The following is a 226,046-nucleotide window of genomic DNA, read 5'->3' on the forward strand; positions in this document are numbered from 1 at the left end:
GCTCGCCGATTTCGGCGTCGATCGCCAGGCCGAACATGCAGGCCATGCGCACGGCTTCTTCGTTGAGCACCGGCAGCACGCCGGGCATGCCCAGGTCGATCAGGCTGGCCTGGGTGTTCGGCTCGGAGCCGAACGTGGTGGCGCTGCCGGAGAAAATCTTCGACTGGGTGGCGAGCTGGGTATGAATTTCCAGCCCGATCACAACTTCCCATTGCATGTGTCTGTCCCTCAGAAGCCGGTAGGTGCGCGGGTGTGCCAATCAGTCACTTGCTGATAGCGGTGCGCGACGTTGAGCAGGCGGCCTTCCTGGAAATACGGGGCCAGCAGTTGCACGCCGACCGGCAGGCCGTCGACAAAACCGGCCGGCATCGACAGGCCTGGCAGGCCGGCGAGGTTGGCGGTGATGGTGTAGACGTCTTCCAGGTAGGCGGCGACCGGGTCGCTGTTCTTGGCGCCAAGCTTCCAGGCCGGGTTGGGCGTGGTCGGGCCGAGAATCACGTCGACCTCTTCGAAGGCGGCCATGAAGTCGTTCTTGATCAGGCGGCGGATCTTCTGCGCCTGCAGGTAGTAGGCATCGTAGTAGCCGGCCGACAGCGCGTAGGCGCCGACCATGATGCGCCGCTGCACCTCGGGGCCGAAGCCTTCACCGCGTGAACGCTTGTACAGGTCGGTGAGGTCCTTGGGGTCTTCGCAGCGGTAGCCGAAGCGCACGCCGTCGAAACGCGAGAGGTTGGACGAGGCTTCGGCCGGGGCGATGACGTAGTACGCAGGGATCGCGTGCTGCATGTTCGGCAGGCTGATCTGCTTGACCACCGCGCCGAGCTTTTCCAGCTCCTTGACGCTGGCCTGGATCAGGTCGGCGATGCGCGGGTCCAGGCCGGCACCGAAGTACTCCTTCGGCAGGCCGATGCGCAGGCCCTGCAGCGAGGCGTTGAGCGGGGCGCTGTAGTCGGGCACCGGTTCGTCGATGCTGGTGGAGTCCTTGGCGTCAAAACCGGCCATGGCCTGCAGCAGCAGCGCGCAGTCTTCGGCGGTACGCGCCAGCGGGCCACCCTGGTCGAGGCTGGAGGCGTAGGCAATCATGCCCCAGCGCGACACGCGACCGTAGGTCGGCTTGAGGCCGGTGAGGTTGGTCAGCGCCGCCGGCTGGCGGATCGAACCGCCGGTGTCGGTGCCGGTGGTGGCCGGCAGCAGGCGCGCGGCCACGGCGGCGGCCGAACCGCCGGACGAACCGCCCGGCACGTGTTCGAGGTTCCACGGGTTCTTCACCGCGCCGTAGTGGCTGGATTCGTTGGCCGAACCCATGGCGAACTCGTCCATGTTGGTCTTGCCCAGGGTGACCATGCCGGCCTCGGCCAGCTTGCTGACCACGGTGGCGTCATACGGCGAGACGAAGTTGTCGAGCATCTTCGAGCCGCAGCTGGTGCGCACGCCCTGGGTGCAGAACAGGTCCTTGTGGGCGATGGGGGCGCCCAGCAGGGCGCCGGTTTCACCGCCAGCGCGGCGGGCGTCGGCGGCACGCGCCTGGTCCAGGGCCAGGTCTTCGGTGACGCTGATGAAACTGTTGATTTGCGGGTCGAGCTGCTGGATGCGCGCCAGCAGCGTGCGGGTCAGCTCTTCGGCAGAAAAGGCTTTGTCGGCGAGTCCGCGGGCGATCTCGGCCAGGGTCAGTTGATGCATGGCAGGCTCTATTCCCTTACTCGATGACTTTAGGAACCAGGTACAGGCCGCTTTCGGTCGCCGGGGCGATGGCCTGGTAGCTGTCTCTCTGGTTACTTTCTGTTACCACGTCGGCACGCAGGCGCTGACGGGCTTCAAGGGGGTGGGCCAGTGGCTCGATGCCAGTGGTGTCGACCGCTTGCATCTGGTCGACCAAACCCAGAATACTGTTCAAGGCATCGGTAGTGCGCGGAAGATCGGCTTCATTGAGGCCCAGGCGGGCCAGGTGAGCGATCTTTTCCACGTCGCAGCGTTCAAGCGCCATGGGGATCTCCAGGGGAAAACAAAAAACGGAATTGGTCCGCGAATGAGGAACATGCTGGCAGATTTACGGTCATAAGGCCGCGATTGTGTGCTGGCTTGCTCGGAAAAACTGCCAATTTAACATATTGGCGCCTTGCCCAAAATCCCCGCCGTTGTTAGAGTTTGCCGCACTTTTTTACCCACGCGTTGCCTAGGGTCACTTTCCCATGTTCAAGAAACTGCGTGGCATGTTTTCCAGCGATCTTTCCATCGACCTGGGCACTGCCAACACCCTTATTTACGTGCGTGAGCGCGGTATCGTCCTGAATGAGCCTTCGGTTGTGGCCATTCGTACTCACGGCAACCAGAAAAGTGTCGTCGCTGTCGGCACCGAGGCCAAGCGCATGCTCGGCCGTACGCCCGGCAACATCGCTGCCATTCGTCCGATGAAGGACGGCGTGATCGCCGATTTCAGCGTCTGCGAAAAGATGCTGCAGTACTTCATCAACAAGGTTCACGAAAACAGTTTTCTGCAGCCCAGCCCTCGCGTGCTGATCTGCGTTCCGTGCAAGTCGACCCAGGTAGAGCGCCGCGCCATTCGCGAGTCGGCCCTCGGTGCCGGTGCCCGTGAAGTGTTCCTGATCGAAGAGCCAATGGCCGCCGCCATCGGTGCCGGCCTGCCGGTCGAGGAAGCCCGTGGTTCGATGGTCGTCGATATTGGTGGTGGTACCACCGAAATCGCACTGATCTCCCTCAATGGTGTGGTGTACGCCGAATCCGTGCGTGTGGGTGGCGACCGTTTCGACGAGGCCATCGTCACCTACGTGCGCCGCAACTACGGCAGCCTGATCGGCGAGTCCACCGCCGAGCGTATCAAGCAGGAAATCGGTACTGCCTACCCGGGCGGCGAAGTGCGTGAAGTCGACGTACGCGGCCGCAACCTGGCCGAAGGCGTGCCACGTGCCTTCACCCTGAACTCCAACGAAGTGCTCGAAGCCCTTCAGGAATCGCTGGCGACCATCGTGCAGGCGGTCAAGAGCGCCCTGGAGCAATCGCCACCGGAGCTGGCTTCGGACATCGCCGAGCGCGGCCTGGTGCTGACCGGTGGTGGTGCGCTGCTGCGCGACCTGGACAAGCTGCTGGCCCAGGAAACCGGCCTGCCGGTGATCGTCGCCGAAGACCCGCTGACCTGTGTCGCCCGTGGCGGCGGTCGCGCGCTGGAGATGATGGACAAACACACCATGGACCTGCTCTCCAGCGAGTGATTTGCTGACCGCCCACCCCGTCCCCCGGTTTACAGGTAGCGCCCACAGTGCTACCTGTATGTGCTGGTGGCGCGTGTGGGCGTCGTTTCCATCCATCCTGCAAGCAGGCCGGTGCGTTGCCGTATGAATGACCCCCTGAATCTTCGAGGAGCGGCCTATTAAACCGCTTTTCGCCAAAGGCCCTTCGCTGGGCGTGCACCTGCTTGTGCTGGTTGTGCTGTCTATCGCCCTGATGGTGGTGGACGCCCGCTTTACCTTGCTCAAGCCGCTGCGCAGCCAGATGGCGCTGGTGCTGATGCCTTCCTATACCATCAGCGACTTCCCGCAACGCATGTGGCAGGGCGTGGCCAGCCAGTTCGGCAGCCGCACCGAGCTGATCGCCGAGAACGAGAAACTCAAGACCGAAGCCTTGCTGCTGCAAGGTCGCCTGCAGAAGCTGGCGGCCCTGACCGAGCAGAACGTGCGCCTGCGCGAGTTGCTCAACTCCTCGGCACTGGTCAACGAGAAGGTCGAGGTGGCCGAGCTGATCGGCGTCGACCCCAACCCCTTTACCCACCGCATCCTGATCAACAAGGGCGAACGCGACGGCGTGGTGCTGGGCCAGCCGGTGCTCGACGCCCGTGGCCTGATGGGCCAGGTGGTCGAGCTGATGCCGTACACCTCGCGGGTGCTGCTGCTCACCGACACCACTCACAGCATTCCGGTGCAGGTCAACCGCAACGGCCTGCGCGCGATTGCCAGTGGCACCGGCAATCCCGAACGCCTGGAACTGCGCCACGTGGCCGACACCGCCGACATCAAGGAAGGCGACCTGCTGGTCAGTTCCGGCCTGGGCCAGCGCTTCCCGGCCGGCTACCCGGTGGCCACGGTGCGCGAGGTGATCCACGACTCCGGGCAGCCGTTCGCCATCGTGCGGGCGGTGCCTACCGCGGCGCTCAACCGCAGCCGCTACATGCTGCTGGTGTTTTCCGACAGCCGTACCCCCGAACAGCGCGCCGCCGATGCCGCGCAGGCTCAGGAAGCGGCTGATCGCCAGGCGCAGAGCCCGATCGATGGCAGCATGCCGGCTGCCGCGCCGGGCGCACCTGCCGCACCCGCTGCGCCGGGCACGCCTGCGCCAACCCCTGCACCTGCTCCTGCCGCCGCGCCCGCTGCCCCTGCAGCCGCCCCGGCCACTTCTCGGGAGAGACACTGATGAGCAGTACCCGTAGCCGCAACGGTTGGGTGGTCTGGTTGACCTTCCTGATCGGCCTGCTGCTGAGCGTGTGGCCCACGCTGCCGTTCATGGAGATTTTCCGTCCGCTGTGGCTGGCCCTGCTGCTGGCCTTCTGGACGCTGCACCTGCCGCACAAGGTCGGCATGACCACCGCATTCGTGCTGGGGCTTGCCGAGGACGTGCTGTACGGCACGCTGCTGGGGCAGAACGCCCTGGTGCTGGTGCTTATCACCTTCCTGGTGCTGTCGCTGCAGCAGCGCCTGCGCATGTTCCCCATGTGGCAGCAGAGCCTGGTGATTCTGGTGATCTTCGGCCTGGCCCAGCTGGTTCAGCTGTGGCTCAGCGCCCTGACCGGCAACCGCCAGCCGACCCTGGCGCTGGTGTGGCCGGCGGTGATCAGTGCGCTGCTGTGGCCCTGGATCAGCTTCGCCTTGCGCGGCCTGCGCCGACGCCTGAGTATCAACTGATTCGCGTTGCCCACCGACGCTGACACGGAGACGTCACATGACCCCGCTGTACCTGGCCTCTGGTTCGCCACGCCGACGTGAGCTGCTCTCCCAGATCGGCGTGCCGTTCACCCCGGTGGCCGCCAGCATCGATGAAACCCCTCTGGATGCCGAACCGGCTGACGCCTATGTCGAGCGCCTGGCGCGCGAGAAGGCGGCTGCCGGCCTGGCGGTGTTGCGCGCCAGCGGCGTGGAAGGGCACCTGGCGGTACTGGGCGCCGACACTGCGGTGGTGCTCGACGGGCAGATCCTCGGCAAGCCGCAGGGGCAGGCCGACGCCCTGGCCATGCTGGCCGCATTGTCCGGACGCGAGCACGACGTGCTGACGGCAGTGGCGGTGACCGATGGCGAGCGCTGCCTGAGCGTGAACGTTGCCAGCCGCGTCAGCCTGCGCCCCATCAGCCCCGAACAGGCCCTGGCCTACTGGGCCAGCGGCGAGCCGCAGGACAAGGCCGGCAGCTATGCGATCCAGGGCCTGGCGGCAATTTTCGTCAAGGCGCTGCAGGGCAGCTACTCGGCGGTGGTCGGCTTGCCGTTGAGCGAAACCGCCGAGCTGCTGGAGCAATTTTCCATTCCCTGCTGGCAAGGCCTGCCGCCCCGTTGAGCGAGGAACTGCCCGTACCCCTTTAATTGCTCGCCAGCGACCGCCGGGCAATCCATCATTAGCTGAAGACCTTTGACGAGAGCCTGCCATGAGTGAAGAGATTCTGATCAATATCACGCCGATGGAATCACGCGTGGCGGTGGTGGAGAACGGTGTTCTTCAGGAGGTGCACGTCGAGCGCACCCAGCGGCGGGGCATCGTCGGCAACATCTACAAGGGCAAGGTGGTGCGGGTGCTGCCCGGCATGCAGGCGGCGTTCGTCGACATCGGCCTGGAGCGCGCGGCGTTCATCCACGCCTCGGAAATCTCCCAGCGCGAAGGCGCCAGTGTCGAGACCATCAGTGCCCTGGTGCACGAAGGCCAGAGCCTGGTGGTGCAGGTGACCAAGGACCCGATCGGCTCCAAGGGCGCACGCCTGACTACCCAGCTGTCGATCCCGTCGCGCTATCTGGTGTACATGCCGCGTACCAGCCATGTGGGCATCTCGCTCAAGATCGAGGACGAAGGCGAGCGCGAGCGGCTCAAGCAGGTGGTCACCGACTGCATCGCCCAGGAAAACATCCAGGACGCCGGCGGGTTCATCCTGCGCACCGCGGCCGAGGGCGCCGGCGCCGACGAGATCGTCATGGACATCCGCTACCTGCGTCGCTTGTGGGACCAGATCGGCGCCCAGATCAAGACCGTTGGCGCACCCACCGAAATCTACGAAGACCTGGGCCTGGCCCTGCGTACCCTGCGCGACCTGGTCAACCCCAAGATCGAGAAGATCCGCATCGATTCACGGGAAACCTTCCAGAAGACCACGCAGTTCGTCGCCGAGCTGATGCCGGAAATCGCCGACCGCCTGGAGCACTACCCGGGGGAGCGGCCGATCTTCGACCTGTATGGCGTCGAGGACGAGATCCAGCGTGCGCTGGAGCGCAAGGTGCCGCTCAAGTCCGGTGGCTACCTGGTGGTCGACCCGGCCGAGGCGATGACCACCATCGACGTCAACACCGGGGCCTTCGTCGGCCACCGCAACCTCGAAGAGACCATCTTCAAGACCAACCTGGAGGCTGCCACGGCGATTGCCCGCCAGCTGCGCCTGCGCAACATCGGCGGCATCATCATCATCGACTTCATCGACATGGAAGACGAAGAGCACCAGCGCCAGGTACTGCGTACCCTGGAAAAACAGCTGGAACGTGATCACGCCAAGACCAACATCATCGGCATCACCGAGCTGGGGCTGGTGCAGATGACCCGCAAGCGCACCCGCGAAAGCCTTGAACAGGTGCTGTGCGAACCATGCGCCAGTTGCCAGGGCCGCGGCAAGCTGAAGACTCCTGAGACCATCTGTTACGAAATTTTCCGCGAGATCCTGCGCGAGGCCCGCGCCTACCAGGCCGAAGGCTACCGGGTGCTGGCCAACCAGAAGGTGGTGGACCGCCTGCTCGACGAGGAATCGGGCAACGTAGCGGAGCTGGAGGCATTCATCGGGCGAACCATCCGCTTCCAGGTGGAGTCCATGTATTCCCAGGAACAATACGATGTGGTGCTGCTCTGACTCGCGTTGAAACCTACCCTGCGCTGGAAAACTGCGCGTACCGGGCCATAGTTAACGGACCACACGGGGAGCCCTTGCCATGGAGCGTCTGATCCGCGTTCTGGGCATCTTGACCCGTTGGGGGCTTGGCCTGTGCGCCTTGCTTGCCGTGCTGGTGGCGTTGTACGTCAGCCTTGGCCGCGAGCTGGTGCCACTGGTTGCCGAGTACCGCGCCGAGGTGGAGCAGAAGGCCGAGGCCGCACTGGGCATGCCGGTGCATATCGGTGCCCTGGAAGGCCGCTGGAGCGGCCTTGCGCCGGTGTTGCGCGTGCGCGACGTGCAGCTGGGCGAAGGCGCCGGCGCCTTGCGCCTGGACGAGGTCAAGGTGGTGCCTGACCTGTGGGCCAGCCTGATGCAGCGTCAGGTCCGCCTGGCCCAGGTCGAACTGGGCGGCCTGCAACTGAACCTGCACGAAGATGAAAACGGTCACTGGAGCCTCAAGGGGCTGCCGGTGCAGGACGATCAGCCACTGGATGTACAGCAGTTGCTCGAACGCAGCCAGGTGGTGGCGAAGGTGTCGGTGCTCGACAGCCAGGTGACCCTGGAGCCGTTCGCGCATGAGCCGATGACCCTGACCTATGTGAGCCTCGGGCTGCAGACCGGCAGCGTGCGCCAGCGCCTGGATGCGCGCCTGACCCTGCCCGACGGCCAGCCGATGAGCCTGAGCCTGCGCAGCCGCGTGCGCGCCGACCAGTGGCGCGACGGTGCGGTGGATGCCTACCTCAGCCTGCCACAGAGCGACTGGGCCAAATGGGTGCCGGCGCGGCTGCTGGGCCCGTACACGGCCAGCGAACTGCGTGCCGGTGGCGAGGCCTGGGTAGGGTGGGGCAAAGGCCAGTTGCAGACCGCGACGCTGCGCCTCAACGCGCCCCAGCTCAAGGGTGCGCATGCCGGTCGCAAGGCGGTAAAGGTCGAGAACCTGGCGCTCAATGCCTGGTTCAGGCGTAGCGACAAGGGCTTTGACGTGGTGCTCGATTCCCTGGCCATGAGCCTGGGCGACACCCGCTGGGAATCCCACGTTCAACTCAGGCAGAGCGCCGCCACCGAGCCGGCCGATGAAGTGTGGGCAATCCAGGCCGACCGCCTCGATTTGACCCCGCTGACCCCGCTGATTCAGGCGCTCGCGCCGCTGCCGGAGGCGGGCATGGCCGTGGTCGAGGGCCTCAAGGTCACCGGCGGCCTGCGCAATGTGCGCCTGGACGTGCGGCCCAGGGCCGAAGGCGATCAGCGCCTGAGCTTTGCAGCCAACCTGGACCGCGTCGGCTTCAATGCCTACCACGGCGCCCCCGCTGCCGGAAATGTCAGCGGCAGCATCAGCGGCGACCTGGGCCAGGGCGAGCTGCGCCTGGACACCGACAAGTTCATGCTGCACCTGACGCCGATCTTCGCCGACCCCTGGCATTACCTGAAGGCCAATGCACGCCTGACCTGGCGACTGGACTCCGAGGGTTTCACCCTGGTTGCGCCGTACCTTAAGGTGCTGGGTGACGAGGGCAGGATTGCCGGCGACTTCCTGATCCGGCTGCTGTTCGACGATGCACGCGAAGACTACATGGACCTGCGTGTGGGCCTGGTCGACGGCGATGGCCGCTACACCGCCAAGTACCTGCCCGAAGTGCTCAGCCCTGCGCTGGACCACTGGTTGCGCACCGCAATCCTCAAGGGCGCGGTGGATGAAGGCTACTTCCAGTATCAGGGTTCGCTGCACCACGGCGCGACCCCCGAGTCGCGCAGCATCAGCCTGTTCTTCAAGGTGCATGACGCCGAGCTGGACTTCCAGCCCGGCTGGCCCCACGTGAGCAAGGTCGATGGCGACGTGTTCATCGAGGACACCGGTGTGCGGGTCAAGGCGCGCAGCGGGCAGTTGCTCGGCACCCGGGTGCGCAATGTTGACGTGAACATTCCCCATGTGAACGAAGGCGAGCATACCCACCTGTACCTGGACGGAGAGTTCGACGGGCGCCTGGCCGACGGGGTGAAGATCCTGCAGGACGCGCCGATCGGTACCGGCCCGACCTTCGCCGGCTGGGAAGGCGAGGGCCCGCTGCAGGGCAAGCTCAAGCTCGATATCCCCCTGGAGCACGGCCAGCAGCCCAAGGTGCTGGTGGACTTCAGCACCGAACAGGCGCGCCTGAAGCTGAGTGAACCGCCGCTGGAGCTGAGCCAGTTGAACGGCACTTTCCGCTTCGACTTCGACAAGGGGCTCAGCGGCCAGAACATCACCGCGCGCGCCTTCGACAAGCCCATCAGCGCACAGATCTTTGCCGAGGGGCAGCCTGGGCAATTGCAGACCCGTATCGCCGCCAAGGGCCAGATCGCCTTGAAGGCGCTGACCGACTGGCTGAAATTCACCCAGCCCTTGCCAGCCTCCGGAGAAATTCCCTACCAGTTGCAGGTCAGTGTCGGCAGCCGCGAAAACCAGCTGAGCATCGACTCTACCCTCAAGGGCCTGAAAGTGGACCTGCCGGCGCCATTCGGCAAGGCGGTCAGCGAAACCCGGGCCACGCAGTTCAAGATGAACCTGCAAGGGCCGCAACAGCGCTTCGATGTGGCCTACGCCGACGTCGCCAGGCTGGCCTATGCCGCGCCTGCCGGCAAGCTCGGCCAGGGGCGCGGTGAGCTGCTGCTGGGCAACGGCACGGCGCAACTGCCGGCCGGTCAGGGCCTGCGGGTGCGTGGCCGGCTCGCGCAGCTGGACATTGAGCCCTGGCAGAAGCAGTTCGAGCAGATGGCCGGTGACGATCCGGGCGGCAATGCCCGGCAGGTGCTCAACAGCGTGGACGTGAGCATCGGCCAGCTCAAGGGCTTTGGCCAGACCCTCAACCAGGCAGTGGTACGCCTGGACCGCGGGAGCAACTTCTGGAACCTGCGCCTGGACAGCAAGCAGGTCATCGGCACGGCTCGCCTGCCCGATGCCAAGGGCGCCCCGATCGTGATCAACCTGCCGACCCTCCACCTGCCGCCGTCCGACCCGGCCGACGCCAGCGCAGTGGACGGACCGGACCCGCTGGCCGATGTCGACCCGCGCAAGATCCCGGCGATCGACCTGAGCATCGGCAGGCTGTTCCTTGGCGATGATCTGCTCGGCAGCGTCGCGCTGAAAACCCGTCCCACCTCCAAGGGCGTGGCCCTGAACGACCTGGACCTGAACCTCAAGGGCCTGGCGATCGATGGCACCGCCACCTGGGAAGGCACGCCGGGGCGCAGCGACAGCTGGTACAAGGGGCGCCTGGAAGGCAAGAACCTGGCCGATGTGCTGACCGCCTGGGGCTTCGCGCCGACGGTGACCAGCCGCGACTTCCGCCTGGACGTGGACGGACGCTGGCAGGGGTCGCCGGCCTGGGTCAGCCTCAAGCACTTCTCCGGCAACCTCGATGCCTTGCTGCGCAAGGGGCAGTTCGTCGAAGTGGAAGGCGGGGCGCAGGCCTTGCGCGTGTTCGGCCTGCTCAATTTCAACTCGATCGGCCGGCGCCTGCGCCTGGACTTCTCCGACCTGCTCGACAAGGGCCTGAGCTACGACCGGGTCAAGGGCCTGCTGGTGGCAAGCGAGGGGGTGTATGTGACGCGCGAGCCGATCACCCTGACCGGCCCGTCCAGCAACCTCGAGCTCGATGGCACCCTGGACATGGTTCGGGACCGGGTCGATGCGACCTTGCAGGTGACCTTGCCGGTGACCAACAACCTGCCCCTGGCGGCGCTGATCGTGGGCGCGCCAGCGGTGGGCGGGGCGCTGTTCCTGGTGGACCGGCTGCTGGGGGATCGGGTGGCGCGCTATGCCAGTGTGCATTACCGCGTCGAGGGCCCGTGGAAAGAGCCTAAGATTAGCTTTATCAAACCTTTCGAGAAGTCGCGCTAGAACATGGACATGACGTCAGCGGTTATTCAGATGGTCAGCCAGGACGATGTGCCGGGCAACCTGGCGCGGGCCCGTGCCCTGCTGGAGCGGGCTGCCGAAGGGGGCGCGCGGCTGGCGGTACTGCCGGAAAACTTCGCTGCCATGGGCCGGCGCGACAGCGCCGCCATCGGCCGGGCCGAGGCGCTGGGGGAGGGGCCGATCCTGCCATGGTTGAAACAGGCCGCCCGCGACCTCAGGTTATGGATTGTAGCGGGCACCTTGCCGCTGCCGCCGCTCGACCGGCCCGAGGCCAAAGCCCATGCCTGCTCCCTGCTGGTCGACGAGCACGGCGAGCAGGTGGCCCGCTACGACAAGTTGCATCTGTTCGATGTGGATGTGGCCGACAACCGTGGCCGCTACCGCGAGTCGGACGATTATGCCCACGGCGCGCGGGTGGTGGTGGCCGATACCCCGGTGGGGCGCCTTGGCCTGAGCGTGTGCTATGACCTGCGCTTTCCCGAGCTGTACAGCGCGCTGCGTGCGGCCGGAGCCGAACTGATCAGTGCACCGGCAGCCTTTACTGCAGTAACCGGTGCGGCCCATTGGGACGTGCTGATTCGCGCCAGGGCCATAGAGACACAGTGTTACGTATTGGCGGCCGCCCAGGGCGGCACGCACCCGGGGCCACGGGAAACCCATGGCCATGCCGCCATCGTCGACCCCTGGGGGCGTATCGTTGCCCAGCAGGCCAGCGGTGAAGCGGTGCTGCTGGCGCCCCGCGACAGCAGCGAACAGGCGTCCATTCGGGCGCGGATGCCGGTGGCCTCGCACCGGCGCTTTTTTTCGCAGGACGCATTGCGGCCTGCGCACACCTCGGAGTGACTATGAGCGAGTTGTTATCCACTGTCAGCGATCACCTGCTGGCGCCGGGCGGCCTGACCCTCGACAGCCTGCAATCGGTGCTGGGCGAGTTGGCCGGGCCGGGAATCGACGCCGCCGACCTGTACTTCCAGGGCCAGATTTCAGAGTCCTGGGCGCTTGAAGACGGCATCGTCAAGGAAGGCAGCTTCAACCTCGACCAGGGGGTCGGGGTACGCGCCCAGTCTGGTGAAAAGACCGGCTTTGCCTACAGCAACGCGATCAACCTCGAAGCCCTGACTTCCGCTGCACGCGCCGCGCGCTCCATTTCCCGCGCCGGCCAGAATGGCAGCGTGCAAGCCTTCAAGAGCCAGGACGTGACCGCGCTGTATGCGCCGGGCAACCCGCTGGATGTGCTCAGCCGCGCCGAGAAGGTCGAGCTGCTCAAGCGTGTCGACGTGGCCACGCGTGCCCTGGACCCGCGTATCCAGCAGGTCAGCGTTAGCATGGCCGGGGTGTGGGAGCGCATTCTGGTGGCCGCTGCCGATGGCAGCCTGGCGGCCGACGTGCGGCCGCTGGTGCGCTTCAACGTCAGTGTGATCGTCGAGCAGAATGGCCGTCGCGAACGTGGCGGGCATGGCGGCGGCGGGCGCACCGACTACCGCTACTTCACCGACGAGCGGGTGATGGGTTTTGCCCGTGAGGCGCTGCGCCAGGCACTGGTCAACCTCGAGGCCATTCCGGCACCGGCCGGCACCTTGCCGGTGGTGATGGGCGCCGGGTGGTCCGGTGTGCTGCTGCACGAGGCGGTCGGGCATGGCCTGGAGGGCGATTTCAACCGCAAGGGCAGCTCGGCCTACAGTGGCCACCTGGGCGAGAAGGTCGCGTCCAGCCTGTGCACCATCGTCGACGACGGCACCCTCGAAGGGCGCCGCGGTTCGTTGAGCGTGGATGACGAAGGCACCCCGACCGAATGCACCACACTGATCGAGAACGGCATTCTCAAGGGCTACATGCAGGACAAGCTCAATGCCCGCCTGATGGGCATGGCAGTCACCGGCAACGGGCGGCGCGAGTCGTATGCGCACCTGCCGATGCCACGCATGACCAACACCTACATGCGCGCCGGCGAAAGCGACCCGGCGGAGATCATCGCCTCGGTCAAGCGTGGCATCTACTGCGCCAACCTCGGCGGTGGCCAGGTGGACATCACCAGCGGCAAGTTCGTGTTCTCCACCAGCGAGGCTTACCTGATCGAAGACGGCAAGATCACCGCGCCGGTCAAGGGTGCGACGCTGATCGGCAACGGCCCCGAGGCCATGAGCCGGGTGTCGATGGTCGGCAACGACCTGTCGCTGGACAGTGGTGTGGGTACCTGTGGCAAGGATGGGCAGTCGGTGCCGGTGGGCGTTGGCCAGCCGACCCTGAAGATCGATGCGATCACCGTGGGTGGCACGGGCGCATGAGCATGAAACCGGGCGGACAGGGTGCCTGCCCGGTGGCGAGAATCAGCGCAGGCCGCGCTGGATTTCGTCGAGGTCGCGGATGTACTTGAAGATCTTGCGGCTGGCGGTGGGCGCCTTGTTGCGCGCCAGCTCGTGCTGGGCCTGGCGGATCAGCGAGCGCAGCTGCTGGCGATCGGCGTCCGGGTATTCCTGGACGAACTTCTCCAGTACGTCGTCGGTGCCGCCGATCAGCCGGTCGCGCCAGCGTTCGAGGTTGTGGAAGCGTTCGTTGTACTGGCGCGAAGAGGCGTCGAGCTGGTCGAGCAGCGCGAGGATCGCGTCGATGTCCTGGTCGCGCATCAGCTTGCCGATGAACGACTTGTGACGGCGCTTGGCTTCGTTCGCGGTGTGCCGCTTGTGCTCTTCCAGGGCCGCGCGCAGTTCGTCGGTCAAGGGCAGTTTGGCCAGGATATCGGGCTTGAGCGTGGTAAGGCGCTCGCCCATATCAACCAGCGCCTGCATCTCGCGCTTGATTTGGGTTTTGCTTTTTTCGCCGTCGAAGGCGGTGTCGTAAGAATCAACCATGGGGGCAGTCCGCTGAGAATCGCCGCCATGATAACCAGTCGGGGGCCGCTTGTCCGGTCCGGTCGTAGATTGACCCGAGCCGAACGCAGAATTTGAGTGGAGAAAACCATGAGTGCAGTCCAGAGCGTAGGTCCGCAGGCCCTGCCGGCGTTGCAGGAACAGGTCGAACAGATCATCGCCGAAGCCCGGCGCCAGGGCGCCAGCGCCTGCGAAGTGGCCGTATCGCTGGAGCAGGGGTTGTCGACCTCGGTACGCCAGCGCGAGGTGGAGACGGTGGAGTTCAACCGCGACCAGGGCTTCGGCATCACCCTGTATGTGGGCCAGCGCAAGGGTTCGGCAAGCACCTCGGCCAGTGGCAGCGATGCCATCCGCGAGACCGTGGCGGCGGCCCTGGCCATTGCCAAGCACACCTCCGAGGACGAATGCTCGGGCCTGGCCGACCCGGCCCTGATGGCCCGTGACCTGCAGGATTTCGACCTCTATCACGCCTGGGACATCACCCCCGAGCAGGCCATCGAAAAGGCCCTGGCCTGCGAAGCCGCGGCGTTCGACACCGATGCCCGCATCAAGAACGCCGATGGCACCACACTCAGCACCCACCAGGGATGCCGGGTGTACGGCAACAGCCACGGCTTCATCGGTGGCTACGCCTCCACCCGCCACAGCCTGAGCTGCGTGATGATCGCCGAAGGTGACGGGCAGATGCAGCGTGACTACTGGTATGACGTGAACCGCCAGGGCGAGCTGCTGGCCGATCCGCAGAGCATCGGGCGTCGCGCGGCGCAGCGTGCGGCGGCGCGCCTGGGCGCACGTCCGGTGCCGACCTGCGAGGTACCGGTGCTGTTCTCGGCGGAGCTGGCCGGCGGGTTGTTCGGCAGTTTCCTGTCGGCGATTTCCGGCGGCAACCTGTACCGCAAGTCGTCGTTTCTGGAAGGTTGCATGGGCCAGCGCCTGTTCCCCAGCTGGCTGACTCTGGACGAGCGGCCGCACCTGCAGCGTGCCCTGGGCAGTGCCTCGTTCGATGGGGACGGCCTGGCGACCTATGCCAAGCCGTTCGTCGAAAATGGCGAGCTGGTGTCGTATGTGCTGAGCACCTATTCCGGACGCAAGCTGGGGCTGCCAAGCACCGCCAACGCCGGTGGCGTGCACAACCTGTTCGTCACGCATGGGGTCGAAGATCAGGCTGCATTGCTGCGCCGCATGGGGCGCGGGTTGCTGGTGACCGAGCTGATGGGGCATGGCTTGAACATGGTGACCGGTGACTATTCGCGCGGCGCAGCGGGGTACTGGGTGGAGAACGGCGAGATCCAGTTTGCGGTTCAGGAAGTCACGATTGCCGGCAACATGAAGGACATGTTCCAGCAGATTGTCGCTATCGGCAACGATCTTGAAACCCGTAGCAATATTCACACAGGCTCGGTGCTGATCGAGCGCATGACGGTCGCCGGCAGCTGACACCGCCGGCCTGTGCGCGGTCCCCGTAGGCGCCGGCGTTGCCGGCGAAGGGGCCACCTCAGGTTACACATCGAAGCCCGGCCCCGTGCCGGGCTTTTTGCTTTTCGCCTTTGGTCGCACTTGAACTGATTCTGATTATCACTTAATAATGACTATCATTATCTAGGCGATGATGTTCATGAGACCTGTCCTTCACGAATTGCCCTACCTCGAAAACTGGCGCTGGCTGAGCCGGCGAATTCGCTGTGCCCTCGAGCCCGACGAGCCGCGCCTGATCGAACACTACCTGGCCGAAGGTCGCTACCTGGTCTGCTGCACCGAGACCTCGGCCTGGACCGTCGCCTTGACTTCCTTCCGCCTGCTGCTCGACACCGCGTGCGACCGCATGCTGCCGTGGCATTGGCGCTGCTTGTGCCTGGACCAGGCCTGGAAGCCGCTGCTGCAGCTGCGCAAGCTCGACGGCGGCGAGCACGGCCAGCGCTGGCAGCCCTTCGCCCTGCAACTGGCGAACTGCACGCTGCTGCCTTCGATTTCTTTCGCTGAACTGATGCAAGGACTTGATGATGAGTAATACCCGTATCGAGCGTGACAGCATGGGTGAGCTGCAGGTGCCGGCCGAGGCCCTGTTTGGCGCCCAGACCCAGCGCGCGGTGAACAACTTCCCGATCAGCCAGCAGCGCATGCCGACCCAGTTCATCCGGGCCCTGCTGCTGGCCAAGGCCGCCGCCGCCAAGGCCAACGTCGAGCTGGAGCAGATCAGCCAGGCACAGGGCGCTGCCATCGTCACCGCCGTGGAACAGTTGCTGGCTGGCGATTTCATGCAGCACTTCCCGGTCGACGTGTACCAGACCGGCTCCGGCACCAGCTCCAACATGAATGCCAACGAGGTGATCGCGACCCTGGCCAGCCGTGTGCTGGGCGACACGGTAAACCCCAATGACCATGTCAACTGCGGCCAGAGCAGCAACGACATCATCCCCACCACCATCCACGTGAGCGCCGCGCTGGCCCTGCACGAACAACTGCTGCCGGCGCTCAAGCACCTGGTGCAGGTGATCGAGCACAAGGCCGAGCAAGTGCACCCGTTCATCAAGACCGGTCGCACCCACCTGATGGACGCCATGCCCGTGCGCATGAGCCAGGTGCTGGGCGGCTGGGCGGCACAGGTCAAGGCGGGCATCGGTCACTTGAACGACACCCTGCCAAGCCTGCAGGCCCTGGCCCAGGGCGGCACTGCGGTGGGCACCGGGATCAACGCCCACCCCGCGTTCGCCGCGCGCTTCAGCCAGCAACTGAGCGGCCTGACCGGGGTGCAGTTCGTGCCGGGGGAAAACCTGTTTGCCCTGATCGGCTCGCAGGACACCGCCGTGGCTGTTTCCGGTCAGCTCAAGGCCACCGCCGTGGCCCTGATGAAGATCGCCAACGACCTGCGCTGGATGAACTCCGGCCCGCTTGCCGGGCTGGGCGAGATCGAGCTTGAAGGGCTGCAGCCCGGCTCCTCGATCATGCCGGGCAAGGTCAACCCGGTGATTCCGGAAGCCACCGCCATGGTGGCCGCGCAGGTCATCGGCAACGATGCGGCCATCGCCGTGGCGGGCCAGTCGGGCAACTTCGAACTGAACGTGATGCTGCCGATCATTGCGCAGAACCTGCTGGGCAGCATCGAGCTGATGGCCAATGTGAGCCGTCTGCTGGCCGACAAGGCTATCGCCACCTTCAAGGTCAACGAACCCAAGCTCAAGGAAGCCCTGGCGCGCAACCCGATCCTGGTGACCGCGCTGAACCCGATCATCGGCTACCAGAAGGCTGCCGAAATCGCCAAGACCGCCTACAAGCAGGGGCGCCCGATCATCGAGGTTGCGCTGGAACACACCGACCTGCCGCGCAGCCAGCTGGAAGTCCTGCTCGACCCTGAAAAACTCACGGCCGGCGGTATCTGACACCGCCCACCGCTTCGGAGGTTTCTGTCATGCAGCATTGGAAACGCACCACTGAAATAGCCAACCGCCTGTTCCAACAGGGCGATCTGGTGGATGCCCGCGAGTTGTACTTGCAGGCCCTGGCCTTGGCCCAGGTGTTGTTCGAGCGCTGGCAGGACGCCGACGAGGCGGTGGCCGCCTGTGTGATTTCGCACCACAACCTGGCCGACCTGCATTTGCGCCTCAAGCAGCCGCAGGAGAGCGCCGAGTACCTGTGCGCCATCCACCAGCGCCTGTTGCAGGCCAGCCAGGATCAGCGCCTTTCGCCGTTGCTGCGCGATGCGGCGCTGCGCCAGAGCAGCAAGACCTACACCGAACTGCTCAATTTCATCAGCGAGTATGGCCAGTACCCCCGTACCGAACGCCTGCTCTACCGCCAGGGGGCGCAGCCGGCGCTGTTTGCCGGCCAGGAACAACTACAGCCCCCAGCCCTTCATTATGGAACCCACTGATATGCCGCATACCTTGCCTGCATTGCCGTACGCCTACGATGCGCTGGAACCGCACATCGACACCCAGACCATGCAGATTCACCACAGCAAGCACCACCAGACCTACATCAACAACCTCAATGCCGCCATCGAGGGCACCGAATACGCCGAGTGGCCGATCGAGCAGCTGGTCGCCAGCGTCAAGAGCCTGCCGCAGAATCTGCAGGCCGCAGTGATCAACCAGGGCGGCGGGCACGCCAACCACAGTCTGTTCTGGACGGTGATGGCGCCCGGCGGCGGTCAACCCCACGGCGCGGTGGGCGAGGCGATCGATGACCAGCTGGGCGGTTTCGAGGCATTCAAGGATGCGTTCACCAAGGCTGCGCTGACCCGCTTCGGCAGTGGCTGGGCGTGGCTGAGCGTAACGCCGCAGAAAACCCTGGTGGTAGAGAGCAGCGGCAACCAGGACAGCCCGCTGATGAATGGCAATACGCCCATTCTTGGCCTGGACGTGTGGGAGCATGCCTACTACCTGCTGTACCAGAACCGTCGCCCCGAATACATCGGCGCCTTCTACAACGTGATCAACTGGTCCGAAGTAGAGCGTCGCTACGTTGCTGCCCTGGTGTGAGTCCTAGCGGCATGCGCTCGGAGGTGATGGCCATTGGCGGTGTGCGCCTGTTCAGGTTGGCGCTGGGCACACTGCTGCTGTTGGTGGGGACGGCGTTGCTGCTGGTACAGGGCTTCGCCTGGCTGGACCTGGAACCGCGGATGTTGCGTGCGCTTGAGGGTGGGGCCATGTGTGCGCTGGGCACTGCCCTGGGCGCAGTGCCGGTGTTGGTGATTCGCAGCATGCCGGTGGCCGTGGCCGATACCCTGATGGGGTTCGGTGCAGGCGTGATGCTGGCCGCCACGGCGTTCTCGTTGATCATCCCGGGGCTGGACGCCGCACAGGCGGTCGGCTTCGGCAAATGGGGGGCAGGTGGCCTGATCAGCTTCGGCCTGCTGTTCGGTGCGTTCTGCATCTACCTGGTGGACCGCAGGGTCTCGGGCGCAACACCGGACGACCTGGTCGCCGTGCCCGGCAGGCCGGTGATTCCGGCGCGCATCTGGGTGTTCGTGATTGCCATCATTGCCCACAACATCCCCGAAGGCATGGCCATCGGGGTGTCGGCCGGTGGCGGCATGCCGGATGCCGACAGCCTGGCCATGGGTATCGCCCTGCAGGATGTGCCAGAGGGGTTGGTGATCGCGCTGGTGCTGGCTGGAGCGGGGATGGGCCGTTTCAAGGCGTTTCTGATCGGCGCGGCATCCGGGCTGGTGGAGCCACTGGCGGCGGTGTTGTGCGCGTGGGTGGTGAGCGTCGCCGAACTGATGCTGCCGCTGGGCCTGGCTTTCGCTGCCGGGGCCATGTTGCTGGTGGTGACCCAGGAGATCATTCCCGAGTCACGCAGCAACGGCAATCATCGCCTGGCCAGCCTGGGGCTGTGCATCGGCTTCTGCCTGATGATGGTGATGGATACCGCGTTGTCCTGAAGCGAGAAGGCGAGGTTACTCGCCTTCGTCGAAATAGTTGTTGATCAGTTCGACCAGGCCTTGCAGCGCTTCGGCTTCCTGTTCGCCTTCGGTCTTGAGGTGGATGCTCGTGCCCTTGCCGGCGGCGAGCATCATCACGGCCATGATGCTCTTGCCATCGACCATCGACTCCGGGGTACGGCCTACACGCACCGAACACGGGTACTTGCCCGCCACGCCAACGAACTTGGCCGCTGCCCGGGCGTGCAGCCCCAGCTTGTTGATAATCTCGATTTCAATTGCGGGCATCGCGGGCGGGATCCTGAGGGCTAGAGGTCGCGGTGGCGAACCTGGACGTTCTTCAATGTTTGTTGCAGCACCTGGCCCAGGCGTTCGGTGATGTACACCGAGCGATGATGACCGCCGGTGCAGCCGATGGCGATGGTGACATAGGCCCGGTTGCTGGCGGCGAACCGTGGCAGCCACTTGAGCAGGTACGACGAAATGTCCTGGAACATCTCCTCGACGTCCGGTTGCGCGGCCAGGTAGTCGATGACCGGTTGCTCCAACCCCGAATGATCCCGCAGCTCGGGCTTCCAATAGGGGTTGGGCAGGCAGCGCACATCGAACACCAGGTCGGCGTCGACCGGCATGCCACGCTTGAAGCCGAACGACTCCACCAGAAACGCCGTGCCCGGCTCGGGCTGGTTGAGCAGGCGCAGCTTGATCGAGTCGCGCAGCTGGTACAGGTTGAGGTTGGTGGTGTCGATCTTGAGGTCGGCCAGGTCGGCGATCGGCCCCAGCAGGTCGCTCTCTACCCGGATGGCTTCGGCCAGGGAGCGTTGCGTATTGGTCAGCGGGTGGCGTCGGCGCGTCTCCGAGAAGCGCTTGAGCAGGGTTTCTTCGTCGGCGTCCAGGTACACCACATCGCAATGGATGTGCTTGCTGCGGGCATCCTCCAGCAGCTCGGGGAAGCGGCTCAGGTGGCTGGGCAGGTTGCGCGCGTCGATGGAAACGGCCACCAGCGGCTGCAGCAGCTCGGTATTGATCAGTGCGTTTTCGGCCAGTTGCGGCAACAGCCCGGCAGGCAGGTTGTCGATGCAGTAGTAGCCGTTGTCCTCAAGTACCGCGAGCGCGGTGCTCTTGCCGGAGCCGGAGCGACCGCTGACGATGATCAAGCGCATGTTCAGTGCCCGTTTTGCACGTCCAGTACGACCTGGTACAGGGATTGGCTATCGGTGGCCGCGCGCAGTTTGTCGCGCACGTCCTTGCGGTCGAGCATGCTGGCGATCTGGCGCAGCAGCTCAAGGTGCGCATCGGTGGCGGCTTCCGGGACCAGCAGCAGAAACAGCAGGTCGACGGGGGCGCCATCGATGGCGTCGAAGTCGATGGGAGCGTCCAGGTGCAGCAGGGCGCTTACCGGTTTTTCACAACCTTTCAAGCGGCAGTGCGGGATGGCGATACCATTGCCGAAGCCGGTCGAACCCAGTTTTTCACGGGCGATCAGGCTCTCGAACACGGTTTGGGTGTCCAGCTCGGGTACTTCCTTGCCGATCAGATTGGCAATCTGTTCGAGCGCACGCTTTTTACTGCCGCCCGGCACGTTCACGAGGGAACGGCCGGGGGTCAGGATATCTTCTAGTCGGATCATGGGTGGGGGGGATCAGCGGGCCGCTGCACCTTGCAGGAGGCTTTGCTGTTTTTCCTTGTGTTTTTTCAGTTGGCGGTCGAGCTTGTCGGTAAGGGCGTCGATCGCTGCATACATGTCTTGATGTTCGGCGTTGGCAACCACTTCGCCGCCCGGGATCTGCAAGGTAGCCTCAATTTTCTGCTGAAGCTTTTCGACCTTCATGATCACCGTCACGTTGGTGATCTTGTCGAAGTGACCCTCCAGTCGTTTCAGCTTCTGCTCGACATACTCGCGCAGTGGCGGAGTGACTTCTACATGCTGTCCACTGATATTGACTTGCATACAGCTTCTCCTTTTGTTGCCGGTGCATAAGAGGCAGGTGTTGCGCCTGCCACTGAATTGCGGTGGCACATCTCAGGGGATGTCACATCAATCGCTTGCGTTCGCTCGACGGTGCAATGCCAAGGGACTCGCGGTACTTGGCGACGGTGCGACGGGCTACCTGGATGCCTTGTGCCTCCAGTAAACCAGCGATCTTGCTGTCACTCAATGGCTTTTTCTGATTTTCAGCCGCGACCAGTTTCTTGATGATCGCGCGGATCGCCGTGGACGAGCATTCGCCGCCCTCGGAGGTGCTCACGTGGCTCGAGAAAAAGTATTTCAGTTCGTAGATGCCGCGCGGGGTGTGCATGTATTTCTGCGTGGTCACCCGCGAAATGGTCGACTCGTGCATGCCCACCGCCTCGGCGATATCGTGCAGTACCAGCGGTTTCATCGCCTCGTCGCCGTGGTCGAGAAAGCCGCGCTGGTGCTCGACGATCTGCGTGGCCACCTTCATCAGCGTCTCGTTGCGGCTCTGCAGGCTCTTGATGAACCAGCGCGCCTCCTGCAACTGGTTGCGCATGAAGGTGTTGTCGGCGCTGGTGTCGGCGCGACGCACGAAGCCGGCGTATTGCGGGTTGACCCGCAGGCGCGGCACGGCTTCCTGGTTCAGCTCGACCAGCCAGCGGTCGGAATCCTTGCGCACGATGACATCGGGCACCACGTATTCGGCTTCGCTGGACTCGATCTGCGAGCCGGGGCGCGGGTTGAGGCTCTGTACCAGTTCGATGACCTGGCGCAGTTCGTCTTCCTTGAGCTTCATGCGACGCATCAGCTGGCTGTAGTCGCGGCTGCCGAGCAGGTCGATGTAGTCGCTGACCAGGCGCTGCGCCTCGGCCATCCACGGCGTACGCGGCGGCAGCTGGCGCAGTTGCAGCAGCAGGCATTCGCTGAGGTTGCGGGCACCGATGCCGGCGGGCTCGAACTGCTGGATACGGTGCAGCACGGCCTCGACTTCGTCGAGTTCGATGTCCAGTTCCGGGTCGAACGACTCGCACACCTCTTCGAGGGTTTCCTCGAGATAGCCCTGGTTGTTGATGCAGTCGATCAGCGTCACGGCAATCAGCCGGTCGGTGTCGGACATCGGTGCCAGGTTGAGCTGCCACAGCAGGTGGCTCTGCAGGCTCTCGCCGGCGGAGGTGCGGGTGGTGAAGTCCCACTCGTCATCGTCATTGCTGGGCAGGCTGCTGGCGCTGGTCTGGTAGATGTCTTCCCAGGCCGTGTCGACCGGCAGTTCGTTGGGGATGCGCTCGTTCCATTCGCCTTCTTCGAGGTTGTCCACCGTGGGGGCGGACTCCTGGAAGCTGCTCTCCTGAGGTTCGGCAACCGGCTTGGTCTCGGCGTTGTCGGCCATCGGGTCGCTGTTGTCGAAATCCTCGCCTTCTTCCTGGCGTTCGAGCATCGGGTTGGACTCCAGCGCCTCCTGGATTTCCTGTTGCAGGTCCAGGGTGGAGAGCTGGAGCAGTCGGATAGCCTGTTGCAACTGAGGAGTCATCGTCAGTTGCTGGCCCATTCTTAGGACGAGCGATGGTTTCATGGCTGGGGCTTAACACCTTATTCGCCGGCGCACAGGCGCCATCTACTACAAGGGCGCGAGAGGCGCCAACTTTAAGCAAATTATATGCCTGAAATCAAAGCGTTTGCCTAGAGCGCTGGAACAATTAACCCCGGGTGGAGCCATTTGCCAGCGCCCAGGCAGCGCCATGTTCAGCCATGTGCCGCAGCTTACAGGCGGAACTCGTGGCCGAGGTACACCTCTTTCACCAGGTCGTTGGCCAGGATGGTCTGTGCATCGCCTTCGGCGATCAACTGGCCATCGTTGACGATGTAGGCGGTCTCGCAGATATCCAGGGTTTCACGGACGTTGTGGTCGGTGATCAGCACGCCGATGCCCTTGGCCTTGAGGTGGTGGATGATCTGCTTGATGTCGCCCACGGAGATCGGGTCGACACCGGCGAAAGGTTCGTCGAGCAGGATGAACTTGGGCGCGGTGGCCAGTGCCCGGGCAATCTCCACCCTGCGCCGCTCACCACCGGACAGGCTCATGCCCAGGTTGTCGCGGATGTGGCTGATGTGAAATTCCTGCAGCAGGCTTTCAAGCTCCTTGCGGCGACCATCGCGGTCGAGCTCCTTGCGGGTCTCGAGGATCGCCATGATGTTGTCGGCCACCGACAGCTTGCGAAAGATCGAGGCTTCCTGCGGCAGGTAGCCGATGCCGGCACGTGCGCGACCATGCATGGGCTGGTGGCTGACGTCCAGGTCGTCGATCAGCACGCGGCCCTGGTCGGCCTGTACCAGGCCGACGATCATGTAGAAGCAGGTGGTCTTGCCGGCGCCGTTGGGGCCGAGCAGGCCGACGATCTGGCCGCTGTCGATGGACAGGCTGACATCACGCACGACTTGCCGGCTTTTGTAGGCCTTGGCCAGGTGCTGGGCTTTGAGGGTTGCCATCTACTCGGCCTTCTTCTTCGGCTGGATCACCATGTCGATGCGCGGACGCGACTCGGTGACTTTGCCACCGCGACCAGCGGTAGCGATCTGCTTCACCGTGTCGTAGACGATTTTCTCGCCTTCGGTGGTGTTGCCTTCATTGATGACCTTGGCGCGGTCGATCAGCACGATGCGGTTCTGTGGCGCATTGTACTGAATGGTCTTGCCGTAGCCCTGCATCTTGTCCGGCTTGGCTGCGCTCTGCTGCTGCTCGAAGTAGGCCAGGTTGCCCACCGAGGTCACGACGTCGATATCGCCGGAGGCAGTGCGGGTGATGGTCACGGTGTTGCCTTTGATCATCATCGAGCCCTGGGTGATGATCACGTCACCGGTATAGGTGGCAACGCCTTTCTTGTCATCCAGTTGAGCCTGGTCAGCCTGGATACGGATAGGCTGATCACGGTCGTTCGGCAGGGCCCAGGCGCTCGCGCTTCCCAGTGCTGCGCTCAGGCTGAGCAAAAAGGGGAGGGTTTTAACGAGCCTCATACTGTCCTCTTACGTTGGACAGCAGGTTCATCCTGCCGTCTTTCAGATACGCTTTCATTCCCTTGCCCGTAGTTGTGCCACCGGCGCCGTCGATTCTAACGGCTTGCTCGGTCTGCGCATATTGCTTCTGCGGGAAGACTGTCATGCGGGTAGTGGTAATGATGGTTTCGCGGTTCTGGTCGTCGGTGCGGGCAACCCGCACGTTGTCGATCAGTTCCACTTCGGTGCCGTCCGGGTTGACCTCGCCGCGGGTGCTCTGCACGTGCCACGGGTAGGCGGTACCGCGGTACATGTTGAGGTCCGGCGTGGTCAGCAGCGTCACTTCGCTGACCTTGAGGTGTTCGACCTTGTCGGCGGTCATCTCGTACTGCAGCTTGCCATCGGGCAGAAACTGCACGCTGTGGGCATTGATGGCGTAGTAGTCGATGGCGCTTTCGTCGACCTGCGCTGCGGGCTCGTCGAGGAACGTCTCGGGGCTGATGTTCCAGTAGCCGACCGCTGCAAACAAGGCAGCGATCACACTGAACAGCGCGATATTGCGGATCTTTTTACTGAACATGGATCGCTCTACAGGTAGTTGGCATTCGCCGCGTCCAGGTTGCCCTGGGCTTGCAGGATCAGTTCGCAGAACTCGCGGGCTGCGCCTTCGCCACCGCGCGCAAGGGTCACGCCATGGGCGTGCTGGCGCACGAACGGAGCGGCACTGGCTACGGCCATGCCCAGGCCGACCCGGCGAATCACCGGCAGGTCTGGCAGGTCGTCGCCCAGGTAGGCAACCTGTTCATAGCTTAGGCCCAGTTGACCAAGAAGGTCGTCGAGCACCACCAGTTTATCTTCGCGGCCCTGGTACAGGTGCGGGATGCCGAGGTTTTTCGCACGACGTTCGACCACCGGCGTCTTGCGCCCGCTGATGATCGCGGTGGTCACGCCCGAGTTCATGAGCATCTTGATGCCCTGGCCGTCGAGGGTGTTGAAGGTCTTGAATTCGCTGCCGTCCTCGAGAAAGTACAGGCGACCGTCGGTCAGCACGCCGTCCACATCGAATACCGCCAGCTTGATGGCCTTGCCGCGTTGCAGCAGATCGTCGTTCATTTACATCACTCCGGCGCGCAGCAGGTCGTGCATGTTCAGGGCGCCGACCGGCTGGTCGAGCGTGTCCACCACCACCAGCGCGCTGATCTTGTGGTCTTCCATGATCTTCAGGGCCTCGGCCGCGAGCATCTCGGCGCGGGCGGTCTTGCCGTGTACGGTCATCACTTCGTCGATCAGCGTGGTGTGCACGTCGATGTTGCGATCCAGGCTGCGGCGCAGGTCGCCGTCGGTGAACACCCCGGCCAGGCGGCCGTCGCTTTCGCGCACCACGGTCATGCCCAAACCTTTGCGAGACATTTCAAGCAGGGCGTCCTTGAGCAGCGTGCCGCGCTGAACCTGGGGCAGCTCGTCACCGCCGTGCATCACGTTCTCGACCTTGAGCAGCAGGCGTCGGCCCAAGGCACCGCCCGGGTGCGAGAAGGCGAAGTCTTCGGCAGTGAAGCCGCGCGCCTCGAGCAGGGCGATGGCCAGGGCGTCGCCGAGTACCAGCGCAGCGGTGGTGGAGGACGTCGGGGCCAGGTTCAGCGGGCAGGCCTCCTGGCCCACGCGGGCGTCCAGGTTGACCTCGGCGGCCTTGGCCAGCGGCGAGTCGGGGTTGCCGGTGAGGCTGATGAGCTTGATGCCCAGGCGCTTGATCAGTGGCAGCAGGGTCACGATTTCGTTGGTGGTGCCCGAGTTGGACAGTGCCAGGATGATGTCGTCCCGGGTGATCATGCCCATGTCGCCGTGGCTGGCCTCGGCGGGGTGAACGAAGAACGACGTGGTGCCGGTGCTGGCCAGGGTGGCGGCAATCTTGTTGCCGATGTGCCCGGATTTGCCCATGCCCACCACCACGACCCGGCCCTTGCTGGCCAGGATCAGCTCGCAGGCCTTGACGAAATCGGCGTCGATATGGGCCAGCAGGCCCTCTACCGCTTCGATCTCGAGACGGATGGTGCGCTGTGCGGATTGGATCAGGTCGGTGGATTGGCTCATGTCGTAGATCGGATTGCCTGATGAAAAGGCGGGGATTATAGCGGTAATGCGCCAAAGCCTCACCTGTGATTGCAAGGATGCTCTGCCAGAAACCTTAAGTGAGCCTTAACTTGAGCTGAACAGCCTCGGTGATGGCCTTGGGGTGGCTCTATCAGCGGTGCTATAGTTCGCCGCCTGTTCGGCCCGCTCGGAGCGTGCGTGCCTCCATGAAGGAGGTTGGCGTCTGAGTGAAAAGGCTGCATCGCAAGGAGTTTAGATGAGCGTTGATAACGCCTACGCGGTCGAATTGAAGGGCGTGACCTTCAAGCGCGGCGCGCGCAGCATCTTCAATAATGTCGACATACGCATTCCCCGCGGCAAGGTTACCGGCATCATGGGGCCTTCCGGGTGCGGCAAGACCACGCTGCTGCGTCTGATGGGCGCGCAACTGCGCCCTGCCAGCGGCGAGGTGTGGGTGGCCGGGCAAAACCTGCCGACCCTGTCGCGCAGCGACCTGTTCGACGCGCGCAAGCACATGGGCGTGCTGTTCCAGAGCGGTGCACTGTTCACCGACCTCGACGTGTTCGAGAACGTCGCCTTCCCGCTGCGGGTGCATACCCAGCTGCCCGAGGAAATGATCCGCGACATCGTGCTGATGAAGCTGCAGGCCGTGGGCTTGCGCGGTGCCATCGAGCTGATGCCCGACGAACTGTCCGGCGGCATGAAGCGCCGTGTGGCGCTGGCCCGGGCGATTGCCCTGGACCCGCAGATCCTCATGTACGACGAACCTTTCGTCGGCCAGGACCCGATCGCCATGGGCGTGCTGGTACGCCTGATCCGCCTGCTCAACGATGCGCTGGGCATCACCAGCATCGTGGTTTCGCACGATCTTGCAGAAACCGCGAGCATTGCCGACTACCTGTATGTGGTGGGGGACGGCCAGGTACTGGGCCAGGGTACGCCGCAGGAGCTGATGGAGTCGGACAACCCGCGTATCCGCCAATTCATGAAAGGCGATCCGGATGGTCCGGTGCCCTTTCATTTTCCTGCGCCTGATTACCGCGCCGATCTGTTGGGGAAGCGTTGATGCGCAGAAAGTCATTGCTCGAACGTATTCGTCTGTTTGGTCGCTCCGCGATCGACGTGGTGGCCGTGCTGGGGCGCTCCTGCCTGTTCCTGCTGCATGCCCTGGTGGGGCGCGGCGGGATTGGCGGCGGGTTCCAGTTGCTGGTCAAGCAGCTGTACTCGGTCGGCGTGATGTCGCTGGCCATCATCGTCGTGTCCGGCGTGTTCATCGGTATGGTGCTGGCCCTGCAGGGCTTCAGCATCCTCACCAAGTACGGTTCGGAACAGGCGGTGGGGCAGATGGTTGCCCTGACCCTGCTGCGTGAACTGGGCCCGGTGGTGACCGCGCTGCTGTTCGCCGGGCGGGCCGGGTCGGCGCTGACGGCCGAAATCGGCAACATGAAATCCACCGAGCAGCTGTCGAGCCTGGAGATGATCGGCGTCGACCCGCTCAAGTACATCGTTGCACCGCGCCTGTGGGCCGGCTTCATCTCGCTGCCGCTGCTGGCGATGATCTTCAGCGTGGTCGGCATCTGGGGCGGGTCCTGGGTGGCGGTGGACTGGCTGGGAGTCTATGAAGGTTCCTTCTGGTCGAACATGCAGAACAGCGTTTCGTTCGTCGACGATGTACTCAACGGGGTGCTCAAGAGCCTCGTGTTTGCCTTCGTCGTCACCTGGATTGCCGTATTCCAAGGCTATGACTGTGAGCCCACTTCAGAGGGGATCAGCCGTGCCACTACCAAGACCGTGGTCTATGCCTCGCTGGCAGTCCTGGGTCTGGACTTTATTCTGACCGCCTTGATGTTTGGAGATTTCTGATGCAAAACCGCACCCTGGAAATCGGTGTCGGCCTGTTCCTCCTGGCCGGGATCCTGGCACTGCTTCTGCTGGCCCTGCGCGTCAGCGGCCTGTCCGCCAGCCCGAGCAGCGATACCTATAAACTTTACGCCTACTTCGACAATATCGCCGGTTTGACTGTCAGAGCTAAAGTGACCATGGCCGGTGTAACCATCGGCAAGGTCACGGCCATCGATCTGGACCGCGATACCTATACCGGTCGGGTGACGTTGCAGCTGGAAAAACGCGTCGACAACCTGCCGACCGATTCCACCGCGTCGATCCTGACCGCCGGGTTGCTCGGCGAGAAGTACATCGGCATCAGCGTGGGCGGTGAGGAAGCGGTGCTCAAGGAAGGTGGAACCATCCATGACACCCAGTCGGCGCTGGTACTGGAAGATCTGATTGGCAAGTTTTTGCTCAATACCGTTGGCAAAGAAGCTAAATAAGGAGTTTCCATGATTTCCATCCTGCGACGCGGCCTGTTGGTATTGCTGGCGAGCCTGCCGTTGATGGCCGTTGCGGCCACGCAATCGCCCAAAGAAGTGATCCAGACCACCACCACGCAACTGCTGTCCGACCTCAAGGCGAACAAGGAGCAGTACAAGGCCAACCCCAGCGCGTTCTACGATGCGCTCAACGCCAACCTGGGACCGGTGGTGGATGCCGATGGCATCTCCCGCAGCATCATGACGGTCAAGTACTCGCGCAAGGCTACCCCGGCCCAGATGCAGCGCTTCCAGGACAACTTCAAGCGCAGCCTGATGCAGTTCTATGGCAACGCCCTGCTGGAATACAACAACCAGGGCATCACCGTGGGCGCCGAGAAGAAGGACGGCGACGACCGTGCCAGCGTCGACATGACGGTCAAGGGCAACAACGGCGCCGTCTACCCGGTTTCCTACACCCTGACCAAGCTCAATGGCGAGTGGAAGGTGCGTAACGTCATCGTCAACGGCATCAACATCGGCAAGCTGTTCCGTGACCAGTTCGCCGACGCCATGCAGCGCAACGGCAACGACCTGGACAAGACCATCGACGGCTGGGCCGGCGAAGTGGCCAAGGCCAAGGAAACCACCGAGCAAGCGGCCGAGAAGCAGGCCCAATGAGTGCGGCAGTCACCCTTGCCGCACCCGGCGTGCTGAGCCTGTCCGGTGTGCTGGATTACCGCACCGGCCCGGTGCTGCGCAAGCAGGGCAGGGCCCTGATTGCTGCCAGTCGCGAGCCATCGCTGGTGCTGGACTGTTCGGCGGTGGAGCTTTCCAGCAGCGTGGGTCTGTCCCTGCTGCTGGCCTTCACCCGTGACGGGCAGGCGGCGGGCAAGACCATCGAGGTGCGCGGCATGCCCCATGGCATGCACGAAATCGCTCAGGTGTACGGGCTCGGCGAGCTGCTGGCCGGTCAATAAATACGGGTGCGCGACGGGCCCCTCTGTCAGAGTCCTCGTTTACGGGGTTCGCAGGCGAGGGGCTTTTTTGTATGATGGCCGACCCGCGCGCACAGGGCGCCGATTGAGGTTGAGCATGCAGGCCGTAGAAGTTAAGAACTTCCTTGAAGAAAAGTTGCCGGGAACCCGGGTCGAAGTTGAAGGCGAAGGCTGCAACTTCCAGCTGAACGTAATCAGTGACGAATTGGCGGCCCTGAGCCCGGTCAAACGTCAGCAGCAGATCTATGCTCACCTGAACCCGTGGATCACCGATGGCAGCATCCATGCGGTAACCATGAAATTTTTCAGCAGCGCAGCCTGGGCTGAGCGCACCTGAGCCAACTTGGCGGCGAGATTCCAATGGACAAACTGATTATCACTGGCGGCGTTCGTCTCGATGGCGAAATCCGCATTTCCGGCGCAAAGAACGCAGCGCTGCCGATTCTGGCGGCCACCCTGCTGTGCGACGGCCCGGTCACCGTCGGCAACCTGCCGCACCTGCACGACATCACCACCATGATCGAGCTGTTCGGTCGCATGGGCATCGAGCCTGTGATCGACGAGAAGCTCGCGGTGGAGATCGACCCACGCACCATCAAGACCCTGGTCGCGCCGTATGAGCTGGTGAAGACCATGCGCGCCTCGATCCTGGTGCTGGGCCCGATGGTCGCCCGTTTCGGCGAGGCCGAAGTGGCCCTGCCTGGCGGCTGCGCCATTGGCTCGCGCCCGGTCGACCTGCACATCCGCGGCCTCGAGGCGATGGGCGCGAAGATCGAAGTCGAAGGCGGCTACATCAAGGCCAAGGCGCCTGAAGGCGGCCTGCGCGGTGCGCACTTCTTCTTCGACACCGTCAGCGTGACCGGTACCGAGAACATCATGATGGCCGCTGCCCTGGCCAAGGGCCGCAGCGTGCTGCAGAACGCCGCGCGCGAGCCGGAAGTGGTCGACCTGGCCAACTTCCTCAACGCCATGGGCGCCAAGGTGCAGGGTGCCGGTACCGACACCATCACCATCGACGGCGTCGAGCGCCTGGGTTCGGCGGTATACCGCGTGATGCCCGACCGTATCGAGACCGGCACCTACCTGGTGGCCGCTGCCGTGACCGGCGGTCGCGTCAAGGTCAAGGACACCGATCCGACCATCCTCGAGGCGGTACTGGAGAAGCTCAAGGAAGCCGGTGCCGAAATCACCACCGGTGAAGACTGGATCGAGCTGGACATGCACGGCAAGCGGCCAAAAGCCGTGAACCTGCGCACCGCCCCGTACCCGGCGTTCCCTACCGACATGCAGGCGCAGTTCATCTCCCTCAACGCCATTGCCGAAGGCACCGGCGCGGTGATCGAGACGATCTTCGAAAACCGCTTCATGCACGTGTACGAGATGCACCGCATGGGCGCGCAGATCCAGGTCGAAGGCAACACCGCCATCGTCACCGGCACCAAGACCCTCAAGGGCGCTCCGGTCATGGCCACCGACCTGCGGGCTTCGGCCAGCCTGGTCATTTCGGCGCTGGTCGCCGAGGGTGACACCCTGATCGATCGCATCTACCACATAGACCGTGGCTACGAGTGCATCGAAGAGAAACTGCAGATGCTGGGCGCGAAGATCCGTCGCGTACCGGGCTAGCCCTGCACTCGGCGCAGGGACGCGCCACAAGAATCGATTGCCGTCGGGCGCCTGCACGGGTCCGGCGGCTAAAGCCGCTTAAGGATTGACGTTTCCCATGTTGACCATCGCGCTGTCCAAGGGCCGCATTCTCGACGACACCCTGCCATTGCTGGCAGAGGCGGGCATCGTGCCTACCGAGAATCCGGACAAAAGCCGCAAGCTGATCATCCCGACCACCCAGGACGATGTACGCCTGCTGATCGTGCGTGCCACCGACGTGCCGACCTACGTCGAGCATGGCGCCGCCGACCTGGGCGTGGCCGGCAAGGACGTGCTGATGGAGTACGGCGGCCAGGGCCTGTACGAGCCGCTGGACCTGCAGATTGCCCAATGCAAGCTGATGACCGCCGGTGCCATCGGCGCTGCCGAACCCAAGGGGCGCCTGCGCGTGGCCACCAAGTTCGTCAACGTCGCCAAGCGCTACTACGCCGAGCAGGGCCGTCAGGTCGACATCATCAAGCTGTACGGGTCGATGGAACTGGCACCGCTGATCAACCTGGCCGACAAGATCATCGACGTGGTCGACACCGGCAACACTCTGCGTGCCAACGGCCTGGAACCCCAGGAACTGATCGCCACCATCAGCTCCCGGCTGGTGGTCAACAAGGCCTCGATGAAGATGCAGCACGCACGCATCCAGAGCCTGATCGACGCCTTGCGTCTGGCCGTGGAATCGCGACACCGCGGCTGACTTCTGCGCGCGACCTTCGCTGTCGCGCCCGTCTATCCGCGTCATAGCCAATTTTCTCGGGTGCCCGCGCGGATGGACTGGTAGCTTAGGGCGCCTGAGCATCCGCCATTTACCGAGGCCTTAGCCATGACCACGTCCACTGCAATTCGCCGACTCAACGCTGCTGACCCGGATTTCGCCCGACATCTGGATCATCTGCTGAGCTGGGAAAGCGTGTCTGACGATGCGGTCAACCAGCGGGTGCTGGACATCATCAAGGCCGTGCGCGAGCGCGGCGACGCGGCGCTGGTGGAATTCACCCAGCGTTTCGACGGCGTCCAGGCCACCTCCATCGATGACCTGATCCTGGGGCGCGAGCGCCTGGAGCTGGCCTTGAGCCGCATCACCCCGGCGCAGCGCGAGGCGCTGGAAACCGCCGCCCGCCGGGTGCGCAGCTACCACGAAAGGCAGAAGCAGGACTCCTGGACCTACACCGAGGCCGACGGCACCGTGCTGGGCCAGAAGGTCACGCCGCTGGACCGCGCCGGGCTGTACGTACCGGGTGGCAAGGCGTCGTACCCCTCGTCGGTACTGATGAACGCGATTCCGGCCAAGGTTGCCGGGGTGTCCGAAGTGGTCATGGTGGTACCCACCCCGCGTGGTGAAATCAACGAGCTGGTGCTGGCTGCGGCGTGCATCGCCGGGGTCGACCGGGTGTTCACCATCGGTGGCGCCCAGGCGGTTGCCGCACTGGCCTACGGCACCGAGAGCGTGCCGCAGGTAGACAAGGTGGTCGGCCCGGGCAACATCTACGTGGCCACCGCCAAGCGCCATGTGTTCGGCCAGGTGGGCATCGACATGATTGCCGGCCCGTCGGAGATCCTTGTGGTGTGCGACGGCCAGACCGACCCGGACTGGATCGCCATGGACCTGTTCTCCCAGGCCGAGCATGACGAAGACGCCCAGGCGATTCTGGTCAGCCCCGATGCCGAGTTCCTCGACCGCGTGGCCGCAAGCATCGACAAGCTGCTGCCGGGCATGGACCGCGCCGAGATCATCCAGACCTCCATCAATGGCCGTGGCGCACTGATCCACGTGCGCGACATGCAGCAGGCCATCGAGGTGGCCAACCGCATCGCCCCCGAGCACCTGGAGTTGTCGGTGGCCGACCCGCAGGCCTGGTTGCCGCAGATCCGCCATGCCGGTGCGATCTTCATGGGCCGCCACACCAGCGAAGCGCTGGGCGACTACTGCGCTGGCCCCAACCACGTGCTGCCTACCTCCGGCACCGCACGGTTCTCCTCGCCGCTGGGGGTGTACGACTTCCAGAAGCGTTCCTCGATCATCTTCTGTTCCGAGCAGGGCGCTTCGGACCTGGGTCGCACCGCGTCGGTGCTGGCCCGTGGCGAATCCCTGAGCGCGCACGCACGCAGCGCCGAATACCGCATCCTTGGCGATCACACCCCTGTCGATAAAGAGGGCAACTGAGCATGAGCAAATTCTGGAGCCCCTTCGTCAAGGACCTGGTGCCTTACGTGCCGGGCGAGCAGCCCAAGCTGAGCAAGCTGGTCAAGCTCAACACCAACGAAAACCCCTATGGCCCTTCGCCAAAGGCGCTGGAGGCCATGCGCGGCGAGCTCAACGACAACCTGCGCCTGTACCCGGACCCCAATGGCGACCGGCTCAAGCAGGCGGTGGCCAGCTACTACGGCGTGCAGGCCAGCCAGGTGTTCCTGGGCAACGGTTCGGACGAAGTGCTCGCGCACATTTTCCACGGCCTGTTCCAGCACGATGCGCCGCTGCTGTTCCCCGACATCAGCTACAGCTTCTACCCGGTGTACTGCGGCCTGTACGGCATCCCGTATGAGGCGGTAACGCTGGACGAGCAGTTCCAGATTCGTGTCGAGGATTACCAGCGCGCCAACGGCGGCATCATCTTCCCCAACCCGAACGCACCCACTGGCTGCCTGCTGGCGCTGGAGGCAGTCGAGCAGATGCTGCAGGCCAACCCGGATTCGGTGGTGGTGGTCGACGAAGCTTACATCGACTTCGGCGGCCAGACCGCCATCAGCCTGGTGGACCGCTACCCGAACCTGCTGGTGACCCAGACCTTGTCCAAGTCGCGTTCCCTGGCCGGCCTGCGGGTCGGGCTGGCGGTCGGCCACCCGGACCTGATCGAGGCGCTGGAGCGCATCAAGAACAGCTTCAACTCCTATCCGCTGGATCGTCTGGCCATCGTCGGCGCGGCGGCGGCGTTCGAGGACCAGGCGTATTTCGAACAGACCTGCCGTCAGGTGATCGACAGCCGGGAGCAGCTGGTGGCGCAGTTGACCGACCGCGGTTTCCAGGTGCTGCCGTCGGCGGCCAACTTCATCTTTGCCCGTCACCCCGAGCAGGATGCCGCTGCGCTGGCGGCCAAGTTGCGCGAGCAGGGCGTGATCGTGCGCCACTTCAAGCAGCAGCGCATCGCGCAGTTCCTGCGTATCAGCATCGGTACGCCCGAGCAGAACCAGGCGCTGCTTGACGCCTTGAACTGATAGCGCCTTGCAATCGCCAGCTAGGCGGGCTCCTGCGGGAGCCCGCCTAGCTGGCGATTGCATCGACGTGGCCCGACAGGCTATTCTCCGTTCCTCAGATTCGTCCGATGATTGGATGTAAGCACGTCAAATGACTCAACTCATCAAACGCTCCCTTGTCGAGCAGGCCGTCGAACAACTGCGCCAGCGCGTCGCCGATGGCGCCTGGGCCGTCGGCCAGCGCCTGCCCACCGAGCCCGAACTGGCCCTGGAACTAGGCATCAGCCGCAATACCGTGCGTGAAGCGATGCGCGTGCTCGCCTTCAGCGGCCTGGTCGAAGTGCGCCAGGGCGACGGTACCTACCTGCGCGCCAATGTCGACCCGCTGGCCACCGTGCAGGTGCTGTCGCGTTGCAGCCTCGAGCAGGCCCGCGAAACCCGGCACATCCTCGAAGCCGAGGCCATCGGGCTGGCGGCGCTGCGCCGCACCGACGACGACCTCAAGGGGCTGCATGAAGCCCTGCAGCACAGCGCCGAGCACTTTCACGACGACCTCGACAGCTACGTGGCCTGCGACCTGGTGTTTCACCAGCGCCTGGTGGACGCCGCACACAACCCGGCATTGAGCGAGCTGTACCGCTACTTCTCCGCCGTGGTGGCGTGCGCCGTGCACCACAACATGCGCGAATCGCGTTGCCAGGGCGTGTTCGACCTGCACCGCGACATCCTGCAGGCGGTCGAGCAACGCGACCCGGAACGGGCCAAGGCCCTGAGCAGAACCCTTATCAATGAAGCCTGACGCAGAGACAGCCATGCCCAAACCCAACCCGCCGCTCGAAGAACTCCTGATCGACGCCGAAGCCGACGACGCCCAGCTGCAACCGCCCGCCGTGCTGCAGCGCCCGTGGCTGTTGCTGCTGGGGCTGGTACTGGTGGCACTGAACCTGCGCCCGGCGCTGTCGAGCATGGCGCCGTTGCTCGGGCAGGTGTCCGACAGCCTGGGGCTGAGTGCTTCGCAGGCCGGCCTGCTGACCACGCTGCCGGTACTGTGCCTGGGCCTGTTCGCGCCGCTGGCACCGATCCTGGCGCGTCGCTTCGGCAGCGAGCGGGTGGTGCTGGGCATTCTGCTCACGCTGGCGTGCGGCATCTTGCTGCGCAGCTCGCTGGGCAGTGTGGGGCTGTTTGCCGGCAGCATCCTGGCCGGGGCCAGCATCGGCGTGATTGGCGTGCTGCTGCCGGGCATCGTCAAGCGCGACTTCCCCAAGCATGCCGGCGCCCTGACCGGCGTGTACACCATGGCCCTGTGCCTGGGCGCGGCCCTGGCGGCCGGCGCCACCGTGCCGTTGAGCCAGCACTTCGACGACAGTTGGGCGCTGGGCCTGGGTGTCTGGCTGATTCCGGCGGTGGTGGCGGCGCTGTTCTGGCTGCCCCAGGCGCGCCACGGGCATGGCAAGCATGCGGTGGCTTATCGGGTGAGGGGGCTGCTGCGCGATCCGCTGGCCTGGCAGGTGACCCTGTACATGGGCCTGCAGTCGTCGCTGGCGTACATCGTGTTCGGCTGGCTGCCCTCGATTCTGATCGGCCGTGGCCTGAGCCCGACCGAGGCCGGGCTGGTGCTGTCCGGTTCGGTGATCGTGCAACTGGCCAGTGCCCTGACCGCGCCGTGGCTGGCCACCCGTGGCAAGGACCAGCGCCTGGCCATCGTGCTGGTGATGCTGCTGACCCTGGCCGGCCTGTTCGGCTGCCTGTATGCCCCGTTAGGCGGGCTGTGGGGCTGGGCGGTGGTACTGGGTATCGGGCAGGGCGGCACCTTTGCCCTGGCGCTGACCCTGATCGTGTTGCGGTCGAAGGACTCGCATGTGGCGGCCAACCTGTCGAGCATGGCCCAGGGCATCGGCTATACCCTGGCCTCGATGGGGCCGTTCGCGGTGGGCCTGGTGCATGACGTGACCGGTGGCTGGGACGCAGTGGGCTGGATCTTCGCGGTGCTGGGCCTGGGTGCGATCGGTTTCGGGCTCAAGGCCGGGCGGGCGTTGCAGGTGGGTGTGGTCAGCGAACGGGTCTGACTTCGCGTGGCTGCCATCGCGGGTCTGCACTGCACCTGTGGGAGCGGGCCTGACCCGCGATGGGGCACATCATTCGCACCGTATATACCCGTAGCTTTCAGCCATCACTCGGCCTATCGTTCACGTCCGTTCCCCTGTAATGGACCGCGCCCATGAGCGACGCCAACATCGCGCTGATCACACGTTTCTACCAGGCCTTCCAGCGCCTCGACGCCGAGGCCATGGTCGCCTGCTACAGCCCCGAGGTGGTGTTCAGCGACCCGGCCTTCGGTACCCTGCGTGGCAAGGACGCCGCCGACATGTGGCGCATGCTCGCCAGTCGCGCCAAGGATTTCTCCCTGACCTTCGACAGCGTGCGCGCCGACGAGCGCAGCGCCACTGCGCACTGGGTGGCCACCTACCTGTTCAGCCAGACCGGTCGCGTGGTGGTCAACGACATTCAGGCACGTTTCGTGATCCGCGACGGGTTGATCGTCGAGCATCACGATCATTTCGACCTGTGGCGCTGGGCCCGCCAGGCGCTGGGTACCAAGGGCCTGCTGCTGGGCTGGACACCGCTGGTACAGGGCAAGATTCGCCAACAGGCGGCAAAAGGCCTGCGCGCATTTCAGGCCGGGCGTTGACGGGGTAAGCTGTCACCTTCACCCCTGTACGCAGATGCCCGTGACCGAAACCCCCACCTCTCGCAAACCCTGGTATGTCTATCTGGTACGCACCGCCAACGGTTCGTTGTACTGCGGCATCAGTGACAACCCCGAGCGCCGTTTCAATGCGCATCAGAGCGGCCGCGGTGCGCGTTACTTCAGCACCAGCCCGGCAGTGGCGCTGGTGTATGTGGAAGCCTGGCCGGACAAGGCCGAGGCGCTGCGCCAGGAACGCCTGGTGAAGAAGCTGCGCAAGTCGGCCAAGGAGGCACTGGTGGCCTCCTGGACGGGGCTCAGTCCTTGCGACGCTTGAGCTGATCGGTGAGCTGGGTGGGCAGGCCCTTGATGATCAGGGTGCCGGCCTCTTCGTCGTACTCGATCTTCGAGCCCAGCAGGTGTGCCTCGAAGCTGATCGACAGGCCCTCGGCGCGGCCGGTGAAGCGGCGGAACTGGTTCAGGGTGCGCTTGTCGGCCGGGATCTCCGGCGACAGGCCGTAGTCCTTGTTGCGGATATGGTCATAGAAGGCCCGCGGGCGGTCCTCGTCGATCAGTTCCGACAGCTCGCTCAGGGTCACCGGCTCGCCTGCCTTGGTCTGGCTGGTGGCGTACTCGACCAGGGTCTGGGTCTTTTCGCGGGCGGCTTCCTCGGGCAGGTCCTCGCTCTCGACGAAGTCGCTGAAGGCCTTGAGCAGGGTGCGGGTCTCTCCCGGGCCGTCGACGCCTTCCTGGCAGCCGATGAAGTCGCGGAAGTACTCCGAGACCTTCTTGCCGTTCTTGCCCTTGATGAACGAGATGTACTGCTTGGACTGCTTGTTGTTCTGCCACTCGGAGATGTTGATGCGAGCAGCCAGGTGCAGCTGGCCCAGGTCCAGGTGGCGCGAGGGGGTCACGTCCAGGTCGGCGTTCACCGCCACGCCTTCGCTGTGGTGCAGCAGGGCAATGGCCAGGTAGTCGGTCATGCCTTGCTGGTAGTGGGCGAACAGTACGTGGCCACCGGTGGACAGGTTCGACTCTTCCATCAGTTTCTGCAGGTGCTCGACGGCCACGCGGCTGAAGGCGGTGAAGGTCTTGCCTTCATCCAGGTATTCCTTCAGCCAGCCGCTGAACGGATGGGCGCCGGACTCGGCGTGGAACAGGCCCCAGGCTTTGCCCTGTTTGGCGTTGTAGCTGTCGTTGAGGTCGGCCAGCAGGTTCTCGATGGCGGTCGACTCGGCCAGTTCCGAGTCGCGTGCGTGCAGCACGGCAGGGCTGCCATCGGGTTTCTTGTCGATCAGGTGGACGATGCAATGACGGATCGGCATGGGATTCTCGGCTGAAAATAGGGCGCGACATACGGCGCTGCAAAGCGGCCAAGTGTAACCCAGCCGGGGGCTTGAGCAGGGTATGGATGTGTGTCGACGCAAGGGTTGTTCATTTTTTGTGCGATTTTTTGCGAAATTTGCTGCAAACCCCCGAAAAACCAGAACATTTGGCCTGTGGGAGGCGGATATTTATCGCTTCGTGTGGTAGTTTTGCCCGGTCTTGCGCACCGCGTGTGGCGCATTGCTGGCAGACCGCTGATGTCACGTCGAACCAAACGCATTTTTGTGTATCTACATACGCGATTGGCAATGGATATACCCCGGACCGCCGAAGACTCGCGGGTCTGGGCCGATGGCTGACGCTGCACTCTGCAAACCAACTGAATTTGATAGGGAAGGAACACCACCATGGCATTGACCAAAGACCAACTGATCGCCGATATCGCCGAAGCTATCGACGCGCCGAAAACCACCGCGCGTAACGCTCTGGAGCAACTGGGCCAGATCGTTGCTGATCAACTGGAAAATGGCAGCGAAATCACCCTGCCGGGTATCGGCAAGCTGAAGATCACCGAGCGTCCTGCCCGTACCGGTCGTAACCCTTCGACTGGCGCTGCCATCGAAATCGCTGCCAAGAAAGTCGTCAAGTTCGTTCCAGCCAAAGTGCTGACCGACGCTGTAAACAAGTAATTGTAAACAGCTTCTGAAAACCGCGTCCGGTGCGAGCCAGGCGCGGTTTTTTTGTGGGTGCTGCGCATGCCCCTAGGGGGCGGGTTTCGTCCAGCGCAGCTGGCGCCACGCTGCGCGCGCCTGAGGTGTCTGGAAGGTCCAGGCCACCAGGCGGCTCTGCTTCTGCCCCTGGCCCATCTCCAGCACGCGGTGCTCTACTGCGCCGGCCTTGTTCAGGGCCGCCTCGATACCCGGCAGGTTCGATGCCTTCGACACCAGGCTGCTGAACCACAGCACCTGTTGGCCCAGGGCCACGCTTTCATTCACCAGCTGGCTGACAAAGCGGATTTCACCGCCCTCGCACCACAGCTCGTTGTTCTGCCCGCCAAAGTTCAGTACCGGCAGCTTGCGCTTGGGGTCGGCCTTGCCCAGCGCCCGCCATTTGCGCTGGCTGCCACGGGTGGCTTCGTCACGCGAGGCGTGGAAGGGCGGGTTGCACAGGGTGACGTCGAAGCGTTCGTCGCTCTTTAGCAGGCCGGCGAGGATCTGCCGCGCATTGCCCTGCTGGCGCAGGCTGATGACCTTGCCCAGCCCGTTGGCCTGCACGATGGCCTTGGCGGCGCCCAGGGCCACCGGGTCGATGTCCGAGCCCAGGAAGCGCCAGCGGTAGTCGACGTGACCCAGCAGCGGATAGATGCAGTTGGCCCCGACCCCCACATCCAGTGCCTGGATCATCGCACCCCGCGGAATCTCGCCATCGTTGTCGGTGGCCAGCAGGTCGGCCAGGCCATGCAGGTAGTCGGCGCGGCCGGGTATGGGCGGGCACAGGTAGTCGGCCGGGATGTCCCAGTGCTGGATGCCGTACTGGGCCTTGAGCAGGGCGCGGTTGAACACGCGCACTGCCTCGGGGTCGGCGAAATCGATGCTCGGCTTGCCGTGGGGGTTGGTGATCATGAAGCGGCCCAGCTCGGGGCTGCTCTTGATCAGTTGCGGGAAGTCGTAGCGACCCTGGTGGCGGTTGCGCGGGTGCAGGGTGGGTTTGTTGGGTGTGGTCATGTTTGTGTCCGGTGAAAAGCATCGCGGGTCAAGCCCGCTCCCACAGGGGCTGCATGCACAGTTCCTTGTGGGAGCGGGCTTGACCCGCGATGGCGTCGCTGTGATCAGCGCTATTACAAGGCGGCAATCCGCGCATGCTGCTCGGTGAAGTTGGCCAGGGCCTGTTCGGCCTCGGCCAGCTTGGCGCGCTCCTTGTCGATCACCGCAGGCGGCGCCTTGTCGACGAACGCCGGGTTGGACAGCTTGCCGCCCACCCGCTGCACTTCGCCTTGCAGGCGCTGGATTTCCTTGTTCAGACGCGCCAGCTCGGCATCCTTGTCGATCAGCCCGGCCATCGGCACCAGCACCTGCAGGTCACCGACCAGGGCGGTGGCGCTCAGCGGCGCCTCGTCCTGCTCGCCCAGCACGGTGAAGGATTCGATCTTGGCCAGCTTCTTGAGCAGTGCTTCGTTTTCCTGCAGGCGACGCACGTCTTCGGCACTGGCGTTCTTGAGGAACAGCTGCAATGGCTTGCCCGGGCCGATGTTCATTTCGCCACGGATGTTGCGCACGCCCAGCATCAGTTCCTTGAGCCACTCGATATCGCCTTCGGCCGCTTCATCGATGCGGCTTTCGTTGGCCACCGGCCACGGCTGCAGCATGATGGTCTTGCCTTCGATACCGGCCAGCGGCGCCAGGCGCTGCCAGATTTCCTCGGTGATGAACGGCATGAACGGGTGCGCCAGGCGCAGCGCCACTTCCAGCACGCGGACCAGGGTGCGACGGGTGCCGCGCTGGCGTTCGACCGGTGCGTTCTCGTCCCACAGTACCGGCTTGGACAGCTCCAGGTACCAGTCGCAGTACTGGTTCCAGATGAACTCGTACAGCGCCTGGGCGGCCAGGTCGAAGCGGAACTGGTCCAGCTGGCGGGTCACTTCGGCTTCGGTGCGCTGCAGCTGCGAGATGATCCAGCGGTCGGCCAGCGACAGCTCGTAGGCCTCGCCGTTCTGGCCGCAGTCCTCGCCCTTGTCCAGCACGTAGCGCGCGGCGTTCCAGATCTTGTTGCAGAAGTTGCGATAGCCTTCGACGCGGCCCATGTCGAACTTGATGTCGCGACCGGTGGACGCCAGCGAGCAGAAGGTGAAGCGCAGGGCATCGGTGCCGTAGCTGGCGATGCCTTCGGGGAACTCGGCCTTGGTCTGCTTGGCGATCTTGTCGGCCAGCTTGGGCTGCATCAGGCCGCTGGTGCGTTTCTCCAGCAGCGCGTCCAGGGTGATGCCGTCGACGATGTCCAGCGGGTCGAGCACGTTGCCCTTGGACTTGGACATCTTCTGGCCCTGGCCATCACGAACCAGACCATGCACGTACACGGTCTTGAACGGCACCTGCGGGGTACCGTCCTCGTTCTTCACCAGGTGCATGGTCAACATGATCATCCGGGCAACCCAGAAGAAGATGATGTCGAAACCGGTCACCAGCACGTCGGTGGAGTGGAAGGTCTTGAGGAATTCGGTCTGCTGCGGCCAGCCCAGGGTGGAGAAGGTCCACAGGCCCGAGCTGAACCAGGTGTCGAGCACGTCGTTGTCCTGGTTCAGGACCACGTCGTCGCCCAACTGGTGCTTGGCGCGCACTTCTTCTTCGCTGCGCCCCACATAGACCTTGCCCGACACGTCGTACCAGGCCGGAATGCGGTGGCCCCACCACAGCTGGCGGCTGATGCACCAGTCCTGGATGTCGCGCATCCAGGAGAAGTACATGTTCTCGTACTGCTTGGGCACGAACTGGATGCGGCCGTCTTCGACAGCGGCGATCGCAGGCTCGGCCAGCGGCTTGGTCGACACGTACCACTGGTCGGTCAGCCATGGCTCGATGATGGTGCCGGAGCGGTCGCCCTTGGGCACTTTCAAGGCGTGGTCGTCGACGCTGACCAGCAGGCCTGCGGCATCCAGGTCGGCAACGATCTGCTTGCGCGCCACGAAGCGGTCGAGGCCGGCGTAGGCGGCAGGCAGGCTGGCGTCCAGGCTTTCGTTCAGGCTGCCGTCGAGGTTGAACACCTGGGCTGCCGGCAGCACCGCGGCGTTCTTGTCGAAGATGTTGAGCAGCGGCAGGTTGTGGCGCTTGCCGACTTCGTAGTCGTTGAAGTCGTGGGCCGGGGTGATCTTCACGCAGCCGGTGCCGAATTCGGGGTCGCAGTAGTCATCGGCGATAATCGGGATCAGGCGACCGACCAGCGGCAGCTTGACGAACTTGCCGATCAGCGCCTGGTAGCGCTCGTCGTTCGGGTTGACGGCCACGGCGGCGTCGCCGAGCAGGGTTTCCGGACGGGTGGTGGCGACCACCAGGTGGTCCTTGCCGTCGGCCGTGGTGGCACCGTCGGCCAGCGGGTAGCGCAGGTTCCACAGATGGCCTTTCTCGTCGTGGCTTTCCACTTCGAGGTCGGAGATCGCCGTGTGCAGCTTGGTGTCCCAGTTGACCAGGCGCTTGCCGCGGTAGATCAGGCCGTCTTCATGCAGGCGCACGAAGGCTTCCTTGACCGCTTCGGACAGGCCGTCGTCCATGGTGAAGCGCTCGCGGCTCCAGTCTACCGACGAGCCCAGGCGGCGGATCTGGCGGCTGATGTTGCCACCGGACTGATCCTTCCATTCCCAGACTTTCTCGAGGAATTTGTCGCGGCCCAGGTCGTGACGGTTCTGGCCCTTGGCCTCCAGTTGACGCTCCACCAGCATCTGCGTGGCGATGCCGGCGTGGTCGGTGCCTGGTTGCCACAGGGTGTTGCGACCCTGCATGCGGCGAAAACGGATCAGGGCGTCCATGATCGCGTTGTTGAAGCCGTGACCCATGTGCAGGCTGCCGGTCACGTTCGGCGGCGGGATCATGATGGTGTACGAATCGCCCGCGCCTTGCGGGGCGAAATAATTCTCTGACTCCCAGGTGTTGTACCAGGAAGTTTCAATGGCGTGCGGCTGGTAGGTCTTATCCATGCGCGGCGGGACCCTATGGCATTTATTCAGGAAAGCCGAGAAGTATAGCGGGGATAAGGGCCGGGGCGTAGCGTGAGGTGCGGGAGTGGGGCAAAAAACTGTGGGGAATTCTTCGCGTAGGAGCCGGCCTTGCCGGCGAAGCGAGCCAAAGGCTCGCCCCCCGTTTTTGATTACGAGCGTGAGTTCAACAACCGCTCCAGGCGGGCATCCAGGCGCCGCTTGATCTCGTTCTCGATATGCGGGGTAAAGTCCTTGATCACATCCTGCATGATCAACTGCGCCGCCGCACGCAGTTCGCTGTCCAGGTGCAGCAGGGTGTCCTGGCGGCGCGCCTGCGGGTCGGGCTCGGCAGCCGGCTCGGCAGCCACCGGGGCCCGCGCTGCCGGTTCGGCCGGCTCGAGCAGCAACGGTATCTGCTCCTCGACGGTTTCGGTCAGCAGTGGCGGTTCCAGGGCATCGTCACCCAGCAACTGGCGAATCGACTCCAGATCGTCCAGCAAATGCGCAGGTTTTGGCATGGGGGCAGGTTTGTCCATCATCAGAGTCGCTGTAAACGGTGGTCTTGCAGAGCATAGCCCTGTTCACGGTAGAAACGGAAACTCTCCCGCGCCGCCGCACGAATGGCCGGCTCCTCCACCACGATCTCGGCAATGCGGGCAAAGCGTGCGGCAAAACCGGGTACCTTCAGGTCGAGATTGACCAGCAGGTCCTGATGATCGCCCGGGTCGTCACCGACCCCCAGCGCCACCGCGCCGTGCGGGTCGTCCTCGAGCGCGCTGTGGGGCACGAAGGCCTCGCCCTTGAACGCCCACAGCCGCGCATCCAGCTCGTCGCGCTGGGCCGCATCGCTGCAGTTTAGGTACACGCGGTGCCCAAGGCGCCAGGCCTTTTCGCACAGCTTGCAGGCGAAATCCAGCCGCGCGGCAGGCGCGGGGCTGGGCAGGATATAGAAGTCGACTTTGCTCATGGTGGGGTGGCCCACCGGCTACGCCTTGCAGCGCGGCCGGTGGACGGCGCCTCAGGCGTTGGCGCGGTCGAGCAGGTATTGGGTCAGCAGCGGTACCGGGCGGCCAGTGGCGCCCTTGTCCTTGCCGCCGCTGGTCCAGGCCGTGCCGGCGATGTCCAGGTGGGCCCAGTGGTAGGCCTTGGCAAAGCGCGACAGGAAGCAGCCGGCGGTAATGCTGCCCGCCTTCGGGCCGCCGATGTTGGCGATGTCGGCGAACGGGCTGTCGAGCTGCTCCTGGTATTCGTCGAACAGCGGCAGTTGCCAGGCGCGGTCGTCGGCACGCTTGCCGGCGTCCAGCAGTTGGCCGATCAGTTCGTCGTCGTTGCCCATCAGGCCCGAGGTATGGCTGCCCAGGGCGACGATGCAGGCGCCGGTCAGGGTGGCGATGTCGATCACTGCCTGCGGCTTGAAGCGCTCCACGTAGGTCAGTGCGTCGCACAGCACCAGGCGGCCTTCGGCGTCGGTGTTGAGGATTTCGACGGTCTGCCCGCTCATGGTGGTGACGATGTCGCCCGGACGGCTGGCGCCACCGCTGGGCATGTTCTCGGCACAGGCCAGTACACACACCAGGTTGATCGGCAGCTTGAGTTCGAGCACGGCACGCAGGGTGCCGAACACGCTGGCTGCACCGCCCATGTCGTACTTCATTTCATCCATGCCGGCACCGGGCTTGAGGCTGATGCCGCCGGTGTCGAAGGTGATGCCCTTGCCCACCAGTACGTAAGGCTTCTCGCTCTTCTTGGCGGCGCCCTGGTAGCTGAGCACGATCAGGCGTGGCGGCTGATCGCTGCCCTGGCCCACGGCGTAGAACGCGCCCATGCCCAGGTCCTTGATCTTCTTCTCGTCCAGCACCTCGACCTTGAGGCCCTTGAACTCCTTGCCCAGCGCCTTGGCCTGTTCGGCCAGGTAGCTTGGGTGGCAGATGTTCGGAGGCAGGTTGCCCAGGTCGCGGGTGAAGCCCATGCCGTTGGCGATCGCGGTGGCGTGCTTGACGGCGCGCTCCACCTCGGCCAGGCCGGCCTTGTCGCTGAGCAGGGTGATCTTCTTCAGGGCGATCGGCTCGGCCTTCTTGCTCTTGTAATGATCGAATACATATTGACCATCGAGCAGGCTCTCGGCCAGCAGGCGTACCTTGCCGTAGTTGGCATCGCGGCCGGTCACGGCAACGTCGTCCAGTGCCAGCACCGCATCGCTGCCAGCCAGGCCCTTGAGCACATTGAGCACGCTGCCCGCCAGCTTGCGCCAGGCGCGGTCGGCAAGGGCGTCCTTGCCGGTCCCCACCAGCAATACGCGCTCGGCCTTGACCCCGGCCAGGCCTTGCAGCAGCAGGGTCTGGCCGACCTTGCCGGCCAGGTCGCCGCGCTTGAGCACTGCGCTCAGGGCGCCGTTGCTGGCGTCGTCCACGGCCTTGGCGGTAGCGCCCAGTGTGCGGCCTTCACCCACGCTCAGTACCAGGGTGGCGGTTTTCAAGGATGCTGCGGCTACGCTTTTTACAACCAATTCCATGTCAGGGTCCCCGAATGAACTGTCAGTGCGCGCTGGCGGTGCAGGCGCTCGAAGCGGCCTGGCGCGCCGTGGCGGGCCAGTCAGAAAGCGCCCAGTTTGAGCCTGCGGCGGGCGCGCTGACAACCCCGAGATGAAGCTTTGCACGGCGCCAAGTGACAGGCACGGCCATTCACAGGATAATGCGCGCACTTTTGTCCGGGTTCGCCTTTGGCGGGCGGGCGACTATCTTGGTTGCAACGTTTTCCCTTGTTCGGCTGTCCGAGCCTGACAACCCAGGAGTGTCTGGTTTGATCGTCTTCCGTTATCTGTCCCGCGAGGTCCTGGTGACCTTGAGTGCCGTCAGCGCTGTGCTGCTGGTCATCATCATGAGCGGGCGCTTCATCAAATACCTGGCCCAGGCGGCCCAGGGCATGCTCGATCCGGGCGTACTGTTCCTGATCATGGGCTACCGCCTGCCGGGCTTTCTGCAACTGATCCTGCCGCTGGGCCTGTTTCTGGGCATCCTGCTGGCCTACGGCCGGCTGTACCTGGAAAGCGAGATGACCGTGCTCTCGGCAACCGGCATGAGCCAGCAGCGCCTGCTGGGCATGACCCTGATGCCGGCTGCACTGATCGCGGTGCTGGTAGCCTGGCTGAGCCTGAGCCTGGCGCCCCAGGGTGTGACCCAGGTATCGCAGATCATCAACCAGCAGGATGCGCTGACCGAGTTCGACACCCTGGTGCCGGGCCGCTTCCAGAACCTGCGCGACGGTTCGCGGGTCACGTACACCGAGCAGCTGTCGGATGACCGTTCGAAGCTGGCTGGCGTGTTCATTTCCGAGAAGCGCCTGTCCCAGGACAAGAGCAAGGACCGTGGCATCTCCGTGCTGGTGGCCGAAAAGGGCCGTCAGGAAGTGCAGGCCGACGGCAACCGCTACCTGATCCTTGAAAACGGCTACCGCTACGACGGCAACCCGGGCCAGGCCGATTACCGCGCCATCAAGTACGACACCTACGGTGTGCTGCTGCCCAAGCCGGAGGTCAGCCAGGAAGTCACCGAGCGCGAGGCCATCCCGACGTCCGAACTGATCGGCAGTACCGGGCTGCGCGAGCGTGCCGAACTGCAGTGGCGCCTGTCGCTGCCGCTGCTGGTGTTCATCGTGACCCTGATGGCGGTGCCGCTGTCGCGGGTCAACCCGCGCCAGGGCCGTTTCCTCAAGCTGCTGCCGGCGATTCTTCTGTATATGGCTTACCTGACGATTCTGATTGCCGCCCGCGGCGCCCTGGAGAAAGGCAAGTTGCCGATCGGCCTGGGGCTGTGGCCGGTGCATGGGCTGTTCCTGCTGATCGGCCTGGGCCTGATGTTCTGGGAACCGCTGCGCCTCAAGCGTGCCAGCCGTCGTGCGGAGGTGGCCCGTGGCTAAACTCGATCGCTACATCGGCCAGAGCGTGTTCATGGCCATCATCGCCGTGCTGGGGATCATCCTCGGCCTGGCGTCGCTGTTCGCCTTCATCGACGAGATGGGCGACATCAGCGATACCTACACCTTGTGGGACGCGGGCAACTACGTGCTGCTGACCGCGCCACGGCGCCTGTACGACATGCTGCCCATGGCCGCGCTGATCGGCTGCCTGATCGGCCTGGGCAGCCTGGCCAGCAGCAGCGAACTGACCATCATGCGCGCTGCCGGCGTGTCCATCGGGCGCATCGTGTGGGCGGTCATGAAGCCGATGCTGGTACTGATGCTGATCGGCGTGCTGATGGGCGAGTACCTGGCACCCGTGACCGAGAACAAGGCCCAGGCCGACCGTTCGCTGGCGCAGGGTGGCGGTGAGGCGCAAAGCTCCAAGCGCGGCCTGTGGCACCGCCAGGGCGAAGAGTTCGTGCACATCAACACCGTGCAGCCCAATGGGCTGTTGCTGGGCGTGACGCGCTATCGCTTCGACAACGAGCGTCACATGCAGACCTCCAGCTTTGCGCGCAGGGCGCAATACACCCAGGGCCACTGGGAATTGACCGACGTGACTACCACGCACTTCCGTGGGGACCACACCGAAGTCATCCACAATGCCGAGGAGCGCTGGGACGTCGCCCTGACCCCCGAGCTGCTCAGCACCGTGGTACTGGCGCCCGAGTCGCTGTCGATCAGCGGGCTGTGGGACTACATTCACTACCTCTCCGACCAGGGCCTGAACAACGCGCGCTACTGGCTGGCGTTCTGGACCAAGGTGCTGCAACCGGTGGTCACGGCGGCGCTGGTACTGATGGCGGTGTCGTTCATCTTCGGCCCGCTGCGTTCGGTGACGCTGGGCCAGCGGGTGTTCACCGGGGTGCTGGTGGGCTTCGTGTTCCGCATCGCCCAGGACCTGCTGGGCCCTTCGAGCCAGGTGTTCGGCTTCCCGCCGCTGCTGGCGGTGGTGATCCCGGCGGCAATCTGTGCGCTGGCGGGGGTGTGGTTGCTACGCAGGGCGGGGTAGCGATTACCCTGGCCAACAAAAAGCCGACCTCAGGGTCGGCTTTTTCATTGGTTGCCGGTGCCGGCGAACGGGGCGCTGCGGTTCTACTTCTTGCGCTTGGGAATCCGCACCAGCTGGGTTTCCGAGTACATGTCATGCCAGGCGCGTTTTTTCTTGTCCACCAGCGACCACAGAAACCCCAGGCCCAGGCACAGCCACGACGCAATCGACACGACAAAGCGCAGCAGTGCCTGCCACAGGCTGATGGCACTGCCGTCGGCATTCTGCACGCGGATGCCCCATACCTGCATGCCAAGGGTCTGGCCGCCGTGGGTCCAGAACTTGGCGAAGAAGCCGAACAGCATGAACAGCAGAACGGTCGACAGCAATGGATCGCCATCCAGCGCCCCCGCCTCGGTCAGGGCGCGCATGCGCGTCTCGCCGATGATCGCCATCTGCACCATCTTGTACACCAGCGTGGTCACCATCAGCAGGGCGGTGCACAACAGGAAGTCATAGAACATTGCGGCCAGGCGACGGCCCAGGCCGACCACGGGGAACTCGCCCTGTGGTTGAAGAAGTTGCTTGGGCATGCGCTCAGGCTCCGGGTGACAAAGCGCCCATTCTACGGAATTGCGCGCACAAAAAAGCCCCTGCTGTTGCCAGCAGGGGCTCTTTCGTTGATGAAGATCAGGCTTCGGCTTGAACTTCGTCGGCTTGCATGCCTTTTTGGCCCTGCACAGCAACGAAGGTCACTTTCTGGCCTTCTTTCAGGCTCTTGAAGCCGTTGCCCTGAATAGCGCGGAAGTGTACGAACAGATCCGGACCGCTTTCTGGAGTGATGAAACCAAAACCTTTCTCGTCGTTAAACCACTTGACGGTACCGCTCTGACGTTGGGACATTGTCTTATTTCCTTTGAAACTTAGAATTAGTAACAGTTTCTTTCATTGAAAGAGTACTGGGCTGGGTTGCAGGAAAGTAAGAGACGTCGAACGGGTTGTAGCAAAACTCGGCGCTACTGCCCAGGTCACGAACCATAGCGACCCATGCAAACACAGTGCAGTGAATCTACACTCATTTCGATTGCAAAAACAAGTCCCGCAGAGCGCCGCACCACGGGGCCTGGCGGGAAATTTCCGGGGCTGTTTGCGGGCCGCTGTCGGGCGTGTTCGAAAGTTGTAAAACGCGTTCGAAAACGAATATTCCGAACGCGCCATGACACCTTGTTTCAATTGCGCTGTTTCAGCCGCGATAGTAGCGCTGGGCAACGAACGGCATCTTGCTGACCTTCATCGCCACCCGTTTGCCGCGCACGATGGCCCACAGCGGTGTATCGAGCGCTGCATGGGCCTGGTCCACATATCCCATCGCCACTGGCGCGCCCAGCGTGGGCCCGAAGCCTCCGCTGCAGATGCTGCCGACCACCGTGCCGGCCTCATCGACGATCTCGGCCCCTTCGCGCACCGGGGTACGCTCCTGCGGCAGCAGGCCGACGCGCTTGCGCGCCACGCCGCTGTGCTGCTGGGCGAAGATCGCAGCAGCTCCGGGGAAGCCTCCCGCCCGCGAGCCATCGGCACGGCGTACCTTGGAGATGGCCCACAGCAGGCTTGCCTCGATCGGCGTGGTGTCGGCATTCATGTCATGCCCGTACAGGCACAGGCCGGCTTCCAGGCGCAGCGAGTCGCGCGCGCCCAGGCCGATGGCGGCCACTTCCGGCTCGGCCAGCAGGTGGCGGGCCAGGGCCTCGGCGCTGGCGCTGGGCACACTGATTTCGAAGCCGTCTTCGCCGGTGTAGCCCGAACGGCTCACGTAGCAGTCCACGCCCAGCAACACCACGGGCTTGAACTGCATGAAGGTCATGTCCGCCACCTCGGGGGCCAGGCGCTGCAGTACCTTGACTGCCGCCGGGCCCTGCAGGGCCAGCAGGGCGCGCTCTTCGAACAGCGGCTGCACCTGGCACAGCGTGCCGATGTGCTGGCGCAGGTGGGCCAGGTCCTGGTCCTTGCAGGCGGCGTTGACCACCAGGAACAGTTCGTCGTTGCCCAGGTTGGCCACCATCAGGTCATCGAGGATGCCGCCCTGTTCGTTGGTGAACATCGCGTAGCGCTGCATGCCCACCGGCAAATCGATGATGTCGACCGGCACCAGGGTTTCCAGGGCCTTGGCGGCATCGGCGCCCACCAGGCGGATCTGGCCCATGTGCGACACGTCGAACAGGCCGGCCTGTTCGCGGGTGTGCAGGTGCTCCTTGAGCACCCCCAGCGGGTACTGCACGGGCATGTCGTAGCCGGCGAACGGCACCATGCGCGCGCCCAGTTCCAGATGCAGGGCATGAAGCGGTGTTTGCAGCAGTGTGTCGGTGGACATTGATGACTCCTTCTAGAGGCTTGAGGTTGTCAGCACTCGATGATGTTGACGGCGAGACCGCCGCGGGCGGTCTCCTTGTATTTGCTTTTCATGTCGGCGCCGGTCTGGCGCATGGTGCGGATCACCTTGTCGAGCGAGACGAAGTGCTGCCCGTCGCCGCGCAAGGCCATGCGCACCGCGTTGATCGCCTTGACCGAGCCCATGGCATTGCGTTCGATGCAGGGCACCTGGACCAGCCCGCCAATCGGGTCGCAGGTCAGGCCCAGGTTGTGTTCCATGCCGATTTCGGCGGCGTTCTCGACCTGTTGCACGCTGCCGCCCAGCACCTCGCACAGGGCCCCGGCTGCCATCGAACAGGCCACCCCGACCTCGCCCTGGCAGCCCACCTCGGCCCCCGAGATCGAGGCGTTTTCCTTGTACAGGATGCCGATGGCAGCGGCGGTGAGCAGAAAGCGCACCACGCCGTCTTCGCTGGCACCCCCGATGAAGCGCATGTAGTAGTGCAGCACCGCCGGCACGATGCCGGCAGCGCCATTGGTGGGGGCGGTGACCACGCGACCGCCGGAGGCATTCTCTTCGTTGACCGCCAGGGCATAGAGGTTGACCCAGTCGAGTACCGACAGCGCATCGCGCAGGCTCGCCTCGGGGTTGGCGCACAGCTGGCGGTGCAGGGCCGCCGCGCGGCGCTTGACCTTGAGCCCGCCGGGCAGAATGCCCTCGTTGCGACAGCCGGCGGCCACGCAGTCCTGCATCACTTGCCAGATGTGCAGCAGGCCGCTGCGGGTCTCGGCCTCGGGGCGCCAGGCCGATTCGTTGGCCAGCATCATCTGGCTGATGCTCAGGTGATGCGTGGTGCAGTGGCCAAGCAGTTCCCGGGCCGTTTTGAACGGGTAGGGCAGTGTGGTGCTGTCCTCGACGATACGGTCGGCCCCGGCGGCGCCTTCGTCGACCACGAAACCGCCGCCCACCGAGTAGTACTCGCGGCTGCGTACCTGCAGGCCGGCGGCGTCGAAGGCACGAAAGATCATGCCGTTGGGGTGAAAGGCCAGCGGCTTGCGGATCATCGCCAGGTGCTGTTTTTCGTTGAACTCGATGGCGTGCTCGCCCAGCAGGTAGAGCTGCCCGCTGCTGCGGATCGCCTGCAGGCGCGCTGCGATGGTGTCGGTGTCGACGCTGTCGGGGTGTTCGCCCTCAAGCCCCAGCAGCACCGCCTTGTCGCTGCCGTGGCCCTTGCCGGTGGCGCCGAGCGAGCCGTACAGCTCGACCTTGACGCTGGCGGTACTGGCCAGCAGGTCGTCGAGGCGCAGGCCCTCGGCAAAACGCGCGGCTGCGCGCATCGGCCCGACGGTATGGGAGCTGGAGGGGCCGATGCCGATCTTGAACAGGTCGAAGACGCTGAGTGACATGGTCGTACCCTCGTGCAGGTTGAAAAGCTTCGCCGGCAAGGCCGGCCCCTACAGATGCGCGCGGGCTCTGCAGGAGCCGGCCTTGCCGGCGAAGAGGCCCTCAGGCGTCCTGATAGCTTTCGATCGACGGGCAGGCGCAGATCAGGTTGCGGTCGCCGAACACGTTGTCGACACGCCCCACGGGTGGCCAGTACTTGGCCTCCACCAGCGATGGCAGCGGGTACACCGCCTGCTGGCGGCTATAGCCGTGGGGCCATTCGCCGGCCAGTTCGGCCGCGGTGTGCGGGGCGTTCTTCAGCGGGTTGTCGTCCTTGTCCAGGCTGCCGTTCTCCACTGCGCGAATCTCTTCGCGAATACAGATCATGGCGTTGCAGAAGCGGTCCAGTTCCTCTTTGGCCTCGCTCTCGGTCGGCTCGATCATCAACGTGCCGGCCACCGGGAACGACATGGTCGGGGCATGGAAGCCGAAGTCGATCAGGCGCTTGGCCACGTCGTCGACGCTGATGCCGCTGCTGTCCTTGAGCGGGCGCAGGTCCAGGATGCACTCGTGCGCCACCAGGCCATTGCCGCCGGTGTACAACACAGGATAGTGCTCTTCCAGGCGGCGGGCGATGTAGTTGGCATTCAGGATCGCCATCTGCGACGCACGCTTGAGCCCGGCGCCGCCCATCATGCGGATGTACATCCAGGTGATCGGCAGGATGCTGGCACTGCCGAACGGCGCTGCGCATACCGCGCCCTGGGGGTTGTGCAGGTGCGCATGGCCCGGCAGGAACGGCGCCAGGTGCGCCTTGACGCCGATCGGGCCGACGCCCGGGCCGCCACCGCCGTGGGGGATGCAGAAGGTCTTGTGCAGGTTCAGGTGGGACACGTCGCCGCCGAACTTGCCCGGGGCGCACAGGCCGACCATCGCGTTCATGTTGGCGCCGTCGATGTACACCTGGCCGCCGTTGTCGTGGATGATCGCGCAGATCTCGCCGATGGCCTCCTCGAACACACCGTGGGTGGACGGGTAGGTGATCATCAGCGCGGCCAACTGGTCGCGGTGCTCGATGGCCTTGGCGCGCAGGTCGTCGATGTCGACGTTGCCACGGGCATCGCACGCAGTGACCACCACGCGCATGCCGGCCATGTGTGCGGTGGCCGGGTTGGTGCCGTGGGCCGACGAGGGAATCAGGCAGATATCGCGGCGGGCATCGCCCCGGCTCTGGTGGTAGGCGCGGATCGCCAGCAGGCCGGCGTACTCGCCCTGCGAACCGGCGTTGGGCTGCAACGACACGGCGTCATAGCCAGTGGCGGCGCACAGCATGGCCTCCAGCTCGTTGGTCAGTTGCTGGTAGCCCTGGCTCTGCTCGGCGGGGGCAAAGGGGTGCAGGTTGCCGAACTCGGCCCAGGTCACCGGGATCATTTCGCTGGCGGCGTTGAGCTTCATGGTGCACGAGCCCAGCGGAATCATGGTGCGGTCCAGCGCCAGGTCCTTGTCGGCCAGCTTGCGCAGGTAGCGCATCAGTTCGGTTTCGCTGTGGTAGCGGTTGAACACCGGGTGTTCGAGGATGGCCGACTGGCGCAGCAGGGCGGCCGGCAGTCGTGCTGGCGTGGCAGCGGCCAGCGCGGCGAAGTCCGGTACGGCCTGGCCATTGGCGAACAGCTGCCACAGGGCCTCGACATCGGCCTGGGTGCTGGTTTCGTCCAGCGACAGGCCCAGTTGCTCGGGATCGATCTGGCGCAGGTTGAGCTGGCGGGCGCGCGCCTGTTCATGCAGCGCGGCAGTCGCGCCGCCGGTGGCCAGGGTCAGGGTGTCGAAGAACGCGGCGTTCTGAACGTTCACGCCCAGTGCCTTGAGGCCGCTGGCCAGGATCGCGGTCAGCTGGTGGGTGCGCTGGGCGATCTGCTTGAGGCCCTGCGGGCCGTGGTACACGGCGTACATGCTGGCGATGTTGGCCAGCAGTACCTGGGCGGTGCAGATGTTGCTGGTGGCCTTCTCGCGGCGGATGTGCTGCTCGCGGGTCTGCATGGCCAGGCGCAGGGCGGTCTTGCCGAAGCGGTCGATGGACACGCCGACCAGGCGCCCTGGCATGTCGCGCTTGAACGCATCGCGGGTGGAGAAGTACGCCGCATGCGGGCCGCCGAAGCCCAGCGGCACGCCGAAGCGCTGGGCGCTGCCGATGGCCACGTCGGCGCCGAACTCACCCGGCGGGGTCAGCAGGGTCAGCGCCAGCAGGTCGGCGGCTACCGCCACCAGCGCGTTGGCGGCGTGCAGGCGCTCCACCAGTTCGCGGTAGTCGAACACCTCGCCGTTGCTGGCCGGGTACTGCAGCAGGGCGCCGAAGAAGGCGCTCACGTCGCCCAGCTCGCGCTCGTCGCCCACCACCACCTCGATGCCCAGCGGCTCGGCACGGGTGCGCAGCACGTCGAGGGTCTGCGGGTGGCAATGCACCGAGGCGAAGAAGGCGTGGCTGCCCTTGTTCTTGCTCAGGCGCTTGCAGAAGGTCATGGCTTCGGCGGCGGCGGTGGCTTCGTCGAGCAGGGAGGCGTTGGCGATCGGCAAGCCGGTGAGGTCGCTGATCAGGGTCTGGAAGTTCAGCAGCGCTTCCAGGCGGCCCTGGGAAATCTCGGGCTGATAGGGGGTGTAGGCGGTGTACCAGGCCGGGTTTTCCAGCAGGTTGCGCAGGATCGGTGCCGGGGTGTGGGTGTTGTAGTAGCCCTGGCCGATGAAGCTCTTGAACAGCTGGTTCTTGCCGGCGATGGCCTTGAGCGAAGCCAGGGCATCGGCTTCGCTCTGCCCGTCACCGAGCTCGAGCACGCTGGTGCCCTTGATGCTGTCGGGGATCACGGCGGCGCTCATGGCCTCCAGCGAGTCGAAGCCCAGGGTGGCGAGCATGGCCTGCTCGTCGGTGTCGCGCGGGCCGATATGACGGGCGATGAACTGATTGGCGGTGCCGAGGTTGATGGTCATGGTGATTTCCTCAGGCGTCGGCGTTGGCTTTGATCAGACGGTCGTAGGCGTCCTGGTCGAGCAGTTGCGCGACGGCGCCGGCATCGGCCGGGATGAAGCGGAAGAACCAGCCTTCGCCCAGCGGGTCTTCGTTGACCAGCTCGGGGCTGTCCTGCAGCTGTTCGTTGACTGCCACCACTTCACCGGTCAGCGGCATGTACACGCCGCTGGCGGCTTTGACCGATTCGACGGTGGAGGCTTCGGCCCCGGCTTCGTAGGTTTGCAGTTCCGGCAGTTGCACATAGACCACGTCACCCAGTGCGTTCTGGGCAAAGGTGGTGATCCCGACCGTGACGCTGCCGTCGGCTTCGGCGCGCAGCCATTCGTGATCTTCGGTAAAACGCAACTCGCTCATGGGAACTCCTCAGGGGTGCGGTAGGGCTCACCATCAGGCCAGCCCGGAACTGACATCTCCTTAGCAAGTTCGTGGCCATTTATAAAAAATGCTTACAAATCAATTATTTATGTATTTGTCGGTGGTGCTCGTTACGCAGGTCGTAGCGAAATCGCTACACCTGTCGAGTATTGAAAAAGCGCAGAGGGATCAAAACCTTGCATTACAGTGGCAAACGGGCGATGTAGCGAAATCGATACGGTGTATCGATTTCGCTACGGAAGGGTTTCCTTTCCGGGAATGCCATACTTGCGCAGCCGATGCGCAATAGCCGTGTGCGAAGTCTGCAAGCGACTGGCCAACTGGCGGGTGGAGGGGTAGGTGGCGTAGAGCTTTTCCAGCAGGCCACGCTCGAAGTTCTCCACGGCCTGCTCCAGGCTGGCCACTTCACCATCGCTTTGGCGCGCCACCGAGGTGCCGGCAATGTCCAGGTCACCAATATCCACCAGGCTGCTCTCGCAGATGGCCGCAGCGCGAAAGATCACGTTCTGCAACTGGCGCACGTTGCCCGGCCAGCGGTTGCCCAGCAACGCCGGGTAGGTGCCCGGCGCCAGCCGGCACAGCGGACGCTGGAACTGCGTGCAGGCCTGGCGCATGAAGGCACGGGCCAGCATCAGGATGTCCTGGCCACGCTCGCGCAGCGGCGGCACTTCCAGGTTGAGCACGTTCAGGCGGTAGAACAGGTCTTCGCGAAAACTGCCTTCGGCAACCATCTTTTCCAGGTCGCGGTGGGTGGCGCTGAGGATGCGCACGTTGACCTTGACCTCGCGATCACCGCCCACGCGGCGAAAGCTGCCATCGCTCAGAAACCGCAGCAGCTTGGCCTGAAGGTAAGGCGACATCTCGCCGATTTCATCGAGAAACACCGTGCCCTGGTTGGCCAGCTCCATCAGCCCCGGCTTGCCGCCGCGTTGCGCGCCGGTGAAGGCACCGGGGGCGTAGCCGAACAGCTCGCTCTCGGCCAGGTTCTCCGGCAGCGCCGCACAGTTCAGTGCCAGGAAGGGTGCGTTGTGGCGGCTGCTGATGGCGTGGCAGGCACGGGCTACAAGTTCCTTGCCGGTGCCGGTCTCGCCGTGGATCAGCAGCGGCGCATCCAGCGCCGCCACACGCAGGGCGCGGGCCTTGAGGGTACGGATGGGCGGCGAGTCGCCGAGCAGCGCGTCGAAGCCTTCGGCATGGTCGTGGTGCAGGGCCGACAGGCGTTCGCCGATGCGGTTGGCCTGGTACAGCGTCAGCAGGGCGCCGGCGTTGGTGATCGGGGTGGCGTCGAGCAGCAGGGTCTGGCCGTTGAGGGTGACTTCGCGCAGGGGCAGGTGGAAACCCTGTTCGATCAGCGCATCGAGCAGTTGCGGGTCGCCGAACAGCTCACCCACCGAGCGGCCCTCCGGGTCCTGGCCGCACAGGGCGATCAATGCGGGGTTGGCCAGCAGCACATGGCCGGCGCTGTCCAGGGCCAGGACCGGGTCGCTCATGGCGGCGAGCAGGGCATCGAGCTGCAGGTGGCGGCGCTGGCCGGGGAGGATGTCGACCACTTTCACGCTTTGCACGCCGTGCACGTTGAACAGCGCGTCATGCAGCTCTTCGAGCACGTCGGGGCTCAGGGTCGGGGCGTCGATGTAGACGTTGGGCGGCACCATCTCCACGGCGTCCAGGTTGAGGTGGCGGGCACCGAGCAGGGCCAGCACTTCCTGGGTGATGCCGACGCGGTCGATGAAGCTGACGTGGATACGCATGGGGGATGTTCTGGCTTGCCGGGATGGCAAGTATGCCCTGCGACCGCTGCGCGGTCGAATCGCGGGTCAAGCCCGCTCCCACAGGCGCAGGTGATTTTTGTGGGAGCGGGCTTGACCCGCAATGAGGTCGTGGTGGGCTAGCCCAGGTGCTCGGGCTTGACCGGGTCGCCCGATTTCACATCGAGCTGTGCGCGCACATCCTCGAACATCATGTCGTAGATCTTGTGCAGCGAGCTGATGCTGGCGGTTTTGGGCATGCCGTACTTCTGCGCGATGATCGAGGCCTGCCGCGCGAAGTCGAAGGCCTGGTCCTTGGGCATGAAGAAGGTTTCGTCCATCGGCTTGTCCTCGATGGTGCCATGCATGCGAAAACTCATGCCTTTGCCTTCCTTGGGATCCTGCTCAACCTTGTAGTCGATGCACAGGTTGTAGCTGTAATCGGCCTTGTTCAGCGCATGGCGCTCGATGTGCAGATGACCGGGTTCGAATATGGCCATGGCGGCTCCTCTGGAAGGTTGAAACGGGCGGACCTGCAGATCCGCCCAACTGCATCAACGGTAGTCGATACCCGGCTTGGACGTACTCACCCGAGTGCCGGCAGTGCCCTTGACGATGTCTTCGATATCGGCCAGCGAGCCGATAACCGCTACTTTGCCGGTGTGCCGGGCAAAGTCGCAAGCGGCCTGCACCTTCGGCCCCATGGAGCCTGCGGCAAAGCCCAGGCGCTCCAGTTCGTCCGGGTGGGCCTGGGCGATGGCTTTCTGGGTCGGCTTGTTGAAGTCGACATACGCCGCGTTCACGTCCGTGGCAATCACCAGCAGGTCGGCGTCCAGCTGTTCGGCCAGCAGCGACGAGCACAGGTCCTTGTCGATCACCGCCTCGATGCCCTGCAGCTTGCCGTTCTCACCATACATGGTGGGGATGCCGCCACCCCCGGCACAGATCACGATACTGCTCTTTTCCAGCAGCCACTTGATCGGGCGGATCTCGAAGATGCGCTTGGGTTTGGGGCTGGCCACCACGCGGCGGAACTTGTCGCCGTCGGCCTTGACCACCCAGCCTTTTTCCTTGGCCAGGCGCTCGGCTTCTTCCTTGCCGTAGACCGGGCCGATGAACTTGGTCGGGTCCTTGAAGGCAGGGTCGTTGGCGTCCACTTCCACCTGGGTCAGCAGGGTGGCGAAGGGCACCTCGAAGTCCAGCAGGTTGCCCAGCTCCTGTTCGATGATGTAGCCGATCATGCCTTCGGTTTCGGCACCGAGCACGTCCAGCGGGTAGGCTTCGTCGGGTTTGTAGGATTGCGCCTGCAGCGACAGCAGGCCGACCTGCGGGCCGTTGCCGTGGGCGATGACCAGTTCGTTGCCGGGGTGGATCTTGGCGATCTGTTCGGCGGCGATACGGATGTTGGCGCGCTGATTGTCGGCGGTAAGGGGCTCGCCGCGGCGCAGCAGGGCGTTGCCGCCCAATGCAACAACGATACGCATGATGATGTCCTTTCTAGGGTGCAGGAGCCGGCAGCGCCGGCTCCCGGCGGGGTTACAGGTCGGCCAGGGTCGACACCAGGATCGCCTTGATCGTGTGCATGCGGTTTTCCGCCTGCTCGAAGGCGATGCAGGCCGGCGACTCGAACACGTCATCGGTCACTTCGATGCCGTTGGCCAGGTGCGGGTACTGCTCGGCGATCTGCTTGCCGACCTTGGTGTCGGAGTTGTGGAACGCCGGCAGGCAGTGCATGAACTTGGTGCGTGGGTTGCCGGTGGCCTTCATCAGCTCGGCGTTGACCTGGTATGGCAGCAGCTGCTTGATGCGTTCGCCCCAGGCTTCGACCGGCTCGCCCATCGATACCCACACGTCGGTGTGGATGAAGTCCACGCCCTTGACCGCAGCTTTCGGGTCTTCGGTGAGGGTGATGCGGGCACCGCTTTCCTCTGCGTACTGTTTGCAGCGTGCCACCAGGTCGTCATGCGGCCACAGGGCCTTGGGCGCACAGATACGCACGTCCATGCCCAGCTTGGAGCCGACCAGCAGCAGCGAGTTGCCCATGTTGTTGCGCGCATCGCCCAGGTAGGCGTAGCTGATGTCGTGGATCGGCTTGTCGGCATGCTCGCGCATGGTCAGCACGTCGGCGATCATCTGGGTGGGGTGGTATTCGTCGGTGAGGCCGTTGAACACCGGTACGCCGGCGAACTTGGCCAGTTCCTCGACCACTTCCTGCTTGAAGCCACGGTACTCGATGGCATCGTACATGCGCCCGAGCACGCGAGCGGTGTCCTTCATGCTCTCCTTGTGGCCGATCTGCGAGGAGTTGGGGTCGATGTAGGTGACGTTGGCGCCCTGGTCATAGGCGGCCACTTCGAAGGCGCAACGGGTGCGGGTCGAGGTCTTCTCGAAAATCAGCGCAATGTTGTTGCCCTTGAGGTGCTGCTGCTCGGTGCCGGTGTATTTGGCACGCTTGAGGTCACGGGACAGGTCCAGCAGGTAGCGCAGCTCGCGCGGGGTGTGGTGTTCCAGGCTCAGCAGGCTGCGGTTGTGGATGTTGAACGCCATGATGTTGCTCCTGTTCTTTTAGAACGCAAAGGGCTGATCGGCCCGGCCGGCGCCTTGTGGGCGCGGCCGGACGATGGTCGTTTTAGTAATCGATTGGGTCGCGCACGATCGGGCAGGTCATGCAGTGGCCGCCCCCACGTCCGCGGCCCAGTTCGCCGGCACTGATGGTGATGACCTCGACACCGGCCTTGCGCAGCAGGGTGTTGGTGTAGGTGTTGCGGTCGTAGCCGATGACCACGCCCGGCTCCACGGCCACCACGTTGTTGCCGTCGTCCCACTGCTCGCGTTCGGCGGCGAAGCTGTTGCCACCGGTTTCAACCACGCGCAGCTTGGGCAGCTTGAGGGCCTTGGCCACCACATCGAGGAAGCTGGCTTCTTCGCGACGGATGTCGATGCCGCCCTGCTTGCTTTCGTCGGGTTGCAGGGTGAAGGCGACGATCTGGTTCACCACTTCGGGGAAGATCGTGACCAGGTCGCGGTCGCAGAAGCTGAACACGGTGTCCAGGTGCATCGCAGCGCGGGACTTCGGCAGCCCGGCCACGATCACGCGTTCCACGGCCTTGTTCTTGAACAGGTTCAGCGCCAGTTGGCCGATGGCCTGACGCGACGTGCGTTCGCCCATGCCGATCAGTACCACGCCGTTACCGATAGGCATCACGTCGCCGCCTTCGAGGGTGGAGTTGCCGTGGTCCTTGTCCGGGTCGCCGTACCAGATCTCAAAATCGGCGTTGGTGAACTGCGGGTGGAACTTGTAGATGGCGGTGGTCAGCAGGGTCTCCTGGCGACGCGCCGGCCAGTACATCGGGTTCAGGGTCACGCCGCCGTAGATCCAGCAGGTGGTGTCGCGGGTGAACTGGGTGTTGGGCAGCGGCGGCAGGATGAAGCTGGAGTGGCCCAGGAAGTCGCGGAACATCTGGATGGTCTTGCCACCGAAGCTGTCGGGCAGGTCATCGGCCGAGACGCCGCCGATCAGGTACTCGGCGATGTGTCGCGGCTCCAGGCTGCGCAGCCAGGATTTCACTTCGTTGATCAGGCCCAGGCCCACCGAGTCGGCGGTGACCTTGCGCTCCAGAATCCAGTCCAGTGCTTCGGGCATCGCGACAATGTCGGTCAGCAGGTTGTGCATTTCCAGCACTTCGATGCCGCGCTCGCGCATCTTGGTCACGAAGTCGAAGTGGTCGCGCTTGGCCTGGGCGACCCAGAGTACGTCGTCGAACAGCAGTTCGTCGCAGTTGTTCGGGGTCAGGCGCTGGTGGGCCAGGCCTGGGGAGCAAACCATCACTTTGCGCAGTTTGCCGGCTTCGGAATGTACGCCGTACTTAGCTTTTTCCGTGGACATGGTTCATTTCCTCCAAGTTGCGAATACGGGGGGTTACAGAGTCAGGAAGCCGTCGTACAGGCCATAGGCCGCCACCAGGGCGCCAATGACTACGGCGGCGAAGATCAGCTTCTCCACGTTGGTAAAGATCGGTTGGCCCACCTCGCGCTTGGCCTTGGCGAACAGCACCACGCCAGGGGCATACAGCAGGGCCGAGAGCAGCAGGTACTTGACGCCACCGGCGTACAGCAGCCAGATGGCATAGAGCAGTGCGATACCGCCGATGATCAGGTCTTTCTTGCGTTCGGCCAGGGCCTGTTCATAGGTTTCGCTGCGCAGTGCCAGCAGGAACGCATAGGCCGCCGACCACAGGTAGGGCACCAGGATCATCGAGGTGGCGAGGTAGATCAGCGACAGGTAGGTACTGGCCGAGAACAGCGTGATGACCAGGAAGATCTGCACCATGGCGTTGGTCAGCCACAGGGCGTTGGCCGGCACGTGGTTGGCGTTCTCGCGGCGCAGGAACTCCGGCATGGTGTGGTCCTTGGCTGCGGCGAACATGATCTCGGCGCACAGCAGTACCCACGACAGCAGGGCCCCCAGCAGCGAGACGATCAGGCCGACGCTGATCAGCACCGCGCCCCAGTGACCGACCACGTGCTCGAGCACGGCGGCCATCGACGGGTTCTGCAGCTTGGCCAGTTCCGGTTGGGTCATGATGCCCAGCGACAGCACGTTCACCAGTACCAGGAACAGCAGCACGGTGATGAAGCCGATCACGGTGGCCTTGCCCACGTCGGAGCGTTTTTCGGCGCGGGCCGAGAAGATGCTGGCGCCCTCGATGCCGATGAACACCCACACGGTGACCAGCATCATGTTGCGCACCTGGTTCATCACGCTGCCCAGGTCCGGGTTCATCGTGCCCCAGATGTCGGCGGTGAAGATGTCCAGCTTGAACGCGAACAGGGCAATCAGGATGAACAGCGCCAGTGGCACGACCTTGGCCACGGTGGTGACCAGGTTGATGAACGCTGCTTCCTTGATGCCGCGCAGCACCAGAAAGTGCACTGCCCACAGCAGGATCGAGGCACCGATGATCGCCGCCGGGGTGTTGCCTTCGCCGAAGATCGGGAAGAAGTAGCCCAGGGTGCTGAACAGCAGTACGAAGTAGCCCACGTTGCCCAGCCAGGCACTGATCCAGTAGCCCCAGGCGGACGAAAAGCCCATGTAGTCGCCAAAGCCGGCCTTGGCGTAGGCGTATACGCCGCCGTCCAGGTCAGGTTTGCGATTGGCCAGGGTCTGGAACACGAAGGCCAGGGTCAGCATGCCGATGGCGGTGATGCCCCAGCCGATCAGCACGGCGCCGACATCGGCGCTGGCGGCCATGTTCTGCGGCAGCGAGAAGATACCGCCGCCGATCATGGAACCCACTACAAGTGCGACTAACGCACCCAGTCGTAGTTTTCCGGGAGTGTCTGACATTGGATAACTCCATTCCAGGAGAAGAGAGATGCCAGAATAAATCCAGCAAGCGTGACGAGAGCTGATTCAGGTCAGTTCATTGATACATTCCATTGTTGTTGAAGGACTTGAAGCGCTGCAGCCGGCGCCTCGCCGACACCCCGCAAGCCTTGTGCAATGGCACCTCCAGCCTTTTTCTAGAGCATTCGCTCTGAATGGCTGCGAGATTTGAAGCTAGTCGCTTTTACGGGTTTAGCAAATTTTTGACGAGAAAAGATCTTGTTTGCTTGATGAAGTAGATGGGGTACGCAAAACTCACTGTTTAGTTCGCCTCGGCATAGACGTACTAGTTATGAAGGTTATAGTTTTGAAGACAATCCACTATAAACGTCAGGGCTGTGCTTATATTTAGGCCTAGTGTGTAACAGCACCATGACAACGCGGGACGAAAAGGGGAACTGCATGTCCGAACCAGGACAGAAACTGCGCTTGGGTGCGCTCGTCGCGCTGGTGGTGGGCTCGATGATCGGTGGCGGTATCTTCTCGCTGCCGCAGAACATGGCCGCCCGGGCCGATGTCGGCGCCGTGCTGATCGGCTGGGGCATCACCGCCGTGGGCATGCTGGCGCTGGCGTTCGTGTTCCAGACCCTGGCCAACCGCAAGCCCGAGCTCGATTCGGGTGTATATGCCTATGCCAAGGCCGGGTTTGGCGAGTACATGGGCTTTTCGTCGGCCTGGGGCTACTGGATCAGCGCCTGGCTGGGCAACGTGGGCTACTTCGTGCTGCTGTTCAGCACCCTGGGCTTCTACTTTCCGGTGTTCGGGGAGGGCAACACGCCGATCGCCATCGCCTGCGCTTCGCTATTGCTGTGGGCGGTGCACTTTCTGGTACTGCGCGGCATCAAGGAGGCGGCGTTCATCAACCTGGTGACCACCGTGGCCAAGGTGGTGCCGCTGGTGATGTTCATCGTGATCGCGGCGGTGGCGTTTCGTGCCGATATCTTCACCCGCGACATCTGGGGGCTGAGCAACCCCAAGTTCGGCGGGGTGCTGGACCAGGTGCGCAACATGATGCTGGTGACCGTGTTCGTGTTCATCGGCATCGAGGGCGCCAGCGTGTATTCGGCCCGTGCCGAAAGGCGTTCGGACGTGGGCAAGGCCACGGTGATCGGCTTTCTCGGGGTGCTGGCGCTGCTGGTGCTGGTCAACGTGCTGTCGCTGGGGGTGATGACCCAGCCGGAGCTTGCCGGCTTGCAGAACCCGTCACTGGCCTCGGTGATGGAGCATATCGTCGGGCCCTGGGGCGGGCTGCTGATCAGCCTGGGGCTGGCGGTGTCGCTGCTGGGGGCGCTGCTGTCGTGGGCGTTGCTGTGTGCCGAGATCCTGTTCGCCACCGCCCGCGACAAGACCATGCCGCGGTTTCTGACCCGCGAGAATGCCAACCATGTGCCGGTCAATGCGCTGTGGATGACCAACTGCATGATCCAGCTGTTCCTGCTGATCACGCTGTTCTCTGCGGGCACCTACACCAGCCTGATCTACCTGGCGTCATCGATGATCCTGGTGCCGTACCTGTGGTCGGCGGCCTATGCGTTTCTGCTGGCACTGCGCGGGGAAACCTATGAGCGCCACCCCGGGGCGCGGCGCAAGGACCTGCTGGTGGCCGGGGTGGCGCTGGTGTATGCGATCTGGCTGCTTTACGCCGGGGGGCTGAAGTACCTGCTGCTGTCGGCGCTGCTGTACGCGCCGGGGGTGATCCTGTTCTACCGCGCCAAGCACGAGCAGGGGCAGCCGCTGTTCACTGGGTGGGAGAAGCTGATTTTCGCGGCGGTGCTGGTGGGGGCGGGGGTGGCGGCGTATGCGTTGTATGCGGGGTGGTTGACGCTTTAGAGCGGTGTCGAGGTGTTCGCCGGCAAGGCCGGCTCCTACAGGTTGGTGCGACCTTCTGTAGGAGCCGGCCTTGCCGGCGAAGAGCCTCTGGCGGTCACCAGCGAGGCTCGGCCGACCCCAGCTCGCAAGCCCCCCGCGCCCATACCAGCGGCGCGCCTTGCACCTGCAACGGCGCCTGCAGGCGCCTGGCCGGCCCCCACGGCGTCTGCTCCACGGCCGGGGCCAGGTCTGCCTCGGTTTCGCCGGCCAACGGCAAGTCCTCGATCACCGTGCCCTGGTCCACCAGCAGCTTGGCCGTGCGCGCCAGCGACAGACGCGCCGAGCCGCCACAGCCGCTGCGCAGCCGCTCATCCAGTGCACGGATCGCGGCAGCCGCCATCAGGTAGCCGGTGGCATGGTCCAGGGCCTGCACCGGCAACGGCACCGGCCGCTCGCCCTGACGCCAGCGCATGCCCTCGCGAGCGATCCCGCTGCTCATCTGCACCAGGCTGTCGAAGCCGCGACGATGCTGCCACGGGCCGCTCCAGCCATAGGCATTGAGGCTGACATCGATCAGCCCGGGGTTGAGCCTGCGCCGTTGTTCGGCGCCATAGCCGAGGCGCTCCAGCGCGTCGGCGCGGTAGCCGTGCAGGAGGATATCGGCACCTGCCAGCAGGCCTTCGAACACGGCGCGGTCCTCTGCAGCATGCAGGTCCAGGCGCGCGCAGCGCTTGCCCAAGGTCACCTCGGCCACCACCGAGGGCTCCTCCCAGCCCGGCGGATCGATGCGCAACACGTCGGCACCGAACCCCGCCAGCAGGCGGCTGGCAACGGGCCCGGCAAGAATGCGCGTCAGGTCCAGCACGCGTACCCCCTTGAGCGGCTGCGCCGCGGTGCCGGTCCAGCCCTTGAGTTCGCCAGCCGGCCCAGCCTTGCGATCGATCAGCGGCTCGGCATTGACCGCCATGCCCTGCGGGTGCGCCGACCATTGCTGCCAGCTGCGCATCTGCGCGGCACATCCGCCCGCAGCCACCACGGCAGTTTCCAGCGCCTCTGCCTCCCACTCGACAACCCGCCGGGCCATCTGATCGCGGTCGTGTACCGCTCCCAGCACCCGTTCGGCAGCGGCGCGGTGATGCGCGGCATTGGTGTGCAGGCGGATCCAGCCATCGCGGGTCGGGTAATCGCCTGCCACGGCGTCCCACAGCGGCGGCAGGCTCCAGCCCTGGGGGCGAATGCTGGTGGCGAACCACAGGGAGCTCAGACGTCGGTCCACCTGCACCCCGGGGCGCGTGCCGGTCTGGCCGGCGAGCAGGTCGGCGATGGCCAGGCCCGTGGCGGCAATGCTGGCACTGGCCAGTTCGGTGACTTCGAAGGTCGATGGCAGGGCTCCTGCAGTGTGCAGGTGCAGGTGCTCAAGCGCATCCTGGGCTAACCCCAGGGCGCTGACGATGCTGTTGAGAACATGACTCATGGTTGGCCCTCCCGTTGGTGGGCCATTGCAGACCATCAGGGCTGATTGGTCAAATGCGGGGCGGCAGGCACGCGCTCGGGGCGCGACCAGATCCACAGGTTGCCCAGGGCCATGCCGCCGATGGCGAGCCCTACCGGCCAGCGCAGGCCGATGAACACCAGCATCAGGCCGGCGCACAGCAGCATGCTGAGCGTGGCGCTGACCTTGGCCCGGCGCTGAATCACCTTGCCGTTGCGCCAGTTGTGCAGGATCGGCCCGAACAACCGGTGGTTTTCCAACCAGGCGCTCAGGCGCGGCGAGCTGCGCGTGGCAGCCCAGGCCGCGAGCAGGATGAACTCGGTGGTCGGCAGGCCGGGGATCACGATGGCCACCAGGCCGATGCCCAGGCTTACATAGGCAAGCAGGCCGAACAGCACGCGGGACAGCTTGGAGGTGGATGGGCGGGTCATGGGGTCCATTGACTGCACAGGTGAGGGCCGGCTGCCAGCGCGGCTGGCCGGCCCGGCACGCATCAGGCCAGCTCGGCCTTGGGCGCGGTGGCGTAGGCGTGTTTGAGCAACTCGGTAAAACGTTCGAACGCAGCCACGGCGCCTTGTTCAGCGGCCGCTTCTTCTTCGGCGCTGAGCTCCAGACCGTCGAGGATGCGGGTGAACTGCTTCCAGCCCTCGGCGCGACCACCGGCCGGCTCGCCCAGGTGACGGGCACCGAAGCTGTCCGACAGGCCCAGGCCGACGGCGCGCTTGATCAGGAACGCGGCGCCGAGTTTGGAGCCTTCGGAGACGAATATCCAGCCCATGGCGGCGCCCAGGCTCGGGTTGTGCACGGCGCCGGGGAAGGCGGCCGGTACTGCGGTGTCGAGGTCGGCGAGGTCGAGGCGGGCCTGTTCGGCGCGGCAGCGCTCGGCCAGGTCGGGCACGATGGCGATCAGTTGCGGGTCGTTGTACAGCGCCTGGAGTTCGGACTGGAACAGGTACTGGGCGACCACGAAACGGGCGAAGCTTTCGCGGGTGTCGAAGGGGGCATGGGACTTGACCAGCGCATCGAGCTCGCTGTGCGGCGCATGGGTGAGCTGGTTGAGGCGCTGCGAGCGCAGGGCAGGGCGTTCGGCGGTTGCGGTCATGGGGCATCCTTGGGAAATGGTGAGCGGGTGACTAGACGTTAGTAACTAGACGAATGAGGGGCGTGGAAATAGTAAAAAAGGTTGCGGGCCATTCGCCGGCAGGCCAGCTCCCTGTGGGAGCCGGCCTTGCCGGCGTAGCGTCTAGATATCCCACACCAGGTTGATGGCGAAGTTGCGCCCCGGTGCGGTCAGGCGGTCCAGATTGGCCGGCTGGGTAACCGCCGCTTCACCCAGGCCATCCTTGCCCACGGTGGCGTAGCTGCGCACGTCATCCCATTGCCAGTACTTCTTGTCGGCAAGGTTGTACACCCCGGCATTGATGGTGATGTCGTCTGTAACCTTGTAGAACCCGCTCAGATCCAGCGTGCCGTAGCCCGGGGTGCGGAAGCGGCCGCTGCTGCCGTCGGGGGCGAAGAAGTTGGTGTCATCGACGCGGTTCTTGCGCTTGACCACGGTCCAACTGAGCAGGGTGCCGTAGTCGCGTTGTTCGTAGCCCAGGCCGAACACCCCGGTCAGCGGGTTGACGCTGTTGAGCGGTTGGCCGGTGTCGTCGTTGCGGCCATTGGCATAGGCCAGGGAGGTCTGAGCATACAGGCCCTCTGGCGCGCCAAAAGGCGCCAGGCTCAGGCGGCCCTTGAACTCGACGCCCTTGATGGTCGCGTGCTTGATGTTGTTGGCGGCGAAGGTGTTGCCCAGGTCGGACGACTGCACGGCGTCTTCGTTGATGAAGTCGCGGTACTTGTTATAGAACACCGCCACATCGAAGTGCCCCGCATCGAAGTTGCCGCGCAGGCCGGTTTCGTAGCTTTTGCTCTTTTCCGGCTCCAGGTTCGGGTTCGGCTCCACGGTATACCCGCCTGCCAGGTTCACGAAGCGACCATACAGCGACTTGGCCGTCGGCGTGCGGAAGCCTTCAGCGTATTGCCCGTACCAGGTGTAGTTGTCGTTGAAGGCGTAGGTCACACCCAGCTTGGGCGAGACGCGGTGCCATTTCTTCTCGGCGTCATTGACGCTGTTGGCGCTGCCCAGTGCACCGAGGTACTCGTCGGTCATGTCGGGCTTGAGGCGGGTGTAGTCATAGCGTGCACCCGGCAGGAAAGTCCAGTCGTTCCAGCGGATCTCGTCCTGGGCGAACAGGCTGTATGTGTTGATGGTCGGGTCCGGGAAGTCGCTGACCTTGACCTGGGCGTCCCCAGGGCTGGCATCGCCAACGGCGCGGCAGGTACCGCCCACATTCAGACAGGTTGCCGTGCCGCTGCGCGAACCGGTGACCTTCTGCTGCTTGAGCGTGGTGCCGTAGGTCAGCAGGTGTTCGGTATCGCCAAGGCTGAAGGCTTTGTCGAGCTGGGCGTCGAGTACCCACTGACGGTCCTGGTAGAGGGTCTGGCGATCACGGAACACCTCGCGCCCTCTGGCCGCATACACCTCTTCGGTGCGCTGGTCGGTCTTGCCGATCTGGTAGTTCAGGCTCCACTTCATGTTGTCGGCCAGTAGGCTGCCCAGGGCAAATTCGTGGTTGATGGCAAATCGCTCGCGGGTGACGGTGTCGTTGCCGGTACGTACGCGGTAGGAGTTGGAGGCACCAAAGCCGGGAATGAACGGCCCACCCACTGCGCTCAGTTGGTTGGTATCGCGATCATCCTTGTAGCGCTCGTAGGTCAGGCCCAGCCGCGCGTCGTCGGCGTAGTTCCAGCCCAGCTTGGCCAGCACGTTTGTGGTGCGCGCATCCTGCGGGTTGGCCTCGGTGCGCGCCAGGCCATCGCCGCTGTGGCTGCCGTAGGACTCGGTCTCGTGGCCGTTGCGCTGGCTCAGGTGCAGCAGGCCGTCGAAATCGCCCTCGCGCCCGGCCACGGTGGCCGAGGTCAGCCAGCTCTCGTCGGCCGAGCTGTAGCCGGCCTTGAGGCGTGCACCCACGTCCTTGCCCGGCTTGATGATGTCGTCCGGGTCGAGGGTGAAGTAGCTGACCGCGCCGCCGATGGCGTTGCTGCCGTACAGCACCGAGGCCGGGCCGCGCAGGATCTCCACGCGCTTGACGATCTCGGGGTCGACGTAGTTGCGCTGGGTCTGGGCGTAGGGGCCGTAGAAGTAGCTGTCGGGGATCGACACGCCATCGATCTGGGTCAGTACGCGCTCGCCATCGATGCCGCGGATGTTGTAGCCGTTGAGGCCGCTGCGCTGGCCGACGCCGCTGACCGAGACACCTGGCTCGTAGCGCACCAGGTCCTTGATGGTGTTGACGTTGCTGCTGTCCAGCTGCTCGCGGGTCTGCACGCTCACCGTGCTTGGCACCTGGTTCACGTCCTGCGCGGTACGGGTGGCGCTGACGGTCACCTGCTGCAGGGTGATGGCATTGGAGGCGGCGCGCTCGATCACCACATTGCCGGCACTGAGCTTGCGGTAGTTCAGCTGGGTGCCGGCGAGCATCTGGCGCAGGGCCTGCTCGGGCGGCATCGAGCCGCGCACGCCTGGCGAGGCGACACCTTCGGCCAGCTCGGCGGACAACCCCACCTGCCAGCCGGTGACGGCGGTAAACGCGTTGAGCGCCGACACCAGCGGCTGCTGGGCAATGGCGAAGCGGTAGTCACCCATGCGCGGGTTGGCTGCCTGGGCGGGCTCGGCGGCCAGCGCCGGCAGGCTGCAGACGCCGCCGGCCAGCATGGCCAGGGTCAGCAGCGACAGCGTGCAACGTTGCAGGCCCGCTGTGCGGGTGGAGACGGTAGACCGGCGAGTGAAACCTCTGGACATCGAAAGCGCTCCCTGTCGCGCGAATGTTATAGGTGCGGCCGATTCAAAAATAAGAATCAGTTGCATTGGCTATAACGAGACGTGTGACCACGGGGCATCGCGTAAAAAAAGATTCCGATTCAGTTCAGAATCACCAGCGCCGGGTACTCCTGCAGGCGTGCGGAGGTGATGTGGGCCAGCGAGCGCACCGCTTCGAGGGGTTGGTCGAGGCGGTAGTTGCCGGTGACGGCGACGTTCTGCAGGCGCTCGCTGGTGTTGATGATCCAGCCCGGGTAGTAGCGCCCCAACTCGGCCAGCACCTGGCTCAGGGGGCAGTTCTCGAACACCAGCCGGCCCTCGATCCAGGCCAGGTCCTTTTGCCCGTCCAGGCGCTCGCGCTGGCTGAAACCGTTGGGGCCGAGGCTGATGCTGTCGCCGGCCGACAGGCGGATGCGCTGGTCGCTGTTGCCCAGCAGGTCGACGTCGCCGCGCTGCACCCGCACCTGTGCCTGGCCGTCGAGGTAGCGCACGGCGAAATCGGTGTCGCGCACGCTGGCGCGCAACGGCCCGGCGCGCAGCTCGAAGGGCTGCTGCCCGCCGGGGACCTGGAAGTAAGCTTCGCCCTGGTACAGCCGGGCGATGCGCTGGCGGTCGTTGATGTTGCTGGAGAACGCCGAATTGGTATTGAGCAGTACCTTGGAGCCGTCCTGCAGTTCCAGGCGCTGGCGCTCGCCGACCACGGTCAGGTGATCGGCCTGCAGGCGCATGGGCAGGTTGCCGACCGTGAACACACCCACCAGCAGCACCGCGGCGGTGGCCAGCGGCTTCCAGTGCGGGCGCAGGCGGGCCAGGCGTGAGGGGCGCTGACGTTGCTGCAGCTGCAGCGCGGCGGCGCGCACGCTGTCGCCGTGCCACAGGGCTTCGGCCTGCACGTAGGCCGGGGCATTGGCCGGGTCGGCCTCGAGCCAGGCCTCGAAGGCCCGGGTGTCTTCGGGCGTGGCGCATTGCAGGCGTATCAGCCAGTCCAGCGCCTGGTCCATGGCGCTGTCGCAGGCAGCCGGAACTGGCGGCGCAGGGCGGTCAGGGGCACTGTCGGTCACGGAGGGTCCTTGGCATGCTTGTGTATCAGGTAATGATCAAGTGTATCGGCATGTGAGGCAAGCAGGCTCAATCGCGATTGAGACGATCGGCTACGCCTACACAGATGGCCATGATCAGTTTCAGTTCCTTCTGAACCGTGCTGGCGGACACCTTCAGTTGTTCGGCGATTTCCAGATAGCTGGCGCCGTGCAATCGGCTGAGGATGAAGATGCGCTGCTGGCGGGCGCTGAGCTCGCCCAGCGAGGTGCTCAGGCGGCGCAGCAACTGCTCCGCGTGGGTGGCGTCCTCGGCGCTGCCGTGGCTGGCGGCCACGTTGTGCAGCACCGCCTCGGGCACATCGTCGAGCAGGGTGCGGGCTTGCACGCGGCGGGCGCGCAGGTGGTCCAGGGCGAGGTTGCGGGCGGTCTGGAACACGAAGGGTTCGAGGTGCTCGATGGGGCGTTCGCCCAGGGCGCGGGTGACGCGCAGGTAGGTTTCCTGAAGCAGGTCTTCGGCGGTGCTGGGGTTGTCGACCATGCGCTGCAGGGTGCGTAGCAGGGTGACCCGCTGGGCGAGGAAGACGGCGTTGAAGTGGGACTGACTCACAGCGATACCTGACCGGGATTTCAGCGAATGATAATGCTTATCATCAATGCTGTTGGTCAAGGGGGAAAAGCAGCGGCAAGCTTTTAGTGCCAGGCGGCAGGAGGAAAAGCAGGCTTGCCCCCGGCTTGCCTGCCGCCTGAAGCTTGCGGCTTGAGACTATCGCGCCTCCCATAGCGCCAGGCAGTTGTCCAGCATGCGGTTGGAAAAGCCCCATTCGTTGTCGTACCAGGCCATCACCTTGAGCATCTTGCCGGCCACCTTGGTGTGATTGGCGTCGAAGATCGACGAAAGCGGGTTGTGGTTGAAGTCGCACGACACCAGCGGCAGGGTGTTGTAACCGAGGATCTTCGAGTGCTGGCTGGCCTCTTTCATCAGCGCATTGACCTCTTCCACGCTGGCCTCGCGTGTCACGTTCAGGGTCAGGTCCACCAGCGACACGTTGATCACCGGCACCCGCACGGCCATGCCGGTCAGCTTGCCGGCCAGTTCCGGCAACACCAGGCCCACGGCCTCGGCTGCGCCGGTCTTGCTCGGGATCATCGACTGGGTGGCCGCCCGCGCCCGGTACGGGTCGCTGTGGTACACGTCGGTCAGGCTCTGGTCGTTGGTGTAGGCATGGATGGTGGTCATCAGGCCCTGTTCGATGCCCAGTTCGCGGTGCAGTACCTGCGCCACCGGCGCCAGGCAGTTGGTGGTGCACGAAGCACTGGAGATGATCTGGTGCGAGGGGCGCAGGATGTCGTGGTTGACCCCGTACACCACCGTTGCGTCCACGCCCTTGCCGGGGGCCGAGATGATGACTTTGCGTGCCCCGGCAGTAAGATGGGCCGCGGCCCGGGTGCGCTCGGTGAACAGGCCCGTGCATTCGAACACCACGTCCACACCCAGCGCCTGCCACGGCAGCTCGGCGGGGTTGCGAATCGCGCTGACGGCAATTCGGTCGCCGTTGACCGTGATGCTCTCGCCATCGCTGTGAACCTGTGCATCGAATGCCCCGTGCACGCTGTCGTACTTGAGCAGGTGCGCATTGATCGAGCTGTCGCCCAGGTCGTTGATGGCGACGACCTGCAGGTCCTGACGGTAGCCTTGGGTATACAGTGCGCGAAGAATGTTGCGGCCGATGCGGCCAAAACCATTGATTGCGATACGTAATGTCATGGAGCTACCTCTGGCAGACTGTCTGAGCCCCGGAAAGAGCCTGAATCTGATTTTGTTGTTGGAATTACAAGATTATTCGTAAAAAAATAGAAAACAAGCCTTTTTGCTGGCAGTATTTTGTTCAATCTACAACGAGTGACCGGCCAAGCCGTTACCCATCGACATTCGCGCCCCTGCCTTGAGCCTAGGTCGCAATCGTTTGTAAGGGAAACCGCCGCAGAGGTTGCTGCCCCTTAGCCTGGAGTCCAGTACATGCATCCGCGCATTCTTGAGGTCACCGAACGGCTGATCGCCCGTAGCCGTCCTACACGCGAGCGCTACCTTCAGTTGATTCGCGGGGCGGCCAGCGACGGCCCGATGCGCGCCAAGCTGCAATGCGCCAACTTCGCCCATGGCGTGGCCGGCTGCGGCAGCGACGACAAGCACAGCCTGCGCATGATGAACGCGGCCAACGTCGCCATCGTCTCGGCCTACAACGACATGCTCTCGGCGCACCAGCCCTACGAGCACTTCCCCCAGCAGATCAAGCAGGCGCTGCGCGAAATCGGCTCGGTGGGCCAGTTTGCCGGCGGGGTGCCGGCCATGTGCGACGGCGTCACCCAGGGTGAACCGGGCATGGAGCTGGGCATCGCCAGCCGTGAAGTGATCGCCATGTCCACCGCGATTGCGCTGTCGCACAACATGTTCGACGCGGCGCTGCTGCTGGGTATCTGCGACAAGATCGTGCCGGGCCTGTTGATGGGGGCGCTGCGCTTTGGCCATCTGCCCCAGCTGTTCGTGCCGGGCGGGCCGATGCCCTCGGGTATCTCCAACAAGGAAAAGGCCGACGTGCGCCAGCGCTACGCCGAGGGCAAGGCCAGTCGCGAAGAGCTGCTGGAGTCGGAAATGAAGTCCTACCACAGCCCCGGTACCTGCACCTTCTACGGCACGGCCAATACCAACCAGTTGCTGATGGAAGTGATGGGCCTGCACCTGCCCGGTGCCTCGTTCGTCAACCCGTACACGCCGCTGCGCGATGCGCTCACCGTAGAGGCCGCGCAGCAGGTCACGCGCCTGACCAGGGCCAGTGGCAACTTCATGCCGCTGGGCGAGATCGTCGACGAGAAGTCGCTGGTCAACTCCATCGTCGCGCTGCACGCCACCGGCGGCTCCACCAACCATACCCTGCACATGCCGGCGATTGCCCAGGCGGCCGGCATCCAGCTGACCTGGCAGGACATGGCCGACCTGTCCGAGGTGGTGCCAACGCTGTCGCACGTGTACCCCAACGGCAAGGCCGACATCAACCACTTCCAGGCGGCGGGCGGCATGGCCTTCCTGATCCGCGAGCTGCTCGATGCCGGGTTGCTGCACGAGGACGTGAACACCGTGGCCGGCCCCGGCCTGCGCCGTTATACCCAGGAGCCGTTCCTGGACAACGGCAGGCTGGTGTGGCGCGAAGGCCCCGAGGCCAGCCTTGACGAAAGCATCCTGCGTCCGGTGGCCAACCCGTTCTCCGCCGAGGGCGGCCTGCGGGTGATGCAAGGCAACCTTGGCCGTGGGGTGATGAAGGTGTCTGCGGTGGCGGCCGAGCACCAGGTGGTCGAAGCCCCGGCGCGGGTGTTCCACGATCAGCAGGAACTGGCCGATGCATTCAAGGCCGGCGAGCTGGAGCGCGATTTCGTCGCCGTGGTGCGCTTCCAGGGCCCGCGCTGCAACGGCATGCCCGAACTGCACAAGATGACCCCGTTCCTGGGTGTGCTGCAGGACCGCGGCTTCAAGGTCGCGTTGGTAACCGACGGGCGCATGTCGGGGGCTTCGGGCAAGATTCCGGCGGCCATTCATGTGTGCCCGGAAGCGTTCGATGGCGGCCCGCTGGCGCGGGTGCGCGATGGCGACATCGTGCGCGTGGACGGCGTGGCCGGCACCTTGCAGGTGCGCGTCGAGCCGGCCGAACTGGCCGCTCGCGAGCTGCCGGCAGCGCCGCTGGGCAATGACCTGGGCTGCGGGCGCGAGCTGTTCGGCTTCCTGCGCGTGGCGCTGAGCTCGGCCGAGCAGGGCGCCAGCGCCTTCACCTCGGCCCTGGAGAACTTCAAATGAAGGTCGCGCTGGTCGGTGACATAGGCGGCACCAATGCCCGCTTCGCGTTGTGGCGCGACAACGCGCTGCACGCGGTGCAGGTGTTCCCCACGGCTGACTACACCAGCCCCGAGCAGGCCATCGGCGTGTACCTGGCCGCGCAGGGCCTGGCCAAGGGCGAGGTGGCGGCGGTGTGCCTGGCGGTGGCCGGGCCGGTCAGCGGCGATGAATTTCGTTTCACCAACAGCCATTGGCGCCTGAGCCGCAAGGCATTCTGCGCCAACCTGCAGGTCGAGCACCTGCTGCTGATCAACGACTTCACCGCCATGGCGCTGGGCATGACCCGCCTGCAGCCGGATGAAGTGCGCAATGTGTGCGCCGGCACCCCGGACACCACCCGTCCGGCGGTGGTGATCGGGCCGGGTACCGGCCTGGGTGTCGGGACCTTGCTTGGCCTGGGCGAGCAGCGCTGGCTGGCGCTGCCGGGTGAGGGCGGGCATGTCGACCTGCCGGTGGGCAGTGCGCGCGAGGCTGCGATTCGCCAGGCGATCGCGCTGGACACCGGCCACGTCAGCGCCGAAACCGTGCTCAGTGGCGGCGGGCTGCTGCGCCTGTACCACGCCATCTGTGCACTGGACGGGCATGCCCCCACGCTGGGCACGCCGGCCCAGATCACCGACGCGGCGTTGCACGACGACCCGGTGGCGCTGGAGGTGATCGAGCAGTTCTGCCGTTTTCTGGGGCGGGTGGCCGGCAACAATGTGCTGACCCTGGGCGGGCGTGGCGGGGTGTTCATCGTAGGCGGGGTGATTCCGCGCTTTGCCGAGCTGTTCCTGCGCAGCGGCTTTGCCGCGAGTTTTGCCGACAAGGGCTGCATGAGCGCCTACCTTGAAGGGGTGCCGGTGTGGCTGGTGACGGCGGAGTATTCCGGGTTGGAAGGGGCGGGAGTGGCGTTGCAGCAGGCACTGGCCCAGCACGCCTGAGTTGGAGTGACTGGCCGGTCCCTGTCGCGGGTCAAGCCCGCTCCCACCAGGTTCGATGCCGTACCTGTGGGAGCGGGCTTGACCCGCGATGGGGCCGCCAAGGAATGCACTGACAAGGACAACAACCGTGACCAAGTCGATTCTGCTGGTCGATGACGACCAGGACATCCGTGAACTGCTGCAGGCCTACCTGAGCAAATGCGGCTTCCAGGTGCAGGCCCAGGCCGATGGCCAGGGTTTTCGCCAGGCCCTGGACACACACGGCGCCGACCTGGTGATCCTCGATGTGATGCTGCCCGACGAAGACGGTTTCAGCCTGTGCCGCTGGGTGCGACAGCATCCGCGTCAGGCGCGGGTGCCGATCATCATGCTCACCGCCAGTTCCGACGAAACCGATCGCGTCATCGGCCTGGAACTGGGCGCCGACGATTACCTGGGCAAACCCTTCAGCCCCCGCGAGCTACAAGCCCGCATCAAGGCCCTGCTGCGCCGCGCCGGCTTCATGCATGAACGCCCCGGCGGTGACGTGCTGACCTTCGACGAGTGGCGCCTGGATACGGTCAGCCACCGCCTGTTCCACCGCGACGGCGAAGAGGTGATCCTGTCTGGCGCCGATTTCGCCCTGCTCAAGCTGTTCCTCGACCACCCGCAACAGATCCTCGACCGCGACACCATCGGCAATGCCACCCGTGGTCGCGAGCCGATGCCGCTGGACCGTATCGTCGACATGGCGGTCAGCCGCCTGCGCCAGCGCCTGCGCGATACCGAAAAACCTCCGCGACTGATCCGCACCGTGCGCGGCAGCGGCTACCTGCTGGCGGCCAGTGTTGCGCCCGCGCACTGAGCGGCGCTGGCGTCTGCCGCTGCCACGCTCGCTGCTGGGGCGCATGCTGCTGCTGACCCTGCTGGTGGTGACGGCGGCCCAGGGGTTGTCCAGCGTGATCTGGGTGTCGCAGTTGCGCGCCAGCCAGCTCGAAGGGCTGCTGGCCAGCGCGCGCAGCCTGGCGCATTCGATGACCGCCAGCGTCAGTTACTTTCGTTCGCTGCCGCTGGCCTACCGGCCGCTGGTGCTGGACCAGCTGCGCAGCATGGGGGGCACGCGCTTCGTGGTGTCGCTCAACGACCGGCCGCTGGACATGCAGGTGCTGCCGGTGACCCCGCGCAAGCAGGCGGTGATCGAGGCGTTCGAGCAGGTACTGCACGAGCGCCTGGGCGAGCAGATGGAAATCTCGGTGGAGTTCGTCGGCCCCGAGCAACTGCGTCTGTTCAACAGCGGGCTCAAGCTCGATGAACTGCCGCGCTCCTGGGCGCACTACTCGCTGACCCTGGAGCCGGTCAACCCGCCGGTGCTGGTGACCCAGATCCGCCTGGGCGAGGGCGAATGGCTGTACATCGCCTCGCTGCTGCCCGAGCCCTACACCAGCCTCGAGGCCGAGGGCCTGCCGCGCCAGCAGGTGGGGTTCATCGCACTGACCAGTTTCTTTCTGCTGCTGTTCATCGGCCTGCTGGTGCATTGGCAGACCCGTCCGCTCAAGCGCCTGGCACGCGCGGCGCGGGAGCTGTCGCTGGGCGCCGACGCGCCGCCGGAGGTGGAGGGCGGCGGCAGCGAAGTGGTGGAGGTGGGGCGCGCCTTCAATGCCATGCGCGAACGCATCAGCCGCTACCTGACCGAGCGCAGCCAATTGTTCAGCGCGATCTCCCACGACCTGCGCACGCCGATCACGCGCCTGCGCCTGCGCGTCGAGCTGCTGGAGGATGAACAGCTGCAACACAAGTTCGGCCGTGACCTGGACGAGCTGGAGCTGCTGGTCAAGGGCGCCCTGCAGTGCGTGAAGGACACCGACATCCACGAGAACATCGAACCCATCGACCTCAACCAGGTGCTCGACTGCCTGGTGGAACCCTACCTGGCCAGTGCGCGCGTCACCGTGCAGGGCAGGGCGCTGGCGGCGTATCCGGGCAAGCCGCTGGCGCTCAAGCGCTGCATCGGCAACCTGATCGACAACGCGCTCAAGTACGGCGAGCGTGCGCACCTGCGCATCATCGACAGTGCCACCGGCTTCGTGCTGCAGGTGGACGACGAGGGCCCCGGCGTGCCGGAGCAGCGCCAGGAACAGGTGTTCGAGCCACATGTGCGCCTGGCCGGCCAGCAGCAGGGCTACGGGCTGGGGCTGGGCATTGCGCGCAACATCGCCCACAGCCACGGCGGCGAGGTGAGCCTGCGCAACCTGCGCGAAGGCGGCCTGCGGGTCACCCTGAGCCTGCCGCGCAGTGCGGGCCAGCGGGTGAATGTCACAGGTCGGTGACATTCGCGCATCCCTTCGTTACTTCTGCCGCCCCAGGGGGTGGCTAGACTTCGATTCACGCGCAAGCAGCATGACTTGCACCGGCATAACAACAAGAAAGGTTTCCCTTGATGAATGCGATCAATCGCCTCGCCGCCGTTGTTTCCCTTGCTTCCCTGTTGCCATTGAGCGCCCTGGCTGCCGAGCCCGGCACGGTCGAGGTGACCCACTGGTGGACGTCCGGTGGCGAGAAGGCGGCCGTGGACACGCTGCGCAAGCAGATCGAACAGGACGGCTTTGTGTGGAAGGACAACGCCGTGGCCGGGGGCGGCGGCGCGGCCGCCATGACCGTGCTCAAGAGCCGCGCGGTGGCCGGCAACCCGCCAGCCGCTGCCCAGGTCAAGGGCCCGGACATCCAGGACTGGGGTGCGCTGGGCCTGCTGACCAACCTGGACGATGTGGCCAAGGCCAACGACTGGGACGCGCTGCTGCCCAGAAAGGTTGCCGACATCATGAAGTACGACGGTCATTACGTGGCCGTGCCGGTGAACATCCACCGGGTCAACTGGCTGTGGATCAACCCGCAGGTGTTCGCCAAGGCCGGGGCCAAGGTGCCGACCACCCTGGACGAACTGTTCGCCGCCGCCGACAAGCTCAAGGCTGCCGGCTTCGTGCCCCTGGCCCACGGCGGCCAGCCGTGGCAGGACAGTACCGTGTTCGAGGGCGTGGTGCTGAGCATTCTCGGGCCCAAGGGCTACCACGCAGCCTTTGTCGAACTGGATGAAAAGACCCTGACCGGTGCGCAGATGATCAAGGCGTTCAGCACCTTGCAGCGCCTGGGCACCTACATGGACCCCAACCGTGCCGGGCGTGACTGGAACGTTGCGGCCGCCGAGGTCATCAACGGCAAGGCCGGCATGCAGATCATGGGCGACTGGGCCAAGAGCGAATGGACCGCTGCGGGCAAGATCGCCGGCAAGGACTACGAGTGCGTGGCGTTCCCCGGTACCCAGGGCAGCTTTGCCTACAACATCGACTCGCTGGTGATGTTCAGGCTCAAGGACGAGAACGACATCAAGGCCCAGAACGACCTGGCCAAGGTGGCGCTGGAGCCGGCGTTCCAGACCGTGTTCAACCAGAACAAGGGGTCGCTGCCGGTACGCCAGGACATGGACATGGGCCCGTTCGATGCCTGCACGCAAAAGTCCGCCGCGGACTTCAAGGCGGCCGAGCAGGGCGATGGCCTGCAACCGAGCATGGCGCACAACATGGCCACCAGCCTGGCGGTGCAGGGCGCCATCTTCGATGTGGTGACCAACTTCCTCAACGACCCGAAGGCCGACCCGGCCAAGGCGGTCAAGCAGCTGGATTCGGCGATCAAGTCGGCTAAATGATGGTGTAGGCGCGGGCCCCTTCGCCGGCAAGGCCGGCTCCTACAGGAGCCGCGCCGCTGCCTGTGTAGGAGCCGGCCTTGCCGGCGAAGCGGTGCGCAGCACCGCACCTCCAAGCGAGAACCTTCCGATGAGCACTATCGCCGTCCTCAACAAGGCCTCACCCCTCGACGCATTGCAACGCTGGCTGCCCCGACTGGTACTGGCGCCGAGCATGCTGATCGTGCTGGTGGGCTTCTACGGCTACATCCTGTGGACCTTCGTCCTGTCATTCACCAATTCAAGCTTCATGCCCAGCTACAAGTGGGTGGGCCTGGCCCAGTACGCCCGCCTGATGGACAACGACCGCTGGTGGGTCGCCAGCAAGAACCTGCTGCTGTTCGGCGGCATGTTCATCGGCATCAGCCTGGTGGTCGGCGTGCTGCTGGCGGTGCTGCTCGACCAGCGTATCCGCCGCGAAGGCTTTATCCGCACCGTCTACCTGTACCCCATGGCGCTGTCGATGATCGTCACCGGCACCGCCTGGAAATGGCTGCTCAACCCCGGCCTTGGCCTGGACAAGATGCTGCGCGACTGGGGCTGGGAAGGCTTTCGCCTGGACTGGCTGGTCGACCCCGACCGCGTGGTGTACTGCCTGGTGATTGCTGCCGTGTGGCAGGCCTCGGGGTTCGTCATGGCGCTGTTTCTGGCCGGGCTGCGCGGGGTCGACCCGTCGATCATCCGCGCCGCCCAGGTCGATGGCGCGAGCCTGCCGACCATCTACCTGCGCATCGTGCTGCCCAGCCTGCGCCCGGTGTTCTTCAGTGCATTGATGATCCTGGCGCACATCGCGATCAAGAGCTTCGACCTGGTGGCGGCAATGACCGCCGGTGGCCCGGGCTACGCTTCGGACCTGCCGGCGATGTTCATGTATTCGTTCACCTTCAGCCGCGGCCAGATGGGCATGGGCTCGGCCAGCGCGATCCTGATGCTGGGTGCGATCCTGGCGATCCTGGTGCCGTACCTGTATTCGGAACTCAGGAGCAAGCGCCATGAGTAATTCACTTGCTGCTCGTCGACCGAGCCTGAGCCGCCTGGCGGTCTACGCCACCCTGATCGCGGCCTGCCTGGTGTACCTGGTGCCGCTGATCGTGATGCTGCTGACCAGCTTCAAGAGCCCCGACGACATCCGCACCGGCAACCTGCTGAGCTGGCCCGAGGTGATCACCGGCATCGGCTGGGTGAAGGCCTGGGACGCGGTGGGCGGTTATTTCTGGAACTCGGTGAAGATCACCGTGCCGGCGGTGCTGATCTCCACCTTGGTGGGAGCGCTCAACGGCTACGTGCTGTCGATGTGGCGCTTTCGCGGCTCGCAGCTGTTCTTCGGGCTGCTGCTGTTCGGCTGCTTCCTGCCGTTCCAGACGGTGCTGCTGCCGGCCTCGTTCACCCTCGGCAAGCTGGGCCTGGCCAGTACCACCACCGGCCTGGTGCTGGTGCACATCGTGTACGGCCTGGCCTTCACCACGCTGTTTTTCCGCAACTACTACACCAGCGTGCCCCAGGCCCTGGTGCAGGCGGCGCGGCTGGATGGCGCGGGGTTCTTCACCATCTTCGGGCGCATCCTGCTGCCCATGTCGATCCCGATCATCATGGTGTGCCTGATCTGGCAGTTCACCCAGATCTGGAACGACTTTCTGTTCGGCGTGGTGTTCGCCAGTGGCGACGCGCAACCGATCACCGTGGCCCTCAACAACCTGGTCAACACCAGCACCGGGGCCAAGGAATACAACGTCGACATGGCGGCGGCGATGATCGCCGGGTTACCGACCCTGTTGGTCTATGTGCTGGCTGGCAAGTATTTCCTGCGTGGGCTCACCGCCGGCGCGGTCAAGGGGTAGAACATGGCAACGCTTGAATTGCGCAACGTCAACAAGACCTACGGCAGCGGCCTGCCGGACACGCTGAAGAACATCGAGCTGAAGATCGGCTCGGGCGAGTTCCTGATCCTGGTGGGCCCTTCGGGCTGCGGCAAATCCACCCTCATGAACTGCATCGCGGGGCTGGAGCAGATCAGCGGCGGGGCGATTCTGGTGGACGACGCCGACATCAGTGGCATGAGCCCCAAGGATCGCGACATCGCCATGGTGTTCCAGTCGTATGCGCTGTACCCGACCATGAACGTGCGCGACAACATCGCCTTCGGCCTGAAGATTCGCAAGATGACCCCGGCGGCCATCGACGAGGAGGTGGCGCGGGTGGCCAAGCTGCTGCAGATCGAGCACCTGCTGGGGCGCAAGCCCGGCCAGCTGTCCGGTGGGCAGCAGCAGCGCGTGGCCATGGGCCGGGCGCTGGCGCGTCGGCCCAGGATCTACCTGTTCGACGAGCCGCTGTCCAACCTCGACGCCAAGCTGCGGGTGGAGATGCGCACCGAGATCAAGCTGATGCACCAGCGCCTGAAGACCACCACGGTGTACGTGACCCACGACCAGATCGAGGCCATGACCCTGGGCGACAAGGTGGCGGTGATGAAGGATGGGCTGATCCAGCAGTTCGGCACCCCGCAGCAGATCTACAACGACCCGGCCAACCTGTTCGTGGCGAGTTTCATCGGCTCGCCGCCGATGAACTTCATACCCTTGCGCCTGCAACGCCAGGAGGGTCGCCTGCTGGCCCTGCTCGACAGCGGCCAGGGGCGCTGCGAGCTACCACTGGGCATCGGCGAGGCGGGGCTGGAGGCGCGCGAGGTGATCCTGGGCATTCGCCCGGAGCAGATCAGCCTGGCGGCGGTCGAAGGCAATGGCCTGCCGAGCATTCGCGCCCAGGTGCAGGTCACCGAGCCGACCGGGCCGGACACCCTGGTGTTCGTGACCCTCAACCAGACCAAGGTGTGCTGCCGACTGGCACCGGAGTTCGCGCCGCAGGTCGGCGAAAGCCTGAGCTTGCAGTTCGATCCTGCGCGGGTGCTGCTGTTCGATGCAGAAACGGGCGAACGGCTGGGGCGCGGGCGTGCACCGGTCGATACGGTCGGCACCGACAACATTGCCCAATTCAGGGGCCGCTGAATTCGTTGTAAAGCATGGACACCATCGAAAACAATAAGACGAGGACACAGGGGATGGATCATTTCAAACGTGTTTTGCCGCGGGGCTGCATGACCCTGCTGGCGGCCTTCGGGGTCAGTTGCGGGGCGCACGCTGCCGGCGCCTTCGACCCGGAGTCGAAGTGGATGAGTGGCGACTGGGGCGGCACACGCACCGAGTTGCTGGACAAGGGCTACGATTTTTCGCTGGATTACGTGGGTGAGGTTGCCGGCAACCTGAAGGGTGGCTACAACAACGACAAGACGGCGCGCTACAGCGACCAGTTCGCCCTGGGTGTGAAGATGGACCTGGAGAAGATCCTGGGTTGGCACGACGCCGAGTTCAAGCTGGCGATCACCGAGCGCAGCGGGCGCAACCTGTCCAACGACCGCATCAGCGACCCTCGGGCCGGGCAGTTCAGCTCGGTGCAGGAGGTGTGGGGCCGCGGGCAGACCTGGCGCCTGACCCAGATGTGGGTCAAGCAGACCTACTTCGACGGCAAGCTCGACCTCAAGGCGGGGCGCTTCGGCCCGGGCGAGGAGTTCAACAGCTTCCCCTGCGATTTCCAGAACCTGGCCTTCTGCGGCTCGCAGGTGGGCAACTGGGTGGGCAGCATCTGGTACAACTGGCCGGTCAGCCAGTGGGCGTTGCGCGCCAAATACAACCTCACGCCGGAGTTCTTCGCCCAGGTCGGGGTGTTCGAGCAGAACCCTTCGAACCTTGAGACGGGCAATGGCTTCAAGCTCAGCGGCAGCGGCACCAAGGGCATGATCCTGCCGGTGGAGCTGGTGTGGGCCCCCAGGGTCAACGGCCTGCCCGGCGAGTACCGCCTGGGTTACTACTACAGCACTGCCAAGGCCGATGACATCTACGAGGACGTCAATGGCCAACCCCAGGGCCTGACTGGCGCAGACCCCAAGTCGCATTCGAGCAAGCATGGCTGGTGGGTGGTGGCGCAGCAGCAGGTTACTGCGCACAACGGCGATGCCAATCGCGGCCTGAGCCTGTTCGCCAACTTTACCGTGCACGACAAGGCCACCAACGTGGTCGACAACTACCAGCAGGTGGGCATGGTGTACAAGGGCGCCTTCGATTCGCGGCCCAAGGACGACATCGGCTTCGGCGTGGCGCGCATTCATGTCAACGATGACGTGAAGAAGCGTGCGCAGCAGCTCAATGGGGTCAGCGGTATCGATGACTACAACGACATGGGCTTCGTGCCGATCCAGCGTACCGAGTACAACGCCGAGCTGTACTACGGCGTGCACGTGACCAACTGGCTGACCGTGCGCCCCAACCTTCAGTACATCCGTCACCCGGGCGGGGTGAGCGAGGTGGACAACGCGGTCGTCGCCGGGCTGAAGATTCAGTCGTCGTTCTGAGGGGATATGTTGTAAATTTACGCCAATTCGGCGTTTTGCCGGCAAGGTCGACTTCTGTAGGAGCCGGCGTTGCCGGCGAACAGGCCCCCCTAACAACAAGAGTCCCGAAACATGTCCGAGCACCCGCTTCAACGCTTCTTCACCTCGCAGCGGCCGCGACCGACCTTCGAGTGGGAGCGTTACCAGCAGCGCGACGTGCTGATCATCGATCACCCCCAGTGCCAGGCGGTGTTCAGTCGCCAGGGCGCGCAACTGCTGCACTTCCAGCCCCGTGGCGAACGCCCGTGGCTGTGGTGCGCGGCGCAGTGGCCGCAGGTCGGCGCCATTCGTGGCGGTGTGCCGGTGTGTTGGCCCTGGTACGGCCGTCACCCCAGTGAAGACATGTGGCCGGCCCACGGCTGGGCGCGCCTGCTCGACTGGAAACTGATCGACAGCAGCGAAAGCGACGAGGGTGTGACCCTCACGTGGCGCCTGCAACTGTGCGACTGGCAGGTCGACCTGGTGGCCAACCTGGGCCAGCGCATGCAGTTGCAACTGAGCACCGAGCACCAGGACAGCCTGCCGTGCCAGTTGAGTCATGCTCTGCTGGCCTACTGGCGTATTAGTGACGTTTCCGAGATAGCGCTATCTGGGCTCGAGAATGCGAGGGGGTACGATCATCTGAGGCGTCAGGCATGCCAGCAGAAGGGCGCCTTGAAAGTGCAGGGCGGCTGTCAGCGGGTGTTCCAGAATGCTGCGACCCTGCAGGTCAACGACCCGGCCTGGCAGCGTCAGCTGTGCATCGATACCGGCGACAGCGACGACACCGTGGTGTGGCATCCAGGCAGCCGGCCGCTGATGGGCGTGAGCGGCAGCGAGACCCAGGGCTTCATCTGCGTCGAGGCCGCCAGTGGCAGCAGCGACAGCCTCAGCCTGGCGCCGGGGGAGCGGGCGCACCTGCAGTTGCAGGCGCATTCGCTCAATTGAGTTCGTCGTCGATCGGGTAGCGGCTGGCGTTGAGGCTTTCCTTGATCTTGCGCAGGTGCGGCTGGAAGTCCACGCCACGGCGCAGGGTCATGCCGGTGGCCAGCACGTCGAGCACGGTCAGCTGGATGATGCGCGAGGTCATCGGCATGTAGATGTCGGTGTCTTCGGGCAGCGGGATGTTCAGGCTCAGGCTGCTGGCCTTGGCCAGTGGCGAGTCGGCAGCGGTGAGGCCGAGCACCGAGGCGCCGTTTTCCCGCGCCAGGCGCGCCACTTCGACCAGTTCGCGGGTGCGCCCGGTGTAGGAGATGATCACGAACAGCTCGCCGGTATGGGCCACCGAGGCCAGCATGCGCTGCATCAGCACGTCGGCATGCGCCGACACGGCGAGGTTGAAGCGGAAGAACTTGTGCTGTGCGTCCAGTGCCACCGGGGCCGAGGCGCCCAGGCCGAAGAAGTGGATCTGACGCGCCTGGATCAGCATGTCGACGGCGCGGCTGACCAGTTGCGGGTCGAGCTGCTGGCAGGCACTGTCGAGCGAGGCGATGGCGCTGCCGAAGATCTTCTGGGTATAGGATGCAGGGTCGTCGTCGGCTTCTACCGCACGGCTGACATAGGCGGCGCCGCTGGCCAGGCTCTGCGCCAGTTGCAGCTTGAGCTCGGGGTAGCCGCTGACGCCGAACGAACGGCAGAAGCGGTTGACGGTGGGTTCGCTGACCTTGGCTGCCTGGGCCAGCGCCGCGATGCTGAAGCGGGTGGCTTGCTGCGGGTTGGCCAGGATGACTTCGGCGACTTTGCGCTCAGCCTTGTTCAGCTCGTCGAGGCGGCCCTGGATCTGCTCCAGGAGGTTTCGCACGCGGTCCATGGGGGTATGTCCTTGGGTCGGGGAGGCCGCCGGCTGCCACGGGCAGACGGCTTTTTACGCGGTGGCCTATCGTACTGATGGCACGGTTGGCGCACCACTTGATTCTGTATACACGGCAATATGTTGTTAGTTTTACTACATTAGTCCTTGAAAACTGCGATTGAAACCGGTATTTCTACGTCAACTTGATAAAAGAACCAACATCATGGCTTCGATCACCGTTGAACCCTGCACCTTTGCCCTGTTCGGCGCCCTGGGCGACCTGGCGTTGCGCAAGCTGTTCCCGGCGTTGTACCAGCTCGATCGCGCGGGCCTGCTGAATGAGCAGACCCGCGTGCTGGCACTGGCCCGCGAAGCCGGCAGCCCGCAGGAGCACCTGGCGACGATCGAGGCGCACCTGCACAAGCACGTGGGCAGCGATATCGAGGCCCTGGCCCTGCAGCGCTTCATGGCGCGCCTGAGCTACCTGCATGTGGATTTTCTTCAGGCTCAGGACTACCCGGCGCTGCTCGAACAGGTACAACCCGACGCGCCACTGATCGCCTATTTCGCCACCGCCGCGGCGGTGTACGGCGGCATCTGCGAGAACCTCGACAAGGTCGGCCTGAGCGAGCGCACCCGCGTGGTGCTGGAAAAGCCCATCGGCCATGACCTGGAGTCGTCGCGCAGGGTCAATGACGCGGTGGCGCAGTACTTCCCCGAAAACCGCGTGTATCGCATCGACCATTACCTGGGCAAGGAGACGGTGCAGAACCTCATTGCCCTGCGCTTTGCCAACAGCCTGTTCGAAACCCAGTGGAACCAGAACTCCATCTCCCACGTGGAAATCACCGTGGCCGAGAAGGTCGGCATCGAGGGCCGCTGGGGCTACTTCGACAAGGCCGGGCAACTGCGCGACATGATCCAGAACCACCTGCTGCAGTTGCTGTGCCTGATCGCCATGGACCCGCCCAGCGACCTCTCGGCCGACAGCATTCGCGACGAGAAGGTCAAGGTGCTCAAGGCACTGGCACCGATCAGCGGCGAGGGCCTGAGCACCCAGGTGGTGCGTGGCCAGTACATAGCGGGCTACAGCGAGGGGCGGGCTGTGCCCGGCTACCTCGAGGAAGACAACTCCAATACCCAGAGCGACACCGAAACCTTCGTCGCGCTGCGGGCCGATATCCGCAACTGGCGCTGGGCCGGGGTGCCGTTCTACCTGCGCACCGGCAAGCGCATGCCGCAGAAACTGTCGCAGATCGTCATCCATTTCAAGGAGCCGCAGCACTACATCTTCGCGGCGGAACAACGTTTGCAGATCGGCAACAAGCTGATCATCCGCCTGCAGCCGGACGAAGGCATTTCGTTGCGGGTAATGACCAAGGAGCAGGGCCTGGACAAGGGGATGCAACTGCGCAGCGGCCCGTTGCAGCTGAATTTTTCCGATACCTGGCACAGCGCACGCATTCCGGATGCCTACGAGCGCCTGCTGCTGGAAGTGATGCGCGGCAACCAGAACCTGTTTGTACGCAAGGATGAAATCGAATATGCGTGGAAATGGTGCGACCAGTTGATCGCCGGCTGGAAACACTCCGGTGATGCGCCCAAGCCGTATGCGGCGGGCACCTGGGGGCCGATGAGCTCGATAGCACTGATTACCCGCGATGGGAGGGCATGGTATGGCGATATCTGAACTGCAACTGCCGGTGAGCGTGACGGCACATGAGTTTGCCGATGCGGCGCGCCTGGCCGAGGGCCTCGCTGTGGATGTGGCGCAGCGGTTGCGCACGGCGATGGACGAAAACGGCCAGGCCACCCTGGTGGTGTCGGGCGGGCGCAGCCCGGTGGCGTTCTTCCAGCGCCTGGCCAGGCAGCCGCTGGACTGGTCCAGGGTGGTGGTCAGCCTGGCGGACGAGCGCTGGGTGCCGGTAGAACATGCCGACAGCAATGCCGGCCTGGTGGCGCAGCACCTGTTGCAGGGCGAGGCGGCCAAGGCGCGGTTCGTCGGCCTGTACCGTCCCGCCGCGAGCCTCGAAGCCGCTGCCGAGCAGGCGGACCAGGCGCTTGCCCAACTGCCGCCGATCGATGTGCTGGTGCTGGGCATGGGCGATGACGGTCACACCGCCTCGCTGTTTCCGGGCAGCCCCAACCTGGCCGAGGGCCTGCAGGCCCAGAGCCAGCGCCGGGTACTGCCGATGCTGGCGCCGAGCGTGCCGCATCAGCGCCTGACCCTGACCCGGCGTGTGCTGGCCGGTGCAGGTGCGACACTGTTGTCGGTGCAAGGGCCGGGCAAACTCGCTACCCTGCGCGCCGCGCTGGGCGGTGACGACCCGGCGCAGATGCCGATTCGCGCCTTTCTTCAAGACCCCCTGGAAATCTACTGGTGCCCATGAACCAAGGACACGCCGTTATGACAACCCTTGAACCTTCACAGCCGGGCATTTCCATGGCCGACAAGATTGCCCTGATCGACCGCATCTGCGGCCAGGCACGCATTCTGCCGGTGATCACCATCGCCCGCGAGCAGGACATCCTGCCGCTGGCCGATGCGCTGGCGGCCGGGGGGCTGAAGACGCTCGAGGTGACGCTGCGTTCCGAACACGGCCTGACCGCCATCCGCCTGCTGCGCGAACAGCGCCCGGAGCTGTGCGTCGGTGCCGGTACGGTGCTCGACCGCAGCATGCTGGCGGCGGTGGAACAGGCCGGTGCGCAGTTCGTGGTCACGCCGGGGTGCACCCAGGACATCCTGGAGGCGGGGGTCGAGAGCCCGTTGCCACTGTTGCCGGGCATCAGCAGCGCCTCGGAGATCATGATGGGCTACGCGCTGGGCTATCGGCGCTTCAAGCTGTTCCCGGCCGAGATCAGCGGCGGGGCGGCGGCGATCAAGGCATTCGGCGGGCCGTTCGGCGAGGTGCGTTTCTGCCCCACCGGCGGGGTCAACCCGGGCAACGTCAAGCAGTACATGGCCCTGGCCAATGTGATGTGCGTGGGCGGAACCTGGATGCTCGACAGCAGCTGGATCAAGAACGGCGAGTGGGCACGCGTGCAGGCGTGCAGTGCCCAGGCGCTGGCGTTGCTGGACTAGAGAATTCGTTGTGTGCTGTACGGCTTTGAGGTGCGCTTGGTCGGCGCACCTTTTTTTTTGCCGGCGCCATTGACCGGCAAGGCCGCTGCCCATCCAGGAAGCACGTCCCGCTGCCGAGCCTGTCGCGGCCTCCCTAGTATCGAAAACTCATGGGTTTTCTGCAGGGAGTGCATACCTTGGACGACGAAATCGAACACGCTACAAACCCGCGACTCAGCGGCTACGCGGTCAAGACCGGGTCCTATTCGCTCGAGCGCCACCTGATCGGCGGCAAGCGCCTGGCACCCGGCTGCTGGGTCAACGGCAAGACCGTCTACGGCGATATCCGCATTGGCTCCAGTGCCTGGGCCACCTACACCCGACCGGTGTTCGCCTACCTGTCAGCGGTGGATACCCTGCGGCTCAACGGCCTGAGCAACCAGCGCCATGCCATCACCTTTGCCCAGGGCCACAGCAAGCAGTTCATCCGTGAAGTGGACGCGCCCTATTCGGTGTCGTCGGCCATCGAGCGGGTCAATATCCTGTCCAGCCTGCATACCGGCTTTGTTGACGACATCGCCTGGGGGGCGCCGAACGACAACCGCCTGACGCTGCTGCTGCCCGGCAGCGGGGTGTTCGCCATCTATCAGATGAACCTGGTGTATGCCCATTGCGCGACCTCGGCCGGACAGCTGAGCAAGGCGTTTCGCACCAGCAAGACGCTGGCCACGCAGGGGCGTACCGACCTGTACTTCCTGTCGGCCATCAGCACGGCCGTGTATGTGGCGGTGGCCGATGCCGCGGCCACCCCTCCGATTGCCTGGGATGCCCTGCAGCGCAAGGTGCTGACCGAAGGTTACGAGGTTGAATGCAATGCCGGCGCCTGGTCGTTCGATTTTTCCGCAAGCCAGAAGATTCACTACAAGTACTGAGGGAACCGTCATGAGTGAAGACAACGTGTTTGGCGCCGACTCCCCCGCACAGCGCGGGAGCTACCACATCGACAAGTACCTCTTTGGCGGTGACAAGGTACGCCAGGCCTGCTGGATAAAGGATGCCACCGAGTTCGGCCAGATGTTCGACGGCAAGCGGTGGTGGGACATGTATTCGGTGCCGGTCGCCGCTTACGTGGAGCATGTCGGCACCGTCCAGGTGCCGAGCAACGGCGAGGATGAACGCACCTTCGAGGTCACCCATGGCTTTACCCGAAGCTTCAGCCGTACCACCGAAGTGTCTGGTGGCGTGCAGCTGGAATTCAAGGGCGTGGGAGTGAGTTCAGAGGTCCGGGTATCGTTCCAGGCTGCGCAAAGCTGGAACGACTCCACCACCCAGAAGCACACCCGCAAGCTGGTCGGCCCCGGGGTGTTCTATGCCTATCAGGTGCACATCCTGTATGCGCACTGTGTGATGGGCGCGTCGGAGATCGATTACTACTTCGAGCACAACAAGGTGCTGCCGATTCTCGATGCCAACGCGCAGGTGATGCGCGAAGACCTGATCTACCTGTCGTCGGTTGCCACCGACACGCTGGTCACGGTGCTGGAGGAGGCCTCGGTGGACCCGCTCGGCTGGGACGAACTGCAGAAAAAGGTGTTGTTCGAGCACTACAGTTCCCGGAAAAACGCGGGCTGCTGGCGCTTCGATTTCAGCGTGAACGAGCGCTACCCGCGCGGGTGATGCGCCGCGCTGGCCTGCGTCGGCAGGCCAGCGGGCATGCCATCAGAAGCTGTCCGAGGTCCTGAAGCCGCCGCCCCCGCTGCTGTCGGAGCTGGAGAAGCCGCCACTGCTGCTGGAGCTGCTGCTCGAACTGCTGGAACTGGAGCTGCTCCAGCTCGACCCCGAGCTGCTACTGCTGTACGAGCTGCGCTCGACGGCGACGCGCGGCACCAGTTCGCGGTGTTCGCGGATGGTCCCGACCAGATAGCCCAGGGTGACATCGCGGGTCATGTAGTCCGACAGCAGACGTTCGATGCCCAGCGTTGCCTTGTACTGATAGCCGTCGTCACGGAAGAAGTCGGTGCGCAGCGCGCGCTCCAGCTCCTTGGCCCGGTCATAGGACTGCTGGGCCAGGCCATGGGTCTGGCGCGCCTCGGCCAGTGCCCGTTCCACGCCGTCGACCTGCGGGTACAGCCGCTGCAGCTGCAAGGCGATCTGGTCGTCTGCGGTATCGGGGGTCTTCTTCACCTGCTCGAGCAGTTGCTCGATGCTCTTGGCCTGCAACTGGTCGGTGAGCCACTGGCGGGCACGCAGGTAGTGCGGGTCCTGGTTGTGGGTGAATGCGGTCAGTTGCGCGTGAATGTCGTTGGCCTGCTGCTTGCTGGCCACGGTCTGCTTGTACAACGCCTTGTGCGCTTCGCGCAGCGGCTCCATGCCTGCCTGCTGCTGGGCGTCGGCCAGTTGCTGGCCGGTGCTTTGCTCCAGCGCGGCAATGTGCGCGTCGCGTTCGAGCTGCAGTGCCTCGTTGCGCTGCTGCATGTTGAGCAGGTTCAGCTCGTTGCTGCGGTTGCCGCTGTAGTCGACCTGCCTGGCCAGCCAGCCATCGAGCCAGCGGCTGATGCGGCCCAACCGATACTGTTCGGTGCCGAAATCGCGATCACGCAGGAAGTGGTAGATCGGGTTGCGGCCGAACATCGGCAGCTTGTCGGCACACTCCTGGCGAATGTCGGCATACCCGGTGACGGTTTCGAGGTTGGCGGCGATGGCCTGTTCCAGCTGGTGCATCTGCGCCGTGTAGGTCGGGTCCTGGGCCAGTTGGTCGCGGGCCTGGCGGTCGAGGTCGTCGAGGCGCTCCTGTACCTGCGCGGTCTCCTCCAGCGACTGGGCGATCTGCTGCTCGACCTCCAGCAGTTGCTGGCGCAACTGCCCCTGGGCCAGCTGGCGTTCGTGCAGGGCCTGAACCACCTCGTCCTGCAGCGACGGGGCGTGCTCCAGCTGCAGGGTCGCGATGCTGCGCAGGCGGGTCAGGATGTCCTGTTCGAGCGCCATCTGGCGCTCGGTGGCACTGGCCAGTTGTTGTTCTGCGTCGCGCAGCACGTGCTCGAAACTGCGTGCATTGTCGGCGACGATACCGATGAGCTTGCTGGGTCTCATGTCATCACCAGTCCAGGATCATGTCGGGTTTGGCGACACGTTGGTTGAATTTCAGGCTCAGCATGTTGGCAGGCTTGCTGCCCATGGCGAGGTCGTCGATGTGGCCGTCGCTGAGTTTGTCTTCCTTGACCTTGAGGTACTCGGCCTGGCTGACCCGCACACCAAAGTAGGACGCCCAGCGCGATTCGCCGGTTTCCGAACTGGTGACCGGCACGCTGATCGGGTTGCCGGCGGCGTCCACGGCCTCGACCACCAGGTACCAGCTCTTGCCCTGCAGGGAGTCACCGCCCTGGTTGCACAGCGCCTGGTCATAGCAGCGCTCGACCCCCGACTTGACGCCGTAGCGGTCCACCACCCGCAGCTCCAGTGCCTGACGGGCGAACACCAGCAGGCTGTCAAGCGTCGACAGGTGGTCGCTGGCCTGGCGTGCCTGCAGGGCGTCGATGGCCTTGTCGACCTGGGCGGCCTGGGCACGCACCACCCGCAGGTCGTTCGGCGGCAGGCGCAGGGCGGGCAACTGCTGCTCGATTTCGTCCAGGCGCCGGATCAGCGGCTGGACTTGTTGAATGCGATCGAGCTGGCTTTCGAGCTCACCGACTTCACGGTCGACCACCTCGATGCCCTGGGTGTCGGCGTTGCCGATGGCCTGGTCGGCCACCCGGGCCTGCTGCGCCATCACCCCGAAACGCTTGGCGCCTGCGGTGAACGCCGGGTTGTGCAGTACGGCCTGCAGGCGGCTGCGGGCATCGATAATGGCCTGGACGTCGTTCAGGCCCTTGTCGGCCTGCCTCAGTTGCGCGCGCGCCGACTGGGTGTTGCGTTCGTAGGTATCGAGGTCCTGCTGCACGCTGTCGCGGTTGTCGCTGTCGATCAGTTGCGGCCACGGTCGGTGCGTCAGCAGTGTCTGAACCTGCGTCAGCCGCTCGGCAAGCGGCCCCAGCATGCGCGTGGCCGCGGGCTCGGGCTGTTGCGCGACGGCTTGCTGCAACGCATCGAGGCGCGACTGGTGCTGCGCAAGGTCGGCGCTCAGATCGCTGCTGCGATACTCGGCCGTACGGACGTTGTCCTGCACCTTGGAGGTCTTGGCGGTGTCGTTCACCACCCGGGTGCACTGTACGGCCAGCAGCGCGACGACGATCAGTTGCAGGATGCGCATGAGCTTCCTGCGGTTGAGCAGCAGGCGCGTGGTCAGGCGTTGCAGTGCGGTCTGTTCGGGCGCCTCGAAGGCCAGGCGCCGGGCGAAGAACGCCCGCACACCCTGTTCGATCAGTGCATCGTCATAGGCGATGCCCTGGGCCTGGTAGTAGGTGCGGATACGCTCGGCGACTTCAGCGCGGCGCTGCGGCAGGTTCAGGTGCTCCTGCACCTGCATCTGCTGATGGCGCAGCTGGTCGACCACCGCCATCGCGCCCAGCTGTTCGGACAGAGGAACACTGCTCATCAGGCGGCCTTGGTCAGCAGGGCGGCGAACTTGCGCTTGGCCTCTTCGACAGCTTCGGCGATATCCCGGGCGGCGTTGCTCGACTCTGCGCGGTAGGTGTCGGCCATCTGCTTCATGTCGGTCTGGAACGACAGCGTGGCGTCAGCCAGGGCGCGCACCGAGTCGACCTTGATGGTCGAGCCGTAGCTGGCCTTGACCGCGGCTTCGAGCTGCTGGTTGCCGGTGCTGCCCAGCGACTCCAGGCCCTGGCTGATGCCGTCGGTGGTGGCATTGAGGGTGTGGGTGGCTTCGGCCAGGCCGCTGTTGGCGGTGAACGACACGGCAAGCCCGGTGAGTACCACTTCGTTGGTGGAAAAGAACGACACCATGCGCTGGTATTGACGCTCCTTGATCACGTGCACCTGATTGATGCGTGCAAAGACCATTTCGGCGGTGTTGTAGCCGACCTTCAGGTCATCGGCGATGTCCTTGATGATCTGGTAGCGCTTGTCTTCGTCCTGCAGGGCGCGCACGGCTTCATCGCGGCCCAGTTCCAGCGCGGCGCGTGCGGCGGGCTCGGCGCTTTCGGCGTCGGCGACCCGGGCGTTGGCCTCGTTCAGGGCCAGGGTGCGCTGCTGCAGGGCCTCGCCAGCGATGGCCAGCACCTGCTGGGCTTCCACCTCGGCGGCTTTCATGGCCATGCGAAAGTCCATGTACGACTCCAGGATCACGCTCTCGCGGGCGATCTGGTCGTTGGCCGACTTGCACACCTTCAGGTAATTTTCGCGGATATCGGCAAAGCGGCTGGGGATGGAGCCGCGACGTACGTTCATCCAGGTCAGCTTGATCTTCTCCATCGCGTCCAGGCGCCCGTCATCCATCCAGCCGGCCATGGCGGCGGCGTCCTCGCGGATGGAGGTGAAGCTCTGCGTGATGTCCATGAAGCGCGTGGAGATGTCCATGCCTTCGATCTGCTCGCGCACCATGCTGTTGAAGCTGGTGGCCTGCTGCAGCACGGTGGCGATGGAGGTGACCTTGGTGGTGTCGTAGTGGGCCACGCGGTCCAGCAGTACCAGAACCGGGGCATCCTGAACGGGCTGGATGAAGTTGATGCCGATGGTGCGCAGGCTGGTGAGTGCCCGTTCCAGGTAGTGGCTCATTGAGTGTCCTTACAGGTGTGGCAAAAATAATGAGGCCGGCAGTATACCGAGCACGCCAGCGCCCCGCAGGCTTTCGCACAACCAAAAAAAATGCCCGCCTCCGTATCAGAGGCGGGCATTGCATGCAGCAGCGGGTCAGTTGGCGTTTACGCCGCCTTAGCAGCCTGCTGGCTCAGCGAGCGGTTCAGTGCGCTGAACAGCGCCTTGAAGCTGGCGGTGGTGATGTTTTCATCGATACCCACGCCGTGCACCGGACGACCGCCAGCCACGCGCAGTTCGATGTAGGCCGCCGCCTTGGCGTGGGTGCCGGCACCGATGGCGTGCTCGTTGTAGTCCATGATTTCCACGGCTACCGGCAGGCCGGCCACCAGGGCCTCGAGGGCGCCGTTGCCCTTGCCACGCCAGTGCAGGGTGGTTTCGCCTTCACCGGCCACTTCCACTTCCACGGCGCTGTGGCCGTTCTCTTCCTGCAGGCGATGGCTGACCAGCGCATACGGGGCGTTGGCTTGCAGATACTCGCTCTGCAACAGCTTGTAGATCTGCTGGGCGGTCATTTCCAGGCCCAGGCGGTCGGTCTCGCCCTGTACCACCTGGCTGAACTCGATCTGCATGCGACGCGGCAGGCTGATGCCGTATTCCTGTTCGAGCAGGTAGGTGATGCCACCCTTGCCCGACTGGCTGTTGACGCGGATCACCGCCTCGTAGCTGCGGCCGATGTCGGCCGGGTCGATCGGCAGGTACGGTACTTCCCACAGGGTGTCTTCTTTCTGCTGGGTGAAACCCTTGCGGATCGCATCCTGGTGCGAGCCGGAGAACGCGGTGTGCACCAGGTCGCCCACATACGGATGACGCGGGTGTACCGGGATCTGGTTGCACTCTTCGACCACCTTGCGCACGCCGTCGATGTCGGAAAAGTCCAGCTCCGGGTCCACGCCCTGGGTGTAGAGGTTCAGGGCCAGGGTCACCAGGTCGACGTTGCCGGTACGCTCGCCGTTGCCGAACAGGCAGCCTTCGACACGGTCGGCGCCGGCCATCAGGCCCAGCTCGGTGGCAGCCACGCCGGTGCCACGGTCGTTGTGGGTGTGCAGGCTGATGATCACGCTGTCACGGCGCGACACGTTGCGCCCGAACCACTCGATCTGGTCGGCATAGATGTTCGGGGTGGAAACTTCCACGGTGGCTGGCAGGTTGAGGATCACCTTGTGTTCGGGGGTCGGGTTCCACACCTCGATCACCGCGTCGCAGACTTCCTTGGCGAACTCCAGTTCGGTAGCGCTGAAGGTCTCTGGCGAGTACTGGAACGTCCAGTGGGTTTCCGGCTGCTGGGCGGCGTACTTGACGAACAGCTTGGCCGCGTTCACCGCGATGTCCTTGACGCCCTGCTTGTCCTGGTTGAAGACAATGCGGCGGAATGCCGGGCAGGTGGCGTTGTACAGGTGCACGATGGCCTTCTTGGCCCCGCGCAGCGATTCGAAGGTACGTGCGATCAGGTCTTCACGGGCCTGGGTCAGCACCTGGATGGTGGTGTCGTCCGGGATGTGGCCGTCTTCGATCAGGGTGCGCACGAAGTCGAAGTCGGTTTGCGAGGCCGATGGGAAGGAGGCCTCGATTTCTTTCACGCCCACGCTGACCAGGGTCTTCCAGAAGCGCAGCTTCTTGACCGCATCCATCGGCTCGATCAGCGACTGGTTGCCGTCGCGAAGGTCCGAGCTGCACCAGATCGGCGCGGCCGTGATGGTCTTCGAGGGCCAGGTGCGGTCAGGCAGGTTTACCTGAGCGAAGGCACGGTATTTTTTCGAAGGGTCTTTGAGCATGGTCATGAAAGCAATCCTTATTGTGCGGCCTTGAAAGGGGCCCGCCGAACGTACAAGTGATGAATGGGCGAGGCGACGCGATTCAGCTTGGTAGTCGGGCACTGACCAGGCAAAGGCTGCGATGTTGGCGAAGCAGGATGAGGGTGTGCGTGGTTTTCATGGGTCAACCCTAACCAGTGGGGTGAACGATGGCAAGCACTGCAAAAAAATTGAGAGGAATGCTTAAAAACTGAAGATTGTCGTGATTTTATAGCGCCGACCAATCAAAAAGACTGCGCCAGTTGCGCGGTCTTTTTGATTGGCGCAAGACGCTGATCAGGGCTGGAAGGCCCCGATGAAGATCGCCGGATCGACCCGTGCGTCGTTCAGGCTGACGTTCCAGTGCATGTGCGGCCCGGTGGCGCGGCCGGTGGAGCCCACCCGTCCGACGATGGCGCCACGGCTCAGTTGCTGGCCGGGTTTCACGTCGATCTTCGACATATGGCAGAACATGCTGATGAAGCCCTGGCCGTGGTCGACGAACACGGTGTTGCCGTTGAAGAAGTAGTTGCCGATCAGGATCACCTTGCCGTTGGCCGGGGTCTTGATCGGGGTGCCGGCGGGCACGGCGAAGTCCAGGCCGGCATGCGGGTTGCGTTCCTCGCCGTTGAAGAAGCGGCGCACGCCGAACTTGCTCGACAGCGGGCCGTTGACCGGCTTGTCGAGGAGCAGGTTGCTCGGCAGGTTGGGGCTGAAGCTGCGGTAGGCCTTGATCTGCTCGGCCAGCTCGGCGTCGATGCGCTTGAGGTCGGCCGGGTTGGGGTTGACCTGGCGCTGGTTCTTCAGGGTGATGCGCTGCTCGGGGTACTTCTTGCTGGCGACCGTGAAGCTCAGGGTGCGCTCGCCCTGGGTCAGGCTGGCGGTGCCGGGCTTCTGGGTCAGCGGCAGGCCGACAATGGCCAGCCAGGTGTCCTGCTCGCGTACCACCAGCACCGGCTTGCCGTCGAAGCGTGCCTGAGGGGCCTGGGCGGCGGGGCCGAGGTCGACCACCGCGACGCCGCCGGGCACCGGCTTGTTCAACTGGCGGGTGATGTAGCTGGCCTGGGCGCTGCCGGCGAAGGCCAGGCAGAGGACGAGCAGCGGGGCAAACAGTCGGGGCATGAGTCAGTCCAGTAGAGAGAGCGTGACCGGGGTCAGGTGGTTGTCTTCGACCCGCACCTGCAGCTCGCCTTCGCCCAGGCGGGCGGTCAGGCGCTGGCCGTTGCGGGTCTGCGCGGCGCTGCGGATGGCCTGGCCGCGCTCGTCGAGCAGGATGCTGTAGCCACGGCTGAGGGTGGCCAGCGGGCTGACCACCTGCAGTGTCTGCACCTGCACCTGCAGGTGCTGGCGGCGGGTGGCGAGGGTCTGGCGCATGGCTCGCGGCAGGCGCTCGGCGAGGTTGTCCAGGCGTTGCTTGAGCAGCGCCAGGGCACGCCCGGGGTGCTGCGCGGCCAAGCGGGTATCCAGGCGTGCCAGGCGTTCGCGGCGCTGGTTCAGGCGCTGCTCGAAGGCGCGGCGCAGGCGCATGTCCAGGTCGTCGAGGCGCTGGGCCTGCTGGCGCAGGCGTTCGCCGGGGTGGCGCAGACGCCGCGCCAGGCTGTCCAGGCGCAGCCGGTCATGGGCCAGGCGGTTCTGGATGCGCAGCAGCAGGCGGCGTTGCAGGCTTTCCAGGCGTCGGCCCAGGTCGCTGCTGTCGGGGGCCAGCAGTTCGGCGGCGGCCGAAGGGGTGGGGGCGCGCACGTCGGCGACGAAGTCGCTGATCGACACGTCGGTTTCATGCCCCACGGCGCTGACGATGGGCGTGACGCAGGCGGCGATGGCACGGGCCACGGCTTCTTCGTTGAAGCACCAGAGGTCTTCCAGCGAGCCGCCGCCACGGGCCAGGATCAGCGCGTCGAAGCCTTGCGCATCGGCGCGTTGCAGGGCCCGCACGATCTGGTTGATGGCTTCGCGGCCCTGCACGGCGGTGGGTATCAGGGTCAGCTCCACCTGCGGGGCGCGACGGCGGAACACGCTGATGATGTCGCGGATCACCGCGCCGGTGGGCGAGCTGACGATGCCGATACGCTGCGGGTGGGCGGGCAGGGCGCGCTTGCGTTCACTGCTGAACAGGCCCTCGTTGCCGAGCTTTTCCTTGAGCGCGTCGAAGGCCAGGCGCAGGGCGCCGTCACCGGCCGGTTCGACGGTGTCGAGGATCAGCTGATAGTCGCCGCGCCCCTCGAACAGCGAGACCTTGCCACGCACCTTGACCGCCAGGCCGTCGCGCAATGCCTGGCGCACGCGGGCGGCGTTGTTGCGAAACAGTGCACAGCGCACCTGGGCGCCGCTGTCCTTGAGGGTGAAGTAGACGTGGCCGGAGGCGGGCCGGGCGAGGTTGGAGATTTCGCCCTCGACCCAGATGTTGCTGAACACGTCCTCGAGCAGCACGCGGGCGCGGCCGTTGAGCTGGCTGACGGTAAGGACCTCGCGGTCCAGGCCGAGTCTTTCGAAAGGGTCTTTGATCATGCGGGGCATCATAAAGGGAATCGTGCGGTCTTTGCAGTCCCGGCAGGTGGCGGCGCTGCTTGCCGGCTCCTACAGGTCATGTGCGGTCTCTTGCAGGAGACGACGTTGCCGGCTTAGCCCTGCATGTGCTCCACAAACTGATGCACCAACGGCCCGGCATCGCGTCGATAGGCCAGCGCCACCGTACTCACGCACCCCGCGTCGGCCAGCGGCACGAAGCGCAGCGTCGCTGGCGCAATATCGCGCATGCACCGTGGCAGCAAGGCCACCCCGAACCCGGCCTGGATCAACTGCAACTGCGTGGTCTTGCGCGACACCACCCGCGCAGCCCGAGGGAAGAACCCTTCACGCATGCACAGCTCGGCCGACAGGTAGCTCAAGCCACCGCGCTGGCGGTGGGGGATGGAAATGAACGCCTCGTCGCGTAACTGCGCCAGGTACACCCTCGGCTCATCGGACAGCGGGTGGTCTGCGGCCACCGCCAGCAGCAGCGGTTCGTCGAACAGCGGCTGCACGCACAGCCCTTCGTGCTGGCGCAGCACCGGCAGGCGCAGCAGGCCGAACTCCAGGCGACCTTCGGCCAGTTCCTCCAGTTGCGCCTCGGAAGATAGCTGCGCGATGTCCATCGACACGCCGGGGTTGTGCTGCAGGTAGCCCGTGAGCCGATCCAGCAGCGCGCCGGTCAGCGGCACCGTGCTCGAATGGCTCAGGCGCAGGCTGCCGCGCAGGCCCTGACCGATTTCGGTGGCCAGGCGGCAGGCCTTCTCCAGCTCGCCCAGCAGGTTGCGGGCCCGCGGCAGAAACGCCAGGCCCGCTGCGGTCAGGCGCGGCTGGCGGGCGGTGCGTTCGAACAGCGGGGTGGCCAGCTGACTCTCCAGCTCCTTTATCTGCCGGCTCAGCGCCGACTGCGCGACGAACAGGCGCTCGGCGGCAGCACTGAAACTGCCGGACTCGGCAATCTCGACGAAGTAGCGCAACTGTCGGGTAGAGATCATGAGGGATGCCTTTTCGAGATGGCTGATGGCGCAATTGCATATTAGTCGGCATGGCTGGCCAATGGCTAAAGTTCGTCTGAACGCTGCCTCACTCACGACTCAGGCATACACCATGCTCTCCACACTGCTCGACTCGCTCCCTTTCACTGCGCTCCAATGGCTGCCGATACTGCTTGGCATCGGCGTCGCCTACATCGTGTTCGGCATCGCCGGCTTCGGCACCGCGCTGGTCGCCGGGCCGGTCCTGATCAACTTCATGCCGCTGTCGCGCATCATCCCGTTGCTGGTGCTGCTGGACTTCGTCGCTGCCTTCGGCAACTGGCTGCCGGCGCGCAAGGCCGTGGTGCGCGGCGAACTGCTGCGCCTGCTGCCGTGCATGGCCATCGGCTGCACCCTGGGCGTGGTGTTCCTGCTCAACCTCAAGTCCGACCTGCTGCTGTTGCTGATGGGCCTGTTCATCAGCGCCTATGCGCTCTACAGCCTGGCGGTGAAGGTCAAGCCGGCGCGCCTGAATGCCGGCTGGTCGGTGCCGATGGGCATCACCGGCGGCCTGTTCGGTGCGCTGTTCGGCAGCGGCGGCTTCCTTTATGCCATCTACCTCAATGCCCGGCTCGACGCCAAGGAGCAGGTGCGCGCGACCCAGAGCGCGCTGATCAGTTGCAGCACCGTGGTGCGCCTGAGCCTGTTTCTGATTGCCGGGGTATACGCCGACCTGCCGTTGCTGCTGCTTGCCCTGTGCCTGCTGCCGATGATGTTCGCCGGCCTGTGGGTGGGGCGCCGGCTGACCCTGAAGATGTCCCGAGAAACCTTCGTGCGGCTGGTCACCTGGCTGGTGCTGGCCAGCGGCATCGCGCTGATCGCGCGCTACCTGAGTGAGGTAAACTGGCACCTTTAACCTGTTCGGCCGCCTTCATGACATTCCAGAGCATCATCGTCCCCAAGATCTCCACCGTGCCGGTGCACGAGCCGCGCGCCCGCGCGATCCTGCGCTGGCTGGTACGCGAAAAGGTGATCGAGGAACAGCTCAGCACCTGCGGACGCACCGGCAACCGCATGGGCTATGCCATCGCCGAGGGTGCGCGCAAGGTGGTCGAGCGGCCGCAGTTGCTACCGTACGGCCAGCCCGTCAATGGCCTGGAAGTCATCTACAAGCGCTGCATCTATACACCTACCGAAGGCTTTCTCGAAGAAGCCGGCTGCGCCGAGTGCCGCCGGGAAGTGGGGGTGGAGCTGTTCGCCAGCCTGGAAGAGTGGATGCCCGGCATCAGCGACAACTTCACCTGCCCGCGCTGCGGCCATGAAGACGACATCAACGGCTTCCTTTACCTGCAGCCCTGTGCCTTTTCCAACCTGGGGTTCATCTTCAACAACTGGGGCGAGGCCGGTTTCAAGCCGTCTTTCATCGATGCCTTTGCCGACTGGCTCGACCAGCCGGTGGCAGTGGTGCAGGTAAAGCTGCAAGACAACTGACCGAAGGCCCATCTTTACATTGAGTCACACGGCGCGCATGAGTATAATGGCGCGCTTCCATTTTCCCGCCCGGGAGCCCCCGCGATGCTGCGTATCAGCCAAGAAGCCCTGACCTTCGACGACATTCTCCTAGTACCCGGTTACTCCGAGGTGCTACCTAACGAAGTCAGTCTCAAGACCCGTTTGACCCGTGGCATCGAGCTGAACATTCCACTGGTTTCCGCCGCCATGGACACCGTGACCGAAGCCCGTCTGGCCATTGCCATGGCCCAGGAAGGCGGCATCGGCATCATCCACAAGAACATGACCATCGAGCAGCAGGCTGCCGAAGTGCGCAAGGTCAAGAAGTTCGAGGCCGGCGTGGTCAAGGACCCGATCACCATCGAGGCCGACGCCACCGTACGCGACCTGTTCGAACTGACCCGCCTGCACAACATCTCCGGCGTGCCGGTGCTGCACAACGGCGACCTGGTCGGCATCGTCACCTCCCGTGACGTGCGCTTCGAAAACCGCCTCGACGCCACCGTGCGTGAAGTGATGACGCCCAAAGAGCGTCTGGTCACGGTCAGCGAAGGCGCCGACAAGAACGAGGCCCGCGAGCTGCTGCACAAGCACCGCATCGAGCGCGTACTGATCGTCGACGACAAGTTCGCCCTCAAGGGCATGATGACCGTCAACGACATCGAGAAAGCCAAGGCCTACCCGCTGGCCAGCAAGGACGACCAGGGTCGCCTGCGCGTCGGTGCTGCAGTGGGTACCGGCAAGGACACCGGCGACCGCGTGACCGCACTGGTTGCTGCCGGCGTCGACGTGGTGGTGGTCGACACCGCCCACGGCCACTCCAAGGGCGTTATCGACCGCGTGCGCTGGGTCAAGCAGAACTTCCCCGACGTGCAGGTGATCGGCGGCAACATCGCCACCGGCGCAGCCGCCAAGGCCCTGGCCGAAGCCGGCGCCGACGCGGTCAAGGTCGGTATCGGCCCTGGCTCGATCTGCACCACCCGTATCGTCGCTGGCGTCGGCGTGCCGCAGATCAGCGCCATCGCCAATGTGGCTGCCGCGCTGGAAGGCACCGGCGTACCGCTGATCGCCGACGGTGGCATCCGCTTCTCCGGTGACCTGTCCAAGGCCATCGTCGCCGGCGCCAGCGCCGTGATGATGGGTTCGATGTTCGCCGGTACCGAAGAGGCCCCGGGCGAGATCGAGCTGTTCCAGGGTCGTTCCTACAAGGCCTACCGCGGCATGGGTTCGCTGGGTGCGATGTCCCAGGCCCAGGGTTCCTCGGACCGCTACTTCCAGGACTCCTCGGCCGGTGCCGAGAAGCTGGTACCGGAAGGTATCGAAGGTCGCGTGCCGTACAAGGGCACCCTGACCGCGATCATCCACCAGCTGATGGGCGGCCTGCGTTCCTCGATGGGTTACACCGGCAGCGCCAACATCGAAGAAATGCGTACCAAGCCCGAGTTCGTGCGCATCACCGGTGCCGGCATGGCCGAGTCCCACGTGCATGACGTGCAGATCACCAAGGAAGCGCCAAACTACCGCGTAGGTTGATGCTCCTGGCAATACCTGTAAGCGGGGCTGTTCACGACAGCCCCGCGTCGTTTCCGATTACCACTGACGAGATTGAGTCATGGCCCTCGACATTCACGCTCACCGTATCCTGATCCTCGACTTCGGTTCCCAGTACACCCAGCTGATCGCCCGCCGCGTGCGCGAAATCGGCGTGTACTGCGAACTGCACCCGTTCGACATGGACGACGAGGCGATTCGCGAATTCGCCCCCCGCGGGATCATTCTCGCCGGCGGCCCCGAGTCGGTGCACGAAGCCGACAGCCCGCGCGCGCCACAGGCCGTATGGGACCTGGGCGTACCGGTATTCGGTATCTGCTACGGCATGCAGACCATGGCCGAGCAACTGGGCGGCAAGGTTGAAGGTTCCGAGCTGCGCGAGTTCGGCTACGCCCGTGTCGATGTGGTCGGCAAGAGCCGCCTGCTCGACGGCATCGAAGACCACGTCGACGCTGACGGCGTATTCGGCCTGGACGTGTGGATGAGCCACGGTGACAAGGTCACCCGCATCCCGGAAGACTTCCACATCCTGGCCAGCACCCCAAGCTGCCCGATCGCCGGCATGTTCAACGATGATCGCGGCTACTACGGCGTGCAGTTCCACCCGGAAGTGACCCACACCAAGCAGGGCGGTCGCATCCTGTCGCGCTTCATCCTCGACATCTGCGGCTGCGAAGCACTGTGGACCCCGTCGAAGATCGCCGAAGACGCAATCGCCCAGGTGCGCGCCCAGGTCGGCACCGACAACGTGCTGCTGGGCCTGTCCGGCGGCGTGGACTCCTCGGTGGTTGCGGCGCTGCTGCACAAGGCCATCGGTGACCAGCTGACCTGCGTGTTCGTCGACAACGGCCTGCTGCGCCTGCACGAAGGCGAGCAGGTGATGGCCATGTTCGCCGAGAACATGGGCGTCAAGGTGATCCGTGCCAACGCCGAGGACCAGTTCCTGAACAACCTGGCCGGCGAAGCGGACCCCGAGAAGAAGCGCAAGATCATTGGTCGTACCTTCATCGACGTGTTCGATGCCGAGTCGAACAAGCTGCACAACATCAAGTACCTGGCCCAGGGCACCATCTACCCCGACGTGATCGAGTCGGCCGGTGCCAAGAGCGGCAAGGCCCACGTGATCAAGTCGCACCACAACGTCGGTGGCCTGCCGGAGGAAATGAACCTCAAGCTGGTCGAGCCCCTGCGCGAACTGTTCAAGGACGAAGTCCGTCGTCTGGGCCTGGAGCTGGGCCTGCCGTACGACATGGTCTACCGTCACCCGTTCCCGGGCCCGGGTCTGGGTGTGCGCATCCTGGGTGAAGTGAAGAAGGAATACGCCGACCTGCTGCGTCGTGCCGACCACATCTTCATCGAAGAGCTGCGCAAGGCCGACTGGTACCACAAGGTCAGCCAGGCCTTCGTGGTATTCCAGCCGGTGAAATCGGTGGGCGTGGTCGGTGACGGCCGTCGTTACGCCTGGGTGGTGGCGCTGCGTGCGGTCGAGACCATCGACTTCATGACCGCGCGTTGGGCGCACCTGCCATACGAACTGCTGGAAACCGTCAGCGGCCGCATCATCAACGAGATCGAAGGCATCTCGCGCGTCACCTACGACGTATCGAGCAAGCCGCCTGCGACGATCGAGTGGGAATGATGCACGCCCTGAACTGACCGGCACCCGCCAGCCAGAAAGCCAAAAGCCCGCCTAATAGCGGGCTTTTGGCTTTCTGGCTGGCGGCATCTGCACCATGCGCTTCATTCACGGCTTGTCATAAGGAACATCCCGCACCTTGCCATAGCCGATCTGGAACGGCTCCATCGCACGGAAGGTAGGCGGCGTCGTGGAGATCATCCTGGCGGTGTGGATCAGCTTCGGCACAAGCTCCGCAACCGCTCGCTCGAAGCTCCAGTAGGCCGTCGACACCGACAGGTTCACCGCCGCCACCGCCTCGCCACGAATGTTGTACACCGGCACGGCAAAGGCCAGGTCGCTGAGGTAGAACTCCTCGATGCTGTAGGCGAAGCCAGTCTCCCGAACCTTGGCGATGATGCTCGTTAGCGTTTCGACGTCGGTAATCGTGTGCGGTGTGAATCTGGGCCGATCCACACCGGTGAGAATGTGCCTGATCTGCTCATCGGGCAGCGCCGAGAGAAAGGCGCGGCCTGCCGACGAGCAGAAGATCGGCAGTCGCCTACCGACGGGCATGTGCACAACGGCGCGATGCGGGCTGGGGAATCGCCCGATGTACACCATCTCGTGCCCATCGCGTTCGGCCAGGTTGACCGTCTCGCCGGTCTGGCGGTTCAGGTCCAGCAGGTAAGGGTTGGCTCGCTCCAGCAGCACGTGCGCCTGTAGGTAGCGGTAGCCGGTATCCAGGGTGCGAGGCGACAGCGAGTAGCGCTTGGACGCTGCGTCCTTTCGTAACAGGCCCAATGTGACCAGGGTATGAGTGAAGCGCTGAGCCGCACTTTTGGTAACACCCGCAGCTTCTGAAATTTCTTTCAGGTTCATCGTCGGCCGTTCGGCCGTGAATGCATCGAGGACGCCGAGGCCGGTGGCCAGGGCCTGGACAAACAGGGGGGACTCGTTTGGCTCCATGAAACTCTCCAGACCAACGTGGTGCAGCAGTGGCGTGCCGAGCACTGAATTGGGGCGTAACGGTGAAAAATGGCCCGCCGAGGGGGCTGCCTGACGAAGCAAGTCTAACCGCTCATACCGTTGTGAAATATCACACTCGAGTTTGCTCGTATTGCTGTGCGATACATTGATATCAGATTCGGTACAGGCTCTGCATCCTCTCGGGGACTCATCCATCAAGAGCCCTGTACAAGATGCCCACTACTCAAGCTCGCAAACCCGAAGCGATCGTCATCGGCGCCGGAATAGTCGGCCTGTGTACCGCCTACCATCTGCTTGCGACGGGCGTTTCGGTAACCGTCATCGATCCCGGTGCTCCGGGGGCGGAGTGCTCGTCCGGCAACGCCGGCTCGATTGCCTCCGGTGCCGTGGCCCCCCTGGCCATGCCCGGCGTGTTGAAGCAGGCGCCGCGCATGCTGCTCGACCCCACGGGGCCGTTGTACCTTCCCGCCAGTTACCTGCTCACGGTGGCGCCGTGGATGGCGCGCTTTGTTGCCGCCTCGCGACCGGCCAGGGTTGCGCAGATTGCCCAGGCCCTGCATGCATTGCTGGGGGATGCGACAACCCAGCACAAGGCCATCGCCGCCAAGGCTGGCTGCCGTGAACTGATCGCGGAAACGGGTCAACTGCACCTTTACCCCGATCAGGCCAGCCTGGAGAAAGACAACGCCGGCTGGGCCCTGAAAAAACAGCATGGGCTCGACGCCCGGCATGTCACGGGCGAAGAGATCCGAGCGCTGGAGCCTGCGCTCGGGCCGATCTATCAAACCGGCTACTACCTGCCCGATCAGCTGTGGGTCCGAGAGCCGCAGCGCTACGCCACAGTCATTGCAGAGCATCTGAAGACGCGCGGCGTGAGGTTCATCCGCGATCGAGTGCAACGCCTGGCACGGGATACCAGCGGCTGGCGCGTTGGCGCCCAGTCCGGGGACTACTGTGCGGTGCAGGTGGTTGTCGCTGCAGGTGCCTGGTCTGCTCAACTGCTGCGCCCGCTGGGGGTGAAGGTTCCGCTGGAAACACAACGCGGCTACCACCTGCGTTTTCCCCACGGCGGCGTGGAGCTTCAGCGCATCGTGGTTCTCGCAGACCGCAAGGTGTTCATGACGCCCATGCAGCAAGGGCTGCGGGTTGCCGGCACCGTCGAGTTCGGCGGCCTGCAGCGAGCGCCAAGCAGCCCTCGCGCGCAGTTGCTCGCCGCTCACGCCAAGGCAGGGCTTCCAGGCCTGGACATTCGTGCTGCCACCGAGTGGATGGGCCACCGTCCGTGTCTCCCCGATTCGCTTCCGGTGATTGGCGAGCTTCCCGGGCACACGGGCCTGTGGTGCGCGTTCGGCCACGGCCACCTCGGGTTGACCGGATCGGCGGGCACGGGACGCTTGCTGGCTCTGGCCATGTCAGGGTCTGTCGATGCCCAACGCGACTTGTTGCCCTTTTCGATCAGCCGTTTCTGACCTACTCACACCCCAGGAGATGACCATGAACAACGCCATCACGCGCCACCAGACCAACGCCCGCATGAGCCGCATTGTCGTGCATGCGGGCACCGCCTACTTTGCCGGGGTTGTCGCCGCCGAGCGAAGTGGCGATATCAAGGTCCAGACGACCGAGATTCTCAAGCGCATCGACGCGTTGCTCGCTTCTGTCGGCAGTGACAGCACCCGACTGCTCACTGCGCAGATCTGGCTCAAGGACATCGCCACCGACTTCCAGGGCATGAACGAGGCCTGGGATGCGTGGGTACCGCATGGCTGCGCGCCCACCCGCGCCACTTGCCAGGCCCTGCTGGGTGCCCCCGACATGCTCGTGGAAATCATCGTTACCGCAGCTGTGTGACCTTCACTCTGCGAACAACAGGAGACGTCCCATGCTCACCCGATTGATCAAACTGACCACCTGTGCGGCACTGACTCTTCCCGTCCTGCTGGGCACTGCCCAGGCCCAGGACACACTGCGCGTCGGCGCCACACCCACTGCGGTGCCCTTCAACTTCCTGGACACCAGGACCAACACGCTTCGGGGCGTGATGATCGATATCACCCAGGCGCTGGGCAAGGAGCTTGGTTTCACGCCCGAGCTGCGTCCGATCCCCTTCGGTGGCCTGGTGCCGTCGTTGCAGACGGACAAGATAGACATGATCAGCTCTGCTTTCGCCATGAATGCCCAGCGCGCCCAGGTGGTCGACTTCTCCGACGAACTGTTCGCCTACAGCGAGGAGGTGATTGCCAACAGCCAGGACACGACGGCGTACCACAGCAGCGCCGACTTCGCCGGCAAGAAGGTCGGCGTGCAGACTGGCACCGTGTCGGTGGAACCGATGAAAGCCCAGCAGGGCATCAAGGAGCTGCGGATGTACGACAGCATGTCCGACATGATTCGCGAGGTGGCCCTGGGGCGTATCGATGTTGCCGTAGGCGATGGCCCGGTGATGCTCTACACCGTGCAGCAGTCCGGCTCCAGCAAGCTGCGCGTTGCCGATGACTACCAGAAGCAGATCCGTATCGCGATCGGCGTGGCGGTGCGCAAAGGCAACAGCGAGCTGCTCGCCCGAATCAATGGCGGTGTAGCCAAGCTCAAGGCCGACGGTACGCTCGACGCGATCCTCACCAAATGGAACGTCAAGAAACTCTGATTCGTGATCACGGCCACCGCCCGACGGTGCCCGCATGTGAGGATGCAATCCTATGTTCGAAGGTTTTTTCAGCCAGGCAGTCGAGTACTTTCCGATACTGATGGAAGGTGCCTGGACAACGATCGGCATCACCCTGTGCGCGCTGCTCATCAGTACCTTGCTGGGGTTGTTCTGGGCGCTGTTGCGGGTCAGCAGCGTGCGCTGGCTGGCCGAAGGCTCGCGCTACCTGACCAATGCCATTCGCGGCATCCCGATCATCGTCATTCTGTTCTACCTGTACTTCGTGTTGCCGGAAATGGGCGTGGACATGAGTGCGTTCCAGGCCGGTGCCATGGGGCTCGGGCTTGCCTATTCCGCCTACATGGCCGAGGTGTTTCGCTCGGGTATCCAGGCCATCGACCCCGGTCAGAACGAGGCGGCGCACTCCATCGGCATGAGCCGCGCAATGACCATGCGCCGGGTGATCCTGCCCCAGGCGTTGAAGATCGCGCTGCCGCCATACAGCAACAACATGATCATGCTGCTCAAGGACTCCTCCCAGGCCTCGATCATCACCGTGGTCGAGCTGTCGATGCAGGGCAAGCTGATCGCGGCAGCATCGTTCAACAACGCCAACATCTTCACCCTGGTTGCCCTGATGTACCTGTGCCTGAGCCTGCCTCTGATGGGGTTGGCCGGCTGGCTCGAACGCAAATACAAAAGGAGTGCCCGATGATCCGCATCGACAACATCACCAAGTCGTTTGGTCCGCACCAGGTGCTCCATGGCATCAGTGCAGAGATCCGCCAGGGCGAAGTGGTTTGCCTGATCGGCCCTTCGGGCTCGGGCAAGTCCACGGTGCTGCGTTGCATCAATGGCCTGGAGCGCTACGACGGCGGCGTGATCAGCATTGACGGCGTCACGGTCGACGCCAGCTCCGGGAACATCCGCCAGATCTGTCGCTCGGTGGGTATGGTGTTTCAGCGGTTCAACCTTTTCCCCCATCGCACCGTCCTGGAAAACGTGATCGAGGGCCCGGTGTACGTAAAGGGTGAACCCGTCGACAAGGCCCGCAAGCGTGGCAAGGAACTGCTCGACCGTGTCGGCCTGGCCGCGAAGTACAACGCCTATCCGCCGCAGCTTTCCGGCGGCCAGCAGCAGCGCGTGGCGATTGCCAGGGCACTTGCCATGGAACCCAGGGCCATGCTGTTCGATGAGCCCACCTCGGCGCTCGACCCCGAGCTGGTCGGTGAGGTCCTGGCCGTCATGAAGAGCCTGGCCCAGGAAGGCATGACCATGGTGGTGGTGACCCACGAGATGGGCTTCGCACGCGCCGTGTCGACCCGCACGCTGTTCCTTGAAGGCGGCTCGATCGTCGCCGAAGGGCCATCGGCGCAGATCCTGAGCAACCCGACCAACGAGCGCATGAAGGACTTCCTGCGCCGGGTATCCCATTCCTGATCGCGGGCGTAGCTCAAGCATTTTCGGGCATCGCGCATCAGGTGCGTGGCGGCCTCAACATGACCAGACGAGAATCCAGACATGCAGCACAAAGCCGTACTGAGCCACACAGATGTTCGCCGGATCCTGGACGCCGCCTGCGTGCAGGCTCGACAGAACGATTGGGAGGTCGCCATCGCGGTCGTCGATGACGGTGGCCATCCGCTCGCGCTTGCGCGCCTTGACGGGTGCGCTCCGATCGGTGCCTACATCGCATCGGAAAAGGCCCGGAGCGCGGCGCTGGGGCGGCGCGAGACCAAAGGCTACGAAGACATGGTCAACGGTGGGCGCACGGCGTTTGTTGGTGCCCCGTTGATCACGCCGCTCGAAGGCGGTGTGCCGATCATCGTCGACGGCCAGGTGGTCGGTGCAGTGGGGGTGTCCGGGGTCAAGGCGCAGCAGGATGCGCAGGTCGCCAAGGCGGGCGTCGCAGCGCTGTGATCCGTTGGCGGTGTATCCAGGCGTCGAGTAGCCTCAAGTTGCCCCGGCCGCAGGCGCGCTTGCTATCCTGCACGCCTTTGCGCCCCAGCCAGGAGAACCGGTCATGGTCAACCGCGTGTTCAACTTTCCCATCGACGCTACCATCGAGGCCATCGGCGGGCGCTGGAAGTGCTCCATCCTGTGCCACCTGATGGAAGGCCCCAAGCGCACAGGCGAGCTGCTGCGCCTGATGCGCCCCTTGTCGTCGAAGGTGCTCACCGAGCAACTCAAGGAGTTGCAGGGCGATCTGCTGGTCGAGCGCGAAGCCTTCCCTGGCAAGGTGCCCAAGGTGCTGTATCGGGTGACCGAGCACGGCCGCACCTTGCAGCCGATCATCGATGCGATGTGCCAGTGGGGTGCCCTGCATTCAGGTAATGCGCTGGCCACCGAGACACCGCCGGCGCCCGCCGAAGGCTGAACTCAGGCTGCCTGGGCAAATTGGCGCAGGTAATCCAGGTAACCTTCGGCGTTGGCCTCCAGCTCCGCCGGGTCGATGGCGTACTCGGCACCATAGAACACCCACGGGCGTACCGGCAGTGCTTCGATGTAGCGGAGGGTGACTTCCAGCGGGCGCAGCAGTTCGTCCAGGCTGTAGCTGTAACGCCCGCCGGCCCTGTAATCGTCTTGCCTGATGCCGGCAGAAATCGCCATGCCAATGCGTTTGCCCGCCAGCTGGCGCTGCCCTTCGCCGTGGCCGTAGGCAAAGTCGTGGGTGAGCACTTCGTCCTGCCATTGCTTGAGCAGCGGCGGGGTGCTGAACCAGTAGAACGGGAACTGCCACACGATGCTGTCATGGGCGCGAACCAGTGCCTGCTCGGCTTCCACGTCCAGCGCGCCGCCCTGGGGATACACCTCGTACAGGCGGTGCAGGGTGACGTTCATGTCGCTGGCTTCAAGGGCTTTCAGCCAGGCCTGGTTGACGACGGATTTTTCCAGGTTGGGGTGGGCGAGAATGATCAGGGTGCGCATGGCTCGGTACTCCAGTGATTGAGGCGGGCAATCTAGGGCGGGCGTCAGATCCCCACAAGTACGCACCTTTTTGTAACCACCCGGGGCCGCCCACGCGGTTTCACGTTGAACCGCAGGCGCGGCGGTTTTCACCAAGCCATCGATAAAAAAGATATACACTCGCCTGCATCTATAAAAACAACGTACCGGGTAATGCCCATGATGACTCTGCGTCAGATCCGCCACTTCATTGCCGTGGCCGAGACCGGTTCGATCTCGGCTGCGGCCCAGGCGGTTTACATCTCCCAGTCCACCCTGACCCTGGCCATCCAGCAGCTGGAACAGGAAATCGGCGTGAGCCTGTTCAATCGCCACGCCAAGGGCATGCACCTGACCCACCAGGGCCATCAGTTCCTGCGCCAGGCGCACCTGATCCTGGCCACGGTGGACAACGCCAAGCGCAGCCTGCAGCAGAGCACCGACCAGGTCGCCGGCCAGCTGGTGGTGGGTGTGACCAGCCTGGTGGCGGGTTACTACCTGGCCGACCTGCTCACGCGCTTCCAGCGTGCCTACCCCAACGTCGAAATCCGCGTGATGGAAGACGAGCGACCGTACATCGAGCACCTGCTGGTCAGCGGCGAAATCGATGTGGGCGTGCTGATACTCTCCAACCTCGAAGACCGTCACGCCCTGCAATCGGAGGTGCTGACCCACTCGCCTTACCGGCTGTGGCTACCGGCCCAGCACCCGTTGCTCGAAAACGACAGCATCAACCTGGGCGACGTGGCCCGGGAGTCGCTGATCCAGCTGAACGTCGACGAGATGGACCACACCGCCCAGCGCCAGTGGGCGCAGGCCGGGCTGCAGCCGCGCATCACCCTGCGCACGGCCTCGACCGAGGCGGTGCGCAGCCTGGTGGCAGCGGGCCTGGGGGTGTCGATACAGCCTGACATGACCTACCGCCCGTGGTCGCTGGAAGGCGACATCATCGAGGCCCGCCCGATTGCCGACCTGACCCAGACCCTCGACGTGGGCCTGGCCTGGCGCCGCGGCACGGCGCGCCCGGCGCTGGTCGACCCGTTTCTGACGGTCGCCCGCGAGCAGCCCCACGGCGGGCGCAAGTCATCCCTTTAGCCGCATGGCCACACCACAAGAAGGAACCCTGCACATGCCAGTCGCGCAGACCCCGTTGTCCACCGCACTCCTGATCGATGGCGAACTAGTCGCAGGCGAGGGCGTCGTCGAGCCGATCCTCAACCCGGCCACCGGCCAGGTGCTGACCCCTATCGCCGAAGCCAGCGCCGAGCAGACCGAGGCCGCGATCCTGGCCGCCCACCGCGCGTTCGCCGGTTGGGCCCGCACCACGCCGCAGCAGCGCTCCAACCTGCTGCTGGAGATCGCCAGTACCATCGAGCAGCACGCCGACGCCTTCGCCCGGCTCGAAGCGCTGAACTGCGGCAAGCCGCTGCACCTGGCGCGCAAGGATGATCTGAGCGCCACCGTCGATGTGTTCCGCTTCTTCGCCGGCGCGGTGCGCTGCCAGACCGGCCAGCTCAGTGGCGAATACGTACCCGGCTACACCAGCATGGTGCGCCGCGACCCGATCGGGGTGGTGGCATCGATCGCGCCGTGGAACTACCCGATCATGATGGCCGCCTGGAAGATCGCGCCGGCCCTGGCCGCAGGCAACACCCTGGTGTTCAAGCCGTCCGAGCACACCCCGCTGTCGATCCTGGCCCTGGCGCCGGCGCTGGCGCGGATCCTGCCGCGCGGGGTGATCAACATCATCTGCGGCGGTGGCGAGAACGTCGGCGCTCACCTGGTCGGCCACCCCAAGGTCCGCATGGTCTCGCTGACCGGCGATATCGTCACCGGGCAGAAGATCCTCTCCACAGCGGCCAAAACCCTCAAGCGCACCCACCTGGAACTGGGCGGCAAGGCCCCGGTGATCGTCTGCGACGATGCCGACCTGCAGGCGGTGGTCGAGGGCGTGCGTGCCTATGGCTACTACAACGCCGGGCAGGACTGTACCTCGGCGTGCCGGATCTACGCCCAGGCCGGCATCCACGACCGGCTGGTGGCCGAACTCGGGGCTGCGGTCAGCAGCATTCGCTATGCCGGCGCGCACGATGCCGACAACGAGATCGGCCCGCTGATCAGCACGCGCCAGCGCGACCGGGTGTCCAGCTTCGTCGAGCGCGCCCTCAGCCAGCCGCACGTGGAGTGCGTCACGGGTGCGGCGATGCATGCCGGGCCCGGGTTCTACTACCAGCCGACGCTGCTGGCAGGCTGCCGGCAAACCGACGAGATCGTCCAGCGCGAGGTGTTCGGCCCGGTGGTCACCGTGACCCGTTTCGACGAGCTGGCCCAGGCCGTGGACTGGGCCAACGACTCCGAATACGGCCTGGCCTCGTCGGTGTGGACCCAGAACCTGGACAAGGCCATGCAGGTGGCGGCGCGCCTGCAGTACGGCTGCACCTGGATCAACAGCCATTTCATGCTGGTCAGCGAAATGCCCCACGGCGGGCTCAAGCGCTCGGGCTACGGCAAGGACCTGTCCAGCGACTCGCTGCAGGACTACAGCGTGGTGCGGCACATCATGGCGCGCCACGGGCAGCACCTGTAGGCCGCTACCCCCGGTGCAAGGGAGCATTCGATTTAATCGAATGCTCCCTTGAGTTTTTAGTAATTGTCGATCCGCTACCCGTGTCTTAGTGTCTGGCCCCATACCGGCCTGTGCCCACCGTGCAGCGCCTGGACAAGCGGTCCATCGGCTTCGGCGATCGGCTACCGCCACAACAATAACCAGACACCCACCGCCCAGGCGGCCCCTCTGACTCGTCTGCCATAACTACAACATTGCAAGTGCGCCCCAGTGCGAGAGGAACCTACCGATGCAATTCCAGTTTCTGTTACCCACCAAGATCGTCATGGAACCTGGCCTGCGCCAGCGTACCGGCGAGCACCTGACCGACCTGGGCCTGCGCCACGTGCTGCTGGTCACCGACCCGGGCGTGAAGAACGCCGGCCTGCTCGACAGCATCTATACCAGCCTGGACAAGGCCGGCGTGCGTTATGACGAGATCGTCGACGTCAAGCCCAACCCGCGCAGCGAAGACGTCAACCGCGCCGCCGAGCTGTATCGCGGCAAGGGCATCGACGGCGTGCTGGCAGTGGGTGGCGGCAGTGCGATGGACGCGGCCAAGGCGATCAGCGTACTGCTGACCCACGACGGCAAGGTCGAGGACTACGAAGGTGCCTTCACCCTCAAGGGCCCGGTGCTGCCTATCGTGGCGATCCCGACCACCGCAGGCACCGGCAGCGAGGTCACGTTCTTCTCGGTGATCACCGACACCCGCCGCCAGTTCAAGATGAGCATCCTGGACTACCGCATCGGCCCGGTTCTGGCGCTGCTCGACTCGGACATCACCGCCACGCTGCCGCCGCACATCGCCGCCGCCACCGGCATGGACGCGCTGACCCACGCCATCGAGGCCTACACCGGCAAGCCGGCCAACCCGATCAGCGACGGCCTGGCCCTGCATGCCATTCGCCTGATCGCGCAGTACCTCAAGCCCGCCGTGCAGGAGCCGGACAACCGCGAGGCCCGCGAACAGATGCTGATCGCCAGCCTGATTGCCGGCATGGCCTTCGGCAATGCCGACATCGCCAGCGTGCACTGCATCTCCGAAGCCATCGGCGGCATGTACGACACCCCGCACGGGGTGGGCAACGCGATCTTCCTGCCGTTCGTGTTCAGCCATAACCGCGACGCCGACCTGCGCCGCCATGCCGATGTCGCCTATGCCCTGGGCATCGACCCCAATCTTGGCGCCAGCGCTGCCGCCGAAGCGGGCGTGGAGCAGTTGTTCCGCATGAACCGCGAGCTGGGTATTCCGCGTTTCGCCGATGTGGCCGGGGTGCGCGAGGAGGACTTCCTGGCCATCGCAGAGAAGTCCAAGAGCAACATTTCCGATGCGAGCAACGCCAAGGAGATGTCAGTCGAGAGCTACCTCGACGTGATCCGCGCCGCCTACACCTACGCAGCCTGAGGCCCTAACCATGAGCGCATCGACTTCCTCCGCGCACCTGCGCCGGACCCTCGGGCCGGTGTCCGTGCTGTTGTTCGGCCTGGCCTTCATCGCCCCGCTGATCGTGTTCGGCACCTATGGCGTGATCGCCCAGGCCAGCCAGAACACCGTGGCGCTGTCCTATGTGGTGGCCTCCATCGGCGTGATCTTCACCGCCCTGAGCTACGGGCGCCTGGTGCGGATCTTCCCGGCGGCCGGTTCCGCCTACACCTACACCCGCAAGGTGTTCAACCCTGGCATCGGCTTCATGGTCGGCTGGGCCGCGCTGCTGGACTACTTCTTCATCCCGATGCTGATCTGGCTGCTGGGGGCCAGCTACCTGAGCCTGGCGTTCCCGGATGTACCGCAGTGGTGCTGGATCACCGGCTTCATCGTTTCCACCACCTTGCTCAACATCCTCGGCATCCAGGTCGCCAACCGCTTCAACATCATCCTGATGCTGATCCAGCTGACCATCATCGCGGTGTTCATCGCGCTGTGCTGGCACTACGTGTCGGCCATCAACGGCCCGGGCGGTCTGCTCTCGGTCAAGCCGTTCTTCAATGCCGACGTGCCGTTCTCGGCCACCATGGCCGGGGCCGCGATCGCCGCCTATTCGTTCCTGGGCTTCGACGCGCTGTCGACCCTGAGCGAAGAAACCGTCGAGCCCGAGCGCACCATCCCGCGTGCCATCCTGCTGGTGGCCCTGATCGGCGGCAGCCTGTACGTGGGCTCTTCGTACTTCATGTACCTGGCGCACCCGGCGGGCCTGTTCGAGAACATCGACGGCGCGGCCTTCGAAATCGCCAAGACCATCGGTGGCGACCTGTTCTTCGGCGTGGTACTCACCGGCATCATCATTGCCCACTTCGCCGCCGGCTTGTCGTTCCAGGCCAGCGTGGGGCGTCTGCTGTATGCCCTGGGCCGCGACAACCAGCTGCCGCAGAAGCTGTTCGGCGTGCTGCACCCGCGCTACAGGACTCCGGTATTCAACATCGCCCTGTGCGGGGCCTTCGGTTTCGTCGGGTTCGGCCTGACCATCGCCACGGCTACTTCGCTGGTCAACTTCGGCGCCTTCCTGGCCTTCACCTCGGTCAACCTGTGCGCACTGAAACTGACCTTCGACCGCAGCATCGGCGACAAGGCCGGCGTGGTCCGCGGGGTGATCTTCCCCCTGGCCGGCGCCTTCACCTCGGGCTGGATGCTGATCAGCCTGGATGCCGACGCGCTGATTCTCGGCTGTTGCTGGGTGCTGCTGGGGCTGGTGTACCTGGCCTGGCGCACCCGGCTGTTCAGCACGGCAGTGCCTGAAGCCGCACTCTGAACCTGCGGGCGCCCGGCGCCTGCCCCCCCTGTAATGCTCCCCCTGTGCGCAGCCCGGCTGCGGGCACGGGGCGCTTGCGACTTTTTTATGGCGGCGGCCAACCTCGCCGCACAGGAGAACCCATGCAAACCTGCCTGCTGATCAATGGACAACTCATCGCCGGTGAAGGCGAAACCCTGGCGGTGCTCAACCCGTCCCTGGGGGCCACGCTGGTGGAGATCCCCGAGGCCAGCCTGGCCCAGGTCGATGCCGCGGTGTGCGCTGCGGATGCGGCGTTCGACAGCTGGTCGCAGACCACCCCCAAGGACCGTTCGCTGCTGCTGCTCAAACTGGCCGATGCGATCGACGCCCACGCCCCGGAGCTGGCGCGCCTGGAAGCGGACAACTGCGGCAAGCCCTACGCGGCGGCGCTCAACGACGAGCTGCCGGGCGTGGCCGACGTGTTCCGCTTCTTTGCCGGTGCCAGCCGCTGCCTGCAAGGCAGTGCCGCCGGCGAGTACCTGGAAGGGCACACCTCGATGATCCGCCGCGACCCGGTGGGCGTGGTGGCCTCCATCGCACCGTGGAACTACCCGCTGATGATGGCCGCCTGGAAGCTCGGGCCGGCCCTGGCCGCAGGCAATACCGTGGTGCTCAAGCCGTCCGAGCAGACGCCGCTGACCACCCTCAAGCTGGCGCAACTGATGGCGGAGATTTTCCCGGCAGGCGTGGTGAACGTGGTCTTCGGCCGCGGCCCGAGTGTCGGCAAGCCCCTGACCGGGCACCCCAAGGTGCGCATGGTGTCGTTGACCGGCTCGGTGGCCACGGGCAGCCGCATCATCGCCGGCACCGCCGACAGCGTGAAACGCATGCACATGGAGCTGGGCGGCAAGGCCCCGGTGATCGTGTTCGATGATGCCGATATCGATGCCGTGGTCGAAGGCGTGCGCAGCTTCGGCTTCTACAATGCCGGCCAGGACTGCACCGCCGCCTGCCGCCTGTATGTGCAGAAGGGCGTGTACGCGGCGTTCGTGAAGAAGCTCGGCGAGGCGGTGGCCAGCATCCGCTACGGCCTGCAGGACGACCCTGACACCGAGCTCGGGCCGCTGATCACCCAGCAGCATCTGGAGCGCGTGGAAGGCTTTGTGCAGCGCGCCCGCGAGCAGTCGCACATCGAGGTGGTGACCGGTGGCCAGCGTGTCGCCGGGCCAGGGTTCTTCTTCGAGCCGACCGTACTTGCCGGCGCCCGGCAGGACGACGAGGTGGTGCGCCATGAGATCTTCGGCCCGGTAGTCACGGTCACCGCCTTCGACGACGAGGCCCAGGCCCTGGCGTGGGCCAACGATTCGGACTACGGCCTGGCCTCCTCGGTTTGGACCCGCGACGTGGGCCGCGCCCACCGTTTGGCCGCACGCCTGCAATACGGCTGCACCTGGGTCAACACGCACTTCATGCTGGTCAGCGAAATGCCCCACGGCGGCGCCAAGCTCTCCGGCTATGGCAAGGACATGTCGATGTATGGCCTGGAGGACTACACCACCGTGCGCCATGTGATGTTCAAGCACTAGTTGACGCACCAGGCCTAGCGGCCCGGTTGCCGCGAGGCGAAAGCAAGGGCAAGGCCAGGCGGCCTTGCCCTTTTTTCATCGCCGCCTGCCTGGCGTCACAGCGGCACGTACTTCAAGCCGTACCGGGACAGCTGGAAGGCCATTTCCGACAGGTCCGGCAGGCGTCGCTTGTCCAGCCATGGCCAGCTGGCGCGTTCGATATAGATGAACTCACCGTCCCTTGCGATGGGCGTGTAGTGCAGCGCCAGGTCCTTGCTGCGGTGTATCAGGGTCATCTTGCCGTCGATGTCCTTGAAGCCGAACGCCCCCGGTTTGGCCAGCCGGCTTTCCAGCGTGCCCGAGGCCGAGGGCGGCTGGGCAATCGGCACCTGCAGGCGCAGGTCGCCCTGCACGCGGGTTTCGCGGATACCGTCGTCCACTGCGTAAAGCCCCGGGTCGCGGCCGACGCTTGCGCTGCTGCCGATTTCGATGTCCTCGACGCGCACACCGATCACACCTTGCAGTTCGCTGACCCCGGGCACGCTCTCGAAGGTGTTGGCGTGGGTGTTGCCCATCAGCGCAACCCATTTGCCGGCGCCATGGGCAGCCTGGTCGGCAGCGATCACGCGGTGGGCGAAGAAGTTCATCATTTTCTGGCGAATCGCGGGTGGTCGGGGGCCCATCCATGCCTGGCGGTAACTGGCCATGCAATCGATGGCCTGTATCCGGATGCCCTGTTTCTGCGCGCTCCTGAGCACCTGCATGAAGGTGTAGCGCTGGGCGGGGTCGGTGTGCCAGCCGCGGTCCAGATCGGTCACGTAGGTCTTGAGTGCCTGGGGCATCTGCCCGGTCTGGTTGAACAGGTCCAGGTCGGCCTGCTGGAAGTCGGTCATCAGGTGCTCCATGTACAGCACCCGCACCTTCTGCTGCTTGAGCAGGGCCATGTTCTCGATCAGAAACTGCTTGCTGCCCAGTTGTGAATGGGCTTCGCCGACCACCAGGCCCTCGCTGTTTTCGTACACGCTGCGAATGATCTGCCTGGCGCTGGCATCGGCAGCCAATGTCGGCAGCGGTGGCCGCTGCGGCAGGCTTGCGGTGCTGAAAAACGCTTCGGCGTCGTCGACCAGCAGGTCGCGCAAGGTGCGAAATTGCGCGTAGGCCTGTTCGCGGGCGGGGTTGTTGGGGGAGAACGTGCGCCCGCTCAGGTTCGACTCCTCGCCACCGTTGGAGGCCTTGAGCAATTCGGGCTGCAGCGCCTTGTCGACTTCATAGGGGGTGGGCACGCGTTCCGGGCCGGGCGCGGGTACCTGGGCCTGGCCCCAGAGCTTGAGACGAAAGCGTGGCGCCCCGCCTTTCAGACCCTGCTCCAGCGGTTGCCATACGCCTTCGTCGTTCAGGCCAATGGGCACGTTGCGGTAGAACGAGTAGGGGTTTTGCGGGTCGACCACCGCCCATGAACGCAGCTCGCCGATGTAGCGAACGTGATAGGGGAACCCGTCTATCTGGGCATAGAAGCCATCGTCCAGGGTGTAGATACCCTGGAATTTGCCGCTGCCGGTGGCGTGCCCGTCCAGCAGCACGTTGGTTTCGAACGGGGCCAGCAGTTGCGAGCGCTCGGCCGGTATCAGCGGCGCAGGCGCCCACTCGGCGAGTTCCGCCGGGGTGGCCATTGGCGTGTGTTCGGGCTCGACGGGTGCAGTCTGCGTGCCCGCGTCCAGGCTGGGTTCGATCTCGGCGATTTCACCGGTGACGGCCGGGCCTGCGAGCAGGGTGGCGTTGAACAGCGTGTTGATGGCCGCCAGCACGGCGCCGATCACGCCGGCCTTGCGTTGGGCAGTGGTGTGCCCGTTGACCGCCTGATCGATGTTCAGGCCGGTTTCGGCCAGCCCGGCGCCCACGGCAGCCAGCGCTACCGGCCAGTCGACCGCGGCCATGGCACTGGCGAAGGTGCCGAAGGCCTTGAGGTAGCCGATCCACAGTTGCTTGCGCAGGTCGGCGTTGGAGCGCAGCGAGAAGTTCGCATCGTCGATCATGCGCTGACGCGCTGCATCGCGCAGGTGGGTGAACCCGTCGCCATGCACGGTCGTGTTCGACTGGTTGAGTGCGTCGTGACCGTTGCCGCCCCAGTTGTTGAACAGCACGTCGATCAGGTGCTCGAGCCCCACCGCGCTGGCTTTTTCGCCGCGGTCCGCAAGGGCGAAGTGGGTCATGAAGCGTGCGCGGTTCTGCGCCGCGTTGGTGTTGTGCAGCACCCACCAGTACAGCTCGCTGTGGTTGGCGAACAGGTGCAGGGCGTCGACCTCGCCCGGGATGTAGAGCAACTGGTAACCGTCGTCGAGTTCCACCCGCAGGATATCGGTGGCCACATGGCCGCCGATGTCGAAGGTGCACAGGCGCACCCCCGCCACCGGCCTGGCCTGTTGTTGCAACTGGCTCAGCGAGGGCGGCCAGCTGGCGTCACCGGCCAGGGCAGTGGCCACCCGCCGCAAGCGTGCCAGGCGGGCGGGGTCGGTCTGGTGCGCGCAGGTTTCGAGCACCTTGCTCAGGAAGTTGGCCTTGGCCAGGGTGCGGAAGTTGTCCGAATGACGGGTCCAGAAGCGGGTCAGGTCCTGGTGGAAGGCGCTGCAGAAGTCGACCTTCCACAGCTCGTCGAGTACCTCGCGCGGGGCCATCGGCACTTCATCGCGCTCATCGAACAGGCCTGTACCCGGCCCGCGGCTGTAGAAGCCGGTGCGGTAGCCGAGCAGGTCGGCGTTGTCCTGGTCGTTGACATCGAACCGCTGCATCACCAGTTGCGGCAGTGTCAGCGATTCGCTGGGCGGGCCGAGGTGTTCCCAGCCGCTGAAGGTGCGCGGGCTGCTATGCGCGGTGTTGAACCGGTGCAGGTACACCGCGTCCGGGTCCAGCGTGCTGCGGGTGTGTTTCTTCAGGATATGGCTGGCGATTTCGCGGGCCATCTGGCGCATGTCGGGGCAATGCTTGACCAGTTGTCGGGCCAGGTTCTGCAGCTGTTCATGGTCGTGGGTCTGTTGGGCGGTCAGGGGCATGGCGGTACTTCCGTGTCAGGGGCGAGGGGCCAGCTTGGCCGGGGGCGGCGAGCAGCGTGCGGTAAGTAAGTAGTGCGGGCCGCCCAGCCAGCCCGGGCCGTCCAGGCAGCAAGCAAAGCTGGGCAGCGCCGTTACAGTGGCACGAAGGTCAGCCCGTTGGATGTCACCAGGGTCGACAGTTGCGCCAGGCTTGGCATGCGGCGCTTGTCCACGCGTGGCCAGCTCGCCCGATCGATGTAGTAGAACGTGCCGTCTCGTTGGATGGGGGTGTAGTGCAGCGTCAGGTCCTTGCTGCGGTGGATCATCTGCAAGGTCCCCTCCACCTGGGTGAAACTGAAGGAGCCGACAGCGCGCAGCTTTTCTTCCAGGGTGCGTGCCACGCCGTGTGCGGGAGCAATGGGCACCTGCAGCAGCAGGTCGCATTTGACCGCCGCCAGGTTGGCCGCCTGGTCGGGTTGGATACCGGGGTCCACGCCGAATCGCACAGGCAGCCCGCACTCGATGTCTTCGATGCGCAGGCCGATGGCGCCCTGCAGCTCGGCAAGCCCTGGCACGCCGTCAAACGTATTGGTGTGGGTGTTGCCCACGAAGGCGATCCACCTGCTGGGGTGCAGGGCCTGGTCTGCTGCAATGACCCGATGGGCAAAGAAGTTCATCATCTGTTGCCGGATCGGGCCCGGCGGGGTGGCCAGCCAGGCCTGACGATAGCTGGCCATGCAGTCGATGGCCTGGAGGCGGACCTGGTTGGCCTGTGCGGTGAGCATCACCTGCTGGAAGGTATAGCGTCCGCTGCTGTCGGTGGCCTGGCTTCGGTCCAGTTCGGCCACATAGTCGCGCAGGTGCTGGCTCATGTTGCCTGTGCGGTTGAACGCATCGAGGTCGGCCTGGTGAAAGTCCGTCAGCAGATGCTCCAGGTACAGCACCTTGACCTTCTGCTTGCGCAGTTGCGCCATGTTGTCGATCAGAAAGCGTTTGCTGCCCAGGTGTGCGTGGCATTCGCCGATCACCACGCCGTCGCAGCGGGAGTAGCAACCACACAAGATCTGCTTGGGCGCCGGGTTGCTTTCGAACAGCGGCAGTTGCGGGCGTGGCGGCAGCTCCACCGTGCTCAGGTACTCCCTGGCGTCGTTCAGCAGCTTGCTGCGCAGCTTGCGAAACAGGTCGCAGGCTTCTTCCAGGTGTGGCTGATTGGCCCGGTAGGTAATGCCGCTGAGCTGTTCGTCATCCACCGAACGCAGCTGTGCCTGCTGGCGCGGGAGCAGCTCGTAGGGCGTGGGGATACGTTCGGCAGGGGGTGGCGCGTAGTCGCTGCGGCCCCACAGTTTGAGGCGAAAGCGCGGTGTACCCCCCAGAAGGCGGCCCTGTGCGACGGGCTCCCACTGCTGTTGCGCAGTGAGCCGGATGGGCACGTTGCGGTAGAACGAAAAGGGCGCGTTCGGGTCGATCACCACCCAGCTCTTGAGCTCGCCCACGTACCGCACCTGGTAGGCGAAATCGCCGATCGCTACATAGAAACCGTCGGCCAGCGAGTAGATGCCCTGCATCTTGCCAACCCCGGGTTTTTCGCCATCGAGCAGGGCATTGGTCTCGAAGGTGGCCAGGCGCTGGGAAGCCGGTGTCGGTCGCAGGGGGACGGGTACCTGGGCGTCAATATCCTCGGCAGTGGCAAGGGGTTCGTCCTCGGCCTCCACATAGGGCTCGGCGACGGCGGGCACCTCGCTGTCGATCCGTATCGCTTCACCGGTCTCCTCGCCGAGCAGCGTCGCGTTGAACAGCGTGTCGATGGAGGCCAGTACGGCGCCGATGACGCCCGCCTGGCGTTCGGCAGTGGTGTGGCCGTTGATCGCCTCGTCGATGGACAGGCCGGTCTCGCCAAGCCCTGCGCCCACGGCAGCCAGTGCAACCGGCCAGTCGAAGGCGGCCATTGCCCCGGCGAACCGGGTAAAGGCGTGCAGGTCCGCCACCCACATCTGTTTGCGCAGGTCGGCGTTGGAGCGCAGGGCGAAGTGCGCGTCGTCGCTCATGCGCTGTCGCGCCGCATCGCGCAGGTAGCTGAATGCATCCTGGTCGACCGGCTTGTCCAGCAGGTTGATGGCATCGTGTGCGCTGCCGGCCCAGTTGGAGAACAGCAGGTCGATCAGATGCTCGAGCCCGACCCCGGCGGGGTGTTCGGCATGGCTGGACAACGCGAAGTGGGCCATCAGGCGCGCGCGGTTATCTGCGGCATTGGTGTTCTGCAGCACCCACCAGTAAAGCTGCGCAGGGTTGGCAAACAGGTGCAGGGCCGTGACCTCGCCGGGCATGTACAGCACCTGGTAGCCATCGGGCAGCACGGCACGCAGCATGTCGCTGGCGACGTAGCCGCCGATGTCGAAGGCATGCAGGCGCACCCCCTGGTCGGGAACATGCGTTTGCTGCAGTTGTTCGAGGGTGGGCGGCCAGTCGGTGACGCCGGCCAGTGCCCGGGCCAGCAGGCGGTAGCGTTTGCGCTGTTCGGGCAGGTCTGCGTGTTCGCAGGCTTCCACCACCTTGCTCAGGAAGTTGGCCTTGGCCATGCTGCGAAACGCCTCTGCACTGTCGGCCCAGAACGCCTGCATCTTCTGTTTGAAGACCGAGCTGAAGTCGATCTGCCAGAAGTAGCGCAGCACATCGGCCGGTGCCATGGGGACTTCGTTGCGTTCGTCGAACACCCCGGCATGCGCGCCTTCGCGGTAGAAGCCGGTGCGGTAGCCGAGCAGGTCGGCGTTGTCCTGGTCGTTGGCGTCGAAGCGCTGCATCACCAGTTGCGGCAACGTCAGCGACTGGTAGGGCAGCTCACGGTGCTCCCAGCCGCTGAAGCTTCTGGGGTTGGACTGGGCCGCCTTGAAACGGTGCAGGTACACGGTGTCCGGATCGAGGCTGCTGCGGGCGAACTTCTTCAGGGCGTCGACGGCCACCTCACGGGCCATCTGGCGCATGTCCGGGCAGTTGACGACGAGCTGGCGCGCAATGTCCTGAAGCTGCGCGCGTTGTGGGTTGGGGGGCTGGGGCATGGCGATCCTTCCTTGGTCTGGGCCATGGCAGGATGGGCTGGCTCCAGCGGGCAGGTGCGGTAGATAGTGCTGCGCGGGTGAGTGCGGCATCGTGTGCCGCTGCCGGGGCAACTCTTCACTTAAAGTTTCGCAAATGCAGGTGTATCGTATTCGCCCTTACCGCCAGCCCGGTCATGGCTGGCAGGCTGTTTTCGCGATACGAGGTGCCTGTTCCGATGTCCTTTACCCGTCGACAAATGCTCAAGGGGCTGACTGGCCTGGTGGTGGTTGGCCTGGGCGCCGGGGGCGCCGCACGTTACTGGATGGGCAAGGTCGAGGACGAGCAGGCCGGGCATGACTATGAACTGATCGCCGCGCCGCTGGACGTCGAGCTGGTGGCCGGGCACACCACCCAGGCCTGGGCGTTCGGCCCGTCCGCGCCGGGCACCGAGCTGCGGGTGCGCCAGGGGCAGTGGCTGCGGGTGCGGTTCATCAACCACCTGCCGGTGGCCACCACCATCCACTGGCACGGTATCCGCCTGCCGCTGGAAATGGACGGCGTGCCCTACGTGTCGCAGCTGCCGGTGCTGCCGGGCGAGTACTTCGACTACAGGTTCCGCGTGCCGGATGCCGGCAGCTTCTGGTACCACCCCCACGTCAACAGCAGCGAAGAGCTGGGCCGCGGCCTGGTCGGCCCGCTGATCGTGGAGGAGCGCGAGCCCACCGGTTTCAAGCACGAGCGCACCCTGAGCCTGAAGAACTGGCACGTGGACGAGCGGGGCAACTTCGTCGAGTTCAGCGTGCCGCGCGAAGCGGCCCGTGGCGGCACCGCAGGGCGCCTGATCACCATCAACGGGCAGCCCGACGCGGTGGTGGAAATGCCCGCCGGCCAGATCGTGCGGGTGCGCCTGCTGAACCTGGACAACACCCTGACCTACCGCATCAACCTCAAGGGCGACTTCGAGGCGCGTATCTATGCGCTGGATGGCAACCCGATCACCCCGCGCCCATTGGGCAAGGACTACTGGCTGGGCCCCGGCATGCGCATCTGCCTGGCCATCCGCATGCCGGCAGCCGGGGAGGAGCTGTCGCTGCGCGACGGCTCGGTGCGCCTGGGCACCCTGCGTTCGGTGGCCAGCAGCGAGGCACCGGGCGACTGGCCACCGGCGCTGCCGGCCAACCCCATCGCCGAGCCGGACCTGGCCAACGCCGAGAAGATCAACTTCAATTTCGAGTGGGTAGGCTCGGTGTCGGTCAATACCGAGAACGGCAAGCCGCCAAGCCTGTGGCAGATCAACGGGCAGGCCTGGGACATCACCGACAAGACCTGTTCCGACCGGCCGATCGCCACCTTGAAGAAGGGCAAGAGCTACATCTTCGAGCTCAAGAACATGACCCAGTACCAGCACCCGATCCACCTGCACGGCATGAGTTTCAAGGTGCTCAGCTCCAATCGCCACAAGATCCCGGAGCAGTACTTCACCGACACCTACCTGCTGGGCAAGAACGAGCGGGCGCAGGTGGCGCTGGTGGCGGATAACCCCGGCACCTGGATGTTCCATTGCCACGTGATCGATCACATGGAAACCGGCCTGATGGCCGCCATCGAGGTGGCGTGATGCGTCAGCCGCAGATCATCGACCGCAGCCGCGACCAGCACTTCATGCGCCTGGCGCTGGAGCTGGCGGCGCAGGGGGCTGCATTGGGCGAGGTGCCGGTGGGCGCGGTGCTGGTGCAGCACGGCGAGGTGATCGGGCAGGGCTTCAACTGCCCGATCAGCGGCAGCGACCCCAGTGCGCACGCCGAAATGGTGGCCATTCGCGCGGCGGCGCAGGCGGCCAGCAACTACCGGCTGCCGGGCAGCACGCTGTATGTGACGCTGGAGCCGTGCAGCATGTGCGCCGGGCTGATCGTGCATTCGCGGGTCAACCGCGTGGTGTTCGGGGCCCTGGAGCCCAAGGCCGGGATCGTGCAGAGCCAGGGGCAATTTTTTACCCAGGGGTTTCTGAACCACCGGGTGCTGTTCGAGGGCGGGGTGCTGGCCGAGGAGTGCGGGGCGATTCTGACCGAGTTCTTCAGGGCTCGGCGGGCCAAGGCCTGATAACCGTGGTGTGACCATCGCGGGTCAAGCCCGCTCCCCCGTTGTTGTGGGAGCGGGCTTGGCCCGCGATACAGGCGCTGCAATCTAGAGCGGCGGCGAAGCGTCGGCCGGCTTGGTCTTGTTGACCCCCGGCACATGCAGGTTGCCTTCGGCCACCTGGCTGCCCTCCAGCTGCGGCTGGGTCACCCAGGTCAGGATGTCGTAGTAGCGCCGGATGTTGGCCACGAAATGCACCGGCTCGCCGCCACGGGCATAGCCGTAGCGGGTCTTGCTGTACCACTGCTTCTGCGACAGGCGCGGCAGCATCTTCTTCACGTCCAGCCACTTGTTCGGGTTCAGCCCCTCGCGCTTGGCCAGCTTGCGGGCATCGTCCAGGTGGCCGCTGCCCACGTTGTAGGCGGCCAGGGCAAACCAGGTGCGGTCCGGCTCCTCGATGTCGTCATCGAGCTCCTTCTTCACATGCATGAAGTACTTGGCCCCGCCCTCGATGCTCTGGCGCGGGTCGAGCCGGTTGGACACGCCCATGGCCTGGGCGGTGCGCTGGGTCAGCATCATCAGCCCGCGCACGCCGGTCTTGGAGGTGACCTCGGCCTGCCACATCGACTCCTGGTAACCGATCGCCGCCAGCAGGCGCCAGTCCACCTGTTCCTTCTTGGCCGAGGTCTTGAAGTGGTTCTCGTAGCGCGGCAGGCGCTGCTGCAGGTGCTGGGCGAAGGTGTAGGCGCCGACATAGCCGAGCACGTCCACGTGGCCGTAGTAGCGGTCCTTGAGCCGTTGCAGGGTGCCGTTCTTGTGCACCTTGTCGATGAATTCGTTGATTTCGTTGAGCAGGCTGTTGTCTTCGCCGGCCGCCACCGCCCAGCGCTGGTCGCGCCCGTCGCCCAGGTCGAAGGCGACCCGCACGTTGGGGAAGTACACCTGGTTCATCGCCACTTCGTTGGAGTCGACCAGGGTCAGGTCGATCTGGCCCTCGTCGACCATGCGCAGCAGGTCGACCACCTCGACCTGGTCGGATTCTTCATATTGCAGGGCCGGGTACTGTTTTTTCAGCTCTGCCAGCTGTTCGGCATGGCTGCTGCCCTTGAGTACCAGAATGCGCTTGCCGACCAGGTCGCCGGCGTCGGTGGGGCGGGGCTTGCCGTTGCGGTAGATGATCTGCGGGGTGACTTCGAGATACGGGTGGGAAAAACGTACCTGCTGCTTGCGCTGCTCGCTGCTTACCAGGCCCGCTGCCGCCAGCACCGGGCCGTTCGGCTGGCCGAGCTGGTTGAACAGGTCGTCGAGGTTGTCGGCGGTCTCGATCTGCAGCTTCACGCCCAGGTCGTCGGCAAAGCGCTGGACCAGCTCGTACTCGAAGCCGGTTTCGCCGTTGCGGTCCTGGAAGTAGGTGGCCGGGCTGTTGCGGGTGATCACGCGCAGCACGCCGTCCTCCTTGACACGCTCCAGGGTGCTGGGTTTTTCAACACAGGCACCGAGCATCAGGAAGAGTCCGGTTGCGATGAGCCATTTGGCACAACGCTGGCGCAAAGCAGTCTGGGCAAACATAGGGTGCAGTATACGCAAAGGACCTGCCGCGCCATATCTCGACAACATCCGGCTTGTCTGCTAGCACAGCCCGATAAAACCGCGTCGGGACGGGTTTTTGTCATCTCGTGAAGCACTCTTGTCGGCTTGCCGACATTCGGCCTGTCGCCGATGCAGCGTTTCGGGTGCCGTCGGCGGCGGTTTAGGCTAGAATGCACGGCCTCTAAGCACACCCCCTTCCTGAGGCTGTCCCGACGATGTTGATCCTGCGCGGCGCTCCTGCCCTTTCTGCCTTTCGCCACGGTAAATTACTCGAGCAACTGAGCCAGAAAGTCCCCGCTGTTAGTGGTTTGTACGCTGAATTCGCCCATTTCGCCGAGGTTGACGGCGAGCTGAGTGCCGACCAACAGCATGTGCTCGCGCGCCTGCTCAAGTACGGCCCGAGCGTGCCGGTACAGGAGCCCAGCGGTCGCCTGTTCCTGGTCATGCCGCGTTTCGGCACCATCTCGCCCTGGTCGAGCAAGGCCAGCGACATCGCCCACAACTGCGGCCTGGAGAACGTCAAGCGCCTGGAGCGTGGTACTGCCTTCTATGTCGGCGGTGAACTGAGCGAGGCCGATGTGGCCGCCGTTGCCGAGCTGCTGCACGACCGCATGACCCAGATCGTGCTGGGCAGGCTCGAAGAGGCCGCCGGCCTGTTCAGCCATGCCGAACCCAAGCCGCTGACCGCCGTCGACATCCTCGGCGGTGGCCGCGCCGCGCTGGAAAAAGCCAACGTCGAGCTGGGCCTGGCCCTGGCCGAAGACGAGATCGACTACCTGGTCACCAGCTTCCAGGGCCTCAAGCGCAACCCGCACGACATCGAACTGATGATGTTCGCCCAGGCCAACTCCGAGCACTGCCGCCACAAGATCTTCAACGCCAGTTGGGATATCGACGGCCAGAGCCAGGAAAAAAGCCTGTTCGGCATGATCAAGAACACCTACCAGATGCACAGCGAAGGCGTGCTGTCCGCTTACAAGGACAACGCCTCGGTGATCGTCGGTTCCACCGCCGGGCGCTTCTTCCCGAACCCTGAAACCCGCCAGTACGGCGCGGTGCAGGAGCCGGTGCACATCCTGATGAAGGTCGAGACCCACAACCACCCGACCGCCATCGCGCCGTTCCCGGGGGCCTCCACCGGCTCCGGCGGCGAGATCCGCGACGAAGGTGCCACCGGTCGCGGCGCCAAGCCCAAGGCCGGCCTCACCGGCTTCACCGTGTCCAACCTGCAGATCCCGGGCTTCGAACAGCCGTGGGAAAAGCCCTACGGCAAGCCGGAGCGCATCGTCACCGCGCTGGACATCATGATCGAAGGCCCGCTGGGCGGCGCGGCGTTCAACAATGAATTCGGGCGCCCGGCACTGACCGGTTACTTCCGTACCTTCGAGCAGTCGATCAACACCCCACACGGCGAAGAAGTGCGCGGCTACCACAAGCCGATCATGCTCGCCGGCGGCATGGGCAACATCCGCGAAGGCCATGTGCAGAAGGGCGAGATCACCGTCGGCGCCAAGCTGATCGTGCTCGGCGGCCCGGCCATGCTGATCGGCCTGGGTGGCGGTGCTGCCTCGTCGATGGCCACCGGCGCCAGCTCTGCCGACCTCGATTTCGCCTCGGTACAGCGCGAAAACCCGGAAATGGAACGCCGCTGCCAGGAGGTCATCGACCGCTGCTGGCAGCTGGGCGATGCCAACCCCATCGCGTTCATCCATGACGTCGGCGCGGGCGGCCTGTCCAACGCCTTCCCCGAGCTGGTCAACGACGGCGGCCGTGGCGGTCGTTTCGAGCTGCGCAACGTGCCCAACGACGAGCCGGGCATGGCGCCGCTGGAAATCTGGAGCAACGAGTCCCAGGAACGCTACGTGCTGGCGGTCGACGCCAAGGACCTGGAGCGTTTCACCGCCATCTGCGAACGCGAGCGCTGCCCGTTCGCGGTGGTCGGCGAAGCCACTGCCGAACCGCAACTGACCGTCACCGACAGCCACTTCGGCAACAGCCCGGTGGACATGCCGCTGGAAGTGCTGCTGGGCAAGGCCCCGCGCATGCACCGTTCGGTCAGCCGCGAAGCCGAGCTGGGCGACGATTTCGACCCGAGCACCCTGGACCTCGCCGACTCGGTACAGCGCGTGCTGCGCCACCCGGCCGTGGCCAGCAAGAACTTCCTGATCACCATCGGTGACCGCACCATCACCGGCCTGGTCGCCCGCGACCAGATGGTCGGTCCATGGCAGATCCCGGTGGCCGACGTGGCCGTCACCGCCACCAGCTTCGACGTGTACACCGGCGAAGCCATGGCCATGGGCGAGCGCACCCCGCTGGCCCTGCTCGACGCTCAGGCGTCCGGGCGCATGGCGATCGGCGAGACCCTGACCAACATGGCGGCCTCGCGCATCGGCAAGCTGTCCGACATCAAGCTGTCGGCCAACTGGATGTCGGCTGCCGGCCACCCCGGTGAAGACGCGCGCCTGTACGACGCGGTCAAGGCCGTGGGCATGGAACTGTGCCCCGAGCTGGGCCTGACCATTCCGGTGGGCAAGGACTCGATGTCCATGAAGACCCGCTGGGAAGATGAAGGTCGCGAGAAGACCGTGACCTCGCCGATGTCGCTGATCGTGACCGGCTTTGCCCCGGTTACCGACATCCGCAAGACCCTGACCCCGCAACTGCGCATGGACAAGGGCGAAACCGACCTGATCCTGATCGACCTGGGTCGCGGCCAGAACCGCATGGGCGCCTCGATCCTGGCCCAGACCCACGGCAAACTCGCCAGCCAGGCACCGGACGTCGACGACGCCGAAGACCTCAAGGCGTTCTTCGCGGTGATCCAGGGCCTGAACGCCGACGGTCACCTGCTGGCCTACCACGACCGCTCCGACGGCGGCCTGCTGGCCACTGCGCTGGAAATGGCCTTCGCCGGCCATTGCGGGCTGAACCTGGAACTGGACACCCTGACCGGCAAGCGCGAGAAAGTCGCGGCCATCCTCTTCAACGAAGAGCTGGGTGCGGTGATCCAGGTGCGCCAGGACGCCACCCCGGACGTGCTGGCCCAGTTCAGCGCCGCCGGCCTTGGCGAAGACTGCGTGGCGGTGATCGGCAAGCCGGTCAATTGTGCCGACGTGGCCATCAGCCTGAACGGCGAAGTGCTGTTCACCGGCGACCGCCGCCTGCTGCAGCGCCAGTGGGCCGAGACCAGCTACCAGATCCAGCGCCTGCGCGACAACGCCGACTGCGCCGACCAGGAGTTCGACGGCCTGCTCGAGGAAGACAACCCGGGCCTGAGCGTCAAGCTGGGCTTCGACGTCAACCACGACATCGCGGCGCCTTACATCAAGAAGGGTATTCGCCCACAGGTGGCGGTACTGCGCGAGCAGGGCGTCAACGGCCAGGTGGAAATGGCTGCGGCGTTCGACCGTGCCGGCTTCAACGCCATCGACGTGCACATGAGCGATATCCTCGCCGGTCGCGTCGACCTGAACGAGTTCAAGGGCATGGTTGCCTGCGGCGGCTTCTCCTACGGTGACGTGCTGGGTGCCGGTGAAGGCTGGGCCAAGTCGGCGCTGTTCAACAGCCGCGCCCGCGACGCCTTCCAGGGCTTCTTCGAGCGTAGCGACAGCTTTACCCTGGGTGTGTGCAACGGTTGCCAGATGATGTCCAACCTGCACGAGCTGATCCCGGGCAGCGAGTTCTGGCCGCACTTCGTGCGCAACCGCTCCGAGCAGTTCGAGGCGCGCGTGGCGATGGTCCAGGTGCAGGAGTCCAACTCGATCTTCCTGCAGGGCATGGCCGGTTCGCGCATGCCGATCGCCATCGCGCACGGTGAAGGGCATGCCGAGTTCGCCAGCGAAGAGGCACTGCTGGAAGCCGACCTGTCCGGTTGCGTGGCCCTGCGTTTCGTCGACAACCACGGCAAGGTCACCGAGACCTACCCGGCCAACCCGAACGGTTCGCCGCGCGGGATCACCGGCCTGACCAGCCGCGACGGGCGCGTCACCATCATGATGCCGCACCCTGAGCGGGTATTCCGTGCGGTGCAGAACTCGTGGCGCCCGGATGACTGGAACGAAGACGCCGCCTGGATGCGCATGTTCCGCAACGCGCGGGCCTGGGTGAACTGAGGGTGTTCAAACTCGCCTTCTTCGTGCCGCCCAGCCATGTGGAGCAGGTCAAGGCCGCAGTGTTCGCCGCCGGTGGCGGACGCATCGGCGCCTACGACAGCTGTGCGTGGCAGGTGCTTGGCCAGGGCCAGTTCCGTCCGTTGGGCGGCAGCCAGCCGTTCATCGGGCAGAGCGGGGTGGTCGAGCAGGTCGAGGAGTGGCGGGTCGAGCTGGTGGTGGACGATGCGCTGGTGGGGCCGGTAGTCGCGGCCCTGAAGGCGAGCCACCCCTACGAGACCCCGGCCTACGAGGTCTGGCAGCTCGCTGATTTCTGAGGGTCGTGGGGCATGCCCCACCTCCCTTCGAGCAGTCCCCTGCTGCTCAGACGCCTATCTCCCCCCCATCATTGCGCTGAATCACCACCGTCGCCGCACGTGGTCGCACCTTGCTGCCGGCCGGCGTTGCCGTGGTCGCTACATCGGTACTGGGCCAGTTGGCCGGGTGCTGGATGTTGACGAACATCGAGCGGTTGTCCGGAGTGAACGCAATCCCTGTCACCTCACACCCATTGGGCCCCACGAAGAAGCGACGCAGGTTCAGGGCGTTGTCCGCATTGATCGGGCTGCGCTTGCCCTGGGCATCGAGCAACAGGTCCGGGATCACGGCAAGCACCTGGTCGTTGGTATAGTCGCTCACGCTCGGTTCGCTGTTGTCGGTCTCGAACCAGAGGATGCCGCGGCTATCGAAACTCATGCCGTCGGGGCTGGCGAACTGGTTGTGTTCGGTCAGGCCGGAGCGGTTGATGTCGGCGCTGGCTGCGGCATTGGCGCCGAACACGAAGATGTCCCAAGTGAAGCTCAACTGATCCGTGCCGTCGTGCCAGCGGATGATGTGACCGTGCTTGTTAGGCCCCCGCGGGTTGGCCTGGTCGACGCTGGTCGGGGGGCGCTGGCTGTTGTTGGTCAGGCTCAGGTAGGCGTCGCCGTTGAGCGGGTTGACCGTGGTCCACTCCGGGCGGTCCATCGGCGTGGCGCCCAATGCATCGGCTGCGCCACGGGTATTGAGGATGATGCCCGGCAGGTCGCCGTAGAGGGCGCCAAGGGTCTTGCCATCGATGGTGGGCGAGGCAGCATCGAGCAGCAGCCACTGGCCGCTGCCGTCGGCATCGAAGCGCGCCACGTACAGCTTGCCCTGGTCCATGTACTTGGCGCCGATGGCCAGGCGGTCGTGCGGGGTGGCATCGGCCGGGTCCCAGGGCGCGCTGGAGACGAATTTGTAGAGGTATTCGTTGTTCGAGTCGTCACCCATGTAGAACACCACCGGTTGGCCTGCCACCGCCAGGCCGGGGCAGCAGCCCTCGTGGCGGAAACGTCCCAGGGCGGTGCGTTTGACCGCGCGGCGACTGGCGTCATACGGGTCGATTTCGACGATATAGCCAAACGTGCTGGCTTCATTGCGATAGTCGTCGGTGGCCGACGTACCGCGTGGGGTGATGTCGAAGCGGGCGAATTCGTCGTCCACTTCGTCCGCTGCGCCGGCGGCGGTTTCCCACTTGTACAGGCTTGTCCCGGTGCTGACGCCCAGGCGCTGCTGATCGGCCGGCAGCGCAGTGGTCGTATTGATGAAGATACCTGGCCAGTTCTCCTCGCAGGTCAGGTAGGTGCCCCATGGGGTGTGGCCGTTGCCGCAGTTGTTGTTGGTGCCGCGCGACTGCGTGCCGTTTCTGGAGAACGCGGTCTTGACGTGGTCGGTGCCGCGCAGCGGGCCGGCCAGGTCCATCACGCTGGCGCTGGTGAAGCGGCGGTTGAGCGGATCGTTGTCGACCACCTGCCAGCGCCCGCCGCGCTTGTTCAGGCGCACGACGCCGGCGCCGTGGGCGTTGATCTCCTTGCGCACCTCCTCGGGCGGCCGCTTGCCGGTAGCGTCCAGGGTGGGGCCGGCAGGATGCAGGGCCTGGGCATCGATGTATTCGAAGTTGATCGCCAGCAGACCGTCGTCGGAGCTGCCACCGATGGGGAAGAAATGCATGCCGTCGTGGTGCATGCCCATGGCGTTTGCCTGGTCTTCGGCGCTGTTGCTGCCGTCGGCCTGCCAGGGTTTAGCGGCGCTGTTCAACGGGGTACCCCATGGTGCCAGCACATAGGCGCTGTAGCCGGCGGCCACCGTGCAGGCATCGGTGCGCGAGCCGGGGATCGAGTCGAAACCGAGCGCCAGCGGCGACGAGGCGGTAGGGGCGGCGGCTTTATCCGCGGCGTTGCTGTCGAAACAGCCACCTAGGCCTGCACCGGCAATCATCGCGATGGCTGCGCCCAGGCTGCCGCGCACCACGCTGCGGCGGCTCAGATACATGTCCAGTACGGACGTCATCGGCAGGTTGCCACTGGCGTTGCGGTCCAGGTTGTCGCCGGTGTCTCGACTCATTGCTTCATATCCTTCAGCTGAAGTGGCGTCATGCAGACCGGCACTTTAGAAGGCGAATATGACGATTTAGGGGCGCTTTGATGACAGCCGGCACTGCGGCCGGCTGTTGATCCGGGGCAGGGGTCAGGGCCGAATCTCGATCAGCGTGCCGTCGCTGACCAGGTTCCACACTTCGCGCATGTCGCGGTTGGTCATGGCGATGCAGCCTTCGGTCCAGTCCAGGGTGTGGAACAGCGCCTCGGGGTAGTCCGCACTGTCCGGTGTGCCGTGGATCATGATCATGCTGCCCGGCTTCACCCCTTCGCGGCGGGCACGGGCTGAGTCGCTGACATTGGGGTAGGAGACGTGGATGGCCAGGTTGTAACGGTCGGACACCTTGCGCCAGTCGAGCCAGTACAGCCCCTCAGGCGTGCGCTTGTCGCCCTCGCGCAGCTTGGCACCGGTGGGCTGCTTGCCCAGCGAGATACGGTAGCTCTTCATCGAGGTGTCGCCGCTCATCAGTTGCAGGCGGCGTTCGGACTTGATCACCAGCACCTTGTCGATCAACGGGGCGCCGGAGGGGGTGGGCGCCGGGGTCGAGGGCGTCACCTGGCCAAGCGGTTTTCGCACAATGGTTTCGGTGAACGCCGCCTGGGACACCGACGCCACACCGAGGCAGAAGAGGGCAAGCAACCAGCGCATGAAACGGTATCCCTGAAAGTGGCGACGTTGGGGTTCAAGTGAGCGGTTCGACCCGCGGGGACAGGCATTCGGTGCGTACCGGGTAATGCTGCCCCTGGCGGTCGAGATAGTAGCATTCTAGGGCACGACTCACGGTCCTGAAAGCCAGCTCGTCCCAGGGGATCTCGCTTTCCTCGAACAGGCGCACTTCCAGGCTCTCGACGCCCACCGCAAATGCCAGGTCGGCCAGCTCGGCGCGGTAGAACACGTGCACCTGGTTGATGTGCGGCAGGTCGAACAGCTGGTACAGGGCCATCGGCCCCAGGCGCGCACAGGCTTCCTCGTCGGCCTCGCGGCGGGCGGCGTGCTCCATGGTCTCGCCGTTTTCCATGAAGCCGGCCGGCAGGGTCCAGTAGCCACGTCGCGGCTCGATGGCGCGTCGGCACAGCAGCACCTGGCTGCCATGGCTGGGCAGCACGCCGGCGACGATATTGGGGTTCTGGTAATGGATGGTGTGGCAATGATCGCAGACATGACGCAGGCGGTTGTCGCCGTCGGGGATGCGATGAGTGACCGGTTTGCCGCACGCACTGCAGTAATTCATGCTTATCTTCCTGGTGGCTGCGCCTATCTTCGCGCCAGTGCGCGCAGGCCCGCAAGCGCGATTGTCGCGGGGGCTTGGGCGGGCTGCGCCTTTGGTGCATCATGCAGAGACCCGACAGAACGAGAGAGACCATGCTGGACGAGTTACTTCGCCGAATGAGCAATCACACACCGGGCACCCTGGAGACCGATCGTCGGTTCCCCGAGGCTGCCGTGTTATTGCCCATCACCCGCAGCGAGTCGCCCGAACTGGTGCTGACCCTGCGCGCCAAGGGGCTCTCGACCCATGGCGGCGAAGTGGCCTTCCCCGGCGGGCGGCGAGACCCCGAAGACCCGGACCTGGTGTTCACCGCGCTGCGCGAGGCCGAGGAGGAAATCGGCCTGCCGCCCGGGCTGGTCGAAGTCATCGGCCCGCTGAGCCCGCTGGTTTCGTTGCACGGGCTGAAGGTCACGCCGTTTGTCGGGCTGATTCCCGACTATGTCGAGTACCGCGCCAACGATGCCGAGATTGCCGCGGTGTTCAGCGTGCCGCTGGAGTTCTTCCGCCAGGACCCGCGCGACCATACCCACCGCATCGACTACCAGGGCCGCAGCTGGTACGTGCCCAGCTACCGTTTCGGCGAGTACAAGATCTGGGGCCTGTCGGCGATCATGATCGTCGAGCTGGTCAACCTGCTTTACGATGCGCGCATCAGCCTGCACCATCCGCCTGAGCGCACCCCTACAAGATGAGCGGGCCCACCCGCCGCCTTCCCACCGTGAGGAACCACGCATGAAATACCGTCTGGGCGACCTGCGCGTCGAAACCCACCCACAGAGCTGGGTAGCGCCCACCGCCACGCTGATCGGCAAGGTACGCCTGCAGGCGGGGGCCAACGTCTGGTTCGGCGCGGTGCTGCGCGGCGACAACGAGCTGATCGACATCGGCGAGAACAGCAACGTGCAGGACGGTACGGTGATGCACACCGACATGGGCTGGCCACTGACCCTGGGCAAGGGCGTGACGGTCGGCCACAACGCCATGCTGCATGGCTGCACGGTCGGCGACTACAGCCTGGTGGGCATCGGCGCGGTGATCCTCAATGGTGCGCGCATCGGCAAGCACTGCATCATCGGCGCCAATGCGCTGGTGCCCGAGGGGCGCGAGATTCCCGATGGTTCGCTGGTGGTCGGCTCGCCGGGCAAGGTGGTGCGCGAACTGACCCCGGCGCAGCAGCAACTGCTCGAGGCCAGCGCTGCCCACTATGTGCACAACGCCCAGCGCTATGCCCGTGACCTTGTACCCCAGGAGGACTGATGAGCAGCCCTGAACGACCGGTGGCCTCGCCTTGCGTGCACATCTGCGCGCTGGACGAGCAGGATATCTGCACCGGCTGCCAGCGCACCGCCAGCGAGATCACGCGCTGGGGCCGCATGGCCAACGACGAACGGCGCCAGGTGCTGGTGCTGTGCCATGAGCGCGCCGTGGCGGCGGGGCTGGTGATGACGGTGGGCAAGGCCGCCGGCTGATCCCGGGCTTGGCCGTGCGGGGGCACTCAAGTACCCTGTACGGCTTGCCAACCGGTGTTTCTATGTTCTTTCTGATTGCTTATATCGCCAGCGTGGTGCTGATCAACTACGCGTTCTCCAGTGCCCCGCACCTGGACGTCATCTGGTCCGCCTGGGGCGGGCTGGTGTTCATCCTGCGCGACATGGTGCAGACCCGCTTCGGCCACGGCGCCCTGCTGGCCATGCTTGGCGCCCTGGTGCTGTCCTATATCACCTCCGAGCCTGCCATTGCCCTGGCCAGCGCCACCGCGTTCGCGGTATCGGAGCTGATCGACTGGCTGGTGTTCAGCATCACCAAGCGCCCGTTGCATGACCGCCTGTGGCTGAGCTCGGCGCTGAGCATCCCGCTGGATACCTTCATCTTCTTCGGCATGATCGGCGCACTGACCCCGGCCGTGGTCGGTACCGCGCTGGGCTCCAAGTTCGCCGGGGTGACGGTGGTGTGGCTGGCGATGGCCTGGCGCGCACGCAAGAACGCCTGCGCCATGTAAAATGGTGCTTCTTTTCACCGGGTTGCACCGTGCTGGGGCGGCCCTGGATTCCTTCCCTCTGAGGACCTGAGATGACCCGTATCGGAACCCCCTTGTCGCCGACCGCGACCCGAGTACTGCTGTGTGGCTGTGGCGAACTGGGCAAGGAAGTGGTGATCGAGCTGCAACGCCTGGGCGTTGAAGTGATTGCCGTGGACCGTTACGCCGATGCCCCGGCCATGCAGGTGGCGCACCGCAGCCACGTGATCAACATGCTCGATGGCGCCGCCCTGCGCGCAGTGATCGAGGCCGAGCAGCCGCACTACATCGTGCCGGAAATCGAAGCCATCGCCACCGCCACCCTGGTTGAGCTGGAAGCCGAAGGCTTTACCGTGGTGCCGACCGCACGCGCCGCGCAGCTGACCATGAACCGCGAGGGCATCCGCCGCCTGGCCGCCGAGGAGCTGGACCTGCCAACCTCGCCTTACCACTTTGCCGACACCTTCGAAGACTACCGCAAGGCCGTCGAAGACCTCGGCTTCCCGTGTGTGGTCAAGCCGGTGATGAGCTCGTCGGGCAAGGGCCAGAGCCTGCTCAAGGGCGTCGATGACGTGCAGGCTGCCTGGGACTATGCCCAGGAAGGCGGGCGTGCCGGCAAGGGCCGGGTCATCATCGAGGGCTTCATCGACTTCGAGTACGAGATCACCCTGCTCACCGTGCGCCATGTGGGCGGCACCACCTTCTGCGCGCCGGTCGGGCATCGCCAGGAGAAGGGCGATTATCAGGAGTCGTGGCAGCCGCAGGCGATGAGCCCCAAGGCGCTGGCCGAGTCCGAGCGCGTGGCGCGTGCGGTGACCGAGGCCCTGGGTGGTCGCGGCATGTTCGGCGTGGAGCTGTTCGTCAAGGGCGACCAGGTGTGGTTCAGCGAAGTCTCGCCGCGCCCGCACGACACTGGCCTGGTGACCCTGATCTCCCAGGACCTGTCGCAGTTCGCGCTGCATGCGCGGGCGATCCTGGGCCTGCCGATTCCGCTGATTCGCCAGTTCGGGCCGTCGGCTTCGGCAGTGATTCTGGTGGAAGGCACTTCGCAGCAGACCGCCTTCGCCAACCTCGGCGCGGCGCTGAGCGAGCCGGACACGGCGCTGCGCCTGTTCGGCAAGCCAGAAGTGAATGGCCAGCGGCGCATGGGCGTGTGCCTGGCGCGTGACGAGTCGATCGAAGCCGCGCGGGCCAAGGCGACCCGGGCTTCGCAGGCAGTCAGCGTAGAGCTGTAAGGCTTCGATACTTCATCGCGGGTCAGGCCCGCTCCCACAGGGGCAGTGATGATGCCTGTGGGAGCGGGCCTGACCCGCGATAGCTGCGCAGCAGCCTGTCTTCAGAGTTCCGTATGCCGGGTCTCTTTCAGGCACAGCACTGCAATCAGGCTCAGTACTGCTGCCGCCGACACATACCCGCCCACCCAGCTCAGGCCGCCCATGGCCACCAGCTTCTGTGCAAAGAACGGCGCCGCCGAGGCCCCGACGATCCCGCCCAGGTTGTACGCCGCCGAGGCCCCGGTATAGCGCACGTGCGTGGGGAACAGCTCAGGCAGCAGCGCCCCCATCGGCGCGAACGTCACCCCCATCAGAAACAGTTCGATGGCCAGAAACAGCGCCACGCCCGCGGTCGACCCCGACGTCAGCAGCGGCTCCATGGTGAACCCCGACAGGATGGCCAGCACCCCACCCACGATCAGCACCGGCTTGCGTCCGTACCGGTCGCTCAGCCAGGCCGACAGCGGCGTGGCCAGGGCCATGAACACCACCGCAAAGCACAGCAGTGCCAGAAAGGTCTCGCGGCTGTAGCCAAGGGTCGATACCCCGTAGCTCAGCGAGAACACCGTCGAGATGTAGAACAGCGCGTAGCACACCACCATCGCCGCCGCGCCCAGCAGGGTCGGCGCCCAGTACTGTGCGAACAGCTCGACCACCGGCATCTTCACCCGCTCGTGGCGCGCCACGGCCTTGGCGAACACCGGCGACTCCTCGAGCTTGAGCCGCACATACAGCCCCACGATCACCAGCGCGGCGCTGAGCAGGAACGGAATGCGCCAGCCCCAGCTGCGGAACTGCTCGTCGGAAAGGGTCATGGCCAGGGTCAGGAACAGGCCGTTGGCCGCCAGAAAGCCGATCGAAGGGCCCAACTGCGGGAACATGCCGAACCACGCCCGCTTGCCCTTGGGCGCGTTCTCGGTGGCCAGCAGCGCTGCACCGCCCCATTCGCCGCCCAGCCCCAGGCCCTGGCCGAAGCGCAGCAGGCACAGCAGGATCGGTGCCCAGGCGCCAATGCTGTCGTAACCCGGCAGCACGCCGATCAGCGTGGTGCAGATGCCCATCAGCAGCAGCGAGGCCACCAGCGTCGACTTGCGGCCGATGCGGTCGCCAAAATGGCCGAACAGCGCCGAACCCAGCGGGCGCGCCAGAAACGCGATGCCGAAGGTGAGGAAGGCCGAGAGCATCTGCGCGGTGCCCGAGGTCTGCGGGAAGAACACCGGGCCGATCACCAGGGCCGCTGCCGTGGCGTATACGTAGAAGTCGTAGAACTCGATGGCGGTGCCGATGAAGCTGGCCGTGGCTACCCGGGCGGGCGAGTTGACTGGGGGCGCTGCGGTTTCATCGTTGTTGTTATAGGTGCTGCTGGTCGTCATGAACGTTTCCCTGTCGAGTGCTGCGAAGGCTCCGGCACCTGCCGCGGGCAAGCGCCGGCGGGCTCGAGTATAGCTAGCGGGAAACGGTCCAGACCAGTATGCGGCTGGCGCAATTGTCCTCGGTTTCGAGGATTTCCATGCGATAACGGCCCATTTTCAGGCACACCGCGCTGGCGGGGATGCTTTCCAGCGCCTCGGTCACCAGGCCGTTCAGGGTTTTCGGGCCGTCGCTGGGCAGGTGCCAGCCCAGGCTGCGGTTGAGCTCGCGGATCGAAATGTTGCCCTCGATCACGTAGCGCCCATCGGGCTGCGGGTGAATGTGCGGGTTGTCCAGGCTGTGCTCTTCCTCGAACTCGCCCACGATCTCTTCAAGAATGTCTTCCAGGGTGACGATGCCCTGCACTTCGCCATATTCGTCCACCACCACGCCCAGGCGCCGCTGCTGCTTGTGAAAGTTCAGCAGCTGCAGCTGCAGCGGGGTGCTTTCGGGCACGAAGTATGGCTCGTAGCACGCCGCCAGCAGGTTGGCCAGGGTCAGCTCGGCCTTGGGCAGCAGGTGGCTGATCTGACGCGTGTTGAGGATCGCCTCGACCTGGTTGATATCACTGTGGAACACCGGCAGGCGGGTGTGACGGCTGACGATCAGTTGCTCGATGATCTTTTCGATCGGCTCGTCGAGGTTGATCCCGTCGACATCGTTGCGCGGCACCAGGATGTCGTTGACCGTCACCTTGTCCAGCGCCTGAAGGCTGCCGAGCAGGTCGCTCCTGTGCTGGGCATGTTCCTCGTCCGGCGTACCGGAGGCACCGGGGGTGTCGTGGCGATTGTCATGCTGGGTGACAGCCGTGACCTTGCCCGCGAAGGGGCGCAGCAACAGGCGTGCAACGCCATCGAGCAGCCAGGCCAGTGGCTGCAGCAGCATGAGCGGCACCTTGAGCAGGCTCTCGCCCAGGCCCAGCAGGGCGTCGGGGTAGCGTCGGGCCAGCTGGCGGGGGAGGTAGTCGGTGAGCACCAGCACGGCCAGTGCCGCTGCCGCGCAGGCCAGCCAGAAGCCGCGCTCGCCGGCATGGGCAAAGCCCAGCAGCGAGGCCAGGGCGAACACCAGCAGCTTGCCCAGGGTGGCGCCCAGCATCAGTGCACGTTCGCTTCTGGGGCCATTGCGGCGGGTGCCGCCCTGTTGCTGCTGGGCGGCATCCACTGCGCTGAACAGCGCCGACCACACCAGGGTCAGTGCCAGTACCGCGACCTGTGGGCCTAACGGCAGAGTGTTCATAGGTCGCCTGTCAGATATGCAGAATGAATTCGCGTACCAGCTTGCTGCCGAAATACGCCAGCATCAGCAGGCAGAAACCGGCCAGGGTCCAGCGGATCGCCTTGTGACCGCGCCAGCCCAGGCGGGTGCGGCCCCACAGCAGGACGCCGAAGACGACCCAGGCCACGCAGGCGAGCAGGGTCTTGTGCACCAGGTGCTGGGCGAACAGGTTGTCCAGGAACAGCCAGCCGGAGATCAGCGACAGCGACAGCAGCGCCCAGCCGGCCCACAGGAAGCCGAACAGCAGGCTCTCCATGGTCTGCAGCGGCGGGAAGTTGCGGATCAGGCCCGAGGGGTGCTTGTGCTTGAGCTGGTAATCCTGCACCAGCAGCAGCAAGGCCTGGAACACCGCGATGGTGAACAGCCCGTATGCCAGGATCGACAGCAGGATATGCGCCAGGATGCCGGGCTCCTCGTTGACCAGCGGCACCGTGCCCGAGGGCGCGAACTGCGCCATCAGCGCGGTCAGCAGGCCCAGCGGGAACAGCAGCAGCAACAGGTTCTCCACCGGGATGCGCAGGGTGGCGACCAGGGTCAGGGCAATCACTGCGGTGGCGATCAGGCTGGCGGCGCTGAAGAAGTCCAGGCTCAGGCCCAGCGGCGTGAGCAGCTGCCAGCACAACGCGGTGCCCTGAGCGACCACGGCGAAGGCGCCGAGCATTCCGAGCAGCCGCTTGTCGGCCTTGGTGCCTCGGGCCAGGCGGGTGCCTTGATAGAAAATCGCGGCGGCGTACAGGCAGGCGGCGATCAGATTGGGTAGCAAGCTGGGTGACAAGGGGAGCATAAGTCCTGTTAGGCAAGCCCGAAAGGCCCTGAGTTTGGCATACAACGCGCCTGCCAAGGAAGACTGGTGGCCGACGCCATGGTGTGCGCGTGCGCGAGTCTTCGCTATAATCGCCGGCCTGCCCTTGCCCAAGGCTGGCCGAATGCGCCAGGGGCAGCTGATAAACCTCGGTTCTACAGAGCCTGAAAGGATCCCCATGTTTGAAAACCTGACCGACCGTCTGTCACAGACGCTGCGCCATGTCACCGGTAAAGCCAAGCTCACCGAGGACAATATTAAAGACACCCTGCGCGAAGTGCGCATGGCGTTGCTCGAGGCCGACGTCGCCCTGCCGGTGGTCAAGGATTTCGTCAACAAGGTCAAGGAACGCGCGGTCGGCACCGAGGTGTCGCGCAGCCTGACGCCTGGCCAGGCGTTCGTGAAGATCGTCCAGGCCGAACTCGAAGAGCTGATGGGCGCGGCCAACGAAGACCTCGCGCTCAACAGCGCGCCGCCTGCCGTGGTGCTGATGGCCGGCCTGCAGGGTGCGGGCAAGACCACCACCGCCGGCAAGCTGGCGCGCTTTCTCAAGGAGCGCAAGAAGAAGAGCGTGATGGTGGTTTCGGCCGACGTGTACCGTCCGGCGGCCATCAAGCAGCTCGAAACCCTGGCCAACGACATCGGCGTGACCTTCTTCCCGTCGGACATCACGCAGAAGCCGGTGGCCATCGCCGAGGCGGCGATTCGCGAAGCCAAGCTCAAGTTCATCGACGTGGTCATCGTCGACACCGCCGGGCGTCTGCACATCGATGCCGAGATGATGGGCGAGATCAAGCAGCTGCACGCTGCGGTCAAGCCGATCGAGACCCTGTTCGTGGTCGATGCCATGACCGGCCAGGACGCCGCCAACACCGCCAAGGCATTTGGCGAGGCGCTGCCGCTGACCGGCGTGATCCTGACCAAGGTCGACGGTGATGCCCGTGGCGGTGCCGCGCTGTCGGTACGCGCGATCACCGGCAAGCCGATCAAGTTCATCGGCATGGGCGAGAAGAGCGAAGCGCTCGAACCGTTCCACCCGGACCGCATTGCCTCGCGGATCCTGGGCATGGGCGACGTGCTCAGCCTGATCGAGCAGGCCGAGCAGACCCTGGACAAGGAAAAGGCCGACAAGCTGGCCAAGAAGCTGAAGAAGGGCAAGGGCTTCGATCTCGAGGACTTCCGCGACCAGCTGCAGCAGATGAAGAACATGGGCGGCCTGAGCGGCCTGATGGACAAGATGCCGAGCATCGGCGGCGTCAACCTGTCGCAGATGGGCAATGCCCAGGGCGCGGCAGAGAAGCAGTTCAAGCAGATGGAGGCGATCATCAACTCCATGACCCCGGCCGAGCGCCGCGACCCCGAGCTGATCAGCGGTTCGCGCAAGCGCCGCATCGCCATGGGCTCGGGCACCCAGGTGCAGGACATCGGCCGCTTGATCAAGCAGCACAAGCAGATGCAGAAGATGATGAAGAAGTTTTCCACCAAGGGCGGCATGTCGAAGATGATGCGCGGCCTTGGCGGCATGCTGCCTGGCGGCGGCATGCCCAAGCTGTAACCACATTCAGGCCGGTGCCTCCCGTGGGGCACCGACCGGAACCCCGCCGCTGGCGGGACCCGTGCCGCCTTCTATATACAGAAGCGGCTCATTCGCAGATCAGCACGGCGGCTTGTCGCTCGCCGTTAAAAGGCATTTGCAAAAGTCCGTGTATTCCTTGAGAATATGCGGCCTTTCGGGCACCCGTGTGCCCGCTGTGCATTATGATTTGCAGCACCGACTACAGGAACGATGTTCTATGCTAACCATCCGTCTTGCCCGTGGCGGCTCCAAAAAGCGCCCATTCTACACCCTGACCGTGACCGACTCGCGTAACCCGGTTACCGGTTCGCACATCGAGCAGGTTGGTTTCTTCAACCCTATCGCTCGTGGCCAGGAAGTTCGCCTGTCCGTTAAGCAGGATCGCGTTGCTCACTGGCTGAGCGTTGGCGCACAGCCATCCGAGCGCGTTGCAAAACTGCTGAAAGATGCTGCTAAGGCTGCTGCCTGAATAGTATGAGCGCGACGCCAGAAAAAGCTGATGACCTGATCGTTGTTGGCAAGATTTTTTCGGTTCACGGCGTTCGCGGCGAGGTGAAGGTCTTTTCCTTTACCGATCCGATTGAAAACCTGTTGGATTACCGCAACTGGACGCTCCGGCGCGAAGGTGTGGTCAAGCAGGTCGAGCTGGTCAGCGGCCGATCCACTCAAAAGGATCTGGTTGCCAAGCTCAAAGGCCTCGACGATCGCGATGAAGCCCGTCTTCTGAGCGGTTACGAGATTTGCATCTCGCGTAGCCTTTTGCCCGACCTGACCGAAGACGAGTACTACTGGTACCAGTTGGTAGGTCTGAAAGTCATCAACCAGGACGAACAGCTGTTCGGCACGGTTGATCACCTGTTGGAGACCGGCGCGAACGATGTAATGGTGGTCAAGCCCTGCGTGGGCAGCCTGGATGATCGTGAACGCCTGTTGCCCTATACCGGGCAGTGCGTGTTGAAGGTCGACCTGGCTGCAGGCGAAATGAGGGTGGAATGGGACGCGGACTTCTAGACGATGGCGAGCCTTCGTGTCGAAGTCATTACGTTGTTCCCCGAGATGTTCTCGGCCATCAGTGAGTACGGCATTACCAGCCGCGCGGTGAAGCAGGGGTTGTTGCAACTGACCTGCCACAATCCGCGGGACTACACCACAGATCGCCACCACACCGTGGATGATCGGCCGTTTGGCGGTGGTCCGGGCATGGTGATGAAGATCAAGCCCCTGGAAGATGCGCTGGTTCAGGCCAGGCAGCAGGCAGGGGAAGCGGCGAAGGTGATCTACCTGTCGCCACAAGGCCGTCAGCTGAATCAGTCGGCGGTACGCGAACTGGCGAATGCAGAGTCGTTGATTCTCATCGCAGGTCGTTATGAAGGCATTGACGAGCGGTTCATTCAGGCTCATGTCGATGAAGAGTGGTCGATTGGCGACTATGTACTGTCTGGCGGCGAGCTGCCGGCGATGGTCCTGATCGATGCGGTTACGCGGCTGCTGCCCGGAGCTTTAGGGCATGCGGACTCGGCGGAGGAAGACTCCTTCACCGATGGTCTGCTCGATTGCCCGCACTACACCCGACCGGAGGTGTATGCGGATCAGCGTGTTCCCGACGTGTTGCTCAGTGGCAACCATGCACACATCCGGCGCTGGCGTTTACAGCAGTCCCTTGGGCGGACCTATGAACGACGCGTCGATCTTCTGGAAAGTCGCTCACTTTCTGGAGAAGAGAAGAAGCTGCTCGAGGAGTATCTCCGAGAGCGGGACGATAGTTAACGTATCGATGGTGGGTCTGACGACCTATCTTAGGAGCACAGCATGACCAACAAAATCATTCTGCAACTCGAAGCCGAGCAGATGACCAAAGAGATCCCGACCTTTGCCCCAGGCGACACTGTTGTCGTTCAGGTGAAAGTGAAGGAAGGCGACCGTTCGCGTCTGCAGGCGTTCGAAGGTGTTGTTATCGCCAAGCGTAACCGTGGTGTGAACAGTGCTTTCACTGTTCGTAAAATCTCCAACGGTGTTGGCGTAGAGCGTACTTTCCAGACCTACAGCCCGCAGATCGACAGCCTGGCCGTGAAACGTCGTGGTGACGTGCGTAAAGCCAAGCTGTACTACCTGCGCGACCTGTCCGGCAAAGCCGCTCGCATCAAGGAAAAACTGGCCTGAGGCTAGTTTGACCGGCGGGCACGGGACCGCCATGCGAAAAGAAAGCAGCCTTCGGGCTGCTTTTTTGTTGTCCGTCATTCGTGTTTCAGAGATGTCATGAACAGTAGAGAGCAAGAGATCCAGCGCCGTACCCAGTTGTCGGTGACCCGCGTGACCAAGGCGGTGTTCCCCTCGACCACCAACCATCACAACACCCTGTTCGGCGGCACCGCGCTGGCGTGGATGGACGAGGTGTCGTTCATTGCCGCCACGCGCTTCTGCCGCTTGCCGCTGGTGACGGTGTCGACCGACCGCATCGACTTCAAGCACCCGATTGCCGCCGGCTCGATCGTGGAACTGGTGGGGACGGTGGTGAAGGTGGGTACCACCAGCCTGAAGGTCGAGGTGGAGGTGTTTGTCGAAAGCATGAGCTGCGACAGTCGCGAGAAGGCGATTCACGGGTTGTTCAGCTTCGTCGCCATCGACGAAGACAAGCGGCCGGTGCCGGTGTTGCCCGGCTTCTGAACGGCCAACAAGCCCGCGCGATCAACCTGCCTGCGGCTGGACCAGCGCTACCAGCGTCCACCCAGGCGCCGGCTTCAGCGCCGTATCCGGCCCTACCACATACACCCAGCCACTGGCATCGCGGGCAAACAGCAAGGTCGCGCGATCGCCATGCAACGCCTGGTAGTCCGCCCAGCCAAACGCCTCGGTCAGGTGTGTGGTGTACAGCTCGGCGCCCTGGTTGAACAGGTTGGCCAGTTGCACATAGGTCAACGCTTGGCTGCCAAACAGGCGCCCGCGATGTTCGTCACTGGCGCGGTGCTTGTCGCTGCGCTGGCGTTCCAGCCCGCTGGCCAGCACGAACAGACGCTGATGCCCGAAATCATGTCGAAAGCGCGTGCATGCCAGGGTGTTGAGCTCGCCCGCCGGCGACAGCCCCAGCAGGTGCCCCAGGCCTACAAGGTCCAGGTGCGCATCGGCATGCTGCGAGGCCGGGTGACCGAAATAGGTCGGCAACCCCTCCATCCGCGCCGCGCGGATGTTCTCCCAGCTCGAATCGGCCAGCAGCACCCGGCTGCCCAGTTGTTGCAAGGCCGTGCCCAGGGCCCTGGCCGGCGCGTTGGCGCCCACGATCAGAAACCCGCTGGGGGCAGGCTCGGCCACCTTGAGCAGGCGCGCCAGCGGCCGCGCCGTGGCGCTTTGCAGCACCACCGTACCGATGATCACCGCGAACGTCAGCGGCACCAGCAGCAAGGCCCCCGCGTGCCCGGCCTCGTCCAGGCGTATCGCGAAAATCGCCGACACTGCCGCGGCCACGATGCCGCGCGGGGCGATCCAGGCCAGCAGCGCACGCTCGCGCCAGTTGAGCTGCGAGCCCCAGGTCGACAGCGCCACGTTCAGCGGCCGCGCAATCAGCTGGATCACCAGCAGCAGGGCCAGCACCGCAGGGCCCAGGCCGAGCAGGGCAGTCAGGTCCAGGCGCGCTGCCAGCAGAATGAACAGCCCGGAGATCAGCAGCACGCTGAGGTTCTCCTTGAAGTGCAGGATCTGGCGCACATCCACGCCCTTCATGTTGGCCAGCCACATGCCCATCAGGGTCACCGCCAGCAGCCCCGACTCGTGCATCACCTGGTTGGAGGCGATGAAGATCCCCAGCACCGCTGCCAGCGAGGCCAGGTTGTGCAGGTACTCGGGCAGCCATTGATGGCGGATCACCTGGCCCAGCAGCCAGCCACCGGCCACGCCGAAGGCGCTGCCGCACAGGATCACCCCGGCGAACGTCAGCAGGCTCTGGCTCAGGCCGTCGCCAGCGGCGCTGGCAATGATGAAGCTGTACACCACCACCGCCAGCAGGGCGCCGATCGGGTCGATGACGATGCCTTCCCAGCGCAGGATGTTGGCCACCGCCGCCTTGGGCCGTACCACCCGCAGCATCGGCACGATCACGGTCGGCCCGGTGACCAGGGTCAGGGTGCCGAACAGGATCGCCAGCAGCCAGTCGAACCCTAGCAGCCAGTGGGTGGCCGCGCTGATCACCACCCAGGTGGACAGCGCGCCGAGGGTCACCATGCGCCGCACCACCGTGCCGATCTCGCGCCATTGCGACAGGTGCAGGGTCAGGCTGCCCTCGAACAGGATCAGCGCCACCGCCAGCGACACCAGCGGCATCAGCAGCGGGCCGAACATTTCCTGCGGGTCGAGCCAACCCAGGATCGGCCCGGCCATTATGCCGCTGAGCAGCAGGAACAGGATCGCCGGCAGCTTCAGCCGCCAGGCCAGCCACTGGCAGCCCAGGGCCGCGACACCGATCCCGCCGAATGCCAGCAATATCTCTTGTTCGTTCATTCGGGCTCCCTATGCCGGCGGTGTTATGGAAGACTAGCGGTATTTTTACGGCCTATCACCGAGTCTTCATGCCCGCCATCGACCACCCGCTGATCGACCAGTTCCTCGACGCCCTGTGGCTGGAGAAGGGGCTTTCCGACAACACCCGAGCGTCCTACCGCAGCGACCTGGCCCTGTTCAACGGCTGGCTTCAGGAACGTGGCATGGTGTTGCCCGATGCTGGTCGCGAGCTGATCCTGGACCACTTGGCATGGCGCCTCGACCAGGGCTACAAGCCCCGTTCCACGGCGCGGTTCCTGTCGGGCGCGCGTGGCTTCTATCGCTACCTGCTGCGCGAGAAGCTGATCGCCCTCGACCCGACCCTGCAGGTCGACATGCCGCAACTGGGCAAGCCGTTGCCCAAGTCCCTGTCCGAGGCCGATGTGGAGGCCCTGTTGAAGGCTCCCGACCTTGGCGAGGCCATCGGCCAGCGCGACCGCGCCATGCTCGAGGTGCTGTATGCCTGCGGGCTGCGCGTCACCGAGCTGGTGAGCCTGACCCTCGATCAGGTCAACCTGCGCCAGGGCGTGCTGCGGGTGATGGGCAAGGGCAGCAAGGAGCGCCTGGTGCCGATGGGGGAGGAGGCGGTGGTGTGGGTAGAACGTTACCTGCGCGACGGCCGCGTCGAACTGCTCAACGGCCGCCCCAGCGATGTCCTGTTCCCCAGCCAGCGTGGCGAGCAGATGACCCGCCAGACCTTCTGGCACCGCATCAAGCACCAGGCCCAGGTGGCCGGGATCGGCAAGGCGCTGTCGCCGCACACCCTGCGCCATGCCTTCGCCACCCACCTGCTCAACCACGGCGCCGACCTGCGCGTGGTGCAGATGCTGCTGGGCCACAGCGACCTGTCGACCACCCAGATCTACACCCATGTGGCCCGCGCCCGCCTGCAGGAACTGCATGCCCGTCATCACCCGCGCGGCTGAGCGCTGATCGCACATTGCATGCGTCGCCAGCAGTCAATGCAGGGCGGCGAATGTGGTACGCTTTCGCGGTTTACACCCGGGCCCTGGATCGCGGCCGTTTTTCGGTACGCCTGTTCCGCTTTCGGCCCCCTGTCCGCCTTCAGGAGTTTTCATGCGCGTGACCCAGATTTTAGCCGCCGCCGCCCTGGCGCTGGCCAGTTCCTTCGCCGTGGCTGCGGCCAACGATGCCGAGCAGGCGATTCGCAAGTCGCTGCAGTCGCTGGAGTCGGAAATACCGGTCGACAGCATCGCTGCCAGCCCGGTCAACGGCCTGTACGAGGTCAAGCTCAAGGGCGGCCGTGTGCTGTACGCCAGCGCCGACGGCCAGTTCCTGGTACAGGGCTATCTGTTCCAGATCCAGGACGGCAAGCCGGTCAACCTGACCGAAAAGGCCGAGCGCGTGGCCATCGCCAAGACCATCAATGCGATTCCGGCTTCCGAAATGGTGGTTTACCCTGCCAAGGGCGAAACCAAGTCGCACATCACCGTGTTCACCGACACCACCTGCCCGTACTGCCACAAGCTGCATGCCGAAGTGCCCGAGCTGAACAAGCGCGGCATCGAGGTGCGCTACGTGGCCTTCCCGCGTCAGGGCCTGGGCTCGTCGGGTGACCAGCAGCTGCAGGCGGTATGGTGTTCCACCGACCGCAAGGCGGCCATGGACAAGATGGTCGACGGCAAGGAAATCAAGGCCGCCAAGTGCGAGAACCCGGTCAGCAAGCAGTTCCAGATGGGGCAGTCGATTGGCGTCAATGGCACGCCGGCCATCGTGCTCGAGGACGGTCAGGTGATCCCGGGTTATCAGCCGGCCCCGCAAGTGGCCAAGCTGGCATTGACCGCAAGCAAGTAATTCAATCAGTGAGCCGTCACCATGGGGAGACGGCTGTTTTTTCGACCGGCGCATGGCCGGTCGTTCAATGGGGAGTTCACAGTGAAACCGGTCAAAGTAGGCATCTGTGGGTTGGGGACCGTCGGTGGCGGTACCTTCAATGTACTTCAGCGTAACGCCGAGGAGATTGCCCGCCGCGCCGGGCGTGGAATCGAAGTGGCACAAATCGCCATGCGTACGCCAAACCCGAACTGCCAGATTACCGGTACCCCCATTACCGCTGATGTGTTCGAGGTCGCGAGCAACCCCGAGATCGATATCGTCATTGAACTGATTGGCGGCTACACCATTGCCCGCGAGCTGGTGCTCAAGGCCATCGAGAACGGCAAGCACGTGGTCACCGCCAACAAGGCGTTGATTGCCGTGCACGGCAACGAAATCTTCGCCAGGGCGCGCGAGAAGGGCGTCATCGTCGCCTTCGAAGCGGCCGTGGCCGGCGGCATCCCGGTGATCAAGGCGATCCGCGAAGGCTTGTCGGCCAACCGCATCAACTGGGTGGCCGGTATCATCAACGGCACCGGCAACTTCATCCTCACCGAAATGCGCGAGAAGGGCCGCACCTTCCCCGACGTGCTGGCCGAAGCCCAGGCGCTGGGCTATGCCGAGGCCGACCCGACGTTCGACGTCGAGGGCATCGACGCCGCGCACAAGCTCACCATCCTGGCGTCCATCGCTTTCGGTATCCCGCTGCAGTTCGACAAGGCCTACACCGAAGGTATCACCCAGCTGACCACGGCCGACGTGAACTACGCCGAAGCGCTGGGCTACCGCATCAAGCACCTGGGCGTGGCCCGCAGCACGGCCAATGGCATCGAACTGCGCGTGCACCCGACGCTGATTCCGGCCGACCGCCTGATCGCCAATGTCAACGGCGTGATGAACGCGGTGATGGTCAACGGTGACGCCGCAGGCTCCACCCTGTTCTACGGCGCCGGCGCCGGCATGGAACCGACCGCCTCGTCGGTGATCGCCGACCTGGTCGACGTGGTCCGTGCCATGACCAGCGACCCGGAAAACCGCGTGCCGCACCTGGCCTTCCAGCCCGACTCGCTGTCGGCTCACCCGATCCTGCCGATCGAAGCCTGCGAGAGCGCCTACTACCTGCGCATCCAGGCCAAGGATCGTCCGGGCGTGCTGGCCCAGGTGGCGAGCATCCTGTCCGAGCGCGGCATCAATATCGAGTCGATCATGCAGAAGGAAGTCGAGGAGCACGATGGCCTGGTGCCGATGATCCTGCTCACCCACAGCGTGCTCGAGCAGCGCATGGACGACGCGATCACCGCCCTGGAAGCCCTGCAGGATGTGGTTGGCAGCGTTGTGCGCATCCGCGTCGAACAACTGAACTGAGCCGTCTTTGAGTTAGAGGAATAGGTCATGCGTTACATCAGTACCCGCGGCAAGGCACCGGCCCTGAATTTTGAAGATGTCCTGCTGGCCGGCCTGGCCAGCGATGGCGGCCTGTACGTGCCGGAAAACCTGCCGCGCTTCACCCAGGAAGAAATCGCCTCGTGGGCCGGCCTGCCGTACCACGAGCTGGCCTTCCGGGTGATGCGCCCGTTCGTCACCGGCTCCATTGCCGATGCCGACTTCAAGAAGATCCTCGAAGAAACCTACGGCGAGTTCGCTCACGCCGCGGTTGCCCCGCTGCGTCAGCTGAACAGCAACGAGTGGGTGCTGGAGCTGTTCCACGGCCCGACCCTGGCGTTCAAGGACTTCGCCCTGCAACTGCTCGGCCGCCTGCTCGATCACGTGCTGGCCAAGCGCGGCGAGCGCGTGGTGATCATCGGTGCCACCAGCGGTGACACCGGTTCGGCTGCCATCGAAGGCTGCCGGCGTTGCGACAACGTCGACATCTTCATTCTGCACCCGCACCAGCGTGTGTCGGAAGTTCAGCGCCGCCAGATGACCACCATCTTCGGCGAGAACATCCACAACATCGCCATCGAAGGCAACTTCGACGACTGCCAGGAGATGGTCAAGGCCAGCTTCGCCGACCAGGGCTTCCTCAAGGGCACCCGCCTGGTGGCCGTGAACTCGATCAACTGGGCGCGGATCATGGCCCAGATCGTGTACTACTTCCACGCCGCCCTGCAGTTGGGTGGCCCGGCGCGTTCGGTGGCGTTCTCGGTGCCTACCGGCAACTTCGGCGACATCTTCGCCGGTTACCTGGCGCGCAACATGGGCCTGCCGATCAGCCAGCTGATCGTGGCAACCAACCGCAACGACATCCTGCACCGCTTCATGAGCGGCAACCAGTACGTCAAGGAAACCCTGCACGCCACCCTGTCGCCGTCGATGGACATCATGGTGTCGTCGAACTTCGAGCGCCTGCTGTTCGACCTGCACGGTCGCAATGGCGCCGAGATTGCCGGCCTGATGGACACCTTCAAGCAGGGTGGCGGCTTCAGCGTCGAGCAAGACCGCTGGACCGAGGCGCGCAAGCTGTTCGATTCGCTGGCGGTGGATGATGCGCAAACCTGCGAGACCATCGCCGACGTGTTCGCGCAAACCGGCGAAGTGCTCGACCCGCACACCGCGATTGGCGTCAAGGCCGGCCGCGAGTGCCGTCGCAGCCTGGACACGCCGATGGTGGTGCTGGGTACCGCGCACCCGGTCAAGTTCCCCGAGGCGGTGGAGAAGGCGGGCGTGGGCAAGGCCCTGGAGCTGCCGGCGCACCTGACCGACCTGTTCTCCCGCGAGGAGAAATGCACGGTACTGCCCAACGACCTGAAAGCGGTGCAGGCCTTCGTCAGCCAGCACGGCAACCGTGGCAAGCCGCTCTGACGGCAGCGGTATGCAGCGTTGAACCAGGCCCCGGTGCGCAAGCCCCGGGGCTTTTTGTTGCGCGGCCCGCCATGCCACGGCAGGAACCTGGCTTGCTGGCGAACCGACGCGACGCGTCGATACCGTGGCGACACGAGGACGTTGCCGCCCCCTGGTTTCGGATTTTTCCTATGGGACGCCCGCGCGGGCTTTCCTAGAGTGGGCGCCCGTCCAATCCGGAGTCGCCCATGCGCTCACTCAAGGTTCTGCTTCTGGAGCCCCATGCCTATCGGCTGATGAACCTGCACCAGATGCTCAATGGCCTGGGCATCTACGACGTGCGCGTGGCTGAAACGACCCTCCAGGCGCACGGTGTGCTCGAACGACGGGGGCCGGTGGATATCGTCATCTGCGACCCGCTGTCGCCCGAGCACGATGGCATGGGCTTCATCGAGCACCTGGCGCTGCACGGCCTCGCCAGTGCCCTGATTGTCCTCAGTGGCGCCAGACGCAGCGTGCTCCAGGGGGTTGTCGAACTGATCGAGCTGTCGGGCCTGCGGGTGCTGGGCAGCACCCCCGCGCCAGCCAGCCCCAGCCAGTTGCACCCGTTGCTGCTGCAACACCCGGAGGCCGGGCCCGTGGCATGAATCTGTCATGTGCACCGGGCATGCTCGATGAACGTGCAGCGCGCCGCGGCAGAACTTTCAGCCTGTGCCGAGGGTCAGTGAAAGACCCCCTTCAACAACAACGTGAACGGTGAATGGATGGACAATATCAGCTTGTTGCTAAGTGAAGCATTGACGCCCTATCAGGTCACGCTGACCTCCCGGCATGCCAGTGCCGACTTCGACCTGCAGCTGGTCGACCCTGCCGGCGACACCGTGCTGCAGCGCAGTGTCAAGGCCAGCCAGCTGCATGACCAGCGCCTGCTCATCGACCTGGTGGACGGTATCCAACGTGACCTGCGCATCCACGAAGGACGCCTGCAACCCTGCGTGATCGCAGCCCTCAAACATGCCCGCCAGGGCCGCGCGCAAATCGTTGCGGCGTGACGGGAACCTTTGTCCAGACAGGTACTCAGACAGCTTAAGGACAGTTGAACGGCATTTTGCTCCGATGCCGCCAGGCTGTTCGTGCGAGGCTCCAAGCAGCCCTCGTTTAACCCCGACGGCCTCCCCACCGCTCGGGGTTTCTTTTTGCCTGCGTAAAAGCGCGTGCCGGGGTCAGTGCTGGCTCAGCAGCTCGCGCGCCGCATCGAGGTAGGTCTTGCGCTGGTCGGGCTCTAGCCATTGTGCATACAGCGGTGCCAGGGTCTGCAGGCGCAGGTTGCGCAGCAACTGGTCGAGGTGGCTGATGGCCTCGCGGCCCAGCGGGGTGTCGGAGCAACCCACGTAGGTCAGCTGGTAGCGCGCCACGCCCTTGATCGGGAAGTACGTCAGGGCCTGGGGCTGCGGCTGCTTTTCGTTCATGTAGCGCACTTCCGGCCAGTAGGCCAGCAGCAGGTTCAGGCGCCCCAGCTGCTGCATCTGCAGCAGGCTGCCCACCGCATCGTTGCCGTAATGGCGGCTGATGGTGGCGGGCGGGGCGTTGGCCAGTATCGCGTCCACGGCGGGGCTGTAGCTGCGCTGGCCGACGACACCGAGCTTGTGCGTGTTGCTTGCCAGCAGGGCGTCCAGGTCGATTTCGCCATCGTGCAGGTACGGCGCATGGCTTGCCTGGTCACTCTGGCGGGCAATCACCATGTTGCTCTGCGCAGCCAGCGCCGGTATCGAGAACTTCACGAAGCGCTCGCGCTCCGGGGTTCGCAGCAGCGTGGGGTCGCAGGTGAAGGAGGGCTCCTGGAGCATCTGCATGCCGCGCGCGCGGTTGACCCGCACGATGCTGTGCTGGTACTCGGGCATCTGCGCAATGAGCAGCGGCAGCAGCTGGTCCATGGCGCCCTGGCCGGTTTTGGGGCCCTCGAACACGGTCAGCGGCGGCAGGTCGCGCAACAGCCAGGTGAGGGTTTCCTTGGCCCAGCTCGAGGCAGGCAGCAGGCTCAGCAGCACAGCCAGCAGTGCGCCGTGCAGGTTGCAGCACATGGCGCGACTCAGACCGCGCCCTGTTCGCGAAGATGGGCGATCTGCGCCGCGTCATAGCCCAGCTCGCCCAGCAACTGCGCGGTGTGCTCGCCCAGCGCCGGCCCCACCCACTCGCTGGAGCCTGGGGTGTCCGACAGCTTGGGCACGATGCCCGGCATCTTGAACGGCTTGCCGTCGGGCAGCCTGGCCTGGAGGAACATCTCGCGGGCGAGAAACTGCGGGTCGCTGAACATGTCTTCGGCCGAGTAGATGCGGCTGGCCGGCACCTGGGCCTGGTTGAGCACCTGCATCAGGGTGTCCAGCGGCACGCTGCGGGCCCAGCGGTCGATCACTGCATACAGCTCGTCGCGGCGCAGGTCGCGCCCGTCATTGCTGGCCAGCGCCGGGTCGGCGGCCAGGTCGTCGCGCCCGATGGCCTGCATGAAGCGCTTGAAGATCGCATCGCCATTGGCGCCGATCTGCACATGCTTGCCATCGGCGCTGGTATGGATGGAGGAGGGGGTGATGCCCGGCATGATGTTGCCGGTGCGCTCGCGGATGAAGCCGAATACGTCGAACTCCGGCACCATGCTCTCCATCATCGCGAAGATGGCCTCGTACAGGGCCACGTCGACCACCTGGCCCTGGCCCCCGTTGACCTCGCGATGACGCAGCGCCATCAGTGCGCCGATCACGCCCCACAGCGCGGCAATCGAGTCGCCGATGGAAATGCCGGTGCGTACCGGCGGGCGGTCCTCGAAACCTGTGATGTAGCGCAGCCCGCCCATCGACTCGCCGACCGCGCCGAAGCCGGGCTGGTCCTTCATCGGCCCGGTCTGGCCGAAGCCGGACAGGCGTACCATCACCAGCTTCGGGTTCAGCGCGTGCAGTACCTCCCAGCCCAGGCCGAGCTTTTCCAGCACGCCGGGGCGGAAGTTCTCGATCAGGATGTCGGCCTCGCCCAGCAGCTGCTTGAGAATGGCCAGGCCTTCGGGGTGCTTGAGGTTGAGCGTGAGCGACTGCTTGTTGCGCGCCTGCACGAACCACCACAGCGAGGTGCCCTCGTACAGCTTGCGCCATTTGCGCAGCGGGTCGCCGCCATCGGGCGATTCGACCTTGACCACCTGGGCGCCGAATTCGGCGCAGATGCGCGAGGCGAAGGGGCCGGCGATCAGGGTGCCGAGTTCGATGACTTTGAGGCCGGCAAGCGGTTTGGTGGGCAACGACATGGGGCTTCCGTGGCAGCAGGGCAGAGCGCTAGTTTTTATCACAGGGCGGCAGCGGCAGATACTGCTGTTGGCCGCAGATTGTACGGTTCGGTTCGTTGATTGCCAGCGCATCGGTTAGACTGGGCGACTTTTCCTGTTACCAGAAGCCCGTCCATGGCCCAGCCGTCCACCACCTACAAGTTTGAACTGAACCTCACCGATCTCGACCGCGGCGTGTACGAAAGCGTCAAGCAGACCATCGCCCGCCACCCTTCGGAAACCGAAGAGCGCATGGCCGTGCGCCTGCTGGCCTATGCCCTCTGGTACAACGAGCAGCTGTCGTTCGGTCGCGGCCTGTCGGACGTCGACGAGCCGGCGCTGTGGGAAAAAAGCCTGGATGACCGGGTGCTGCACTGGATCGAAGTCGGCCAGCCCGATGCCGACCGCCTGACCTGGTGCTCGCGCCGCACCGAGCGCACCAGCCTGCTGGCCTACGGCAGCCTGCGGGTGTGGGAAACCAAGGTGATCCCGGCGGTCAAGAACCTGAAGAACCTCAACATCGCCGCCGTGCCGCAAGAGGTGCTGGAGGTCCTGGCCAAGGACATGCCACGCGCCATCAAGTGGGATGTGATGATCAGCGAAGGCACGGTGTTCGTCACCGACGACCGCGGCCAGCACGAAGTCCAGCTGCAATGGCTGCTGGGCGAGCGCGGCTGATCCGCCCGCCGACCTTTTTCAAACCAGAGAAGCCTTGATCACTCCATGCGTATCGAACCGCGTTCACTGCCGTCCACCCTGCCGCTTCTTGGCGACCTGCCGCCCCTGCTGACCCGCCTGTACGCCGCCCGTGGCGTACAGAGCGCCGTCGAGCTGGACAAGAGCCTGGCACGCCTGCTGCCCTATCAGCAGCTCAAGGGTATCGACGCGGCGGTAGACCTGCTGGTGGAGGCACTGGACCAGCGCCAGCGCATCCTGATCGTCGGCGACTTCGACGCCGACGGTGCCACGGCCAGCACCGTGGGCGTGCTGGGCCTGCGCCTGCTGGGCGCCGCGCACGTCGACTACCTGGTGCCCAACCGTTTCGAATACGGTTACGGGCTGACCCCGGAAATCGTCGAGGTGGCACTGCAGCGCACGCCGCAGCTGCTGATCACCGTGGACAACGGCATCTCCAGCGTCGAAGGCGTGGCGGCGGCCAAGGCGGCCGGCCTGAAGGTGCTGGTCACCGACCACCACTTGCCGGGCCATGCGCTGCCGGCGGCCGATGCCATCGTCAACCCCAACCAGCCGGGCTGCGAGTTTCCGAGCAAGGCACTGGCCGGGGTCGGGGTGATCTTCTACGTATTGATGGCGCTGCGTGCGCGCCTGCGCAGCCTGGGCCGCTACGACGACCGCCCGCAGCCGAACATCGGCGAGCTGCTCGACCTGGTGGCGCTGGGCAGCGTGGCCGACGTGGTACCGCTGGACGCCAACAACCGCATCCTCGTGCACCAGGGCCTGGAGCGCATCCGTGCCGGTCGTGCGCGCCCGGGGCTCAAGGCGATTCTCGAGGTGGCCCGGCGCGAAGCGGCGCGCATCACCTCCACCGACCTGGGCTTCATCCTGGGCCCGCGGCTCAATGCTGCCGGGCGCCTGGACGACATGAGCCTGGGCATCGAATGCCTGCTCAGCGACGACCCGACCCTGGCCCGCGAGATGGCGGTGCAGCTGGACGAACTGAACCAGGACCGCAAGTCCATCGAGCAGGGCATGCAGCGCGAGGCGCTGGCCCAGCTCAAGGACCTGCCGCTGGAGTCGATGCCGTTCGGCCTGTGCCTGTACGAGGCTGACTGGCACCAGGGCGTGATCGGCATTCTGGCCTCGCGTCTGAAAGAACGTTATCACCGCCCGACCATCGCCTTTGCCGATGCCGGCGAAGGCATGCTCAAGGGCTCTGCGCGCTCGGTGCCGGGCTTTCACATTCGCGATGCGCTGGACGCCGTGGCGGCGGCCAACCCGGAGCTGATCAGCAAGTTCGGCGGGCACGCCATGGCGGCGGGGCTGTCGCTGCCGGCCGAGAACTTCCCGGCGTTCGCCCAGGCGTTCGATGAAGAAGTCCGCCGCCAGTTGCAGGAGGACGACCTCACCGGCCGGCTGCTGTCCGACGGCAGCCTGGCGGTCGAGGAGTTCCACCTGGAGCTGGCCCGCGCCCTGCGCAACGCCGGGCCGTGGGGGCAGCATTTTCCCGAGCCGTTGTTTCATGGCGTGTTCCAGCTGGTGCAGCAGCGGGTGGTGGGCGAGCGTCACCTGAAGGTGGTGCTCAAGAGCGAATGCGGTTCGGTGACCCTCGACGGCATCGCCTTTGGCATCGACCGCGAGGTATGGCCCAACCCCACCGTGCGCTGGGTGGCGCTGGCCTACAAGCTGGACGTCAACGAGTTTCGCGGCAACGAGACGGTGCAGTTGATGATCGCCCACATCGAGCCGCGCTGAACCCCTGGGTGGGCAAACTGGTCTAGTCTCTCAGAGACCGGCACTGAGCCGCGGGGAAGCCAAGGCGCTCGGTCCGGTCCACCATTCGGAGACTGGAGAGGTGCCCCATGAGCCTGCTGCTTGAGCCCTATACCCTGCGTCAACTGACGCTGCCCAACCGCATTGCGGTCTCGCCGATGTGCCAGTATTCGAGCGTCGACGGCCTGGCCAACGACTGGCACCTGGTCCACCTGGGCAGCCGCGCGGTCGGCGGTGCCGGGTTGATCTTCACCGAAGCCACCGCCGTCACGGCCGAGGGCCGCATCACCGCCCAGGACCTGGGCCTGTGGTGCGACGAACAGATCGCCCCCCTGCAACGCATCACCCGCTTCATCACAGCCCAGGGCGTGGTGCCCGGCATCCAGCTGGCGCACGCCGGGCGCAAGGCCAGCACGCATCGGCCGTGGCTGGGCAAGCACGGCAGCGTCAAGCCCGAGGACGGTGGCTGGGTGCCGGTGGGGCCGTCGAAAATCGCTTTCGACCCGCAGCACACGGCGCCCACCGAATTGAGCGAAGGGCAGATCCACGAGGTGATCCAGGCCTTTGTCGAAGCCGCCCGGCGTGCACTGGTGGCCGGCTTCAAGGTCGTGGAAGTGCATGCCGCCCATGGCTACCTGCTGCACCAGTTTCTCTCGCCATTGAGCAACCAGCGTCGCGACCAGTACGGCAGCTCGTTCGAGAACCGCATTCGCCTGACCTTGCAGGTGACCGAGGCGGTGCGCGAGGTGTGGCCGTCGGAGTTGCCGCTGTTCGTGCGGGTATCGGCCACCGACTGGGTGGAGGATGGCTGGAACCCGGATGAAACCGTCGAGCTGGCCAAGCGCCTCAAGGCCCTGGGCGCCGACCTGATCGACGTGTCGTCGGGCGGCACCTCGATGAATGCCGAGATTCCCACCGGGCCTGGCTATCAGACACGCTTTGCCGAGCGGGTGCGCAAGGAATCGGGGATCGCCACCGGCACGGTGGGCATGATCACCGAGCCGGCCCAGGCCGAGCACATTCTGCGCACCGGCCAGGCCGACATCATCCTGCTGGCCCGCGAGCTGCTGCGCGACCCGTACTGGCCGCTGCATGCCGACGACGACCTGGGCGGGCAGAAGGCCATATGGCCGGCGCAGTACCAGCGTGCGACCCACCGCGACCAGCCGATCCACGAGTCCGACCTGCGCGACTGAAGGCTATGCCAAAGGGCCGCCGAGCGGCCCTCCTGCGCAGGTACCGCCTGCCTGCGCCGTTGGCCTCAATGCCTGAACATCACATGCCGCACGCAGGTGTAGTCCTCCAGCCCATACATCGACATGTCCTTGCCGTAGCCCGACAGCTTCTGCCCGCCGTGGGGCATTTCGCTGACCAGCATGAAGTGCGTGTTGACCCAGGTGCAGCCGTACTGCAACCGGGCGGACACCCGGTGGGCGCGGCCGACATCGGCGGTCCACAGTGACGAGGCCAGGCCGTAGTCCGAATCGTTGGCCCAGGCCAGCGCCTGCGCTTCGTCTTCGAAGCGGGTCACCGACACCACCGGCCCGAATACCTCGCGGCGCACGATCTCGTCATCCTGCTGGGCGTCGGCCAGCACCGTCGGCTCGAAGAAGAACCCGCCGCCCGCCACCGCCTTGCCGCCGGTGACCAGGCGAATATGCGGCTGGGCCACGGCGCGCTCCACCAGCGCTGCCACCCGGTCGCGGTGTGCGGCACTGATCAGCGGCCCGAGTTCGGTGTCCGGGTCGTCCTGCAACCCGTGCCGGAGGCTGGCCACCGCCTCGCCGAGCTTGTTCACGAAGGTGTCGTAGATGCCGGCCTGGGCATAGATCCGGCAGGCTGCGGTGCAGTCCTGCCCGGCATTGTAGAAGCCGAAGGTGCGAATGCCTTCCACCGCAGCGTCGATGTCGGCATCGTCGAAGATGATCACCGGGGCCTTGCCGCCCAGTTCCATGTGCAGGCGTTTCACGCTGTCGGCAGTGCCGGTGATGATCTGGCTGCCGGTGGCGATCGAGCCGGTCAACGACACCATGCGCACCTTGGGGTGGGTGACCAGGGGCATACCTACGCTCTGGCCCTTGCCGAACAGGATGTTGAGCACCCCGGCCGGAAACAGCTCGGCCGCCAGTTCGCCCAGGCGCAGGGCGGTCAGCGGGGTCTGTTCCGAAGGCTTGAGCACCACGGTGTTGCCGGCGGCCAGGGCCGGGGCGATCTTCCATGCCAGCATCATCAGCGGGTAGTTCCACGGCGCGATGGACGCCACCACACCCAGCGGGTCGCGGCGCACCATCGAAGTGTGCCCCGCCAGGTACTCGCCCGCCGCCGAGCCGCCCAGACAGCGGCTGGCCCCGGCAAAGAAGCGGAACACGTCGGCGATTGCCGGCAGTTCGTCGTTCAGCGCGGCCGGGTAGGGCTTGCCGCAGTTGTCCGATTCCAGCCTGGCCAGCTCCCCGGCATGGGCGTCTATCAGGTCGGCCAGCTTGAGCAGCAGTGCGGCGCGGTCTTTCGGTGCGGTCTGCGACCAGCCGTCGAAGGCATGGTCGGCGGCGCGCACCGCCGCATCCACCTGCGCTTCGCTGGCCTCGTTGATGTCCACCAGCACGCTGCCCAGCGCGGGGTTGAGCACGCTGTGGGCCGGCCCTTCGCCGGCGACGAGCTGGCCGTTGATCAGCAGTCGGGTTTGCATGGTGTTCGATCCTCTTGGTTCAGGTCATTTGCCGTCGCTGCCGGTCACGTTCTCGGCGCCACGGGTCAGGTAGTAGGCGCCCAGAATCGGCAGCATGGTCACCAGCATCACCAGCATGGCCACCACGTTGGTCACCGGCACGTCGCGCGGGCGGCTGAGCTGGTTGAGCAGCCAGATCGGCAGGGTGCGTTCGTGGCCGGCGGTGAAGGTGGTCACGATGATTTCGTCGAACGACAGCGCGAACGCCAGCATGCCGCCCGCCAGCAGCGCCGACCCCAGATTGGGCAGCACGATGTAGCGAAAGGTCTGCCAGCCGTCGGCGCCCAGGTCCATCGACGCCTCGATCTGGTTCTGCGAGGTGCGCCGCAGACGCGCGATGACGTTGTTGTAGACGATCACCACGCAGAAGGTGGCGTGGCCCACCACGATGGTGAAGATCCCGGGCTCGATGCCCAGGGTCTTGAACGCCGACAGCAGGGCGATGCCGGTGATGATGCCGGGCAGGGCGATGGGCAGGATCAGCATCAGCGACAGGCTCTCCTTGCCGAAGAAGCTGCGCCGGTACAGGGCCGCGGCGGCCAGGGTGCCAAGCACCAGGGCGATCAGCGTGGCCAGGCACGCCACCTGCAGCGACAGCTTGATCGACTCGAGCACGTCGGGGCGCGAAAACGCCACGCCGAACCACTTGAGGGTCAGGCCCCGGGGCGGAAAGCTGAAGGCCGCGTCTTCGGTATTGAAGGCGTACAGCACGATGATCAGGATCGGAAAGTGCAGGAACAGCAGCCCGCCCCAGGCGGCCAGGCGCAGCCCCGGCGAGGCGTTGTCAGAGTGCATCGAAGGCTCCCAGGCGTTTGACGAGGGTCAGGTACACGGCGATCAGCATGATCGGCACCAGGGTGAAGGCGGCGGCCATCGGCATGTTGCCGATGGCGCCTTGCTGGGCGTACACCATGCTGCCGATGAAGTAGCCGGGCGGGCCCACCAGCTGCGGCACGATGAAATCGCCCAGGGTCAGCGAGAAGGTGAAGATGGAGCCGGCGGCGATGCCCGGCACCGCCAGCGGCAGGGTCACCTGCACGAACGTCTGGCGCGGGCGTGCGCCAAGGTCGGCCGAGGCGTGCAGCAGCGAGGGCGGCAGGCGCTCCAGCGCGGCCTGGATCGGCAGGATCATGAACGGCAGCCAGATGTACACGAACACCATAAAGCGCCCCAGGTGCGAGGTCGACAGGGTGCTGCCGCCCACCCCGGGAATGCCGAGCAGCCATTGCAGCAGTGGCTCCAGGTTCAGCTGCTGGACGAACCACTGGGCCACCCCGCCCTTGGCCAGCAGCAGGGTCCAGGCATAGGCCTTGACGATGTAGCTGGCCCACATCGGCATCATCACCGCGATGTAGAAGAACGCCTTGGTGCTGCCGCGGGTGTAGCGGGCCATGTAGTAGGCGATGGGAAACGCCAGCACCGCGCTGGCGATCGACACCGCCACCGCCATGCCCAGGGTACGCAGGATGATGTCGAAGTTGGATGGCTGCAGCAGCGCGGCAAAGTTGGCCAGGGTCAGCTCGGGCGTCACCGCCATGGTGAAGTCGTCGAAGGTGTAGAAACCTTGCCACAGCAGCGCCAGCAGCGAGCCCAGGTAGATCGCGCCGAACCAGATCAGCGGCGGTATCAACAGCATCGCCAGGTACAGGTTGGGGCGACGGTAGAGCAGGGTGGCCAGGCGCCGCATCATCTCAGCGGCCCTCGTCGAGCACGGTTTCGCGCAGCGCGGTCATGGCCTCGCGCGGCCAGTGGGCGTGCAGGCGCTGGCCGGGCTGCCAGGGGGCGGCGTCGGCATGCCACTGGCTGTTGGCCTGGCTCACCGCCAGCAACTGGCCGTTGTCCAGCTGCAGTTCGTAGCGGGTGGTGCTGCCCTGGTACTGGATATCGTGCAGCACGCCGCTGAGCTGGAGGACGTCGCCCGGGATGGCCGACGCGCTCAGGCGAATGTGTTCCGGGCGGATCGAGAACGGCTGCGGGCTGGCCACCAGGTGTTGGGCCAGCTCGCCGCGCAGCACGTTGGACGTGCCGACGAACTCGGCAACGAAGGGGGTGGCCGGTTGCATGTAGAGGTTGCGCGGCGTGTCGACCTGTTCGATGCGCCCGCGGTTGAACACCGCCACGCGGTCGGACATCGACAGCGCCTCGGTCTGGTCGTGGGTGACGAAAATGAAGGTGATGCCCAGCTGGCGCTGGAGCTTCTTCAGCTCGCCCTGCATCTGCTCGCGCAGCTTGAGGTCCAGCGCGCCGAGGGGCTCGTCCAGCAGCAGTACCCGGGGACGATTGACCAGCGCGCGGGCCAGGGCCACGCGCTGGCGCTGCCCGCCGGACAACTGCACCGGCTTGCGCTCGCCGTAGCCGGCCAGGGCCACCATGCCCAGGGCCTCTTCGGCACGGGCATGGCGCTGGGCCTTGGCCACGCCCTTGACCTTGAGCCCGTAGGCCACGTTGTCGCGCACGTTCATGTGCGGGAACAGCGCGTAGTCCTGGAAGACCGTGTTGACGTCGCGCTGGTAGGGCGGCAGGCCGGCGGCTTCCACGCCGTGGATGCGAATCGAGCCGTGGCTGGGTTGTTCGAACCCGGCGATCAGGCGCAGGCAGGTGGTCTTGCCCGAGCCCGAAGGGCCGAGCATGGAGAAGAACTCGCCGTCTTCGATGTCGATGCAGACCCGGTCGACGGCCTTGACCTCGCCGAACAGGCGGGACACTTGGGTGAACTGTACGGCTGGGGGCATGCGAGGTACTCCACGGTTCTGCGAGGGCGGTGCGCTCGCTTTGCCGTCAAGGCCGGCCCCTGCAGGTGTGCGAGTCGCCTGCAGGGGCCGGCCTTGACGGCGAAGAGGCCCTAACGGCCGCCCATGATCGCGATGTAGTCCTGGGTCCAGCGGCTATAGGGCACGAACTTGCCCCCTTGCGCCTGCGGCGTGCGCCAGAACGCGATCTTGTCGAACAGGTCGAAACCGTTGGTCTTGCACCCGTCGGCCCCCAGCAGTTCGCTGCCCGAACACGCCGCCGGCACCACCGGCAACGAGCCGAACCACGCCGCCACGTCGCCCTGCACCTTGGGCTGCAGCGACCAGTCCATCCATTTGTAGGCGCAATTGGGGTGCTTGGCCTCGGCGTGCAGCATGGTGGTATCGGCCCAGCCGGTGGCGCCCTCCCTGGGGATGGTCGAGGCCACCGGCTGCTTGTCGGCCTTGAGCCCGTTGACCATGTAGCCCCAGGAGCTGGAAGCCGCCACGCCTTCGTTCTTGACGTCGCTCATCTGCACGGTTGCGTCATGCCAGTAGCGGTGAATCAGGGGGCGTTGCTGGCGCAACAGGTCGAGCACCGCCTTGTACTGGGTTTCGTTGAGCTCGTAGGGGTTGTCGATGCCCAGTTCCGGCTTGGCCGTCTTCAGGTACAGCGCCGCATCGGCGATGTAGATCGGCCCGTCATAGGCCTGCACACGGCCCTTGTTCGGCTTGCCGTCCGGCAGGTCCTGCGGCTCGAACACCACGCCCCAGCTGGTGGGCGCCTGCTTGAACACCTCGGTGTTGTACAGCAGCACGTTCGGCCCCCACTGGTACGGCGTGCCGTAGACCTTGGCGTCGACCACGTACCAGGGGCCGTCCTTCAGGCGCGGGTCGAGGTGCTTCCAGTTGGGGATCAGGTCGGTGTTGATCGCCTGCACACGCTTGCCGGCAATCAGGCGCAGCGAGGCATCGCCCGACGCGGTCACCAGGTCGTAGCCGCCCTTGGTCATCAGGCTGACCATCTCGTCGGAGGTGGCGGCAGTCTTGACGCTCACCTTGCAGCCGGTGTCCTGCTCGAAACCGCTGACCCAGTCGTAGGCCTTGTCGCTCTCGCCGCGCTCGATGTAGCCGGGCCAGGCCACGATGTCCAGTTGCCCTTCGCCGGCACCCACGGCCTTGAGCGGCTCGGCGGCCTGCAGGCTGGCGCTGGCGAGGATCCCGGCGCCCAGGGCGCCAAGCAATGCGGTGGTGTGCACAAGCATGATGTTCCCTCTTTTATTGGAATTGTGCAGGGGCAGTGATGACGGTGCTGCAGCGGTGCATTCCCTACTAGCGTAGTGCGTTCCCGCGAATGCAACATCCAGAAGCAAATGCGCAGCGTGACGACGCAGGTCAGGCTTTACTCTGGCGTTTCATTTCCTTGTTGAGGACGTTCAGATGAACACCCGAGGTTTGCTCGACCAGTTGCTAAAGTCCGGCCAGGAGCTGCTGCAGAACCAGGCCGGCAAAGGTGCCAGCGCCAAGCCAGGGGGCAGTGGCGGGCTGGGTGGGTTGCTCGGCGGCGCCGGTGGCGGTGGCCTGGGCGGGCTGCTCTCCGGTGCCGGCGGTGGTGCGCTGGCGGCGGGCGCGATGGGCCTGCTGCTGGGCAACAAGAAGGCGCGCAGCCTGGGGGGCAAGGCGCTCACCTATGGTGGCCTGGCCGCCCTCGGTGTGCTGGCCTACAAGGCCTACGGCAACTGGCAGGCCCAGCAGGGCAGTGCGCCGCAGCGCGAACCGCAGACCCTCGATCGCCTGCCTGCCGCCCAGGTCGAATTGCACAGCCAGGCCATCCTCAAGGCGCTGGTGGCTGCGGCCAAGGCCGACGGGCATGTCGACGAGCGCGAGAAGGCGCTGATCGAAGGCGAGTTCGTCAAGCTCGACAACGACCACGAGCTGCAACAGTGGCTGCATGCCGAACTCAACCGACCGCTGGACCCGGCCGACGTCGCCCGCGCCGCCACAACGCCGGAAATGGCGGCCGAGATGTACATCGCCAGCGTCATGCTGGTGGACGAGGAACACTTCATGGAGCGCGCCTACCTCGACGAGCTGGCCAAGCAGCTCAAGCTCGACCCGGCCCTCAAGGCCGAGCTGGAAAAACAGGTTCGCCAGGCCTGAGTCAGCAAATGCGGGCATATGGCCATCGCGCAGGCCATTTTGCCCGAGCCGTCTTGATCCAGAGCGCGTGCAGATAAGGTGCGTGGGCTATAATCTGCGCATTTTTCTGCTCGCGTAGAATCCTTGAGGGCTGACTGTGAAGAACTGGACATTGCGCCAACGCATCCTGGCGAGCTTCGCCATGATCATTGCCATCATGCTGTTGATGGTGGTCGCTGCCTACTCGCGCCTGGTGGCGATCGAGTCCAGTGAGGAGGCGGTGCGTTCGGACAGCATCCCTGGCGTGTACTACAGCTCGATGATCCGCAGCGCCTGGGTCGACAGCTACGTCAACACCCAGCAGTTGCTCGGCCTGAGCAACCACCGCGAGCTGACCAATGCCGACGCCGAGCTGTACAAGAGCTTCGAGGATCGCCTCAAGCAGAACATGGCCGATTACCAGAAGACCATCCAGTCCTCCGAAGACCAGTCCAGTTACGAGGAGTTCGTGCGCCTGGAGCAGGGCTACCTGAAGCTGCTCGACAGCGTGCTGGAGGCCTACCGGCAGAAGAACTACGCCGAGGCCCAGCGCCTGCTGCAGGACAGCATGACCCCGGCCTGGAACGAGGGCCGCAAGCACCTGAACACGGTGATTGAAGGCAACCGGGTGTCGGCCGAGCAGGCCACCGGTGCCATCGTCAGCGCGGTGACCACGGCCAAGGTCAGCATGATGATCTCGCTGGTGCTGGCGATCATTGCAGCCGGCATCTGCGGCCTGATGCTGATGCGCGCCATCACCGGCCCCATGCAACTGATCGTGCGGGCGCTGGACAAGCTGCGCGGCGGTGACCTCAGCGTGCGCCTGAGCCTGGACCGCAAGGATGAATTCGGCGCGGTGGAAACCGGCTTCAACGAAATGATGAGCGAGCTGACCACCCTGGTGTCCCAGGCCCAGCGCTCGTCGGTGCAGGTCACCACCTCGGTGACCGAGATTGCCGCCACCTCCAAGCAGCAGCAGGCCACCGCCACCGAAACGGCCGCCACCACCACCGAAATCGGTGCCACCTCGCGGGAAATCGCCGCCACCTCCCGGGACCTGGTGCGCACCATGACCGAGGTCACCAGCGCCGCCGACCAGGCTTCGGTACTGGCCGGCTCCGGCCAGCAGGGCCTGGCGCGCATGGAAGAGACCATGCACCAGGTGATGGGCGCGGCCGACCTGGTCAACAACAAGCTGGCGATCCTCAACGAGAAGGCCGGCAACATCAACCAGGTGGTGGTCACCATCGTCAAGGTCGCCGACCAGACCAACCTGCTGTCGCTCAACGCCGCCATCGAGGCCGAGAAGGCCGGCGAATATGGCCGCGGCTTTGCCGTGGTGGCCACCGAGGTGCGTCGCCTGGCCGACCAGACCGCCGTGGCCACCTACGATATCGAACAGATGGTGCGCGAGATCCAGTCGGCGGTGTCGGCCGGGGTGATGGGCATGGACAAGTTTTCCGAGGAAGTGCGTCGCGGCATGGCCGAGGTGCAGCAGGTGGGCGAGCAACTGACCCAGATCATCCACCAGGTGCAGGCGCTGGCGCCACGGGTGCTGATGGTCAACGAAGGCATGCAGGCCCAGGCCACCGGTGCCGAGCAGATCAACCATGCACTGGCGCAGCTGGGCGATGCCAGCAGCCAGACCGTGGAGTCGCTGCGCCAGGCCAGTTTCGCCATCGACGAGCTGAGCCAGGTAGCGGTCGGCCTTCGTGGTGGTGTGTCGCGGTTCAAAGTCTGAAGCCCCGATGAGCGACCTTCAGTCACGCCGCGACACTTCGGTGCCTACGCCAGGGCGCCTGTTCCTGGTATTTCGTATCGGCGAGCAGCGCTTTGCCCTGGACACCCATGAGGTAGTGGAGGTGCTGCCGCGCCTGCCACTCAAGCCCATCGCCCACACCCCGCGCTGGGTGGCGGGGGTGCTGGCGCATCGCGGTGCGCTGGTACCGGTGATCGACGTGGGCGACCTGGGGTTCGGCACCCCGGCGCCGCTGCGTACCAGCACCCGGCTGGTGCTGGTGCACTACCGGGGCCAGGCGCAGGCCGAGCCGCAGTTGCTGGGCCTGATCCTGCAGCAGGCCAGCGACACCCTGCGTTGCCACCCCGACGAGTTTCGCCCCTATGGCGTCGACAACCACCAGGCCCCCTACCTGGGGCCGGTGCGCGAAGATGCCCAGGGCCTGATGCAACGCATCAGCGTCCAGGACCTGCTGACCGACCAGGCCCGCGCCTTGCTGTACCCGCCCGTGGAGGTGCAGCCATGAGCGACGAGCAGCGGTTCTTTCGTTTCTTGCAGGAGCGTATCGGCCTGGATGTCGCCTCGGTTGGCGCGCCGATGGTCGAGCGGGCCCTGCGCCAGCGCTGTGCTGCCCTGCAGGCCCGCGACCTGGACGACTACTGGGTGCGCCTGCAGCAGTCGACCCCGGAGCAGCAGGCGCTGATCGAAGCGGTGATCGTGCCTGAAACCTGGTTCTTCCGTTATCCCGAGTCGTTCAGCGCGCTGGCCGGGCTTGCCCTCAGGCGCCTGGCCGAGCTCAATGGCACCCGGCCGCTGCGGGTGCTCAGCCTGCCGTGTTCGACTGGTGAAGAGCCCTATTCGATTGCCATGGCCCTGCTCGATGCCGGTATCGCCGGCCCCGGCTTTCGCGTCGACGGCATCGACATCAGCCCCAACTCGATCGCCCGCGCCGAACAGGCGGTGTATGGCCGCAACTCCTTTCGCGGCAGTGACATCGCCTTCCGCCAGCGCCACTTCAGCGAGGTGGAGCAGGGCCATCGCCTCGACGAGCGGGTTCGCCAGCAGGTCGAGCTGCAGGTGGGCAACGTGCTCGACCCGGCGCTGCGCACCCGCAGGGGCAGCTACGACTTCGTCTTCTGCCGCAACCTGCTGATCTATTTCGATGTACCCACCCAGCAACGGGTGTTCGACGTACTGAAAAGCCTCACCCATGAAGACGGCGTATTGTTCATCGGCCCGGCCGAAGGCAGCCTGCTGGCACGCATGGGCATGCGCCCGCTGGGTATCGCGCAGTCGTTCGCCTATGTACGGCATATCCCGCAGGAGCCGCCCCCAGTGCTTTCGCCACCGCCCCCGATGCCTGCACCCAGTCCACGGCGGGCGCCTGCGCCGTTGGCGCGCCGTGCGCCAGCCCCGGCACCGCAGCCTGCCCGGGTTGCGTCCCCAGCCGCCGGCAAGCCTGGCGCCGAACAGCTGCTGGCGCAGATCGCCACGCTGGCCAACGAGGGCCGCAGCGACGAGGCACGCGCGGCCTGCGAACGCTATCTGCAGCAGCATGCACCGGATGCGCAGGTGTATTACTGGCTGGGCCTGCTCAGCGATACCGCCGGCGATGCGGCCCAGGCCGTGAGCCACTACCGCAAGGTGCTGTACCTGCAACCCCAGCACCCCGAGGCCCTGGCGCACCTGGCGGCGCTGCTGGCGTCCCAGGGCGATGAGGTGGGCGCCCGGCGCCTGCAGGAGCGTGCGGCGCGCCGAGAGCGCAGCGAGCGGGAGCCTGAACGATGAGCGGCCAGGCAGAGCTGGGCGTGATGGCCGCCACGGTCGAGGCCATCGACGATTGCTGGAACCGTATCGGTGTGCACGGCGACAAGAGCTGCCCGTTGCTGGCCGAGCATATTCACTGTCGCAACTGCCAGGTGTACGCGGCAGCGGCCACGCGCCTGCTGGACCGCTATGCGCTGGCCCAGGACGCCCATGCGCAGACGCATGTGCAGGCACCGGTGAGTGTCGGGCGCTCGCTGTTGCTGTTTCGCCTGGGCGAGGAATGGCTGGCCCTGGCGACCCGCTGCTTGGTCGAGGTGGCGCCGCTGCAGCCGGTGCACTCCTTGCCGCACCAGCGCTCGCGGGTGCTGCAGGGGGTGGCCAATGTGCGCGGTGCGCTGGTGCCGTGCCTGTCGCTGGGCGACCTGCTGGGGCTCGAGCCTGGCAGCCCGGTAGCGGTGTCGGCGCGGGTCATGCCACGCATGCTGATCCTGGGTGCCAGCGGCGGCGCCGTGGTGCTGCCGGTGGACGAAGTGGACGGTATCCATGCCCTCGACCCCGGGCAGCCGGCCAGCGACACCGCCACCGATGCACGCTTCACCGAAGCGGTATTGCAATGGCGCGGTCGCAGCGTGCGGGTGCTGGATGAAGAACAGCTGTTGTCTGCCGTGAACCGGAGCCTGTCATGACCCCAGAGCAAATGCGCGACGCTTCGCTGCTCGAGCTGTTCAGCCTGGAGGCCGAGGCGCAGACCCAGGTGCTCAGCGCCGGCCTGCTGGCCCTGGAACGCAACCCTACCCAGAGTGACCAGCTCGAGGCCTGCATGCGCGCCGCCCACTCGCTCAAGGGCGCGGCGCGCATCGTGGGGATCGACGCCGGGGTCAGCGTCGCCCACGTGATGGAAGACTGCCTGGTCGAGGCCCAGGAAGGCCGCCTGCGCCTGCGCCCCGAGCACATCGATGCGCTGCTGCAGGGCACCGACCTGCTGATGCGCATCGCCACCCTGGGCGGTGCGGCCACCGAGGCGGCGGTCCAGGCCTTCGTGGTGCAGATGGCCGTGCTGCTCGATCCGGCCAGTGCGCTGATGGCGACGGGGCCGGCAATCGGCGACGCGCCCGAGCCGACGCAGAATCCTGAACCCGCACCGGCTGCGCCGCAGCTGGTGCCCCCGGCGCCCGAGCCTGAGGCGCTCGCGCAACCGGAGGCGTCTGCCGAGCCCGTGGCCCTTGCGCCGGGCAAGCGCAGCGAAGGCGGCGAGCGGGTGCTGCGGGTCACGGCCGAGCGCCTGAACAGCCTGCTCGACCTGTCCAGCAAGTCGCTGGTCGAAACCCAGCGCCTGAAGCCCTACCTGGCCACCCTGCAGCGCCTCAAGCGCATGCACGGCCAGAGCATTCGCGCCCTCGATACGCTCAAGGCCGAGCTGGACACCGGCGGCCAGCGACCGGAGGTGCAGGAAGCGCTGGCGCAGGCCCAGCGCCTGCTCGGCGAAACCCGCGAGATGCTGCAGCAGCAGGCCGCCGACCTGGACGAGTTCGGCTGGCAGGCCAGCCAGCGCGCGCAACTGCTGTACGACACCGCGCTGGCCTGCCGCATGCGCCCGTTCGCCGACGTGCTCAACGGGCAGAGCCGCATGGTTCGCGACCTGGGGCGGTCGCTGGGCAAGCAGGTGCGCCTGGAGATCGAGGGCGAAAAGACCCAGGTCGACCGTGACGTGCTGGAAAAACTCGAGGCGCCGCTCACCCACCTTCTGCGCAACGCCGTGGACCACGGTATCGAACTGCCCGAGCAACGCCTGCTGGCAGGCAAGCCGGCCGAGGGCCTGATCCGCCTGCGCGCCTCGCACCAGGCCGGCCTGCTGGTACTGGAACTGAGCGATGACGGTGGCGGCGTCGACCTGCAACGCCTGCGCCACAGCATCGTCGAGCGCCAGTTGTCGCCGGCCGACACCGTGGCGCAGATGAGCGAAGCCGAACTGCTGACGTTCCTGTTCCTGCCGGGGTTCAGCCTGCGCGACAAGGTCACCGAGGTTTCCGGGCGCGGCGTGGGGCTCGATGCGGTGCAGCACAGCGTGCGCCAGTTGCGCGGCTTCATCGACCTCAGCCAGCACAGCGGGCAGGGCAGCCGCTTTCACCTGGAGGTGCCGCTGACCCTGTCGGTGGTGCGCAGCCTGGTGGTCGAGGTGGGGGGCGAGGCCTACGCCTTCCCGCTGGCGCATATCGAACGCACCCTGGACCTGCCCGCCGAGGCCATCGTGCAGATCGAGGGGCGCCAGCATTTCTGGCATGAAGGCCGGCACATCGGCCTGGTGGCCGCCTCCCAGTTGCTCAACCGGCCGCCCAGCCAGGCGGCGGAACAGGCCATCAAGGTGGTGGTCATCCGTGAGCGCGACACCCTGTATGGCGTGGCCGTCGAGCGTCTGATCGGCGAGCGCGTGCTGGTGGTGATGCCGCTGGACGCGCGGCTGGGCAAGGTGCAGGACATCTCGGCCGGGGCCCTGCTCGATGACGGCTCGGTGGTGCTGATCGTGGACGTCGAGGACCTGCTGCGCTCGGTCGAGAAGCTGCTCAGCACCGGCCGCCTGGAACGTATCGAGCGCGGCCAGCGCGCCGCCCGCGAAGCGACGCGCAAGCGCGTGCTGGTGGTGGATGACTCGTTGACCGTGCGCGAGTTGCAGCGCAAGCTGCTGACCAACCGCGGTTACGAAGTGGCCGTCGCGGTGGACGGCATGGATGGCTGGAACGCCTTGCGCAGCGAGGATTTCGACCTGCTGATCACCGACATCGACATGCCGCGCATGGACGGCATCGAACTGGTCACCCTGCTGCGCCGCGACAGCCGGTTGCAGTCGTTGCCGGTGATGGTGGTGTCGTACAAGGACCGCGAGGAAGATCGTCGTCGTGGACTGGACGCCGGGGCCGACTACTATTTGGCCAAGGCCAGTTTTCATGATGATGCCTTGCTGGAAGCCGTGGTGGAGCTTATCGGGGGAGCCCAGGGATGAAGATCGCCATCGTCAACGACATGCCCCTGGCCGTGGAGGCCCTGCGCCGGGCATTGGCGTTCGAGCCGCAGCACGAGGTGATCTGGGTGGCCGGCAATGGCGCCGAGGCGGTGCAGCGCTGCGCCGAGCACACCCCCGACCTGATCCTGATGGACCTGATCATGCCGGTCATGGACGGCGTGGAGGCCACGCGCCAGATCATGGCCCGGACTCCTTGCGCCATCGTGATCGTCACGGTCGACCGCCAGCAGAACGTGCACCGCGTGTTCGAGGCCATGGGCCACGGCGCCCTGGACGTGGTCGACACCCCGGCGGTAGGCGCCGGCAACCCGCGTGAGGCGGCCGCGCCGCTGTTGCGCAAGATCCTCAATATCAGCTGGCTGATCGGCCAGCACGGCAGCAACCGTGTGCGGGCAGTGGCAGCCCCGCAGCGCCAGGGCGCACAACGTCAGCGCCTGGTGGCGATCGGTTCCTCGGCCGGTGGCCCGGCGGCGCTTGAGGTGCTGCTCAAGAGCCTGGAGCAGGATTTCAACGCGGCCATCGTGCTGGTTCAGCACGTCGACCAGGTGTTCGCCGCCGGCATGGCCGAGTGGCTGAGCAGCGCCTCCGGCCTGCCGGTACGCCTGGCCCGCGAGGGCGAAGCACCCCAGCCCGGGCAGGTGCTGCTGGCCGGCACCAACCACCATATCCGTCTGTTGAAGGACGGCACCCTGGCCTACACCGCCGAACCGGTCAACGCGATCTACCGCCCTTCGATCGATGTGTTCTTCGAGAGCGTGGCGCGCTTCTGGCAGGGCGATGCGGTGGGCGTACTGCTGACCGGCATGGGCCGCGATGGCGCACAGGGGCTCAAGCTGATGCGCGAGCAGGGCTTTCTGACCATCGCCCAGGACCAGCAGAGCAGTGCGGTCTACGGCATGCCCAAGGCGGCTGCGGCCATCGATGCCGCCGTCGAGATACGTGCGCTGGAGCGCATTGCGCCGCGCCTGATGGAGATTTTTTCGAAATGACGATGTGTAATGAACCAAACCGGTCGTTCGCCAGGGAGCAGGGCGCGCATGAATGATCTACCGCTCGTGGGGTTCCCGACCACCAATGAAAACTCGGCGATGGTGCTGCTGGTCGACGACCAGGCGATGATCGGCGAAGCCGTGCGTCGCGGCCTGGCCAACGAGGCCAACATCGACTTTCACTTCTGCGCCGACCCGCATCAGGCAGTCGCGCAGGCGATCCGGATCAAGCCCACGGTGATCCTGCAGGACCTGGTCATGCCCGGCCTCGATGGCCTGAGCCTGGTGCGCGAGTACCGCAGCAACCCGGCCACCCAGGACATCCCGATCATCGTGCTGTCGTCCAAGGAAGACGCGCTGGTCAAGAGCGCCGCGTTCGCCGCCGGGGCCAACGACTACCTGGTCAAGCTGCCCGACAACATCGAGCTGGTCGCGCGCATCCTGTACCACTCGCGCTCCTACCTCACCCTGCTGCAGCGTGACGAAGCCTACCGGGCGCTGCGGGTCAGCCAGCAGCAGTTGCTGGACACCAACCTGGTGCTGCAGCGGCTGATGAACTCCGACGGTCTGACGGGGCTGTCCAACCGTCGGCATTTCGACGAGTACCTGGAACTGGAATGGCGCCGGGCCATGCGTGACCAGTCGCAGCTGTCGTTGCTGATGATCGACGTCGACTATTTCAAGGCCTTCAACGACTCGTTCGGCCACCTGGCCGGGGACGAGGCGCTGCGCCAGGTGGCCGAGGCGATTCGTGCCTCGTGCAGCCGCCCCAGCGACCTGCCGGCACGCTACGGTGGCGAGGAATTCGCCCTGGTGCTGCCCAACACTTCGCCGGGCGGGGCGCGGCTGGTGGCCGAGAAGCTGCGCCAGACCGTGGTGGGCCTGGCCATCGCGCACAACATGCCGCAGGCGGGCAGCGTGCTGACCATCAGCATCGGCCTGGCCACCCACACGCCGGCAGTCGGCAGCCATTGCCGACAGTTGATCTCGGCGGCGGACAAGGGCCTGTACCAGGCCAAGAATGGCGGGCGCAACCAGGTCGGGGTGGCCTGACAGACCGCCATCGCGGGTCAAGCCCGCTCCCATGGGCATCGTGCCGCCCTTGTGGGGGCGGCTGATCCGCGATCAGGCGCCGGCTTCTCCAAAGGCCGCCCGACGGGCTGCCGCGCACCTGCAGACTCGTTTATACTCTCCGGCTTTTCACAGAATACGCACGAGAGCTGCCCGCCCATGGAAATCCAACCGATCCTGAACACCATCAAGGACCTGACCGAGCGCTCCGAATCCATTCGGGGGTATCTTTGACTACGATCACAAGCATGACCGCCTGATCGAAGTCAACCGCGAGCTCGAAGACCCGAACGTCTGGAACAAGCCCGAGTACGCCCAGGAACTGGGCCGCGAACGCGCCATGCTGGCGCAGATCGTCGACACCCTGGACGAACTGTCCGGCGGCCTGGTCGACGCCCGCGAGCTGCTCGACATGGCTGTCGAGGAGAACGACGAAGGCGCCGTCAATGACGTCGTCGAAGTGCTCCAGGGCCTGGAAGACTCCCTGGCCCAGCTCGAATTCCGTCGCATGTTCAGCGGCGAGATGGACATGAACAACGCCTACCTGGACATCCAGGCCGGTTCCGGCGGCACCGAGGCCCAGGACTGGGCCAACATCCTGCTGCGCATGTACCTGCGCTGGGCGTCCAAGCGTGGTTTCGACGCCACCATCATGGAACTGTCCGAAGGCGACGTGGCCGGCATCAAGGGCGCCACCGTGCACATCAAGGGCGAGTACGCCTTTGGCTGGCTGCGCACCGAGATCGGTGTGCACCGTCTGGTGCGCAAGAGCCCGTTCGACTCCGGCGCACGCCGCCATACTTCGTTCTCGGCGGTGTTCGTGTCCCCCGAGATCGACGACAAGGTCGAAATCGAGATCAACCCGTCCGACCTGCGTATCGACACCTACCGCTCCTCGGGTGCCGGCGGCCAGCACGTGAACACCACCGACTCGGCGGTGCGTATCACCCACGTGCCGACCAACACCGTGGTCAGCTGCCAGAACGAACGTTCCCAGCACGCCAACAAGGACACCGCCATGAAGATGCTGCGGGCCAAGTTGTACGAGCTGGAGATGCAGAAGCGCAACGCCGCGTCGCAGGCCCTGGAAGACAGCAAGTCGGACATCGGCTGGGGTCACCAGATCCGTTCGTACGTGCTCGACGCCTCGCGGATCAAGGATCTGCGCACCAACGTCGAACGCAGCGACTGCGACAAGGTGCTCGACGGCGATATCGACGAGTACCTGGAAGCCAGCCTCAAGCAGGGGCTGTAAGTTTCGCGACCCGCTACAAGACCCTCGCCTGCGGGCGGGGGCAATGAACCCCTGATGGAAAATGTGACCACATGAGCGACCTCAAACTCGACCCGCAAGACCTGCAACAGGAAGAAAACACCCTGATTGCCCTGCGCAAGGAAAAGCTTGCCGCAGAGCGCGCCAAGGGCAACGCCTTCCCCAACGACTTCCGCCGTGACAGCTACTGCAACGACCTGCAGAAACAGTATGTCGACAAGACCAAGGAAGAGCTGGAAGCTGCAGCGATCCCGGTCAAGGTTGCCGGTCGCATCATGCTCAACCGTGGCTCGTTCATGGTGATCCAGGACATGACCGGGCGCATCCAGGTCTACGTCAACCGCAAGACCCTGCCCGAGGAAACCCTGGCAGCGGTCAAGACCTGGGACCTGGGCGACATCATCAGCGCCGAAGGCACCCTGGCCCGTTCGGGCAAGGGCGACCTGTACGTCGAGATGACCAACGTGCGCCTGCTGACCAAGTCGCTGCGCCCGCTGCCGGACAAGCACCACGGCCTGACCGACACCGAGCAGCGCTATCGCCAGCGCTACGTCGACCTGATGGTCAACGAGGAAACCCGCCACACCTTCCGTGTGCGCTCGCAGGTCATCAACCATATTCGCAACTTCCTCATCCAGCGCGACTTCCTGGAAGTGGAAACGCCGATGCTGCAGACCATCCCCGGTGGCGCTGCGGCCAAGCCGTTCGAAACCCACCACAACGCGCTGGACATGCCGATGTTCCTGCGCATCGCGCCGGAGCTGTACCTCAAGCGTCTGGTGGTCGGTGGTTTCGAGAAGGTCTTCGAGATCAACCGCAACTTCCGTAACGAAGGCGTCTCGACCCGGCACAACCCCGAGTTCACCATGCTCGAGTTCTACCAGGCCTACGCCGACTACGAAGACAACATGGACCTCACCGAAGAGCTGTTCCGCGAGCTGGCGCAGCTGGTGCTGGGCAGCACCGACGTGCCGTACGGCGACAAGGTGTTCCACTTCGGCGAGCCGTTCGTGCGCCTGTCGGTGTTCGACTCGATCCTCAAGTACAACCCCGAGCTGACCGCCGACGACCTCAACGACATCGACAAGGCCCGCGCCATCGCCAAGCAGGCCGGCGCCAAGGTGCTGGGCTTCGAAGGCCTGGGCAAGCTGCAGGTGATGATTTTCGAAGAGCTGGTCGAGCACAAGCTGGAGCAGCCGCACTTCATCACCCAGTACCCGTTCGAAGTGTCGCCGCTGGCCCGTCGCAATGACCAGAACCCGAACGTCACCGACCGCTTCGAACTGTTCATCGGCGGCCGCGAGATCGCCAACGCCTACTCCGAGCTCAACGATGCCGAGGACCAGGCCGAGCGCTTCATGGCCCAGGTGGCCGACAAGGACGCCGGCGACGACGAGGCCATGCACTACGATGCCGACTTCGTGCGCGCCCTGGAGTACGGCATGCCGCCCACTGCCGGTGAGGGCATCGGTATCGACCGCCTGGTGATGCTGCTGACCAACTCGCCGTCGATCCGCGACGTGATCCTGTTCCCGCACATGCGCCCGCAGGCCTGAGTGTCTTGAACAAGCCGCCTCTAGGGGCGGCTTTTTCATGTCTGCGACAAGCTGATCGATCAGTCAGCATTCAACGAGGTAGACCCCAGTGACGACTGCAATGGCTCAACAAGGTGCTGCTGGCGTGGCCACAGCGGTAGCCGAAAGTGTTCAGTACCAGGGGCGCAAGGCCAGCCGCCAGGGCAGCGAGCAGCGCCGTCAGCAGATCCTCGACGCGGCCATGCGCATCATCGTGCGCGATGGCGTGCGCGGCGTGCGCCACCGTGCGGTGGCCGCCGAGGCCGGTGTGCCGCTGTCGGCCACCACCTATTATTTCAAGGACATCGAAGACCTGCTCACCGACACCTTCGCCCAGTATGTCGAACGCAGCGCGGCCTACATGGCCAAGCTGTGGGAAAACACCGAGGTGCTGTTGCGCCAGCTGATCGCCAAGGGCGACGGCAGCCCCGGCGCCCGCGCGCAGCTGGCCGACGAAGTGGCGAAGATGGGCGCCGAGTACGTGCAGCGCCAGTTGCACAACCGCCGCGACTTCCTGATGGCCGAGCAGGCGTTTCGCCAGGAAGCGCTGCTGTGCCCGCGGCTGGCCGAACTGGTGCGCCTGCATGCGCAGATCCTGCTGCGCGGCACCTGCCAGCTGTTGCAGGTGGTGGGTTCGCGCCAGCCACAGCAAGATGCCATAGTGTTGACGGCCATCATCGAGCAGATGGAATATCAGGGCCTGCTCGATGCTGCACAACCCCAGGCCGAAGCGCAGATGCTCGCTATCCTTACCCGATACCTGCATCTGGTGCTGGCATCGGCCTGAGGCTCTACCTAATTCAAGGAGTATCGGATGAAAGCCTGGCGTGTGCTGTTGGCCCTGTCGTTTGTGCTGTTGAGTGGTTGCCTGGTGACGTTCAACGAGCCGATCCCGACCAACCAGCCGGCGCCCAAGACCCTGCTCGGCAAATGGACCAGCAAGGACGCCTGGGGCGAGCCGCTGACGTTGCAGATCAGCCGCAGGGGCGACAACGCCTACAAGGCGGTGGCCACCGCCAAGGGCAAGAAGCCTGAAACCTACGCCTTCACCGTGGCCCGCCATGGCAACCGCTGGTACCTCTCGGCCGGCGTGCCCAAGCGTCTGGGGGGCAACTTCCTGATCGGCGGCTTCGAGGTGATCGACAACAAGCAACTGGTGATCTACAACCTGGATGTCGAGCAGATCAACCAGGCCCTGAAGAACAAGGAACTGAGCGGTCGCGCCATCGAGATACCGGAGGAAAACGGCCAGGGCGTGCTTATCGACAGCCCGGCGGCGCGGGTGCTGGCCTACCTGGACGACCCGGCCAACTCCGACCTGTTCATCGAAGTCGCACGTTTTCAGCGGGCCGGCAAGTAGGCTGGCCAACACAAGGAGTTTCGGGTGGACGAGTACCAGCAGACGATACGCACCCTGTCTGATCGCATTGTCCTGGCGCAAACCCCCATTCGCGTACTCGATGCGGTGAAATGGGACGACAGCATTCGCCAGGGTTTCCTCAAGGCCAAGGGCCGGGAAATGCCGGCCGTGGACCGCGCCTACTACCAGGGCAGGCCCTTGTCGTTCGACTCCAGCGCGGTGAAGCTCGAGTTCCAGAACATCGAGCGCGACATCACCCGCCAGCTCGGCCAGTTCAACCCGGTCGGGCAGATCATGCGGCGCATGTGCAAGGAATACCGCATGGTGGTGCGCATGCTCGAGGCGCGCGGCACCGAAGACTTCGGCCTGATTTCCCAGGAGCTTTACGGCGCCGCCTCCGACGCCTTCCATGCCGGCGACCCGACCCTGGCCGACCTTGGCCTGATGCTCTCTGACTACCTGAACAACATCGACGGTCGCGGCGACCTCAAGGACGAACCCAAGGACCTCACCGCCAAGCAGGCCGTGGAGCTGCTCCAGGGCCGCCTGAACAAGGTGTTCGGCGAGGCCGAGGAAACCATCCGCGTGTTCGAGTCCGACGGTATCGTCGCCGACGCGGCGGCGGGCGCCGACTATATCAAGATCCGCAGCGACGCGATGTTCAACAGCCGCGACGTGCGCGCGCTGGAGGTGCATGAAGGGCTGGTGCACGTGGGCACCACGCTCAACGGCCTCAACCAGCCGATCTGCACCTTCCTGGCCAAGGGCCCGCCCTCGTCGACGGTGACCCAGGAAGGCCTGGCGATCCTGATGGAAGTGATCGCCTTTGCCTCCTACCCCAGCCGCCTGCGCAAGCTCACCAACCGCACCCGCGCCATCCACATGGTCGAGGAGGGGGCGGACTTCATGCAGGTGTACGAGTTCTTCCGTGCCCAGGGGTTTGAAATGGCCGAAAGCTATGGCAATGCCAGCCGCGTGTTCCGCGGCTCGGTGCCCAATGGCCTGCCATTCACCAAGGACTTGTCCTACCTCAAGGGCTTCATCATGGTTTACAACTACATTCAGTTGGCCGTGCGCAAGGGCAAGCTGGAGCAGATTCCGTTGCTGTTCTGCGGCAAGACCACCCTGGAAGACATGCGCACCCTGCGCCAACTGGTCGATGAAGGCCTGGTGGAGCCACCCAAGTACCTGCCCGAGCAGTTCCGCGACCTGAACGCGCTGTCGGCCTGGATGTGTTTTTCCAACTTCCTCAACCACCTGAGCCTGGACCGGATTGAAGCCGATTATTCGAACATTCTCTGAGCACTGGCGGGTCGGGCTGCTGGCCGCGCTGCTGAGCCTGGCCGGCTGCAGTTCGCTGTTGTTCTACCCCGAGCGTGGCCTGCCGTTCACGCCCGAGAAGGCCGGGCTGGCCTACCGCGACGTGAGCCTGACCACCGAGGACGGCACGCGCCTGCACGGCTGGTGGTTGCCGGCCAAGGCCGGGGTGCCGGTCAAGGGCACGGTACTGCACCTGCATGGCAATGGCGGCAACCTGGCCTGGCATCTGGGCGCCAGCTGGTGGCTGCCCGAGCAGGGCTACCAGGTGCTGCTGGTGGACTACCGGGGGTACGGGGTGTCCCAGGGCGAACCGACCCTGCCGGCGGTGTACCAGGACATCGCCGCGGCGCTGGACTGGCTGCAGCAGGCTCCCGAAGTGCAGGGCAAGCCGCTGGTGCTGCTGGGGCAGAGCCTGGGCGGGGCGATGGGCATTCACTACCTGGCGCAGCATCCCGAGCAGCGCCAGCGCTTCAAGGCCCTGGTGTTCGACGGGGTGCCGGCCAGCTACCGCAAGGTGGGCCAGTTTGCCCTGAGCACTTCCTGGCTGACCTGGCCGTTCCAGGTGCCGTTGTCGTGGCTGGTACCCGATGGCGACAGCGCCATCGGGTCGATCGACCAGTTGAGCTCGCCGCCCAAGCTGTTCTTCCACAGCATCGACGACCCGATCGTGCCGTTGGCCAACGGCCTGGCGCTGTACCGCGCCGCGCCGCCACCGCGGGTTCTGCAACTGACCCGTGGCGGGCATGTGCAGACCTTCGCCGACAAGACCTGGCGCCAGGTGATGCTGCGCTTTCTGGATGACCCCGAGCATTTCAACGGGCTGCGGCGCTTGGCCGAAGTCCCCAATTACCCTGACGAGAAGTCGCAATGAGTGAAGAACGCAACGCCATCCCGCTGATCATTACCGGTATCTGCAGCATCATCGGTACGGTGGGCGTGCTCTGGTACTACGGCTACCTGCATTTCGCCAAGCCCCAGGATGCACTGTTGCTGGCCGACTACACCATGCTCAAGACGGTGCCGGGGGAGGACTACAAGATCTCGCTCAAGCCGGCGGCGCAGGTGGCGCAGTGCATCGATGGCGTGCTGGTGCTGTTCGACACCGAACAGAAGGGCCTGACCGGCGTGCTGGTGGACAACCGCAAGCAGGCGGTGCGCTGCATGGGGCAGGAGACGCCCCAGCAGGTCCAGCAGTAAGCGGTACCCGGTACGCCGCGTGAACACCTGCGGCGTACCGGGCACGCGTCAGCTACGTGACGAAGGGCCCGGACGCGGCTCGCGCAGAATGGTCCTGGTCAGTTCCATGCGGGCCTGTTCGACCCGTTTCATCAAGGCCTGGTAGGCCGCGCGGTATTCACTGCTGTTGAGCGACAGCATGTCCGGCAGCGCTTCATGCAGGCCCAGCCGACCACTCAGGTGCAGGATGTCGCGCAGGCGCGCCTGTTCATCCTCGCTCAAGGGCGGCGGCAGTTCTTCGTTGCTGACGGCGTCCAGGTATTCGCTGATTCGATCCCGCCAGCGGTTGACCTGCTCCAGTTGCGGTGACGCGGCAAAATCCAGGTAGCGCTGCCAGTAGGCCTGCCCATAGAGGTAGTCGGGCAACTGGCTCATCTGGGAGCGCAACACGGCCTCGCAGGCTTCATCGAGCATGGCCGGGGTAACCCAGCGGGTGTAGCCGGTGAAGGCCTGGGTGGCCGGCTGGTCGCGCAGCCCCAGGCGCGTGGTCAACGCGATCCTGAAATGCAGTTCGATTTCGCTGTAGTCGATCTGGTGACCCAGGCGGCGCCAGCCCGGCAGGTTGGCGCTGACATGCTCGCGCAGGCGCAGTGCGCGCCAATGGCTGATCGCCATGTCGATCAGTTCGCCCTCGGCTGCAGCATCGCCCACGCAGGCCAGCGCCAGGTCGGCGTGCAGCAGGTTTTCCAGTTGCGAGAACACCACCGCATCGCGGTCGATGCAACTCACCGCCTCGAGTGCCACCTCATACAGGGTTCTGCGCAGGTCCTGGCCGAAAGCCCCCCGGATCAATGCCTGGATTCGCGTGCGCATTGCCGTGTGCCTTGGCGGCAAGGCGTGCAGACGGTCTTGGCGCAGCAGCAAGGCGAAGAACTCGATCACCGCCGAGCCGTTGTCTTCGAGCAATTGCCGGGCCCGTGCCTGATCGTCAGCGGACATGCCTTCGAACAGGCGCGGTGCGTCGCGCAGTGCCGTGGCGTGGCGCACCGAGGCCGGTTCGACGTCGGTGGAGCCCTGCGAGTCGGAGCTCCCGGCGCTGGATGCATCGGAGTCCTGCAGCGTGTTGCCCGTGGCGATCATGTCGTCCTCGAACCGCTGGCGCTGTGATTCGGGCAGGTACTCGTATGCCATGCGCAGGCCGCGTACAAGGCCGGCCCCTTCGGGCACGCTGGCAATGGCCAGCCCGCGCAGGTCGGCGCTGTGCACCCGGGGCAGCCGCTCAAGGCCCGTGGGCCACTGGTCGACGGGCGAGGCCAGGTACGACAGGTCGAGCTCTTCCAGGGCCTGCAGGCGGGTCACGTCCGGCATGCGTGAAAGCGGGTTGGCGGACAGGTCGAGGCTGACCAGGCGCTGCAGGCCACCCAGATCGATGATGTCCTGTTCGCTCAAGCTGATGAGGTTCTGCGCCAGGTTCAGGGTGTGCAGGTGCGTTGCCTGCTGCAGTGCGGCGAAAACGCCCTGTTCGAAGCGCGCGCTCGAGCCCTGCAGGGTCAGAATGCGCAGCGAGTCGCGGGTCAGCAGGCGGGTCATGTGCTGGGCCGTCCAGCTGAAGTCGGGCACGTCGATGTCATTCAGGATCAGGGTCTGCAAGCCGCTCAGGGTGCCCAGTTCGGCCAGGCGGGTCGGTGTCAGCCGGGTACGCGACAGGTTCAGGTGGCTGAGCCGGTGCAGGTTCTCCAGACCTTGCGGCAGCTCGGTCAGGGGCAGGTTGACCAGTTCCAGCCTGTGCAGGTTCGGAAAGCGCTGCACGAAGGCTGCCAGGCCGTCGATGCGCGGTGTATCCAGGACCCTCAGCGCCACCACTGCCGGCAACGTCACCGACAACGGTGGCAACGCCTGCTGGCTGTCGATGCGAACCTCGTCCCGCCGGCGCAGAATGCGGCATTCCCAGGCCCGCACCAGCTGCTGCGCCACCTCTGTGCGCTCGGCGTGGGCCGTGGCGTCGGCACTTTGCTCGACCCACCGATCCAGGCTGCCATCGAGTTGCAGGCGCTCCTGTTCCAGCTGCGTCACGTGCGCGCCGATGGGCTGGTTCTGGCTGAGCAGGTGGGCGATGTAGGCATTGACGTAGCGGCGCGCAATGGGCAGCCGATGGTGGCTGATCAGGCGTTCGAGGCGGGTATGCAGTGGTTCGCGATTGAACATGTTCTGCTCGCCACGGCTGGGACTGCGTTGGGCCGGGGCATTGGCGGTGGTGGTCAACCAGCTTCTTTGCACCGGCAGGCCCAGCAGCAGGCGGGCGCGGGTGGGGCGCGCCAGTGCCATCTCCATCAGGCGCTGGTGCAGGCGCTGCGGCTCGTTGAGTCCGAAGCCCAGGCGGGTGCTGCGCGACTCGCCCAGTGCATGCAGCAATGCGCGGTAGAACCCGAACTCGCTGGTGTCCTGGGCCAGCAGCACCTGGGTCGCGCTGATTGCGTGCCAGCCCTCGTCTTCATCCAGGTACACCGAGGTGGTATCGACATCGGTCTGGCCCAGCGCTGCAAGCGGGGTGCCGAACCGTGCGCCGCTGCGCAACAGCAGCGCGGTACCGGCCGGCCAGTGGTCCAGGTGTTCGAGCAGGCGCACGGCCAGGATGAAGGTGTCCTGATTGATCGAGGCCGGCTGGGTAAAGCCCTCCAGGGCATTGCTCAGGCGCGCGTCATGGTCGAGGGCACGCGCCTGCTCGGCCACGTCCAGAGGCAGGGGCAGCGGCGGGGTCGCCTGCAGCGGGGCATAGATGCGCTGGCGGTTTTCGTCCAGCAGTCGTTGCGCGACACTCAGTGGCAGGTTCGGATAGCGTTGCTGGAGCTCCAGCACCGCATGATCGGTATCCAGTTGTGCCAGTTCGAAGCGGTGCAAGGCGATCGCCCGATTGAGCCGAGGTGACCAGGCATCGTACAGGTCGGCCGGCGGCGGGTTGCAGCCAGTGGTGCAGGGGGGGGCGGTGTCGCCGGGGGGCGGGGTCGAATCGCCGCTGCGACGGGTTCGCCTCGATGCCGGTTCCTTGCCCAGATAGACGGCCACGGCCCGGTAGAAGGCCTGCAGCTGGGGCACATCATCGATTTCGGGTACCGCCAGCCCCTGGGCGATCAGGGCCATGCTGCGCGCTACCTGGTCCTGAATGCGTGCCCGCTGCAGCACATGCACCAGCAGCGCGGGCGCGGGTCGGTCGCGCAGGTACATCTGGCGCAGGCTTGAATTGTCAGCCCCGCTGACGCGACCCAGCTCCAGCAGGCGCGCATCGTCGAAGCCGGCCGCGAGCGGCCCCATGCGACGCAGCAGCGACAGGCGTTCCCAGCGCTGGGGCTGCTCGTGGCGATGGTGCCAGGCTCCGGCACCGTTGTGGTACAGAGGCGGGCAGTAGGCATCCTTGTCGGTGGGGTGGCGTATCTGCCAGTGGCCCTCGGGGGCCTGCTCCACCCGGTAGAACGCCTGGTTGATCATGATCGCCTTGTGCGCGCCCTGGGTGTAGAGCCCCATGGCATCGGGTTGCCCGGTCGGGGAGCTGGCGGCGTCAAGGCGGTAACTGCTCAGGTCGGGTAGCCAGCGCCGATAGTCGGCGGGTGCCGGCTTGATCACACGCAGCGGTGTGACCCACTGCGAAGGTGCCTGGCCTTCGTCTTCCTCGGTGCAGCACAGGCCCGCGCCGGCGCCGATCAGCAGATGCGCTTCGAGGGCGCTGGCGAACGGGGTGCACAGGGTGTTCAGGCTGTCGGCCTGCTGCGGTGTGGTCGGGATCAGCAGGCGCGCATCGTCGAGCAGGCGCTCGATCATGTGCTTCTGCACGAACCAGCGCAGCCCCTGGTCCAGGGCGCTGGTGTCCATCGGCAGGTCCAGCATCGCGTCGCTGGCCTGCCAACTGCTCACCACCCGCTGCTGGTGACGCAGGGGGATGAAGCGCAGAAAGTACTGCTGGAAGGCGGTGCTCGCCAGCGCGCCGCGCAGGCTGGCAAAAAAGTGCGTGCGCGAGGGGTACTGCTTCAGCGGGTGCTGCGGGTGGCCCGGCATGTACGCGACGCACGGGGCATCGTCCACCGGCGGGCCGAGCAGAAGGATGCCGGGCACCAGCAGGTCGTCGAACAGCCTGAGCGATGCGCACACCGTTACATCCGGGCCGAAGTACGGGCCCTGTTGCGGGAACTCCACCGAACCGTCCGGATAGGCGCCGATGATCCACTCGAGCAACTGCCTGCCTTGCCTGCCCAGGTGGCCCCGGATGTGCGCGATGCTGTATTCCTCGCGCAGGGTCGCCAGGTAGGCATCCTGCTTGGCGTCAAGCAGCGTACGGCGCTGGAGCATGGCCTGCAGGTAGGTCAGGTAGACCTCGTCCAGGCTCCTGCGCTGCTGCACGCGATGGAACACCTGTGCGGTGACGGTGGCGAAGTCCTTCGCAGACAGGTCCGCAAGGTTGTAGGTGTACAGGCTCTGAACCTGCGCGAATGCCTGCGTTGCCCGCCGTCGGGCCAGCCGGCCCAGTACCTGGTACTGGTGCAGCTGGCGTCGTTGCTCGGGGCTGGCCTGCTGCAGCCAGGCCGGTTGCTCCTGGGTTTCAAGCGGCGAGAACAGGGTATCGAATTGACGCACCCGCGCGTCGGTGTTGGAAGTGGGCATGGTGCACAGTCCTTGTGGAGGGGGAATGTGGCATTGATCCAGAGGCCCGGCAGGTGGCGGTGGTAGTTATTTGCGCAAGGGGCAGGCAAAAAAAATCCCGCCCTGTAACAGGCGGGATTCTGCGGGTTGCTCAGCCTGTCAGTAGGCTTTGCTTACCGAGCGTGGCGCTACCGGCTGGTTGTCGTTGGAGATGGTGACCTCCACGCGACGGTTCTGCGCACGGCCCGAGTTGCTGGAGTTGTCAGCCACCGGGAATTCCTTGCCGTAGCCCTGGGCCACGATGCGCGATGGGTCTACGCCGGCACGTACCAGTGCGGTGCGAACCGCGTTGGCGCGACGCTCGGACAGCGACTGGTTGTAGCTGGCAGAGCCCTTGCTATCGGTGTAGCCCTCGACGATCACCTTGCGGTCAGGGTTTTCCTGGAGGAACTGCGCCAGGGTGGTGATGTTCGGCAGGGCGCTGCTTTTCAGGTTGGCCTTGTCGAAGTCGAACAGCACGTCGCCGAAGGTCACCAGGGTGCCGCGTTCGGTCTGCTTGGCGTTGAGGCTGTTCTGCAACTGCTTGATTTGCGCATCACGGGCATCCAGGCGAGCCTGGGCGCGTTTGGCGGCAGCGCTTTTCAGGTTGTTTTCGGCGTCACGCAGGGCGATGGTCTGCTTGGCCACTTCCACGCGCTGGTTGGTCAGGTAGGCGAGCTGGTCGACTTTCTTCTCGTCTTCCTTGTTCATGTAGGCTTGGTCGGCCTTGTTCAGCCAGTCTTGCGCGTCCTTGGTTTCCAGCGCCGCGACCTTGCTCGCCTGCGGGTTGCTCTGCAGGGCGGAGAAGTTGGTCCGGGCGGATTCCAGGTTCGGGTTAGGCGGCGTGGAGCAGGCAGCCAGACCAACGCTCAAGGCCAGAAGGGCGGGGATCATCACGTGTTTACGCATAGTGGGTCATCCTTTATCGATTACGAATGCATGGGTCGGTGAGGCGAGCGGCTTACTGCACGCTGCGCATGCCTTCCTCACGCAGGTCCTGCACGCCCTGGTTGGCGTCCTGCACCGCTTTTTCGGCCTTGGCCGCCTGGGCTTTGCGCTCGGCGACGCGAGCGTCCCATTCGGCCTGTTCGGCCAGGCGCTTGGCCTCGTCGTACTTCTTGTCATGCATGGCGATTTCAGCTTGTTTGAGCTTGTCCTGAGCCGCCTTCATTTCCACCGCCGCGAACTCGGTACCGCCCGCGCTGACGGCGGAGTTCACCGCTGACTGCGTTACGGCGTACTGCTCGGTTGGCGGATTGCCTGCGCAGCCGGCCAGAACCAGGCTGCTGCCCAATGCCAGCGCAGCCAGCTTGAGCCCGCGCAGTTGGGTGAAGGAGGTTTTTTCGGTGCGGGTCTTCATGGTGGTCAACTCCATTGGATCACTCCTGATGAACAACGAATTCCGTAACAATCCATCGGCATGGCCCGTCAGCCTGGGGAACACGATATGCCCGTAGCTTAGGGGTTTTGCCGTAATGGCTATTGGCTGTGACCGAAGCGTTTTTTGAATAGTTCAGAAAAAAGTCTCGCCTTATCGTGTTTTTATCTGACTGATCGGTCAGTAGGTTTTCGGGGGAACTTTGCAGCGCGTGCGTAGTACGCGTGCCTGTATGGGTATAGACGGGGTTTGTGGTTCGGGCCATCAAAGGGCCTTGAATGCGGAGTTCTCGAGGCGGCTGCACGGCCCGTTGCAGAGGCCTGCGGGCTGTGGCGCTCCACAGCGCAGCCCGCAGCCGGCCAGCGGATCACTAGTGCGCCGGCCCGTCCTTGCGCTCACTCATGTCGCGCAGGTAACGGCGTGACAACGCCAGAAACCGAGGGGTGGGGCCGACGTCTTCGTAGAGCGGATTGTCTTCCTCGTCGGTGGCGATCACCTGCTGGCCCTTCACATACGGAAAGCTCGCCTCAAGCTCCTCCAGCGCCGCGCCGAGCAATTCGCCCAGCAACTCTTCGGGCCGGCGCTTGGGGTACATTTCGCTCAGCGCCGCCAGGCGCGCCGCCGCTTCGACGTCCAGGTGCAGGACGTGGCCGGTGGCGCTCAACGGGCCCTTGGCGCTGTGTTCCCAATGCTCGGCTAAATCACGGATCTTCATGGTGGCCTCCCACAGGTGGATGTGTTCGTTAGAGCATCGCCACCGCACATAGTTTGGTTGCATCGCCCACCCGGCTTGAAAGCCCAACCTCGACGGGGCACTCTGGACCCAGAGCTGTTTTCCCAGGATGCGGAGGCAAGGCTGATGACCGATATCGATGTGCGCTTGCGAGAAGATGTTCACCTGTTGGGCGAGTTGTTGGGCGACACCGTGCGCGAGCAGTACGGCGAAGCCTTTCTGCAAAAGATCGAAGACATACGTCGCAGCGCCAAGGCCGACCGCAGCGGCAGTGCCGAGCAGCTGAGTTCGACCCTGAACGATCTTGCCGAAGACGAACTGCTGCCGGTGGCGCGGGCCTTCAACCAGTTCCTCAACCTGGCCAACATCGCCGAGCAGTACCAGCTGATTCGCCGTCGTGATGCCGACCAGCCCGCGCCGTTCGAGTCGCGCGTGCTGCCCGAGCTGCTGGCCCGGCTCAAGGCCGCCGGGCACAGCGACGACGCCCTGGCTCGCCAGTTGGGCAAGCTCAGCATCGAACTGGTGCTGACCGCCCACCCGACCGAAGTCGCGCGCCGTACGCTGATCCAGAAGTACGATGCCATCGCCGCGCAACTGGCCGCCCAGGATCACCGCGACCTGACCCCCGCCGAACGCGACCAGGTGCGCCAGCGTCTGCAACGGCTGATCGCCGAGGCCTGGCACACCGAAGAGATCCGCCGTACCCGGCCGACCCCGGTGGACGAAGCCAAATGGGGCTTCGCGGTGATCGAGCACTCGCTCTGGCACGCCATCCCGCATCACCTGCGCAAGGCTGACAAGGCGCTGCACGAGGCCACCGGCCTGCGCCTGCCGCTGGAGGCTGCGCCGATCCGCTTCGCCTCGTGGATGGGCGGCGACCGTGACGGCAACCCCAATGTCACCGCCAAGGTCACCCGCGAAGTATTGCTGCTGGCGCGCTGGATGGCCGCCGACCTGTTTTTGCGCGACATCGATTCGTTGGCCGCCGAACTTTCGATGCAGCAGGCCAGCGAGGCGTTGCGTGCCAAGGTCGGTGATTCGGCCGAGCCTTACCGCACCCTGCTCAAGCAACTGCGTGATCGCCTGCGGGTGACGCGGGCCTGGGCCCAGAGCTCGCTGGCCAGCCCGCAGCCGGCCCCCGCCGAGGTGCTGCACGACAACCGCGACCTGTTCGAGCCGCTGCTGCTGTGCTTCGAATCGCTGCACGCGTGCGGCATGGGCGTGATCGCCGATGGCCCGCTGCTCGACTGCCTGCGCAGGGCCGTTACCTTCGGGCTGTTTCTGGTGCGCCTGGACGTGCGCCAGGACGCCGCCCGGCACGCCGACGCACTCAGCGAGATCACCGAGTACCTGGGCCTGGGGCGCTACGCCGACTGGGATGAAGACGCGCGTATCCGTTTCCTGCAGCAGGAGCTGAGCAACCGCCGGCCGCTGCTGCCTGGCGACTTCAAGCCCCAGGCCGATACCGCCGAGGTGCTCGCCACCTGCCGCGAGGTGGCCGCCGCACCTGCCGCTTCGCTGGGCTCCTACGTGATCTCGATGGCCGGCGCCGCTTCCGACGTGCTGGCCGTGCAACTGCTGCTCAAGGAAGCCGGCGTGCGCCGGCCGATGCGCGTGGTGCCGCTGTTCGAAACCCTGGCCGACCTGGACAACGCCGGCCCGGTGATGGAACGCCTGCTCGGCCTGCCGGGCTATCGCGCCAGCCTGCACGGGCCGCAGGAGGTGATGATCGGCTATTCCGATTCGGCCAAGGATGCCGGCACCACCGCGGCGGCCTGGGCGCAGTATCGTGCCCAGGAAACCCTGGTGCGCATCTGCCGTGAAGAACAGGTCGAACTGCTGCTGTTCCACGGTCGCGGCGGCACCGTGGGGCGTGGTGGCGGCCCGGCGCATGCGGCGATCCTGTCGCAGCCGCCGGGCTCGGTGGCGGGGCGCTTCCGTACCACCGAGCAGGGCGAGATGATCCGCTTCAAGTTCGGCCTGCCGGACATCGCCGAGCAGAACCTCAACCTGTACCTGGCTGCGGTGCTGGAGGCGACCCTGCTGCCGCCACCGCCGCCGCAACCGGCCTGGCGCGAACAGATGGACCAGCTGGCCGCCGACGGCGTGAAGGCCTACCGTGGCGTGGTGCGCGACAACCCCGAGTTCGTCGAGTACTTCCGTCAGTCCACCCCGGAACAGGAACTCGGCCGCCTGCCACTGGGCAGTCGCCCGGCCAAGCGGCGCGCGGGCGGCATCGAGAGCCTGCGGGCGATCCCGTGGATCTTCGGCTGGACCCAGACGCGCCTGATGCTGCCCGCCTGGCTGGGCTGGGAGGCGGCGCTGAACAACGCGCTGGCCCGTGGCCAGGGCGAACTGCTGGCCGAGATGCGCGAACAGTGGCCGTTCTTCCGCACCCGCATCGACATGCTCGAGATGGTGCTGGCCAAGGCCGACGCCGACATCGCGCGCTTCTACGACGAACGTCTGGTGCAACCGCAACTGCGACCTTTGGGTGCCCATCTGCGCGACCTATTGTCGCAGGCGTGCCAGGTGGTGCTGGGTCTCACGGGGCAGCCGGTGCTACTGGCGCACAGCCCTGACACCCTGGAATTCATCCGTCTGCGCAACACCTATCTGGACCCGCTGCATCTATTGCAGGCCGAGCTGCTGGCACGCTCGCGCGCACGCGAAGCCGCTCTGGACAGCCCCTTGGAACAGGCGCTGCTGGTGACTGTGGCGGGTATTGCGGCAGGTCTGCGCAACACCGGTTGAGGGCGGGGCAGGGGTGGCGCGCCAGTGCCCGGCGCGCGCCCCGAGCACCCGGGCGAAGCGGTTTCGCCCCCGGTTGCGCCGGGCGCAACCCGGGCACGAACGGGCCTCACGCAGTATTTTTTTCCGACTTTCGACCGCTTGTGTGGTCCGGGTGCGCTGTGTATCTTGAGCAGCCTTTTGACCGATTTGCGGTCATCACCCGATTCTTGGGATTGGCCCTGAGTGGCGAATCCATTGATTTGCTTATAAAAAATTGAGGAGCACAAGATGCGCGTAATTCTGCTGGGAGCTCCCGGGGCCGGTAAAGGTACTCAGGCAAAGTTCATCACCGAGAAGTTCGGTATTCCCCAGATTTCCACCGGCGACATGCTGCGTGCCGCGGTCAAGGCCGGCACCCCGCTGGGTCTGGAAGCCAAGGCGATCATGGACGCCGGCAAGCTGGTATCCGACGAGCTGATCATCAACCTGGTCAAGGACCGCATCGCTCAGGCCGACTGCGCCAAGGGTTTCCTGTTCGACGGTTTCCCGCGCACCATTCCCCAGGCTGAAGCCCTGGTGAGCGCCGGCGTTGAGCTGGATGCCGTGGTCGAGATCGCCGTTGCCGACGAAGAGATCGTCCAGCGTATCGCCGGCCGCCGCGTGCACGAAGGTTCGGGTCGCGTGTACCACGTGGTCTACAACCCGCCGAAGGTTGAAGGCAAGGACGACGAGACCGGCGAGCCGCTGATCCAGCGCAAGGACGACACCGAAGAAACCGTGCGTCATCGCCTGTCGGTCTACCACGAGCAGACCAAGCCGCTGGTGGACTTCTACCAGAAGCTGTCGGCTGCCAACGGTGGCAAGCCCAAGTACAGCCACATCGAAGGCGTGGGCTCGGTCGATGCCATCACCGCCAAGGTGCTGGCCGCTCTGAGCTGATCACCGCTCGGATGTGCACACAACGGCCCGCTTGCGGGCCGTTGTTGTTTATAATGCCGTTCTTTTTTCTTGCCCCTGGAACCCCCGATGACCACCTTGCTGGCCCTGGATACCGCCACTGAAGCCTGCTCCGTTGCCCTGCTGCATGACGGCAAGGTGCTCAGCCACTATGAGGTGATCCCGCGCCTGCACGCGCAGAAGCTGCTGCCGATGATCCAGACGATGCTGGCCGAAGCGGGCATCGCCCTGTCGGCCGTCGATGCGATTGCCTTCGGCCGCGGCCCCGGCGCCTTTACCGGGGTGCGGATCGCCATCGGCGTGGTGCAGGGCCTGGCGTTCGCCCTCGAGCGTCCGGTGCTGCCGGTGTCCAACCTGGCGCTGCTGGCCCAGCGCGCGTTGCGCGAGCACGGCGCCGAGCAGGTGGCGGCGGCGATCGATGCGCGCATGGACGAGGTGTACTGGGGCTGCTACCAGCAGCAGGCCGGCGAAATGCGCCTGCTGGGCAGCGAGGCGGTGCAGGCGCCCGAACAGGTCAGCCTGCCGCCGGGCGCGGCCGGCGACTGGTTCGGTGCCGGTACCGGCTGGGGCTACGCCGAGCGCCTGCCGGTGGCCGTCAGTGGCCAGGACGCCGGCATGCTGCCTCACGCCCTCGACCTGCTGACCCTGGCGCGGTTCGCCTGGGACCGGGGCGAAGGTATTGCGCCCGATCTCGCCCAGCCGGTGTACCTGCGCGACAAGGTGGCCACGCCCAAGGCGCGGTAAACCGCTGGTCGTCTATCGCCGTTGCGCATAAACCTTTTGCTCGATATGTGGTCCAGTTATCAGTCGGGCATTTGCGAAGTCTCTCAGGTGCCGCTAAATTGCCATCATTGCTCCTGAGTAATCGTTCATGCGTGTCGACGGCTTCTCTTCCCAGTCCTATCCGATCAAGCGCCCGCTGCGCAAGCCGCCGGTGCGCGAAGAGGACGTGGACGAAGACCTGCCGGGCGAGTTCGAGGCGCAGCCGTCGCCATCAGGTGCTGCAGGCGGCGCCAGCCGCAGCGGCCTGCCGGTGCGCCAGCAGGACATGATCTTCCCGCGGGCGCGCAACAAGCGCACCGCCCAGGCCCTGGCCAGCTACCTGACCACTGCCGGCTTCGTGGACTGGGAGATGGAAGTGCTGGGGTTGGACCTGTACATTTGAGGCATGACGCCTTTACCTTACTTTCTCGGTTGCCCGTCCTGGAGTGAAAACGCCTGGCGCGAGTACCTGTACCCCGCCGAGGCCAGACCCAGCGACTTTCTCGGCCTCTACTGCCAGGTGTTCAATGCGGTGGAGGGCAACACCACCTTCTATGCGCGCCCCGCGCCCGCCACCCTGGAACGCTGGGCGCAGATCATGCCCGCGCACTTTCGCTTCACCGCCAAGTTCCCCGGCGACATCAGTCACGCAGACGACCTACGTCAGCAATGCGTGGCCGCGCACACCTTCATCAACCTGCTCAAGCCGCTGGGCGCCCGTGTGGCGCCCTACTGGTTGCAGCTGCCTGCCAGCTTCGGTCCGGCACGCCTGGGCGAGCTGGTGGCGTTCATCGACGAGGTGGACGTGCCGCTGGCGGTAGAGGTGCGCAACAAGGCCTTCTTCGCCAAGGGTGAGGAGGAACGTCTGCTCAATCGGCTGTTGCTCGATCGCGGCGTCGAACGCATCTGCCTGGACCCGCGTGCCCTGTTCAGTTGCACCTCGCGCGATCCGGGCGTGCTGCATGCCCAGTCCAAGAAACCGCGGGTGCCGCCACGCCCTGCCGCCTTCAGCCAGAGCCCGCAGGTGCGCTTCATCGGCCACCCGGAACTGGCGGCCAACGAGCCGTTTCTGTTGCCGTGGCTGGACAAGGTCGCGGCCTGGATCGAGGAGGGGCGCACCCCGTACGTTTTCCTGCATACTGCCGACAACCGCCTGGCAGCCGCGCTGGCGCAGCGTTTTCATCAGGGCCTGATGGAGCGCCTGCCCGGCTTGCCGGCCTTGCCTGAACTGCACAGGGCGCCCGCAGCCGAGCAGCTTGGCCTGCTCTGACCGCCCCGTACCGCCTGCTCTGGAGTCGTGATCATGGATGTGCAAACCCTGCGTGCCGAAGCCTTCAAGGCGCTGCATGAACGTGATGGTGCCTTTGTCATCCCCAACCCCTGGGATGCAGGCTCGGCCAAGCTGCTAGCCAGCCTCGGCTTCGAGGCGCTGGCCACCACCAGCGCCGGCCTGGCGTTCTCGCTGGGGCGCCCCGATGCCGAAGGCGCCATGAGCCTGGAGGAAACCCTGGGCAACGCGCGCAGCATCGTCGATGCCACCGCTCTGCCGGTGGCTGCAGACCTCGAGAACGGCTTCAGCGATACGCCCAAGGGCTGCGCCGAGGCCATCCTGCAGGCCGCCGCTGTGGGCCTTGTAGGCGGCTCCATCGAGGATGCCAGCGGCAACCCGCAAGAGCCGATCTATGGCTTTCATCAGGCAGTGGAGCGCGTCGAGGCAGCCGTTGCGGCGGCGCGCAGCCTGGAGTTCCCGTTCACCCTGTGTGCCCGCGCCGAAAACCTGCTGCACGGGCGCCTGGACCTGGACGACACCATCAAGCGCCTGCAGGCCTTTGCCGAGGCCGGTGCCGATGTGCTGTACGCGCCGGGCTTGCGCAGCGCCGAGGAGATTCGCCAGGTGGTGCAGGCCGTGGCGCCCAGGCCGGTAAACGTGCTGATGGGGCTGAGCGGGGTGGGCCTGAGCGTATGCGACCTGCAGGCGCTCGGGGTCAAGCGCATCAGCGTCGGCTCGTCGCTGGCGCGTGCGGCCTACGGCGCGCTCTTCCACGCCGCCGAACGGATCCAGCAACAGGGCCGCTTCGACTATGCCGAACAGGCGCTGCCGTTCGACCAGCTCAACCAGTTGTTCAGGCGCTGATCGTCCATGCGGGGAGTGGGCATTTTCCTGGTGATAGCGATGGCGGCGGGGCTGGTGGCCTGGCAACAGGGCTGGCGCCTGCCGGCTGCCTGGAACCCGTGGGCGGTGCTGGACGTCAAGGCGCCCCCGAACCTGCTGACCCCCTACAAGCTGAGCCGCCTGCAGGATGACCCCAGGCTTTGCGAACAGGCCCTGGCCACCTCGACGCTGCGCTACAGCAAGCAGGCCGACAGCGCGCCAGATGTGGCCTGCCCGCTGCACAACGTGGTGCGGGTGCAGGGCTCGGGCGTGCGCCTGAGCAGCAGTTTTCTGGCCAGTTGCCCAGTGGCGGTGGCCTTCGCGCTGTTCGAGCGCCACGGCCTGCAACCGGCCGCGCAGCGTGCATTCGGCCAGGCGGTGGTGCAGGTCGATCATCTGGGCAGTTTTGCCTGTCGCAATGTGTACGGGCGCAAGGAAGGGCGGCGCAGCCAGCATGCCAGCGCCAATGCGCTCGACATCGCCGGGTTCAGGCTGGCCGATGGGCAGCGCATCGAGGTGCTGCGCGACTGGCCGGGTGAGGGGGTGAAGGCGAAGTTTCTACGCGAGGTGCAGGCTGGCGGCTGCGACAGTTTCAACACGGTGCTGGGGCCTGACTACAACGCTGCCCACCGCAACCACTTCCACCTGGATATGGGCTTCTGGCAGATCTGCCGTTAGGCGGCGATGCGCACGTTGTTCAGTACCACCGGACGGGCCCAGCTGAGGTCGAACTCCAGCTCCGACTGCTGCTTGAGCAGCGTGGCCTGGTCGAACGGCTCCGGCGCCGGGTCGAGCAGGCTGGCTTCCAGCTCCGCGATCGGCAGGTGCAGCGGGTAGGGTTGCGGTGCCGGGCCTGGCTGCGGCAGCGGATGACCCTGGCTCATCACCACCGGGCGCACCCAGTTGTTGCTGATGTCCAGCTGGCGCTGCTGCTCCACCAGTTCCAGCGCGCTGAATGGCGGCGCAGGCTTGTCCAGCAGGTCCAGTTCGAATTCGGCAATCGGCAGGAACAGCGGCTCGGGCGGGGCGACGATGGTGTCGTGCACGTCGCACAGGCGCTGGCTGTGGATCTGCGCCAGGGTCTGGCTGCCGGCAATCGGTTCGCCGGTGACGGTGTCGACCTCGGGGACCGCCAGCTGACCTTCCTGCGCACCTTCACCCTGCTGCTCTGCCAACGCCTGGGCAAAGAAGTCCTGCCACAGGTGGCTGACGCCGCCGAGGGTCTGGGTGTTGTGCCGGGCAAAGTCGCCGACGGGCGACAAATAACCGGAAGGGAGCTGAAGAATGTCTGACATGGCAGTCGAAGGCTGTCCGGGTCTGGCAAAATAGCGATTACTGCGGTTATCGGCACAGGCCGGCAATCATTTAATTTTTTTGTGTGGGGAAGGTGAGCGGTGGAGCAACTGGCGGACGGCGGTATCCGGGTCGAGGCGTTGGCTGCCGAGTATCAGGCACAGGCCGAGCACTGGGCGGTGCGCCTGGGCTTGCCGCTGCAGGATGCGTCGGCGGCCTTTGCCGTGCAGGTGGGCGAGACCGGCCTGCAGATCCAGCAGTTGGGCCCGCAGGCACCGGGCCCGGTGCGGGTGGATTTCGTCGAGGGCGCGGCGGCCCATCGTCGGGTGTTCGGCGGGGGCAGCGGGCAGATGATCGCCAAGGCGGTCGGCATCGCCCAGGGCGTGCGTCCACGGGTGCTGGATGCCACGGCAGGACTGGGCAAGGACGCCTTCGTGCTGGCCAGCCTGGGCTGCCAGATGCAACTGATCGAGCGCCAGCCGCTGGTGGCGGCGCTGCTCGAGGATGGCCTGGCGCGTGCGGCATCGGATGCCGAGGTGGGGCCCATCGTGGCCCGCATGCAGCTGCTGGCGGGCAACTCCATCGAGCGCATGCGCGACTGGCAGGGCGAACCGCCGCAGGTGATCTACCTCGATCCGATGTTCCCGCACCGCGACAAGAGCGCTCTGGTGAAAAAGGAGATGCGCGTGTTCCGCCCGCTGGTGGGCGATGACCTGGATGCCCCGGCACTGCTGGAGGCCGCCCTGGCCCTGGCCAGCCACCGGGTGGTGGTCAAGCGCCCGCGCAAGGCGCCGATCATCGACGGGCCCAAGCCCAGCCATAGCCTGGAAGGCAAGTCGAGCCGCTACGACATCTACCCCAAGAAAGCCCTCAAGCCCTGACTAGGGGCGGTAGGCCCGCAAAAACACCGCCACCACGTCCTGCACATGTGCCTCGGCAGCCTCGGCGTCCAGCGCCGGGGAGTAGCCGAGCAGCAGGCGATAGTTCGGCGCCCCCTTGAGCAGGCAGAAGAAGTGCTCGGCCGCCCTGGCCGGCTGCTCGATACGCAGCAGACCATGCTGGTCGACGCGCTGCAGCAGTGCCTCCATCTCGCGCAGCACGCGCAACGGGCCGGCTTCGAAGAAGATCTGGCTGAGCTTGGGGTCCTGGGTGCCCAGGGCCATGATCAGGCGGCTGAGCTTGACTGACTGGTCGCTGTTGATCAGTGCCTGGAAGCCGCGCCCGATGTTCAGCAGGACCTGCTCCACCGACGTGCCTTCGGTCAGTTCGAAGAACAGTTCGGGCAACTGGGCCGTGCAGGTGGCCACGATCGCCGAGGAGAACAGTGTCTCCTTGTCGTTGAAGTGGCTGTAGACCGTCAGTTTCGAAACCCCTGCCGCATTCGCGACCGCATCCATGCTGGTGTTGGCGTAACCGTGGGTGAGAAACAGGGCTTTGGCCGCCTCGAGGATGGCCTGGCGCTTGGCGAGGTCCTTGGGCCGGCCGGGGCCGTTGGGGGCGCTGGTTTCGTTTGGCATGAATGACACGTACAGGTTCGTTAAGGGGTACAGGGTACACCGTGGTCGCCACCGGGGGGCTGCAATCTGCGCTTTGAACGCCTATCAGCGCCAGTGATGGCGGGTGGAGGTGGCTTTTTCGGCTCCACGGAGGGCCCAAGCGGCAGGTCCAGGTGTCAGTTCGATGCGTGCGACGACCCTGAAATTTCTGTCCGACAATCGCTTCCCGGCGCCGTTGCGCTGATTTACTATACCCGCCGGTATAAATATTAGATGCGCTACTCACGGAAGGTTCTCGATCATGTTGCGCCATGCCTTGCCCCTTGCATTCCCGCTTACCCTTGCCTTGCTGCTGAGCGGCTGCGGGCAGGAGAGTCCCCCGCCAAGCACCCTGCGCCCGGCCATGGTGGTGCAGCCGCAGCTGTCCACGGCGGCGGTCGACAGCTACCCCGGCGAAGTGCGCGCCCGGCTCGAGCCGGAGTTGGCGTTTCGTATTCCCGGCAAGGTCAGCAAGCGCCTGGTGGAGGAGGGCCAGCGGGTCAAGGCCGACCAGCCATTGGCCGAGCTCGACCCGCAGGACGTGCGCCTGCAGCTGGAGGCCAGCCGCGCGCAGATGGCAGCGGCCCAGGCCAACCTGAGCCTGGTCAAGGCCGAGCGCGACCGCTACCAGACCCTGCTGGAGCGCCAGATGGTCAGCCGCTCGCAGTTCGACAACGCCGAAAACCTTTACCGCGCAGGCCTGGCGCGAGCCAACCAGGTGCGCGCCGAATTCGATGTGGCCGGCAACCAGGCCGGCTATTCGGTGCTGCGCGCGCCACAGGACGGGGTGGTGGCCAAGCGTCAGGTCGAGGTGGGCCAGGTGGTGGCTGCCGGGCAGACCGTGTTCACCCTGGCCGCCGATGGCGAGCGCGAGGTGCTGATCAGCCTGCCGGAGCAGAACTTCGGCCGCTTCAAGGTCGGCCAGCCGGTGTCGGTGGAGCTGTGGTCGCAACCGGATACGCGCTTCGAGGGTCGCATCCGCGAGCTGTCGCCGGCCGCCGACCCGCGTTCACGTACCTTCGCTGCGCGCATCGCGTTCGCGGCCGGCAAGGTGCCCGCAGAACTGGGGCAGAGCGCACGGGTGTTCATCCAGCACGCCGAGCAGGTGCCGTTGGCGGTGCCGCTGTCGGCCCTGAGCGCCGAGAACGGCCAGACCTACGTGTGGCGGGTGGAGCCTGACAATACGCTCACGCGCACCGTGGTGCGGGTTGGCGCCTACGGCCAGGCCAGCGTGCCGGTGCTCGAAGGCCTCAAGCCCACCGATTGGGTGGTGGCGGCTGGCGGCCATGTGCTGCACGAGGGGCAGCAGATACGACCGGTGGACCGGTCCAATCGCGTGGTGAATCTGGCGGCCAAGGAGTAAGTCCCGATGGGTTTCAACCTTTCCGCCTGGGCGCTGCGCAATCGCCAGATCGTGCTGTTCCTGATGGTGCTGCTGGCCCTGGTCGGCACGCTTTCGTATACCAAGCTGGGCCAGAGCGAAGACCCGCCGTTCACCTTCAAGGCCATGGTGATCAAGACCAACTGGCCGGGGGCGAGCGCCGAGGAAGTCTCGCGCCAGGTCACCGAACGCATCGAGAAGAAGCTGATGGAGACAGGCGAGTACGAGAAGATCGTCTCGTTCTCGCGCCCTGGTGAGTCCCAGGTCACTTTCATGGCCCGCGACTCGATGCATTCCAAGGATGTTCCCGAGCTGTGGTACCAGATCCGCAAGAAGGTCGCGGACATTCGCCACACCTTGCCGCCGGGTATCCAGGGGCCGTTCTTCAACGACGAGTTCGGCACCACCTTCGGCAATATCTATGCACTGACCGGTGAAGGCTTCGACTACGCGGTGCTCAAGGACTACGCCGACCGCGTGCAGATCCAGCTGCAACGGGTAAAGGATGTGGGCAAGGTCGAGCTGCTCGGCCTGCAGGACGAGAAGATCTGGATCGAGCTGTCGAACCTCAAGCTGGCGACCCTGGGCCTGCCGCTTGAAGCCGTGCAGCAGGCGCTGGAGGAACAGAATGCGGTGACCACCGCAGGCTTTTTCGAAACCCCCAGCGAGCGCCTGCAACTGCGCGTGAGCGGGCGTTTCGAGACGGTGGAGCAGATCGAGCAGTTCCCCATCCGGGTGGGCGAGCGCACCTTCCGTATCAGCGATGTGGCCGATGTGCGCCGCGGTTTCAACGATCCGCCCGCGCCACGCATGCGCTTCATGGGCGAAGATGCCATCGGCCTGGCGGTATCGATGAAGGCCGGTGGTGACATCCTGGTGCTGGGCAAGGCCCTTGAGGTCGAGTTTGCCCGTATCTCGGCCAATCTGCCGGCCGGCATGCAGCTGCGCAAGGTGTCCGACCAGCCGGCCGCCGTGAAAACCGGGGTAGGCGAGTTCGTGCAGGTGCTGGTGGAAGCACTGGCCATCGTGCTGCTGGTGAGCTTCTTCTCGCTGGGCATGCGCACCGGCCTGGTGGTGGCGCTGGCGATTCCGCTGGTGCTGGCGATGACGTTTGCCGCGATGTATTACCTCGGGATCGGCCTGCACAAGATTTCCCTGGGGGCACTGGTGCTGGCGCTGGGGCTGTTGGTGGATGACGCGATCATTGCGGTGGAGATGATGGCGATCAAGATGGAGCAGGGCTTCGATCGCTTCAAGGCCGCCAGCTACGCCTGGACCAGCACCGCCTTCCCGATGCTCACCGGCACCCTGATCACCGCGGCGGGCTTTCTGCCGATTGCCACGGCGCAGTCGGGCACGGGCGAGTACACCCGCTCGATCTTCCAGGTGGTGACCATTGCCCTGATTGCCTCGTGGATCGCTGCCGTGGTGTTCGTGCCGTACCTGGGCGAGCGGCTGCTGCCAGACCTGGCCAAGCTGCACGCGGCCAAGCACGGCACCACCGATGGCGCCACCGACCCCTATGGCACGCCGTTCTACCAGCGTGTACGGCGGCTGGTGGGCTGGTGCGTGGCGCACCGCAAGACGGTGATCGTGGCGACCCTGGGCCTGTTCGTGCTCAGCGTGCTGTCGTTTCGCTTCGTGCCCCAGCAGTTCTTCCCGGCCTCCGGACGGCTGGAGCTGATGGTCGACCTGAAGCTGGCCGAGGGCGCCTCGCTGAGCAACACCGCCGAGCAGGTCACGCGCCTGGAGGCCCTGCTCAAGGAGCGCGCCGGCATCGACAACTATGTGGCCTACGTGGGCACCGGCTCGCCGCGCTTCTACCTGCCCCTGGACCAGCAGTTGCCGGCAACCAGCTTCGCCCAGTTCGTGGTGCTGGCCAAGACCATCGAGGAGCGCGAGGCGCTGCGCAGCTGGCTGATCGAGACCCTGAACGAGCAGTTCCCGGACCTGCGTTCGCGGGTCACGCGCCTGGAAAACGGCCCGCCCGTGGGCTACCCGGTGCAGTTCCGGGTCACCGGCGAGCACATCGAGGAGGTGCGTGCACTGGCGCGCAAGGTGGCGGCCCGGGTGCGCGAGAACCCGCATGTGGTGAACGTGCACCTGGACTGGGAAGAGCCGAGCAAGGTGATCTACCTGAGTATCGACCAGGACCGTGCCCGGGCCCTGGGGATCAGCACCGCGCACCTGGCCAAGTTCCTGCAAAGCTCGCTGACCGGTTCGTCGGTCAGTCAGTTCCGCGAAGACAACGAGCTGATCGAGATCCTGCTGCGCGGCACGCGCCAGGAACGCACCGAGCTGACCAACCTGTCGAGCCTGGCGGTGCCCACCGAGAATGGGCGCAGCGTTGCGCTGTCGCAGGTGGCGACGCTGGAGTACGGCTTCGAGGAAGGCATCATCTGGCACCGTAATCGCCTGCCGACGGTGACGGTACGTGCCGACATCTATGGCAAGGAGCAGCCGGCGACCCTGGTCAAGCAGATACTGCCGACCCTGGAGCCGGTGCGTGCCGAGCTGCCGGATGGCTACCTGCTGGAAGTGGGCGGTACGGTGGAGGATTCGACCCGCGGGCAGAACTCGGTGAATGCCGGGGTGCCATTGTTCATCGTGGTGGTGTTGAGCTTGCTGATGGTGCAGTTGCGCAGCTTCTCGCGCACGGTGATGGTGTTCCTCACCGCGCCATTGGGGCTGATCGGGGTGGTGCTGTTCCTGATGGTGTTCCGCCAGCCGTTCGGCTTCGTGGCGATGCTGGGCACCATTGCGCTGTCGGGGATGATCATGCGCAACTCGGTGATTCTGGTGGACCAGATCGAGCAGGACATCGCGGCCGGGCTGGACCGTTGGCAGGCGATCATCGAGGCCACGGTGCGGCGCTTCCGGCCGATCGTGCTGACCGCGCTGGCGGCGGTGCTGGCGATGATTCCGCTGTCGCGCAGCGTGTTCTTCGGGCCGATGGCGGTGGCGATCATGGGCGGGCTGATCGTGGCCACGGCGTTGACGCTGCTGTTCCTGCCGGCGCTGTATGCGGCGTGGTTCAAGGTGCGCAAGCCCTGAGAAGGCGTTCGCCGGCAAGGCCGGCTCCTACGGGGGCACTGCGCATCCTGTAGGAGCCGGCCTTGCCGGCGAAGGGCCCTAGAGGGCGCCGAAGACCTTCTTGGCCAGGCTGGTAGCCGCGGCCGCCGGGTTCTGGCGGATCGTCGCTTCCTGCTTGCCGATCATCTCGAACAGGCCATCCAGCGCCTGTTCGGTCACATAACCCTCGACGTTGGCGTTCTTGCTGTCCAGCAGGCCCAGCGACGAGGCCTGCCCGGCAAAGCTGTTGTACTGCTTGGCCAGGCCGACCTGGTCGGTGGCCTGCTTGACGATGGGCAGGAACTTGGCACGGATCTGCTCGCGGCTGGTCTTGTTCAGGTACTGGGTGGCCGAATCGTTGCCACCGCTGAGAATACCCTTGGCGTCGGCCACGCTCATCTTCTTGACCGCATCCACCAGCAACGCCTGGGCCTGCGGTACTGCCGCCTCGGCCGCCTTGTTCATGCTGGCCTCGAGCTGGTCGACCTCGGCGCCCATGCCGAATTTCTTCATGGCCTTGGCAGCCTTGCCCAGGTTGCCCGGCAGCTCGATGCGCACGTCCGGGTTGTTGCTGAAGCCGCCTGGGGTGCCCAGTTGCTTGACGGCAATCTGCGCACCTTGGGTCAGGGCATCCTTGAGGCCGCCGGTGGCGTCCTTCTGCGACAGGTCGCCGAGTGACAGCGCCAGCGCACTGGCCGACAACAGCAGGCCGGCACACAGGCCGGTAAAGGTAAGAGCAGGGCGGAACATGGCAGCATCCTTATCCAAAGGCAAAAAGGGGATCAGCGAACGGCGTCGACCTTGATTCGTACAGGCTGGGCGTCGCTACCGTCCAGCTGCACGCCGTGGTGTTCGGTGTTGATGAACAGCAGCTTGCCGTCCAGCTCGATGCGCGCGCTCACGGCATAGCGGTGGCCCGGCTTGACCTGTGCCGGGTCGTAGCTCAGGTGAAACGGCAGGGGCACCTGGCCTTTTACCGGGCCGCTCTGGTTGGCCAGGGTGACGGCTGGCGCATCGGCCAGCGACACGTCCTGCAGGCTGACGCTCAGGGTGGCTGCCGGTGGCAGGGCGATGCGCTGCAGGTAGAACACCTCGCCGTCCAGGCTGGCCTTGGAGGGTGACGGGGTGCTGCTGCAGGCGGCCAGCAGGCTGCCCAGCACAGCCAGGGTCAATTTCTTCATCGTGTACTCCTGTTCAGACTTGTTGCTCGGTGTGTTCGGTGGTTTCGTCGCTGCGCTGCAAGGCCACCTGGCGGATCGACAGGCGCACCTCGGCCGACAGCACGCGCTTGGCGGCGCCTTCGGCCAGCTCGCTGAGTTTTTCATGGTAGCCGAGCTTGCCCGCCGCATCCGGGCGCAGCACGCCCTGTTCGATCTGGGTCTGGATGAAGTGGCGGAACAGGCTCTTGTCGAAGAATTCCGGGGCGTTCAGGCCATGCAGGATCGACAGGCGCTGGGCCATGACCACGCACAGGTCTTCCAGCTCTTCGGCGCTGAGGGTGTGCTGGCCGCTGTTGAGCAGCAGCGCGGTGGCCATGTAGAAGCGCTGCAGGGTCTGGGTGATGGCCCGCGCCAGCAGGGTCAGCAGCACGAACTGGCGCGAACTCGGGGCCGGGCGCAGGTACACGCCGTTCTCGAAACGCAGCAGGCCCTGTTCGACGAATGCCTCCAGCCACTGGTCGATCACCCCGTCGAGCTCCTGGGCATCCCAGCGGATGAACAGCTCCGACTGCAGATACGGGTACAGCGCGTGGGTGTAGCGGCCGATCAGTTCGCGGCTGATGCGCGAGCTGCTCTGGAAGAAGCTTGCCAGCAGCGCCGGCAGGGCGAAGATGTGCAGTACGTTGTTGCGGTAGTAGGTCATCAGTACCGCGTTGTTTTCATCCAGGTACAGGATGCGCCCCAGCGCGTCCTGCTGCTCGGCCAGCAGGTCCATGCCGCGCACGTGGCCGATCAGCGCCAGGCCGTCGCCTTCGGGCAGGGTGGTATGGGCCGAGTAGGGCACCTGGCGCAGCAGCGTCAGGTACAGGTCCAGTACCCGCGCCAGGGCGCGTTCGTCCAGGGCCAGGCGGCTGGTGGACAGCAGCGCCAGGGCCACCAGGTTGACCGGGTTGATCGCGGCGGCCTCGTTCAGGTGCTGCGCGACCTTCTCGCCCAGGCGCGAGGTGGTTTCGTTGAGCCAGGCCGGTCGGAACTGCGGGCTGTGGTCCTGTTCGCGCCAGCCCGGTTGCTGCTGGTCGAGGAAGCTGGCCAGGCGGATCGGCTCGCCGAAGTTCACGGCCACCTGGCCAAAGCGCTGCTTGAGCGCGCCGATGACCTTGAAGATGTCGAAGATCGATTCCTTCTTCTTGCTCGCCCCGCGCAGCTCGCCCAGGTAGGTGCGGCCTTCGAGCACGCGCTCGTAGCCGATGTACACCGGCACGAACACGATCGGGGTGCGCGAGGAGCGCAGAAAACTGCGCAGGGTGATCGCCAGCATGCCGGTCTTGGGCTGCAGCATGCGCCCGGTGCGCGAGCGCCCGCCCTCGACGAAGTACTCCACCGGGAAGCCCTTGGTGAACAGGGTGTGCAGGTACTCGTTGAACACCGCGGTGTACAGCGGGTTGCCCTTGAAGGTGCGGCGCATGAAGAACGCACCGCCGCGGCGCAGCAGGCTGCCGATCACCGGCATGTTGAGGTTGATGCCGGCGGCGATGTGCGGCGGCGTCAGGCCGTTGCGAAACAGCAGGTACGACAGCAGCAGGTAGTCGATGTGGCTGCGGTGGCAGGGCACGTAGATCACCTCGTGCCCCGGCGCGATGCCTTGTACCTGTTCGATATGGTTGACCTTGATGCCGTCGTAGATCTTGTTCCAGAACCAGCTCAGCACCACTTCGAGGAAGCGGATGGCGGTGTAGGTGTAGTCCGAGGCGATCTCGTTGCCATAGCGCAGGGCCTGGGCCTCGGCCTTGGCCAGCGGGATGTTCTCGCGCTGGGCCTCGTCGCTGATGGCCTGGCGTACCAGCGGGTCGTGGATCAGGCCCTTGACCAGGTTGCGCCGGTGCGAGATGTCGGGGCCGATGACGGCGGTCTTGAGGTTGCGAAAATGCACCCGCAGCAGGCGCTGGGCCATGCGCACGGTGCGTTCGTGGCCCTTGTTGTGCTCGACCAGCTCACGCAGATGGATCGGCGCGGAAAACTGCACGCGGGTCTTGCGCCCCAGGATCAGCACGGTAAGCAGCCGGCGCAGGCGCCCGGTGACGGCCCAGCTGTCGGCGAACAACAGCTTCCACGGGCTCGATTCGCTGGCCGGCGACTGGCCCCAGAACACGCTGACCGGAATGATCTGCGCGTCCTGTTCGGCGTGCTGGCTGACCAGGTTGACCAGGCGCGTCAGCGTCGGCGGTGCGCCGCGCTTGTCGTGGCGGCCCAGCCAGTCGGGTTCGGGGGTCAGGTAGAAGAACGCCGCCGGCTCCATCATCGGGCCTACCGCCACGGGCAGCACCGGGCGCGGAAGCCCGGCTTTGGTGCATTCACGGTCGAGCACGGCCAGATCGGTGAGCGCGGGTGATTGCAGCACGTAGAACACCGGACGGCTGCGGTCCAGGTTCAGCGAGAAGGATGACTGGTTGATGGTTTCGGAGCGCACCCACAGGTACAGCAGTCGGCGCAGGGCGCCGAAGATCAGGCGGCGCAAGGGGGAACGGGTCATTCGGTAGGTGCCCTGGGTAATGGGATTCGAGCAGATGCTCGGTAGGTTAGTGTGCCGTATCCGCGCAAGTTCAGCAAAAAGCGCCCCGGTCATGAAAATTGTTGAATGGCTGCGTTATAGTCGGTCCGCCACTTGCAGGACAAATCCGCAAGCGGCGTAGGTGGGGCCTGGTGAGGCCCTGCCGACAAGGCGATTCCAAAATAAAAATCCGGAGTAGTTCAGATGTCGTCTCGTGAGACTGGAAGTGTGAAGTGGTTCAATGACGCCAAGGGATATGGCTTCATTCAGCGTGAGGGCGGTGCGGATGTGTTCGTGCATTACCGCGCGATCCGCGGTGAAGGGCATCGCACCCTGCTGGAAGGGCAACAGGTCGAGTACAACCTGACCCAGGGCCAGAAAGGCCTGCAGGCCGAAGACGTAGTGGGGCTGTAAAGCGGCAGGCGCCCGCTTTGCTGGCGATGGGCTGCGCAGCAGCCCCTTGGCCCGGCGATGCCGGGCTTCGCCAGCAAGGCTGGCGCCTAAGCAGAGCCGGTCAACGGCTCAACTGGTACGCCAGGTGATCTCTTCCTCGCCATCGGCGCTGATGCGGATCCAGCGGTCGGCGTCTTCTTCACCTTCCTCTTCCACCCAGCTACCCGGCGCGCAGCGTACTTCGACATTGAGTGCGGCGAATGCGGCGCGGGCGCAGGCGATGTCGTCCTCCCACGGGGTCTGGTCGCTTTCCAGGTACAGGCTGTTCCATTTGCCCACAGCCTTGGGCAGCCAGGTAACAGGTACGTTACCGGCCTTGCACTTGTAGGTCTGGCCCTTCTGCTGCCAGTCGCTGCACGGGCCGAGGGCCTGGCCCAGCCAGGCGGCGATCTGCTTGTGATCGACGTCGGCGTCCTTCAGGTAAATCTCGATATCGGGTTGGCGCATGGGGCTCTCCGGGTGCGGCTCAGTCTTGGCGCACAAAGTAATCGTAACGCATCGATACCGTCACCTCTAAGGGCTCGGGGTGATCGATGACGGCCGCGCGTCTTTCTGCGCTGGCGCGCCAGCCATGGGGGGTCATGGCCAGCAGGTTGGCGCGGTCGGCCGGGGCCGCCAGGCTCAGGCGAAACTCCAGCACTTCGCCGTGGGCGTGGTGCATGCCCTCGGGCACCAGTGCCAGGTGCTTGTCGTCGGCATAGTCGCGCACTTCATCGTACAGCCGTTCGCGCAGCTCCATCAGGTGACCGCGGGTGGGGCCGACGCGCATCAGGCCACCGCCGGGGCTGAGCAGGCGCTTGGCTTCCTGCCAGTCCAGCGGGCTGAACACGCTGGCCAGGAACTGGCAGCTGGCATCGGCCAGTGGCACCCGGGCCATGCTCGCCACCAGCCAGGTGAGTGCCGGGTTGCGCCGGCACGCACGCTTGACCGCCTCGCGGGAGATGTCCAGGGCATAGCCGTCGGCCTGGGGCAGGGCGTCGGCCAGTTGCGCGGTGTAGTAGCCTTCGCCGCAACCGATGTCCAGCCAGCGCGCGGGGGCGCGCTCGGCCGCAAGCTCGGCCAGGCGCCGTGCCACCGGGGCGTAGTGCCCGGCATTGAGGAAGTCGCGACGTGCCTCGACCATGGCCTGGTTGTCGCCAGGGTCACGGCTGTTCTTGTGCTGCACCGGCAACAGGTTCAGGTAGCCCTGGCGCGCCCGGTCGAAGCGGTGCCCGGCAGGGCAGCCGACACCGTTGTCCAGGGCGCCGAGCGCGGCGCTGCAGATGGGGCAGATGAGCATCAGACGAGCAACCGGGTCAGGGTCTGGTAGTAGATCTCGGTCAGCACGTCCAGGTCGCTGGCCAGGACCCGCTCGTTGACCTGGTGAATAGTGGCGTTGACCGGGCCCAGTTCGACCACCTGGGTGCCCAGGGTGGCGATGAAGCGCCCGTCGGAGGTGCCGCCGCTGGTTGAGGCCTGGGTGTCGCGGCCGGTCACGGCCTTGATGCTGGCCGACACCGCGTCGAGCAGGTCGCCCGGTTCGGTGAGGAACGGCAGGCCCGACAGCGCCCAGTCCACCTGCCAGTCCAGGCCGTGCTTGTCGAGGATCGCCGCCACGCGGGCCTGCAGCCCTTCGACGGTCGACTCGGTGGAGAAGCGGAAGTTGAACAGTGCGGTCAGCTCGCCTGGCACCACGTTGGTGGCGCCGGTCCCCGAGTTGAGGTTGGAGATCTGGAAGCTGGTGGGGGGAAAGAAATCGTTGCCCTCGTCCCAGTGCTCGGCGGCCAGTTCGGCCAAGGCCGGGGCGGCCAGGTGGATCGGGTTCTTCGCCAGGTGCGGGTAGGCCACGTGGCCCTGCACGCCACGCACGGTGAGCCTGGCGCCAAGCGAGCCGCGACGGCCGTTCTTGACCACGTCACCGACCAGGGTGGTGCTCGACGGCTCGCCGACGATGCACCAGTCCAGGCGTTCGTTGCGCGCCGCCAGGCGTTCGACCACGGCCTTGGTGCCGTGATGGGCCGGGCCTTCCTCGTCGCTGGTGATCAGGTAGGCGACCTTGCCCTTGTGGTTCGGGTAGTCGGCGACGAAGCGCTCGGTGGCCACGATCATGGCGGCCAGGCTGCCCTTCATGTCGGCCGCGCCGCGCCCGCAGAGCATGCCGTCGGCGTCGATCAGGGCGTCGAACGGGTCGTTGGCCCAGGCCTGCACCGGGCCGGTGGGCACCACGTCGGTGTGGCCGGCAAAGCACAGTACCGGGCCGTCGTCGCTGCCGTGGGTGGCCCAGAAATTGTCGACGTCTTCGATGCGCATCGGTTCGAGCATGAAGCCGGCATCGCCCAGGCGCTGCATCATCTGTTTCTGGCAGTCGAAGTCCAGCGGGGTCACCGAGGGACGACGGATCAGGTCGCAGGCCAGTTCAAGGGTAGGCGAGAGGTCGGCTGGGGCCGTCATGAAGGACTCCGGGGTGCAAGGCTGGGGCAAAAAGAAGGGGCGTTATCTTATAGCAAAAGTGCGGGGAAGGGACTGTGGATCTGTGCTGTCTGTGCGGGCCTATCGCGGGTCAAGCCCGCTCCCACAAGGTACTGCGCAATCCCTGTGGGAGCGGGCTTGACCCGCGATGGCGGTTTATCAGGCGGCAGGTGCGGGCTGCGTGACATCCGCGGGCTTGGGCAGCGACGACAGCATGGCCATGATCAGCGCCGCCAGGTACGGCAGCGATTGCACCAGCAGCATGGTCACCCAGAAGCGCATGTCGTTGCTCGGCAGGCCCTGCACCAAGTAGATGCCCAGCGCCGCGCCCCACAGCAGCAGCATGATGAACAGCTCCTCGCGGGCCTCTGCCAGTGCCACCAGCAGCCCGTGGCTGTCGGCGTTCTTCGGCGTGCGGAAGAACGGAATGCTGCTGGTGAAGAACCCGTACAGCACCGCCTTGGCAATGGTGTGCGACAACGCCAGCCCTGCCAGCGCCGCCGAGAATGCGTCCTTGAGGTTGACCCCTACCGCGCGGCGGTACAGGAACACGATCTTGCCCACCTTGAACACGAACAGCGCCAGCGGCGGGATCGCGAAGATCAGCAGCGGCGGGTCGACCCGCTGCGGCACGATGATCATGGCCGCCGACCACAGCAGCGCACCCACGGTGAAGAAGATGTTCATGCCGTCGGCGATCCACGGCAGCCAGCCGGCCAGGAAGTGGTAGCGCTGGCCGCGGGTCAGCTGGGTGTCCTTGCCGCGCAGCAGGCTGGAGGTGTGGCGCTTGATGATCTGGATCGCGCCGTAGGCCCAGCGAAAGCGCTGCTTCTTGAAGTCGATGAAGGTGTCGGGCATCAGGCCCTTGCCGTAGCTCTCGTGGGAATAGGCTGCCGAGTAACCCTTCTCGAACACGCGCAGGCCCAGTTCGGCATCTTCGCAGATGCACCAGTCGGCCCAGCCGAGCTCTTCGAGCACCGAACGCCGGGTCATGGTCATGGTGCCGTGCTGGATGATTGCGTCACGGTCGTTGCGGGTGACCATGCCGATATGGAAGAAGCCCTTGTACTCGGCGTAGCAGAGCTTCTTGAAGGTGCTTTCGTTCTGGTCGCGGTAGTCCTGCGGCGATTGCACCACGGCGATCTTGGGGTCGGCAAAGTGCGGCACCATGTGCTTGAGCCAGTTGCGGTCGACACAATAGTCCGAGTCGATCACCGCGATCACTTCGGCGTCCTTGGCGGTGTGCGGGATCAGGTAGTTCAGCGCACCACCCTTGAAACCTGCCAGCGGTGCCACATGGAAGAACTTGAAGCGCTCGCCCAGCAGCTCGCAGTGGGCCTTGAGCGGCTCCCACACGGCCGGGTCCTTGGTGTTGTTGTCGATGATCAGCACTTCGAAGTCCGGGTAGTCCAGCGCCGCGAGGGCATCGAGGGTCTGCTTGACCATCTCCGGGGGCTCGTTGTAGCACGGCACATGCACCGACACCTTGGGCCGATAGGCGCTGTCGGCCTCCACCGGCAGGAACAGCCGGCGGCGCTTGTGCGTCCATACCGCCTCGGCCAGTTCATGGGCCTCGGTCAGCAGCACGATGAACACCCCCAGCGCGCCGAGCGCCAGCAGGAAACCCACGGTGAGGCTGAACCAGGTGCTGTACTGCTGGCTGTAGTCATAGCCGATCCATACCAGCACCGAGCCGCACAGGAACGCGATGAAGGTCAGGAAGGTGCGCCCGCGCTGGCGCAGCGCCGAACCGTCGATCAGCAGCAGGGTCAGCGACAGCATCGCCAGCACCACCGAGCCCACGGCCAGCACGCGCCACTGCGGAATGGCCACCACCGGGCCCTCGAAGTTGAATTTCTGCTGGCGCGCGGCATTGAACACGCCCCAGTAGGCGCCCACCGAACCTTCGTCACTGGCTTTCCAGGGCTGGTCGTAGGCTTCGATCACGAAGTAGTTGTAGCCCTGGCGGTTGAGCAGGTTGACCAGGCTGCGCAGGTAGATGGCCTGATCCGCCTGGGTGGCGTCGGCACCGCCGCGCATGCGGCCATTGCTGGGCCAGCCGACCTCGGACAGCAGCAGCGGCTTGCGCGGGAACAGTTGCTTGAGCTCGCGGGCGCGGTCGAGCACGAACTGCTCGGCCTGGCTCACCGGGATGAATTCCCAGTAGGGCAGGATGTGCGCGGCGATCAGGTCGGCGTGCCCGGCAAGCTCGGGGTTTTCCTTCCAGATGTGCCACTGTTCGCTGGTGGTGACCGGCACCTTCACTGCGGCGCGCACGCGGTCCATGTAGTCCATCAGGGCCTGGGGGGTGACCTCTTCGCGAAACAGCGCCTCGTTGCCGACCATCACCCGTACCACGCTGCGCGAGGTGTTGGCCAACTGGATGGCGGTCTCGATTTCGCGCTCGTTGCGTTCCAGGTCGGGGCTGATCCACACACCCAGGGTCACGCGCAGGCCGAACTCTTCGGCCAGACGCGGGATCAGCGCCTGGGTGCCTTCCACCGTATAGATGCGGATGCTGTCGGTCAGCTTGCTCAGTTGCTCGAGGTCTTCGCGCAGCTCGGCTTCGGTCGGGTACTGGCCCTTTTGCGGGCTTTCGCCCAGGCGAAAAGGCGAATACGAGAAGCCGGAGATCTGCTCCGGCCAGTCGGGGGCGGACACCGGGCGGTTGATCAGTGCCCAGAACCCGGTGAATAGCGCGGCAATCGCCATGACGACCACCAGGTTGATACCAAATTTACGCGATGACATAGATATTTCGGGTTCCGAAAAGTGGAACGGGCAAGCGCCGGCGGGCACGGATCCTACGCACCAGGCAGGTAGCGTGGTATAGGAAACGGGTGCATGTAGCGCTTGGATTTTCCTCAGATGCTGAAGTTCTGAAGCCCGTACAATTGCCGTCCAAAGCAGGGTTTGCACCGGTCATTAAAGCAGGGTTGGCGCCAGGTTTACCAATTCATGGCAATCAGTGCGTCGGTTGCGGGCTGTCATCCTGCGTTGTGGGGCCTATAATGCGCGCCGGTTTTTTCAGGGTTGGGCCATGAGTACAGAAGATCCACGCTTTGCCGGTGTTGCCCGGTTGTATGGCCAGCAGGGCTTGCAGCGCCTGCGCGAGGCGCATGTGGCGATCGTCGGCATCGGCGGTGTCGGCTCGTGGGCGGCCGAGGCCATGGCCCGCAGCGGCGTTGGCGAAATTTCGCTGTTCGACCTGGATGACGTGTGCGTGAGCAACACCAATCGCCAGTTGCATGCGCTGCAGGGCAACGTGGGCAAGCCCAAGGTCGAGGTGATGGCCGAGCGCCTGCGCGCAATCAACCCGGACTGCAAGGTGCACGCGGTGGTGGACTTCGTCACCCGCGACAACCTGGCCCAGACCATCACCGACCATATCGACTGCGTGATCGACTGCATCGACAGCGTGATGGCCAAGGCTGCGCTGATTGCCTGGTGCAAGCGGCGCAAGATCCAGGTGATCTGCACCGGCGGTGCGGGCGGGCAGCTCGACCCCACGCAGATCCAGGTGGCCGATCTCAACCGCACGGTCAACGACCCGCTGGCCTCCAAGGTGCGTTCGACGCTGCGCCGCGACCACGGGTTTTCGCGCAACGTGAGCCGCAACTACGGGGTGCCGTGCGTGTTCTCCACCGAGCAGTTGCGCTATCCGCTGCCCGATGGCGGTATCTGCCTGCAGAAGAGCTTCGTCGGGGACGGGGTCAAGCTCGACTGCTCGGGCGGTTTCGGCGCGGTGATGATGGTGACGGCGACCTTCGGCATGGTCGCTGCCAGCAAGGCCGTGGAGAAACTGGTGGGTGGCAAGCGCCGCCCGGCCGATCGCGTAGCGGCTCAGGCGCCGGCGGCGAGCTGAGTCATGCGCTGCAGCACGGCGTTCAGGCCGTTGCTACGGGACGGCGAGAGCTGTCGGCCAAGGCCCAGGGCGGTGAACCAGGCGGGCAGGTCCAGCTGCTGCAGCTGGCTGCCGGTCAAGCCGTCGGCCCGCACCAGCAGCAGCGCCAGCAGGCCGCGCAGCAGCCGCGCATCGCTGGCGGCCTTGAACTGCCAGCGACCGTCGGTTTGTTCGGCCACCAGCCACACCTGACTTTCGCAACCGTGCACGCGGTTGGCCTCGCACTGCTGCGCCGCGTCCAGGGGGGCCAGGCGCTCGCCCCATTGCATCAGCAGGCGGGCGCGCTGCTCCCAGCCGGCAGCCTGTTCGAATACATCCAGCGCCTCGCGGGCGGCGTCGGGCAGGCTCATCGCAGCAGCTCCAGGGCCTGGTCCAGGGCGCTGAAGAAGCGCTCCAGGTCGTGGGAATCGTTGTACAGCGCCAGCGACACGCGGATCGCGCCGTCCAGGCCCAGGCTGTTGACCAGCGGCATGGCGCAGTGATGGCCGGCGCGCACGGCGATGCCCTGTTCGGTCAGCAGGTGCGCAAGGTCGGCATTGTGCACGCCCTCGACCACGAAGCTGGCCAGGGCCAGTTGCGGCGCGCCCAGTATCCGCACCCCTTCACGATCGTTGAGGCCGCGCAGCAGATGGCGGTGCAGGGCGGCTTCATGTTCGACCACGCTGGTGGCGTCGAGGCTGGCCAGGTAATCCAGGCTGGCACCCAGCCCGATCACGCTGGCGATCGGCGGCGTGCCGGCCTCGAAACCCAGCGGGGCGGGGCGAAAGCTCGACTGCTGGTAGCCGGCCAGTTGCACCATCTCGCCGCCGAACTGCCAGTGACGCAGCAGGCCCAACGCCTCGCGGCGCCCATAGAGCACGCCAAGGCCGTCCGGGCCATACAGCTTGTGACTGGAAAACACATAGAAGTCGCAGCCCAGTTGCTGTACATCGTGACGCCCGTGCACCACGCCCTGGGCGCCATCGACCACGCTGAGGGCGCCCTGGGCGCGGGCGTGGTCGAGCAACGGTTGCAGCGGCTGCCAGGTGCCGAGCACATTCGACAACTGGCTCACCGCCAGCACGCGGGTACGCGGGCCGATCAGTTGCAGGGCCGCCTCCAGGTCGATATGCCCGTTGGCGTCGAGCGGCAGGATCACCAGCCTGAGGCCGCGGCGCTGGGCCAACTGCTGCCAGGGCAGCAGGTTGGCGTGGTGCTCCAGGGCGCTGACGGCGATCTCGTCGCCCGCCTCCAGGCGCCATTCCAGGCCATAGGCCAGCAGGTTGAGCGCCGAGGTGGCGCCATGGGTGAACACGATCTGCTGCGCATCGGCGGCATTGAGCCAGGCGGCGACTTTTTCGCGGCTGGCCTCGAAGGCCTGGGTGGCAAGTGCACCGGGCAGGTGCTGGGCCCTGTGCACGTTGGCCGCACCCTGGGTGTAGTAGTGGCTCAGGGCGTCGAGCAGGTGCTGGGGTTTCTGCGTGGTGGCAGCGCTGTCCAGGTAGGTCTGGTGCTGGCGTTGCAGGGCGGCGATGGCAGGGAAGTCTGCGCGCCAGGGAGAGGGCTGGAACATGATGTGTAGGGCCTGATATCGGGTCTGGCAGAGGGCCAGACCCGATCGTACCACTTAGTTGTGGGCGTGCAGCGCTTCGTTCAGCTCGATGGCCGACTTGTGGGTCTTGCACTCGACCGCGCCGTTTAGCGAATTGCGGCGGAACAGCAGGTCGGTCTGGCCAGCCAGGTCGCGGGCCTTGACCACCTTGACCAGCTCGTTGTTCTCGTCGAGCAGGTTCACCTTGGTGCCGGCGGTGATGTACAGGCCGGCTTCGACGGTGTTGCGGTCGCCCAGCGGGATGCCGATACCGGCGTTGGCGCCGATCAGGCAGCCTTCGCCGACCTTGATGACGATGTTGCCGCCGCCCGACAGGGTGCCCATGGTGGAGCAGCCGCCGCCCAGGTCCGAACCCTTGCCGACGAACACGCCCGCCGAAACGCGGCCTTCGATCATGCCCGGGCCTTCGGTGCCGGCGTTAAAGTTGACGAAGCCTTCGTGCATGATGGTGGTGCCTTCGCCGATATAGGCACCCAGGCGCACGCGGGCGCTGTCGGCGATACGCACGCCGCTCGGCACCACGTAGTCGGTCATTTTCGGGAACTTGTCGACCGAGAACACTTCCAGCAGCTCGCCCTTGAGGCGGGCTTCGAGTTGCTGCTCGGCCAGTTCGGCCAGGTCGATGGCGCCCTGGCTGGTCCAGGCCACGTTCGGCAGCAGCGGGAAGATGCCGGCCAGGCTCAGGCCGTGGGGCTTGACCAGGCGGTGCGACAGCAGGTGCAGCTTGAGGTAGGCCTCAGGGGTGGAGCTCAGGGTGGCGTCTTCGGCCAGCAGCGTGGCCACCAGCGGCTTGTTGCTTTCGGCCAGGCGGGTCAGCAGTGCAGCCTGGGCGGCGTCGACGCCCTTGACGGCTTCAGCCAGTTGCGCGGCCTGGGCGTTGCTGAACGCGATGGCCTGGTTGCCGCCTTCATAGCCCAGGATCGGGGCGACGGCTGCGACCAGCTCGGCGCTCGGGGCGAGCAGTGGCTGTGCGTAGAAGACTTCCAGCCAGGCGCCTTGACGGTTTTGAGTGCCGACGCCGAAGGCCAGGCTGAACAGTGAAGTGGACATGCGGTTACCTCTTGCGAAATTGAGTGAAGGCGTCGCGGTTCAGCGCAGGGCTGCCGCGTACAGGTCCGGTTTGAAACCGACCAGGGTCTTGCCACCCAGGTCGAGCACCGGGCGCTTGATCATCGAGGGTTGTGCCAGCATCAGCTCGACGGCCTTGGCCTGGTCGAGGTCGGCCTTCTGCGCGTCATCGAGCTTGCGGAAGGTGGTGCCTGCGCGGTTGAGTACCACCTGCCAGCCGTGCTCGTCGCACCAGCGGTTCAGGTGGTCCCGGTCTATACCCTGGGTCTTGTAGTCGTGAAAGTCGTACTGGATGTGGTGTTCTTCAAGCCAGGTACGGGCTTTCTTCATCGTGTCACAGGCTTTGATGCCGAAGAGAATATAAGCCATTGAACGTTAAGGGCGCGCGGGCGTTCCCGCAGCCGCCCCGAAACTCCTCGAAGAATGGGTGGGCTGGATTATGCGACAACATCGGGCAGGGCGCCACGGCTGGCGCCGCCCAGTTGCCGCGCCTGAATGAACTGCACCCCGGCAGCCTGCATCTGTGCCATCGCCGCCGCGCAGGAGCCTGCGGTATCGATGGCGCGGCAGGCGTCCAGCACCACATAGGTGGCGAACCCTTCGCGGCGTGCGTGCAGTGCCGTCCAGGCCACGCAGAAGTCCAGGGCCAGGCCGCACAGGAACAGCGTGTCGATGCCGCGCTCGCGCAGGTTGCCGGCCAGGCCGGTGGGGGTGGTCTGGTCGGCTTCGGTGAACGCCGAGTAGCTGTCGACCTGGCGGTTGCCGCCCTTGCGCACGATCAGCTGTGCGTGGGCAATGTTCAGGTCCGGGTGAAACTGTGCGCCGGGGCTCCCTTGAATGCAGTGGTCGGGCCAGAGTGTCTGCGGCCCGTATGACAGTTCGATGACCTCGAACGGATTCTTGCCCGGGTGGCTCGAGGCGAACGAGGCGTGCCCGGCCGGGTGCCAGTCCTGGGCCAGCACCACGCGCTCGAACTGGCGGCCGAGCTGGTTGACCAGCGGCACGATCTCGTCGCCACCGGGCACCGCCAGGGCGCCGCCGGGGATGAAATCGTTTTGCACATCGATGACCAGCAGCGCACGGTTGGGGCTATCGTGGGTCAATAGGGTCGACGCGGGGGTGATCATGCGAGGCTCCTCTTTTGTAGCATTGTGTTACAGATTGCCGGCGGGTCTGCGACTTAGGTGGAGCGGTTGTGTTCATGCAGATCCCGGTAACATGTTGTTTCAATGGCATAACCCTGGCCGTTGAGCGTATTTGAAACTGAACAGGAAAAACACGCCGTATGCAGTCAGCCTATACCGTTCTCATCCTGCTGATGCTGGTCAGTGTCTCGAAACTGGTGGGGCGATTGATCCCGCTGCCACTGCCGCTGGTGCAGATTGGTGCCGGTGCGCTGTTGGCCTGGCCGACCCTGGGCCTGCACGTGGCCCTGGACCCTGAGCTGTTTCTGTTCCTGTTCTTGCCCCCGTTGCTGTTCTCCGATGGCTGGCGCATGCCCAAGCGCGAGTTCTGGCGCCTGCGCGGGCCGATCCTGACCCTGGCGGTGGGGCTGGTGCTGTTCACGGTGGTGGGGGCCGGCTATTTCATCCACTGGATCCTGCCGAGCATACCGCTGCCGGTGGCCTTTGCCCTGGCCGCTGTGCTGTCGCCCACCGACGCGGTGGCGGTGTCGGCAATCAGCCAGGATCGCCTGCCCACCCCGTTGATGCACATGCTGCAGGGTGAGGCGCTGATGAACGATGCCTCGGGCCTGGTGACGTTCAAGTTTGCGCTGGTGGCGGCGATCACCGGGGTGTTCTCGCTGGCCGAGGCCAGTGTGACCTTCGTGCTGGTGGCCGTGGGTGGCCTGGCCATCGGCGTGGCGCTGAGCTGGTTGGTGGGGCGCCTGCGGGTGTGGATGATCGCGCGCGGCTGGGACGACCCGGCCACCCACGTGGTGTTCATGCTGTTGCTGCCGTTCGCCGCCTATGTGCTGGCCGAGCGCCTGGGCGCCTCGGGCATTCTCTCGGCGGTGGCGGCGGGCATGATGCAGAGCTGGCTTGACCTGCTGCCGCGCCAGACCAGCACGCGCCTGCTCAACCGCAGTGTGTGGTCGCTGCTGGAGTTCGCCTTCAACGGCCTGATCTTCCTGCTGCTGGGCCTGCAACTGCCCGATATCGCCAAGGCGGTGACCAGTCATGAGGCATCGCTGTGGCCAACCCTGCTGTACCGCTGCCTGGATGTGCTGGCGATCTTCCTGGTGTTGCTGGCGCTGCGGTTCATCTGGGTGCAGAGCATCTGGCGCCTGATCGGGGTGATCCGGCGCTGGCGCGGCAAGGAAGACCTGGTGCTGGTGCCCAACGCGCGTTCGTGCTGGCTGCTGACCGTGGGCGGCGTGCGCGGGGCGGTGACCCTGGCGGGCGTGATGTCGGTGCCGCTGCTGATCGGCGCGGGCAAGGCGTTCCCCGAACGCGACCTGCTGATCTTCATTGCCGCAGGGGTGATTCTGCTGTCGCTGGTATCGGCCTGCATTGCCTTGCCGTTGCTGCTGCGCGGGGTGGAGAAGAGCCCCGACGATACCCTGCGCCAGGAGGCGCGCGAGGCCTGGCGGCGCACCGCCGAGGCGGCGATCCATGCGTTGGAGGCCGAGGAGCTGGTGGAGCCCGGCGCGCCCCAGGATGCCTCCCAGGCCGCACTGGCCGCCGAGTTGAAGGCGCGCCTGATGGCCGAGTACCGGCAGCAACTGGACGTGTTCAACGACAGTGCCGAGGCCCAGGCGCTGGCCGCGCAGATGGATCAGCTGGAGCGACGCCTGCGCCTGCGGGCGCTGCGGGCGCAGCGCCTGGAGCTGTACAGCCTGCACCGCCAGCACCAGATCGGTGATGACGTGGTGCGCCAGGTGCTGGGTGAGCTGGACATGAGCGAGGCCAACCTGGGGCCGGTCAAGTGAAGTGCTCGGGGTCGCATGGCGGCCCCGCGCTGAGGGTCAGTCGCGCGGACAGGTCAGGCGCACGCTGGCGCCCAGGTCCCGCCCGCTGCCGGGCTGGGCGGGGTGCACTTCACGGGTGTACCGGGGTGAAGGGGTAGGCCTTGCCCGCCAGCGCCTTGTCGCCGTCGCTGAGCTGCGCCGAGCCGGTGAAAGCCACATTGTTCAGGGTGAAGGTGGCCGGAATCGGGTAGTGCATGACCGAACCCGGGTCGTAGGCGTTGTGCAATGCCTGCGTGCGTTCGATCCTGTTGAGGAAGTTTTCAGCAATCTCTTCCATGGGCATGCCGACCTGTTCGGCGTATTCCAGCAGCTTGGCCAGGTTCCACTGGATGTCCGCATCCGGGTGCTGATGTTCATGGTCCAGGCCCAGCGCGTGCCCGAACTCATGCAGCACGCTGCGCTGGAACTGCTCATCGCCAGGCCAGTCGCTGAGGGTCATGGTGCTGTCTTCGCGGAGCAAGGCGTCGGTCCCGACCAGTGAATGGTTGATCCCCGTGCCGCTTGGCTTCATCTCGATCCTGATCTGTGCTTCGGCCCAGTCGGCGGTGCGCTGGAACTTGAGGTTGGCGTACGCCAGCCATTGGCAGGCAACCTCGAAGATGCTCTGTTGCGTCTGTTCCGGTATGTCGGCCGCGAAGGCGATGAGCAGGGTGCGGCCCGGCGCCCACAGGCGGCTGTGGTAGGCAACGCCGCGTTTCTGACGACCCGAGCGCGAGGGCTGCGGGGCGTTGAGCGGGTTTTCTTTCAAAGCTGTTTCGTAGGATTGCTGCTGATCGGCCACCTGGGTGACCTTGCACAAGGTTGGTATGTCCATGCTGGAGCTCCTGTTGAGTGGAGCTCCATGATTGGCGGGCCGACCGGGCTTTGGGCGTTACTTATCTATCGGTCGGCCGACCAGGCGTACCGGCTCAGCCTTCGACGAATGCGCGGATGCGCTGGGCCGCCTCGACACATTCGGCAAGCGGGGCCACCAGCGCCAGGCGCACGCGTCCGGCCCCCGGATTGAATCCCTCCACCTCGCGAGACAGGTACGAGCCCGGCACCACGGTCACGTGCTGCTGTTCGAACAGGTCGCGGCAGAACTGCGCGTCATCGCCGGGGACCTTCGGCCACAGGTAGAAACCGCCGTCGGGCTTCTGTACATCCATTACCGGGGCCAGCACCTGCAGCACGGCGTCGAACTTCTCGCGATACAGGTCGCGGTTCTCCAGGACATGCGCCTCGTCGTTCCAGGCGGCGATGCTCGCCAGCTGGGTCTGTACCGGCATCGCGCAACCGTGATAGGTGCGGTAGAGCAAAAAGGCCTTGAGAATCTCGGCATCGCCGGCCACGAAGCCCGAACGCAGGCCTGGCAGGTTGGAGCGCTTGGACAGGCTGTGGAACACCACGCAGCGCTTGAAGTCGCTGCGGCCAAGTTCCACGCAGGCGCTGAGCAGGCCGGGTGGCGGGGCCTGCTCGTCGAAGTACAGCTCGCTGTAGCACTCGTCGGCGGCGATCACGAAGTCGTGCTCGTCGGCCAGTGCGATGAGTTTTTTCAGGGTGTCCAGCGGCACCAGTGCGCCAGTCGGGTTGCCTGGCGAGCACAGGAACAGGATCTGGCAACGCTGCCAGATCTCGGCTGGCACCGCGTCGAAGTCCGGGTTGAAGCCGTTGCTGTCCAGGCACGGCAGGTAGTGCGGCTGGGCGCCGGCGAGCAACGCGGCACCTTCGTAGATCTGGTAGAACGGGTTGGGGCTGACGATCAGCGCGTCCTCACCACGGCTGACCACCGCCTGGGTGAAGGCGAACAGCGCCTCGCGGGTGCCGTTGACGGGCAGCACGTGCTGTGCGGCATTCAGCCAGCCGGCCGGTACACCGAAGCGGCGCTCGCACCAGTGCACGATGCTTTCGCGTAGCGCGGGCAGGCCCAGGGTGGTGGGGTACACCGCCATCTTGTCGAGGTTGTCGGCCAGCGCCTTGGCCACGAATGCCGGCGAGGCGTGCTTGGGCTCGCCGATCGACAGGGCGATGGCGCGCTTGTCTGCGGCCGGCGTCACGCCATCGAGCAGGGCACGCAGTTTCTCGAACGGGTAGGGCTGAAGCTGGTTCAAAGCGTTGTTCATTGGCGCTGGGTCTCGTCAATCGGTCAAAGGGTGAGGCGGGTCATCTCGACGCCGGTGGCCTGGTCGACGCGCAACTGCTCGACGATCTCGGCCTGCAGGCGGCGGCACAGTTCAGGGTCGGACAGCGGCTGGTTGTCGGCGTCGGTGATGAAGAACACGTCTTCCACCCGCTCGCCCAGGGTGGCGATCTTGGCGTTCTGCAGCGACAGGTCGAACTCCAGGAAGATCTTGCCGATGCGTGCCAGCAGGCCCGGGCGGTCCGGGGCGCTGAGCTCGAGGATGGTCACCGGGCGCTGGGCATCGTTGAGGATGGTCACCTGGGGCGCGAAGGTGAAGTGCTTGAGCTGGCGCGGTACCCGACGCTGGATGATGGTGGGGTAGTCGTCGGGGTTGCGCAGGGCTTCGGTGAGGCCTTCACGGATTTCCTTGACGCGCTGCGGGTTGTCGCCGATCGAGCCGCCGTCGTTGTCGAGCACGATGTAGGTGTCGAGGGTGAACTGGCTGCTGGAGGTGATGATGCGTGCGTCGTGGATGTTCAGGTTGAGCTGGTCCATCGCGGCCACGGTCACGGCGAAGAAGTCGTGCTGGTCGGGGGCATAGATGAAGATCTGCGTACCGCCCTCGAACTCGCGCTGGGTGGTCTCCTTGATCAGCACCAGCGGGCCGCCGTCGGCCGGCTGCTGCAGGATCGCGTCGGAGTGCCAGGCCACGTCCGCGGCGGTGTGGCGCAGGAAGTAGTCATCGCCCAGTTGCGACCACAGTTGTTCGACGTCGTCCGGGTCGGTGCCTTCGCGTACCAGGATGTCCAGAGCTGCGCTCTGGGTCTGGCGGATCTGCTCTTCGCGTTCCAGCGGGTTTTCCAGGCCGCGGCGCAGGGCCCGCTTGGTTTCGGTGTAGAGCTGGCGCAACAGGCTGGCGCGCCAGGAGTTCCACAGGCTCGGGTTGGTGGCGTTGATGTCGGCCACGGTGAGCACATAGAGGTAGTCCAGGTGCACCAGGTCGCCGACCAGCTGGGCGAAGTCGTGGATCACCTGCGGGTCGGAGAGGTCCTTGCGCTGGGCAGTGGTCGACATCACCAGGTGGTTCTGTACCAGCCACACGATCAACCGGCTGTCCCAGGCGGGCAGCTGGTGGCGGCTGCAGAATGCCTGGGCGTCCACCGCACCGATCTCGGAATGGTCGCCCTGACGCCCCTTGCCGATGTCGTGGTACAGGCCGGCGAGGTAGATCAGCTCGGGCTTGGGCAGGCGCCCCATGAGCTTGCTGGCCAGCGGGAATTTCTCGGACACGGGGGTGTACTGCAGTTTGCGCAGGTGCTTGATCAGGTTCAGGGTGTGCGCATCGACCGTATAGATGTGGAACAGGTCGTGCTGCATCTGCCCCACGATCAGGCCGAACTCGGGCAGGTAGCGCCCCAGGATGCCGTAGCGGTTCATGCGGCGCAGGTTGCGGTGGATGCCGATCTCGCACTTGAACAGCTCGATGAACAGGCTGGTGTTGCGGATATCGTTGCGGAACTCGTCGTCGATCAGGTGTCGGTGCTCGCGCAGCAGGCGGATGGTGTCGGCACGCACGCCCTTGATTTCGGGGTGCTGAGCCATCAGCACGAAGATCTCGAGCATGGCGAACGGGGTGCGCTTGAACACGTTGCTGCGCACCGCCTCGATGTAGCCGTCATGCAGCTGGAAGCGCGGGTTCAGCGGCTGGGTGCTGCTGGCGCTGTCATCGGCGAGGATGACTTCCTCGAAGTGCTGGATGATCAGGTCGCTGAGCTCGGCGATGCTCATCACCACCCGGTAGTACTGCTGCATGAACTGTTCGATGGCGCGCTTGGGGTTGTCATCGGTAAAGCCCAGCAACGCGGCGATGCTGCGCTGGTGGTCGAACAGCAGGCGGTCTTCGGCGCGCCCGGCGAGCATGTGCAGGGCGTAGCGCACCTTCCACAGAAACTCCTGGGACGAGGCCAGCAGGTTGTTCTCGCTCTCCAGCAGGAAGCCTTCGCCGGCCAGCGCATGCAGGTTGAGCGTGCCGTACTGGCGGCGCGCTACCCAGAGCACGGTCTGGATGTCGCGCAGGCCGCCGGGGGAGCCCTTGACGTTGGGTTCCAGGTTGTACTCGGTGTCGTTGTACTTGTGGTGGCGCGCCTTCTGCTCGGCGCGCTTGGCCAGGAAGAATTCCTTGCTCGGCCACATGTGCGCCGTGCTGGTGACCTCGAGCATGCGCTGGCGCAGGTGTTCGGGGCCGCAGATGGTGCGGCTTTCCATCAGGTTGGTGACCACAGTGAGGTCGGCCCGCGCCTGTTCGGCGCATTCGTCCACCGAGCGCACGCTCTGGCCGACTTCCAGGCCGATGTCCCAGAGCAGGGTGAGGAAGCGCTCGATCGAGTCGCGAAACACCTCGTGGTCGGCGTCATCGAGCAGGATCAGCAGGTCGATGTCGGAATAGGGGTGCAGCTCGCCGCGCCCGTAGCCGCCGGTGGCGATCAGGGCGATGTCGGCGGCTTCGCTCCAGCTGAACTGGTTCCATGCCTGTTGCAGGATGTTGTCGACGAACCAGGCGCGGTCCTCGATCAGTCGGCGGATCTCGCGGCCGCTGCGAAAGCGCCCGTCGAGCACCTCGCCGGCCTGGCGGATGGCTTTCTTGAAGGCCGCTATGGGGCTGGCCTTGAGGGCCAGTTCCGCCTGGAACTGGCCGCGGTCGAACAGCTCGGGGTCCACCTGGGGCATCGATGACGTTCCTGTGAGGGTCAGGCCGAAGTGCGCGGGATCGTGTCGTCCTTGCGCAGGGTGAAGATCTCGTAGCCGGTGGCGGTGACCACCAGGGTGTGTTCCCACTGCGCCGAGAGCTTGCGGTCCTTGGTGATGGCGGTCCAGCCGTCGCCCAGCACCTTGGTGTCGGCCTTGCCCTGGTTGATCATCGGCTCGATGGTGAAGGTCATGCCTTCCTTGAGTTCCATGCCGGTACCGGCGCGGCCGTAGTGCAGGATCTGCGGCTCTTCATGGAACACCTTGCCGATACCGTGGCCGCAGAACTCGCGCACCACCGAGAAGCCGTTCTTTTCGGCGTGCTTCTGGATCACTTCGCCGATGTCGCCCAGGCGGCAGCCCGGCTTGACCAGCTCGATGGCCTTATACATGCACTCCTGGGTGACCTGGGACAGGCGCTCGGCCCATACCGGCACGGTGCCGACGTGGAACATGCGGCTGGTGTCGCCGTGGTAGCCGTCCTTGATCACGGTCACGTCGATGTTCAGCGTGTCGCCATCCTTGAGCGGCTTGTCGCCCGGGATGCCGTGGCACACCACGTGGTTGACCGAGGTGCAGATCGACTTGGGGAAGCCCTTGTAGTTCAGGGGCGCGGGGATGGCCTGCTGCACGTTGACGATGTAGTCGTGGCACAGGCGGTCGAGTTCCTCGGTGGTGACACCGGGCTTGACGTGTTCTTCGATCATCTCCAGGACTTCGGCGGCCAGGCGGCCGGCGACGCGCATCTTTTCGATGTCTTCGGCGGTTTTGATAGTGACGGTCATTGCAGGCTCTCTACGGCGCGCGCAGGCGCAAATGAAACGGGAAAGGCGTGATTCTAACAGAGCGAGGCGGCGCGCTGGGGCCTGGGCTGCGGGGCATTGCCTACTATTTATGTTGATTGCATTGGTCGCTGCATGAGCAGGGCGGGTGCAACCCTCGGGTGTCGTCTGTTTTTTCGGTTTCGCTCGGCTCACTTGTGTGGTATAAAATGCGCCGCTTTCGGGGATAGCCCCGTCTGCTCAAACCCACACACGTGTCGACACGATGGCCTGGGTGCCCCTGACTTCGGTTTCGGGGTTGGTCATTGGGATACGTGGAGGCCCAACCCGACTTATCAAGGAACTATCATGTCCCAAGTCAACATGCGCGATATGCTGAAGGCCGGTGTGCACTTCGGTCACCAAACCCGTTACTGGAATCCGAAAATGGGCAAGTACATTTTCGGCGCGCGCAACAAGATCCACATCATCAACCTTGAAAAAACCCTGCCGATGTTCAACGAGGCACTGACCTTCGTAGAGCGCCTGGCCCAGGGCAAAAACAAGATTCTGTTCGTCGGCACCAAGCGTTCCGCTGGCAAGATCGTTGCTGAAGAAGCAGCACGTTGCGGTTCGCCGTACGTCGATCACCGCTGGTTGGGCGGCATGCTGACCAACTACAAGACCATCCGTGCTTCGATCAAGCGTCTGCGCGACCTGGAAACCCAGGCCGAAGATGGTACCTTCACCAAGCTGACCAAGAAAGAAGCGCTGATGCGCACCCGCGATCTGGAAAAACTGGACCGCAGCCTGGGTGGTATCAAGGACATGGGCGGCCTGCCTGATGCCCTGTTCGTGATCGACGTTGACCACGAGCGCATCGCTATCACCGAAGCCAACAAGCTGGGTATCCCGGTCATCGGCGTTGTCGATACCAACAGCAGCCCGGAAGGCGTTGACTACATCATCCCAGGCAACGATGACGCCATTCGCGCCATCCAGCTGTACATGGGTTCGATGGCTGACGCCGTTATCCGTGGTCGCAACAACGTTGCCGGCGGCACCGAAGTGTTCGCAGAAGAAGCAGCTGCACCGGCTGCCGAAGCCTGAGTAGCTGACGCTTAGCGTCGACTCGGCACGCAAAAAGGGGGCTTGGCCCCCTTTTTGCCACCTTGAAATCCTCTTGTCAGCGTCGCCGTTGCATCATTGCGAACTGCATGTGCTCTGGCAGTGGATTTCCAGAATTGAACGCCCGTCAGGTATCGGGTGGAATGGTTGAAAACCTATCCAAGAGGAATTTGAAATGGCAGCAATTACTGCAGCGCTGGTAAAAGAACTGCGCGAGCGTACCGGCGAAGGCATGATGGATTGCAAGAAAGCCCTGGAAAAGGCTGGCGGCGACATCGAAAAAGCCATTGACGACATGCGCGCTTCGGGTGCCATCAAGGCAGCCAAGAAAGCTGGCAACGTTGCCGCTGAAGGCGCCATCGCCATCAAGGCCGACGACAAGTCCGCTGTCCTGCTGGAAGTGAACTCGCAGACCGACTTCCTGGCCCTGCAAGACGACTTCAAGGCCTTCGTCGCCGAAAGCGTCGAGCAAGCCTTCGCTGAAAAACTGACCGACGCTGCGCCGCTGATCGCTGCGCGTGAAGCTGCTCGTGAGGCCCTGGTGGCCAAGGTTGGCGAAAACGTCAACATCCGTCGCCTGGTGCGCGTTGAAGGTGACGTTGTCGGTACCTACCTGCACGGCAACAAGATCGGTGTTGCAGTGGTCCTGAAGGGCGGCGACGTCCAACTGGCCAAAGAGATCGCCATGCACGTGGCGGCAAGCAACCCTGAGTTCCTGCTGCCGTCGGAAGTTTCGGCTGAAGCGATCGAGCGCGAAAAAGCCGTGTTCCTGCAGCTGAACGAAGAGAAGATCAAAGGCAAGCCTGAGAACATCGTCGAGAACATGGTCAAAGGCCGTATCTCGAAGTTCCTGGCCGAAGCCAGCCTGGTCGAGCAAGCCTTCGTCATGAACCCGGAAATCAAGGTCGGCGAGCTGGCCAAGAAAGCCGGTGCCGAAATCGTTTCCTTCACCTACTTCAAGGTAGGCGAAGGCATCGAGAAGCCAGTCGACAACTTCGCTGAAGAAGTTGCTGCACAGCTGGCTGCTGCCAAGCAGTAAGACAGAGTCACCTCTGTCGCCCCAAAGAGGCTGCCCGCTCACGCGCGCAGCCTCTTTGTCAAAGCGGGGGCGGTTTACAACGCCGCCCTTTCGCTGGCGCAGTCGCTGCGCCACGCTACAGTTAGCAGGCTGAAAACAGCCCGCCCAGATTTTTTTTCAAAACGCCGCAGGAGAGATTCGCAATGGCTCAGCAGGGCAGTGGTTATCAAGCTCGCTATAAACGCATTCTACTCAAGCTTAGCGGC

General features: G+C 65.1%; 205 protein-coding genes and 1 pseudogene (2 of these 206 running past the window's edge). 118 read left to right on the forward strand and 88 right to left on the reverse strand.

Annotated features, from left to right (window positions below):
• The 3 genes in view from gatB to gatC are tightly spaced (at most 16 nt apart) and all read right to left on the reverse strand, a layout consistent with a single transcriptional unit that may run on beyond the window.
• Positions 1 to 217, reverse strand: partial view of an Asp-tRNA(Asn)/Glu-tRNA(Gln) amidotransferase subunit GatB gene (gene gatB / locus KH389_RS04925; RefSeq protein ID WP_054916385.1) — the 5' portion only. 1,229 nt of this gene lie to the left of the window's left edge; 217 of the gene's 1,446 nt are visible here — the first part of the coding sequence; its start codon is at positions 215 to 217; its stop codon lies beyond the left edge, outside the window.
• 11 nt (positions 218 to 228) lie between these two features.
• Positions 229 to 1,680 carry an Asp-tRNA(Asn)/Glu-tRNA(Gln) amidotransferase subunit GatA gene (gatA, locus tag KH389_RS04930; protein WP_043862478.1) on the reverse strand — a complete coding sequence of 484 codons (1,452 nt, stop codon included), beginning with the start codon at positions 1,678 to 1,680 and terminating at the stop codon, positions 229 to 231.
• 16 nt (positions 1,681 to 1,696) lie between these two features.
• Positions 1,697 to 1,984 (reverse strand): Asp-tRNA(Asn)/Glu-tRNA(Gln) amidotransferase subunit GatC, encoded by a 288-nt coding sequence (gene gatC, locus KH389_RS04935; RefSeq protein ID WP_043862477.1) that lies wholly within the window; start codon positions 1,982 to 1,984, stop codon positions 1,697 to 1,699.
• 205 nt (positions 1,985 to 2,189) lie between these two features.
• Here gatC and mreB point away from each other — a divergent pair, with 205 nt between their 5' ends.
• The 8 genes from mreB (at position 2,190) to tldD (ending at position 13,297) form a co-directional block, all read left to right on the forward strand.
• Positions 2,190 to 3,227, forward strand: coding sequence for a rod shape-determining protein MreB (gene mreB, locus KH389_RS04940; RefSeq protein WP_008371426.1), 1,038 nt, complete (start codon positions 2,190 to 2,192; stop codon positions 3,225 to 3,227).
• A gap of 205 nt (positions 3,228 to 3,432) precedes the next feature.
• A complete protein-coding gene (mreC, locus tag KH389_RS04945) occupies positions 3,433 to 4,422 on the forward strand; it encodes a rod shape-determining protein MreC (RefSeq protein ID WP_373870457.1) in 990 nt (329 codons plus the stop codon).
• A complete protein-coding gene (gene mreD, locus KH389_RS04950) occupies positions 4,422 to 4,910 on the forward strand; it encodes a rod shape-determining protein MreD (protein ID WP_043862475.1) in 489 nt (162 codons plus the stop codon). Before mreC ends, mreD begins: the two co-directional genes overlap by 1 nt.
• A 37-nt stretch (positions 4,911 to 4,947) precedes the next feature.
• The gene (locus tag KH389_RS04955) at positions 4,948 to 5,553 is read left to right on the forward strand and encodes a Maf family protein (RefSeq protein ID WP_213606981.1); all 606 of its coding nucleotides are present in this window, start codon (positions 4,948 to 4,950) and stop codon (positions 5,551 to 5,553) included.
• Between the two features lie 88 nt (positions 5,554 to 5,641).
• Positions 5,642 to 7,099 (forward strand): ribonuclease G, encoded by a 1,458-nt coding sequence (rng, locus tag KH389_RS04960; RefSeq protein WP_043862473.1) that lies wholly within the window; start codon positions 5,642 to 5,644, stop codon positions 7,097 to 7,099.
• Positions 7,100 to 7,178: 79 nt separating this feature from the next.
• The gene (locus tag KH389_RS04965) at positions 7,179 to 10,994 is read left to right on the forward strand and encodes a YhdP family protein (protein ID WP_213606982.1); all 3,816 of its coding nucleotides are present in this window, start codon (positions 7,179 to 7,181) and stop codon (positions 10,992 to 10,994) included.
• A gap of 9 nt (positions 10,995 to 11,003) precedes the next feature.
• Positions 11,004 to 11,855 (forward strand): carbon-nitrogen hydrolase family protein, encoded by an 852-nt coding sequence (locus KH389_RS04970; protein ID WP_054916383.1) that lies wholly within the window; start codon positions 11,004 to 11,006, stop codon positions 11,853 to 11,855.
• Positions 11,856 to 11,857: 2 nt separating this feature from the next.
• Positions 11,858 to 13,297: a metalloprotease TldD gene (gene tldD / locus KH389_RS04975; protein WP_043862470.1), complete on the forward strand. Its 1,440-nt coding sequence runs from the start codon at positions 11,858 to 11,860 to the stop codon at positions 13,295 to 13,297.
• A gap of 42 nt (positions 13,298 to 13,339) precedes the next feature.
• On the opposite strand, the gene yjgA is transcribed toward tldD, so the two are convergent.
• Positions 13,340 to 13,861 carry a ribosome biogenesis factor YjgA gene (gene yjgA, locus KH389_RS04980; RefSeq protein ID WP_043862469.1) on the reverse strand — a complete coding sequence of 174 codons (522 nt, stop codon included), beginning with the start codon at positions 13,859 to 13,861 and terminating at the stop codon, positions 13,340 to 13,342.
• Between the two features lie 108 nt (positions 13,862 to 13,969).
• On the opposite strand from yjgA, the gene pmbA reads away from it, so the two are divergent.
• The 6 genes from pmbA to KH389_RS05010 all read left to right on the forward strand — a co-directional run bounded on the left by pmbA (position 13,970) and on the right by KH389_RS05010 (position 19,262).
• Positions 13,970 to 15,316, forward strand: a complete 1,347-nt coding sequence (pmbA, locus tag KH389_RS04985; RefSeq protein WP_043862468.1) for a metalloprotease PmbA — start codon at positions 13,970 to 13,972, stop codon at positions 15,314 to 15,316.
• A 169-nt stretch (positions 15,317 to 15,485) separates the two neighbouring features.
• Positions 15,486 to 15,887 (forward strand): hypothetical protein, encoded by a 402-nt coding sequence (locus KH389_RS04990; protein ID WP_043862467.1) that lies wholly within the window; start codon positions 15,486 to 15,488, stop codon positions 15,885 to 15,887.
• Positions 15,880 to 17,256, forward strand: coding sequence for a class II fumarate hydratase (locus KH389_RS04995; protein WP_213606984.1), 1,377 nt, complete (start codon positions 15,880 to 15,882; stop codon positions 17,254 to 17,256). Before KH389_RS04990 ends, KH389_RS04995 begins: the two co-directional genes overlap by 8 nt.
• A 29-nt stretch (positions 17,257 to 17,285) precedes the next feature.
• Positions 17,286 to 17,747 (forward strand): tetratricopeptide repeat protein, encoded by a 462-nt coding sequence (locus KH389_RS05000; RefSeq protein WP_043862465.1) that lies wholly within the window; start codon positions 17,286 to 17,288, stop codon positions 17,745 to 17,747.
• A 1-nt stretch (position 17,748) separates the two neighbouring features.
• Positions 17,749 to 18,357, forward strand: a complete 609-nt coding sequence (locus tag KH389_RS05005) for a superoxide dismutase (protein ID WP_213606985.1) — start codon at positions 17,749 to 17,751, stop codon at positions 18,355 to 18,357.
• 11 nt (positions 18,358 to 18,368) lie between these two features.
• Positions 18,369 to 19,262 carry a ZIP family metal transporter gene (locus KH389_RS05010; RefSeq protein WP_058541430.1) on the forward strand — a complete coding sequence of 298 codons (894 nt, stop codon included), beginning with the start codon at positions 18,369 to 18,371 and terminating at the stop codon, positions 19,260 to 19,262.
• Between the two features lie 15 nt (positions 19,263 to 19,277).
• Here the strand turns inward: KH389_RS05010 and KH389_RS05015 are convergent, their stop codons facing one another.
• The 10 genes from KH389_RS05015 to KH389_RS05060 all read right to left on the reverse strand — a co-directional run bounded on the left by KH389_RS05015 (position 19,278) and on the right by KH389_RS05060 (position 26,295).
• Positions 19,278 to 19,550 carry an HPr family phosphocarrier protein gene (locus KH389_RS05015; protein ID WP_043862462.1) on the reverse strand — a complete coding sequence of 91 codons (273 nt, stop codon included), beginning with the start codon at positions 19,548 to 19,550 and terminating at the stop codon, positions 19,278 to 19,280.
• A gap of 20 nt (positions 19,551 to 19,570) precedes the next feature.
• Entirely contained in the window at positions 19,571 to 20,425 is an 855-nt protein-coding gene (gene rapZ / locus KH389_RS05020) for an RNase adapter RapZ (protein ID WP_043862461.1), read from the reverse strand.
• Between the two features lie 2 nt (positions 20,426 to 20,427).
• A complete protein-coding gene (ptsN, locus tag KH389_RS05025; protein WP_043862460.1) occupies positions 20,428 to 20,892 on the reverse strand; it encodes a PTS IIA-like nitrogen regulatory protein PtsN in 465 nt (154 codons plus the stop codon).
• Between the two features lie 12 nt (positions 20,893 to 20,904).
• On the reverse strand, positions 20,905 to 21,213 hold the full coding sequence (gene hpf, locus KH389_RS05030; protein WP_043862459.1) for a ribosome hibernation-promoting factor, HPF/YfiA family: 309 nt from the start codon (positions 21,211 to 21,213) through the stop codon (positions 20,905 to 20,907).
• Positions 21,214 to 21,295: 82 nt separating this feature from the next.
• A complete protein-coding gene (locus tag KH389_RS05035) occupies positions 21,296 to 22,789 on the reverse strand; it encodes an RNA polymerase factor sigma-54 (protein ID WP_043862458.1) in 1,494 nt (497 codons plus the stop codon).
• Positions 22,790 to 22,977: 188 nt separating this feature from the next.
• Positions 22,978 to 23,703: an LPS export ABC transporter ATP-binding protein gene (gene lptB, locus KH389_RS05040; RefSeq protein WP_043862457.1), complete on the reverse strand. Its 726-nt coding sequence runs from the start codon at positions 23,701 to 23,703 to the stop codon at positions 22,978 to 22,980.
• Positions 23,704 to 24,228, reverse strand: a complete 525-nt coding sequence (gene lptA, locus KH389_RS05045) for a lipopolysaccharide transport periplasmic protein LptA (RefSeq protein WP_054916380.1) — start codon at positions 24,226 to 24,228, stop codon at positions 23,704 to 23,706.
• Positions 24,215 to 24,787 (reverse strand): LPS export ABC transporter periplasmic protein LptC, encoded by a 573-nt coding sequence (gene lptC / locus KH389_RS05050; protein WP_210014157.1) that lies wholly within the window; start codon positions 24,785 to 24,787, stop codon positions 24,215 to 24,217. Before lptC ends, lptA begins: the two co-directional genes overlap by 14 nt.
• Before the next feature lie 8 nt (positions 24,788 to 24,795).
• Positions 24,796 to 25,320, reverse strand: coding sequence for a KdsC family phosphatase (locus KH389_RS05055; protein WP_043862454.1), 525 nt, complete (start codon positions 25,318 to 25,320; stop codon positions 24,796 to 24,798).
• Complete coding sequence (locus tag KH389_RS05060; protein ID WP_043862453.1) at positions 25,321 to 26,295, reverse strand: KpsF/GutQ family sugar-phosphate isomerase; 975 nt, start codon at positions 26,293 to 26,295, stop codon at positions 25,321 to 25,323. It lies immediately after the preceding gene.
• Positions 26,296 to 26,551: 256 nt separating this feature from the next.
• Between KH389_RS05060 and KH389_RS05065 the strand changes: the two genes are divergently transcribed.
• The 14 genes from KH389_RS05065 (at position 26,552) to KH389_RS05130 (ending at position 37,479) form a co-directional block, all read left to right on the forward strand.
• Entirely contained in the window at positions 26,552 to 27,361 is an 810-nt protein-coding gene (locus KH389_RS05065) for an ATP-binding cassette domain-containing protein (protein WP_043862452.1), read from the forward strand.
• Positions 27,361 to 28,158, forward strand: a complete 798-nt coding sequence (gene mlaE, locus KH389_RS05070; RefSeq protein WP_043862451.1) for a lipid asymmetry maintenance ABC transporter permease subunit MlaE — start codon at positions 27,361 to 27,363, stop codon at positions 28,156 to 28,158. The genes KH389_RS05065 and mlaE overlap by 1 nt, the downstream gene beginning before the upstream one ends.
• The gene (gene mlaD, locus KH389_RS05075) at positions 28,158 to 28,625 is read left to right on the forward strand and encodes an outer membrane lipid asymmetry maintenance protein MlaD (RefSeq protein ID WP_043862450.1); all 468 of its coding nucleotides are present in this window, start codon (positions 28,158 to 28,160) and stop codon (positions 28,623 to 28,625) included. The genes mlaE and mlaD overlap by 1 nt, the downstream gene beginning before the upstream one ends.
• A gap of 9 nt (positions 28,626 to 28,634) precedes the next feature.
• Positions 28,635 to 29,285: an MlaC/ttg2D family ABC transporter substrate-binding protein gene (locus tag KH389_RS05080; RefSeq protein ID WP_213606986.1), complete on the forward strand. Its 651-nt coding sequence runs from the start codon at positions 28,635 to 28,637 to the stop codon at positions 29,283 to 29,285.
• Positions 29,282 to 29,584 carry an STAS domain-containing protein gene (locus KH389_RS05085; protein ID WP_054916378.1) on the forward strand — a complete coding sequence of 101 codons (303 nt, stop codon included), beginning with the start codon at positions 29,282 to 29,284 and terminating at the stop codon, positions 29,582 to 29,584. The genes KH389_RS05080 and KH389_RS05085 overlap by 4 nt, the downstream gene beginning before the upstream one ends.
• 115 nt (positions 29,585 to 29,699) lie before the next feature.
• Positions 29,700 to 29,939 (forward strand): BolA family protein, encoded by a 240-nt coding sequence (locus tag KH389_RS05090; RefSeq protein ID WP_010223373.1) that lies wholly within the window; start codon positions 29,700 to 29,702, stop codon positions 29,937 to 29,939.
• Between the two features lie 23 nt (positions 29,940 to 29,962).
• Positions 29,963 to 31,228 carry a UDP-N-acetylglucosamine 1-carboxyvinyltransferase gene (gene murA / locus KH389_RS05095; protein WP_043862447.1) on the forward strand — a complete coding sequence of 422 codons (1,266 nt, stop codon included), beginning with the start codon at positions 29,963 to 29,965 and terminating at the stop codon, positions 31,226 to 31,228.
• Between the two features lie 97 nt (positions 31,229 to 31,325).
• Positions 31,326 to 31,961: an ATP phosphoribosyltransferase gene (gene hisG / locus KH389_RS05100; RefSeq protein WP_043862446.1), complete on the forward strand. Its 636-nt coding sequence runs from the start codon at positions 31,326 to 31,328 to the stop codon at positions 31,959 to 31,961.
• Between the two features lie 126 nt (positions 31,962 to 32,087).
• Positions 32,088 to 33,428: a histidinol dehydrogenase gene (hisD, locus tag KH389_RS05105; protein WP_043862445.1), complete on the forward strand. Its 1,341-nt coding sequence runs from the start codon at positions 32,088 to 32,090 to the stop codon at positions 33,426 to 33,428.
• A gap of 2 nt (positions 33,429 to 33,430) precedes the next feature.
• Positions 33,431 to 34,477: a histidinol-phosphate transaminase gene (gene hisC / locus KH389_RS05110; protein ID WP_078479974.1), complete on the forward strand. Its 1,047-nt coding sequence runs from the start codon at positions 33,431 to 33,433 to the stop codon at positions 34,475 to 34,477.
• Positions 34,478 to 34,607: 130 nt separating this feature from the next.
• Complete coding sequence (locus tag KH389_RS05115; RefSeq protein ID WP_043862443.1) at positions 34,608 to 35,255, forward strand: FadR/GntR family transcriptional regulator; 648 nt, start codon at positions 34,608 to 34,610, stop codon at positions 35,253 to 35,255.
• A complete protein-coding gene (locus tag KH389_RS05120) occupies positions 35,245 to 36,522 on the forward strand; it encodes a CynX/NimT family MFS transporter (protein WP_213606987.1) in 1,278 nt (425 codons plus the stop codon). Before KH389_RS05115 ends, KH389_RS05120 begins: the two co-directional genes overlap by 11 nt.
• Positions 36,523 to 36,674: 152 nt before the next feature.
• Entirely contained in the window at positions 36,675 to 37,145 is a 471-nt protein-coding gene (locus KH389_RS05125) for a nuclear transport factor 2 family protein (RefSeq protein WP_043862441.1), read from the forward strand.
• 40 nt (positions 37,146 to 37,185) lie between these two features.
• The gene (locus KH389_RS05130; RefSeq protein WP_229589547.1) at positions 37,186 to 37,479 is read left to right on the forward strand and encodes a GIY-YIG nuclease family protein; all 294 of its coding nucleotides are present in this window, start codon (positions 37,186 to 37,188) and stop codon (positions 37,477 to 37,479) included.
• Here KH389_RS05130 and yejK read toward each other — a convergent pair.
• The gene (gene yejK, locus KH389_RS05135; RefSeq protein WP_043862439.1) at positions 37,460 to 38,467 is read right to left on the reverse strand and encodes a nucleoid-associated protein YejK; all 1,008 of its coding nucleotides are present in this window, start codon (positions 38,465 to 38,467) and stop codon (positions 37,460 to 37,462) included. The genes KH389_RS05130 and yejK overlap by 20 nt on opposite strands.
• A 408-nt stretch (positions 38,468 to 38,875) precedes the next feature.
• Here yejK and KH389_RS05140 point away from each other — a divergent pair, with 408 nt between their 5' ends.
• Positions 38,876 to 39,157, forward strand: a complete 282-nt coding sequence (locus tag KH389_RS05140) for an HU family DNA-binding protein (RefSeq protein WP_009398256.1) — start codon at positions 38,876 to 38,878, stop codon at positions 39,155 to 39,157.
• A 72-nt stretch (positions 39,158 to 39,229) separates the two neighbouring features.
• Here KH389_RS05140 and rlmF read toward each other — a convergent pair whose 3' ends face one another.
• The 5 genes from rlmF to KH389_RS05165 form a co-directional block, all read right to left on the reverse strand.
• The gene (gene rlmF, locus KH389_RS05145; RefSeq protein ID WP_210014153.1) at positions 39,230 to 40,192 is read right to left on the reverse strand and encodes a 23S rRNA (adenine(1618)-N(6))-methyltransferase RlmF; all 963 of its coding nucleotides are present in this window, start codon (positions 40,190 to 40,192) and stop codon (positions 39,230 to 39,232) included.
• A 113-nt stretch (positions 40,193 to 40,305) separates the two neighbouring features.
• A complete protein-coding gene (locus KH389_RS05150) occupies positions 40,306 to 43,152 on the reverse strand; it encodes a valine--tRNA ligase (RefSeq protein ID WP_043862437.1) in 2,847 nt (948 codons plus the stop codon).
• Between the two features lie 170 nt (positions 43,153 to 43,322).
• The gene (locus KH389_RS05155; protein ID WP_043862436.1) at positions 43,323 to 43,688 is read right to left on the reverse strand and encodes a hypothetical protein; all 366 of its coding nucleotides are present in this window, start codon (positions 43,686 to 43,688) and stop codon (positions 43,323 to 43,325) included.
• A 2-nt stretch (positions 43,689 to 43,690) separates the two neighbouring features.
• Positions 43,691 to 44,119, reverse strand: a complete 429-nt coding sequence (locus KH389_RS05160; protein WP_043862523.1) for a DNA polymerase III subunit chi — start codon at positions 44,117 to 44,119, stop codon at positions 43,691 to 43,693.
• Between the two features lie 51 nt (positions 44,120 to 44,170).
• Positions 44,171 to 45,664, reverse strand: a complete 1,494-nt coding sequence (locus KH389_RS05165; RefSeq protein ID WP_054916377.1) for a leucyl aminopeptidase — start codon at positions 45,662 to 45,664, stop codon at positions 44,171 to 44,173.
• A 287-nt stretch (positions 45,665 to 45,951) separates the two neighbouring features.
• Between KH389_RS05165 and lptF (KH389_RS05170) the strand changes: the two genes are divergently transcribed.
• Together lptF (KH389_RS05170) and lptG are read left to right on the forward strand one after the other, a co-directional pair.
• Positions 45,952 to 47,067, forward strand: a complete 1,116-nt coding sequence (lptF, locus tag KH389_RS05170; protein WP_043862434.1) for an LPS export ABC transporter permease LptF — start codon at positions 45,952 to 45,954, stop codon at positions 47,065 to 47,067.
• Positions 47,060 to 48,121: an LPS export ABC transporter permease LptG gene (gene lptG, locus KH389_RS05175; protein ID WP_054916376.1), complete on the forward strand. Its 1,062-nt coding sequence runs from the start codon at positions 47,060 to 47,062 to the stop codon at positions 48,119 to 48,121. Before lptF (KH389_RS05170) ends, lptG begins: the two co-directional genes overlap by 8 nt.
• Before the next feature lie 83 nt (positions 48,122 to 48,204).
• Here lptG and KH389_RS05180 read toward each other — a convergent pair whose 3' ends face one another.
• The 12 genes from KH389_RS05180 to arcD (KH389_RS05235) form a co-directional block, all read right to left on the reverse strand.
• Entirely contained in the window at positions 48,205 to 48,693 is a 489-nt protein-coding gene (locus tag KH389_RS05180; protein WP_043862432.1) for an RDD family protein, read from the reverse strand.
• A 97-nt stretch (positions 48,694 to 48,790) separates the two neighbouring features.
• Entirely contained in the window at positions 48,791 to 49,003 is a 213-nt protein-coding gene (locus tag KH389_RS05185; protein WP_003175786.1) for a cold-shock protein, read from the reverse strand.
• Between the two features lie 340 nt (positions 49,004 to 49,343).
• Positions 49,344 to 50,468 (reverse strand): glycine cleavage system aminomethyltransferase GcvT, encoded by a 1,125-nt coding sequence (gene gcvT, locus KH389_RS05190; protein WP_058541434.1) that lies wholly within the window; start codon positions 50,466 to 50,468, stop codon positions 49,344 to 49,346.
• A 29-nt stretch (positions 50,469 to 50,497) separates the two neighbouring features.
• Positions 50,498 to 51,874 (reverse strand): L-serine ammonia-lyase, encoded by a 1,377-nt coding sequence (locus KH389_RS05195; RefSeq protein ID WP_213606988.1) that lies wholly within the window; start codon positions 51,872 to 51,874, stop codon positions 50,498 to 50,500.
• 100 nt (positions 51,875 to 51,974) lie between these two features.
• Entirely contained in the window at positions 51,975 to 54,830 is a 2,856-nt protein-coding gene (gcvP, locus tag KH389_RS05200; RefSeq protein ID WP_213606989.1) for an aminomethyl-transferring glycine dehydrogenase, read from the reverse strand.
• A 10-nt stretch (positions 54,831 to 54,840) separates the two neighbouring features.
• On the reverse strand, positions 54,841 to 55,224 hold the full coding sequence (gene gcvH / locus KH389_RS05205; RefSeq protein WP_213606990.1) for a glycine cleavage system protein GcvH: 384 nt from the start codon (positions 55,222 to 55,224) through the stop codon (positions 54,841 to 54,843).
• 254 nt (positions 55,225 to 55,478) lie between these two features.
• Positions 55,479 to 56,996 carry a sigma-54-dependent transcriptional regulator gene (locus KH389_RS05210; protein WP_213606991.1) on the reverse strand — a complete coding sequence of 506 codons (1,518 nt, stop codon included), beginning with the start codon at positions 56,994 to 56,996 and terminating at the stop codon, positions 55,479 to 55,481.
• Positions 56,997 to 57,133: 137 nt separating this feature from the next.
• The gene (locus KH389_RS05215; RefSeq protein WP_043862426.1) at positions 57,134 to 57,493 is read right to left on the reverse strand and encodes a DUF5064 family protein; all 360 of its coding nucleotides are present in this window, start codon (positions 57,491 to 57,493) and stop codon (positions 57,134 to 57,136) included.
• Positions 57,494 to 57,547: 54 nt separating this feature from the next.
• Positions 57,548 to 58,477: a carbamate kinase gene (arcC, locus tag KH389_RS05220; RefSeq protein ID WP_043862425.1), complete on the reverse strand. Its 930-nt coding sequence runs from the start codon at positions 58,475 to 58,477 to the stop codon at positions 57,548 to 57,550.
• 52 nt (positions 58,478 to 58,529) lie between these two features.
• Complete coding sequence (locus tag KH389_RS05225) at positions 58,530 to 59,540, reverse strand: ornithine carbamoyltransferase (RefSeq protein ID WP_043862424.1); 1,011 nt, start codon at positions 59,538 to 59,540, stop codon at positions 58,530 to 58,532.
• 82 nt (positions 59,541 to 59,622) lie between these two features.
• On the reverse strand, positions 59,623 to 60,879 hold the full coding sequence (gene arcA / locus KH389_RS05230) for an arginine deiminase (protein WP_043862423.1): 1,257 nt from the start codon (positions 60,877 to 60,879) through the stop codon (positions 59,623 to 59,625).
• Positions 60,880 to 60,912: 33 nt separating this feature from the next.
• Positions 60,913 to 62,340, reverse strand: coding sequence for an arginine-ornithine antiporter (gene arcD, locus KH389_RS05235; RefSeq protein WP_054915088.1), 1,428 nt, complete (start codon positions 62,338 to 62,340; stop codon positions 60,913 to 60,915).
• A gap of 441 nt (positions 62,341 to 62,781) precedes the next feature.
• On the opposite strand from arcD (KH389_RS05235), the gene arcD (KH389_RS05240) reads away from it, so the two are divergent.
• On the forward strand, positions 62,782 to 64,209 hold the full coding sequence (arcD, locus tag KH389_RS05240; protein WP_054915087.1) for an arginine-ornithine antiporter: 1,428 nt from the start codon (positions 62,782 to 62,784) through the stop codon (positions 64,207 to 64,209).
• A gap of 94 nt (positions 64,210 to 64,303) precedes the next feature.
• Here arcD (KH389_RS05240) and KH389_RS05245 read toward each other — a convergent pair whose 3' ends face one another.
• The 7 genes from KH389_RS05245 to gap all read right to left on the reverse strand — a co-directional run bounded on the left by KH389_RS05245 (position 64,304) and on the right by gap (position 72,350).
• Entirely contained in the window at positions 64,304 to 65,662 is a 1,359-nt protein-coding gene (locus KH389_RS05245) for a CoA transferase (RefSeq protein WP_043860377.1), read from the reverse strand.
• A gap of 35 nt (positions 65,663 to 65,697) precedes the next feature.
• Positions 65,698 to 66,111 carry a YbaN family protein gene (locus KH389_RS05250; protein WP_043860378.1) on the reverse strand — a complete coding sequence of 138 codons (414 nt, stop codon included), beginning with the start codon at positions 66,109 to 66,111 and terminating at the stop codon, positions 65,698 to 65,700.
• A 62-nt stretch (positions 66,112 to 66,173) separates the two neighbouring features.
• Positions 66,174 to 66,782, reverse strand: coding sequence for a biliverdin-producing heme oxygenase (locus KH389_RS05255; protein ID WP_043860379.1), 609 nt, complete (start codon positions 66,780 to 66,782; stop codon positions 66,174 to 66,176).
• A gap of 141 nt (positions 66,783 to 66,923) precedes the next feature.
• Positions 66,924 to 69,527 carry a TonB-dependent receptor gene (locus KH389_RS05260; protein ID WP_116052969.1) on the reverse strand — a complete coding sequence of 868 codons (2,604 nt, stop codon included), beginning with the start codon at positions 69,525 to 69,527 and terminating at the stop codon, positions 66,924 to 66,926.
• 119 nt (positions 69,528 to 69,646) lie between these two features.
• A complete protein-coding gene (locus KH389_RS05265; RefSeq protein ID WP_213606992.1) occupies positions 69,647 to 70,606 on the reverse strand; it encodes a FecR family protein in 960 nt (319 codons plus the stop codon).
• 67 nt (positions 70,607 to 70,673) lie between these two features.
• Positions 70,674 to 71,192, reverse strand: a complete 519-nt coding sequence (locus KH389_RS05270; protein ID WP_043860382.1) for an RNA polymerase sigma factor — start codon at positions 71,190 to 71,192, stop codon at positions 70,674 to 70,676.
• A gap of 156 nt (positions 71,193 to 71,348) precedes the next feature.
• Entirely contained in the window at positions 71,349 to 72,350 is a 1,002-nt protein-coding gene (gene gap / locus KH389_RS05275) for a type I glyceraldehyde-3-phosphate dehydrogenase (protein WP_043860383.1), read from the reverse strand.
• 252 nt (positions 72,351 to 72,602) lie between these two features.
• Here gap and edd point away from each other — a divergent pair, with 252 nt between their 5' ends.
• The 10 genes from edd to KH389_RS05325 all read left to right on the forward strand — a co-directional run bounded on the left by edd (position 72,603) and on the right by KH389_RS05325 (position 84,474).
• The gene (edd, locus tag KH389_RS05280) at positions 72,603 to 74,429 is read left to right on the forward strand and encodes a phosphogluconate dehydratase (RefSeq protein ID WP_043860384.1); all 1,827 of its coding nucleotides are present in this window, start codon (positions 72,603 to 72,605) and stop codon (positions 74,427 to 74,429) included.
• Positions 74,426 to 75,391 carry a glucokinase gene (locus KH389_RS05285; protein WP_088514582.1) on the forward strand — a complete coding sequence of 322 codons (966 nt, stop codon included), beginning with the start codon at positions 74,426 to 74,428 and terminating at the stop codon, positions 75,389 to 75,391. Before edd ends, KH389_RS05285 begins: the two co-directional genes overlap by 4 nt.
• A gap of 88 nt (positions 75,392 to 75,479) precedes the next feature.
• Complete coding sequence (locus KH389_RS05290; protein ID WP_054915080.1) at positions 75,480 to 76,235, forward strand: response regulator; 756 nt, start codon at positions 75,480 to 75,482, stop codon at positions 76,233 to 76,235.
• 19 nt (positions 76,236 to 76,254) lie between these two features.
• Positions 76,255 to 77,697: an ATP-binding protein gene (locus KH389_RS05295; RefSeq protein WP_196933097.1), complete on the forward strand. Its 1,443-nt coding sequence runs from the start codon at positions 76,255 to 76,257 to the stop codon at positions 77,695 to 77,697.
• Positions 77,698 to 77,807: 110 nt separating this feature from the next.
• The gene (locus tag KH389_RS05300; protein WP_213606993.1) at positions 77,808 to 79,070 is read left to right on the forward strand and encodes an ABC transporter substrate-binding protein; all 1,263 of its coding nucleotides are present in this window, start codon (positions 77,808 to 77,810) and stop codon (positions 79,068 to 79,070) included.
• Positions 79,071 to 79,197: 127 nt separating this feature from the next.
• Entirely contained in the window at positions 79,198 to 80,106 is a 909-nt protein-coding gene (locus KH389_RS05305; protein ID WP_043860389.1) for a carbohydrate ABC transporter permease, read from the forward strand.
• A complete protein-coding gene (locus KH389_RS05310; RefSeq protein ID WP_054915077.1) occupies positions 80,099 to 80,944 on the forward strand; it encodes a carbohydrate ABC transporter permease in 846 nt (281 codons plus the stop codon). The genes KH389_RS05305 and KH389_RS05310 overlap by 8 nt, the downstream gene beginning before the upstream one ends.
• Before the next feature lie 3 nt (positions 80,945 to 80,947).
• Positions 80,948 to 82,108, forward strand: coding sequence for an ABC transporter ATP-binding protein (locus KH389_RS05315; RefSeq protein WP_100633044.1), 1,161 nt, complete (start codon positions 80,948 to 80,950; stop codon positions 82,106 to 82,108).
• A gap of 89 nt (positions 82,109 to 82,197) precedes the next feature.
• Positions 82,198 to 83,508 (forward strand): carbohydrate porin, encoded by a 1,311-nt coding sequence (locus KH389_RS05320; protein WP_370409066.1) that lies wholly within the window; start codon positions 82,198 to 82,200, stop codon positions 83,506 to 83,508.
• Between the two features lie 111 nt (positions 83,509 to 83,619).
• Positions 83,620 to 84,474, forward strand: coding sequence for a D-hexose-6-phosphate mutarotase (locus KH389_RS05325; protein WP_043860393.1), 855 nt, complete (start codon positions 83,620 to 83,622; stop codon positions 84,472 to 84,474).
• Here the strand turns inward: KH389_RS05325 and hexR are convergent.
• A complete protein-coding gene (gene hexR / locus KH389_RS05330) occupies positions 84,467 to 85,327 on the reverse strand; it encodes a DNA-binding transcriptional regulator HexR (protein WP_173925072.1) in 861 nt (286 codons plus the stop codon). The genes KH389_RS05325 and hexR overlap by 8 nt on opposite strands.
• A gap of 214 nt (positions 85,328 to 85,541) precedes the next feature.
• Here hexR and zwf point away from each other — a divergent pair, with 214 nt between their 5' ends.
• From zwf to KH389_RS05355, 5 genes are all read left to right on the forward strand, one after another.
• Positions 85,542 to 87,008 carry a glucose-6-phosphate dehydrogenase gene (zwf, locus tag KH389_RS05335; protein ID WP_213606994.1) on the forward strand — a complete coding sequence of 489 codons (1,467 nt, stop codon included), beginning with the start codon at positions 85,542 to 85,544 and terminating at the stop codon, positions 87,006 to 87,008.
• Positions 86,995 to 87,708: a 6-phosphogluconolactonase gene (gene pgl, locus KH389_RS05340; RefSeq protein ID WP_213606995.1), complete on the forward strand. Its 714-nt coding sequence runs from the start codon at positions 86,995 to 86,997 to the stop codon at positions 87,706 to 87,708. The genes zwf and pgl overlap by 14 nt, the downstream gene beginning before the upstream one ends.
• 17 nt (positions 87,709 to 87,725) lie before the next feature.
• A complete protein-coding gene (locus KH389_RS05345) occupies positions 87,726 to 88,400 on the forward strand; it encodes a bifunctional 4-hydroxy-2-oxoglutarate aldolase/2-dehydro-3-deoxy-phosphogluconate aldolase (RefSeq protein ID WP_043860397.1) in 675 nt (224 codons plus the stop codon).
• A 176-nt stretch (positions 88,401 to 88,576) separates the two neighbouring features.
• A complete protein-coding gene (locus KH389_RS05350) occupies positions 88,577 to 89,311 on the forward strand; it encodes a monalysin family beta-barrel pore-forming toxin (protein ID WP_157811420.1) in 735 nt (244 codons plus the stop codon).
• Between the two features lie 10 nt (positions 89,312 to 89,321).
• Positions 89,322 to 90,056, forward strand: coding sequence for a monalysin family beta-barrel pore-forming toxin (locus KH389_RS05355; RefSeq protein WP_043860399.1), 735 nt, complete (start codon positions 89,322 to 89,324; stop codon positions 90,054 to 90,056).
• A 42-nt stretch (positions 90,057 to 90,098) separates the two neighbouring features.
• On the opposite strand, the gene KH389_RS05360 is transcribed toward KH389_RS05355, so the two are convergent.
• From KH389_RS05360 to KH389_RS05390, 7 genes are all read right to left on the reverse strand, one after another.
• A complete protein-coding gene (locus tag KH389_RS05360; RefSeq protein WP_088514577.1) occupies positions 90,099 to 91,469 on the reverse strand; it encodes a coiled-coil domain-containing protein in 1,371 nt (456 codons plus the stop codon).
• 4 nt (positions 91,470 to 91,473) lie between these two features.
• Positions 91,474 to 92,910, reverse strand: coding sequence for a DUF6384 family protein (locus KH389_RS05365; RefSeq protein WP_213606996.1), 1,437 nt, complete (start codon positions 92,908 to 92,910; stop codon positions 91,474 to 91,476).
• Complete coding sequence (locus KH389_RS05370; protein ID WP_043860401.1) at positions 92,910 to 94,049, reverse strand: hypothetical protein; 1,140 nt, start codon at positions 94,047 to 94,049, stop codon at positions 92,910 to 92,912. Before KH389_RS05370 ends, KH389_RS05365 begins: the two co-directional genes overlap by 1 nt.
• A 146-nt stretch (positions 94,050 to 94,195) precedes the next feature.
• Positions 94,196 to 95,869: a 2-isopropylmalate synthase gene (leuA, locus tag KH389_RS05375; RefSeq protein WP_043860402.1), complete on the reverse strand. Its 1,674-nt coding sequence runs from the start codon at positions 95,867 to 95,869 to the stop codon at positions 94,196 to 94,198.
• A gap of 309 nt (positions 95,870 to 96,178) precedes the next feature.
• The gene (locus KH389_RS05380; RefSeq protein ID WP_088514575.1) at positions 96,179 to 97,003 is read right to left on the reverse strand and encodes a M23 family metallopeptidase; all 825 of its coding nucleotides are present in this window, start codon (positions 97,001 to 97,003) and stop codon (positions 96,179 to 96,181) included.
• A 3-nt stretch (positions 97,004 to 97,006) separates the two neighbouring features.
• Positions 97,007 to 98,386 carry an exodeoxyribonuclease VII large subunit gene (gene xseA, locus KH389_RS05385; RefSeq protein ID WP_054915069.1) on the reverse strand — a complete coding sequence of 460 codons (1,380 nt, stop codon included), beginning with the start codon at positions 98,384 to 98,386 and terminating at the stop codon, positions 97,007 to 97,009.
• Between the two features lie 113 nt (positions 98,387 to 98,499).
• Complete coding sequence (locus KH389_RS05390) at positions 98,500 to 99,381, reverse strand: LysR family transcriptional regulator (RefSeq protein WP_213606997.1); 882 nt, start codon at positions 99,379 to 99,381, stop codon at positions 98,500 to 98,502.
• A 112-nt stretch (positions 99,382 to 99,493) separates the two neighbouring features.
• On the opposite strand from KH389_RS05390, the gene KH389_RS05395 reads away from it, so the two are divergent.
• The 4 genes from KH389_RS05395 to guaA all read left to right on the forward strand — a co-directional run bounded on the left by KH389_RS05395 (position 99,494) and on the right by guaA (position 104,062).
• On the forward strand, positions 99,494 to 100,276 hold the full coding sequence (locus KH389_RS05395) for a sulfite exporter TauE/SafE family protein (RefSeq protein ID WP_370408961.1): 783 nt from the start codon (positions 99,494 to 99,496) through the stop codon (positions 100,274 to 100,276).
• A 17-nt stretch (positions 100,277 to 100,293) separates the two neighbouring features.
• Positions 100,294 to 100,851: a hypothetical protein gene (locus KH389_RS05400; RefSeq protein WP_054915068.1), complete on the forward strand. Its 558-nt coding sequence runs from the start codon at positions 100,294 to 100,296 to the stop codon at positions 100,849 to 100,851.
• A gap of 84 nt (positions 100,852 to 100,935) precedes the next feature.
• A complete protein-coding gene (gene guaB, locus KH389_RS05405; protein ID WP_043860652.1) occupies positions 100,936 to 102,405 on the forward strand; it encodes an IMP dehydrogenase in 1,470 nt (489 codons plus the stop codon).
• Positions 102,406 to 102,484: 79 nt separating this feature from the next.
• The gene (guaA, locus tag KH389_RS05410) at positions 102,485 to 104,062 is read left to right on the forward strand and encodes a glutamine-hydrolyzing GMP synthase (RefSeq protein ID WP_043860651.1); all 1,578 of its coding nucleotides are present in this window, start codon (positions 102,485 to 102,487) and stop codon (positions 104,060 to 104,062) included.
• Positions 104,063 to 104,167: 105 nt separating this feature from the next.
• On the opposite strand, the gene KH389_RS05415 is transcribed toward guaA, so the two are convergent.
• On the reverse strand, positions 104,168 to 105,007 hold the full coding sequence (locus tag KH389_RS05415) for an IclR family transcriptional regulator (RefSeq protein WP_054915067.1): 840 nt from the start codon (positions 105,005 to 105,007) through the stop codon (positions 104,168 to 104,170).
• Between the two features lie 233 nt (positions 105,008 to 105,240).
• Between KH389_RS05415 and KH389_RS05420 the strand changes: the two genes are divergently transcribed.
• From KH389_RS05420 to KH389_RS05450, 7 genes are all read left to right on the forward strand, one after another.
• Positions 105,241 to 106,497 carry an NAD(P)/FAD-dependent oxidoreductase gene (locus KH389_RS05420; protein WP_054915066.1) on the forward strand — a complete coding sequence of 419 codons (1,257 nt, stop codon included), beginning with the start codon at positions 105,241 to 105,243 and terminating at the stop codon, positions 106,495 to 106,497.
• Positions 106,498 to 106,522: 25 nt separating this feature from the next.
• Complete coding sequence (locus tag KH389_RS05425; protein ID WP_213606998.1) at positions 106,523 to 106,879, forward strand: RidA family protein; 357 nt, start codon at positions 106,523 to 106,525, stop codon at positions 106,877 to 106,879.
• Positions 106,880 to 106,910: 31 nt separating this feature from the next.
• Complete coding sequence (locus KH389_RS05430) at positions 106,911 to 107,675, forward strand: ABC transporter substrate-binding protein (protein WP_054915064.1); 765 nt, start codon at positions 106,911 to 106,913, stop codon at positions 107,673 to 107,675.
• 52 nt (positions 107,676 to 107,727) lie between these two features.
• On the forward strand, positions 107,728 to 108,390 hold the full coding sequence (locus KH389_RS05435; protein WP_054915063.1) for an amino acid ABC transporter permease: 663 nt from the start codon (positions 107,728 to 107,730) through the stop codon (positions 108,388 to 108,390).
• Positions 108,387 to 109,115 carry an amino acid ABC transporter ATP-binding protein gene (locus KH389_RS05440; RefSeq protein ID WP_054915062.1) on the forward strand — a complete coding sequence of 243 codons (729 nt, stop codon included), beginning with the start codon at positions 108,387 to 108,389 and terminating at the stop codon, positions 109,113 to 109,115. Before KH389_RS05435 ends, KH389_RS05440 begins: the two co-directional genes overlap by 4 nt.
• An 81-nt stretch (positions 109,116 to 109,196) precedes the next feature.
• Positions 109,197 to 109,595, forward strand: a complete 399-nt coding sequence (locus tag KH389_RS05445) for a heme-binding protein (protein WP_054915061.1) — start codon at positions 109,197 to 109,199, stop codon at positions 109,593 to 109,595.
• Positions 109,596 to 109,698: 103 nt separating this feature from the next.
• A complete protein-coding gene (locus KH389_RS05450) occupies positions 109,699 to 110,052 on the forward strand; it encodes a winged helix-turn-helix transcriptional regulator (protein ID WP_043860650.1) in 354 nt (117 codons plus the stop codon).
• A 2-nt stretch (positions 110,053 to 110,054) separates the two neighbouring features.
• Here the strand turns inward: KH389_RS05450 and KH389_RS05455 are convergent, their stop codons facing one another.
• Complete coding sequence (locus KH389_RS05455) at positions 110,055 to 110,603, reverse strand: NAD(P)H-dependent oxidoreductase (RefSeq protein ID WP_100633051.1); 549 nt, start codon at positions 110,601 to 110,603, stop codon at positions 110,055 to 110,057.
• A gap of 198 nt (positions 110,604 to 110,801) precedes the next feature.
• On the opposite strand from KH389_RS05455, the gene KH389_RS05460 reads away from it, so the two are divergent.
• From KH389_RS05460 to KH389_RS05480, 5 genes are all read left to right on the forward strand, one after another.
• A complete protein-coding gene (locus KH389_RS05460) occupies positions 110,802 to 111,716 on the forward strand; it encodes a LysR family transcriptional regulator (protein WP_043860656.1) in 915 nt (304 codons plus the stop codon).
• A gap of 34 nt (positions 111,717 to 111,750) precedes the next feature.
• Positions 111,751 to 113,208 carry a gamma-aminobutyraldehyde dehydrogenase gene (locus tag KH389_RS05465; RefSeq protein ID WP_213606999.1) on the forward strand — a complete coding sequence of 486 codons (1,458 nt, stop codon included), beginning with the start codon at positions 111,751 to 111,753 and terminating at the stop codon, positions 113,206 to 113,208.
• A 268-nt stretch (positions 113,209 to 113,476) separates the two neighbouring features.
• The gene (locus KH389_RS05470) at positions 113,477 to 114,634 is read left to right on the forward strand and encodes an iron-containing alcohol dehydrogenase (protein WP_043860647.1); all 1,158 of its coding nucleotides are present in this window, start codon (positions 113,477 to 113,479) and stop codon (positions 114,632 to 114,634) included.
• Positions 114,635 to 114,644: 10 nt separating this feature from the next.
• The gene (locus tag KH389_RS05475) at positions 114,645 to 115,976 is read left to right on the forward strand and encodes an APC family permease (protein WP_043860646.1); all 1,332 of its coding nucleotides are present in this window, start codon (positions 114,645 to 114,647) and stop codon (positions 115,974 to 115,976) included.
• 122 nt (positions 115,977 to 116,098) lie between these two features.
• Positions 116,099 to 117,523, forward strand: coding sequence for a gamma-aminobutyraldehyde dehydrogenase (locus tag KH389_RS05480; protein WP_054915058.1), 1,425 nt, complete (start codon positions 116,099 to 116,101; stop codon positions 117,521 to 117,523).
• A gap of 95 nt (positions 117,524 to 117,618) precedes the next feature.
• On the opposite strand, the gene KH389_RS05485 is transcribed toward KH389_RS05480, so the two are convergent.
• Both KH389_RS05485 and KH389_RS05490 read right to left on the reverse strand, forming a co-directional pair.
• Positions 117,619 to 120,549 carry a membrane-targeted effector domain-containing toxin gene (locus KH389_RS05485; protein WP_213607000.1) on the reverse strand — a complete coding sequence of 977 codons (2,931 nt, stop codon included), beginning with the start codon at positions 120,547 to 120,549 and terminating at the stop codon, positions 117,619 to 117,621.
• A 131-nt stretch (positions 120,550 to 120,680) separates the two neighbouring features.
• Positions 120,681 to 123,581, reverse strand: coding sequence for a membrane-targeted effector domain-containing toxin (locus KH389_RS05490; RefSeq protein ID WP_213607001.1), 2,901 nt, complete (start codon positions 123,579 to 123,581; stop codon positions 120,681 to 120,683).
• A 215-nt stretch (positions 123,582 to 123,796) separates the two neighbouring features.
• Here KH389_RS05490 and KH389_RS05495 point away from each other — a divergent pair, with 215 nt between their 5' ends.
• A complete protein-coding gene (locus KH389_RS05495; protein ID WP_213607002.1) occupies positions 123,797 to 125,179 on the forward strand; it encodes a multicopper oxidase family protein in 1,383 nt (460 codons plus the stop codon).
• Entirely contained in the window at positions 125,179 to 125,661 is a 483-nt protein-coding gene (tadA, locus tag KH389_RS05500; protein ID WP_054915054.1) for a tRNA adenosine(34) deaminase TadA, read from the forward strand. Before KH389_RS05495 ends, tadA begins: the two co-directional genes overlap by 1 nt.
• Before the next feature lie 84 nt (positions 125,662 to 125,745).
• Here tadA and mltF read toward each other — a convergent pair whose 3' ends face one another.
• Entirely contained in the window at positions 125,746 to 127,206 is a 1,461-nt protein-coding gene (gene mltF, locus KH389_RS05505; protein ID WP_043860640.1) for a membrane-bound lytic murein transglycosylase MltF, read from the reverse strand.
• 236 nt (positions 127,207 to 127,442) lie between these two features.
• Between mltF and purL the strand changes: the two genes are divergently transcribed.
• Both purL and KH389_RS05515 read left to right on the forward strand, forming a co-directional pair.
• Complete coding sequence (gene purL, locus KH389_RS05510; protein WP_213607003.1) at positions 127,443 to 131,342, forward strand: phosphoribosylformylglycinamidine synthase; 3,900 nt, start codon at positions 127,443 to 127,445, stop codon at positions 131,340 to 131,342.
• Between the two features lie 2 nt (positions 131,343 to 131,344).
• Positions 131,345 to 131,656, forward strand: coding sequence for a YqfO family protein (locus tag KH389_RS05515; protein ID WP_213607004.1), 312 nt, complete (start codon positions 131,345 to 131,347; stop codon positions 131,654 to 131,656).
• Between the two features lie 46 nt (positions 131,657 to 131,702).
• On the opposite strand, the gene KH389_RS05520 is transcribed toward KH389_RS05515, so the two are convergent.
• The 3 genes from KH389_RS05520 to KH389_RS05530 form a co-directional block, all read right to left on the reverse strand.
• On the reverse strand, positions 131,703 to 133,742 hold the full coding sequence (locus KH389_RS05520; protein WP_213607005.1) for a PhoX family protein: 2,040 nt from the start codon (positions 133,740 to 133,742) through the stop codon (positions 131,703 to 131,705).
• A gap of 123 nt (positions 133,743 to 133,865) precedes the next feature.
• Positions 133,866 to 134,423: a L,D-transpeptidase family protein gene (locus KH389_RS05525; RefSeq protein WP_054915039.1), complete on the reverse strand. Its 558-nt coding sequence runs from the start codon at positions 134,421 to 134,423 to the stop codon at positions 133,866 to 133,868.
• 34 nt (positions 134,424 to 134,457) lie between these two features.
• The gene (locus tag KH389_RS05530; RefSeq protein ID WP_043863174.1) at positions 134,458 to 135,006 is read right to left on the reverse strand and encodes an NUDIX hydrolase; all 549 of its coding nucleotides are present in this window, start codon (positions 135,004 to 135,006) and stop codon (positions 134,458 to 134,460) included.
• A 131-nt stretch (positions 135,007 to 135,137) separates the two neighbouring features.
• On the opposite strand from KH389_RS05530, the gene KH389_RS05535 reads away from it, so the two are divergent.
• The 5 genes from KH389_RS05535 (at position 135,138) to purT (ending at position 138,297) form a co-directional block, all read left to right on the forward strand.
• The gene (locus KH389_RS05535) at positions 135,138 to 135,737 is read left to right on the forward strand and encodes a CoA pyrophosphatase (RefSeq protein ID WP_054915037.1); all 600 of its coding nucleotides are present in this window, start codon (positions 135,138 to 135,140) and stop codon (positions 135,735 to 135,737) included.
• Between the two features lie 40 nt (positions 135,738 to 135,777).
• Positions 135,778 to 136,302, forward strand: a complete 525-nt coding sequence (locus KH389_RS05540) for a gamma carbonic anhydrase family protein (protein WP_054915036.1) — start codon at positions 135,778 to 135,780, stop codon at positions 136,300 to 136,302.
• Positions 136,302 to 136,514 carry a DUF1289 domain-containing protein gene (locus tag KH389_RS05545; RefSeq protein WP_043863177.1) on the forward strand — a complete coding sequence of 71 codons (213 nt, stop codon included), beginning with the start codon at positions 136,302 to 136,304 and terminating at the stop codon, positions 136,512 to 136,514. Before KH389_RS05540 ends, KH389_RS05545 begins: the two co-directional genes overlap by 1 nt.
• 62 nt (positions 136,515 to 136,576) lie before the next feature.
• Positions 136,577 to 137,044: a 7-cyano-7-deazaguanine/7-aminomethyl-7-deazaguanine transporter gene (locus tag KH389_RS05550; protein WP_043863178.1), complete on the forward strand. Its 468-nt coding sequence runs from the start codon at positions 136,577 to 136,579 to the stop codon at positions 137,042 to 137,044.
• Between the two features lie 71 nt (positions 137,045 to 137,115).
• Positions 137,116 to 138,297, forward strand: a complete 1,182-nt coding sequence (gene purT, locus KH389_RS05555; protein WP_043863179.1) for a formate-dependent phosphoribosylglycinamide formyltransferase — start codon at positions 137,116 to 137,118, stop codon at positions 138,295 to 138,297.
• 101 nt (positions 138,298 to 138,398) lie between these two features.
• On the opposite strand, the gene KH389_RS05560 is transcribed toward purT, so the two are convergent.
• The 3 genes from KH389_RS05560 to KH389_RS05570 form a co-directional block, all read right to left on the reverse strand.
• Positions 138,399 to 139,709, reverse strand: coding sequence for an MFS transporter (locus tag KH389_RS05560; protein WP_043863180.1), 1,311 nt, complete (start codon positions 139,707 to 139,709; stop codon positions 138,399 to 138,401).
• A gap of 73 nt (positions 139,710 to 139,782) precedes the next feature.
• On the reverse strand, positions 139,783 to 140,982 hold the full coding sequence (locus KH389_RS05565; RefSeq protein WP_210015289.1) for a transporter associated domain-containing protein: 1,200 nt from the start codon (positions 140,980 to 140,982) through the stop codon (positions 139,783 to 139,785).
• A gap of 10 nt (positions 140,983 to 140,992) precedes the next feature.
• Positions 140,993 to 141,805: a cytochrome C assembly family protein gene (locus tag KH389_RS05570; protein ID WP_116053026.1), complete on the reverse strand. Its 813-nt coding sequence runs from the start codon at positions 141,803 to 141,805 to the stop codon at positions 140,993 to 140,995.
• A gap of 196 nt (positions 141,806 to 142,001) precedes the next feature.
• Between KH389_RS05570 and ffh the strand changes: the two genes are divergently transcribed.
• From ffh to KH389_RS05600, 6 genes are all read left to right on the forward strand, one after another.
• Complete coding sequence (ffh, locus tag KH389_RS05575) at positions 142,002 to 143,378, forward strand: signal recognition particle protein (protein WP_043863183.1); 1,377 nt, start codon at positions 142,002 to 142,004, stop codon at positions 143,376 to 143,378.
• 238 nt (positions 143,379 to 143,616) lie between these two features.
• Entirely contained in the window at positions 143,617 to 143,868 is a 252-nt protein-coding gene (gene rpsP, locus KH389_RS05580) for a 30S ribosomal protein S16 (protein WP_028942918.1), read from the forward strand.
• A 5-nt stretch (positions 143,869 to 143,873) separates the two neighbouring features.
• Positions 143,874 to 144,410: a ribosome maturation factor RimM gene (rimM, locus tag KH389_RS05585; protein WP_043863184.1), complete on the forward strand. Its 537-nt coding sequence runs from the start codon at positions 143,874 to 143,876 to the stop codon at positions 144,408 to 144,410.
• Positions 144,411 to 144,413: 3 nt separating this feature from the next.
• Positions 144,414 to 145,166 carry a tRNA (guanosine(37)-N1)-methyltransferase TrmD gene (trmD, locus tag KH389_RS05590; protein ID WP_043863185.1) on the forward strand — a complete coding sequence of 251 codons (753 nt, stop codon included), beginning with the start codon at positions 144,414 to 144,416 and terminating at the stop codon, positions 145,164 to 145,166.
• Positions 145,167 to 145,208: 42 nt separating this feature from the next.
• Positions 145,209 to 145,559, forward strand: a complete 351-nt coding sequence (gene rplS / locus KH389_RS05595; RefSeq protein WP_043863186.1) for a 50S ribosomal protein L19 — start codon at positions 145,209 to 145,211, stop codon at positions 145,557 to 145,559.
• Between the two features lie 96 nt (positions 145,560 to 145,655).
• A complete protein-coding gene (locus KH389_RS05600; RefSeq protein WP_043863187.1) occupies positions 145,656 to 146,063 on the forward strand; it encodes an acyl-CoA thioesterase in 408 nt (135 codons plus the stop codon).
• 21 nt (positions 146,064 to 146,084) lie between these two features.
• Here KH389_RS05600 and KH389_RS05605 read toward each other — a convergent pair whose 3' ends face one another.
• Positions 146,085 to 147,887: a cation:proton antiporter gene (locus KH389_RS05605; protein ID WP_213607006.1), complete on the reverse strand. Its 1,803-nt coding sequence runs from the start codon at positions 147,885 to 147,887 to the stop codon at positions 146,085 to 146,087.
• Positions 147,888 to 147,955: 68 nt separating this feature from the next.
• Between KH389_RS05605 and xerD the strand changes: the two genes are divergently transcribed.
• From xerD to KH389_RS05635, 6 genes are all read left to right on the forward strand, one after another.
• Positions 147,956 to 148,852: a site-specific tyrosine recombinase XerD gene (xerD, locus tag KH389_RS05610; protein WP_043863189.1), complete on the forward strand. Its 897-nt coding sequence runs from the start codon at positions 147,956 to 147,958 to the stop codon at positions 148,850 to 148,852.
• 151 nt (positions 148,853 to 149,003) lie between these two features.
• On the forward strand, positions 149,004 to 149,741 hold the full coding sequence (dsbC, locus tag KH389_RS05615) for a bifunctional protein-disulfide isomerase/oxidoreductase DsbC (RefSeq protein WP_043863190.1): 738 nt from the start codon (positions 149,004 to 149,006) through the stop codon (positions 149,739 to 149,741).
• Between the two features lie 81 nt (positions 149,742 to 149,822).
• Positions 149,823 to 151,127 (forward strand): homoserine dehydrogenase, encoded by a 1,305-nt coding sequence (locus KH389_RS05620; RefSeq protein ID WP_043863191.1) that lies wholly within the window; start codon positions 149,823 to 149,825, stop codon positions 151,125 to 151,127.
• Between the two features lie 27 nt (positions 151,128 to 151,154).
• On the forward strand, positions 151,155 to 152,564 hold the full coding sequence (gene thrC / locus KH389_RS05625) for a threonine synthase (RefSeq protein ID WP_054915029.1): 1,410 nt from the start codon (positions 151,155 to 151,157) through the stop codon (positions 152,562 to 152,564).
• Positions 152,565 to 152,791: 227 nt separating this feature from the next.
• Positions 152,792 to 153,190, forward strand: a complete 399-nt coding sequence (locus KH389_RS05630; RefSeq protein ID WP_052504291.1) for a response regulator — start codon at positions 152,792 to 152,794, stop codon at positions 153,188 to 153,190.
• A 117-nt stretch (positions 153,191 to 153,307) separates the two neighbouring features.
• Positions 153,308 to 153,595 (forward strand): DUF3509 domain-containing protein, encoded by a 288-nt coding sequence (locus tag KH389_RS05635; protein ID WP_054915027.1) that lies wholly within the window; start codon positions 153,308 to 153,310, stop codon positions 153,593 to 153,595.
• A 171-nt stretch (positions 153,596 to 153,766) separates the two neighbouring features.
• Here the strand turns inward: KH389_RS05635 and KH389_RS05640 are convergent, their stop codons facing one another.
• Together KH389_RS05640 and KH389_RS05645 are read right to left on the reverse strand one after the other, a co-directional pair.
• Complete coding sequence (locus tag KH389_RS05640; protein ID WP_213607007.1) at positions 153,767 to 154,624, reverse strand: TIGR02285 family protein; 858 nt, start codon at positions 154,622 to 154,624, stop codon at positions 153,767 to 153,769.
• Positions 154,625 to 154,632: 8 nt separating this feature from the next.
• Positions 154,633 to 155,832 carry a CaiB/BaiF CoA transferase family protein gene (locus tag KH389_RS05645; protein WP_043863195.1) on the reverse strand — a complete coding sequence of 400 codons (1,200 nt, stop codon included), beginning with the start codon at positions 155,830 to 155,832 and terminating at the stop codon, positions 154,633 to 154,635.
• A 153-nt stretch (positions 155,833 to 155,985) separates the two neighbouring features.
• Between KH389_RS05645 and KH389_RS05650 the strand changes: the two genes are divergently transcribed.
• From KH389_RS05650 to KH389_RS05660, 3 genes are all read left to right on the forward strand, one after another.
• Positions 155,986 to 156,528: a YaeQ family protein gene (locus tag KH389_RS05650; protein WP_054915026.1), complete on the forward strand. Its 543-nt coding sequence runs from the start codon at positions 155,986 to 155,988 to the stop codon at positions 156,526 to 156,528.
• A 45-nt stretch (positions 156,529 to 156,573) separates the two neighbouring features.
• Positions 156,574 to 158,283: a single-stranded-DNA-specific exonuclease RecJ gene (recJ, locus tag KH389_RS05655; protein ID WP_213607008.1), complete on the forward strand. Its 1,710-nt coding sequence runs from the start codon at positions 156,574 to 156,576 to the stop codon at positions 158,281 to 158,283.
• A 107-nt stretch (positions 158,284 to 158,390) separates the two neighbouring features.
• On the forward strand, positions 158,391 to 159,497 hold the full coding sequence (locus KH389_RS05660) for an NADH:flavin oxidoreductase/NADH oxidase (protein ID WP_043863198.1): 1,107 nt from the start codon (positions 158,391 to 158,393) through the stop codon (positions 159,495 to 159,497).
• A 65-nt stretch (positions 159,498 to 159,562) separates the two neighbouring features.
• Here the strand turns inward: KH389_RS05660 and KH389_RS05665 are convergent, their stop codons facing one another.
• The 5 genes from KH389_RS05665 to ydcS all read right to left on the reverse strand — a co-directional run bounded on the left by KH389_RS05665 (position 159,563) and on the right by ydcS (position 165,020).
• The gene (locus KH389_RS05665) at positions 159,563 to 160,987 is read right to left on the reverse strand and encodes a gamma-aminobutyraldehyde dehydrogenase (protein ID WP_213607009.1); all 1,425 of its coding nucleotides are present in this window, start codon (positions 160,985 to 160,987) and stop codon (positions 159,563 to 159,565) included.
• 24 nt (positions 160,988 to 161,011) lie between these two features.
• The gene (locus KH389_RS05670; RefSeq protein ID WP_043863200.1) at positions 161,012 to 161,821 is read right to left on the reverse strand and encodes an ABC transporter permease; all 810 of its coding nucleotides are present in this window, start codon (positions 161,819 to 161,821) and stop codon (positions 161,012 to 161,014) included.
• Positions 161,811 to 162,716 carry an ABC transporter permease gene (locus KH389_RS05675; RefSeq protein ID WP_054915022.1) on the reverse strand — a complete coding sequence of 302 codons (906 nt, stop codon included), beginning with the start codon at positions 162,714 to 162,716 and terminating at the stop codon, positions 161,811 to 161,813. Before KH389_RS05675 ends, KH389_RS05670 begins: the two co-directional genes overlap by 11 nt.
• A 1-nt stretch (position 162,717) precedes the next feature.
• Positions 162,718 to 163,758, reverse strand: a complete 1,041-nt coding sequence (locus KH389_RS05680; protein WP_043863202.1) for an ABC transporter ATP-binding protein — start codon at positions 163,756 to 163,758, stop codon at positions 162,718 to 162,720.
• 110 nt (positions 163,759 to 163,868) lie between these two features.
• Entirely contained in the window at positions 163,869 to 165,020 is a 1,152-nt protein-coding gene (ydcS, locus tag KH389_RS05685; protein ID WP_058541467.1) for a putative ABC transporter substrate-binding protein YdcS, read from the reverse strand.
• A gap of 175 nt (positions 165,021 to 165,195) precedes the next feature.
• Between ydcS and KH389_RS05690 the strand changes: the two genes are divergently transcribed.
• From KH389_RS05690 to KH389_RS05760, 15 genes and pseudogenes are all read left to right on the forward strand, one after another.
• Positions 165,196 to 165,915 carry a tellurite resistance TerB family protein gene (locus KH389_RS05690; RefSeq protein WP_054915019.1) on the forward strand — a complete coding sequence of 240 codons (720 nt, stop codon included), beginning with the start codon at positions 165,196 to 165,198 and terminating at the stop codon, positions 165,913 to 165,915.
• 196 nt (positions 165,916 to 166,111) lie between these two features.
• Complete coding sequence (locus KH389_RS05695) at positions 166,112 to 167,674, forward strand: methyl-accepting chemotaxis protein (protein ID WP_387518486.1); 1,563 nt, start codon at positions 166,112 to 166,114, stop codon at positions 167,672 to 167,674.
• 7 nt (positions 167,675 to 167,681) lie between these two features.
• Complete coding sequence (locus KH389_RS05700; protein ID WP_043863206.1) at positions 167,682 to 168,197, forward strand: chemotaxis protein CheW; 516 nt, start codon at positions 167,682 to 167,684, stop codon at positions 168,195 to 168,197.
• Positions 168,194 to 169,459, forward strand: coding sequence for a CheR family methyltransferase (locus KH389_RS05705; protein ID WP_213607010.1), 1,266 nt, complete (start codon positions 168,194 to 168,196; stop codon positions 169,457 to 169,459). The genes KH389_RS05700 and KH389_RS05705 overlap by 4 nt, the downstream gene beginning before the upstream one ends.
• Positions 169,456 to 170,124 carry a chemotaxis protein CheW gene (locus KH389_RS05710; protein ID WP_043863208.1) on the forward strand — a complete coding sequence of 223 codons (669 nt, stop codon included), beginning with the start codon at positions 169,456 to 169,458 and terminating at the stop codon, positions 170,122 to 170,124. Before KH389_RS05705 ends, KH389_RS05710 begins: the two co-directional genes overlap by 4 nt.
• On the forward strand, positions 170,121 to 172,436 hold the full coding sequence (locus tag KH389_RS05715) for a hybrid sensor histidine kinase/response regulator (RefSeq protein WP_213607011.1): 2,316 nt from the start codon (positions 170,121 to 170,123) through the stop codon (positions 172,434 to 172,436). The genes KH389_RS05710 and KH389_RS05715 overlap by 4 nt, the downstream gene beginning before the upstream one ends.
• The gene (cheB, locus tag KH389_RS05720; protein WP_043863210.1) at positions 172,433 to 173,446 is read left to right on the forward strand and encodes a chemotaxis response regulator protein-glutamate methylesterase; all 1,014 of its coding nucleotides are present in this window, start codon (positions 172,433 to 172,435) and stop codon (positions 173,444 to 173,446) included. The genes KH389_RS05715 and cheB overlap by 4 nt, the downstream gene beginning before the upstream one ends.
• A 48-nt stretch (positions 173,447 to 173,494) precedes the next feature.
• Positions 173,495 to 174,536: pseudogene (locus tag KH389_RS05725) on the forward strand (diguanylate cyclase); the annotation flags it as partial.
• Between the two features lie 140 nt (positions 174,537 to 174,676).
• Positions 174,677 to 175,772 (forward strand): peptide chain release factor 2 gene (gene prfB / locus KH389_RS05730; RefSeq protein WP_100633065.1). Its coding sequence is split into 2 segments (ribosomal slippage): positions 174,677 to 174,748 and positions 174,750 to 175,772, totalling 1,095 coding nucleotides; the frame shifts between segments, so codons are not numbered across the junction.
• A 71-nt stretch (positions 175,773 to 175,843) separates the two neighbouring features.
• On the forward strand, positions 175,844 to 177,346 hold the full coding sequence (lysS, locus tag KH389_RS05735; protein WP_043863213.1) for a lysine--tRNA ligase: 1,503 nt from the start codon (positions 175,844 to 175,846) through the stop codon (positions 177,344 to 177,346).
• Positions 177,347 to 177,446: 100 nt separating this feature from the next.
• Positions 177,447 to 178,151 (forward strand): TetR/AcrR family transcriptional regulator, encoded by a 705-nt coding sequence (locus KH389_RS05740; RefSeq protein WP_043863214.1) that lies wholly within the window; start codon positions 177,447 to 177,449, stop codon positions 178,149 to 178,151.
• A 27-nt stretch (positions 178,152 to 178,178) separates the two neighbouring features.
• Positions 178,179 to 178,724, forward strand: coding sequence for a hypothetical protein (locus tag KH389_RS05745; protein WP_213607012.1), 546 nt, complete (start codon positions 178,179 to 178,181; stop codon positions 178,722 to 178,724).
• A gap of 24 nt (positions 178,725 to 178,748) precedes the next feature.
• Positions 178,749 to 180,026, forward strand: coding sequence for a flavohemoglobin expression-modulating QEGLA motif protein (locus KH389_RS05750; protein WP_043863216.1), 1,278 nt, complete (start codon positions 178,749 to 178,751; stop codon positions 180,024 to 180,026).
• Positions 179,998 to 180,915, forward strand: coding sequence for an alpha/beta hydrolase (locus KH389_RS05755; protein ID WP_043863217.1), 918 nt, complete (start codon positions 179,998 to 180,000; stop codon positions 180,913 to 180,915). The genes KH389_RS05750 and KH389_RS05755 overlap by 29 nt, the downstream gene beginning before the upstream one ends.
• Entirely contained in the window at positions 180,912 to 181,241 is a 330-nt protein-coding gene (locus KH389_RS05760) for a PA3694 family proteiin (protein ID WP_043863218.1), read from the forward strand. The genes KH389_RS05755 and KH389_RS05760 overlap by 4 nt, the downstream gene beginning before the upstream one ends.
• 48 nt (positions 181,242 to 181,289) lie before the next feature.
• Here the strand turns inward: KH389_RS05760 and KH389_RS05765 are convergent, their stop codons facing one another.
• The 4 genes from KH389_RS05765 to KH389_RS05780 all read right to left on the reverse strand — a co-directional run bounded on the left by KH389_RS05765 (position 181,290) and on the right by KH389_RS05780 (position 187,981).
• On the reverse strand, positions 181,290 to 185,870 hold the full coding sequence (locus KH389_RS05765; protein ID WP_213607013.1) for an NEL-type E3 ubiquitin ligase domain-containing protein: 4,581 nt from the start codon (positions 185,868 to 185,870) through the stop codon (positions 181,290 to 181,292).
• Positions 185,871 to 186,008: 138 nt separating this feature from the next.
• Entirely contained in the window at positions 186,009 to 186,797 is a 789-nt protein-coding gene (gene lptF, locus KH389_RS05770; protein WP_043863220.1) for a lipotoxin F family OmpA-related lipoprotein LptF, read from the reverse strand.
• 52 nt (positions 186,798 to 186,849) lie between these two features.
• Positions 186,850 to 187,263 carry a DUF4398 domain-containing protein gene (locus KH389_RS05775; RefSeq protein WP_043863221.1) on the reverse strand — a complete coding sequence of 138 codons (414 nt, stop codon included), beginning with the start codon at positions 187,261 to 187,263 and terminating at the stop codon, positions 186,850 to 186,852.
• 373 nt (positions 187,264 to 187,636) lie between these two features.
• On the reverse strand, positions 187,637 to 187,981 hold the full coding sequence (locus KH389_RS05780) for a hypothetical protein (protein ID WP_043863222.1): 345 nt from the start codon (positions 187,979 to 187,981) through the stop codon (positions 187,637 to 187,639).
• Positions 187,982 to 188,125: 144 nt separating this feature from the next.
• Here KH389_RS05780 and ppc point away from each other — a divergent pair, with 144 nt between their 5' ends.
• From ppc to KH389_RS05815, 7 genes are all read left to right on the forward strand, one after another.
• Positions 188,126 to 190,753 (forward strand): phosphoenolpyruvate carboxylase, encoded by a 2,628-nt coding sequence (gene ppc / locus KH389_RS05785; protein WP_213607014.1) that lies wholly within the window; start codon positions 188,126 to 188,128, stop codon positions 190,751 to 190,753.
• Positions 190,754 to 191,020: 267 nt separating this feature from the next.
• Positions 191,021 to 191,671 carry an adenylate kinase gene (adk, locus tag KH389_RS05790; RefSeq protein ID WP_043863224.1) on the forward strand — a complete coding sequence of 217 codons (651 nt, stop codon included), beginning with the start codon at positions 191,021 to 191,023 and terminating at the stop codon, positions 191,669 to 191,671.
• Between the two features lie 87 nt (positions 191,672 to 191,758).
• On the forward strand, positions 191,759 to 192,433 hold the full coding sequence (gene tsaB, locus KH389_RS05795) for a tRNA (adenosine(37)-N6)-threonylcarbamoyltransferase complex dimerization subunit type 1 TsaB (RefSeq protein WP_213607015.1): 675 nt from the start codon (positions 191,759 to 191,761) through the stop codon (positions 192,431 to 192,433).
• A gap of 127 nt (positions 192,434 to 192,560) precedes the next feature.
• Entirely contained in the window at positions 192,561 to 192,854 is a 294-nt protein-coding gene (locus KH389_RS05800) for a hypothetical protein (protein WP_043863226.1), read from the forward strand.
• A gap of 3 nt (positions 192,855 to 192,857) precedes the next feature.
• Positions 192,858 to 193,721: a DUF72 domain-containing protein gene (locus KH389_RS05805; protein ID WP_213607016.1), complete on the forward strand. Its 864-nt coding sequence runs from the start codon at positions 192,858 to 192,860 to the stop codon at positions 193,719 to 193,721.
• 33 nt (positions 193,722 to 193,754) lie between these two features.
• The gene (locus tag KH389_RS05810) at positions 193,755 to 194,585 is read left to right on the forward strand and encodes an isocitrate lyase/PEP mutase family protein (protein ID WP_213607017.1); all 831 of its coding nucleotides are present in this window, start codon (positions 193,755 to 193,757) and stop codon (positions 194,583 to 194,585) included.
• A 6-nt stretch (positions 194,586 to 194,591) separates the two neighbouring features.
• The gene (locus KH389_RS05815; protein WP_058541477.1) at positions 194,592 to 195,281 is read left to right on the forward strand and encodes an extensin-like domain-containing protein; all 690 of its coding nucleotides are present in this window, start codon (positions 194,592 to 194,594) and stop codon (positions 195,279 to 195,281) included.
• Here KH389_RS05815 and KH389_RS05820 read toward each other — a convergent pair.
• Positions 195,278 to 195,898 carry a hypothetical protein gene (locus tag KH389_RS05820; protein ID WP_043863230.1) on the reverse strand — a complete coding sequence of 207 codons (621 nt, stop codon included), beginning with the start codon at positions 195,896 to 195,898 and terminating at the stop codon, positions 195,278 to 195,280. The two genes, KH389_RS05815 and KH389_RS05820, sit on opposite strands and share 4 nt — an antisense overlap.
• A gap of 99 nt (positions 195,899 to 195,997) precedes the next feature.
• Between KH389_RS05820 and KH389_RS05825 the strand changes: the two genes are divergently transcribed.
• Positions 195,998 to 196,777, forward strand: a complete 780-nt coding sequence (locus KH389_RS05825; RefSeq protein WP_173925034.1) for a class I SAM-dependent methyltransferase — start codon at positions 195,998 to 196,000, stop codon at positions 196,775 to 196,777.
• Here the strand turns inward: KH389_RS05825 and KH389_RS05830 are convergent, their stop codons facing one another.
• Positions 196,778 to 197,413, reverse strand: coding sequence for a TetR/AcrR family transcriptional regulator (locus tag KH389_RS05830; protein WP_043863232.1), 636 nt, complete (start codon positions 197,411 to 197,413; stop codon positions 196,778 to 196,780).
• Between the two features lie 280 nt (positions 197,414 to 197,693).
• On the opposite strand from KH389_RS05830, the gene KH389_RS05835 reads away from it, so the two are divergent.
• Together KH389_RS05835 and KH389_RS05840 are read left to right on the forward strand one after the other, a co-directional pair.
• Positions 197,694 to 198,794 (forward strand): efflux RND transporter periplasmic adaptor subunit, encoded by a 1,101-nt coding sequence (locus tag KH389_RS05835; protein ID WP_213607018.1) that lies wholly within the window; start codon positions 197,694 to 197,696, stop codon positions 198,792 to 198,794.
• Positions 198,795 to 198,800: 6 nt separating this feature from the next.
• A complete protein-coding gene (locus KH389_RS05840; RefSeq protein WP_043863234.1) occupies positions 198,801 to 201,866 on the forward strand; it encodes an efflux RND transporter permease subunit in 3,066 nt (1,021 codons plus the stop codon).
• 78 nt (positions 201,867 to 201,944) lie between these two features.
• On the opposite strand, the gene KH389_RS05845 is transcribed toward KH389_RS05840, so the two are convergent.
• The 3 genes from KH389_RS05845 to plsB are packed head-to-tail and all read right to left on the reverse strand — an operon-like array spanning position 201,945 to position 205,574.
• On the reverse strand, positions 201,945 to 202,634 hold the full coding sequence (locus KH389_RS05845) for a DUF4197 domain-containing protein (protein ID WP_043863235.1): 690 nt from the start codon (positions 202,632 to 202,634) through the stop codon (positions 201,945 to 201,947).
• A 32-nt stretch (positions 202,635 to 202,666) separates the two neighbouring features.
• Positions 202,667 to 203,065: a YbaY family lipoprotein gene (locus tag KH389_RS05850; protein ID WP_043863236.1), complete on the reverse strand. Its 399-nt coding sequence runs from the start codon at positions 203,063 to 203,065 to the stop codon at positions 202,667 to 202,669.
• 13 nt (positions 203,066 to 203,078) lie between these two features.
• Positions 203,079 to 205,574 (reverse strand): glycerol-3-phosphate 1-O-acyltransferase PlsB, encoded by a 2,496-nt coding sequence (plsB, locus tag KH389_RS05855; protein ID WP_213607019.1) that lies wholly within the window; start codon positions 205,572 to 205,574, stop codon positions 203,079 to 203,081.
• Between the two features lie 222 nt (positions 205,575 to 205,796).
• Here plsB and KH389_RS05860 point away from each other — a divergent pair, with 222 nt between their 5' ends.
• Entirely contained in the window at positions 205,797 to 206,006 is a 210-nt protein-coding gene (locus KH389_RS05860; protein WP_038996759.1) for a cold-shock protein, read from the forward strand.
• Between the two features lie 108 nt (positions 206,007 to 206,114).
• On the opposite strand, the gene KH389_RS05865 is transcribed toward KH389_RS05860, so the two are convergent.
• The 4 genes from KH389_RS05865 to KH389_RS05880 form a co-directional block, all read right to left on the reverse strand.
• On the reverse strand, positions 206,115 to 206,492 hold the full coding sequence (locus tag KH389_RS05865; RefSeq protein ID WP_043863238.1) for a hypothetical protein: 378 nt from the start codon (positions 206,490 to 206,492) through the stop codon (positions 206,115 to 206,117).
• A gap of 19 nt (positions 206,493 to 206,511) precedes the next feature.
• Complete coding sequence (locus tag KH389_RS05870) at positions 206,512 to 207,324, reverse strand: putative RNA methyltransferase (protein ID WP_043863239.1); 813 nt, start codon at positions 207,322 to 207,324, stop codon at positions 206,512 to 206,514.
• A complete protein-coding gene (gene dapE, locus KH389_RS05875) occupies positions 207,324 to 208,475 on the reverse strand; it encodes a succinyl-diaminopimelate desuccinylase (RefSeq protein ID WP_043863240.1) in 1,152 nt (383 codons plus the stop codon). Before dapE ends, KH389_RS05870 begins: the two co-directional genes overlap by 1 nt.
• A 177-nt stretch (positions 208,476 to 208,652) precedes the next feature.
• Positions 208,653 to 211,244: a glycosyltransferase gene (locus KH389_RS05880; protein ID WP_043863241.1), complete on the reverse strand. Its 2,592-nt coding sequence runs from the start codon at positions 211,242 to 211,244 to the stop codon at positions 208,653 to 208,655.
• A gap of 289 nt (positions 211,245 to 211,533) precedes the next feature.
• On the opposite strand from KH389_RS05880, the gene tcdA reads away from it, so the two are divergent.
• On the forward strand, positions 211,534 to 212,358 hold the full coding sequence (gene tcdA / locus KH389_RS05885; RefSeq protein WP_058541484.1) for a tRNA cyclic N6-threonylcarbamoyladenosine(37) synthase TcdA: 825 nt from the start codon (positions 211,534 to 211,536) through the stop codon (positions 212,356 to 212,358).
• Here the strand turns inward: tcdA and KH389_RS05890 are convergent.
• The 5 genes from KH389_RS05890 to pncA all read right to left on the reverse strand — a co-directional run bounded on the left by KH389_RS05890 (position 212,337) and on the right by pncA (position 216,183).
• On the reverse strand, positions 212,337 to 212,747 hold the full coding sequence (locus KH389_RS05890) for a SufE family protein (RefSeq protein ID WP_213607020.1): 411 nt from the start codon (positions 212,745 to 212,747) through the stop codon (positions 212,337 to 212,339). The two genes, tcdA and KH389_RS05890, sit on opposite strands and share 22 nt — an antisense overlap.
• On the reverse strand, positions 212,744 to 213,949 hold the full coding sequence (locus KH389_RS05895; RefSeq protein WP_054915006.1) for a cysteine desulfurase: 1,206 nt from the start codon (positions 213,947 to 213,949) through the stop codon (positions 212,744 to 212,746). Before KH389_RS05895 ends, KH389_RS05890 begins: the two co-directional genes overlap by 4 nt.
• Before the next feature lie 54 nt (positions 213,950 to 214,003).
• Complete coding sequence (gene dapD, locus KH389_RS05900; protein ID WP_043863245.1) at positions 214,004 to 215,038, reverse strand: 2,3,4,5-tetrahydropyridine-2,6-dicarboxylate N-succinyltransferase; 1,035 nt, start codon at positions 215,036 to 215,038, stop codon at positions 214,004 to 214,006.
• Positions 215,039 to 215,077: 39 nt separating this feature from the next.
• Entirely contained in the window at positions 215,078 to 215,425 is a 348-nt protein-coding gene (locus tag KH389_RS05905; RefSeq protein WP_043863246.1) for an ArsC family reductase, read from the reverse strand.
• A 68-nt stretch (positions 215,426 to 215,493) separates the two neighbouring features.
• Positions 215,494 to 216,183 (reverse strand): bifunctional nicotinamidase/pyrazinamidase, encoded by a 690-nt coding sequence (gene pncA, locus KH389_RS05910; protein ID WP_116053055.1) that lies wholly within the window; start codon positions 216,181 to 216,183, stop codon positions 215,494 to 215,496.
• 158 nt (positions 216,184 to 216,341) lie between these two features.
• Here pncA and KH389_RS05915 point away from each other — a divergent pair, with 158 nt between their 5' ends.
• A complete protein-coding gene (locus KH389_RS05915; RefSeq protein WP_213607021.1) occupies positions 216,342 to 217,988 on the forward strand; it encodes a Na+/H+ antiporter in 1,647 nt (548 codons plus the stop codon).
• 109 nt (positions 217,989 to 218,097) lie between these two features.
• On the opposite strand, the gene KH389_RS05920 is transcribed toward KH389_RS05915, so the two are convergent.
• From KH389_RS05920 to map, 4 genes are all read right to left on the reverse strand, one after another.
• Complete coding sequence (locus KH389_RS05920) at positions 218,098 to 218,841, reverse strand: M12 family metallopeptidase (protein ID WP_116053058.1); 744 nt, start codon at positions 218,839 to 218,841, stop codon at positions 218,098 to 218,100.
• A 94-nt stretch (positions 218,842 to 218,935) separates the two neighbouring features.
• Positions 218,936 to 220,129 carry a succinyldiaminopimelate transaminase gene (dapC, locus tag KH389_RS05925; protein WP_054915003.1) on the reverse strand — a complete coding sequence of 398 codons (1,194 nt, stop codon included), beginning with the start codon at positions 220,127 to 220,129 and terminating at the stop codon, positions 218,936 to 218,938.
• Positions 220,130 to 220,152: 23 nt separating this feature from the next.
• The gene (locus KH389_RS05930; protein ID WP_043863250.1) at positions 220,153 to 222,855 is read right to left on the reverse strand and encodes a [protein-PII] uridylyltransferase; all 2,703 of its coding nucleotides are present in this window, start codon (positions 222,853 to 222,855) and stop codon (positions 220,153 to 220,155) included.
• A 20-nt stretch (positions 222,856 to 222,875) separates the two neighbouring features.
• Positions 222,876 to 223,658, reverse strand: coding sequence for a type I methionyl aminopeptidase (gene map / locus KH389_RS05935; RefSeq protein WP_043863251.1), 783 nt, complete (start codon positions 223,656 to 223,658; stop codon positions 222,876 to 222,878).
• A 345-nt stretch (positions 223,659 to 224,003) separates the two neighbouring features.
• Between map and rpsB the strand changes: the two genes are divergently transcribed.
• The 3 genes from rpsB to pyrH form a co-directional block, all read left to right on the forward strand.
• On the forward strand, positions 224,004 to 224,744 hold the full coding sequence (gene rpsB / locus KH389_RS05940; RefSeq protein WP_043863252.1) for a 30S ribosomal protein S2: 741 nt from the start codon (positions 224,004 to 224,006) through the stop codon (positions 224,742 to 224,744).
• Positions 224,745 to 224,937: 193 nt separating this feature from the next.
• Positions 224,938 to 225,801 carry a translation elongation factor Ts gene (gene tsf, locus KH389_RS05945; protein ID WP_043863253.1) on the forward strand — a complete coding sequence of 288 codons (864 nt, stop codon included), beginning with the start codon at positions 224,938 to 224,940 and terminating at the stop codon, positions 225,799 to 225,801.
• Between the two features lie 182 nt (positions 225,802 to 225,983).
• Positions 225,984 to 226,046, forward strand: the start of a protein-coding gene (pyrH, locus tag KH389_RS05950; RefSeq protein WP_038614006.1) for a UMP kinase. It continues 681 nt past the right edge of the window; 63 of the gene's 744 nt are visible here — the first part of the coding sequence; it begins with the start codon at positions 225,984 to 225,986; its stop codon lies off the right edge, out of view.

Source organism: Pseudomonas qingdaonensis (assembly GCF_018398475.1).
Lineage (GTDB): Bacteria > Pseudomonadota > Gammaproteobacteria > Pseudomonadales > Pseudomonadaceae > Aquipseudomonas > Aquipseudomonas palmensis.

Bases quoted from the DNA above. Each gene is read 5' to 3' on its own strand.
- KH389_RS05895 (WP_054915006.1), bottom strand. From the start codon at position 213,949: ATGTTCCAGCCCTCTCCCTGGCGCGCAGACTTCCCTGCCATCGCCGCC.
- KH389_RS05395 (WP_370408961.1), top strand. From the start codon at position 99,494: ATGCTCTCCACACTGCTCGACTCGCTCCCTTTCACTGCGCTCCAATGG.
- KH389_RS05880 (WP_043863241.1), bottom strand. From the start codon at position 211,244: ATGTCATCGCGTAAATTTGGTATCAACCTGGTGGTCGTCATGGCGATT.
- KH389_RS05305 (WP_043860389.1), top strand. From the start codon at position 79,198: ATGAGCACTATCGCCGTCCTCAACAAGGCCTCACCCCTCGACGCATTG.
- dsbC (WP_043863190.1), top strand. From the start codon at position 149,004: ATGCGCGTGACCCAGATTTTAGCCGCCGCCGCCCTGGCGCTGGCCAGT.
- KH389_RS05840 (WP_043863234.1), top strand. From the start codon at position 198,801: ATGGGTTTCAACCTTTCCGCCTGGGCGCTGCGCAATCGCCAGATCGTG.
- KH389_RS05460 (WP_043860656.1), top strand. From the start codon at position 110,802: ATGATGACTCTGCGTCAGATCCGCCACTTCATTGCCGTGGCCGAGACC.
- tldD (WP_043862470.1), top strand. From the start codon at position 11,858: ATGAGCGAGTTGTTATCCACTGTCAGCGATCACCTGCTGGCGCCGGGC.
- gcvT (WP_058541434.1), bottom strand. From the start codon at position 50,468: ATGTCCACCGACACACTGCTGCAAACACCGCTTCATGCCCTGCATCTG.
- dapD (WP_043863245.1), bottom strand. From the start codon at position 215,038: ATGTCCACTTCACTGTTCAGCCTGGCCTTCGGCGTCGGCACTCAAAAC.
- KH389_RS05605 (WP_213607006.1), bottom strand. From the start codon at position 147,887: ATGAACGAACAAGAGATATTGCTGGCATTCGGCGGGATCGGTGTCGCG.
- trmD (WP_043863185.1), top strand. From the start codon at position 144,414: ATGGCGAGCCTTCGTGTCGAAGTCATTACGTTGTTCCCCGAGATGTTC.
- mlaE (WP_043862451.1), top strand. From the start codon at position 27,361: ATGCGCAGAAAGTCATTGCTCGAACGTATTCGTCTGTTTGGTCGCTCC.
- KH389_RS05810 (WP_213607017.1), top strand. From the start codon at position 193,755: ATGGATGTGCAAACCCTGCGTGCCGAAGCCTTCAAGGCGCTGCATGAA.
- KH389_RS05690 (WP_054915019.1), top strand. From the start codon at position 165,196: ATGAACACCCGAGGTTTGCTCGACCAGTTGCTAAAGTCCGGCCAGGAG.
- KH389_RS05800 (WP_043863226.1), top strand. From the start codon at position 192,561: ATGCGTGTCGACGGCTTCTCTTCCCAGTCCTATCCGATCAAGCGCCCG.
- KH389_RS05430 (WP_054915064.1), top strand. From the start codon at position 106,911: ATGCTCACCCGATTGATCAAACTGACCACCTGTGCGGCACTGACTCTT.
- KH389_RS04995 (WP_213606984.1), top strand. From the start codon at position 15,880: ATGAGTAATACCCGTATCGAGCGTGACAGCATGGGTGAGCTGCAGGTG.
- KH389_RS05465 (WP_213606999.1), top strand. From the start codon at position 111,751: ATGCCAGTCGCGCAGACCCCGTTGTCCACCGCACTCCTGATCGATGGC.
- KH389_RS05705 (WP_213607010.1), top strand. From the start codon at position 168,194: ATGAGCGACGAGCAGCGGTTCTTTCGTTTCTTGCAGGAGCGTATCGGC.
- KH389_RS05185 (WP_003175786.1), bottom strand. From the start codon at position 49,003: ATGTCCCAACGTCAGAGCGGTACCGTCAAGTGGTTTAACGACGAGAAA.
- KH389_RS05445 (WP_054915061.1), top strand. From the start codon at position 109,197: ATGCAGCACAAAGCCGTACTGAGCCACACAGATGTTCGCCGGATCCTG.
- KH389_RS05645 (WP_043863195.1), bottom strand. From the start codon at position 155,832: ATGTCGTTGCCCACCAAACCGCTTGCCGGCCTCAAAGTCATCGAACTC.
- tsaB (WP_213607015.1), top strand. From the start codon at position 191,759: ATGACCACCTTGCTGGCCCTGGATACCGCCACTGAAGCCTGCTCCGTT.
- KH389_RS05850 (WP_043863236.1), bottom strand. From the start codon at position 203,065: ATGAAGAAATTGACCCTGGCTGTGCTGGGCAGCCTGCTGGCCGCCTGC.
- ffh (WP_043863183.1), top strand. From the start codon at position 142,002: ATGTTTGAAAACCTGACCGACCGTCTGTCACAGACGCTGCGCCATGTC.
- xerD (WP_043863189.1), top strand. From the start codon at position 147,956: ATGCCCGCCATCGACCACCCGCTGATCGACCAGTTCCTCGACGCCCTG.
- KH389_RS05450 (WP_043860650.1), top strand. From the start codon at position 109,699: ATGGTCAACCGCGTGTTCAACTTTCCCATCGACGCTACCATCGAGGCC.
- KH389_RS05805 (WP_213607016.1), top strand. From the start codon at position 192,858: ATGACGCCTTTACCTTACTTTCTCGGTTGCCCGTCCTGGAGTGAAAAC.
- KH389_RS05085 (WP_054916378.1), top strand. From the start codon at position 29,282: ATGAGTGCGGCAGTCACCCTTGCCGCACCCGGCGTGCTGAGCCTGTCC.
- ydcS (WP_058541467.1), bottom strand. From the start codon at position 165,020: ATGCTTGTGCACACCACCGCATTGCTTGGCGCCCTGGGCGCCGGGATC.
- xseA (WP_054915069.1), bottom strand. From the start codon at position 98,386: ATGATCAAAGACCCTTTCGAAAGACTCGGCCTGGACCGCGAGGTCCTT.
- adk (WP_043863224.1), top strand. From the start codon at position 191,021: ATGCGCGTAATTCTGCTGGGAGCTCCCGGGGCCGGTAAAGGTACTCAG.
- KH389_RS05670 (WP_043863200.1), bottom strand. From the start codon at position 161,821: ATGCACTCTGACAACGCCTCGCCGGGGCTGCGCCTGGCCGCCTGGGGC.
- KH389_RS05160 (WP_043862523.1), bottom strand. From the start codon at position 44,119: ATGAGCAAAGTCGACTTCTATATCCTGCCCAGCCCCGCGCCTGCCGCG.
- KH389_RS05675 (WP_054915022.1), bottom strand. From the start codon at position 162,716: ATGATGCGGCGCCTGGCCACCCTGCTCTACCGTCGCCCCAACCTGTAC.
- KH389_RS05120 (WP_213606987.1), top strand. From the start codon at position 35,245: ATGAAGCCTGACGCAGAGACAGCCATGCCCAAACCCAACCCGCCGCTC.
- KH389_RS05830 (WP_043863232.1), bottom strand. From the start codon at position 197,413: ATGCCAAACGAAACCAGCGCCCCCAACGGCCCCGGCCGGCCCAAGGAC.
- KH389_RS05065 (WP_043862452.1), top strand. From the start codon at position 26,552: ATGAGCGTTGATAACGCCTACGCGGTCGAATTGAAGGGCGTGACCTTC.
- KH389_RS05260 (WP_116052969.1), bottom strand. From the start codon at position 69,527: ATGTCCAGAGGTTTCACTCGCCGGTCTACCGTCTCCACCCGCACAGCG.
- KH389_RS05055 (WP_043862454.1), bottom strand. From the start codon at position 25,320: ATGAACGACGATCTGCTGCAACGCGGCAAGGCCATCAAGCTGGCGGTA.
- KH389_RS05815 (WP_058541477.1), top strand. From the start codon at position 194,592: ATGCGGGGAGTGGGCATTTTCCTGGTGATAGCGATGGCGGCGGGGCTG.
- KH389_RS05425 (WP_213606998.1), top strand. From the start codon at position 106,523: ATGAACAACGCCATCACGCGCCACCAGACCAACGCCCGCATGAGCCGC.
- KH389_RS05475 (WP_043860646.1), top strand. From the start codon at position 114,645: ATGAGCGCATCGACTTCCTCCGCGCACCTGCGCCGGACCCTCGGGCCG.
- KH389_RS05285 (WP_088514582.1), top strand. From the start codon at position 74,426: ATGAAGGTCGCGCTGGTCGGTGACATAGGCGGCACCAATGCCCGCTTC.
- KH389_RS05915 (WP_213607021.1), top strand. From the start codon at position 216,342: ATGCAGTCAGCCTATACCGTTCTCATCCTGCTGATGCTGGTCAGTGTC.
- purT (WP_043863179.1), top strand. From the start codon at position 137,116: ATGACCCGTATCGGAACCCCCTTGTCGCCGACCGCGACCCGAGTACTG.
- KH389_RS05400 (WP_054915068.1), top strand. From the start codon at position 100,294: ATGACATTCCAGAGCATCATCGTCCCCAAGATCTCCACCGTGCCGGTG.
- KH389_RS05890 (WP_213607020.1), bottom strand. From the start codon at position 212,747: ATGAGCCTGCCCGACGCCGCCCGCGAGGCGCTGGATGTATTCGAACAG.
- rapZ (WP_043862461.1), bottom strand. From the start codon at position 20,425: ATGCGCTTGATCATCGTCAGCGGTCGCTCCGGCTCCGGCAAGAGCACC.
- KH389_RS05480 (WP_054915058.1), top strand. From the start codon at position 116,099: ATGCAAACCTGCCTGCTGATCAATGGACAACTCATCGCCGGTGAAGGC.
- arcD (WP_054915088.1), bottom strand. From the start codon at position 62,340: ATGTCAGACACTCCCGGAAAACTACGACTGGGTGCGTTAGTCGCACTT.
- map (WP_043863251.1), bottom strand. From the start codon at position 223,658: ATGACCGTCACTATCAAAACCGCCGAAGACATCGAAAAGATGCGCGTC.
- KH389_RS05360 (WP_088514577.1), bottom strand. From the start codon at position 91,469: ATGAGACCCAGCAAGCTCATCGGTATCGTCGCCGACAATGCACGCAGT.
- purL (WP_213607003.1), top strand. From the start codon at position 127,443: ATGTTGATCCTGCGCGGCGCTCCTGCCCTTTCTGCCTTTCGCCACGGT.
- arcC (WP_043862425.1), bottom strand. From the start codon at position 58,477: ATGCGTATCGTTGTTGCATTGGGCGGCAACGCCCTGCTGCGCCGCGGC.
- KH389_RS05650 (WP_054915026.1), top strand. From the start codon at position 155,986: ATGGCCCAGCCGTCCACCACCTACAAGTTTGAACTGAACCTCACCGAT.
- KH389_RS05390 (WP_213606997.1), bottom strand. From the start codon at position 99,381: ATGATCTCTACCCGACAGTTGCGCTACTTCGTCGAGATTGCCGAGTCC.
- KH389_RS05440 (WP_054915062.1), top strand. From the start codon at position 108,387: ATGATCCGCATCGACAACATCACCAAGTCGTTTGGTCCGCACCAGGTG.
- KH389_RS05740 (WP_043863214.1), top strand. From the start codon at position 177,447: ATGGCTCAACAAGGTGCTGCTGGCGTGGCCACAGCGGTAGCCGAAAGT.
- KH389_RS05005 (WP_213606985.1), top strand. From the start codon at position 17,749: ATGCCGCATACCTTGCCTGCATTGCCGTACGCCTACGATGCGCTGGAA.
- gcvH (WP_213606990.1), bottom strand. From the start codon at position 55,224: ATGAGCGAGTTGCGTTTTACCGAAGATCACGAATGGCTGCGCGCCGAA.
- KH389_RS05570 (WP_116053026.1), bottom strand. From the start codon at position 141,805: ATGCTCCCCTTGTCACCCAGCTTGCTACCCAATCTGATCGCCGCCTGC.
- KH389_RS05600 (WP_043863187.1), top strand. From the start codon at position 145,656: ATGAACAGTAGAGAGCAAGAGATCCAGCGCCGTACCCAGTTGTCGGTG.
- KH389_RS04955 (WP_213606981.1), top strand. From the start codon at position 4,948: ATGACCCCGCTGTACCTGGCCTCTGGTTCGCCACGCCGACGTGAGCTG.
- KH389_RS05325 (WP_043860393.1), top strand. From the start codon at position 83,620: ATGTCCGAGCACCCGCTTCAACGCTTCTTCACCTCGCAGCGGCCGCGA.
- arcD (WP_054915087.1), top strand. From the start codon at position 62,782: ATGTCCGAACCAGGACAGAAACTGCGCTTGGGTGCGCTCGTCGCGCTG.
- tadA (WP_054915054.1), top strand. From the start codon at position 125,179: ATGCGTCAGCCGCAGATCATCGACCGCAGCCGCGACCAGCACTTCATG.
- KH389_RS05370 (WP_043860401.1), bottom strand. From the start codon at position 94,049: ATGAGCCACTACCTGGAACGGGCACTCACCAGCCTGCGCACCATCGGC.
- KH389_RS05565 (WP_210015289.1), bottom strand. From the start codon at position 140,982: ATGAACACTCTGCCGTTAGGCCCACAGGTCGCGGTACTGGCACTGACC.
- pncA (WP_116053055.1), bottom strand. From the start codon at position 216,183: ATGATCACCCCCGCGTCGACCCTATTGACCCACGATAGCCCCAACCGT.
- KH389_RS05560 (WP_043863180.1), bottom strand. From the start codon at position 139,709: ATGACGACCAGCAGCACCTATAACAACAACGATGAAACCGCAGCGCCC.
- lptA (WP_054916380.1), bottom strand. From the start codon at position 24,228: ATGAGGCTCGTTAAAACCCTCCCCTTTTTGCTCAGCCTGAGCGCAGCA.
- KH389_RS05665 (WP_213607009.1), bottom strand. From the start codon at position 160,987: ATGCAAACCCGACTGCTGATCAACGGCCAGCTCGTCGCCGGCGAAGGG.
- hisG (WP_043862446.1), top strand. From the start codon at position 31,326: ATGTTGACCATCGCGCTGTCCAAGGGCCGCATTCTCGACGACACCCTG.
- KH389_RS05550 (WP_043863178.1), top strand. From the start codon at position 136,577: ATGTTCTTTCTGATTGCTTATATCGCCAGCGTGGTGCTGATCAACTAC.
- gcvP (WP_213606989.1), bottom strand. From the start codon at position 54,830: ATGACCATCAACCTCGGCACCGCCAATCAGTTCATCGCCCGTCATATC.
- KH389_RS05365 (WP_213606996.1), bottom strand. From the start codon at position 92,910: ATGAGCAGTGTTCCTCTGTCCGAACAGCTGGGCGCGATGGCGGTGGTC.
- lptC (WP_210014157.1), bottom strand. From the start codon at position 24,787: ATGTTCAGTAAAAAGATCCGCAATATCGCGCTGTTCAGTGTGATCGCT.
- gatA (WP_043862478.1), bottom strand. From the start codon at position 1,680: ATGCATCAACTGACCCTGGCCGAGATCGCCCGCGGACTCGCCGACAAA.
- thrC (WP_054915029.1), top strand. From the start codon at position 151,155: ATGCGTTACATCAGTACCCGCGGCAAGGCACCGGCCCTGAATTTTGAA.
- KH389_RS05115 (WP_043862443.1), top strand. From the start codon at position 34,608: ATGACTCAACTCATCAAACGCTCCCTTGTCGAGCAGGCCGTCGAACAA.
- KH389_RS05010 (WP_058541430.1), top strand. From the start codon at position 18,369: ATGCGCTCGGAGGTGATGGCCATTGGCGGTGTGCGCCTGTTCAGGTTG.
- zwf (WP_213606994.1), top strand. From the start codon at position 85,542: ATGGCTTCGATCACCGTTGAACCCTGCACCTTTGCCCTGTTCGGCGCC.
- leuA (WP_043860402.1), bottom strand. From the start codon at position 95,869: ATGACCATGCTCAAAGACCCTTCGAAAAAATACCGTGCCTTCGCTCAG.
- lysS (WP_043863213.1), top strand. From the start codon at position 175,844: ATGAGCGACCTCAAACTCGACCCGCAAGACCTGCAACAGGAAGAAAAC.
- KH389_RS04990 (WP_043862467.1), top strand. From the start codon at position 15,486: ATGATGTTCATGAGACCTGTCCTTCACGAATTGCCCTACCTCGAAAAC.
- hisC (WP_078479974.1), top strand. From the start codon at position 33,431: ATGAGCAAATTCTGGAGCCCCTTCGTCAAGGACCTGGTGCCTTACGTG.
- mreD (WP_043862475.1), top strand. From the start codon at position 4,422: ATGAGCAGTACCCGTAGCCGCAACGGTTGGGTGGTCTGGTTGACCTTC.
- KH389_RS05485 (WP_213607000.1), bottom strand. From the start codon at position 120,549: ATGCCCCTGACCGCCCAACAGACCCACGACCATGAACAGCTGCAGAAC.
- KH389_RS05745 (WP_213607012.1), top strand. From the start codon at position 178,179: ATGAAAGCCTGGCGTGTGCTGTTGGCCCTGTCGTTTGTGCTGTTGAGT.
- KH389_RS05355 (WP_043860399.1), top strand. From the start codon at position 89,322: ATGAGTGAAGACAACGTGTTTGGCGCCGACTCCCCCGCACAGCGCGGG.
- rlmF (WP_210014153.1), bottom strand. From the start codon at position 40,192: ATGACCACACCCAACAAACCCACCCTGCACCCGCGCAACCGCCACCAG.
- yejK (WP_043862439.1), bottom strand. From the start codon at position 38,467: ATGCCGATCCGTCATTGCATCGTCCACCTGATCGACAAGAAACCCGAT.
- KH389_RS05640 (WP_213607007.1), bottom strand. From the start codon at position 154,624: ATGTGCTGCAACCTGCACGGCGCACTGCTGGCTGTGCTGCTGAGCCTG.
- rimM (WP_043863184.1), top strand. From the start codon at position 143,874: ATGAGCGCGACGCCAGAAAAAGCTGATGACCTGATCGTTGTTGGCAAG.
- mreB (WP_008371426.1), top strand. From the start codon at position 2,190: ATGTTCAAGAAACTGCGTGGCATGTTTTCCAGCGATCTTTCCATCGAC.
- murA (WP_043862447.1), top strand. From the start codon at position 29,963: ATGGACAAACTGATTATCACTGGCGGCGTTCGTCTCGATGGCGAAATC.
- KH389_RS04965 (WP_213606982.1), top strand. From the start codon at position 7,179: ATGGAGCGTCTGATCCGCGTTCTGGGCATCTTGACCCGTTGGGGGCTT.
- arcA (WP_043862423.1), bottom strand. From the start codon at position 60,879: ATGTCCACGGAAAAAGCTAAGTACGGCGTACATTCCGAAGCCGGCAAA.
- KH389_RS05415 (WP_054915067.1), bottom strand. From the start codon at position 105,007: ATGGAGCCAAACGAGTCCCCCCTGTTTGTCCAGGCCCTGGCCACCGGC.
- KH389_RS05635 (WP_054915027.1), top strand. From the start codon at position 153,308: ATGGACAATATCAGCTTGTTGCTAAGTGAAGCATTGACGCCCTATCAG.
- KH389_RS05315 (WP_100633044.1), top strand. From the start codon at position 80,948: ATGGCAACGCTTGAATTGCGCAACGTCAACAAGACCTACGGCAGCGGC.
- yjgA (WP_043862469.1), bottom strand. From the start codon at position 13,861: ATGGTTGATTCTTACGACACCGCCTTCGACGGCGAAAAAAGCAAAACC.
- KH389_RS05245 (WP_043860377.1), bottom strand. From the start codon at position 65,662: ATGAGTCATGTTCTCAACAGCATCGTCAGCGCCCTGGGGTTAGCCCAG.
- rpsP (WP_028942918.1), top strand. From the start codon at position 143,617: ATGCTAACCATCCGTCTTGCCCGTGGCGGCTCCAAAAAGCGCCCATTC.
- KH389_RS05255 (WP_043860379.1), bottom strand. From the start codon at position 66,782: ATGACCGCAACCGCCGAACGCCCTGCCCTGCGCTCGCAGCGCCTCAAC.
- gap (WP_043860383.1), bottom strand. From the start codon at position 72,350: ATGACATTACGTATCGCAATCAATGGTTTTGGCCGCATCGGCCGCAAC.
- tsf (WP_043863253.1), top strand. From the start codon at position 224,938: ATGGCAGCAATTACTGCAGCGCTGGTAAAAGAACTGCGCGAGCGTACC.
- ppc (WP_213607014.1), top strand. From the start codon at position 188,126: ATGACCGATATCGATGTGCGCTTGCGAGAAGATGTTCACCTGTTGGGC.
- KH389_RS05470 (WP_043860647.1), top strand. From the start codon at position 113,477: ATGCAATTCCAGTTTCTGTTACCCACCAAGATCGTCATGGAACCTGGC.
- pmbA (WP_043862468.1), top strand. From the start codon at position 13,970: ATGAGTGCAGTCCAGAGCGTAGGTCCGCAGGCCCTGCCGGCGTTGCAG.
- KH389_RS05000 (WP_043862465.1), top strand. From the start codon at position 17,286: ATGCAGCATTGGAAACGCACCACTGAAATAGCCAACCGCCTGTTCCAA.
- dapE (WP_043863240.1), bottom strand. From the start codon at position 208,475: ATGACGGCCCCAGCCGACCTCTCGCCTACCCTTGAACTGGCCTGCGAC.
- KH389_RS05310 (WP_054915077.1), top strand. From the start codon at position 80,099: ATGAGTAATTCACTTGCTGCTCGTCGACCGAGCCTGAGCCGCCTGGCG.
- KH389_RS05060 (WP_043862453.1), bottom strand. From the start codon at position 26,295: ATGAGCCAATCCACCGACCTGATCCAATCCGCACAGCGCACCATCCGT.
- hisD (WP_043862445.1), top strand. From the start codon at position 32,088: ATGACCACGTCCACTGCAATTCGCCGACTCAACGCTGCTGACCCGGAT.
- KH389_RS05865 (WP_043863238.1), bottom strand. From the start codon at position 206,492: ATGCGCCAACCCGATATCGAGATTTACCTGAAGGACGCCGACGTCGAT.
- dapC (WP_054915003.1), bottom strand. From the start codon at position 220,129: ATGAACAACGCTTTGAACCAGCTTCAGCCCTACCCGTTCGAGAAACTG.
- KH389_RS05695 (WP_387518486.1), top strand. From the start codon at position 166,112: ATGCTGTTGATGGTGGTCGCTGCCTACTCGCGCCTGGTGGCGATCGAG.
- rng (WP_043862473.1), top strand. From the start codon at position 5,642: ATGAGTGAAGAGATTCTGATCAATATCACGCCGATGGAATCACGCGTG.
- KH389_RS05905 (WP_043863246.1), bottom strand. From the start codon at position 215,425: ATGGCTTATATTCTCTTCGGCATCAAAGCCTGTGACACGATGAAGAAA.
- KH389_RS05530 (WP_043863174.1), bottom strand. From the start codon at position 135,006: ATGAATTACTGCAGTGCGTGCGGCAAACCGGTCACTCATCGCATCCCC.
- KH389_RS05710 (WP_043863208.1), top strand. From the start codon at position 169,456: ATGAGCGGCCAGGCAGAGCTGGGCGTGATGGCCGCCACGGTCGAGGCC.
- KH389_RS05715 (WP_213607011.1), top strand. From the start codon at position 170,121: ATGACCCCAGAGCAAATGCGCGACGCTTCGCTGCTCGAGCTGTTCAGC.
- pgl (WP_213606995.1), top strand. From the start codon at position 86,995: ATGGCGATATCTGAACTGCAACTGCCGGTGAGCGTGACGGCACATGAG.
- KH389_RS05765 (WP_213607013.1), bottom strand. From the start codon at position 185,870: ATGCCCACTTCCAACACCGACGCGCGGGTGCGTCAATTCGATACCCTG.
- KH389_RS05820 (WP_043863230.1), bottom strand. From the start codon at position 195,898: ATGTCAGACATTCTTCAGCTCCCTTCCGGTTATTTGTCGCCCGTCGGC.
- KH389_RS05660 (WP_043863198.1), top strand. From the start codon at position 158,391: ATGAGCCTGCTGCTTGAGCCCTATACCCTGCGTCAACTGACGCTGCCC.
- KH389_RS05300 (WP_213606993.1), top strand. From the start codon at position 77,808: ATGAATGCGATCAATCGCCTCGCCGCCGTTGTTTCCCTTGCTTCCCTG.
- recJ (WP_213607008.1), top strand. From the start codon at position 156,574: ATGCGTATCGAACCGCGTTCACTGCCGTCCACCCTGCCGCTTCTTGGC.
- KH389_RS05775 (WP_043863221.1), bottom strand. From the start codon at position 187,263: ATGGAGTTGACCACCATGAAGACCCGCACCGAAAAAACCTCCTTCACC.
- cheB (WP_043863210.1), top strand. From the start codon at position 172,433: ATGAAGATCGCCATCGTCAACGACATGCCCCTGGCCGTGGAGGCCCTG.
- KH389_RS05140 (WP_009398256.1), top strand. From the start codon at position 38,876: ATGGCATTGACCAAAGACCAACTGATCGCCGATATCGCCGAAGCTATC.
- KH389_RS05545 (WP_043863177.1), top strand. From the start codon at position 136,302: ATGAGCAGCCCTGAACGACCGGTGGCCTCGCCTTGCGTGCACATCTGC.
- KH389_RS05435 (WP_054915063.1), top strand. From the start codon at position 107,728: ATGTTCGAAGGTTTTTTCAGCCAGGCAGTCGAGTACTTTCCGATACTG.
- KH389_RS05520 (WP_213607005.1), bottom strand. From the start codon at position 133,742: ATGAGTCGAGACACCGGCGACAACCTGGACCGCAACGCCAGTGGCAAC.
- KH389_RS05495 (WP_213607002.1), top strand. From the start codon at position 123,797: ATGTCCTTTACCCGTCGACAAATGCTCAAGGGGCTGACTGGCCTGGTG.
- rpsB (WP_043863252.1), top strand. From the start codon at position 224,004: ATGTCCCAAGTCAACATGCGCGATATGCTGAAGGCCGGTGTGCACTTC.
- KH389_RS05780 (WP_043863222.1), bottom strand. From the start codon at position 187,981: ATGAAGATCCGTGATTTAGCCGAGCATTGGGAACACAGCGCCAAGGGC.
- KH389_RS05150 (WP_043862437.1), bottom strand. From the start codon at position 43,152: ATGGATAAGACCTACCAGCCGCACGCCATTGAAACTTCCTGGTACAAC.
- KH389_RS05165 (WP_054916377.1), bottom strand. From the start codon at position 45,664: ATGGAATTGGTTGTAAAAAGCGTAGCCGCAGCATCCTTGAAAACCGCC.
- KH389_RS05125 (WP_043862441.1), top strand. From the start codon at position 36,675: ATGAGCGACGCCAACATCGCGCTGATCACACGTTTCTACCAGGCCTTC.
- mltF (WP_043860640.1), bottom strand. From the start codon at position 127,206: ATGTTTGCCCAGACTGCTTTGCGCCAGCGTTGTGCCAAATGGCTCATC.
- KH389_RS05870 (WP_043863239.1), bottom strand. From the start codon at position 207,324: ATGCTCATCTGCCCCATCTGCAGCGCCGCGCTCGGCGCCCTGGACAAC.
- lptB (WP_043862457.1), bottom strand. From the start codon at position 23,703: ATGGCAACCCTCAAAGCCCAGCACCTGGCCAAGGCCTACAAAAGCCGG.
- KH389_RS05015 (WP_043862462.1), bottom strand. From the start codon at position 19,550: ATGCCCGCAATTGAAATCGAGATTATCAACAAGCTGGGGCTGCACGCC.
- KH389_RS05215 (WP_043862426.1), bottom strand. From the start codon at position 57,493: ATGGCCATATTCGAACCCGGTCATCTGCACATCGAGCGCCATGCGCTG.
- guaB (WP_043860652.1), top strand. From the start codon at position 100,936: ATGCTGCGTATCAGCCAAGAAGCCCTGACCTTCGACGACATTCTCCTA.
- KH389_RS05630 (WP_052504291.1), top strand. From the start codon at position 152,792: ATGCGCTCACTCAAGGTTCTGCTTCTGGAGCCCCATGCCTATCGGCTG.
- KH389_RS05195 (WP_213606988.1), bottom strand. From the start codon at position 51,874: ATGTCACTCAGCGTCTTCGACCTGTTCAAGATCGGCATCGGCCCCTCC.
- KH389_RS05090 (WP_010223373.1), top strand. From the start codon at position 29,700: ATGCAGGCCGTAGAAGTTAAGAACTTCCTTGAAGAAAAGTTGCCGGGA.
- mlaD (WP_043862450.1), top strand. From the start codon at position 28,158: ATGCAAAACCGCACCCTGGAAATCGGTGTCGGCCTGTTCCTCCTGGCC.
- KH389_RS05525 (WP_054915039.1), bottom strand. From the start codon at position 134,423: ATGCGCTGGTTGCTTGCCCTCTTCTGCCTCGGTGTGGCGTCGGTGTCC.
- lptF (WP_043863220.1), bottom strand. From the start codon at position 186,797: ATGCGTAAACACGTGATGATCCCCGCCCTTCTGGCCTTGAGCGTTGGT.
- ptsN (WP_043862460.1), bottom strand. From the start codon at position 20,892: ATGATCCGACTAGAAGATATCCTGACCCCCGGCCGTTCCCTCGTGAAC.
- tcdA (WP_058541484.1), top strand. From the start codon at position 211,534: ATGAGTACAGAAGATCCACGCTTTGCCGGTGTTGCCCGGTTGTATGGC.
- KH389_RS05290 (WP_054915080.1), top strand. From the start codon at position 75,480: ATGGGGCCGCCAAGGAATGCACTGACAAGGACAACAACCGTGACCAAG.
- KH389_RS05860 (WP_038996759.1), top strand. From the start codon at position 205,797: ATGTCGTCTCGTGAGACTGGAAGTGTGAAGTGGTTCAATGACGCCAAG.
- KH389_RS05930 (WP_043863250.1), bottom strand. From the start codon at position 222,855: ATGCCCCAGGTGGACCCCGAGCTGTTCGACCGCGGCCAGTTCCAGGCG.
- hpf (WP_043862459.1), bottom strand. From the start codon at position 21,213: ATGCAAGTCAATATCAGTGGACAGCATGTAGAAGTCACTCCGCCACTG.
- guaA (WP_043860651.1), top strand. From the start codon at position 102,485: ATGGCCCTCGACATTCACGCTCACCGTATCCTGATCCTCGACTTCGGT.
- KH389_RS05320 (WP_370409066.1), top strand. From the start codon at position 82,198: ATGACCCTGCTGGCGGCCTTCGGGGTCAGTTGCGGGGCGCACGCTGCC.
- KH389_RS04970 (WP_054916383.1), top strand. From the start codon at position 11,004: ATGACGTCAGCGGTTATTCAGATGGTCAGCCAGGACGATGTGCCGGGC.
- KH389_RS05835 (WP_213607018.1), top strand. From the start codon at position 197,694: ATGTTGCGCCATGCCTTGCCCCTTGCATTCCCGCTTACCCTTGCCTTG.
- plsB (WP_213607019.1), bottom strand. From the start codon at position 205,574: ATGACCCGTTCCCCCTTGCGCCGCCTGATCTTCGGCGCCCTGCGCCGA.
- KH389_RS05345 (WP_043860397.1), top strand. From the start codon at position 87,726: ATGACAACCCTTGAACCTTCACAGCCGGGCATTTCCATGGCCGACAAG.
- KH389_RS05380 (WP_088514575.1), bottom strand. From the start codon at position 97,003: ATGCCCCGACTGTTTGCCCCGCTGCTCGTCCTCTGCCTGGCCTTCGCC.
- gatC (WP_043862477.1), bottom strand. From the start codon at position 1,984: ATGGCGCTTGAACGCTGCGACGTGGAAAAGATCGCTCACCTGGCCCGC.
- KH389_RS05420 (WP_054915066.1), top strand. From the start codon at position 105,241: ATGCCCACTACTCAAGCTCGCAAACCCGAAGCGATCGTCATCGGCGCC.
- KH389_RS05250 (WP_043860378.1), bottom strand. From the start codon at position 66,111: ATGACCCGCCCATCCACCTCCAAGCTGTCCCGCGTGCTGTTCGGCCTG.
- KH389_RS05080 (WP_213606986.1), top strand. From the start codon at position 28,635: ATGATTTCCATCCTGCGACGCGGCCTGTTGGTATTGCTGGCGAGCCTG.
- KH389_RS05035 (WP_043862458.1), bottom strand. From the start codon at position 22,789: ATGAAACCATCGCTCGTCCTAAGAATGGGCCAGCAACTGACGATGACT.
- KH389_RS05540 (WP_054915036.1), top strand. From the start codon at position 135,778: ATGAAATACCGTCTGGGCGACCTGCGCGTCGAAACCCACCCACAGAGC.
- KH389_RS05535 (WP_054915037.1), top strand. From the start codon at position 135,138: ATGCTGGACGAGTTACTTCGCCGAATGAGCAATCACACACCGGGCACC.
- KH389_RS05225 (WP_043862424.1), bottom strand. From the start codon at position 59,540: ATGGCGTTCAACATCCACAACCGCAGCCTGCTGAGCCTGGAACACCAC.
- KH389_RS05210 (WP_213606991.1), bottom strand. From the start codon at position 56,996: ATGCGTATCCACGTCAGCTTCATCGACCGCGTCGGCATCACCCAGGAA.
- KH389_RS05700 (WP_043863206.1), top strand. From the start codon at position 167,682: ATGAGCGACCTTCAGTCACGCCGCGACACTTCGGTGCCTACGCCAGGG.
- edd (WP_043860384.1), top strand. From the start codon at position 72,603: ATGCATCCGCGCATTCTTGAGGTCACCGAACGGCTGATCGCCCGTAGC.
- rplS (WP_043863186.1), top strand. From the start codon at position 145,209: ATGACCAACAAAATCATTCTGCAACTCGAAGCCGAGCAGATGACCAAA.
- KH389_RS05490 (WP_213607001.1), bottom strand. From the start codon at position 123,581: ATGCCCCAGCCCCCCAACCCACAACGCGCGCAGCTTCAGGACATTGCG.
- KH389_RS05180 (WP_043862432.1), bottom strand. From the start codon at position 48,693: ATGCCCAAGCAACTTCTTCAACCACAGGGCGAGTTCCCCGTGGTCGGC.
- KH389_RS05920 (WP_116053058.1), bottom strand. From the start codon at position 218,841: ATGGACATACCAACCTTGTGCAAGGTCACCCAGGTGGCCGATCAGCAG.
- KH389_RS05845 (WP_043863235.1), bottom strand. From the start codon at position 202,634: ATGTTCCGCCCTGCTCTTACCTTTACCGGCCTGTGTGCCGGCCTGCTG.
- KH389_RS05455 (WP_100633051.1), bottom strand. From the start codon at position 110,603: ATGCGCACCCTGATCATTCTCGCCCACCCCAACCTGGAAAAATCCGTC.
- KH389_RS05680 (WP_043863202.1), bottom strand. From the start codon at position 163,758: ATGCCCCCAGCCGTACAGTTCACCCAAGTGTCCCGCCTGTTCGGCGAG.
- KH389_RS05760 (WP_043863218.1), top strand. From the start codon at position 180,912: ATGAGTGAAGAACGCAACGCCATCCCGCTGATCATTACCGGTATCTGC.
- KH389_RS05155 (WP_043862436.1), bottom strand. From the start codon at position 43,688: ATGGACAAACCTGCCCCCATGCCAAAACCTGCGCATTTGCTGGACGAT.